Here is a 187,137-nt window from a genome sequence, read left to right as displayed (position 1 = left end):
GCATCGCGGGGTCGAGGCTCCAGCCCCTCTCCAGCGCGCGGCACACCAGATCCTCCTCGTCCGAGGGCGTGAGCGGCGAGTCGTCCCGCGCGACGGGAGCCGTTTCAGCGCCGAGCCACCGTTCGGCCTCGAGCCTGGTCGGCCCCGGCGAATCGTCCGGTTTCGGTTTCGTGTCTTCTCCGGGGTTCGCCCCGCTTGCGGGGAGATGCCCCGTAGGGGCAGAGGGGTTTATATGTATCTCCTGTATATTGGGTGACATTTTTGCGGGATTACGTGCAGAAATGTCACCCCGTTCGTTTCCGGGAGCCTCGTCACGGGGTGACATTTCCGTTCCGCACGGGGTGACATTTTCGCAAACCGGCTCCGCTTTCCCGGATCGTTCGCTCCCCGGCCCCTTGGTCGACGCACGCCTGGCGTACCTGACGCAGGCGGCCATGCCGTCGCCGTTCGGCTCCTCCACCGTCTCCGCCTCCAGCTCGAGCCGGGGCGTCTTGCAGATCACGTTCCATACGGTCGTCCTGCGGTCGTTGCGCACCTGGCGGCCGGTCCTCGGATCGACGCGGCTGAAGTCCTGCTGGCCGAGTTCCAGGTAGCCCATGTCCACCAGCTGCATGATGGCGCGCTGAACGGTTCGCACGCTCAGCCCGCATTCCACCGCTATCGTGTCCATAGCGGGCCAGGCCGCCGTGCCGTCATCGAAATGGGCCTTCATGGCCATGAAGGCGAGCACCGTCTTCGGGGCCTTGAACACGTCCAACGCGTTCTGCTGCACCCATCTCATCGTCACGAACGTCATCTCCCGCCTCCATGCCATACGAGGTCGAGGATCGAGACGCACACGCGGAGCGTGAGCGAGACCATGAGCCTTATGGCGCCGAACGCGGCCCACACGAACGGGGCGAGCAGGCCGATGCAGGAAAGCCCCAGGACGAGGAACAGCATGACGATCGCCTCCATGACATCACCTCGCTTCCCGCCCGAGGGCCGCCTGCGCCTCCAAAGCGTCCACGCGACGGCGCAGGTCGGCGATCATGGCCAGCTGGCGATCCGTCCGCCTCGACGCATGCCTCGGCGAGACGGACGGATCGGCATGCGCCGGGTTCCACCTGGCCCAGCAGCGTTCGATCCGCTTGTAGCCGATAAGCTCCGGACCCAATCCCTGGGAACGGAATATCGATACAAGGCCCTCCCCGGCCATGCGCCGGCGGATCACCTCGCTGCGGAACCAGGAGGCGTAGTGGATGCGCCCGTTGCGCACGTCCAGCACCGCGCAGTTCGACAGCAGGAGGTCCACCGTCCTCTCGTCCAGCTCGCCGCCCATCACGCCACCAGCCTTCATGGGAGGGATGCAGCATCATGGCGCGAAGCCGGGCACCGCATGCGGATCCGGCCAGCAGGCCATCCAGCCGGGCCGCGTCGTGCAGCACCATGCCCGCCCCCGCGGAGAAACCCGCGTTGAACGGGCTGTCCGAATCCTCGAGGATCCTCTCGTTCACGGCGAGCACGCCCTGCACGTCGCGGCCCAAACGGCCGAGCGACGCGTGGCAGCCGGCCATGAACGCGGCCGCGACGATCTCGTTGACCGTCATCGACGCGTCAACCAACGCGCCAGCCGCCTCAATCTCGTGCAGCAGCCAATCCAATTCCACGCCGTCATCGGCGGCGCATCGCTTCCTGTCCATCACTCACTCCTCTCCCGCACCGGCGACGGTCGGCATCGACCAGTCGCGGAACGTCAACGCCGCGTCCTCCTCCACGGAGGCGCGGAAACAACCGAACGCGCAAACGGCGGAGACAGCGATCAGCAGCACCGCCACGGGAAACACGGACAGACACAACGAGGCCAGGGAACCCGACGCGCACACGGCCGCGGACCATTCCAGGCCCACGCCCACACGCCGGTAGCGGGCGGCCTCTCCCGCCCAGTACCCCACCTCCGACCAGGCCGCCGCATCCGCGACACGCCCGGACGGGCTCGGAGAATTTTCAAACAATTTTGCCGGAATGCCCTGCGTATCCTTAGCGCAAAGGACATGGACCGTACGGAAGGGCTTGATAGAGTCGGACATGTGCGGTAACTCCTTACCTATATTCACGAGGCTTGGAACGCGAAGTTTGGCGACTAGGACGCTCCAGGGCTCAACTGGTTATTTGCACACCGGCCGGTTTCCAGCTCCAACTGGAAGCCGGCCATTCTTTTAGAGAGAAGTACAGAGAATAAGGAAAGCCAATAAAATCAGACCATCGCACCACCCCCACCAGCCGGAATCTTCTCGTAAAGAGGTACAGAAATGCCAATGACAAAATCCGAAGACAATCCGTAGCGATCATGAAGGAACAACAAATCCTTCTGTTGCCAAGCAACATCCCCATTTACTTTCATCGCAATGGATGCATGGGACTGCCCCATCTCGGCGGCGAGCTTCCTATAGCTAATACCGTGATCAGAAAGCCATTCTTTCATCGGACTGTTCATCATTTAATCCTTTTGTTCAGGTTTGCTGAACATTACATTAATGGTTAATTTGCCTGAACGCAAATCAGGTGTTTATAATTTAGTTCAGCAATACTGAATTCTGCTTTTTACAAGGAGACACGCCGATGACCGCGACACTAATCCAACCATTGACCAGAGCATCCGAAGAGCACTTATCAGAGACAATCGCTTTCAATATCCGCGTAATGCTTGCCGCCCGAGGAGAGAACCAGACCAGCTTGGCCGAGGCGCTGGGAATAAAAAGAGCCGCTATGTCAATGAAAATGTCAGGGAAAATTGGTTGGTCCGTCGTTGATTTGGTAAACGCATCGAGATTTCTGGATCTATCCGTTGACGCTCTAATCGATGACAGTTACATGAGGCAAATGCAAACAGCGAAAAACAGAAAAGCCACCGGCAACACGCCGATGGCTTCTGGAGAGCTCCTGCGGCTGGGCTTGAACCAGCGACCGTCCGATTAACAGTCGGATGCTCTGCCAACTGAGCTACGCAGGAATGGCTTTCGTGCTTGAGATTTCTCTCGCGCACAAGTCACATATCTTACATGCCTCAAAGGAAAAAGCAAATCGAATCCACATGGGCATGTCGCGCGGAATTTCAAGCTTTCTCACCAACCGCTGAAATCAAGCTCGCAAAAAACTACATGGAAACTTGAGTCAGCGGCATTGCGGAATTGATTGGGAAATCAGGAGCACTGGGAGCGACTCCGGCTTCAACCAGATTCACGCCGAGCATGGCCACCATAGCACCGTTATCGGTGCACAGCTTAAGCTGTGGAATACGAACTTCTACGCCGCACTGTTCGCCATATTCAAGCAGCTTGGCCCTAAGCTGCGAATTGGCGGAGAATCCACCACCCACAATCAAAGTTTCGGAACCATACTGTTCACAACCGCGCATGGCCTTGCGAGCCAATACGGTAGCCACGGAATCTGCCAATGAAGCGCACACATCGTCCACAGGGATCTCATGCCCCGCGGCTTGTTCGCCTTCCACCCAACGTGCCACAGCGGTTTTCACTCCGGAGAAGCTGAAATCATACGGATGAGCGGCACCGGCTTTGCCCTGAGTCAGACCCATCGGCACTTTAATGGCATGTGGATCGCCGTTTTGCGCATGGCGGTCAATATGAGGTCCACCCGGGTAGGGGAAGCCCAGCAGACGGGCAACCTTGTCGAAGCACTCCCCCGCAGCATCATCCAACGTAGTGCCCACTACGTCGATCTTGCGCGGCATATCTTCCACATGCAGCAACGACGTATGGCCACCGGAGACGATCAGAGCCAACGTATCCGGTGGAAAAGCCCCAAACTGCAACTGAGTTACCGCAATATGCCCAATCACATGATTGATGCCGTAAATCGGCTTATTTGCCGCCCATGCCAGCGCTTTGGCTCCGGAAACACCCACGGCAAGACATCCAGCAAGACCAGGGCCTGCAGACACGGCAATAGCATCGACGTCAGCCAGCGTCATATTCGCATCCGCCAGTGCTTTGGACACGCACGGCACAAAGGCTTCAGCGTGCGCTCGGGATGCAATTTCCGGAATCACACCGCCATATCGCGCATGCTCCTCCATTGAGGAGGCAACAACATTGGAGAGTAGTTCACGACCGCGTACAATGGCCGCCGCGGTTTCATCACAGGTGGATTCGATACCCAGCACGATTGGTTCGCTCATGATTGCCTCTCCTGTTCCTTGCCCTGTTCATCATTGATGTTCTGTCTGTCAGCAAAATTGCTGCTCTGCTTGCTTTGAAAACCCACAATTCTCGGTTTTAAATCCAAAGACATGACGTAAGCGTCAATGCCTTCCGGCTGATAGTACCGTTTGCGCAAACCGATTCGTTCGAATCCAAGACTGCGGTAGAGCTCGATGGCAGGCGTATTGACAACGCTGACTTCAAGCAGCATACGCTGCGCGCCTTGTCTGTTCGCACGTTCAATAAGATCGGTCATGAGACTGCGAGCTATGCCTTGGCGTTGATGCGCTTTGCCAACACCCACGTCCATGATTTCTGCATCTTCGCCGTCATACCAGTAGCCGGCGAATCCTCGAATCGTATGAGTATCGTCATCCATGTCGAAGACGTATGTGCGCCCTGTACCTTCTATTTCCTGACGAACGGAAGCTTCGCTCCACGCATGGTTGCCGAACAGTTCGACTTCCAACGCACGCATAGCGGCAATGGCCGTCTCCGCGCCCAGTTTATTCGCGTCAATCAGCATCAGTTGGTACGCTCCGCGCCTTCATGACCGAGTACATGTTTGAGCGGAGCTGGAATCTCGGCATCCGGGCGACGCAAATACAACGGCTCGACTGGAGCACCGTCGTTATGTTCGGCGTTCAGCAGGGCTTCGCTCGCAAAAATGGACAATCCTTGTTCGCCTTGATCAAGTACTGAGGATTCCTCGATATCGCCTAGGTGCTCGATATGCTCGAGAACGGAGGCATACTTGTGCGCACCGTGGCCAATCACATCGACTATGACCTGTCCACCAATGGTCTGCTGAAATTCCTGAACGGCTTGGTTGACCCTGTTCACTATGGATTCGGGATAATCGATATCCATTGCGATAAGCGGTTTAGCGAGCGCCGGCACATCAGGCTCACTGCCAGCTAGAGGCGTGTCGCATAGTTCAAAATACAGCTGTTTGCGGCGCGCATCATTCACCGCCAGCGTCAGTACATGGAATTCATGCTGATTGCCGAGCGTACCGGCTTTGCTGCGGCGAATAAGATTCCACTGCGCTTGAGGTTCCAGCACATTCTGCCCGAGCAATGTGGCGCCGGTCGCGAAGGCGAGCGCTTTGGCTGCCACAATGCCTGCGCGCAAGCCGGTGAAGGGCGCGGGACCCACTCCTGCCACTATGGCGCTGATATCTGAAGGCTGATAGCCGGCTTCTTCGACTGCTTGCGCAATGTTGACTTGGAGTTTTTCCACATGGGTGCGCGAGTCTGTCTCAACAATGGGCTTATGCCCCACAACACCTACCGTTGAGCCGAATGACGTATCAATCACCAGCGTGCAACCCATGTATGCTCCTCGTCAAATCTGAACTTCTTTAAGTGGAAACCTTTAGAGAGTGTACATCGAGGAGTCTATGGGCGCAGAAGACATGTATGCATACGCATGCAATCTGTTTTCCGGAATTACAGATTGAAGTCTTCCCAGCGTGCGCCGACTGGCACGAAGGCGACGGTTCGGATACCGTTGCTGGTGAGTTCCGTTGTGGGAGCATCGTTCTGCGTATGTTCCAATGGTCGGTCGATGTGGATTTCGAGGCGTTCGCTGGCTAATGCGCTGGCCATTTGTTCGCCCCATTCCATGAGAATCACTGTGTTTTCGCTAGGGTCTTCGAGTTCTTCGTCCAATCCTAGGGATTCCAGTTCATCCAGAAGTCGGCCGATGGTGTCTTGTCCTGGCGCATATGAGGAACCGCCTAGGCGGTAGGCGTCAACGTGGATGAGATGCGCCGGTTTCCCGTTGGTGAATTGTCCGTTCAGTTCGCGGGCAATGGTGAATGTGGGCGATACGATGGGTTCGGTGATGCCCAAGCCTGAGCCGAATCCTTGGGCAAAGGTGGTTTTGCCGGCACCCAGTGGTCCGGACAGGAGCAGTACGTCGCCACCTCGCACCTGTGAGGCGACTTGTTTGCCGAGCTCCTGCATGGCTTCGCCTGTGGCAACTTCGATGATGCGTGTGTTCATGTGTAATGGTCCTATCGTCCTTTATGACTGATGTCTTCAATGCAACGTTCGAGCGCGTACAGCGGATCGCCGCCATTGGTTTTGCTTTGCTCATCCGCCCAGGCCAGCATGCGGATGCAGTGCGACATGCCTGCTGAAGTCCAGCCGCCCAACTGTCGTGTGGCGTTGCGTAATACCCACGGATTGGTTTTGGCTTCGGCTTGCGAAATTGTACCGGATTTTACCGCTGCGGCTTTGGCCAGGGTGCGCAGTTTCATGGCCAAGGCACCAATCAGCGCGATTGGATCGGTACCTTGCTCCACTGCGGCTCGCATCATGACGATGGCTTGTGCCGTATGCCCTTCAATGGCCTTATCGGCAACGGCGAAACCAGTGACCTGTGGGTTGGCGGTCAAATACTGGCTGACGCGTTCCAAGCCAATAGGATTGTCGTCGAAGTCAAAGCAGAGTTGTTCGCACATGGCGGCAAGTTCGCCGGTCTTGCCGCCGAGCACGGCGATCAATTGTTGGGCTGCTGCAGGTTCAACTCTTCGCTTGCGTTTCTCGAATTCCTTATACACGAAATTCAACTGCGCATCGGGCTTTTTAAGGTCCGGCACTTCTTCTTTGCCGGCACCGGCTTTGATTATCTGGTCAAGGATGCGTTTCCCTTTAGCTCCACCCTCATGCTGGCAGATGACAATGCTTGAACCGGCAGGGTCTTTAACGGCCTGTTTGGTATAGGAGATGATGGCTTCAGCGAGTTTTTCGTCAGCATTCTGCAGGTTATCGATGCGAACTACGGCAACATCGGAGAGCAGCGAGGGACTAACAGCCTCATCGAAGGCATATTGGTCGGCGCTGGTTGCATCCAGCTCGATGAGTTCCGCGTCAGGGCGCGCTTTCAATGCTTGCGCGCATAGTTCCTTAACGCATGAAGCATTCAGATATGAGTCTCCTCCGGGAACCACTTTTACCGGAGTATTCACTGTTCTGGCCATAGGCTCCATCTCCCCACACCCATTGGACAATCTTCAAGTGCCATAAACCACCTAACCGTGTAGCAGCAGGTGAAGCGTCTCATGCCACCATACTGTGAGGCGAACGCGTTGAGCGGGCAATCTGCCAAATCGTTCACCAGGCAGTCCTGATTCGATGCGCCTGCGCCGCAACCAATGCGATGCGTATTGCATTATCAAGAACACGGCGAATTCTAGTGTAAGAGTCAGTAAAACGCCCTTGGCATTCCCAGGCCAAGCCATAGCCGCCCAATCACTGCCGCCCAGCCAAGTGGCAATACGTTCCATAATCAGCGTGCACCATGAAGCTATTCGCACCAATACCAGTGCGAGCCACGGCACGCACCATGCGCAGCATAATCCCATAAGACCGGCCATAGTGGCCAACGATACCAAAGGGGAAACCAGCAGATTAGCGAGCACAGACAGCAGCGGCAGTTCCGGCTCCATCAGCACCTGAATAGGCACAGTAAACATTTGCGCTGCAATGGTCATGGCCGCGGCTTGAGCAATCGGCTGGGGCATCACATGGCTCAACACGCGTTCAATCCGATTGGCGTACAGTACGATCCCCAATACAGCGGCGCAAGACAACGCGAACCCATAGCTACGTGACATATCGGGCTTGAGTATCACAGTGCCGATAACCGTCCAACATAAAGCGCTTAACGCCTGCGCTCTACGCCCACACGCATAGGCAACCGCTCCCATCAGGCCCATGATGAGCGCACGCGTAACCGAATCTCCCGGAAACACCACTGCAGCCAATGCCACATACGCGAGCGCCATCAGCACAGCGATAATTCGTCTATCAGCCAGCAGCCACATGCCGATACGCCGTATCAATGATGCGAGTAGTACAAAATGCCCTCCGGAGACCGCCATCAAATGCATGATGCCGGCTTTGCGGAAGTATTCCTCAACAGCATTCGCATACGTGTCATTGACGGGTTCGGATGGTGTTTCGGCGTCAAAATAATCCTGTCCGAGCACGCCCATAGTCATTCCCGGAACGAGTATGCGCCCCTGCTCATCCAATGTTTCCGTAATACGAAAGAATGCGTGCTGCATTCGTGTCACCACGCGGCGATACCAAGGTGGCGCTCGCGATTGGGTGACGGTATCGTTCCGGGAGTCGGATGCCGTATCAACGAGCATCCATAAGGGCATGCGGCCATATTCGGCGTTGCGTACGATGCCGGTAAACCGGTATTGTGCTGCTCGTTGCAATACAGTGCATTCACCGTATTGAGCGTAAAGTCTGGCTGAAGCGAAGGAACGCCGTTCGACGCCGTTCACGGTGATGGCATCGAACCGTACATCCGCTTGGCAAGCGTAGCCGCGCTGGTCCGATACGAGTATCGGGGTCATTATGGTGGCTTGCGCGATGATGGTTTCCTTGTCGGCGTTCTTTGCATGCTGTGCATGCTGTGTGGCGGGATCGAGCCATGTGCGCGTATCTGATGCTATCGCGGTCATTGTTGCGATGATTGCCGCAGCGAGGCACACGCATAGCATTCCTGCTCGGCGTGCTCTTGGCTGTAAGGCGATAGCGAACACTATAAGCAGTGTTGCAGCTCCTGTTATGACTGCGACTACCATCATTGTGCTTGGCGGTGAAATCACCCATTGTGCTATGGCATTCGTGAAGTTCCGCGTCTGTTCACCGTTCGATTGGGACTGCTGTAACGACGCATAATAGGCAAACATTTGATGCGTGAACAGGCTTGATGCCCATATGGTAATGGCAGCGGGCAGAAGACGACGGTCTCTGCTTCCCTGTTCTCTGAGCATATGATCGGCATTCATTCGACTTTCACCTGCTCTCGCATCTTTTCCAATGTTTTTGAGCCGATACCGGTAACGTCCATCAGCTGATCGACCGATGAGTAGCGTCCTATGGCTTTGCGATGGTCGATGATGCGTTGTGCTGTGACTGGTCCGACTCCGGTAATGGATTGCAATTCCTCGAATGATGCGGTGTTGATGTTGATTCGTGTGTCTGTGCTGGCAGATGGATTGTTCGCGGATGGATTGTTCGCGGATGGATTGTCTGTGGAGTGTTCACCGTTCGGCGTTTCCTCATTGGTTTGCGTTGTGTTATCCGCATTTGCTGAATTGTCGGTTTCTTTGCCGCTCACTGTTGCGGATGAACCGCTGGTGCCGGCATTGGCGATGGCCGTCAAGTTCATGGACTGTTGCATAATCAGTGCCAGACTGAGCCCCAATATGGCCATGAGGAGCACGATGACTACCAGTGCATGCCCTGGAGTCAGCAGGGTTCTCGGCTTGTCTCGCATCAGCATGGGGCGATTCATATCCGTAGCATTGGTGTCAGATGAGCGCACTCCGATAAGCGCGCTTAATGATTTGCGGCTACGTGTCGTTGCATTGCCGTCTGCAACCGTCGTTGGAATTGTAATGATGTCAGAGCCGGGAGGAGGTGGAATGGCATGCTGTTGGTCGAAGGAATCTGCGCCCGTGCTGTGAGCAGGTTTATTGGATTGCGCAACCTCATGCTGCGCCACTGGCTTGGTCTCGCCAGCATCCAAAAGGTCACGCAATCGTTGGCCTGTTGCTTCGGTTCGTGCGGAACGTGTTGCAATACGAAAAATGCTCATGAATCCACGCTGATGGATTCATGAGCATTTGTCCAGCTGAAACGGGGTATGTGGTTCTAGCTTACGAAGTTATCCACATTAGGAGCATTCACTCTCAACTACTCCTCTCCAGTCGGCTATGCTGACAACTCCCCTCAAGGAGGGGAGCCAGAACCAGCTACTCCACGGGCACGATGGAAACAATCTTCGGCGCCTTGACGATGACCTTGCGCGGCTCCTTGCCGCCAAGACGTTCTGCCACGGCTGCCAGAGCCATCTTCTCCAGTTCGGCCGGATCGATGTCCACCGGCACTTCGAGCTTGGCACGCACCTTGCCCTTGATCTGCACCACGGCGGTCACGGTATCGTGGCCCACATAACGCTCGTCAGCCACCGGCCACGGCTCGGCGGACAGGGACTCGGGATGGCCGAGCTTGTTCCACATCTCCTCGCAAATGTGCGGGGCAATCGGAGCGAGCATCAGAATCAGCGGCTCGACGGCGGCGCGCGGCACCGACTTCAAGGAGGTCAGGTGGTTGTTGAGCACGATGAGCTTGGCGATGGCGGTGTTCGGGCGCATGCCTTCCATTTCCGCGGTCACTTCTGCAATCGTGTTGTTGAGCAGCTTCAGGGTCTTCTCATCCGGAGCGTCTTCGGACACATGAGCTTCACCCGTGGTCTCATCGATCACGTTACGCCACAGACGCTGCAGGAAACGCATGCCACCGACCACGTTGCGCGTGTTCCACGGGCGGGATTCATCCAGCGGACCCATGCTCATCTCGTACAGGCGGAAGGTGTCGGCACCGTAGTTCTCGTACATGAAGTCCGGGGTCACGATGTTCTTGAGGCTCTTACCCATCTTGCCGAATTCACGGTTGGCGTGTTCGCCGTTCCAAGTGAACGTCGGCTCGCCGGAGGCATCGGCCGGGCCTTCCACAACCTCATCGGCCGGCACGTACTGGCCGCGATCATCGGTGTAGGCGTATGCCTGAATCATGCCCTGGTTGAACAGCTTGTGGAACGGTTCGGCGGAATCCACGTAGCCCAGATCGAAGAGGATCTTGTGCCAGAAGCGGGAGTACAGCAGGTGCAGCACGGCATGCTCCACACCGCCGATGTACAGGTCCACGCCACCCTCATCGCCGGAGTACTTGTTGTGGTTCGGGCCCATCCAGTAGTCGAACTCGTCCTTCTCCACCATGTGAGCGGTGTCGGTCGGGTCGATATAGCGCATGTAGTACCAGCAGGAGCCAGCCCAGTTCGGCATGGTGTTGGTGTCGCGGTAATAGGTCTTCTTGCCGTCGCCCAGGTCGAGCTCGACCTTGACCCAGTCCTCGTTGCGGCTCAGTGGAGCCTCAGGGTTGGATTCGGCATCCATCGGGTCGAAGGTGCGAGGCTCGTAATCCGGCACGTCCGGCAGGTTGATCGGCAGTGCGGAGTCCGGCAGCAGGTGCGGGGTGCCGTCTTCGCCGTAGACGATCGGGAACGGTTCGCCCCAGTAGCGCTGGCGGGAGAACAGCCAGTCGCGCAGACGGTAGGATACCGTGCCCTTGCCCACGCCTGCAGATTCGAGCCATGCGTTGACCTTGGCGATGGCCTCATCGACCCTGAGACCGTTCAGGCTCAACGCGTCGCCGGCAGCCTTGGTTGCCTCCACGGAAGAGTTGATAACGATGCCATCGTGGGAGACAAACGGGGCCTTGCCTTCATAGTTGACCAGATCATCACCGGATTCCGGCAGCGGCTGCACGGTGTAGATAACCGGCAGACCGAACTTCGTGGCGAAGTCGTAATCGCGCTGGTCGCCGCCTGGTACGGCCATGATGGCACCGGTGCCGTAATCCATCAGCACATAGTCGGCGGTGAACAGCGGAAGCTTGGCACCAGTGATCGGGTTGATGGCGTACAGGCCGGTGAACAGACCGGTCTTTTCACCGGCTTCATCCACGCGGTCCTTGGCGGTCTTGGATTCGGCTGCGATACGGTAGGCCTTCATGCCTTCGGCTGGGGTGGCGTAGCCGCCCTTCCATGCTTCCGGCACATCGGCGGGCCATTCGGCCGGCACGTACTGGAGCAGCTCATGCTCCGGAGAGACCACAGCGAACGTGGTGCCAAACAGGGTGTCAGGACGAGTGGTGTAGATCTCCATGTCCTTGACGCCATCGGCAGTGGGAACCTCGAAATGCACGGATGCGCCGTGGGATTCGCCGATCCAGTTGCGCTGCATGAGCTTGACCTTTTCCGGCCAGTTGATGCCGTCGAGGTCTTCAATCAGGCGGTGGCCGTACTTGGTGATACGCATGGACCACTGACGCAGTTCACGCTGGAATACCGGGAAGTTGCCGCGTTCGGACTTGCCTTCGGCGGTGACCTCCTCGTTGGCGAGCACAGTGCCCAGACCCGGGCACCAGTTGACCGGGGACTTGGAGATGTAGGCCAGACGGAAATCGTTCAGGATATCCTGCTGTTCGGCTTCGGTGAGATCACCCCATGCCTTGCCGTCGGATTCATGACCGGGGATAGCCTTCTCGCCGGATTCGAACTTGGCGATCAGTTCGCTGATCGGGCGTGCGGAACCCTTGGTACCGGACGGGTTGGTGGCTTCGTCGTCATACCAGGATTCGTAGATACGAGAGAAAATCCACTGGGTCCAACGCACATAACCGGGATCGATGGTGGCGAAGGTACGGCGATTGTCGAAGCTTAAGCCCATGCGGTGCAGCTGACGGGACATGTTGGCGATGTTCGCCTCAGTGGTCACGCGCGGATGCTGACCGGTCTGCACAGCGTACTGTTCGGCAGGCAGACCGAAGGCATCGTAACCCATAGCATGCAGCACGTTCTCGCCCTTCATGCGGTGGTAGCGACTCACCACATCGGAGGCCAGATAGCCGAGCGGATGGCCCACATGCAGGCCCTTGCCGGACGGGTAGGGGAACATGTCCATAGCGAAGTAAGCGGTACGGCCTTCAGCGTTGCGGCCCTTACCGTCCTTCAGATCACCATTGACGTTGGCGGCCCAGAAGGTGCCGCGCTCATCCCAGATTTTCTGCCATTTGTTTTCGATATCCTGCGCCAGTTCAGCGTTGTAGCGGAAGCTGGGCTCTGCGGTTTGCGTGCTCTTCTCGTTGTCACTCATAAATCAGCAAGGTAGCCGCGTAACTGGACACGGTTCTTAACGCTATTCATCATCCGAGACGATGGCCTGAGGCGTGCCGCCAAGTTTTACGGATAGTTTGCTCTGCTGTTTCAACTCGTCGCGCGCAGCGGTCCAGCTACCGTCATCAATCATGTTCTGTAATGCTTCGGCGATTTTGCCGGCAAGTTCGGCTGTGCCTTTGCCTACCGCAATGCCATATTCAACGGTTCCCTGATCTGTGAGCACCACCGTATATTGCGGCCCGTTGGCTTGGCGCAAGCCTCCGAGAATCGCTGTATCGGCGACAATGGCATCCGCAGCACCAGCCTGTAACGCGGTGACGCATTGCGCGTAACTATCGCGTTCCTGCATGTTGGCTTCAGGATGATTCGTTTGGAACAGGCTCGCTGTTTCGTCTCCTTGCACCGCACAGATATCTCGCTGGTTCACATCGCCGACTGTGCCATGCTCCTTTTCGTAATCAGCGCGATCACTGGCCCGTACCAGCAATCCCACGCCTGCCGTGAGATAGGGACCAGCAAAATCGACTGCGGCGCGAGATTGGTCGGTAATAGGCCAGGAAGCCACCACCATATCCACTTGCCCGTTGTCGAGCATGGATTGTCTGGTTTCCGGACGAACCTGTTTGAAAACGATTTGCTTATTCGCGTAGCCAAGACGCGCGGCCACATATTTGGCCACCGTCACATCGAATCCTTCATAAGTGCCGTCATGCCACATGCCCACCGCAGGCTCATCGGCAGTGACGCCGATGGCAATGGTGGGGCCTTCCGGGGAACCGGAAACGGTGGTGACTTGAATCTGCCCGCAGCCGCTCAGCGGCATTGCCATCATCACAGCCGCCGCTGATGCAGCAATCGTTCGCTTGACTCGCATGGTGTTATTTGAACATGCGTGAACGGGTGAGGAACCAAGTGACCACTGCGGACAATGCGATGGAAATGAGAATAATCGCCACGAATCCCCACGACTTGTCACTTAACGGCATGCCCAGCATGCCCTCTTGGAAGTTCATGCCATACATGGAGAAAATCAACGTCGGAATAGACAAGGTGATGGAGATGATGGTGAAGATACGCATCACGTTGTTCAGATTGTTCGACACAATGGACGCGAAGGCATCAGTCATGTTCGCAAGAACGCCGCTGTAGATGTTAGCCATCTCGATAGCCTGCTTGTTTTCGGTAATCACGTCGTCCAGCAGGTCCTCGTCATCCGGATACTGCTTGATGCGTTGCAGCGTGGTGAGCTTTTCCATCACGATTTCGTTTGATTTCAGCGAGGTGGTGAAATACACCAAAGTCTTGGAAAGCTCCATGAGCATCACGATCTCGCGGTTCTGCATGGAGTGGCGTAGCTTCAGTTCCAGCTTGTCGCTTTCACGGTCGATGATGCGCAGGTAACGCAGATACATCGTGGCGTTGCGGTAGAGGATCTGCAGAATGAATCGCGAGCGCATATACGTGTTGAAGCCGCGAATCGTGCCTTCCATGAACGGGTGCAGCACGGGCGTGTCTTGCATGCAGACGGTGATGATGAGGTTTTCGGTCACGATAATCGACAACGGGATGGTCTCATACCAGTCGCGTCCGCCGCGTTCCTCCACGGTGGGGATGTCGACGATGATCATCGTGTAGTCGTCTTCCACGTCCACGCGAGAACGTTCCTCATCATCCAGAGGGGCGCGCAGGTCAGCGAGGTCGATGCCGGTTTGTGAGGCGACGGTGGCGAGTTCAACATCCGTAGGTTCGCTTAAACATAACCAGGAACCGTTTTCCGGTTTCTCGATCTGCTCCACTTGGTTGTTGATTGAGCTGAAGATTCTCAGCATGCCGTCTCACCCGCCTTCCGCGCTTTCCTATGTTCTATCGCTGTACGGTTTAAAACCGTGATTAGTCTAGACCTACCGTGCGAACTTGTGCGGCAGCGCGGTTTGCGGAGCTGATTGTACGTCTGTCGGACGCGTCTTACCAGACGATAGGCTGCCAGTCCAGCATGTTGGAGCCACGCAAATCAGATGGCCCATTCTCCCAATCGGCGCTGTCTGCAATGGCGGGCGCCTTGTTGTATTCCTCAAGTTCGAATAGTGGTTGTGCGGATGGTTGGCCGTTGACGGTATGGCGTACTTTGAGCCTGCACCAGCAGGCGTTGCGCATACCGCCGAGCGTGTTCATGCCGTCTGGATCCAATCCGAGAAGATTGGCGATGGTGGCGGTGATCCAGGATCCGTGGCCGACCAGCATCATCGTGGTGGGATGGTCATTGTTGTACGCGGGGTCGGTTACCAGTTCACGGACTGCGTTGGCGCCGCGCTCGCCTACTTGGGCTCTGCTTTCCACGCCGTAGCGTGTTTCACCACCCGTATGCTGTTTCCATGAGGCGTATGCTTCGGCGTCAATGGTTTTGATTTGTTCGCGGGTCAGGCCTTCCCATTGTCCGAAGCTGCGTTCGCGTAGTCGGGTGTCGCAGGTGACTTCGAGACCGAGCAGATCGGCGAATGCGTGTGCGGTTTGTTGTGCGCGGAATAGGTCGGAAGAAATGACCACCATGCGGCGAGCGGCGGCTGGCGCTTCACGGTACTGGTTGATGTCGGTGCGTTCGGCTGCGGTCTGCGGCGGCTGTGCGATCGACTCGGGGTGAGCGGCCAGACGGTTGATTTTCGCCCAGTAGAATCGGCTGGCGAGCGCATAGCCGCTTTGGTCCGCCTGCCATTGGCCCACGATGTCCAACGGCACATCGATCTGGCCTTGCAGTCGGTGTTGAAGATTGTATTGCGTGCGTCCGTGGCGTAGCATCACTACTTCGTCGATCATGTGAGCCTCCTTTGACCTAATACTCATCACATCATGACCTATGGAGACCAAAATCGCCCCGTACAATGGCGTACGTGGAGATTACCGAACAAACGTGGGCGTTTATCGCCGAGCATCGTCATGAGGATGTGCGCGAGCTGGCGTTGCATGCCAAGCGCGGCGCCGAAGTAGACTTGCCATTCGCGTTGGAGCAAATTGCCGGCTGGCAGCGTGCGCAAGTCAAACTTCCTGACTGGGCTGCGTGCGATGGGCTGATTTTCCCTCCTCAGGTGCCGATGGAACAGTGTTCCTCCCAGTTCACCGCTCAATATAAGGCAAGGTTGGCCGCGCGATTACTTGCGGAAACCATGCACGTTTCGCCGGCTCCTTCCTCTGTTCTGCCGAGTACATCGCTCGTTGATCTGACTGGTGGCTTCGGCGTGGATTTCTCTTACATGGCGCGCGCGTTCGACCAGGCCACGTATGTGGAACGGCAGTCGAATCTGTGCGAGATCGCACGCCATAATTTTCCGCTGCTTGGATTGGATTCAGTGCAGGTCATCAATGATGATTCCACTGAAGTATTGAACAAGCTTGAATCCGTTTCAATGTTGTTCCTTGACCCTGCTCGCCGTGATAGTCATGGTTCGCGCACGTATGCGATTGCCGACTGTACACCGGATGTTTTGGCTTTACAGAGTCAGCTGCTGTCCAAAGCTCCTGTGGTAGTAGTCAAACTCTCCCCTATGCTGGATTGGCATAAAACCGTCGACGATTTCGCTGGTTCAGTGCATGAAGTGCATGTTGTGTCCACAGGCAATGAGTGCAAGGATCTGTTGCTGGTGTTGAAGCGCGGTATTTGCGATGAACCGCGCATAGTGTGCGTCAATGATGAGCAAACGTTGGAATATCGCGTTGGCAATAGTGATGTTGCTATGAATCCCGATGAGTCCACACGGTCTGTGGAAACCGGCGAAATCGATATCGATAGTGCCCAATATCTCTATGAGCCGAACGCCTCAATCATGAAGGCCGGATGCTTTGATGTGATTGCACGGCGTTTTCCCGTCACTATGATTGCGCCCAACAGCCACTTGTTCATTAGTGAACAACGCGTTGATGATTTTCCGGGTCGGTCGTTTGCGATCAAATCCGTGGCCAGCATGAACAAAAAAGAGTTGAAATCCTCGTTCGCAGGACTGACTCATGCCAACATCGCCGTACGTAATTTCCCCATGCCGGTCAACACGTTGCGCAAAAAACTCAAGCTCAAGGATGGCGGCAGCACATACCTGTTCGCCACCACCGATAGGACCGGTCGACATATTCTCATCTCCACGGTGAAAGCATAACCTGCGAACATAAGCAAAAGCCGCCCCGCCTGATACGGCGAAGCGGCTTTATCGCATCATTGCCAACGCGATTGCCGCGCGGCAGTAAGCAGAGGTCAGTCCTTGACGATGGTCTTGCCAGCGGTCGGACCGGAAGCGAGATTCTGAATCTCAGTGACCTCAAGCACCGGAATCACAGCCGGCTTCTTGGTGCCCTTCTCCTCGGCAACCTTGACCTGAGCCTCGTAAATATCGTCATCAGTGTGCAGGGTCACGGTGCCGCGGAAGCGGTAACCCTGCTTCTTCTCCAGGTTGGCGAAGGCGATGACCAGCGGGGAACCGTTCTTCAGGTTCTCGTAAGTCTGACCGGCAGTGCGCTCATGGTAGGCGATGTGGGTGTCGTCCAGCACGAACAGGGACATCTTCGGGCCGAGGTCCAGTTCGCCGTCCTTGGAGATGGTGGAGACCCAACCGAGGTTGTTGGCCACGAATTCCTTGATTTCCGGGGTAATGACTGCCATAGCAAGTCCTTTCTGAAGAACAGTAGTACCTGTATAAGATTAGCGAATTCACGCTCCGACCGCCCGCATGTTCGCTGTGAGTAACCTCACCTTCTCTTTCCAACATGCACGCTTCCCCGAAACCGCCCTGGCACCTTCAAATATCGCGTGATGTCATGGCGGACACTCGCGGCCGGTGATTCCACCCGTTTTTGGCTGGCCATACCCGTAACCTATGTGCCGGAAAGAAAAGAGATCAAGCAGAGGTGCATCATGGGTCTGGTCGAGCGTTTCAGCAAGCTACGTAGCCGCTGGTCTCGTTCGTTTCCTCCGAATCTGGCACGTCTGATGCTGCTCGCCTGTGCTGCATTATGGGGCGGCAGCTATCTGCTGGCCAAATTCGCTATGGAGGCCATCGCCCCGCAATGGTTGATGGCCATCCGCATGTTCGGCGCATGCATGTGCATGCTTGCTTTGTTCCACAGGCATATCATCCCCAGCCTGACACCGAAAATCATTGTGCCGGCGCTGGTTGTGGGCTTGACCTATTGGGGCACGATGGTCACCCAAACCACAGGCTTGCAAACCATCGATCCCGGCCGCAGCGCGTTCCTGACCGCTGCCTATTGCGTTTTGACGCCGTTCGTCACCTGGATAGTATCCAAAAACCAACCACGACTGATCAATCTAATCGCAGGCATCATCTGTCTGATCGGCGTAGGCTTCGTCTCGCTGAAACCAGGCGGCTCATTTTCACTCGGCGTGGGCGATTGGCTGACCATTGCCACGGCAATCATCTTCTCCTTCAACCTCACCTACCTCGGCGTATATGCTAAACGCTTCGACCCGATAGCACTGACCTTCGTGCAGTTCGCGGTTGCCGGTGTACTGTTCTTCGTCGGCGCGATAGCCACTGAGCCTGCGCCGAACGCAGGATGGCTGGCACCATCGGTGGTGGCCAGCGTATTGTATCTGTTCCTTGGTGCCACAATGAGTGCGCAAATCATGCAGAACATCGGCTTGGCTCATGTGCCAGCCTCGCAGGCTTCCATCATCATGTGCACCGAAAGCCTGTTCGCCGTTTCCTTCTCCGCCCTGTTCTGGGGCGAGCGCATCATGTGGAGCTCGCTGGTCGGCTTCGCTTTGATTTTCGCGGCCGTACTGATGTCGGTAATCAGGCCGACGAAGCATTCTCTGCATCGCAACTGACTGTTCATCATGCCCATCTCAAACAGGGCATCTCCGCAAGGGAAGTCCTATAGTCATGAGCAGCAATGAAAAACCACGAATCGTAGAAGGAGCATTATGAATCTGCTTGAGGCCATGAAGGAACGCCATGCCGTTCGCAACTTCACCGATGAGCCATTGACTGCGGAGCATACCAGCTCGCTATCCAACAGCGTCGCCAAGCTCAATGCTGCGCATGGGCTGGCTCTTCAGCTCATTCATGATGTTGACGATGCGTTCGGCGGCTGCCCCACTCATTATGGGCGATTTTCCGGCGTGCATAACCTCGTGGCGCTCATTGGGCCGGATGATGCGGATGCGCCCGAGCATTTGGATGAAATCATCGGCTATGCAGGCGAAATGCTGGCGTTGGAGGCCGTGGCGCTTGGGTTGGATACGTCATGGGTGGTGTTGCATGAGACTGCTGAGCATGAGGGCGCGTGGACGATTGCTGACGGTCAGCGCATGCCAGCCGCGATTGTGTTAGGGCATGGTGCACGTCCGGGGCGTGCGCATCGCAGCAAACCAGCCCAAGAACTTGGCTTGGTAGCCTCTGGTATTGGTTCTTACGATAACGCTCCTGAATGGTTCCATGCCGGTATTGAAGCCGTAATGCTTGCCCCTAGCGCCCTTGGCAAGCAACCGGTGCAGTTCACGCTGCTGGATGATGGCCGCACGGTGCAAGCTGAAGCGCTCGACGGCGTACAGGCACATCTGTGCCTTGGCATTGCCAAACTGCATTTCGAACTTGGTGCCGGCACCGAACATTTCACTTGGGCCGACTGAACACAGTGCCATTTGAACGCCGCAGACCGCACATGTGAAGATTTTGGAGTTCTCATGTAAGCATTCTGTCGCTTTCACCGCGCCTTCAGCAATACTTCAGCGCAATCGCCTACGGTCTTACGTTGTGAAGAAGTTTTTCCAAGGTCTTTCCTTTTCCTCGATAGTGGCGGGCACCCTTGCCGCCGTCACCTCGTTCTTATTGGCTGCGAAAATCGGCGTCGCCGGATCGGTCATCGGTGCAGCCGCCAGTTACATCGTTTCCACGGTGGCTACGAACATCTACAAGAACATCATCAAAGCCTCCAGTGAGAAATTCCAGCAGAGCATCGTCAGCTCAGATGACGATAAGACTGGCGACGGCTCCGATGCAGGCAAGCAGTCAAGCGAAAGCGATCTGGCTGAATCCGAATCAGCTGCTGCAGCATCTGATGGGGGTACCGAATCCGAAATCACAGCCGAACATGAAGCTGACGGTGGATCCGATACCCGCGTAGCCTCCTCGTCCACCCTTTCCGAGCAGGCTCAGTCCGAGCGCAAGCCGCGTGAGATTATTTCCCGTCCTGCTGACGGTCACACATATTCCATCAGTGAGCTTCGCAAGCGGCGTCGCGATCCTAAGCGTATAGCCGTTATCGTTACCCTGGTATCCGGTTTGCTGACCGTTGCCGTAACCGCTGGCATTGTAATGCTGATTACGCAGGGCCACGGCACTGATAGTGTGGTCTCCGATCTGGTCTCCCCCACCACATCCTCCACCAATTCCAATAACTCCGACACTGATTCCGATTCTTCGGTACAGCCGCAGCATGGTGCGCCCACAACCCCGCAGTATGGCAACAACAGTGATTCCGATACCACTGATTCCGATAGTGATACGTCAACTGATACCAGTGGCAGCACCTCCGATTCCACAAGCAATGGCACCGGCACCACTTCCGGCTCAGGTTCCTCCAGCTCCAACGGTTCCGATTCCAACAGCTCGAATAGTACAAACGGCTCCAACAGCTCAGGCACTACGGATAGCTCCAATTCGTCCGGCAGCACCTCCGATTCCAGCGGATCGAGTTCATCTTCGGGATCGTCTTCCGGCTCGTCATCGAGCTCTGGTTCATCGTCTGGCTCCTCCAGCTCCGGTTCGTCCGGCAGCACCGGTTCGAATACCGGCAGTGCTGAAGGCACCGGATTCAACACCATCAGCTAATCCGCTACCACGCAATGACGTGGGGCAATGTAACATGGAGACTTATGACTACCATCATCATGCATACCTCTGAGGGCGATATCACCCTCAACCTGTTCGACGACAAGACCCCGAACACTGTGGCCAACTTCCTCGGCCTCGCCACCGGCGAGAAGGAATGGGCTGACCCGTACACCGGCCAGCCCTCCCACGGCAAGTTCTACAACGGTCTGACCTTCCACCGAATCATCAAGGACTTCATGATTCAGGGCGGCTGCCCGCTGGGCACCGGCACCGGCGGCCCGGGCTACGAGTTCGATGATGAGATCGATCCGAGCCTGAAGTTCGACAAGCCGTATCTGCTGGCTATGGCGAACGCCGGTCTGCGTCGCGGTCGCGACGGCCAGATTCATGGCACCAACGGTTCCCAGTTCTTCATCACCACCGTGCCTACCCCGTGGCTGGATGGTCACCACACCATCTTCGGCGAGGTTGCTGACGAGGCTTCCAAGCAGGTTGTGGACAAGCTCGAGGCTCTGGCCACCGATCCGATGGATCGTCCGCTCGAGCCGGCCGTGATTCTGTCCGTGGACGTGGCCGAGTGACGTTCCGTCACTGATCTACACGGTAGAAAACCCCGTGACTGAAATGGAATCAGTCACGGGGTTTTCTATATGCTATATGGTTCTTGCGCGCTTACTTCATTTTGCGCAGTCGCGGCTCAGCGGATTCCTTGGCACCCGTCAGACGATATACGTCGAACACGCCATCGATCTTGCGTACCGCGGCGAGCAGCGTATTGAGATGCTGCGGATCGGCCATTTCAAAGCTGAACTGGCTGGTGGCCACACGATCGGAACCGGTGGCAATCGTGCCGGAAATAATGTTTACGCCATGATCGGAAAGCACACGCGTCACGTCGGAAAGCAGGTTACGGCGATCCAAAGCCTCAACCTGAATCTTGACCATGAACAAGCCCTTGGTGCTGGTCCATTCCACCTCAACCACACGTTCAGGCTGCTTGTTCTTCAAATCAATCATGTTCTGGCAGTCGGTACGATGCACCGAAACACCCTGATTACGGGTGATGAAGCCGACGATCTGATCTCCTGGCACCGGCATGCAACAGCGGGCCAGCTTAATCCACACATCGCCCACGCCCTTGACGGACACACCAGTGGAGCTGGATGAGGTCTTGCGCTCCACCGGCTTGAGCGGAAGCACTTCCTGCTCGACTTCCTCATCCACCTCATCAGCGCCCGCATCCTTGACCAGATGCGAGATGACGTTTTGCGTGGAAACCTGTCCGTCGCCAATAGCTGCAAACACAGCGTCGGCGTTCGGGAAGTTCAGGTCCACGGCCACACCGACCAACGCTTCAGGAGTCAGCAGCGCATTAATCGGCAGGTTACGTTTGCGCATGGCACGGGTGAGTTCGTCACGGCCTTCTTCAATAGCCTCGGTACGGCGTTCCTTGGAGAACCACTGGCGAATCTTATTGCGCGCCTTAGGGCTCTTGACGAAACTCAACCAGTCACGGGAGGGCCCGGCGGTATCTGACTTGGAAGTCAGAATCTCCACTGTATCGCCATTGTCGAGCGTGGTGTCAAGCGGCACCAACCGGCCGTTGACGCGTGCGCCCATCGTGCGATGGCCCACTTCCGTGTGCACGGCGTAAGCGAAATCCACTGGCGTTGCCTTGGCTGGCAAGGAAACGATCTTGCCTTTCGGCGTGAACACATAGACTTCCGCCGAGCCAAGGTCTTCCTTCAAAGAACCGAGGAATTCGTTGGAGTCAGGGGTTTCGGAAGTCCAGTCAGCGAGCTGCTGAATCCACTTCAGGTTATCGGCTTCGGAAAGCTCCTGCTCGTTTTCACCACGCTTACGGTCGGATTTATCCGGAGAGCTCAAGGCACGACCGGCCTGACCGTTCTCCTTGTACTTCCAGTGGGCGGCGATACCAAATTCGGCACGCCGGTGCATGTCCCAAGTACGAATCTGAATTTCGACCGGCTTGCCGCCGGGACCAACCACCGTGGTGTGCAGTGACTGGTACATGTTGAGCTTCGGCATGGCGATGTAATCCTTGAACCGGCCGGGAACCGGGTTCCATCGCGCGTGCACGGCACCAAGCGCCGCATAGCAGTCCTGAATAGTGTCGACGATGATGCGAACACCCACCAGATCGTAGATGTTGGCGAAATCATGGCCGCGCACAATCATCTTCTGGTAGATGGAGAAATAATCTTTCGGGCGGCCTGTCACATAGGCCTTGATGTGCTGTTCGGAAAGATCCTCATTGATTTCGGCGAGGATCTGCTTCAGATACACATCTCGCTGGCCTGCGCGACGTGCCACCAGCACCACAATCTCGTTGTAGATCTTCGGGTAGAGCACCTTGAAGCTCAGCTCTTCCAACTCGGTCTTGATGGCGTTCATGCCCAAGCGGTTGGCGAGCGGCGCATACACGTCAAGGGTTTCCCGAGCTTTTTTCTGAGCGGAGGAGGTTTTCACATAACGCCAGGTGCGCGCATTGTGCACGCGGTCGGCCAGTTTGACCACCAGAGTGCGCACGTCGCGGCTCATGGCCACAACAAGTTTGCGAATGGTTTCGGCCTGGGCCGAGTCGCCGACTTCAAGCTGGCTCAGCTTGGTCACACCATCGACCAGACCGGCCACTGTGTCGCCGAATTCGGCACGGCATTGGTCCAGCGTGTAATCGGTGTCTTCCACTGTGTCGTGCAACAATCCTGCTGCCACCACCACAGGGCCCATACCGAGGTCGGCCAGAATCTGGGATACGGCCAGCGGATGAATAATGTATGGTTCGCCTGATTTACGGCGCTGCGCGGAATGCTGAACGACGGCACGCTGATAGGCACGATCGAGAATAGATAAATCCTCACCGGGATGATGGGCCTTGCATACCTGCTTGATGGGCTCAAGCGGGTTCAACGGATCAGCACTGATCTCGCAGCCCAGTTTACGGGCAGCATACTGCTCGCTATCGTTTTCCGACATGCCAACCACCTCCCAATGTGACTTATATTGTAGCCACGCATGAGGCCGCGCCGTGTCTTGGGTTCACGGCGCGACCTTGTCTTCGTCAGCTGTTCGAGGCCACGCCCGTCGAACCAAAGCCGCGTTCGGCTCGATCGGAGCCGGGCAATGTCTCAGCGGGAACGAACTTCGCCTCCACATACCGTTGGATCACCAGCTGGGCGATACGATCGCCCGGATGGAACACCGCCGTGTGTTCCGGATCGAGATTAATCAACGGCACTTTGATTTCACCGCGGTAGCCTGCATCCACGGTTCCGGGAGCATTGAGCACGGTAACACCCTGCTTGACAGCGAGACCGGAACGGGGATGAACCAGTGCTACGTATCCGGCAGGCAAGGCAATGGCCACGCCTGTGGGCACGAGAGCACGCTCAAACGGCTTCAGCGTCACATCAACCGTGGTGATGAGATCAGCGCCTGCATCACCGGCATGCGCGTAATGCAGGTTGGCCGGATGCTCGGGATCAAGAGACTTGACCAGCACCTCGGTGTTTTCAGGTTCGTTGTAGGCTGCGTCAAACCCCATCAGGCGGCGCACTCCTCGCACACCGGCTGGCCATCCTCGTCCATGTAAGCGAGCTGGCTGCGGTGCTTAACCAGGAAGCACTGGGAGCAAATGAATTCATCGCCCTGCATCGGAATGACGGTCACCGAAGAGTCTTCGTTGCTCAGGTCAGCGCCCGGCAGCTCGTAGTCTTCGGCAATGGCGTTCTCGTCATCGTCGATATCGCTCGAGGAATTCTGTGCGGACTTTCCCAGAGCCTGCAGCGATTCCTCGTCCTCGTCCTTGTTGCGTGGGGAATCATAATCCTGAGCCATCATGGTCCTTTCGTCTTACATCTACTTACCGCGCGTATTACCGCGCTGTACTCGGCCATAGGGTACACGATTTGAAATACATGTAAAGTTCGACACGTGGGGCATACTGGAATATAGCAATGTCCTTGCCAAGGAAAGTGGTGTGCATATGCCTGAGAATCGGCTTGAAAAGGCCCATTTTGAGCGTGTCAGCGACACGGGGGATTTGGTGTTCTCCGTAGGTGACCGCTATGTGGCCATCAGCCTTGACGACACGCTCGAACGTGCGATTCTCGAGGCCAAACAGGTCAAAAGCGAGACGCAGAAGTCCACGCAGCCTCATGAACAGGTCACATTGCCTATTTCGCAGATTCAATCGCTGATTCGTGCTGGTGCCGACCCTTCGCGCGTGGCGCAACGCTACGGCTTGAGCGAAACGTTGGTGCGTCGCTTCTCCGCTGCGGTGGAGACCGAGAAGCAGTATGCCATCGAGCAGTTCCTCACCGTGCCCGCTCCGAAAGACAGCCGGGTGCGCACCATCAATGATCTTGTGGAACGAACTTTGGCTTCCGCCTCAATCGGCATGGAATCCGTGACGTGGAAGTCCACTCGCCGTGGGCTTGAGCCTTGGCGTATCGTGGCGATTTTCACTTCAGCTGGCCGCGAAATTCATGCTGAGTGGACATGGAACATGCACGACAATTCCGTGGTGTGCCTGAACAATGCGGCGCGCAAGCTGCTCGGTGAACGTAGTTCCGCCGATGATTCCAAATCCGCAGCCAAAGTGCTGCCTACTCCTGATTTGCCGGGTGATTCAGTACGTTCTGCTCGTATTGAGCGTGCGGTCAGCGCTTGGGCGGCCCCTAAGCCATCGATTCCAGCCGCTGTCCCTCAAGCTGCGGTCACGGATTCCGGGGCCTTCGTAGCGCCGAATACCGTCAATAGTGGATCCGCTGATTCCTCTGCTTCCGGATCGATGCCTCCAGTCAAAATTCCGGGCGCCGCCACTCCGACTCTCCCGTCTCCATCCGAAGCATTAAACACTGGCTCTGCCACGTCTGACGCATCCACTGTGAAAGTTCCATCGGACTCCACGGCTGCCGGCAATGGCAATGGAACTGCTGACAGCACCAATGCAACAGGCAATGGCAATGATGCGCAACAGGAATCCGCTGGCAATGATGCGAATACTTCCGCATCTCATGCTGCGAGACCTGCTAAACGTCGCTCAGGTCGTTCCGCAGTGCCGAGTTGGGATGAGATTCTCTTTGGAGACTGACGGTCGCCGTCCATTCCTATGCGACATCAATCAAGCAGGGAATGTCCATTTCCAACTGTGTTTGCGAGCCATGCACGCTCGGCAGATGGGTTGCTTTATCGTTTTGCGTGCGTGAATCCACGAATGTGGCAGCACCTGCGGCCTGCACGATGACGTCACCGATCATCGGCTTGATGCGCTCGTCCATCGGGCCGAACAATCCATCGTTCAATGCTTGTGCTTGAGTACGGACCAGAGCCGTTTCACCGAGCCGGTCACGCCATCGTGTGGCAATGTCCTCGGGATTTTCACCGGCTTTGACATACAACATCAGTGAGCGCGGCTCACCGCCCACGAATTCCACGCCTTGCGTCAACTGCGGGTCTTCGGCTATGTCCACGCGCTGGCTCATATCGGTCTGCACCATACCGTGATCGGCCACAATCACAATCAATGTGCCCTTAGGCGCGCTACGATGCAGCAAGGCAAGCTGGGCGTCGATGTGTTCGAACGCGGCCACCCAATGCTCGGAATCCCAACCATAGTTATGTCCGACTTTGTCGGCGTCACGAATGTACAGATAGGTCAGTCCCGGAGTTCGGGCAGCACGGGCGGCGGCAAGCACACGGTCTCGCGGCGTTACATTGCCCTGATAATCGCTGCCTCGTAAAGCCGCTTCGGTGAGCGGGGAGCCTGCAAATTTTGGCAGACCGGAACTGGTGACGCGTACATGCTGTGCGGCGAGACGTTCGAACATGGTCGGTTCACGCTGCAAGTCGAGTGGGTTAATCATCGGCGGTACCGGAATGTGAGGATTTACGGGTTTTGGTGCCAACGCATCTTTGAATTGGATGAGTTGGATAAGCGTGTGGCTTGCCGGTTCCAGCTGCGTATATCCGGCCATACCGGTTAATCCCGGGCAGGTGCCGGTGCCGAATGCGGCCATAGCGGCCACGGTGGTGCTGGGTGCACAAGTGGCAATCGGCCGCTGGTTGGCGGTGTCGTTCATCAACGAACGCAGGTAGGGGGCATGGCCGAGGCGCATGGCTAGATTCCAGTAGCCGAGGCCGTCCACGAGCACCACGATGGCGGAGGTAACGTCCGGGAAACCAAGTGCCCGTTGGCATGCTTGAGGGTCGGCGTGCACTGGCGTGGCGGTCGGATGGCCGATAGCACTGGATAGAGCGGGCAGCACGGCGGAAAGATGCAGCGCTCCCCCGCGTACGCCTACGGACTGGCTGGGATTATTATCTCCATAGGTCACGGTGGGTATCAGGCGCAGTAGCTCATCCATATCCGGCGTTTCGACAGTCATAAGATTTATCGTAACCCCTTGTAGCCCCGCAGCGAATCATGAGCAGTGCGAGGGCACTGCTAATATAGGGCGAGTTTGAAAGGGAGTTTCATGGCATCACACCGCAAACCGTCCATGCAGACTTATGATCCGCGCAAGGTCAAGGAGCATATCGTCGAGACGCCGCTCAATGAGGAAATGAGCAAATCGTTCCTCGAGTACGCGTATTCGGTGATTTATGCGCGCGCTTTGCCGGATGCACGCGATGGTATGAAGCCGGTGCAGCGCCGTATCGTCTACCAAATGGGTCAGATGAACCTGAACCCGGACCGCCCGTATATGAAGTCCGCTCGCGTAGTGGGCGAAGTGATGGGTAAGCTGCACCCGCACGGCGATTCCGCTATCTACGAGGCTATGGTGCGCTTGGCTCAACCGTTTGCGATGCGCCTGCCGCTGGTGGATGGTCATGGCAACTTTGGTTCTCTTGATGACGGCCCGGCAGCTTCCCGTTATACCGAGGCCCGTCTTGCTCCGGCCGCGCTCGGCATGAACGCTGATATCGATGAGGATACGGTTGATTTCACGCCGAATTATGACAATAAGCTCAAGGAGCCGACCGTACTGCCGGCCGCTATTCCGAATCTGCTGGTTAACGGCGGTTCGGGCATTGCTGTGGGCATGGCCACGAATCTCGCCACGCATAATCTGGGCGAGGTGGTGAACGCGGCCAAGTTCCTGATGGCGCATCCGGAGGCCACGCTTGAACAGCTGATGCGTTATGTGCCGGGCCCGGATTGGCCTACCGGCGGCACAATTCTGGGCCGTGACGGCATTCGTGAGGCCTATGAGACCGGTCGTGGCACGCTGACCACGCGAGCCACCACGCATGTGGAACATGTGACCGCCCGCAAGCAGGCGATTGTGGTGACCGAACTGCCGTATATGGTGGGCCCGGAAAAAGTGATTGAACGTATTTCCGATGGCGTGAAGAACCGCAAGCTGGAAGGTATTTCCGGCGCGTTCGATCTGTCCGATCGCCATAACGGCACGCGCTTGGTGATTGAGATCAAGACCGGTTTCGACCCGCATGCCGTGTTGGTGCAACTGTTCAAACACACGCCGTTGCAGGATAACTTCGCCATGAACAATGTGGCGTTGGTGAACGGCCGTCCGCACACGATGGGCTTGAAGGAAATGCTGCAGGTGTGGATCGACCACCGCCGTGTGGTAATCCGTCGCCGCAGTGAATACCGCAAGAAGAAGGCTCAGGAGCGCCTGCATCTGGTCGAGGGCCTGCTCTTGGCCATGCTGGACATCGATGAGGTGATTCAGGTAATCCGCACGTCGGATGATGCGGATGCAGCCAAGACTCGTTTGATGGCCGTATTCGATTTGGATGATGTGCAGGCCCAGTACATTCTGGATTTGCGTTTGCGCCGTCTGACCAAGATGAATCGCATTGAGCTTGAAGCCGAACGCGATGATCTGAAGAAAAGCATTGAGGAGCTCACCCGCATTCTCGCTTCCGCCGAAGCGTTGGACCAAGTGGTGACCGATGAAATGGATCAGGCCGTGGCCAAGTGGGGTTCCCCTCGCCGCACGGTGCTGCTGGATGTGAATCCGGATGGTACGCTGACCCCGGTTGCTGCGCATGGTTCCGGCACATCCGAGCTGGCCCAGTCCGCTCTTGAGGCCGCCAAGTCCGCTGCTACGATTTCCTCCGCCGCAGCCGATGTGGCCGCAGCCACCAAGGCGGCGAAGAAGAGCGGTGAGGAGAACGCGCTGGCCGGCGCATTGAAGATTGACGATGAGCCCTGTGTGGTGATGATGAGCGCCACTGGTCTGATTGCCCGCACTACGCCGAGCGCGTTGGATGTGTATCATGCGCGCTCCACATCTGATAAGCGCCAGCCGAACGATCAGATCACCACGATTTTCCCGACTTCCACGCAAGCGACGTTTGCGCTGATCACCTCGGCAGGCCGTCTGGTATTGGCTCATGTGGTCGATTTGCCGGCACTGCCCGCTTCGGAAACGTTGACGTTAACCGGTGGCGTTCAGGCTGATGAGCTGATTGGCATGACCGAGTCCACTGATCCGATTCCGGGTGAGCATGTGGTAACCGCCATCGCTATGGAGCAGCCGAAGAGCGGCGATAATGGCGATGGTGATTCCACGGAACCTGCTTCACTCCCCTCGCTGGCTCTGGGCACGCGCAATGGTGTGGTCAAGCGTTGGAACCGCGAAGCACCCACCACAATGGATTCCTGGCCGGTCATCGACCTGAAGGAAGGCGATGAGGTGGTGTTCGCCGCCACCGCCGAGGACGACGACCGTCTGGTGTTTATTTCTTCTGATTCTTCGCTTCTGACATTCGAAGCGAAGAATGTGCGCCCGCAAGGCCGTACCGCCGGCGGTATGGCCGGTATCAAGCTGACTGCCGGTGCGCGTGTGATGGCGTTCAACGTGGTACCTGCCGGCAAGGTGGCATGGACGTATGAGGAAGGCGAGAACGGTTTGAGCTCGGCTTCCGGCGCCGTGGTACTCACCGTGGCCGGCGACGAGGATGCCTTGCCTGGTACCGAAAACGGTGCTGCCAAGGTGACGCCGCTCGAGATGTACCCGACCAAGGGTCGCGCCACGGGCGGCGTGCGCTCGCAGCGCTTCCTCAAGGGCCAGAACACGCTGATTCTGGCATGGGTGGGCCTCTACCCGCTTAACGCGGCCACCTCGTCCGGAACCGCGGTGGAGCTGCCAAAGCCGGATATGCGCCGCGATGGCTCCGGTGTGGATCTTGCCGCCCCCATCGCCTTCATCGGCTAACCGTCTTCCTGAGTAGTTCTTGGCTCCCCTCCCCGAGGGGAGCTGTCAGCATAGCTGACTGAGGGGGAACTCTCGCACTAAGCCCATATCCCCCAACACGCCAACCTCTTTCCATCATGGAAAGTGGTACTATTTTCCACAGCGGAAAGAGGTTTGGCTACTCCAGCCAACCATAATCCGCGTGAAGGGGGTCATCATGGCGAGAATACAGCCAATGCAACAGGCGCAGCCGATGCCTGAACATAATCCTGCCCACAATCAACAGCAGGCACTTGATGCATTCGATACCTTGCAGGCACTCGACGCCGATCGCGCGAAAATCGCATCCGGCTATGCGGCCCGCCGCACGTCCAACATTGTTTGGATCGCCATCGTATTCGGTCTGCTCACATTCACGTACTGGCTAATCCCTCAGGCATGGTTCAACCGATTCAACCTGCCGTGGAATCCCATATGGCTTGTGGCCGCTCTGCTGGTGATAAGTCTGCTGCTTCTCACTGCGGCCATCATGCTCAATAGCCGCCGCCAAGGCATCGCCCCGCAATGGCAGGCACCGAAGCCTGCGATGCGGAGCCGCCGCTATAAGGTTGCGATCGTCGTGCATTTCCTTGTCAATTTCATTCCACCGTGTTTGGCGCTTGCCGTAGGATTCGCCACCACCGCATGGTGGTCAGCCGTGGCGGTCACATTGGTTGGCGCGGTTATCAATGGCGCTATGCAAGCGTGGGAATGTGATGAAATCGTCCGCGCATTACAGCAACGCACCGCTCCAAATCCATCTGCCCTTGACTCTTTAGCGGAGGCGCATCATGGCATCGGATAATCCGCAACCAGTGTTTAACGAGATCATCCACGCGCCGATTCGACTGCGTATCTGCGGCCTGCTCGACACCTATGGCACGATGCGATTCGATGTGCTGCGCGACACGCTCGAAATCAGTGATGCAACCTGTTCCAAACACCTCAAAACACTGGCCGAGCACGATTATATTCAGCTCGATAAGAAGGCCGGAGAGGGCAGCAAAGCTTACAAGGTCACTTGGGTGAAACTCACCCAAGAAGGCAAGCAAGCGTTCCAATCCCACGTAGCCGCCCTGCGCCAAATCGTCACCGGCCAGTAATTCCCGATCTTTTTCTCAGTTTCCCTTCTGCCTCCCTCTGATAGGACATCGGCGTTAAGCAAACAGTCCAGTGGACTGTTTGTAGTCGATGTAACGAGCGACGGCGAGCCCATGAGCACGCAGTTCCGGAGGGAGAGAAGCTAAGTATTCAGCGCAAGCCATACCCAAAATCACTACTATGCGCATGGCTTGGCGCAAGCTTACCCAAAATTACCCAAATGCGGTTCATCATACCGATTCGAGGCATCTATGCAAGCCATCTTCTACAAGGATTTCCAGCAGCTCCGCCATAACACCGCGATGTTGGTCATCGTCATCATCGCCATTGCTATGCCAATGCTGTGCATCATCATGATTCCCCTGATCGGCATGAGTGGCGGCACGGCAGCTGTCATGTATCAGTTTGCCGTTGGCGCATTAGGTATTTGCCTAGCACCTACGCTTTCCATAGATGCTATTCGCGGCGACCTTGCCAATGGCACCATCATTACGGTGCGAGCCTGCGGCCGCCCACTGCGCCAATATGTCATCGCACAACTGCTGTGGGCGCTTATCCCAATCACCGTAGCAAGCATAATACTCACCATATTCGCCTCTGCCGTTGCTCCGACGCTGCACTCGGCAATGCTTACTCCGCAAAGTATCGCAACAGCATGCACGCCCACGCTGATGGCATTCGCACTCTATCTCTGGTCCATTTGCATCAAAGGAAAGGCTCTACTCATGACCAGCTCCACCCTCGCTCCTAGCAACAGCACCACCAACGCCAATCAGCCACCGGCCATCCGAGTCACGGATATGACGTTCGGCTACAAGAGCCGCAAACCGGTGCTGGAGCATATCAATCTCGTCGTGCCGGTCGGTCAATCACTCGGCATTCTGGGATATAACGGCGTGGGTAAAACCACCTTGTTCGGCATCATCACCGGTCTGCTGCGCCCGCAGCATGGGTCTGCTGCAATTAACAGCAACATATTCCATTCGATGCGCGAAGTGTTTCAGTTAAGCGATTCCGGCAACCTCTCCCCTACGATGACCATCCGCGAAAATCTCAAGTTCCGTTCGATGCTTTACGCCACACGTGAGAACCCGTGCCCCATCGACATGCAACATCTTGATGAACTCCCGATGGTGCAGGCGTTCGAATTGGGCGAGCACCTCGACAAGAAGGTCAAAGATCTTTCCAGCGGCCTGAGGAAACGCGCAGGCATCGTGGCAGGCATGCTGTTCGACCCGAAGCTGATTCTGCTGGATGAGCCCACCAATGCCGTGGACCCGATCACCCGACAGCTACTAGTCGATTTGATGAAGCAGCTCAAAGCGAACGGCCGCACGATATTAACTATTACGCATGATTTGGAATACTGCTGGGAGGTCACCGACCGCGTCATCATTCTCGATAACAAGCATCTTGTCAAAGATTGCACTATCACTGATTTCCCAAGCATCGACACGTTCAAACAAGCCGCCACGCTCGGGCATGAACACAGCAACGTGAACTTTGGCATCAGCACCGACTGAGGGGAAGTTCACGGAAATGAATGAGTCACTGTAGGCAAAATTTATACAGACATCACAAAAAGGACACCTCTTATGAAAGCAATGCTCTGGAAAGATTGGACCCTGCTACGCAAGAACCCGTTATATCTGGTACTCGGCATCGGCCTTTGGCTGTTCATTCCGGTGACGCTCGCCGTACTCTCCGCAAGTGACCCCAAAAATCCCGCCACTATAGACGGACTATCCGCGGCTCAAACGTTAGCGCCGTGGTTCGGATTTCTGGGCAGTGAAGTGGCATTATGCACGCTGATGGCCAACCCCAATGAAATGGACCTGTCGGCTGCAGTGGAAAGCGACGGCACTGTGGAAACGTGGCGCGCATCCGGCCGCTCGATGCTGCAGTATTGCATCGCCAAGAGCCTGCTACCCATACTTATCGCCGAAGTCATGTCGCTGAGCATTTTCGGTTATCTGGCTTGGGGCGGACTGGTCCACTGGAATAACAATGCAGTCCTTGAAATCATGTGCATTGTCCTTACACCAGCCGTGATCGCTTTCGCAGGAGAGCAAATACTGCTCGCCTCGCACGCAGCATCGGTCGGCTCATTCTCGATAGTCTCGCTGATTTCGTCTGCGCCGATGCTGGTATTCATGATTGCGATGCTGATGATGTCCGCGGTTTGGGCGCTGATTGCACTGGTTGCATTCGGCATCCTTGCCGCTGTGCTCAGCATTGTCTCCGCACATCATCGCTACCCCATGACGTTGCGGCCCATTCTCTAAACGCATTTCGACATCGCACCATGCCTCGGCCTACACTGGGCGGCAAGGGAGGTGCCTTATGAAGTTACTGGTCGCCGCATCGAATGAGCCGCTCGCCCGCGCCATTCGCGGCACATTGCTGGGCGCACAACATGAGGTTGACCAGAGCGGCACCCGAGAAGCAACGTTGGATGCGATTATTGCAGCACAGCAGGGGCAGGTTGTAGCAGAGGCTGAAGTTGGCACCGAAACGCTGGCCAACGATCAGACTCAGACTGCGCAAACTAGCGCTCCGGCTCAAAACACTGTCCCAGCGCAGTTCCAAGCCGCAAACGATGCCGATGCAGCGCCCGTAATCCCTTATGATGCGATTGTGCTTGACGAGGATCTGGTCGAACCGCCGCACAATGATTTTGTTGCTCAGCTGCGCAGCACCGATTCTTCCTTGAAGATTCTGCTGCTCGCCACCACACCATTGAGCCACACAACCGGCGAAGGCAATCGTTGGCGAGCGCTGCCGCATGAGTACGCGCCAATCGAATCAAACCAATCAACGGAACCGGCCGCATCATCTGGATCCAATCAGCCCGGCGAATCCGACAGCAGTACCGAGCAACCGAACAACAACCAGCCGGATGCCGTGCTGCGCAAACCGTTCTCCGACACCGAACTGCTCTCGTATGTGAATGCGCTCGCAGCCGACTCCCCTGCAATGATTATTCGCGGCAATCTCACGTTGGACACCACCCATCACAGGGCGTACTACGCGTCCACGCACAGTCCGATCACACTCTCCCGCCTGGAATACAGTCTGCTGGAGGCGTTGGTCAAGGCCGATGGCAAGTTCGTGAACACCAAGGAACTTGTAGGGCTTGTGGGCGGACCTTATTTCGAACAGCAGGGCCTGTTGCGCAATGCTTTGTACACGTTGGATAAGAAGCTCACGCGCGCGGGCCTTATTATGACTCAACGCGGCTCCAACTATCGCATTCGGTAGCGTTTGCAAACGACTGTCCGCAATCGAAAAAATAAGCTGCTTACGAACAAGTTATTCGTAAGCAGCTTATTTCATGAGGAAAACAGACTACTGCTTCACAGCTCGGGCACGACTTCGATCTTGAGGCCTTGCATGCTGAGTGCGTATTCCATTGCTTCGTTGATTTGGTCGAGCGGGAACACGTTGGTCACCAGATCCATGACGGGTAGGCCGCGGTCCTTGGCTTCCTTGAGGAATTCTTGTGCTTCCAGCCAGTCGCCGGCTTGGTAAGTCCAGGAGCCGGTGAGCTTGATTTCCTTTTGACATACGTCCAGATGCGGGTTGTAGGTGGCGTCGCCGGTGTTGGTGAAGAAGCCGACCTCGCAGTAGGAGCCGCCGCGACGAATGTACTTGAACAGGGCTGCGGCTGCTGCGGGTGAACCGGTGCATTGGAAGCCCATTTCCGCGCCGAGACCTTCGGTGACTGCACGCACGGCGTCGGCTGCGGCGTCCACGGAATCATAGTCGGAGAAGTTCACGGTGGCGGTGGCACCGAGCTTCTCGGCCATCTCGAGACGGGCTTCCTTGGCATCCACGGCCACGATATTGCGAATGCCGTAGGTCTTGAGCAGTGCGACCAGCAGCAAGCCAATCGGGCCGCAGCCTTGCACCAGCACGTGGGAGCCGTGCTTAAAATCGTAGATCTTCTTGGCTTCCTCCACAGCGTGCACAATCACGGCGGCCGGTTCAATCAGGATGCGCAAGTCACGGTCGGGCATGTCGTTCACGTTGAAAATCACCGCGCCCGGATTGCACTTCATATAGTCGGAGTACCAGCCGTTGAAGAAGTGGTCTTCGCCGGGCATGAGTCCGTGGATTTCGCCGTTTTCGCATAGATGAATCATGTCGGCACGGCGCTTGCAGATGGCGCAGTGGCCGCATGGGCGCAAACCGGTGACGATCTTGTCGCCTACCTTGAGTGGTTTGCCGGAGTAATCCGTGGTGACGTTCTTACCGAGTTTCACGACTTCGCCGGTGGCTTCGTGGCCGAGCACAATGGGAGCGTATCCGAACGGGTCAGCACGGTATTCGGATTGGTCGGTGCCGCAGATGCCGCAGCCTTCAACGCGGACGAGCACCTCGTCATCGTTGATTTGCGGCAGTGGGAGCGTGCGCACGTCTATGTGCTTGGGCTCCGTCAATACAGCAACACGGCCTTCTGCGGGGATGGTTGGTTCGGACATTGTCATAACTCCTTTGTGATGAGGGAATGCCTTCACTTGGTTACATTAGTCCGCTCACCCCGCAGAACACCGCATCAACACCTCGTCTTCTTCTGCCCCCCTCGCCAGGGGAGCTGTCGGTAAAGCCGACTGAGGGGTAGTTCTGCAACTGCGTAAATTACTACATCTCCTCCGGAATGCGCTTATCACGCCAGTAGTATTCCTGATCATGCGCGTTGATTTCGCGCATCACACGGCAAGGTGTGCCGACCGCCACCGAGTTGGCGGGAATGTCTTTGGTGACTACGCTGCACGCGCCGATGACGGAATTATCCCCAATAGTGACTCCCGGCAGCACGGTGACATTCGCTCCAATCCACACGTTACGACCGATATGAATCGGCTCCGAGAACTGTGCCAGCTTTTCGCGCAAGTCAGGGCGAATCGGGTGACCGGTGGTCACAAGCGTCACGTTCGGGCCGATCATCGTATGGTCGCCGATGAAAATCTCACCATCATCCACAAGCGTCAGATTGAAGTTCGCGTACACGAAACTGCCTAAGTGGGTTGAGCATCCCCAGTTGGCGCGAAGCGGTGGCTCAATCCACGTGTTCTCCCCCATTTCGGCGAAATACTCGTGTAGCAGCTTGTCGCGTTCCGGCGAAGTAGCCGGCAATTCATTGGTTTTGCTGAGTATATCCCTTTGCTCTTGCTGCGCGGCATCCATTAGCTCGCCATCCCAGAAATACACTTCGCCCGAATGCAGTACATCCAAGACCTTCTGCGGCACGCTCATACGGCGACCCTCCTGCTCCATTGCGATTGCCAAGTTCTCCGAACCCTCTACGGCCCGAATTTCTTTTCATAATAGCCGAGCTTCACACACGTATGTCATCAAATCACTCCAGACATTCGAACAAATGTCCATATGAGTATAGAACATATGTTCTAGATTGTTGAAGCGAATAGTTGCCTGAAAGTTGAGGTGGGCAGTATGACTTGGAGACTAATCACGCACGCGTGCGGGCATCAAGAACGCATCAACGTGGACGGCCCATATGTCATTGTGGAGCAACGCGTGCGCAAGGCTGAGCAGTCCCTGTGTGCGGCATGCATCGGCAATGCCAGCCGGCAGGATAACAGGATGGATGGTTTCTGCACATTATGGGGCAGCAAAGCGCAATGCGATCGCGCCGAGCCGATTCGCCGGCGAACGCTCAACCAAGTGGATGTTCTCGCCACCCATGCCCGCATCGAGGACCGAGACGCCTTTGCCGAACTACGCAAACAGGTGCTCCGCCGCGATGACGCAGCCTGGTGGATCGAACACAAAACCGACGCCGTCAACATCCTCGCGCAGGACATTGAACTGTAGGGACGCTAAGAAAACTGGACAACATCAGCCTCCTGCGCTCAGTGTCATCGATATCACGCATGACACTGCCGCCGACTACGTGGGCCTGACCAGCCTCGGCGTGAGCATCCTGCTCGGCATCATCGGCGTCGCACAAGCCGTCTACACCTTGGTGAACCAAGCGTTCGGCGGCAGCTCAGCAAAGACAGTGAAGCTAAATAAAAATCAAGGAGTTAAGCCCGTCTCGTGTTGTGCGCGAGACGGGCTTAACTTGTGCGAGAGCCCCCGAAAGGCTATTCGGCGCCCATTCCAAATCCCTTGTTCACCGGTTCGGCGGGTTGTGGCTTTCTTCGGCGGGTTGGCGAAATTGGACCGATGCCGGTGTTTTTCGGAAAATGGGCCGGTGTTGTTAGTTCCATCCTCCGACGAGTTCGAGGCAACAGCGGCCCGTTACCAAGTGTCCTCGGTAGGTGCCGACCACTTGGCTTGCTCCTTCGTATTTGCGCCCTGAGGGGTTCGGCGAAGCGATTTCCTGTTCGTCCATGATGGATGTGACGGTGAGTTTCGCTTCCCATTCAGGGATGGAGATGGTCCATCCGGTTGGGTATTTCATGCCGGTCACAGGACTTTCCCACACGTTGAAGGAGTCGCCGACCATCGGATCCACGCCGGCGGAAGATTGGGTGCCGTCCTCATGCAGGACGCTGGCCCAGCAATGTTCGCTGCCCGTGGCCAGGTCAGTTACACCCCATAGGCTGATCACGTCGGGATCGTTATCGAAGCAGAGGTTCATCCACAGCCATTTGCAGTTGTAGCCGTCCTTGAGGCTTCTGCCTTTGGGCATGCCGGCGAACTGACGGTCCATCCATGCCATTCCCTCCACCTCGTGGCGCTGGCCGTCGAGAGTGATGACGCCTTTGGCAGCCATGTGCGGGAACGAGTATTGGTAGTTGGCCACTCCGGCAATCTGGAAGTAGCCGGTACCGAGACTGTAGAGTGGATATCCGGTGCCGTGCAGGTCGAGGTAGATGGATCCGTCCGGCATGGCCGATGCGATGCGCATGTTGTCGAGGTCGCCTTCGATGACGTCCTTGTCGGTGTGGATGTGCAGTCCCTGGCCTGCGACCTGTCCTTGCCCGACCCTGTAAAAGCGGTCTTCGTGACGGTAGATGCGTCCGGTCTCATCGGTGATGGACAGCACGCTGTTGATCATGCGCACCGGCAGATATTTGGAGAACTGCAGGACGCTGACATGGTACATGAAGTCAAGGGTGTAGCCACCCGTCTCGAAATGACCGACCCAGAACCATGAGTTGCCGGCTTTGTCGGTGCGTATGAATGTGTCTTGGATGGGATCCACCAGTGGTTCGGTGCCGTGGTGGAAGGTACGGATGTTGTGGGTCAGCGAGTTGTTCGCGGTGTTCATCATGTCTCATTTCGTTTTGGTTCCGTGTCTGTTGATACGTTGTCGTTTCGGTCACTGTCCGACGAGAGTCCGTTTCGTCGCGCCTCGGTTCATTCGAGTCGCCAGAAGCGCTGTGACGAGGGCGGCCGCGAGGATGACCGCGATGGCGGCGAATGCCAGCGTCGAGCCGAGTATGGATTGCGCGTGTCCGGTGGCGGTGGGCGCGAGGGTGGCGGACAGTGCGGAGATGGATACGATGAGGGCTGTGCCCATCGAGGAGGCGATCTGTCCGACGGTGTTGGTCACGCTTTGCGCGTGCCCGATGTTTTCGTTGTCGAGTGCGTTGATGCCCCAGGTGTTCACCGGGATCATGGCGAACATGAGTCCCGCGTCGAGCACGGTATAGGCGCATGCCGTGAGGATGACCGAGGCGTCCGCGCCGAGCAGAGCCATGAACACGCCGCCGATGGTCATGACCGTCAGGCCGGGCAGGGCGACCTTGCGGATGCCGTATTTGTCGAACATGCGGCCTGAGACGATACCGCAGCATGCGCCGATGAGGGCGCCGGGAAGCATGGCGAGCCCGCTAGCGGTGGCGGATGCGCCGAGCACGGTCTGGATGAACATCGGCACCATGACGTTGCAACCCATGAGGTCCGCCTGCATGCATGCCACGATGATCACCGAATGCGCGTAGGTGCGGTTGGCGAGGATTCCGATGCGCAGCATCGGTTCCTTCGCCTTGAGCTGTCGGCGCACGAACACGGCCACGAGCAGCACGCCGACGACGATCAGCGAGACGGTGAGCATCATGTTGCCGGTGGACGTGAACGTGGACAGCCCGTACAACAGGCATGCCAGACCGGCCGAGGAGAGCAGCACGGAGACAAGGTCGAACGCACCCGGTTGGAAGCCGTCGAAGTTACGCAGGTAGACGGCGGCCAACGCGATGACGATCAGCGAGACGGCCGCCATGATGACGAACAGCGTGCGCCAGCCGAACGAGTCGATGATCACGCCGGAGATGGACGGGCCGAGCGCCGGGGCGAAACCGACGACGAGTCCTGTGACGCCCATTGCCGCACCGCGGCTTTCCTTGGGGAACACGAGCAGGATCACCGCGGTGACCATCGGCATGATCGCGCCGGTGCACAGGGACTGCAGCACCCGGCCGACCATGAGCAAGGGGAAGGTCGACGCGAATGCGGCGACGAGACTGCCGGCCGCGAACAATGAGATGCATCCAATGAACAGTCTGCGGGTGGAGAAGCGCCCCATGAGGAACGCTGCGAGCGGGATGACCATCGCCTCGACCAGAGAATAGCCGCTGGACAGCCACTGAACGGTGGTGGAATCCACCCCGAGATCCTTCATGATGGACGGCAGCGCCGGCGTTACCACCGACATGTTGAGCACGGCCAGCAATGTGCCCATGAGCAGCACGATGACCATGATCCATTGTTTTCTGTTGATGCCAAGTTTCACAATAACACTCCGATAAACAATAGTTATTGATTATTCAACGAGCATCAATTATTATCGAAACGCAACGGATGACAACCACCGATATGCGACATTTCTCGCTTATTCGACGATTCGCCTGAATCGTCGAACAACACGCGGCTTATGGACGGAGCAGGAATGACGCTACCGGCAGAACGAAAGGAGCATGGTGACCGATCTGCGCATCGTCAAAACCCGCAAGGCAATCCGCGAGGCGTTTCTGCGCCTACGGGCATCAGGAGTTCCGGTCTCGAAAGTCAAGGTCAAGGACATCTGCGACCTTGCGCTCGTCAACCCGAGTACGTTCTACAAGCATTACCTCGACGTATACGACCTCAACGACAAGCTTGAGGACGAGACCATCGACGCGATGCTGGAGCATTACCCCGACAAGGACAAGATCCTGTCCGATCCAACCGCATTCCTCAATGGCTGGAGACCGGCCATCGACAGCCAGATCGACGATCTGCGCGTCCTGTTCGCAGGCCGCCCCGAAGCCATGTTCCGCAAAATCGAATCGATGCTCGTCGAACGTTACTCCGCCCGAGCAGCGAACGAGCGCGAGCGCATCGCCGCCGTCTTCTCCATCGCCGGGGCCCTCCACTCGCTTGGCCTGCTCAAGCTGGAAGGCGGACAAAGCGACGACGAGATCATCGCGGCGGTCGTCGAAAACCTCAACGCCATCGCCGCTCGGATCCCCGACGGACGATAACGAACACCCCCTATACGAATCAACGGCATCATCACACGGATACTCTCAATCATCTAGTCAATCATCACGGAACAGATAACAGAACATCATCCCATCCCATCGTCGGCATCGTGATCCGTTCGGCATGTGGCACCATCGGATTGTGGGCCGGCACGCTCGTCATCGGTTGCTCGATCGCGGTGGACAACGTTCTGGTGCCGGCCATAGTCAAACGCGATTACCCCGGTCACACATCACTTGCCACCGGCATATACTCCGCATGAATGACTGGCATGGCCGCGTTCGCCTCGGCCGCGACATTGCCCCTGTCCGCATAACCCGCACCGGGCGCGGTTTCCATTCCACCGTTGCAGCGGGACAATCCCGCAGGAAAGACAAGGCGAATCCCGGACAGCCCATCACCATGTGGACGATACGAATCCGCAACACCGATTCAAATCTTGATGAGCTCGACAGTGGCGCGGCCCGTAACCGGTTGCCCCTGGAAGGTGCCGGTCACAGCGGCGGCACCTTCGTACTTGCTGAGTTTCTTCATCGACGAGGTGATTTCCTGATGCTCGATCACCGGTTCGATGTGCAGTTTTGCATCGAAATCGGGAAATTCAAGGTCCCACCGCGTGGCATAGGTCTGTCCGGATTCCGAAGTCCAGTGACGTGTCTCGCAGGCACCGAATGGCTTGACGGCGGTGGAATGCGTCAGGGAGCCGTCCGGATTGAGTACGGTCATGAACCGCGGAGTGTCGGTGTCACCGACGCTGTCGAGCACACTGATGACGCTGCCATCGTCCAGATAGATGGCCATCCACGACCATTCGGTGGTGATCTTGAAATTCTGCTTCTGCCATTGGCGGTCGAACCACGAAACCGCGTTGTCGCCGTCCAGCGCATACCGATGTCCGCGTACGGTCAGGGTGCCGGTGGTCTTCATATACGGAATGGAGTATTGGTGGATGACCATGCCGAACAGGTCGAAGACTGAGGCACCGCGCGTGAAGACCGGGTAGTGGACGGCACTGGCTTCGGTGTCGACTTCGAATTCGTCCTCCTTGAGCCGGATGCGCATGCGATTCCAATCGCCGCTCATTTCGGCATTCGGCAGTTCGATGCGGAAATGATCGGTGTCGGCGGTCACCTCCTTATCGGCGTAAATATGGTCGCCGGCAACGTAGTAGCCGTCGGTTTCATCGAGCAGCGAGTAGGCGATCTGCCATTTCTTCGCCATTGACGGAACCGGAATCGGCATTTGCATGGCCATGATGTGGAACAGATAGTCGACGGCATGCCCTTCCGCCTCGACACGGCCGATGACGAACCACGAATCGACGGTGTAATCGGGTTTGCGGGGAAGATCACCGCTCAGATCGACTTGCGGCGCGACACCGAGCCGCGGTTCGAGAGCGTTGGACGTCATGAGATTCGGATTGATATTGGGGTACAGGTTCATGGCTGGCTCCTTGGTGATGACGGCATTCCGTCCGTTATTTACGGTACAGTTGTATCATTAAGGCCACTTACGATACAAACGTATCGAAAGAAGCGAAACGAAAGAGACTGGAATGTACCGAATCAAGGAAGACAGACGGGTGCAGGAGTCGGCCAGACTGATCGGCGAGGCTCTGCTCAAACTCGCCGATCACAAGGAATTCGCCAAAATCACCATCACCGACATCCAACGCGAATCCTATGTGGGGAGGGCCACGTTCTACCGTCTGTTCGACACCACCGACGATGTGCTCGCATACCTGTGCGACCGGACGATGGATCGCATCCTTATCCGGCAACACGACCTGAACAACACGGACACGCGAAGCGTCTGCCAATTCTTCATCGAACAATGGATCGACGAATCACGACTGCTACAACTCGTCGCCGACAGCGGGCACATGGACATCCTCTATCGTTCGTTCCGAACGCTCGTCAAGGAAGGCGGACACGACTTCTTCCCGAACGCAAAGGTCACCGCCGAGCAGGAGGAGTACATCATCGCCATCGCCGCATCCGCTCTGGTCGGAGGGCTGGACGCATGGATACGGCACGGGCGCAAGGAAAGCGCCGCGGAAGTACTCGCCATCGTCGTCTCGACCGTCGAAGCAATCCACACCATGCTCGGCAATTGACCACAGGCCCGTTATACGAACGCCCCGGCAACTTGTCTGCAAACGAAGCGCTCTGTCCGGCGGCATCCAGAAACCGGCGGCCAGCATGATGCCGACGAACAAGCATGCGCATTCTTCCTCATCATCGCGAGGGAAAACGAAAATACCCCCTACCGCACGTTGACGCCGCGCAGTGCATGCACGTCCGTATCGCCGGAACCATAGTCCTTGACCAGATATTGTCTCGATGGCGGCCTACGTTGTCTGCCGCCCCATCGTTCTCTCACACGGAAATCAGATGCCGTTCCCTATCTTCGGCGCACGACATCCCCGCCGGATTCGACCATATCGCGATGATGGGCCGAATGAACGCCTCGTCGCCGGCTCCAGTGCTCCTCAGTCATTATGTCGCATTCGACTGGGGAGCACTGGAACCGATACAGACACAACCGGGACACAGCGACCGCGGAAAACAACAAAATCAGCAGCAATCAGCGAAATCTCACGAAAGTCGTCAAAACGGCATCATTGCAACGAAAACGTAACTGACGAAGCTCGCGGAAACCAGCGAATCAACCCTTCAAAATAACAAGGGGCTACTCAGTCATCCAAACAGCCAAACCAAATCATTAATAAATTGACGTAATGGCTTTCACAATGTTGCATCTTGATGCGGTTCTCCCAAGTCAACGTTTGAAAGGAACATCACTATTTACCAATTTCACTGCATAATGGAGAACGTGATGACGACAAACCAACAACAAGCAGCGCAATTAAGCATTCCTCTCACCGATGAACAATATGCGCTATTCGTACACGCCGCCTCACTGACCGATTTGACACTCTCTCAATGGGCCGCACAACATCTTATTGATGCAGCGCGCTACGAAATCAACAATGAGACAACCTTGCAATTGGACTCCGCATCATTCGACATTTACATGGCAGCACTGAAAGATCCCACATCCGCTGCAGTCAACGAACTGATGGCAAGAAATCCACAATGGGATTGACCTTCTTTTCCTTCCAATTCCATGTGTTTGATGAGCATTTCTTAGTCTATCCCGGTGCACATCATTGCTAGACTTATGCCGTTCAAATTGAGAGAGGAGAAATATCATCGTGCTTACCGCATCCTGTGTTTTCGCCGTATTGGCAGGCCTGTTGCATGTGCTGATTTTCGTTTTGGAATCATTCCGATGGACTGAAACGAACACCATGAAAACCTTCTCCATTATCTCGACCGAAGAAGCCGAAGCAACCAAGGAGATGGCCTATAATCAAGGTTTTTACAACTTGTTCCTCGGCATTATGGCTGCCGCTGGTGCAATAATCACCTTGCTCGGGCAGCAGGCTCAACAGACCGTTGGCATCACACTGATGGTAGCCGGCACAGCATCAATGGTGCTCGCCGCACTGGTACTGTTCACCGGCAGCCCGGACAAGCGCGCAGCCGCCGTCAAGCAGTTCACTCTGCCAGCGCTTTCCTTGGTCTTCCTCATCATCTCTGCACTTCTGTAATCGCAGCAACAGGCAACATCACCGACATGAACCGGGATTAGCATCGGGCGCAATATCCTAACATCATCCAGACAACGGAGGAATCGCACCATGAAGATGCTCACCGTAGGGCCAAAAGACATCTATCAGTTCGCCACGGTCAAGGAATTCGCTGAAGCGTTCGAGCTTGGCCCGAGCGACCTGGTGGTCAGCATCGGCATGATTCATGACGCATTCTTGAAGCCGTATCTCAATGACGCGAACGTGCTGTTGGTGGACAAGTACGGCAATCAGGAGCCGACCGACGTGATGATCGACGCCATCATCCAGGATGCCGCCCAGTTCAATTACAACCGTATCGTAGCCATCGGCGGCGGCGCGGTGATGGACATGTCGAAGATCGTGGCCGTGGCCGGTGGTGCCAGCATCGATGACGTGATCGACCATTTGCCGGATTTCAAGCGCAAGGTCGGGCTCGTACTCGTGCCTACCACTTGCGGCACCGGCAGCGAGGTCACCGAAATCGCGGCCATCAACCGTACGCGTCTCGGCTGTAAGGCGGGTATTGCAGGCCCGGAGATGTTCGCCGATCATGCCGTGCTCATCCCCGAGCTGCTCTATGGCCTGCCGGACCATGTGTTCATGACCAGCTCTTTGGATGCGCTCGTGCATTCGGTCGAGTCCACGCTCTCCCCCAACTCCACGCCGTACACGCGCCTGTTCGGCTATGAGGCCATGAAGATGATCGTCAATGGCTATAAGGCGATTGTCGCGGCGGGTCCGGCCGGCAGCAGTGAGCGCCGCGCCAAGCGCAACGAATTGATGAACGATTTCCTCATCGCCTCCGATTACGCGGGCATCAGCTTCGACACCGGTGGCTGCGCCGCCGTTCACGCGCTGAGCTATCAGCTGGGTGGCAAGTATCATGTGCCGCACGGCGAATCGAACTACGCGATGTTCACCGGTGTGCTGCGCAATTACATGGAGATTAAGCCGGATGGCGAAATCGCCAAGCTGAACGCTGTACTCGCCGATTTGCTCGGCTGTGATGTGGCCAATGTGTACGACGAGCTGGAAACACTGATCAACCAGTTGCTGCCGAAGAAGGCGCTGCATGAGTACGGTGTGACTCGTGAGGATCTGCCGGAATTCACGGAGCGTGTGATGACCACGCAAGCACGACTGATGCGTAACAATTTCGTACCGCTCGATGCCGCCCGTGTGCGCAAGATTTTCGAAGAGTTGTACTGAGCTGCAAATAACAAGCCGTTCCAAATACTAGAGGTCTGCCCTCCGAGCTCTGCCGGAAGACAGACCTGCTTCTTTTTCGATCGTCGCAGATTTTGGAATACTGCTAATACAGTCGCATGCCTTGAGGCACGGGAACGAAGCCGGCCTGGTGGAGCGTGCGCGCGAACGGATGACGAGCGTTCAGCGGCTCGCCGTTTACATCGCTGAAAGTCACTGTTGCCGGCCCGCTACTGGCACCGTATCCTGTGCCAGTACTTGCACGTTGCAGTGCATAGGCCAGTTCTGCGGAGGCTTTGCGCATCATGCTATTGGCGGGAATAGCGTCCGCGGTATCGATAGTGGCATCTCGCTCATCATTGTTTTCAGTGAATTGAGGCTGTGATGGAAATGCCGTCAGATGCTTGGATTTCACCGTGGCGTATAACAGTGGGCCTTGTGCACTTAACACCACGAGTGAACCGGCTCGCCGTGTTGGCTTTGTGGCACTGGCATTCACCTGGGGCCAGTCGATTGCCGTGCCACTGAGGTTCGCCGGATCCAATACGCTTAACGCCACTACGGTTTGCTCGCGGCTTTCCAACAGATGGCGCAACGCATCCACGGTCTCCCGCTCGGCGAATTGAGCTGCACCAAAACCACGCACGAACATGCCGCGCACCAGCTTCCCATGTTCCTCCATGCGCTTCAGCACCGGATACAGTGCTGAGAATCCACCCGGAAGCTTTTCCTGATCCACCAGCGGCTGCGCAATAATGCCGTATCGGTCGAGCAATGCTTCCACTGTGGCGAGCGCACGCTCGGCTTGCATGGATTGTGCGGTTTCAGGCACTTGGGCAGCGGCATCATCATGTATCCCCGTAGCCGTTAACGACCACAGCCCGGACAATGTCATATCGGTAGTCGCGCGGCGAATCGGCGCAACCCGGCCCAGCCTGCGCGAGACCGTCGCTTTACGTCGGCCGATTTGTCCCGCCGATATCAGTGCGCGCACAGGCGTGAAGCTTGAATTGGTGATATTGCCTTGCCAGACCAGACTCCATAACGCATCCTTGAACTGTTGTTCGCTCCACTCCTGAGGAATGATTTCGCCGGTTTCCGGGTTGATATCCGGCTCGGCAGTCTCGTTCCAGATGCGCTTGGCGGCGTCCATCAGCTGACGTGCGTGGAAAGCCCCACCTGTCGAAAGCGCTGCAAGAATGGCTTGCGGCATCGTGGCTGACCTGTCATCAGCGATGCCGCTCTGCATGGAATCCGCAGTGTTCGATTCATCAGGCAAGAGCACAGAAGCCGCTGGATGGAAGGTGATTTCTCCGGCTTCCGCAGCGCCTGTTGCACCGGCTTTGGAGCCCACCCACACTACCTCCCCAGAGGTGAGCAGTTCATCCAATAACGCCGGCTGATAGTCACGCACGCGGGCAGGGAATATGGAGGATTCCCATAACGCGGCGGGCAAAGCCAAACCTTCCAACTGCTCGATAACTCGCATCAAACCGTCCACGCCCTCATATCGTTCACCGCCAACAGGTCCTACACCTTGGCGATCAAGCAGGAACATCTGATAGGCAGCCGGCTCCACCGGTTTGATTGCCTTGCGCGCTTTAATCAGTGAACGCTGGCGAATGCGCCGGAATACATCCTTGTGCAGCCATTGTTCAGGATTCCGGATGTTATTTTGGGCATCAGAAACCGAATCAGCTGCAGAATTAGTATCAACGAAATGACCTTTGAGTAGTTCTCCGGAACCGGCCAATCTGTCCAATTCATGTACTGCATCATCTGCACTCATGCCCAGTTCATCGATGATTTGCTCGGTGGTGAAAGGACCATGAGTTTTCGCATACCGGGCTACTCTACCGACGATATCATCCGAGGCAAGCTCGTTCCAGAAAGTGCGCTCCCCTAGTTCCTGCTCCACGGTACGAATGACTTCAGGATCCAAAACTTGAGCCATATTCGTACTGCCCAGTAGGCGTTCGAGCACTTGCGGATCGAGAGACAACAGTTGTGCATTGCGCTCGGCTTGAGGCTGGTCATACTGGTACATCACCGCACCCACAAAGCCGAAGAGAATGTTTTCCGCAAACGGCGAAGGCGTTTCGGTTTCTACATCCTTGATGATGATATTGCCGGACTCCAAGCCAGCCATCACTGTATGCAGAGCCGGCATGTCATAGACGTCCTGTAGGCATTCGCGCGCGGTTTCCAACAGCAATGGGAAGTTCTTTGCGGTTCTGGCCGATTGCAGCAGCTGCGCGGCGCGGAGTCGCTGCTGCCAAAGTGGAACACGCCGGCCTGGGTCGGAGCGCGGCATGAACAGGGAGCGCGCTGCGCATTCACGGAATCGTGCGGCGAATAGTACCGATTCACCGACTTGCCGTTCCACATCCGTCTGCAGGTCCTCAGGGTCGAACAGGAACAGGTCGGCTACCGGAATATGGCCTTCGCCGTCCGGCAGTTGAATCACGATGCCATCGTCCGCAGCATAGGCCTGACCATCAAAACCGTATCGAGTGGCGAGTCTGCGGCTGATGGCCATCGCCCACGGTTCGTGCACGCGGCGACCAAATGGGCTCAGTAAGACGATGCGCCAACCACCATCCTCGTCGCGCGTACGTTCCACTACCAAGGTTCTGTCATCGGGCACGACACCGGTGGAGGCTTGCTGTTCGGCAAGCAGATTCGCAAGGTTGGTGATGGCGTTGGCGTCAAGGCCGTCATGTTGAAGGCGATGCGTGATGGCTGGGGTGAAGTGTGGATGGAATCTCCCCTCAGTCGCCATACGGTGACAGCTCTCCCGAGGGGAGTCAGAGGAGGACGGGGCGTCTGCGACTTGCTTGGAGCCGGAAGGTAGCTCTAATCCAGCGGCGGTCTCACGGAGGAATCGACCGATTGTGCGGCTGGAGCCGTAGTCACGCCCAGCACCCTCTCCATGCCAGAATGGCAATCGTGCAGTGCGACCAGGTGCCGGCGTCACCACCACGCGGTCACGAGTGATTTCCTGAATCTGCCAGGACGACGTACCAAGCGTAATCACATCGCCTACGCGCGATTCATACACCATTTCCTCGTCCAGCTCACCCACACGACGCTGCCCTTTGCCGGCGTCGGCTTCAGGAAGAACCACAGTGTAGAGGCCGCGGTCAGGGATTGTGCCACCTGAGGTCACGGCGATCTTTTGCGCACCCGGACGCGCAGAAATCACACCTTCTTCCCTATCCCACATAAGCCGCGGTTTGAACGCGGAGAATTCCTCAGTGTTGTATGCGCCGGCCATCATGCCTATCACCGCGTCGAACATGTCGCGTGGCAGTTCGGCAAATGGCGCACTATGGCATACTGTGGCATACCACTCATCCGCCTTGAGATTATGTATGGACGCTTCAGCCACCGTTTGCTGAGCAAGTACGTCGAGCGGATTACGAGGTACGGCAAGCGGCTCAATATCTCCTGCCATCATTGATTCCAAGCTCGCCGCCGAAGTGATAATCTGCTGCCGAGTCAACGGATAAAACAACGCATGGGAAACTCCCCCAACCTGATGATCGGCACGGCCCACTCGCTGCAAGCCCGAGGAAACGGATAGCGGCGTATCCACCTGAATCACCAGATCCACAGAACCCATATCAATGCCGAGTTCCAAGCTGGAGGTCGCCACCACGCAACGCAATTCGCCACGCTTTAATCGTTCTTCAATCATCTTGCGGCGGTCTTTGGAAACGGAACCATGATGGGCCATAGCAATCACATCGTCGCCTTCATGCGAGCCGACCAGCATGGTGGTGGAACCTACTACAGCGTCATAATGCTTGGCGAAGCCTTCACGCCCTTCAGGAGAATCAGGACCTACGGCCCATGAATCATCATTCACAGCATCGTGCTGTGCCGGTGCACCGTTTCGCTGTTCGGCATACATGTCGTTCAATCGGGCGGTGAGCTTTTCGGCAACGCCACGCGAATTCACAAATACCAGCGTGGTGTGGTGCGTCATGATCTCATCCAAGATGCTGCGCTCCACCACTGGCCATATCGAACCGGATGTGCGGTCGCCACGAGCGATAGCAATGACAGAGGAATCAGATTCGACGATGCCCTTGCGTTCAGCCAGCCGCTGCATCGCTGGAGTGACTCCGCTGATATGCGGCATTTTCTCCGCATCCATTCCGCCAGCACGATGCTTGGTGTTCACGGATTGCAGGTCTCGCATATTCTCCAATGGCTCAACCATTTTCAAATCCATAGCCGGTCTGCCACCAGGATTGATGATAGTTACCGGCCGGCCGCCGCCCAGAAATCGGGCGGCTTCTTCAGGCGGGTTCACCGTGGCAGAGAGTCCAATGCGCTGAATATGCCATTCATTGCGCACCTCACTCGTATCCTTGGCCTTAGCGGAATCATGCGCCTTATCCGCAGCCTCACGTTTACGACTTTCCGCAACTAGGTTTTCCAATCGTTCAAGGCTTAATGCCAAATGCGCGCCGCGCTTGGTACCGGCTATGGCATGAATCTCATCCACAATCACCGTTTCCACCGTGGAGAGAATGCGCCCCGCTTTCGAGGTCAGCAACAGATAGAGGGATTCCGGAGTCGTAACCAAAATATTCGGTGGATGAGAAGCAATGCGCCGACGTTCTTGCGCGGTTGTATCTCCGGAACGATTAGCGATGGTGATTGTGGGCGCGGCCAGTCCCTGCGCCTCGCATTGTGCAGCTATACCCTCGAGTGGCCGTTCAAGATTTTTAGCCACATCGACCGCGAGCGCCTTCAACGGCGAAATGTACAGCACTCGCACACCAGCACGCTTCGACTGCGTGCGTTCGCTCTTATCATGTGCCATAAGTCGGTCGATGGCAGCCAGGAATGCCGCTAGCGTTTTACCGGAGCCTGTGGGTGCAATGACGAGCACATTTTTACCGGATTTGATGGCCGGCCAAGTCTGATTCTGTGCCTCCGTGGGCTGCCCAAATGCATGCTTGAACCATATTTGGGTAGGTTCGGCAAATAGATTCAGACTTTCGCACATATGTTCGAGCCTAGTCCGCGGTATCAACAATGGAGACAATGCCTATCCAACAGGGCAAAACCTTGGCTCAATAGCAAATGTGCCCCGCTAGCGAGCAGCCAGCGGGGCACATTGTCGGTTCACACGCGAATTTATCGCGTTAAGCCAATAACAACAGCAATGAAATCAGCTGAAGTATTCAATAACTTCTTCAGCTGTGCCATATGCGCTTTGCGCGCCAAGCTTGGTGGCAGCATATGCGGAGACATAGGAGCCGATCTGCGCGGATTGCAGCAAGGTGAACTTTGCGGCCAAACCGGCGAGCACGGTACCCATGAAGGAGTCACCGCATCCAGTGGTATCCACCGCATCGACTTGCGCCGCGGAAACGCGATGCCAACGGCCATCCTCAATTACGATGGATCCAGATGCACCCAGCGTTACGATGGCGCGATCAAAACCATAGTCGGTGAAGCGTGACACCACTTCATACCAGTCGTAATCATCAGTGCTTTCGGTATCCGGCAAGCCCAACAGCTGGGCTACTTCATGCTGGTTGACCAGCAGAATATCCGTGGCCTCTACCAGTTCGTGTGGGAGCTCATCCATGAATGGCGAGTCGTTGAGCAACACGGTTACCCCGGCATCATGAGCGGTCTGAGCCGCTGCAATCACCGTGGAAATCGGGCTTTCCAGGCACAAACCCAGCACCGCGCATTGCGCGATAGTATCGCGGTGAGACTGTACATACCCTGCGCTGGCCTTGGAGTTGGATCCAGGCGAATAGACGATGGTGTTCTCGCCTTCGGCGCTGACGGTAATCAACGTGGTGCCGCTCGGGCCTTCCACATGCAAGATGTCAGCGGTATCCACGCCTGCCTCGTCAAGCTTGCTCAGCAGGAAGTCCGCATTCGCGTCTTCTCCAACAGCGCCCAACAATTGTACGTTGGCACCGAGCCGAGCCGCGGCGGATGCCTGATTAGCTCCCTTACCGCCCGGCAACACTTTCATGGCCCCGCCGTTTACGGTTTCACCCGGCTTGGGCAGCCGTTTTGTGCTCACGGTGTAGTCGGCATTCATGGAGCCAACTACAATCACAGAACCCTGTGCCTTACCCAGTGCTTCCAGTCGATCACGCACCGGTTCAGGCATCTGCTCATGTTCTTCACTTTTCTCCATGTTTGCACAGCATAGTAGGCCCACGGCCCAAAGGTCGAATCAGAGGATACCTGCCGATAACAAAATGACTACATTCCGGTGAACTATGCCCGCGCAATGCACACCGTGCAACAGCCGAAATCAAGCTCCAATTGCAAACACCATCAGTCCGTCATTATCCACGAATTTTGCGCAGACGCTCATGCATCACCGTCATCAGCACCAAGAACAGCAACAGGTACCACGGGTAAAGCGAGATGCTGATGTATTGAGCAATGACACCGAACACCGGAGGCATAAGCAGCGAACCCATATACGCACAGGCCATCTGTACGCCAACGATGGCCTGCGAGTTTTCTTCACCGAAGTACGTAGGCGTTGAATGAATGACGCACGGATAAATCGGAGCGCAGCCAAGCCCCACTACCACGAGGCCGACCACAATGCCCAGATGATGCGGCAGCGGCACGAACATAACAAGAATGCCGGCCAGAACCAGAGCCTGTCCCAGCCGAATCATCGCGGGGTCAGAGAGTTTCATGGTGATGAATCCAGACAATCCTCGTCCTACGGTGATGCCCACATAGAACAGGCTGGCCCAGCTTGCCGCGGTAATCTTATCCACGCCGCCATGCAGCACCATGTAGCTGGACGCCCACAAGCCGGCCGTGGTTTCGATGGCGCAATAGCAGAAGAACATGATGAGGATTTCTTTGGCTCCACGAATGGCCAGCACTCCGGCCACCCCCAAGGGCTTCCGAGTCTCTCCTTCAGATGCAGCGGAGCTGGCGTCAGCTTGCTCTTCCGCGGCGGTGCGCTTGCGTGACTTCCACAACGGCAAACTGAGCACCAGAACCACGGTAAGCGCCACCTGCAAAATGGCAATATACCGGTATCCCCAAGGCCAGCCCTGACCGCGGGATAGCGCAAAGCCCATAATGTACGGGCCGATGGATGCGCCGACTCCCCACATGCAATGCAGCCAGCTCATGTGTCGGCTTTCATAGTGCACGGCTACGTAGTTGTTCAGCGCGGCATCCACACCGCCCGCGCCGAGGCCATAGGGTACGGCAATCAACAGCAGCACCCAGTAATTCGGCGCGATGGAGAAGCCTGCCAGAGCCGCCGCGGTAAGCGCTACGGATACTGCGGTGACGCGTCCTGCCCCGAATTTCAGAGTCATACGGTCCGAAAGTAATGCAGACACGATGGTGAACATGGAAATCACCGCCGAGATGCCGCCCGCCCATGAGACTGGTACTGCAAGATCCTGGCTCATTGTTGGCCAAGCGGCACCAAGCAATGCATCAGGAAGACCAAGACTGATAAATGCTATGTAGATCACCGCAAGCAGCAGACTTGCCATAAGTGCAACCTCTCAACCCATCAAAAAAACAACACTGTTCGTGACAACGATGTCATCTAGCTTACCGAACGGTAAGTAATCAACACGCCGACAGAGAGCCCACTTCTGCAGCACAGCAGGAAAGCATCATCAAAGCATACCGAATATCGACATGAATTCGTCGGACGCTTCTGCAGTGAGTGATTTTTAATCGCTCTTCAAATAACTCCAATAGACTAACCCCTGTCGAGCTGCAATGATGTTGGCTCAACAGGGGCAATCAAAAGGCAGCAGAGCAATCTATCAGGTGTCGATCTTGGAGCGGTCGAAATCATCGGCATTGTCCACGATGAACTGTTTGCGCGGCGGCACATCATCGCCCATGAGCAGGCTGAAGATTTCGGAGGCTTGAGCAGCATCCTCCATACGGATGCGGCGCAGCATGCGGGTGCGCGGGTCCATAGTGGTGTCGGCCAACTGGTCGGCATCCATTTCGCCCAGACCCTTGTAGCGCTGGATGTCATCGTTGTATCCGATGTGCTGCTTATCCAAATCAGCGAGTTTGCCAGCCAACTCATCATCGGAATACGTGTAGATGTATTCGCCCTTATGTGAGCCGGTCAATGCGATGCGGTGCAGCGGTGGCACGGCTGCATACACGTATCCGTGCTCGATCAGCGGGCGCATGTACCGGTAGAACAATGTCAGCAGCAGGATGCGAATGTGCGCACCATCCACATCAGCATCGGTCATCATGATGATTTTGTGGTAGCGGGATTGTTCAATATCGAAACTCTGACCCGAGCCGGCACCGACCACCTGAATGATTGCGGCGCATTCCTTATTGGAAAGCATCTGCGTAATCGACGCCTTCTGCACGTTGAGGATTTTGCCTCGAATCGGCAGCAGCGCTTGGAAACCGGCGTTGCGCGCGGCCTTGGCGGTGCCGAGTGCGGAATCACCCTCCACGATGAACAGTTCGGCGATGTCGTCATTGCCTGGCTGGCAGTCGGAAAGCTTGGCCGGCATGGAAGCGGATTCCAACGCGTTCTTACGACGGGTGACTTCCTTAGCCTTGCGGGATTGGATGCGAGCATGCATCTCCCCCACAATCTTCTCCAGCACGCGGCCGGACTGCTCCTTGTAGCCGCGCTTGGAACCGGTAATCATCTCACCGAACTGCTTATCCGTGAGCCTGGTGACAATCGGCTTGACCTGCGCAGTGCCAAGCACATCCTTGGTCTGGCCTTGGAACTGAGGTTCGGCCACACGGGCAGTGACCACGGCTACAAGACCGGCCTGAATGTCGTCACGCTCCACCCTCATGGCGGAATCCTTAAGATTCACCTTGAGTTTGCGGGCGTTGTCTTCCACGGCCTTGCGAATCTGCTTGGTGATGCCGTTCATGAAGCCATCCACATGGGTGCCACCGCCCGGCGTCTCCACGATGTTCACGAAGCTGCGAATCGTGGTGTCATAGCCGTTCACCCAGCGAAGCGCAATGTCAATGCCGCAGGTGCGTTCGATTTCCTGGGCGTGCAGTTCGCCGCCTTCACCCACTGCTTGTGTTTCTTCCTTGTAGGTGCCTTCACCCTGAATACGCCAAATGTCAGAGACCGGCTCACCTTTGGAAAGAAAGTCCACGAAATCCTTGACGCCACCGGTGTGGCGGAATTCCACTACGCGCGGATGCGCCGGCTGTTCGCCGAATGCGCCGTCCACAACTTCACTGGAAGCATTCAGCGAGAAGTCCTCTTCGCTATCGTTGCCGCCATTGTTGACCGGCAGTTCATGGACATCATCCGACACAACGGATTGGTCTTCGGGCAGCGGAGATGGTGCATCAGATTCCGGCACTTGTGCAGATACCATTGAATCGGCAGCGGATTGCGGCACATTTTCGTCAACAATGGTGATTTTAAGACCGGGAACCAAGAAACTGGTCTGGCGCACACGGTCCACAAGCTGCTCATAAGAGAATTCGGCGGTCTTGTTGAAAATCTCCGGATCCGCCCAGTAACGGATTCGCGTACCAGTGGTCTTTGGGCTTACCTTGCCGATGATTTCCAATTCGGTTGGACGGTTCTTACGGGTGCGTTTGAATGGAGAATCCGGCGAAGGATTGGCCGGGTCGGCATCCGTATAAACGCCGGGATGGCCTTGATGGAACGCCATGTGATGGGTTTTGCCGTCACGATCTACTTCCACGTCCAGTCGAGAGCTCAACGCATTCACCACGGAGGAGCCCACACCATGCAGGCCGCCGACCGCGTTATAGGAGGAATTGCCGAACTTGGCACCAGCGTGCAGCTTGGTGAGTACCACTTCCACACCGGATAGACCGGTCTTCGGCTCCTTATCGACCGGGATGCCTCGACCGTTGTCTGCCACTTCCACCGAGCCATCGGCGTGCAACGTCACCGTAATATCCGTGCAGAATCCAGCCAAGGCCTCATCAACGGAATTGTCGATGATTTCCCACAAGCAATGCATGAGACCCTGTGAATCGGTGGTGCCGATATACATGCCCGGACGCTTTCGCACTGCGTCAAGGCCTTCAAGGACGGCAAGATCCTTCGCGCCATAATCTTCTGTGGCCATAAATCCTTAATTTCTCTCTAATACCATCTTGGCTTCCCTCGAATGGAGGGAAGCCAAGCGATCGATCATTGATCCAGGAAGTCACGCAGCGTCTGAGAACGAGACGGGTGGCGCAGCTTGGACATGGTCTTGGACTCAATCTGGCGGATGCGTTCACGGGTCACGCCATAGACACGACCGATATCATCCAGAGTCTTGGGCTGGCCATCTTCAAGGCCGTAACGCATCTTGATTACACCGGCTTCACGCGGAGACAGGGTTTCAAGCACCTGCTTGAACTGCTCCTGCAGCAGGGAGAAGGCCACGGCATCAGACGGTGCAATGGCATCGGTATCCTCAATCAGATCGCCGAACTCAGAATCGCCATCCTCGCCAAGCGGCGTATGCAGGGAAATCGGCTCGCGGCCGTACTTCTGCACTTCCTGGACCTTCTCCACCGGCATATCCAGCTCACGAGCCAGCTCGTCCGGCGTAGGTTCACGGCCCAAATCCTGCAGCATCTGACGCTGTACACGGGAAAGCTTGTTGATGACTTCCACCATGTGCACAGGCACACGAATGGTACGGGCCTGATCAGCCATAGCACGGGTGATGGCCTGACGAATCCACCACGTAGCGTAGGTGGAGAACTTGAAGCCCTTCTTCCAGTCGAACTTCTCCACAGCGCGGATAAGGCCCAGATTGCCTTCCTGAATCAGATCGAGGAACAGCATGCCACGGCCCGTGTAACGCTTGGCAAGAGAGACCACGAGTCGCAGATTAGCTTCCAGGAGGTGATCCTTGGCCTTCTTGCCGTCGGCTGCAGCCCACTTGAGCTCACGCTTGCGCTTGAACTCCATGCCTTCGGACTGGGTATCAAGCAGATGCTGGGCGTACAGACCGGCCTCGATGCGTTCGGACAGGTCCACTTCCTGTTCGGCGTTCAACAGGCTCACACGACCGATCTGCTTCAAATAGTCCTTGACCGGATCGGCGGTGGCGCCCGCAGCAATCACACGACGCTTCGGGTTACCAGCAGGGATGATGTTCTCGTCGTCGTCATCGGTATCGGACACCACGTAGGCGCCCTTTTCCTTCGGCTTCTCCGGAAGCTTCGGCTTGGCGTCCTCATCCTCGTCGTCTTCGTCATCTACATCGTCGGCATCGAGGTCATCCTCATCCAAATCATCAGAGTCGTCGGCATCAACATCATCGATGTCCTCATCCAGATCATCAACGTCAAGGTCGTCTTCATCCACCACGTCATCGTCGAGGTCGTCGCTCTGCTCGTCTTCGGTCTTGAGAAGATCCTCATCCTCGCTCTTCTTAGCAGAGGTCTTCTTGGCCGAGGTGCGGCGCGTAGTCTTCTTCGCTGGCTTCTCGCCGGCTTCGCCTGCGGCTGCCTTGGCCGACTTCGTGGCGCGAGGTTTACGCGTGGAGGTCTTGCGTGCGGTGGTCGTAGAGCTGGCCTTCTTCTTGGTCTCGGTCTCCTCGCCGGAGTCTTCCGTCTGCTTGGTTGCCGTCGTTTCCTTCGTGGCCAAAACTGCTCCTTCTGATCTCTCGCCTGAAGTTCACATACCACATGGGCACACTTCTGGCAAGGGCAAATCGTCAACTATGTGAGTAAATCACCTTCCGCGGACGATTATTCCCATTTATCGCAAAAACAGTGTTGCACACACAACCAGCACCCGCTTACGAAACCGCACGCATCACCCGTAATTCTCATCGCAAAAGCCTGCTATACAGCCATTTCCTGCACCTTGCACGCACACCATGCGGGAAATACTCCGCGGTCTGCTGCAGAAAACACCATCGCCGCTAGCGAACAATCTTCATCCAGCATCAAGCATTGCAACGCCAATGCCGCGGCGCTGGAATCTCCCAGCCACCATAACGTGTAGGCGGCAACAGCCAAAGGCTGAATACAGTACGGCATAGGCGAAATCATGGCGATATTGAGCAGCATGTCCACACCAGTGCGGCAACGATCTTCATCAGGCATGATGCTCTCATCTTCAAATGCTGCAGTCAGCAACTGGCTCATCCGCCGTTTGGCGTGAGCGCTATGCGGTTTTGAAGCAAATTCAATGAGTTGCGCTTTGGGACATACGTCCCGGTCAATGATTATCGAAAGAATCAGAGCGTCGCGAATAGAGAGTGTCTCATTCATTCCCACGGCAAACGCCGCCATAGTTTCTGGATTCAGATCGGCGATGCCTTCGTCCAGCGAAGCAAGCCACTCGTCCAAGGGTTCGCCCACCCAATCCGCATCCGCTTGTTGCGGGCCTCGTTCACGACGATCAGCATGAAAAGTGCTGGACAACATATCCAAGTCTTCCATGTCGAATGGTTCTGGCGGCAGCATCGGCTGCGATTCATATTGCTTGCCGCTATGCCGACCTTTACGATGGGAATCATTCGTACGCTTACCAGCCGTATTGGCGTTGCGCCGCGCATGTTTTTTGCTGCTGTTTGCCATGTTTCTGTCCTCCTTGACCAAAACAAATGAATCCGAGCCATGCAACCGGCCTCGATTCGAATGGATGTGGGTCCACTATGCATGAAACGCGCGCAGAACAGAGCGAAAAACAAGGTATGTGGTTCTAGCTTCAAAGCTCAATATTTCCAACGTTGTTGTGTTCATCACAACCTGTGGATAAGTTATAAAGCATGTGCACAACCATGAATGACCTCACTATCATCGAGCCACGCATCTGCGAATTGGTCCGGGAGCTGACCGATGCACCCGCTACAGGAGGAGTGGCCGACGCTTTACGACCGGTGATGAGCGAAGTCATCGATCAGGCCGTCGCTTCAAGCCAGGGTGGCAAGCGTCTGCGCGCACTGCTGAGTCTTGACGCATTTGATGCGCTGACCGCCAGCCATCATGACACTGGCTCCTCGGCGCACACCGCCATGCTTGACTTGGCCTGCGCCATCGAGGTGTTTCAAACAGCCGCATTGGTGCATGACGACATCATCGACGAATCCGATCTGCGCCGCGGTAAACCTTCCGCGCACCGGGCATTAGAGCACACCGTACATAACGTTTCCATTGGGCGCGGCCTTGGCCTGATGCTGGGCGACATTCTGGCTACGGCATGCATAGAAATCGCCCGACGAGCGGCCCGGCATCTCAATAATGGCGATGCCATCATCGAATCATTCCTCACGATGCAGCGTGAGGTGGAAATCGGCCAAGTGTTGGATCTCGGCGTGGAAATGACACCGTTAAGCGATCCTCAAGCATTGGCTGCCGCTTCACTCAACGTATTCCGCTGGAAAACCGCAAGTTACACCACTATTGCACCACTGCTATTCGCACTGCTGGCCGCAGGAGTCGAACCCGCCAAAGCTCAGCAGCAAGCACTTGCCGTCGGCGAACCCTTAGGACTGGCGTTCCAGCTTGCCGACGATCTGTTGGACGTCATTGGTTCGAGCCGCAATACCGGCAAACCGGTGGGCGGCGATATTCGCGAAGGCAAGCGCACCGTGCTGCTGGCAGACGCGCTAAGCGCGGCAGACGCATCCGACCAGCAGGAACTGCGCGATATGTTCGAAGCTGCCCACCGCGATGAGCAGCAAGTGAAACGTGCCATCGAATTATTCGGTAAGACCGGTGCCATTGATCGTTCTCGCGAGCGTATCAGCACATTGTGGAAGCAATCTCAGACAGCCATCACCGATCTTGAGCTCAATGAATCACTGGATGAATCAGGCAAACGCCGTCTCACCGAAGCATGCGCGCGGTTCATTCCTATCGATTTGCGATAGTCGGCAGTGTTCTGCCACATTGTTTCATGCCGGCCTCGCCCAGTAGCGTAGCCCATGCCATGTAAACTGAACCATGTTCAGCTGTAGTCAAAGGAACCGTACGATTTCATGAGTGAGAACGAGCCCGCGCAGATGATTGAGGGACGCTACCGCATTGTGCGCAATATCGCCGAAGGTGGCATGGCTACCGTGTATGAAGCGGTCGATGAGCGTCTGGGCCGCACTGTGGCCATCAAAGTGATGCATACGCAGCTGGCTCAGGGACCTCATCGCGCCCAATTCGTTGAACGTTTCCGTCGCGAAGCTAATTCCGCTGCGGCCATCGCCAATCCGCATATTGTTCAGGTGTATGATACCGGCGAATTCAATGGTCTTGATTTTCTGGTCATGGAATATGTGCATGGCATTAATCTGCGCCATGAGATGAATGTGCAGGGTACGTTCTCGGTGAGGGAAACCTTGCGCATCATCGCGGAAACGCTGGATGGTCTAGCTTCCGCGCATCGTATCGGCGTGGTGCATCGTGACATCAAGCCGGAGAATATTCTGCTCAATGATCGCGGCCATGTACAGATTACTGATTTCGGTCTTGCCAAAGCCGCTAGTCAGGCCACTCTCAGTTCGACCGGCATGCTGCTGGGCACGGCTGCCTATCTTGCGCCGGAAATGATTGAGAACAATCTGGCCACGCCGCAAGGTGACTTGTATTCGGTGGGCATCATGGCATGGGAGATGCTCGCCGGCAAAGTACCTTTTGATTCCGATAATCCGGTGACCCTGGTTTTCAAGCATGTGCATGAGGATGTGCCATCCATTGCCACGGTTTGCTCCGGCATCGACCCCACGGTGGCGGCATTCATCTCGCATTTGACTGCGCGTGCTGTCGAAGCTCGACCAAAAGACGGTACTGAGGCCGCGTCGGAATTGCGGCAATTGGCTGCGAAACTGCCGTTGGAGGCATGGCAATATCGTTTCCATGCTGAAACGGCTGGATCGAATCGTAATGATGCCACGGCACCGGCATTGGTGGGTACCATCGGTAAGTCCGCGGAACATCTTACGGCCATGCAATCGGCACCATTGGCGCCGCCAGTGCCACCAGCATCGGCATCGGCATCGGCAACAAACAATCAGCTGGGAGCAGCTGGAAACATTTCGGCTTCCGCTCCGATTGCCCCTACCACTGCACTCAATTCCACTGCAGCTTCTCCCTCCAATGCGAATGGCATCGATCAAACTCGCGTGATGCGTCAAAACAGTGCGCCTGATGACGGCGAGACGCAGGTGTTGCCCCAAATGGCGGGCGAACCCACTCAGGCGCTGCATTCATCCGGCACCATTCATGCGGTTGGCGAGTCCGCATCTGAAGTACCCTCCCCTGACCATCCAACGAAAAAATCACATCGCAAGATTGCGCTGATTATCGCCGCCATCGTAGCAATGGTGCTCGTATGCGTAGGCGGAGGCTTTGGCTGGTGGTGGTATGTGGGCCCCGGCAGCTACTGGAGTGTGCCACAGCCTGAAGATGTGTCCTGCACTACTGACGATACCCAATGCTCGCTTTCCGGAGCGGACTGGTCTACCTATGAGAGCTTGCTCAAAACGGCCGGCATCCCGTATACCTCTTCGGAGCAGTTCAGCGATACCGTCGACAAGGGCAAGATTATTTCAGCAACCATCGATAAGACTGAAGCATTTGTGCACAGCCATGTGGGCAAGCGCAGTAATCAGCAGATTGAGATCGTAGTATCCAAGGGCGCACACATGGTTACTGTGCCGGACGATATTCTTGATCCGACTTCAGCCAATGGCAAGGATCCACTGAACGCATTGAAGAACGCGGGATTCAGCAACATTACCCATGATGAATCTGGCGATCAGTATTCGATGGATGTTCCGGAAGGCGCAGCATTAACCATCTCCCCCGATCCCGGCACTACAGTAAAGCATGATGCTGAGGTGACCATCACGCTGAGTAAAGGTCCTATGCCGGTCAGCATGCCCGATATTGTCGGTAAGACCAAAGATGAGATGATCTCAACGTTCAGTGATCTGAAGCTCACTGCGAATATCACTGAAGAATTTGACGATAAAATTGCTTCCGGCACTGTGATTTCATCTTCGCAGAAAGCTGGAACACAGCTCAAATGGGGCGATAGTGTTGATGTGGTGATTTCCAAAGGACCGGAAACCACTGTTTTGCCCAATGTGGTAGGCATGACCTACGACGATGCTGCCAAGCAATTGGAGAAGCTCGGGTTCACGGTGAAGAAGTCTGCACCTCTTGGCGATTTGACGCATGAAGTTCGTATCCAAAGCCCCAAGGCTGGCGAAACCGTGCGACTGCGTGACGAAAACGGTACCCCGACCGTTATCACACTGACCGTGGTGTGACTCGACAATATATAGTTTTTGCGGCAGATAATGCTGTGAATACTAATAATGGCTCCCTCACGATGACGAGGGAGCCATTATTAGTATTAGCGGTTTATTCGTGACCCTTGGTGACCCTTGGTGAAGGCTGACGATTTACTCAGTTGCCGCAGTTTCCTTTGCTTCCTTAGCAGCCTTCATTTCAGCCTTGACCTTCTGAGCGTATTCGTCCACGTATTCCTGACCACTCATGGCCTGAATGGCGGCAGACACACGATCAGTCAACTCGCGAAGTTCAGCGTGGGTGATTTCATCAGCAGACTTCTTGGAAACCTCAATCGGCTTACCATATTTGACCTGGGTCTTGCCTTTCTTTGGAATCGAAGTACCAATAGGCTGCAACAAATCCGAACCAATCAGTGCCACCGGCACAATCGGGCAACCGGTTTCCAGAGCGAGGCGTGCCACACCGGTGTGCCCCTTGTACATGCGGCCGTCAGGGCTGCGCGTGCCTTCGATGTGGATGCCGAACAGGTGACCATCCTCGATAATCTCACGCGCATGCTCGAGAGCGCCGAGCGACTTATTGCCGCCGGAGCGATCCACAGGGAACACGCCCACGGAAGTGAACCACCACTTCTTGAACTTGCCCTTCAAGCCCTTGCCTTCAAAATATTCGGCCTTACCCATGAAATGCACCATGCGCGGGCAGGTAATCGGAATCAGCGCATCATCAATCACCGCCAGATGGTTGGCTGCAATGATGGCGCCACCGGAGCGCGGCACATTGTTCAAGCCGGAAACGGTGGGGCCGAGACGATGACGAGCAATAGGACCAAAAACTTTAACGAAGAACCAGTACAGCACTTGGCGTTTCCCTCCCTGCGCGGTTTGGGGCATCAGATTAGAGTGGTGTATATGACTGACCTCAACAATACCAACGCAGCTGACGAGCCGACAACACCCACGCCGGATGATGGTGCAAAGCATGATGATCTCGATGCCGCTTGGGCGGCATTCGAAGCCGAGCATAAGGCCGACCTCAATGATGTGGCGTCTTCTCGGCAAGCCAAAAAATTCGAAAAGCAGGCCAAGAAGCGGGAGAAGGAGGCACTGCTTTCCGTGGACGATTTGGATGCCGGCGCCTTCACTGATGGCGTTCGCCCATTTCACGAGCGTTCACAGCAGAGCCGAGGCCCGCGCGATTTCACCGGCTCGAGTTGGCTTGATACCGATGATGTGATGGACCGTTACGATGATGGCGGCTTCACTCCTCCGAACCCGGATTTGGGGCCGGCTCACGCTTCGACCGTATTATCGGTGGCTCTGTTGGTTATCGGCGTGGTTGGCACCTTGGTGATGATTCTCGTACCCGCGCTATACAGCGTTCCAGTGCTCAGCACCATACTGAACATTGCGTTTGGCGTATGCACAATCATCGGCCTTGGCAATCTCATGTACAAAGCGCTCACTCGCAAAAACCGTCCCGGAGACAAAGGCGGCTATTTCGACGACGGCGCACGCGTGTAGCCTCGGCAGGTTCACGCTCAAGCACCATTCTCCTTTGACATATCCTGACTGTAGGTTTTTCAACACTGACTGTAGGTTTTTGAACGTTTTTCGTTGGAAATCCTACAGTCAGTGTCAGAAATCCTACAGTCAGTGTCAGAAATCCTACAGTCAGTGTTGAAAAACCTACAGTCTAGTTGAGGCTGATCGAGGAATATCGGTTTATGAGGCAAAATCGATGGATTCTTGCAGCTCGGCGATCATCGACTTGGCAGCCTCCAATGGCTTTCGTTTACCGAAGACGACATCCTGCTGATAACGAACAATGGTCTTGTCCAATTCGGATGCACCGTTTGGCGTGATTGCCGGAGCCTTGCCGATAGTGGGTTGAATATCGTCCACAAAATTCAGTGCTGATTTGTCAGTACCCGAGGCACTGCCGGCAAGCATCTTACGAATATCGTTGCTCGCCGGTATACCGCGCTCGGTGCCGAGGACCGCACCTGCTTGCTTGTTATTGATCAGATAATCAATCAACATGGCCGCCTCGGCGGGATGCTGCGAGCCGGAGGAAATGGCCCAATACATGCCGGGCTTCAAGTACATGGTCTTTGCCCCGGGAGTCACCTGAGGCATAGGTACCACCGTCATGTTCTGTGTACCCGCAGCTTCAGCGTATGGTGTAATCATCGTTGCCTGCGTAATCATCATGGCTTGCTTACCTTTGCCGAAATCCGTATCGTTCAAGCTGGCTGCCGTGTTCTCACTCCAACGTTCAGCATTGCCTTCAATACCATTCTTCGCCCAATCAGCAGGCAATTGCAGAAATGATGCAAGCGTTTTCGGCGAGATGGTAATGGCATTGCCCTTAAACAGGCTCTCACCATGCTGACGTGCCCATAATTGCAAGCCGTATCCATTGTTTGGAGCAATCGATCCGATGTATTGCCCGGCTGAACGTTCAGTTACCTGTTGAGCGAATTTTTCAAAATCATTCCATGTCCATTGGTCGGTATCCGGTAGTGTAAGGCCCAGAGAATCTAGCACATCGTTGTTGACGATGACACCGTATTGTGCGGTTGTGGCTGGAGCCGCCACCTGCTCGCCTTCGACTTGCCCCATCGATTTAAGCGACGCATCCATCGTGCTCAAATCCAAATATTGAGAAGCCTTGTTCAAATCGAGCAGTGAGCCCATAGAACCGTAAAAAGCGAGATACAGCTCGTCCATCTGCATCACATCCGGCGCGTTACCACCTGCGGATTGCACGGCGAGCTTGTCCCAGTAGCCGGTCCAATCCGAGTATTCCATATCGACATGGATATTCGGATGCTCGGCTTCGAAACCCTTAACCGCTTGCTCGGTGGCTTTGATGCGGGCGTCGCCACCCCACCAGTTGAGACGAATCGTCACATCGCCATCAGCCGGTACCACCGGCACATCAGAAGCGCCAACTGAGCTACCGCACGCAGCGGCACTGCACAACGTCACCGTAGCCAATCCAGCTGCCATTACTTTCTTCCACACACGATTCATCACTTGCCTCCCGTCGTGGCAATTCCCTGAACGAGATACTTTTGGCCGAATGTAAATACCAAGAACAGCGGAATCAACGAAACCACACTCATGGCAAACATCGGTCCATAGCTGGATTGGGATTGTGAGTCGATGAATGTACGCAATGCGATCGGCACGGTGTACATATCCGGTTTGGTCAAGTACAACAGCTGGCTGAAGAAGTCGTTCCATGTCCAGATGAATGTGAATACCGCGCAAGTGCCGATGGCGGGCTTCATTAACGGCAGCAAAATCTGGAAAAAGATACGAATATGACCGGCACCGTCGATTTTGGCGGCTTCATCCAAATCATGCGGCAGTCCGCGCAGGAACTGGTAGAAGAGGAAGGTGAAGAACCCATCCATAGCCAAGAACTTCGGCACGATTAACGGCACAAAGGTGTTGATCAGGTGCAGCGAATTCCACATGATGTACTGAGGAATCACAATCACATGAATCGGAATCATGAGCATCAGAAGCATGAATCCGAACAGCATGCCGCGGAATCGGAAGTTCAAACGGGCGAATGCGTAGGCAGCCATCGAACAGGTGAGGATGTTGCCGATGATGGCAAATACCACGATAATCAGCGAGTTGAGAATGTACCGACCGAACGGGTAGCTCAATGCATTCCATCCGGCAACATAGTTTTCCCAGACTGGTTTGGTGACCAGCAACCCCATATTGGTGAATATCTCACTTTGCGGGCGCAGAGAGCTTGCAATCATCCACAGAATCGGATACAGCATCAGGATTGCGAGCAACAGTATCAGAATCTGCTTGGCAACAGAACCCACTACGCGCGCAATACTACGGCCGCGATGGGGCTGCATCCCCGCACCGGAACCAAGTTCGGCATACGCTTGTTGCCGCATCCGTTCACGCATCTCACGCATAGTGGTCTCCTTGATGGATTGAGGAGGATTCAGCATGGCATACATCGTTGCAACGTCAGTCATCGTAATGCACCCAGAACTTCGAAAGAGCGAAATTGATTCCAGTAAGCGCGGCCACGATCAGCACCATGATCCAAGCCAACGCGGACGCGTATCCCATACGCAATGAGGCGAAACCTTGCTGATATAGGTACAGCGTGTAGAACAGTGTGGAGTCAGATGGTCCACCAGTGCCGCCGGAAACCACATACGCTTGCGTGAAGGTCTGGAACGAGTTGATCACGCTCATCACCAGATTGAAGAAGATAATCGGACTGAGCATCGGCAAGGTGATAGATCGGAATTGGCGCCATTTGCCGGCACCATCCACGCTGGCTGCCTCGTAAAGCTCGCGCGGTATCTGACGCAGACCGGCAAGGAAGATGACCATCGGCGAGCCAAACTGCCATACGTGTAAGGCGATGAGCGTCCAGTTGGCGGTATCAGGGTTGGCTATCCACGACATTGATGTATCAATACCAAGCAATCCCAACAATGCATTGAACAGGCCGTCTGAGCCGAAGACCATCTTCCACAGCACCGCCACGGCCACCGAGCCGCCCAACATCGAAGGCAGGTAGAACGCCGAACGGTAGAAGGCAAGTCCGCGCATGCCTCGGTCCAGCAGTACAGCCAAGGCGAGAGCGGCAACAAGCTGCAACGGTACAGAGATAACCACGTAAATCAACGTGACAGTAAGTGAATTGATGAATCTGGGGTCGGCGAGCATATGCCGATAGTTCATCAGACCAACAAATTGGGGCGGTTTGATCATGTTGTATTTGGTGAAAGAAATCACCAACGAATCCACCATAGGAATCAGGCTTAGGAACAACGCGCCAATCAACCAAGGTGCCAGAAAACCCAATGCCACTTTCGTGTCAGTCGGTTTGTCTTTCGGCTTGTGCCGTTTTTTGACCAGCGACCCGAATTCCGAAAACGAACTCACGATGTTCCTCCCATGATTCCATGCCGTCATCGGCCGGATATGGTTTAAGGATAAAGTTTGCGTTCCCATTCATCCTAATTGTTGCCATTGTTGCCAAAATGGTTGCATCAATATTGAGATATAAAAAGCTCCCCTCGCATGAGGGGAGCTCGATAACCAATGATGATTGGCTGTACAGCTTGACCGCTATGAAATCAGGCCTTGGACTTGGCGGTCTCAATCCACTTGTTCAGCAGCGCTTCGGCCTTGCCGGAATCGACAGCATCCTCGGCAATCTTGTAGGCTTCAGCGAAACGCTCAGCCAGCGAACCATCACCCACCAGGTGCCCGTCAGCCACGATAGCGGAAGCAGCGTTGAGCAATGCGGTGGAGCGGGACGGCACATCCTTGCCTGCCAGGAAATCGCGGAATGCTGCAGCATTGACTTCAGGTTCGCCGCCCTTCAGATCGGCGACATCAATCTTGGCGAGGCCGAGATCAACGGTCGGGTCGAAGTCAGTTTCGGTAACCTTGCCGTCGCGAATCTCCCAAACGGAGACCGGACCGGTGGGAGCGAGCTCATCCATGCCCTCATGCGAGGTGTAGACCATGCCGGACTGGCCGGCCGCCGCATAAGCACCTGCCATAATCGGGCTCATGGCACGGTTGGCGCAGCCGATGGCCACATGCGCCGGCTTGGCCGGGTTGGTCAACGGACCAAGCACGTTGAACACGCACGGGATGCCGAGGGCCGCGCGAACCGGGCCCACAAAACGCATTGCCGGGTGGAAGGTACGGGCGAAGGCGAACGTGATGCCCACTTCGTCACCGACCTCACCCACGGCTTCCGGCTTCAAATCGAGCGGCAAACCCAGAGCTTCCAGAACATCGGCTGCACCGCACTTCGAGGATGCGGCGCGGTTACCGTGCTTGACGATTTTCACGCCGGCTGCAGCTGCCACCACGGCACCCATCGTGGAAAGGTTCACCGTGGCAAAGCCGTCGCCGCCAGTACCCACGATATCCGTGGTCTCGCCGGAAACATTCAGCGGCACAGCATGAGACACCATAGCCTTGGCTGCACCCGACACTTCTTCGGCGGTCAGACCCAGCTGCTGCTGCATGGCGAGCGCCGCACCCACTGCTGCGGGATTCGCATTGCCCTTCATCAGATCATCAACGAACCACTCGGATTCCTCGGCGCTCAGGTGGTCTCCCCCGACCAGCTTGGTGAGAATCGACTTCCATGTGATCTCTGCCATTGTTCCTCCTTGACGCACATTAGCGCCCGATAGCTAGTAACGCGGCTCATTGTAATGGCCACGCGTTTCACGAGACGCAAACTTCCATATTGCAAAATATGACGCAAAAGGCTCCCCCTCAGGGAAGGGGAGCCAGTGCGTTCATCAGCTATTTTGCAATTGGCTGATTATTCAGTATCAAGTAGTCAATCCTGCCACATCACTCGGTGGTTTGCGGCCAGCACTGCTCGTACTTGATGCCGGTGAGCTGTTCGACGACCTTCTTGGTTGCCGGATCGACGTCAGCCTTCTTGCCGCCGGCCTTCAGACGGTCGATTTCCTTCAGCAGCACGGCGTCGGTGTTCTTGTCGAGCTTCATGGTGAAGGAGATGATCCAGGCCACGGCAAGGCCGGCGATGATCCACCAGACAAGCACGGTACCAATGGCATTCACGGCCTGCTCAGGCTGTGGCTTACCGGCCTTGAAGGCCTCCTCCACGAAGCCGTTGGCGCCGAGGAACCAGCCCCATGCCATGGCGGACAGGCCTGCCGTGATCTTACGGGCGAACTGCTGGAAGCCGATGTACAGACCACCGCGGTTCTCGCCGGCCATGATCATATCGACATCCGGGATGAACGGGAACACGTTCCACGGAATGAACCAGGTCATAGCGCGGAAGATCAGCCACCAAATCATGACCACGTACAGTGCAACATTCCATGCAGTGGTGTTGTTCTGGGATGCGGTCTGCCACAGGGCCCACAGGCCCAGCAGGCCCAGAATGGCGCCTGCAAAGTTCAGGGAGAACATCTTGCGCGGGCCGAGCTTGGCGAAGATCCAGCCGAAGACCGGCTTCAACGGTTCGCCAATCAGAGCCATGCCCAGCAGTGCGGAGCCGAATGCGACCGGCTTGTTGAGGTTGTAGAGCACGAAGAACAGCCACACCTGGCCGAAGATGTCCAGGAAGGACTGGCCAAGCAGGTAGATGAGGATGTGCTTGCGGAAGGTCTTGTTGCGCAGGGTGGAGAAGTAACCGACGAAGATATCGGACACTCCCTTGAGCCACTTGCCGAAGTTAAACGGTTCCTTCTTTTCGGCCTCGATGGCGGCCTCGTCAAATCCTGCCTCTTCAGGAGTGAGCTCCCAAGTGGACTTGTAGGCGATGAACACGAACACGGCGAACAGCACGATGAAGAAGCCCATCGAAATGGTGTAGGAGGAGCTTTGCTTATCTCCCAAAGCCTTCAGGAAGGCGGCCATGCCCAGCGGAATCACGGCGGTGGAGATGCCGGAGAACAGCATACGCGTGGTGGAAAGCATGGTGCGGCCGTTGAAGTCGGTGGTCATTTCGTTCGGCAGCACCGAGTACGGGGTCATAATCAGCTGGTTGGCGATGATCCACAGCGCGTACACCACGAAGTAGGCCCATACCGGCAGTCCCGGCACGAACATCAGAATGGTGACGAGCAGGGTCGGCACGCCAAGCAGAATCAGGAAACGACGGCGGCCAAATTTACGACCGATCTTGTACTTGTACAGGTTGTCGGACAGAGTGCCGAACACCAGTGCGGAGAATGCGGCGAGCATGGTGGCGATGCCGACGATGGAACCGGCCTGGGCCACCTTGAGGCCAGCGAACGTGGTCCAGAAGAGAGTCAGGTACGTGGCGATTTGGCCGAAGCCGCCGCCGTAGAAATCACCGAACGCATATCCGATGGCGTTGATGAGCTTGATTTTGCGTCCTTGAGGCGCCTTAGCCTCAGGAGCTGCTGCCTGCTGTGTCATTACAGCATTCCTTTCTTTGCTCGGCCCAGCATTGCCGGGCCGATAATCGTTCATTGACTGTTACGAATTATGAGGATTACTTGCCCCACTTGGCTTTCATGGCGGCGAAGATTTCACGATCGGTTGGATGGTTCTCCATGTTCATGATTACGAACACATCCTTCTCCCAAGCCGGGTACATGAAGTCACGCAGCCACTGGAAGTAGTGTGGGCCATCGCCTACGCAGCGCAAGTAGCCCATGAGCTGCTCGCATACCCAAGCGGATTGCTTGATGTCGGTCAGGCAGTCGTTGCGCCAGAAGCCTTCCCATTTGCCGTGTTCGCGGTCGCGCATCGCATGGTCGCCTGCGGTGAATTCCTCAGAGGCGAGTCCGGCGTCATAAAACGCGTGCTGCCAGTCTTCGTCGTATCCTGCGAGCAATGCATCACACACGTGTACGGAGGCGGCCACGGAATGTTCGTAGATGCCGACTTCCACACCAATGGAATCGCGAATGAGTTCGGCAGCGTCCTCATCTCCGCGTAGTTCGGCGGAAATGGCGGCTAGCTCCACTTTGTCGGCCAGGTCAGCGTAGCGGTCGGCTGCCGGGGCGATCAGGTTGCGGTAGAACTCGATTTGTTCCTTGAGATTCTTGCCATCGTGCATCCAGCGCAGATCCTGCGCGGGAGCTTGCTTATCGCGTAGCCATTGGGTGATGAGCATGCGCGGTACATGGTTGAAGTACTGCTCGCCGGCGTGATCATCCCAGTTCGGACCGTACTGCACGGCTGCCTTCCAGTACTCCTCGTACAGGTTGAAGACGGCGTCCACGTTCTCTTCGCCGTAGTAGTCGGCAATGTACTGCTTGGCTACCTTCTCGAAGTCGATCTTGCCTTCACGCCAGATGGCTGCAATGAAGTTGAGGAAGTAGACGTGCGGCTTGATGTTGGATGCGTTGACAATCCACACATCGTCGCCACCGTTGTCAATCACATCTTCCAGCTCCTTGGCCACAAGTCGCGGATCGTTGGTGATATCGGTGGTATGGTTGGCGGCCTGCAAATCGTAGAAACTGGCGTGATAGTAGATGCCGTTGTCGCCATCGTTGGTTGGCATGGCAGGCACACGCGGATTATTGTTTTCCTGACGGCGGGAAACCATGCGTCCGAAACCGTTGTCGGCCCAAATCTTGGCCACCTGCTTCGGGTAAGTCAAGACTCCGGCACGGTAGAGTTCCATAGCTTCACCGTACAGGTAAATCACGCATTGGGCACCCGGGTCGGCAGCCTGAACCATGTCGTATTGACGCTGGATGATCTCAGAGAGCAGCTTGCCGCGTGCCTCGTCGGTGGCGTAACGCGGGTCGAAGTTCCAGAACGGCTGATCGCCTTGGCCTCGGAAACCGAGAGTCCACACGGTGCGCTTACCCTTCTGAGCTTCAATGGCTTCGCGCCACAAAGCTTCAAAACGATGCTCCTCCTCAGGCCACTTGGGCTGCACGCCCGGATAGGCAGCAGCGAACATGCGAGCACCGAGCGGGCATGCGTGATGCTGGTTGATATAGAAGCCCATGTCCTGAGCAAGCTTCAAATGCGGCTCTCCACGCTGGCCGGAGCCAGGAATAACCATGTTACCGCCGAGACGGTAGACGGTTTCGAAGGCCAGTCGCCAGGTCTTGTCGGAATCGTTGTCGAATTTCCAATCTTCGAGCAGCACTTCGTCGTTGATGAAGAAGCCCTTGTATTTGACGGCGGTCGGCTTGCTGGTCAAAGCGAAATCGTCGGCTACTTCGAAGCTGGGCACCGGCTCAAAATGCTGATCGTTCCAGAACCAGAAATCCTTGACGCCAAGCACTTCACGGCTGACCGCGTACAGACCGTAGATGAAGCCGAAGTCATCGCCAGCATGGATTTCAAGGTTGCCGTCGGTCACACGCACTTCATAGGTTTCCGGATTGTGCGGTCCTTCGACCAGAACGATGTTTGCACCCTGCTATTCGGATGGCAGCATCGTGGCTTTCAAGTCACGTTCGATGTCCTCGACCGCGTATGCCACGGCTTTGGAGGGCGTCGCACCAGTCACTTTCGTGGTGGCTGTGATAGAAATAGACATGGTTCCTCCAAGTGAACTTGTCTGTTGGTTGCTTCCTGCGATACTGTCCGCTTCCACGCGGTCCGTATCGCTGACATGTTTTATATTCGTCCACTCTGGCAAGCTCGTTGCACTTGTTGCCAAAGGTTGCCATAATATTGCCGAACGTTGATGTTTGCCCATCAATACCCGCTGGAGGGGAGCCAACTATGGAACGTGCACAGCATAAAGCCACGATTTACGACATCGCCCGAGAAGCCGGAGTCAACCCCTCAACCGTGTCTCGAGCACTCGGGCAACCAGGTAGAGTCGCCGCCAAAACCGAATTCCGCATTCGTCGTATAGCCGAGCAGCTCGGCTATCTCACTCAATCCACACAGACAACCGGCGAATCACTCCCCTCCACTGGCATGATCGCGGCTATCGTGCCGACACTGACGAATCCGCTCTATGCCATCACTGTCAATGCGATGCAGCGACGCTTGGAGACCAAAGGCTACGGTCTTATCACGTTGGACACTGATCAGAAACCGTCAGTTGAGCGCAAGGCCATGTCATATGTGATGCGCAACGTAGACGGCGTAGCCTTGCTGTCCTCTCGTTTAAGCGAACCTGATATTCGCCGTATTATGTTGGTTCGACCGGTCATCGTGTTGAATCGCACTGCTCCAGGTTTAAATAGTGTTGTTGTGGACATGGCACGAGCCATCGATGATGCAGTGCACGCGCTTAAGGAAAGCGGGCACTCATCCATAACCTATTTGGCGGGTCCTGCCAGTTCATGGTCGAACGAATACCGTCGCCGTTATATCCGATCCGCAGCCTTCCGCTATGACATGACCTACCGCGTGGTGCGCGAATGCGAACCGAGCGTTGCCGGCGGCAAGGCCGCAGTGGAGCAGTATCTCGTTCGTCCCACAGATGCCGTGCTCGCCTTCAATGATGAACTTGCGGCAGGTTTTATCACCGCAGCGCGCCGCAACGGTCTGCGCATTCCAGAGGATGTGTCGGTAATCGGGTTCGACAACACACAGATGTCTTCACTACTCACACCCACACTGAGCACCATTGACATGAAGAGCGAGCAGTTGGCCGAACGCGCGGCAGATGCATTGGTCAACGCTATTCGCAACCCTGAAGGAGTTCGTCCTGAGCCAATCACGTTAACCGCCGAGTTTGTGAAGCGCGATTCGCTGAATCCACATAAACGCTCAACGATGAAACTGGGTCCATATGCGGAAATCAGGCGTGCAAGCGACACCATCGTGCTCACCATGTTGTCTAACGCGTTCAACGAAACCATGCCGCGCATCAATGAGTTCATGCGCACGCACCCGCATATCGTCATTGATCCGATTGAAGGGCGCACGCAGGAGAATACGCTATCGCTGTACTGGGAACGAGTCATCAATCACCGTTCAGTACCGGACATTATCAATGTCGAACGAACCGCTCTTCCTCAGCTGGCGGCTTCCGGCGCGTTGCAAGATTTGTCAAGCAAGGCGATGGAACAGGAGCTTGGCCCCAAAGTCGATCGCGCGGCATGGCAGTCGGCTCATTATGCTGGCAAACTCTATGGCATTCCAGGTGATCAATCGCAAACCGCCATGTTTTACCGAGCCGATTTGTTCAATCATTATCAGATCGAAGTACCGGATACTTGGGATGCTTTCTATGAGACCGGCGTAACATTGCATAAACGAAATCCCAACCGATATATGGGTGTGCTTGATACCACCGATGTGCAGCATTATCTTTCGTTCTTCCGCTCGGCAAGAGTGCGGCCTTGGACAGTGGAGAATGATTCAACGATTGTTTTCCATATGCGCAATGATTTGGTACGCAACGTAGCCACGTTCATTCAACAATGTATTGACGATGGTGTGCTGAACGCTGAGCCCATGTGGGATAACCGGTACATGCGCGCCAAATCCGGTACGTATCTCACAGTAACGTATGCGAATTGGATTGGTAAGATCCTGTCGATGTCGTACCCCGCGGACCAAGGATTATGGAAGGTGACATTGCCTCCCGCATTTGCCGATCCAAGCCAAGTGGCCACAGCGGAAATCGGCGGTTCAACATTAGCGGTCAGCGCCGGATTGTCCCCTGCACGACTGAACGCCGCAATGACATTCCTGAAATGGTTCCAGCTTGATCCTGTTTCTGTTGAGCTTCGCGCTCCAGGTGGCGTGTCCGCCGCAGCCGGATATGTGGAGGATCTGACTAGACGCGGCACCATTGATCCGTATTTCAACCAGCCGATTTATGACGTCTATGCCAAGTCGGCCGCACGAGTTAACAGGGATTGGGAGAATCTGCCGTTCTATAGTCAACTTGATGCGGAATTCGCCCGTCTGATTGCTCCGGCTTTGAAGCCGGGAGGCCGCAGCCAGGATCTGTTTGATGAATGGGAACGACGCTTGAAAATCTATGCGGTCTCTCAAGGTTTCGCAGTGAAGTAGCCACAACACAATACATCAAAAACGCAGATGGGGACCACCTTTTCAGGTGATCCCCATCTGTTAGTGAACTATTTTAGACGAATAGTTCACTTCTCGTTCTGGCCGTGGCACATCTTGTACTTGCGCCCGGAACCGCACGGGCACGGAGCATTCTTGCCAGTGCCCGGGAAGATACGACCGTCGGCCCACGGGGTCTTCAGTTCGTCGCTCTTCGGACGCTTGGCAGCCGGAACCTTGCCCTCAGCGTGGCTGATCGGAGCCGGACCAGCCACCGGCAGCGTGGCGTCGCCGGCAGCGGATGCGGCGGCGGAATCGGCGATGGCCTGCTTCTCCTCGGAATCCTCTTCAGATTCTTCTTCGGTTTCGCCTTCGGCGGCTTCCTCTTCGCTCTCGCCATCCTCATCCGGGCCAGCAGCCACGGTTGCGGCGGAATCGGCACCATCGGAGCTTGCGGTCACACCGGTTGCACCTTCAGCTGCGGCCACAGCGGCATCCTCATCATCGGTGGTGCTGTCATCCTGGGTGGCGGCGACCTGCTTGACGTCGATGTGGAACAGCAGCTGGACGGACTCCTCCTTGATGGCTTCAATCATGGAGTTGTACATCTGGTAGCCTTCACGCTGGTATTCGACCAGCGGATCACGCTGACCCATACCACGCAGACCGATGCCGTCCTTCAGGTAATCCATCTCGTAGAGGTGTTCACGCCACTTGCGATCGAGCACAGCAAGCACCACGCGGCGCTCGAGGTCACGCAGACCGCTCTCGCCAATGGTCTTCTCCAGCTCGCCGTACTTTTCCTTGGCGTCCTCAACAATCAGGTCGCGCACGGCTTCAACGGCCTTTTCGCCCTTGAGCTTACCGGCAGCTTCCTTGGCTTCCTCAACGGTCACCTTGGTAGGCACCACGGTGTTGAGCGCCTTGAACAGGCCTTCCCAATCCCAATCCTTGGGCTTGTCAGAACCCTTTTCAGCACCCTTGACATAGGACTCAACGGTATCGGAGATGAAGCGCTCAACATCCTCGTGAATGTCTTCGCCCTTCAGCACGGCCTGACGCTCGGAGTAGATGACGGTACGCTGCTTGTTCATCACGTCGTCGTACTTCAGCACGTTCTTACGAATCTCGTAGTTGCGGGATTCCACAGCCTTCTGTGCGGTGCGCACACCCTTGGTCACGGACTTGGATTCGATCGGCTGGCCTTCCTCCATGCCCTTGGCCATGACCTGAGCCACGAGCTGGGTGTTGAACAGACGCATCAGATCGTCTTCGAGAGACAGATAGAAGCGGGATTCACCCGGATCGCCCTGACGACCGGAACGACCACGCAGCTGGTTGTCGATACGGCGGGATTCGTGGCGCTCGGTGCCGAGCACGTACAGGCCGCCAAGCTTCTTGACTTCCTCATGCTCGTCCTTGACCTGAGCCTTGATCTCATTCAAGGTGCCCGGCCAACGCTTCTCGTACTCTTCCGGAGTGTCTTCCGGAGAGTAGCCTTCGGACTTGAGCTTGGCATCGGCAAGGAATTCGACGTTGCCGCCGAGCATGATATCGGTACCACGGCCTGCCATGTTGGTGGCCACGGTCACGGCACCCTTGCGGCCTGCCACGGCCACGACCGCGGCTTCCTTTTCATGCTGCTTAGCGTTGAGCACCTGATGAGGAATCTTGGCAACGTCAAGCAGGGTGGAGACCACTTCGGAGCTTTCCACGGAAGCGGTACCGAGCAACACCGGCTGGCCGGAAGCGTGACGCTTGGCAACATCCTTAACGATGGCGGCGAGCTTTTCCTTCTTGGTGCGGAAGATAAGGTCGTCCTGATCCTTACGAATCATCGGCTTGTTGGTCGGAATCGGCAGCACGCCCAGCTTGTAGGTGTTCATGAACTCGGCGGCCTCGGTTTCTGCGGTACCGGTCATGCCTGCGAGCTTGTCGTACATGCGGAAGTAGTTCTGCAGGGTGATGGTGGCGAAGGTCTGGTTTTCGGCCTTGACTTCCACGCCTTCCTTGGCTTCGATGGCCTGATGCAGGCCCTCGTTGTAGCGGCGGCCCGGCAGGATACGGCCGGTGTGCTCGTCGACGATGAGCACTTCACCCTGGGTGACGACGTAGTCCTTATCCCTGATGAACAGTTCCTTGGCCTTGATGGCATTGTTCAGGTAGCCGATCAGAGCGGTGTTGGCCGGCTCGTACAGGTTATCGATACCGAGGAAGTCCTCGACCTTGGTGATGCCCGGGTCAAGAATGCCGACGACCTTCTTCTTTTCGTCGACATCGTAATCCTCATCGCGGGTGAGCTTCAACACCAGCTTGGCGAACTGACGGTACCAACGGGTCACGTCGCCCTCGGCCGGACCGGAAATAATCAACGGGGTACGAGCCTCATCGATAAGGATGGAGTCGACCTCATCGACAATGGCGTAGTGGTGACCGCGCTGCACGAGGTCGGCCTTCTCCCAAGCCATGTTGTCGCGCAGGTAATCGAAGCCGAATTCGTTGTTGGTGCCGTAGGTGATGTCGGCGTTGTACTGCTTGCGGCGCTCCGGCGGCTTCTGCTCGGTGATGATGCAGCCGACGTTCATACCAAGGAAGCGGTAGATACGGCCCATCAGCTCGCTCTGGTAGCTGGCCAGATAGTCGTTGACGGTGACCACATGCACGCCCTTGCCCTCGAGGGCGTTGAGGTAGCTCGGCAGGGTGGCCACAAGGGTCTTACCTTCACCGGTCTTCATTTCGGCGATGTTGCCCCAGTGCAGAGCGGCGCCACCCATAAGCTGCACATCGAAGTGACGCTGGCCGAGGGTGCGCTTGGAGACCTCACGCACAGTGGCGAAGGCTTCAGGCATAATCTCGTCCAAGCTCTTGCCGTTATCCAGCTGCTGCTTGAACTTCGGGGTCTGGGCCTTGAGGTCCTCGTCGGACAGGGCGGAAATCTCGTCTTCCAGAGCGTTCACTGCCCTGGCGACATTCTCAAGCTTCTTGATTTGGCGACCTTCGCCCATACGTAGGGCTTTGTCAACAATATCGACCACTAGTTCTCCCTTGATTGATTTCGGTGGTTCCGCGTATCAGGATACCGCCTATCCTCTAGCTTGCGCGATCTTTTCGGCCAAATTACGAAAAAAGCCGCTTCCCTATTCTGGGAAGCGGCCTATCAGCTATTCGATTATTGCTTTATAGCGGGGAATCAGTCCTTCTTGACGTTCTCTGGAGTGTCAATTTCGAAGACGCCGTAGCTCCAACCGTGACGATGGTAGACCACAGACGGACGACCGGTTTCCTTGTTGACGAACAGGAAGAAGTCATGCCCGATGAGTTCCATCTCATACAGAGCCTCATCGATGCTCATCGGCTCGGCGATGTGCAGCTTACGACGGATGACAATCGGTGTATCGCCAACCTGGACTTCCACGGACTCGCCAGGACCAAGATCGGAAGCAACTGCGGCGGCCGGGCTGTTGTTCGGCTCTTCCTCAGCCTCCTCGACCTCAGGCTCCGGAGCTGCGACACCCAAATCGACCGGCACCGGGTTGGTGTAGCCACGGCGATGATCCTTGCGGCGATCGCGGGTACGGCGAAGGCGAAGCGTCAGCTTGTCGAGCGCCATATCCAGTGCGCTGAACTCATCCGTGCTGGACGCTTCAGCACGCACCACGGTACGGCCTGCGATAACAGTGATCTCCACGCGCTTGGCGGTATCAGCCTGACGCGGGTTGCCCTCATGAGTCAGCACAATCTGTGCGCGCTGAGCATCCGGGGCGATAGCGGTCACACGATTCATCTTGGACTCGACAACATCACGGAACCTTTGCTTGATCTGCGTGTGACGTCCGGTAACGACGATTTCCATGTTGACCTCCTAATGACTCAAGCGGTGTTGCCCGCTATGTGTGGTCCAAACGGCATCATCACCGCTTGGGTAAGTTTCATTGTAGACGAACAATGCGTGAATCCTTGGCAACTCGCCCAGTGACTCGCTTAAAGCAATATGTTTCTTTTCTGACTCGGTTATGAAATAAACCGATACATATGCTAAGCGTTTGAAAAAAATGAGACCTCTTATACCCCGGGTTCTGTCGTGTTATACGCGAACGTATAACACGGATGGCCATCCATCTCGACCTAACGTCACCGCTAGGCTCTAGCAGCCTACCCGATGGCACGGGCGAGCAGCCCTTACCGCCATCTGCTTGGCCTTGCTCCCGATGAGGCTTGCCATGCGGCCTACTGTTACCAGAGGCCCGGTGGTCTCTTACACCGCCGTTTCACCCTTACCCACTTGCGCGGGCGGTCTGTTCTCTGCTGCGCTATCTCTCAGGTCACCCTGGGCGGACGTTATCCGCCATCGTGCTCTATGGAGCCCGGAAGTTCCTCAGCCGTTCCCAATGAAGTTCACGGCCGCGGCCATCAAGAGGTCTCAAGCGTGCAATTATACATATGGTGTGGAGAAGAGTGGAATCAAGGAGCGGCACTATTTATCCCAGTAGCTCTGCTGCGACTTCACGCAAGGTTGCCGGATTGTGGCCCTTGCGCCCACCCGCCGACCAGAACCGGCGCTGACGCACCTGGCGTTCCAAGCCTTCTGTCTTGCGTGCCACGCGGCGACCCAACTCCCACGCGGCTTCCTCAAAGATGCCGTTTTGTTCGGCTTCTCCGCACACCTGCTCAGCTAGTTTGCGGTCGACACCTTTGCGGGCAAGTTCCATCATGGTGCCACGACGGCCCATCATACGATTTGCACATACACGAACCACCGACTCTGCATAGTCGAGGTCATTAATCAGATGTACGGCAATCAGGCGATCAATCACGCCTTCGACCACATCTTCAGCGTATCCTTTGCCCAACAAACGGTCACGTAATGCGCCGGACGAGCGTGGTGCCGCATCCAGCAATCGCAGCGCCGCTTCACGGCATGCATCCACGTCGCCGGAATCTTCGACGCCTGCAGCCTGAGCAGACCGCGAGCTCCACGAAGATATCTTCCGCAGGTGCGTTGCGTCAGACAACGCCTCAGACTCATGCCCAGCATTATTGGATACGCTGCGATCTCGAGGAGATATACCCTCAACCGCGTTTAGAGAAGAAACGTTTTCCGGCTCCGGCTCACCAATATCCTGCAGCGCAACCGGGTTGCGCTGCAGGAACGCTTCAGCACTAATCACCTTCAGGCCTTAGCCGCCGACGCCTTATCGGATGCGGTTTTAGGCGCCCGAGCAGCGGACTTGGCAGCGGCAGCCTTGCTATCTTTAGCCGCATCCGCCGCAGCCGCCTCACTGGCCGCCGCAGCCGCTGCAGCTTCTTCATCTTCTGCAAACTGATCGGACGGCGCGATTAGACCAAACTGAGCCTTGACCTTGTTCTCGATCTCTTCGGTAATTGCCGGATTGTCTTTCAGGAACTGACGAACCTTCTCGCGACCTTGGCCGAGCTGATCACCCTCATAGGTGAACCAAGAGCCGGACTTCTTGACCACACCGACCTGCTGTGCCATGTCGATAACCGAGCCTTCACGCGAGATGCCCTCGCCATAAAGCATGTCGAATTCGGCGGACTTGAAAGGCGGCGCCATCTTGTTCTTTACCACCTTGACGCGCGTACGATTACCGACCGCCTCATCACCATTCTTGATGGTTTGGATACGGCGAATGTCCATACGCACAGACGCATAGAACTTCAACGCCTTACCACCCGTAGTGGTTTCCGGGTTACCGAAAAATACGCCAATCTTTTCGCGCAGCTGGTTGATGAAAATGGCGGTGGTGCCGGCTTGCGATAGCGCACCGGTCATCTTACGCAACGCCTGGCTCATCAGTCGCGCCTGAAGACCGACGTGACTATCTCCCATATCGCCATCAATCTCAGCCTTCGGCACCAAAGCCGCCACCGAATCAATGACAATCACATCCAAGGCACCGGAACGAATCAGCATATCAGCGATTTCCAGAGCCTGTTCGCCATTGTCCGGCTGAGAAACAATCAACGAATCCGTATCAACACCCAGCTTTCGCGCATATGCGGGATCAAGCGCATGCTCAGCATCGATGTATGCAGCGACACCGCCCTTCTTCTGCGCATTGGCCACCACATGCAGCGCAAGCGTGGTTTTACCTGAAGACTCAGGACCATAAATCTCCACAATACGACCCTTAGGCAATCCACCAATGCCGAGAGCCATATCAAGTGCCAATGAGCCGGTGGAAATCACCTCAACATTCTGTTCCGGTCTATCCCCCAGCCTCATTGCCGAGCCTTTGCCGAAGCTCTTTTCAACCTGAGCCAATGCGGCATCAAGCGCCGCCTTGCGCTTGGGATCAAGCTCGTGTTCGGCAGTACCTGACGGTTTCTGCGCCGACTTGGTCTCCTGTGCCATGATCTTCTCCTTATTGAAGTCCTGTGCGGTCGATTGCTCTCCACCGTACGCAAAAGCATCAGCATACGGCAAGCGCAAACGACCTATGTGGTCCGAGCTTCTTGCATCTTTCATGCAAAAGCAGCTCAGCACTACTGCCATAAGCCTTTGCACCAGTCGCGGGCAGATTGTGCATACGGCTACGCATTTATCTCACTGTGGATAACTATAGACCAATACACGAACATTTGTTCGAACTGGTGATTTGAATAGCCGAAAACCCTGCTGTCACAACTATGTTCGGGCGCGTCGCCTAGCATTTCAGGCCGCCGGCAGAGGCGGAGCATTATGGTCACGGCCCCAACGCTTGGAATCCGGCACCTCCATTTGATCGCACAGCACATTCCAGACCACGCGAGGCTCTTCACCGGCATCCAGAGCTTCCAGCACGGTCATGTTCGCCAATTTCGGCATTCGCTGGTCTCTGGCAAGCGACCGTCCATAACTACGGCCAAACACTTCTTCAAGGAGTTCCCAAAATTCACGTTCGCGCATACCCGCCAGTGTGCCACCACCCTGCAACACTTGGCTACGCGCAGCTCGCAGCCAAGCCTCTTGCCATGATTATCAGCAGTCCGCAAAGCCCCGCAATTCCACCCCATAAAAAGAATGGGCTTGTGATGCGCAGCAACATCACAAGCCCATTCACTACGACAGCCATCGCCATATAGGCACCTGTCATCATTTACTCATTGACTGAGTCCAGATAATCGGCCACCATGCGCAGCATCTGTGCAGTGCTTACGCCGAGAGAATCAGCAATCGAGCTCAGCAATTCCGAGCTAGCTTCCTTTTGACCACGCTCGACTTCGGAAAGATACCCCAAAGACACCCCGGCCTTCTCGGACACCTCACGCAACGTACGACGATCACGGGTGCGCAGTTCGCGCAACACATGACCAATGGCCTCACGCAAAGACACATCATGGGTCTCGGATTCGGCTGCCACACTCTTTACGGCAGCATGCGCCTTGGTACCGGCCTCTTCCTCCTGCCACATGCGCATACGAGCCGCTGTACGCTCGTCCTTGGCTTTCTTCGCAGCCTGAGCCTTAAGCACCTGCTGCTGCGCAAACATCACCGCGCGGCGCTGGGCCGGCGTCAATTCACGCATACGGGCAACTCCCGGCTGCACTTTCATCGGGTTCTTGACGGCAACATCCATCTGTTCATCTGCTCGCGTCATCGTTTCCATCGCCTTAGCCCCCTTCCAGGCCTGTTCAGTGTTTCCATAAGGTTCAACACCGCTTACCCCTGTTTTTATTCCTGAAAAGTTGCTGTGAATAGACTCAACTTTGGCTGAGGTGGTTACGATAGCAGCGTACTGAGGTGTTGCAATACGTTAAATACCGTCTGTTCGCGGACCTTTTCGCGAGTGCCAGATAGTCGCAATTCCACGGCTTCGATTCGCGGCTCCGCACCGGCCGCTCCCGTTGTGGACTCAACCCACAGCCCGGCTGGAATACAGAACCCGATATACACCAATCCCGCTGGCTTATCGCCATCTGGCCCAGGGCCTGCCACGCCCGTGGTAGAAAGGCCGATGACCAACCCGCCATACTCCGGCTGACCATACAGCCGCGCTGTTGCCACCGCCATCTGCCGCGCAACTTCGGGGTGCACGGCGCCCTCGCGCTCCAACAGGTCACGATCAACGCCCAGCACCGATGCTTTGGCTTTGATGTCATACGTGACCGCAGACCCAAGGAACACGTTCGAAGCACCGGGAATACGCACGAAAGCATCTGCGAGCAAACCACCGGTCAGCGATTCTGCGCAGGCGATTTTTACGTTGGAAGCCTCGCAAATCTTCAAAATCCGCGCGGCCGCATCATCGCAAGCTTGGCGCAGTTGATTTAAATCCAAATTCGTAGTATTCGCCTTGCACATTGCCCTAACCCTTCTCAAGCAATTTTTTCCGGCAATTCATCTCAAACAACGTACTTGAGCGACTTGCCTCTATGCAATATCTTGCTATGAAAATGGGATGCAGCCCTGCCGCATCCCATCTCATATTCGTTTACCTCAGCCAAAGCTGGGTACCGCTTTACTGTTCAGCCTTTTTCGGTGCCACGAACGTGTTATACAGGTACACACCACCGGAATACAAGCACAGAACCAACGCCACGTAAATGATGGTGTAGGTCAGGAAGTAATAGGCGGTGAGCCACAGCGGAGTGCTAGCGCCTGTCTCAAACGTCCAGATCGGCAACAGCAGCATGGAAAGGCCCACACACTGAAATACGGTCTTGAGCTTGCCGGGCCATGCAGCAGCAATGACCTTGCCGCCCGGACGTTCCATCACGAAGAAGCGCATCACGGTGATGCCAATCTCGCGAATCAGGAACAGGATGGTGACCCACCAGCCGAGCTCGCCGAATACAGAGCAGACGATCATGGCGCCACAGGTCAGGAGCTTGTCCGCAATCGGGTCCATGAGCTTGCCCATTTCAGTGACCTGATTGTATTTGCGGGCCATCCATCCATCGATCTTATCGGTGGATGCGGCGATGATGAACAGCACCGCGGCAACCCAACGCAACGTGGTGTTGTCCGCTCCCCATTCGCCGGCCATAACATCCAGCACAAGGAAGATAACCACCAGCACGATACGCGAATATGTAACCAGGTTCGGCGGCGCATTCCAACCATCAAAGATCGATGCTTTGGCCTTGGCTTGTGCCTCAGTCTGCTTATCCGTTGATTCACTACTCATACTGTTCACGTTACCCCTACACTTATACCTTGAGTGACTACCAGCTGAATATTCTCTGGGATTTGACTACTCCCCGCCAAGTTCACCTTGGGTAGGAGCGGATGGAGTGAGTGAGCTGGTTTCGCCGCGAATGAATGCGAGCACCTGCGGCAGGTCCTGAGGCTGTACGAGCACTTCGCGGGCCTTCGAGCCTTCGGATGGCCCTACCACGCCGCGGGATTCCAGCAAGTCCATGAGTCGGCCGGCCTTGGCGAAGCCGACGCGGAGCTTACGTTGCAGCATGGAGGTGGAACCGAACTGCGAGGTGACTACGAGCTCGGCGGCCTGCAGCAACACATCCATATCGTCGCCGATTTCCTCGTCTATCTCGGCGCCACCCTTCTTCTCGGCTTCCTTGGCCATTTCCTCGATGTCTTCTCGGTACTTCGGCTTGCGCTGCGTACGCACGAATTCCACGGCCTTGCGAATCTCGGATTCAGAAACCCACGAGCCTTGCACACGAATCGGTTTTGCGGAGCCCATTGGCAGGAACAGAGCATCGCCCTGTCCAATCAGGGTTTCCGCACCAACCGTATCCAAAATTACTCGGGAATCGGTGGCGGAAGACGTAGCGAACGCCAGTCGGGAAGGAATGTTGGCCTTGATCAAACCAGTCACCACATCCACGGACGGGCGCTGTGTGGCGAGCACCAGATGCACACCTGCGGCTCGCGCAAGCTGGGTGATGCGCTGAATGGAGCTTTCCACATCATTCTTGGCGACCATCATCAAATCAGCCATCTCGTCCACCACTACAAGGATGTACGGGTATGGGGCCACCTTGCGCTTGGAACCAAGCGGCGCATGTACCTTGCCGGCGCGTACGGCTTCATTGAAGTCCTTGACGTGGCGGAATCCGAAGTATTCCAGATCAGAGTAGCGGGCGTCCATCTCCTTGACCACCCATTCCAAGGCTTGTGCAGCCTTCTTCGGATCGGTGATGATGGGCGTCAACAGGTGTGGAATGCCGGCATAGGCGGAAAGTTCCACGCGCTTCGGGTCGACCATAATCAAGCGCACCTGCTCAGGTGTGGCACGCATGATGATGGAGGTCAGCATCGAATTGATGAAACTGGACTTACCGGAACCGGTGGCACCAGCCACCAGCAAATGCGGCATCTTGGTCAGATCGGCAGTGACGAAATGGCCTTCCACATCCTTGCCAATACCGGAAAGCATCGGGTTCGGATCATTCACGGCCTTGTCGGAACGCAGCACGTCACCCAAGTGCACGATTTCACGATCCTCGTTCGGAATTTCGATACCGATAGCGGACTTGCCTGGGATAGGAGAAAGGATGCGCACATCGGAGCTGGCCACCGCATACGCGATATTACGCTGCAGGTTGGTGACTTTCTCCACCTTGACGCCCGGACCGAGCTCCACCTCATATTGGGTCACGGAAGGTCCACGCAGGAAGCCCACCACCTTGGCATCCACATTGAACTGTTCAAACGTGGAGGTCAAGGCGCGAATCACACGATCATTGGCCGGGGTACGCATCGCATGCGGCTGCCCCTTGGTCAACAGATTCAAATCGGGCAGCTGATATGGGCGGTTCATCTCATCGTCACCATCAGCGGGCGCGTTGCCATCAGCAACTGCACCGGACTGGCCTACGCCGCTGCCATCCGCATCAGCACCAGCGTATGGTGCAGTGGCGTTTCCACCTGCAGCCGCTGTCCCGGCAGCTGCTCCAGCAGCGGCAGCAGCACTCGGTGCCCACGGATCGTTCGCGGCATTGCCCGAAGGCATCACCGTGGTACCGTCCGGTCCGGAATCCGAAGGCATAGCCACAGTCGCACCACCAGAAATAACACGCGGTGCTGCGGCATCGGCCGCAGTACCAAACGCTGCAGCTCCCCCGCCCAAAGCCGCAGTGGCAGCATCGGCCGCATCATCGGAGAACGGAGCATTCCCCGCCACATGCGGGCGACCATCATAAGAAGACGAAGTAATCGTGCGCCCGCCCATGCCATGCGCATTGCCGTCATCGAGAATCTCGCCTGTGATGGAATCCACTACCGGCGTCTCCGCAGTAGCACCATGCTGGCTTGCCGCACGGTCGAACGGATCGTCAGCAGCATATCGATCAAGTGTCTTATCGTCCTCATCCTTGGGCTTGTGCCCGAACAAACGAGAGAGCCAGCTGAGTTTGCCGCTACGCTCCCCCTCATCGTCGATCTCGTCATCCGAGCCGTCGTGAGCGGGCACGCCGTCAGCAAATGCAAGCGTGGCGTCTCCCAGCCGAACCTCATTGGGGAACTGACCGCTCTGGCTGCCGGTATCGTCTGATTCCTCGCCCTTAGGTACATAAGGTTTGCGCTGAATGAATGCCATTAGTTTGCGTGCATCCTCAGGCAAATCCGTGACGTGCGTGCCGGTAATCATCATCAAGGCAAACAGGCCGAACACCACGAACACCACAATGGCAAAGGCAGCAGAAAGTCCCCAAGCCAGCGGAGAGCCCAAGAAGAATCCAAACAATCCGCCAGCCGATTGCAGCACAGTGATATCGAACGTGGTGTGACTGGAGGCAACCGCCACATCGATGATTGAGCAAATCGACCACATCAGCAGCACCCAACCAGTGATGACACGCGGATTGCTGGAGCCACGGCCAGAGTTGCGCATCAACCGGAAGGCTACGGCGGCAAGCAACACAGGCAGTACAACGCTCATTATGCCAAGCACACCAGAGGCCAGTGCATGCAGGAGTTGCCCGAATGGCCCATTCACACGGAACCATTCGGATGCGCAAAACAGAATTGCAAGTATCAGCAGCAGGAAGCACAGACCGTCACGTCTATACGCAGGGTCATATTCGCCGACGCCAGTAACAGCGCGCACACCAGAACCGAATGCGCGCGGAATAGCAAGCAGAACCTTTTGCCATAGCGGCTCAGGTTCAAGATCGATTTCCGGCTGGATTTTGGTCTCGCCATCATGCGTGGATCCATCATCGCCGCTTTTGGACTTGCGTGATCTATTGCTGTTTGAAGATGCTGTACGTGCCATATCGCGTTTGATTCTACATGTATGGGGTCTCATGACCACTCCAGACACGATTCATGGCTTATCATGGGTTGCATGACACCCGCAGAGCGTGCGAGCGCAGTCGCATTTGCACTCAAGAACTGCGCACTGGAAGCCATGACGCCGGGCGAGGCAACGATGCGAGCCGCGGCAGCTTACGAGCAGGGCACCCAGGATGTGAGCCATCTCATCGACGTGGCCGATGAGCAAACCACTATGCGTATCAACGCAGTAGGTCCGACTGGTGAAAACCGGCTTTCGGATGGTTCCTTGGATGATCATGCTGCAAACCGTGCGGACGCAGTATTTGCGCGCACGGTATTGTTGGCTGAACGCCGTTGGAATCCCTCTGGTGATTTGGATGAATTAGTGGCCATTCACCGGGGCTTATTTGAAGGCGTGTTTGATGATGCCGGCAAACTGCGCACGTCCAACACCACGCGCGAGGTGACTAATGACCGTGCGCGCGCAAATAATCCTGAGGCATTCTTCCCTGCAGGTTTGATTGAAACCGGCGCGCATAACATTGCGATGGAGTTGGCGGAGAATCGTAATCTGCATGTACTGGATAGGGATGTGTTCATCCACAAATTCGCCACGATTTATGATGAGCTCGGCTATCTGCATCCGTTCCGTGGCGGCAATGCGATGGTGCTGCGTATGTTCGGTTCTCGCCTCGCGCATGATGCCGGCTGGGATTTGGATTGGGGTTTGGTGACGCGCGAAGCGTATCGTACGGCCAAGCATACGGCGTATCGCGGGGATATTGCCGCGTTCGAGCGTATGTTCGAATCTATGCTACGCCCGGCTAATCCGACGCGCGTGTTCCTAATTGCCGGCTGGGATCAGGGTCCTGCACACTGATTATGCGACGATGTCGCCGAGGTGATGTTGAACGTACGCGTCGGCTTGAGCGTCAATGGGATCGTAGTCGCCGGCGTCCGCGTGTGCGATGATGGCCATCGCATTGTCCACCAGTTTCGGATTCAACGCTTGCAGCCAATGGATGCGCGGGTCACGGCCAAACCAGCCCATCTGTTTGCGGGCAAGACGCTTGGTTTTCTGCGCGATATCGGCGAATGCATCGTATTCATCCCAAATACCGTCCAGCAAGTCAATGATTTGCTGGTATCCGAGTGCGCGCACGGCTGTGGCGCCAAGACGCGAGCGTAGATGCTCTACCTCTTCGACGAAACCATTGGTCATCATTTGCTTGGTGCGCACATCAATACGATGATCCAAATCCTCACGACTTAAATCCAAACCGATCTGCACCGAGGGAATCACATACTGATAACGCGGCAGGCTGGCCGAATACGGGCGACCGGTAAGCTCAATAACTTCCAATGCGCGAATGGTACGGCGAGGGTTATGCGGGTCCATACGGGCAGCGGCTTCAGGATCCTTGGCCTTAAGCTCTTCGAAGAGTGCGCCCGCACCTTCAACCTTCCCTCGCTCCTCATATTTCTTGCGAATATCAGGGTCTGTGCCGGGGAAGGAAATATCGTCGATGGCTGCACGAGCATACAGGCCTGAGCCGCCTACCAAAATCGGGCGGATGCCGCGAGACTGCAAATCGGCGATCGTTTCACGGGCCAGTTCCTGGAAGCGGGCCACGCTCATCGATTCTTCCGGGTCAATGATGTCAATCAAATGATGAGGAACAGCAGCCTGTTCCTCGGCAGTCGGCTTCGCGGTGCCGATATCCATGCCGCGATACATCTGGTAAGCATCAGCGTTTACGATTTCAGCCTGCTCGCCCTGTTCTGCGAGCCGCTTGGCTATAGCGATACCGAGACCGGTTTTTCCGGATGCGGTTGGACCGACGATGGAGACAACGCGTGGTGTTGTTATCTTATCGGTTGTTGACATTGCTTTTCTTCTCTCCCTCGGTCAGCTTCGCTGACAGCTCCCTCATCAGAGGGAGCCAAGGATCATGACTCGACTTATCATCAGAGAGGAGCCGGAGTACGAACTAGTGACGGATGGAATAGGTTTGGCCGGCTGCGATGTTCGGGTCGGCGAGCAGGTTATGTCGACCGGCGTGCGTTACGGTCACGGTAACGAAGTCACCGACTTCTGGCACCGGCTGGCCTTCCGGCACACCGATATGCACCAGTACGCCGGTCTTCTCACGGCCAGACACGCGATGTGTATCGGAATCCTTCTTACCGAGTTTGCCGGTAATCATCACCTCAACGTCACGGCCCACGAAGCTTTCCATGTTCTCCTGCGTGATCTCTTCCTGGAGAGCCACCAGTCGGTCGAAACGCTCCTGCACCACATCACGCGGAATCTGCTCCATCGAAGCGGCCGGAGTGCCGGGGCGCGGCGAGTAGATGAACATGAATGCGGTGGAGAATCGCGCCTTGCGCACCACATCCAACGTAGCTTGGAAGTCCTCTTCCGTCTCACCAGGGAAGCCAACGATAATATCGGTGGATATTTGCGCATCCGGCATAGCCTCGCGAATACGCCCCAGAATATCCAGGAATTTGGCGGAACGATAGGAGCGGCGCATGGCACGCAGAATACGGTCGGAACCGGATTGCAGCGGGAAATGCAACTGATGCATGATGTTCGGCGTCTCAGCCATTGCAGCAATCACATCATCGGTGAACGCTGCCGGATGCGGTGACGTGAATCGCACACGTTCCAATCCCTCAATCTCACCACAAGCGCGCAGCAGCTTGCTGAACGCGTATCGGTCGCCAATACCGTAACCATAGGAGTTCACGTTCTGGCCGAGCAGCGTCACCTCCTTGGCTCCATCAGCCACGCACTTGCGAATCTCCGCCAGCACATCACCCGGCCTGCGATCCTTTTCCTTGCCTCGCGTGGTAGGCACAATGCAGAACGTGCAAGTATTGTTGCAGCCCACGGAAATCGCCACCCACGAGCTCACACGAGATGCGCGAGCAGCCGGCAACTGACTCGGGAATTCCTGCAGCCGGTCGGTGACTCTCACCTGCGGCTTGTCGGTAGCGCGATTCTGGTCGAGCAGCTTCGGCAGATCCTCGATGTTCTTGGTGCCGAACACGGCGGCAACCCACGGCTTCTTCTTGGCAATACGTTCGCGGTCAAGCTGGGCCATGCAGCCGCCTACCGCAATCTGCAGGTTCGGACGCTGCATCTTAATACGGTTGAACAAGCCAATCGTGCCATACATGCGTTCGGCAGCGTTTTCACGCACAGCGCAGGTGTTGAGCACAATCACATCGAAATCATGGGAGTCAATCTGCTCCTGCGTGGCCGGCACATAACCATCTGCCTTCAATACGCCGGCGATGCGTTCGGAATCGTGCACATTCATCTGGCATCCCAGCGTATGAATATGGAATACGCCTTTGCCTCGCTCCCCTGCTGCGGTTTCAGCCCCGCTGGCTTCAATCGAGGCACGCTCCGCCTCGGTCATCATGTCTTCATTCATAAGTTCTAGATTCTAACTGCCGGGTTCGTCATGGGGCGCGCTGCACCGGTAAAGCTACCGGCAAACACCGAAACGATGAAGCATTTTAGAAGATTCCCCGTCTTCACTCAGTTTCGAGGAAACAAGCCGGGTATATTAATTGGCGTGATACTTGACCGACATAACCGACTCAATACCGCCGATCTCAAAGCCCGTCTGAAGATGATCGATCTGCCGGAAGGCAACTTCAACGCTGATGAGATCACCGAATTCATCGATCAGATGCAGGTGTATGAGGGTGCGATGTATGAGATCAGCACCAAACTGGAAATTCTCGACGATGAGTTCCAGGTGCGATTCAGTCACGACCCGATTCATCACATGGAGCGACGCTTGAAATCGTTGAATTCCATCATCGGCAAGCTCGAGCGTAAAGGTCTGCCCATCAGTGTGAATTCCATCAAAGACAACCTCTTCGACGTGGCTGGCATCCGTGTGATCTGCAATTATCGCGATGACGTGTATTCCGTGTCGAATTATCTGTCTTCCCAGTCGGATATTCAGGTACTGCGTGTGAAGGATTACATCAAGAATCCGAAGCAGAACGGCTACCGTTCACTGCATGTAATCTACGCAGTGCCGGTGTTCCTGTCTTCCGGCGCGCATTACACTCCGGTCGAAGTGCAGTTCCGCACCATTGCTATGGATTACTGGGCCTCACTCGAGCATGCGCTCAGGTATAAAACCGATCTGCCGGACGCGAAGCTCAGCGAACATTCACAGACGCTGCTGGATTGTTCGCGCAGCTTGCAGAACATCGAAGTGCAGATGCAGAACATCCACCGCGATATCAACGGTGCTCCTCAAGTTGGCGAGGCGCCGAAAACCACAGACTGATTTTTAACCGATTGGCTTCCTCAATGAGGGAGCCAATCTAGTCCTTGCGCAAGAATTTTGGCAGTTTGGCTGGAGCTTGCGCGAGCAAGGTTCCCAGGAAGATCAGTGTGCAACCAAGGTATCCGCGTGGCGTCATGACTTCGCCAAGGAATATCGCGCCACCGACTGCGGAGAAGAACGATTCCAAACTCATCAGCAGGCTGGCTCGGGTGGGCGGCACCCACTGCTGTCCCACCACTTGCAACGTGTACGCAATACCCACCGAACCGATGCCGGCGTACACTATCGGCATCCAAGAATGCGCGGCCCCAGTCCAATCCACTGAACCTTCCATCAGCGAACCGGCCCAGCTCAATACGGCAGTTGTGCAGAACTGGCCGAACGACAGCACAATCGCATCGACTTTCGCTCCCAATTCATCAATCACCAAAATGTGTGCGGCAAACAGTGCCGCGGTGAATACCAACAGGATATCCGCGAGCCCAATGGAGCCGAAACCATCGGTGATGCAGAGCAAGTAGAAGCCGACGACGGACATTGCCACCGCGACAAATACCGGCAAGCCGATACGTCGACGTAGGAACACAAATGCCAGCAACGGCACCATCACAATATAAAGAGCAGTCAGGAATCCAGCGCGACCAGCTGATTTGCCATAGAGGATGCCATACTGCTGCAGAGTGCTGGCGGTGAACAATATGGTGCCGCACAATACGGAAACAAACACAGGATTCGCAACCAGTGACTGCCAGAACGACATCGGCCCCTGATGGTCATGAACCAAGTCCGATACATCCGCAGAGGATTGTGCAGCGACATCTTCCGCAACATCACTCCCCTGCCGTTCGTCACGGTCTTTCCCACCACGCTGCCAGATGAGAATAGGCACCAAGGATAATGCGCCAAGCGTGAATCGGCATGCGTTGAAGAATAGCGGAGACATGGAATCCATGCCCTGTACCTGCGCCACGAACGCAAATCCCCAAATCAATGCAGTCAGCAGCAAGGCCAGCATGCCCATGATTTCTTGTCTCTTCACGGTCAGCCAGCCTAATGCGCGCTTATGTCAAGCATGAAAAAGCCCGGCCACAATGTGGTCGGGCTTATCAACTATCGCTCGAAAGTTGAGGTCTAGTCCCTATTACCAAACAGTTGCAGAATGTACAGGAACATGTTCACGAAGTCCAAGTACAGGTTCAGCGCGCACAGGATGGAAACCTTCTTAATCATCTCCGGGCCCTGTGCTTCATAGGCTGAGAACAGTGCTCGCGTGGACTGAGCATCATAGATGGTCATACCGGCGAACAGAATCAAACCGATGGCGCACACGATCTGGGTCATGCCGTCGACCTGCATGAACATCAGCACCACTTGCGAGATGATCAGCACAATCAAACCGACCATCAGAATCGGGCCAGCCTTGAGCATGTTGAACTTGGTAGTCATGCCAAACATGGTGAGAGCGAAGAAGAAGGCAGCGGTAATGCCGAGCGCCATACCGATTGAGCCAAGATCATAGACCATGAAGATGGAGCTCAACGTGAAGCCCATCAATGCTGCGTACACGTAGAACATGACGCGGGCAGACGTGGTGCTCATCTTCATCACGCGAGCGCCGAGAATCACGGCGAGCGCCACCTGAACCACGCACAGACCAATCAGGCCGATCATGCCAGTGGCCATCAGGAAACTGTAGTAGGCGCCAGTGGCCTGGCCGAGTACGGCCACCACTGCGGTGACGATCAGGCCGATGGTCATTTCGCCGTAGGCGCGGGTCACGGAGACGCGCTGCGCCTGCTCATAGTTGTAGGTCATCGTCGTGTTGATGGCTGCGGTTCCCGCACCGGCGCCCTGCGGCTGTGCGTACTGGAAGTTCTGGTTCTGGCCGTATGGCTGCTGCGTGTACTGCTGGCCATAGTTCTGCTGATTGTATCCGTTCTGCATGTACTGCTGACCGTAGCCACCCTGCTGGGCTGCGTTATAGTCCGGAGTATTGTATTGCGGGTTATATTGCCCGTTGTTCTGGGGCTGCTGACCGAATGTCATAATCGCTCCTTTGTTGCGTTCCACAACCAATACTAGAGGAGATAACCTGAACGTTCCATGAATATGCTCGGCCAACAGCGAAAATGGCGGGTAGACAGTCGTATGTCGACCGTCTACCCGCCGTCAGTTCACCGATTTAATCAATCATTAAGATGCTCAATTGCATAGTTGGCTTCTTCCGTCGTGAATTTCTCACCGGCCTGGCTCGTTAATTGATCACGAATCGCTTCGGGAGACATGGCCATAGTTTCCTGATACGTCTTCGCCTTTGCCAGCGCATTTGCATTCCAATCTGTTTTCACGTTATCCACTGCATACTGCGCTGCTTCAGCTGAGAATTTGCCTCCGTATTCACTTGTCAGCTGGTCGTATACCCCTGCTTTTGACATATGCATCGTATTGGCGTAGGTATCAGCTTGGCGTAAAGCTGATTTGTAATCTGCGGGCACATCAGATTTCTCTGATTCCTTTTGCTGATTCCGCGTATTCTCATCTGGATTATCGGCATTAGCCGAGCTTTGCTGTGAAGTAGTCGAAGACTGCGCATTCCCTGCAGAGCTATTGTTCTTTGCCGCTCCTTGGCCGGCAATGGCAAATACTACAAGTACGATAATGAGCCAGAACCACCATCGTTTCCATATCGATTTCTTGTTTTTACTATGCTGGGCAGGCGGCTGAATGGGCTGTTGCGGAGTTGGTTGCACTGGTTGCTGAGGCGCGACATTATTGTTGGTCATTTCCTAACTTCTTTCTCTTCGCTCGAATCGGTCAGAACCGAATGGAAACATTGTTTTGACTATTTCGACGCTACTGGGATTTGACAGTGGCCGTCAGTGAACCAATGGACATTTCTTATTGCCCGTTCGGGCGGTTCGGCAACGTTTGCTATGCCCGCATGTCCAGTGGCAAGGCAATGAACCACGCCATAGAGTGGAGGTCATGACAAACTCGACGAACATCTCTCGCATGCCTCTGAGCTCAGGCTCAACCGTGCCGTCACAGCACAGTGATGATGTACCAGTGCGCACTCGCGTATGGTGTTCCGTTGTCATGATTCCGATTGCAAGTCTGATGTGTCTTATGCAAACGGCCTTTTTCGCGCAGAATTATGCTGAAGATACCCCAGGCTACGTTTTCGCCATCATCTGTGTACTGATTTCGCTGCCTGCCGGTTTTCTTCTGTTAGCTCGCAGCGAATACCCTGAACCTACATTCTGGATTGCCTGCATCATGGTGGCGGTATTCCCATTTGATTCCATGCTTGCCTTGATGGCGATGACCGCTCTTCTGGCACGGCGTTCTCAGCGCAACACCAGCATTCGAGCTGTAATTGTGGGCACGGTCGTTACGCTATGGTCGCAATTACGAGATGCCACTCAGCCCGCCGAAGGTTCGCTCTGGCATCTTATCTTCGCCAAACCATACACGGGCGGTGATTCAGGCAAACCGATAGTGATGCTCGTTGAAGAACCGACCATCATCATTACCGCAACCATCACCGCATTGGTAGCTTCAGCCATCGCCACATTGCTTGGCTTGCATATTCGTTCACGGGCTCGTCTCCGCACGGCAAATGCCCTAGCGAATGCTGCGACAAGCCATGCGGAAAATTTGCAAACCGATCTCAATAATCAGCAATTGGCTGATGCCATCGCGGCAGAGGCGCATGACACGCTTGCGCATTCCCTATCGCTCCTTGCGCTGAATGCCAGCGCGCTCAAAGCGGAAGCATCCAAGCTCGGCGACTCACCTGAAGCGCAAGCCTTGGCTGATAAGGCCGATGATATCCGCCGCCAATCGGCTGGAGCTTTGGACGAAGCCCATTCGATCATTGATATGCTTCGTAATCCGCAACAGGCATGGGAGCAACTGGGCCCTTCCGACAGCACCTCCCTGACTCGTGAATCCTTGGACGCACTTATCGCGGATGTGCGTAATTCCGGTACTTCATTAAGCACTTGGATTGATATTCAACAGCTGAGCGAGCTGGATGAGTCCATGAGCAAAATCGCCTACCGAGCCGTTCAGGAAGGACTTACCAATGCACGTAGGCACGCGCCCGGAGCTCCGGTTTCTTTGGAGATTGCCGTATCTGAACAATCAGGTGTGCATATTCATATCAGCAATCCTTTGACCAACGATGTGCCCGATTCTCGAACCGGCGCAGGTCTATCCGGTTTGGTGGCACGGGTGCAGTCCGCAGGCGGGCAGTGCCGTTATGGCGTGGATGATCGACGGTTATTCCATGTTGATGTGCTGCTTCCGTGGCGCAGCTAAGATGGCTAACGTGAGTGAGAAGAACAACGGCACCGACTCCCCTACCATTCGTGTGAGCGTCATTGATGATGATCCTATGATTTGCCAAGCCATGAGCTTGATTCTCAATGACTATTCACAAGGGCGCATCACCGTTGTTTCTACATCATATGATGGCTCTTCCTGTGTGGATCGGGCACGCGAGGAGCATCCGGATGTGGTGTTGATGGATATTGCCATGCCCGGCATGGATGGCATCGAAGCGACTCGTCAGTTGCGTAGCCTCTCCCCCGCCCCGCATGTGCTGATTCTGACATCGTTGAGCCCGTCCGGCACGGTAGAGCGTGCGGTGGAGGCAGGTGCGGAAGGATTCATTTCAAAAACGGATGCGCCGGATGAGATTATTCAACGCATTATCGCGGTATGCGGAGGAGCCCCACAATTCAATACTGCCAGTCAGAAACAGCTCATCGATGATTTGAGTTCGTCCCAGCCGCATGCTCGTCGAGATGAGGCGCGAGACCTGCTCAATACGCTGCCCGAGCGCGAGCGCGAAGCTGTGCTGCTGGCTGCGGAAGGCTACACCAATGCCGAAATAGCCGCTCGCATGTTCATTTCGGAACGTACCGCCAAGGCACATCTTTCTTCCGCTGCAGACAAGCTCAATATGGGCCGTGTACAGATGGCGCGATTGGTGGAACGGGCTGACCTGCCGGCTCGATTGTGAGGTCTAAGGAAGTCACGATACGTAAGGCATAATGGATTGCATGAGTGAAATTGTGACTATACGCCCTTTGCACCGTGATGATTACCCTGCATTGATTGATTTGGTGCGCCGCACCTGGTACGCCGAGTTCGATGAGCGCACCGGATTGATTGCAGCAGAAGCCGATTGGGAAAACTGTCTGGCACGCACTACCGACGCTTACACTGCACTGCAAAATGGCAAACCAGTAGCATTGATCCTCGGCCGTATCGACGCACATGATGAACGCGGCGCATGGAACCGTCACAAGCGTAATTACCTTAAAGGCTTGATGCGTTTGGTACCAATCAAAGAAGGTATCAAAGCTATTCACGAAATCGTTGGCATTCTTGCCATTGATCGCCAACTGACTCATAAGGCCCACAAATCCGGGCATGACTATGCGGCTGAAGTGGTGTTGTTCGTGCTCGCCCCTGAAGCACGCGGTCTGGGCCTTGGCAAGCGTATGTTCCGTAAGCTGATTGCTGATTTCCGCGCATCCGGGCTGAGTAAGTACTTCCTGTATACCGATACCACTTGTAACGTGGGCTTCTACGAGCACACCGGCTTGCAGCAGATTGCAGCCATCACTCTGCCGGCCTCCCGAATCCATGAGGAAAGCATGTCCTTCTACCTGTATGAGGGCATAATCCCATCTCAAGCCTGAGATAGATTCAATATAAAACGTTGAGGCCGATACCTTATATGGCATCAGCCTCAACGTTCTTCTCATGCAGCGTTGGTAGAGAACGAGTCCCTATAAAGCGTTACTTCATGAGGTTGCGCAACACATACTGGAGAATGCCGCCATTGCGGTAATAGTCCGCCTCACCAGGCGTATCGATACGCACCACAGCGTCGAATTCGGTCCTGGAGCCGTCCGCGTGCGTGGCGGTGACGTGCACGGTCTTCGGCGTGCTGCCGGAGTTGAGCTCCTCCACTCCATTAATGTCATAGGTTTCCGTGCCGTTCAATCCCAGCGTCTCATAGGATTCGCCTTCAGGGAATTGCAGCGGCAGCACACCCATGCCAATCAGGTTGGAGCGGTGGATACGCTCGAAGCTTTCGGTAATCACGCTTTGACGCCAAGCATCAGCGTGCCTTTGGCCGCCCAGTCGCGGGAGGACCCAGTGCCGTATTCCTTGCCGGCGAGCACCACCAACGGCGTGCCTGCAGCCTTGTAGTTGAGCGAGGCATCGAAGATCGTAGACGGCTTGCCGGTGGTGAAATCATAGGTGAAACCGCCGGGCGTAACCTCTTCGCCCACGGAGGCGAGCAGCTGATTACGCAGACGGATGTTGCCGAACGTGCCACGCACCATAACCTCGTGGTTGCCGCGGCGTGAACCATAAGAGTTGAAGTTCTTCGGTGCCACGCCATGCTCAGTCAGGTATTTGCCAGCCGGGCTGGAAGCCTTGAATGCGCCTGCCGGAGAAATGTGGTCAGTGGTCACGGAGTCGCCGAGCAGAGCGAGCACACGGGCACCATGAATATCCTTGACCGGATCCGGCTGGGCCTTCATGCCGTCGAAGAAGGTCTGCTTGCGCACGTAGGTGGAGTTCTCATCCCACTGGAAGAGTTCACCTTCCGGCACGTCCAACCCCTTCCAACGGTGGTCACCGTCAAACACGGAGGCGTAATCCTTCAGGAACATTTCACGGCTGACCGTGCCATCCACCACGGCTGCGACTTCTGCGTTGGTGGGCCAGATGTCCTTCAAATAGACATCGTTACCGTCCTTGTCTTTGCCGAGTGGCTGAGTGGCGAAGTCGAAGTCCATCGTGCCGGCGAGTGCGTAGGCGATGACGAGCGGCGGGGAGGCCAGATAGTTCATCTTGACGTCCGGGCTGATGCGACCTTCGAAGTTACGGTTGCCGGAAAGCACGGCGGTGACGGTCAAGTCGTTCTCGTTGATGGCCTTGGAAATCTCAGGCAGCAACGGGCCGGAGTTGCCGATGCAGGTTGCGCAGCCGAAACCGACGAGCTGGTAGCCCAAGGCATCGAGATCATCCTGCAGGCCAGCAGCCTTCAAGTAGTCGGCCACCACTTGGGAGCCCGGAGCCAGCGAGGTCTTGACCCACGGCTTCGGCTTCAGACCCAGCGCGTGCGCGTTGCGGGCGATCAGACCGGCGGCGATCATCACGGACGGGTTGGAAGTGTTGGTGCAGGAGGTGATGGAGGCGATGGCCACATCACCGTTGGTCAGGTCGAAGTCACCACGGAAGTCGGTGGAGACGGCAACCGGCTCCTTGACTGTTTTTTCGGTTTCGTAAGCCGGCAGGGTCTTTTCGAACATGCTCTTGGATTCGGAGAGCAGGATGCGGTCTTGCGGGCGCTTCGGACCGGCGATGGATGGCTTGACGGTGGAAAGGTCAAGTTCCTCGTATTCGGAGTACTGCGGTTCCACGTAATTCGGATCGGATGCGTCGCCCCACAGCTTGTTGGCCTTGGCGTAGGCTTCGACCAAAGCAACCTGCTCATCGGAGCGACCGGTGAGCTTCAGGTAATCAAGAGTGACCTGGTCAATGGGGAAGATACCACAAGTGGAGCCGAATTCAGGGCCCATGTTGCCGATGGTGGCGCGGTTGGCGAGCGGCACGGAGGCGATGCCTTCGCCGTAGAATTCCACGAACTTGCCGACCACGCCATGCTTGCGCAGCATATCAGTGATGGTCAGCACCACGTCGGTGGCGGTAACACCTTCCGGGATGGAACCGGTGAGCTTGAAACCGACCACGCGAGGTACAAGCATGGAAATCGGCTGGCCAAGCATGGCGGCTTCGGCTTCGATGCCGCCAACGCCCCAGCCGAGTACGCCGAGACCGTTTTCGGTGGTGGTGTGGGAGTCGGTGCCCACGCAGGAATCAAGGTAGGCGAGCTGGCGGCCATCATGCAGACCGGAGTCCTTGCTCATCACCACTTTGGCCAGGTATTCGATGTTGACCTGGTGGATGATGCCGGTTCCCGGCGGCACCACACGGAAGTTCTTAAACGCCTGCTGGCCCCAACGCAGGAACTGGTAGCGTTCGCCATTGCGCTGATATTCAATGTCCATGTTCTGCTGCACAGCGTCAGCGATGCCGTACTTGTCGATTTGCACGGAGTGATCGATGACCATGTCGGATTGCACCTGTGGGTTGATGACCTCAGGATCGCCGCCAAGGTCCTTCACCGCATCACGCATAGTGGCCAAATCCACAATGCAGGGCACGCCGGTGAAGTCCTGCATGATGACTCGTGACGGGGTGAACTGAATCTCATGGCTCGGCTGGGCTGCCGGATCCCAGTTCAGCAAGGTCTTGACATGCTCATCGGTGATGTTAGCGCCGTCAATGTTACGTACCAGATTCTCTACGAGTACCTTCAACGAATAAGGTAGGTGATCGATACCGTCAAGATTGGCGATGTTGTAATAATCGAAGTCCTTGCCAGCGGCCTTGAGCGTCGCCAGTTGATCGTCACGTAAGGACATATTGCCTCCGAAATCATATATCGGCTTATGTGCCGCTGATTATCCCCTTCAAATGGTACGGGTACGTTACTTTACCTCTGGCGTGTCGGCTTAAAACGTGAGACAATATGCGCCTTTTAAACAGCAAATCCATGCCTGCGCAGCACACTGGCAACTGCATGGCCGGCAAGCGGAACCAACCATAGACACAACGCGAAAATCACAGCAGCACTTACCAGCGCAATCACGGTGGCCAGCAATGTAGCACCTGTTGGAATCATCAGTGCGAAGAACTGTGCGACGAATGGGATGAACGCGCCAATCACGCCCGCTGCAGCGAACACGGCAACCAATGCACCGCGCCAGCTGTTGAGCGGCTGAGCCACGCGAGCCAACACAAACACACCCATCACAAACAAAATGATGGCACTTGTGGCTCGTTGAGCAGCGAGATCCGCATCATTGGCCATAACATTCCATCCCATGATGCTCGGAAGCGACCAAGCCGCCGCAAGCACAGACAGTGCCGTGGCGATGCCGCCAGGCAACGCGAACTTCACCACGCGCTTCAGGAATCCCGGAATATAGCGACGGGTATTAGGCGCCAACGCCAGGATGAATGCCGGCATGCCAATGGTGAGTGCGCCAATGTAGGTGATATGCCGCGGCAGATACGGGTATGGAATCTGCGTCAACACCACACCAAGCGAAATCAAAGCCGAATACACGGTTTTCACCAAGAACAGGCTGGCCACACGCTCCATATTGGCCATCACCTGACGGCCTCGAGCCACCACATCCGGCAGATGGGAGAATTTGGAATCAACGAGCACCACTTGCGCCACTGCTTTGGTGGCGGGCGCGGCATTGCCCATAGCAATACCTAAATCGGCTTCTTTGATGGCGAGCGCGTCATTAACGCCATCGCCGGTCATGGCCACCACATGGCCTTGCGCATGCAACGCCTCGACAATCGCCTTCTTCTGATTCGGCAGCACTCGGCCGAGCACGTCCACGTTTTCCAGTACGCGCGCCAGTTCGTTCACATCGTCCGGCAGTTTGCGCGCATCCATTGATACAGGCGTGCGGTCACCGGTGAGCCTGACCTTGCGGGCAATCGCGCCGACGGTCACTGGACTATCGCCTGAAATCACACGGCAACGTACTCCTTGTTCGCGGAACCATGCGAGCGTCTGCTCGGCGTCACCGCGAATCTGTTCGGCGCACAATACCAAAGCAACAGGCTTGGCATGTGGATCGAGTCGGGGACTATCAGTAGCCTCAGTGCCCTCTGATGAACGAGTTGCCGACGCAGCCGACTGAGGAAGAGACCTTGCAACCAGCAACACACGATTGCCGTCATTGGCGTAATCGTTGACCCGGCTCAGCACATCCGCATAGTCTCTGTCAAGAGCCGAAAGTATCACTTCCGGAGCACCCATAGTCCAAACGCCATCAGACTTGACTACCGCACTCCACTTGCGAGCTGACGAGAATGGTACTCGTTCAGCAACCTGCCCAGGCTTATAACCCTGAGATTGCAATCCTGTCAGCACAGCCTTGCCGGTGCCATTCGGCTGCTCCTCGTTGCAGCAGTCATACAATGCCTGTGTTGCCGTTCGCTGAGCATCCGTGTCAGCCGCGGAATCCAGCATAATCATCCTGTTAAACGCAATAACGCCATCCGTAATGGTACCGGTTTTATCCAAATTCAATGCGTCCACGCGGGCAAGCGTCTCTACGGATTCAAGCTCCTGTACCAATGTGTTGTGCCGAGCAAGCCGCATGGCCGCTACGGCAAAGTTCAGAGACGTCAGCAGCACCAGACCTTCAGGAATCATGCCTACCACACCGGCGACCGCGGAAACCACGGCCCCGCGCCATTCACCCGTGGCGATGGCATGGTTCCAGCCGCCAACCGCATGAACCTGCGAAAGAATCAGCAGCACGCACAGCGGCACCACCAAAAAGGTCATGAATTTCAAAATCGTGTTAATGCCTTTGTTCAGGTCAGACACGGTTTTCTTATACACCTTGGCCTGAGCGGTGAGCGTGGCGGCATATGAGTGGCTGCCTACGGCATTGACTTTCACCAATGCCATGCCGGAAACGGCTGTTGCACCGGAATAAACCTGCTCCCCAACTTTGTGGCGTACCGTGCGCGATTCGCCGGTGAGCATCGATTCGTCGAGTTCCAGACCCCAGGTTTCGACTATCTGCCCGTCTGCTGGAATCTGTTCGCCGGAGCGAATCCACAGTAGATCGCCAAGCACGATTTTATTGTGCGGCACTTCAACGTTCTTGTCGTCGCGTCGAACCAAAAAATCGGAGGCCACAAGAATGGAGAGCTTGTCCAACGTTCGTTTGGCCTTTAGCTCAGTGACGATGCCGATGCCCGTGTTGATGATGATGACAAAACCGAATACCGAATCTTTCCACGATCCGGTGAGCAGCACCATCACCATTGCCGCGAAAATGAGACCGTTGAACAACGTGAACACATTGGCCCGAACGATATCTTTGACCGACCGTGACGTGGAGGTTTTCACCGCGTTCGATTGGCCGCTTTCCATACGTTGCGACACTTCTTTGGAGCTCAGACCGGTTTCGCTGACCCCAGGCATGTTCACGGTTGCTGTTGCACTCATGCCTCCAGCCTACCGTCCTAAAACTCACAATCCGCTACGACTCAGGGATGATTCAAATGATTTCGTAGACGAGAAACCACTAATTTTATCTGTTCGTATCTTTTATTACGTTTGATTTTTAATAATCTTAAGTTTATAATTAATTTTATTAAACATTCTCTATATCGAAGGAGGATGAATGGATTCGACGATGATTCCACCGTGGATGACAAACCTTGATGACGAGGACATGATGTTCATCAAACGATTTCTTCTCGCCTCAGGTTCGATGAAGGAAGTCGCCTCACAGTACGGCGTCTCCTACCCCACCGTCAGGCTCCGGCTCGATAGGCTCATCCAGAAAATCCAACTTGGTGAGCAAATCGAGAACGAACCGTATATCGCACTGATCAAGCGACTCGCGGTCGATGACAAACTCGACTTCGACACCGCCAAGATCCTTATCACTGAATATCGCAAGCAACTCAAGCAAGGAGAATCATCATGAGCGCCTCTGCAGTATTTTTTGCAGTGTTCCTTGTGCTGCTTATCGCCGCCTGCATCGGCTTCATTGTCTTGCAGGTCAAGCTTTCAAAGATGGACAGCAAATGGCCCGGTCTGGTATTGCCTGCCATTACGCTTCTACTGTCTATCGCGGCGGCAATGAACGTTTTCGCCGGCAGCGCCTACACTGGCAACAATCTATGGAACATAATCCTGGTCGCGTCCGTCGCATTCCTATCCGAGAATGTGTCCACCGTTGTATTGGCAGGTATTTATCTCTATCAGCGCGACAAAATCAAGCGTCGCGCCGAACTTGCCCATATGAGCGTGCAGGATTTGTAAGTTGCACTAACCTTTCGCTCACGTCATTATCGCCGTATCGACCGTTTTCGCCCAATTATGAGACGGTTGATACGGCGATTGAGCGCTCATGGGGTTCATCACGGATGATGCTCACCGCGGCATCGCCGATGGCAACAGCACCAGCATCGCGATCATTGATCGTCAGCGTGGCCGCATACAAAGTCTCGTCCCGAGGAACGGACTGCGGATTGAGCAGAGCTACGGGAATGCCGGCCTGCCGAACAGTGGTCAGCGTTTGATGCCATCCATCACGATTGGTATCGGTGACATTGATGCCGCTGATGATTACCAGACTCACCGGCCGGTTCAGGAAATCCTCTACTGCATGTTGTGCGGTGGTATCCTCAGCACTTTGTTGTGTGGATTGCGAATCTTCTCCGTCAGGCTGATTGATGTTCTGTCCGGATTCGCTATCCGCGTCTGTACTGCCAAGAGAAGCATAGAAAACACTAATGCCAGCATCAGCGAGCGCGTCCAGGGCCATCTTGTCTGCAGCTGAATCTTCAGAGCCAACCAGCCCGATGGACATATCCGAAACATGGATTGAATCATGGGCGATTTGCGATGCTTGATCCTGTGTATCGCCCACCGCATGACCAACTGGCGTACAAGCGGTGAGCGATAGCAAAGCAGTCAGGCACAGTGCTGCGCCAATGATTCGATGGTTCATGGTTCGCATATTAGCGGGTGAACAGAGCCACAGTTTCCACATGGTGCGTCATCGGGTAGATGTCGAATGCTCGAATATCCTGCAGCTGGTAACCTTCGGCAATAAGCGTGGCGGTATCGCGCGCAAGGCTGGTGGGATCGCAGGCAATATAAACAACATTGGCGGCACCAGAAGCCGCTATCTGGCGGCAGACCTTGGCTTTGGCTCCTGCGCGAGGCGGATCGAGCACTACCACATCCGGCTTGGCAAGATTGGCGGGAACGTGGTTCAACGTGCGGGAAACGTCGCCTATACGGGCATCCACATTGGTCAATCCCATCGCGCGCAGATTACGCTGCGCGTTCTTGACGGCCACGGGTGCGCCTTCCACACTGAACATATGCGTACGTTCGCCGGTCAATGTGGCCAGAGGCAAAGTGAACAGACCGGAGCCGGAGTAGAGATCCCAGATTACCGGATCCGCCTTGCCTTGAAGTTGATTATTGACCAAATCAATCACATGGGAGACGAGCGCGATGGGAGCCCCACGATGCATTTGCCAGAAACCGCCAGCATCCACATGATAAGTGAACATCGACCCGTTTACCGGCACCTGTTCGGTCAATAGCTGGCTGCCTGAGCGCAGTTCACCGTCAACCAGTACTGCATAATCATTGGCCAGTGCCTGCTCACCGCGAGGTTCAGGAACCGATAGTCTGATTTGCGAGCCCGGCTCGAATCCACCATCCCAGATATGTTCCTGATCGGCAATATGCAACAAAGTCTGACTGGCCAGAGGCATGGTATCGATGGCCACGCGATGATGCGTGCCACGGCGACGCATGGATGGCCGTCCCTGCTCGTCAACAATCATCTCGATACGAGTGCGCCAGTGAAGACCTCCCAGCTCCTCATCGCCGGCAATACGCTCCACAGGAACCGCAACATTCACATGCCCAAGACGGCTCATCTGTTCGGAAACAGTGATGGCTTTCCAACGAATCTGGCCAGGTAACGACACATGTACAAGGTCGGCTCCGCCTACTCCCCCGCCCATAGCCAACGGGCCGGCAAGCGGCCATGCCGGAGTGACGCGATCAGGCGAAGGCTCAAGTACATCAACCACTTCACCGGTCCAGAAACGGTCGTCACGGTCATGAGGCTCATCCAATTCGATGCGCAGCAGTTCGCCGGGCAAAGCGAAGCGCACGAATACCACGCGACCATCAATATGGGCCACGCAGCGGCCTTGATCGGCATATCGTTCGATCCGGACCTCAGCTTGCATCAATTGTCCTTTCCTGCTTCATTCGGATTCAATTCGCCAGCATTACCAGTTTCTGCGTTGTTTGCTGCTTGTTGTGCCAGAACCTTATGCCGATGCATGGGGGTGGCAATGATCAGATAGCTCACCCAGATGGCCAGAGCCAGAATGGGATGCCCATCAGCAAACGAGTGACACCGAGGGCTGCCACATGATCAGTCAAATACAAGGGAACTTGTACAAGCAAACGCAGCACGAACAGTCCGGTCCACAATCCGGTGACAACCATGTACGCGCGCTTAAGAGCCTGATCGTTCATCCAATCATCGAACCATGCTTTGAACTGTTCGGTCGGCAGACTGCGGATGAATTCCACGACCAAGCCCAAACCGGGAACGCGAGCAATCAGCGAAATCGTAAGCAATACAGCATAAGCAGCATTGGTAATGAACCCGAATACGTAATAATTGCGCGCCTCATGCGTCTGCCATGCCCAAATAAGGCAGATGCCCACAGCAATCAAACCGGAGACGGCTCCCATCACCGACTGTCGTTGAACCAACCGAGCGATAACCTGCAACACCGCAAGTACAGCGGATACCGCGATGGTCAGGTTCAGATTGCTCGTGGCCACGAACAGCACGACGAACACCACGCCGGGCAGCATGGATTCCACAACTCCGCGAGGACCGCCGATGGCATCGATAACGGAGAAATCCTCCGCATCATTGCCAGCGTCGGCCAGCGCGGATAGACCGGTACGTTTCTTCTGCTCTGCCAAGGTCAGCGAACTTCGGAGAACATCGGGCCACGAGCCAGCGTGGTCTTAACCTCAGTGGTCTGGTCCTGGCTCAGCGGACCCTTTGGCTTGTTATCCGGAATGTCCTTGAAGTGTTCCTTACCGTCCTGGCCTTCGGCCTCGGCAGCGGCCTTGGCGGCCTTTCGCTCTGCCGGAGCGACCGGCGGATGCATAGGAATCAGATCGCGCGGAGCGAGCGGCTCTTCACCGCGTTCCACCACGATATCCGCAAAGAACTTGTTCAAGGCACGGGTCTCCGGGCTATCCGGATCCACTGCTGCCCTACCGGAAAAGATGCCACGCAGCATCCAGCGAGGGCCATCCACGCCAACGATACGGGTGTTGACAACCTTGCCACCCTTGACATTCACTGGCAGCTTCAGCTCAGTGCCAAACACGCCTTCGGCTTCGGATGCGTTCTTGTTGGCTTCCAACAGGTCGGCACGCACGTCATCCCACAGACCCATAGTCTTCGGAGCGGCAAATGCTTCGATTTCCAAACTGGATGCACCATAAGTAATGGTGGAACCCAACACCTGCTGAGTGGCGCGGCTGGCCTTGATGCGCAGCTCAATGCCCTTCAGGAACGGCAAATAGTAGGCACCAAGATCCAGATAATCGTCGTAATCCGGAACGTCTTCGTCGTTCACGTCCCACGGGCCACGATCTTCGCCACGACCCTCATATTCGCTGGACGGTTCCGCCAGCACGGTTTCAGCGCTTTCCGCCTTGGCGGCAGCGTTAGCAGCTTCGGCAGCCACCTTGTCTTCATCGACGGTTTCAGCCGGCTCAGCTTCCTTCTTGTCCTTCTTCTTACCGAATCCGAACAGTCCCATAATTCCTCGTTTCATGTAACGGTTGCAACCCTGCTAAGCCTAGCACCCCGCCTCAAAGAAAGCTGAACATTGACGCTACTGATTTGCTTGCAGTAATCATCGCAAACTTCTTGACGTTGATTGGTAGGCGCAAGTGAATACTATGGCCGCATGACCATCACTATTACCACTTCCAATGTCAATGGCTTGCGCGCCGCTGACCGTAAAGGTATCACCACTTGGGCAGGCAGACATACGCCGAATATTTGGTGCATGCAAGAGGTACGAGCACCTCAACCGGATATCGACAAGATTTACGGCAAGCTCGCATTCGAATACGCTCAGGCAGGTGCCATCGAATCAGCTGAGGATTTCACGCTCACCAATGAAATCTGCCGGGTAAAAGGCCGTGCAGGTGTAGCGTTGCTCTCCGATCTGCCAGTTGTTGAACAGCGGTATGGACTGCCTGGATTAAACGATGACGTGGATTCTGGCCGTTGGATTGAAACGGATATTCGCACACCGCAAGGCTATATAATCACCGTGGTCTGCGTCTACGTGCATGCGGGCAATACTGATGATCCGCTCAAAATGGAGCAGAAATACCGTTTTCTCGACACCATGCTGCCGCGTTTAGGTGAACTGCGCGATGAGGCCGCACATGGCGGCAGGCAGGCGGTGCTCTGCGGTGATTTCAATATTGCACACACGCCATTGGATATTAAGAACGCCAAAGCCAATGAAAAGCACGCCGGATTCCTGCCTGAAGAGCGCGCTTACGTTGACAAATGGCTGAATGAATACGAATTCGTTGATGTGATGCGTGACTTGGCGGGCGATATTCAAGGCCCATACACATGGTGGAGTCAGCGCGGCCGAGCATTCGATAACAATGTTGGCTGGCGCATCGACTATCAGTTTGCCACTCCCGAGCTCGCGGAAACCGCTCGCGGATTTGTCATCGACAAAGCACCCACCTACGACCTACGCTGGTCCGACCACGCTCCCCTAACCATCACCTACGACGTGTGATTAATTGCCCTAGTCGTGAGGCCGGTGATGGTTGGGATATGCGTTACTGGACACACTCAAGGCCGTTGGCCAAGCTTACGGTCCAGCAACGCATATCCCAACCATCACCTCCATATCAACCATATACACAATTATTTAGGCATTTCATAATGCAATAAGGCGAAGCCCGGCATACATAGTGACCGACTGTAAGCTTGGCCAAACGGCCTTGAGTGTGTCGGACACTATGTATGCCGGGCTTCGCCGGCAACTGGTTTGAGTTTTACAATCAGTCCAGACCGAGCTGGAGCTTGCCGCCTGGGATGGCGTCAAGCAGGTCTCGGGTGTACTGCTTCTGCGGGTGGTCGAACACCTCATCGGTGGTGGCGTGTTCGACGAGCTTGCCGTGCTGCATCACCACGACTTCGTCTGCAATCTGGCGGACCACAGCCAAATCGTGGGTGATGAACAGGTAGCTCAGACCCTTTTCGGCCTGCAGGTCGTTGAGCAGGTGCAGCACCTGATCCTGAACCAGCACGTCAAGAGCGGAGACGGCCTCGTCGCAGACGATGACATCCGGGTCGAGCGCCATAGCTCGTGCGATGGCGATACGCTGACGCTGGCCACCGGAAAGCTCGTTCGGGTAACGGCCCATCACCGACTGCGGCATTTCCACCATGTCGAGCAGTTCCTTGACACGGTTAGCACGCCACTTGGCGTCACCGATCTTGTGGATACGCAATGGCTCTTCGATGGAACGGTAGATGGAGTACATCGGATCCAGGGAGCCGTACGGGTTCTGGAACACCGGCTGCACATGGCGGCGGAAGTCCAGCAAATCCTTCGAATTGAAGGTCGAAGTGTCGCGGCCTTCGTAGAACACCTTGCCGGAGGTGGGATTCAGCAGGTGGAGCACCATGTTTGCCACGGTGGACTTACCAGAACCGGATTCACCCACGATGGCCAGAGTGGTACCGCGCTTGACGGAGAAGGACACATCATCGACGGCCTTGAACATTTCCTTCTTGCGCGGGAGCTTGAACTCCTTGGTCAGGTGATCGACGGTGATGATGTGCTCGCTCTTTTCGAGCTCGTTCTCGTCGGCGACCTTGTGATCCAGCAGAGCGTCGGCGTTCTCGCCACGTTCCTTGGCGGAGATGATGCGCTGGGAAGCCAGAGACGGAGCTGCAGCCACCAGTCGCTTGGTGTACGGGTGCTGCGGGTGCTGAAGCACTTCCAGAGATGGACCGGATTCAACGACCTGACCCTTGTACATCACGACGATGTGCTGGGCACGCTCAGCGGCGAGGCCCAGATCGTGGGTGATGAACAGCACTGCGGTGCCGAGGGAGTCGGTCAGGTAGTGCAGGTGGTCGAGGATGCGCTTCTGCACGGTCACGTCCAGTGCGGAGGTCGGCTCGTCGGCGATAAGCAGATCGGGGCGGCAAGCCAGACCGATGGCGATCAGTGCACGCTGACGCATACCACCGGAGAACTCGTGCGGGTACTGGCGTGCACGGGTTGCGGCATCCGGCAGACCGGCTTCGGAAAGCAGACCTGCAATACGATCGTCCATGCTGGAACCGGTGACGTACTTCTTGGCCAAGTACCATGCCTGATCGTCGGAAACGCCAGCCTTGATCAGATCATCAGCCACACGCCAACGGGTTTCGGAGCCCGGAACCCATTCGCTTTCAAAACGTGCCACGGCCTTGTCGAAGGCTTCACCGGTCACGCCGGCTTCAGTCAAAGACTTCTTGGCATCTTCCATCAGAGCGGGCAGATCCTTGGAACCAAGGAAGGTCTCATCATCGTTGCCCTTGAGTTCCACGGCTGCGTCTTCGCCGGCCAGAGCCTTGGCGAGGGCGGAGCGCTTCTCGTGGGCCACGTCCATGTTGTTGGCCTTCAGGGCTTCCTTGACCTGGGTGCCGATACGCCACACCGGGTTCAGGTTGCTCATCGGGTCCTGCGGGACCAGACCCATCTTCGTGCCGCGCAACTTGTCGAATTCAGACTGCTTGGCACCGGCGATCTCCTGACCGTCGAGCTTGATGGAGCCACCGACCACATGACCGGTGCCCGGCAGCAAACCGAGCACAGCCATAGCAGAGGTGGACTTGCCGGAACCGGATTCGCCCACGATGGCCACCCACTGACCTGGGTAAACGGTGAAGGAGGAGTTGCGCACGGCGTGCACCGGCTTGCCGGTGTCCGTGGTGAAGTCGACGGCGAGATCCTTGACTTCGAGCAGAGGACCATGCTCTTTCTGCATGGCCAGCATCTGTGCGTTGGAGTTGGTAGTCATAATTATTCCTCTACTCCCTTGCTCAGGCCGTACGGCTCTTCGGGTCAAGGGCATCCTTGACGGCGTCACCCATCATGATGAATGCAAGCACGGTGATAGCCAGTGCGGCAGACGGGTAGAACAGCACGAGCGGATCGGTCTGCAAGTTGGTCTGGGCGCTGGAGATATCGCCGCCCCAGCTCACGGTGGTGGTGGGCAGGCCCACACCAAGGAAGCTCAGCGTTGCTTCAGCCACAATGTAGGAAGCCAGAGACGTGGTGCCGATAACGATGATCGGGGCCAAGGAGTTCGGCAGGATGTGGCGGAACAGGTTGCGCATAGGCGTGGAGCCCAGTGCGGTGGATGCGGTGTTGAACTCAAGGTTCTTGGCTTCAAGCACTGCGCTTCGTGCGATACGGCACACACCGACCCAGCCGAAGAGCGCTAGCACGAGCACGACCTTCCAGATGGACTTGGAGGACTTGAACATCTGCAGCACGACGATAGCGCCAAGCAGCATAGGCAGTGCGAAGAAGATATCGGTGATACGGCTCAGCACGGCGTCAATCCAGCCACCGCAGAAACCGGCGATAGCACCGATGAGCGTACCAAGAGCCACCACAAGCAGTGTGGAAAGCAAACCGACGGACAGGGAGGTGCGGGTGCCGTACACCACACGAGTGTAGACATCGCAGCCCTGCAGGTCGTAGCCGAACGGATGACCGCTGGAAGCTGCGCTCAGGGAGTTGGCCAGATCGCAAGCGTTCGGATCCTGCTTGGTGAACAGGCCCGGGGCGATGGCCACAATGATGATGAAGATAATGAGCAAGCCCGAGATGATGAACAGCGGGTTGCGGCGCAGGGTTCGCCATGCGTCGGCCCACATGCTGGTGGCCGGAGCGGACTCATCCACGGAATCGACATCCTGAAGCGGAGTCTCATCAATGGGAGCCACGTAACGATCCTGACCAGGCAAGGTCTCCATGAAGTACTCAGGAGTCGGCTCGCCAGAATTATCAAGCTCGTTGTCGAGATTTTCGTTAGTCATGTTGTTCACTCCTCTCCTTCTCACGCGTAGCGGATGCGCGGATCGAGGGCCGCGTACAGCATATCGACGACGAGGTTGCACACCACGAAGATCAGCATGAGCAACGTGACGATGGACACCACGAGGTTGGCTTCACCCTTCAGAATGGACTGGTAAGTAAGGAAGCCGATGCCGTGGATATTGAAGATCTGTTCGGTGATCATTGCGCCGCCCATCAGGCCGCCGATGTCCTGGCCCAAGTAGGTGACGACCGGAATCAGGGAGTTGCGCAGTACGTGGCGCAGCATCACCTGTCCGTTGGACATGCCCTTGGCGCGTGCGGTGCGCACGTAATCCTCAGCGATGTTGGAGGAGATTTCAGCGCGGGTCAATCGGATGATATATGCCATTGACACTGAGCCAAGCACCATAGCCGGCATCAGCAAATCAAGGAAGGTCGGATCGGCACCTGCGGTCACCGGCAAGATGGACCACTGGATGCCGAGCAGGTACTGCAGCACAAAGCCGGTGACGAAGGTCGGCACGGAGATAAGCAGCAGGGAGACGATCAGGATAACCGTGTCGTACCACTTGCCCTTCTTGAGGCCGGAGATGATACCGAAGACCACGCCGAAAATCGCCTCAAAGACGAATGCCATCAGGCCAAGCTTAATCGTGACCGGGAAGGCACGGCCGATTTCATCGATAACAGGCTGGCCGGCGAAGGTGTTGCCGAAGTCGAGGGTCAACGCGTTCTTCAGATAGATGAAGTACTGAACAATGAACGGCTGATCGAGATGGTACTCTGCGCGGATCTGGGCTGCGACAGCTTCATTAATCGGCTTATCACCAAACATAGCCTTGACGGGGTCGCCAGGCAGCAGGAAGACAAGCGCGTACACCAAAAGCGTCGTGCCGAGAACCACGGGGATCATCTGCAGAATACGTCGCAGAAGATACTTACCCATACGGTTGCTCCTTATTCCATGACCGGCTTCGGAGGGTATGCGTTGCCCTTGCCGGTCGGCAAATACGTCGATAGTTTACCGCATGCCTTGACGGCGGTATGTAAACTCACGTTAACTCGCCCGATTATTGGACGTAAATATATGAAAAGGGGCGGGGATCATACGATCCTCGCCCCTTGAATTACCGAACTATATGCTCGATGTCAGATGAGTTTCAACTCACTTCTTGGACATTGCAGCGTAGGTCGGGAGGTTCTGCCAATCGAAGGCGTAGCCGGACTTGATGTTCAGGGAAGCCACACCGTTAGCGTTGGAGTAGTACAGCGGGATAGCCGGCAGATCCTTGAGGAGGATCTCCTGAGCCTGCTGGTACAGCTTGTTGGCGTCATCGGTGGTCTTGGCAGCAGCAGCCTGCAGGCACAGGTTGTCGAAGTCAGGGTTCTTGTAATCGCCATCGTTGGAGCCCTTGCCGTCAGCAGCAGCGGTGGAGTACAGCTGCCACAGGTAGTTCTCAGCGGACGGGTAATCAGGCTGCCAGCCGGTACGGAAGGCGCCGGTCATCTGACGGTTGGTCACAGCGTCGCGGAATTCCTGGAAGGTCGGAATCGGGTTGGTGGAAGCGTCGATGCCGAGGTTGTTCTTCAGCTGGTTCACGACAGCGTCGTAAAGCGGCTTAGCGCCACCATCAGCGTTGTAGGAGAAGGTCAGCGGGCCATCGTACTTGGAGATGGCGTCGGCCTTGGCCCACAGTTCCTTAGCCTTCTTGGCGTTGAACTTCAGGTTGTCAGCACCGTTCAGGGAGTCGGAGTAGCCCGGGGTCTTCGGGGAGGTGAAGTCGGTAGCGGCGGTTGCGTTGCCGTTCAGCACCTTGTCGATGATCTGGTCGCGGTCGATAGCCATAGAGATGGCCTGGCGACGCAGCTGGCCTTCTTCGTCGTTCTTGAAGTGGTCAAGGGTGGACGGAATGGTGAAGGTCTGGATGACGGAGCCAGCCTCGGAGTACGGCTGAACCTTCTTGTCGGTCTTGAAGGTCTTGGTGAAGGCGGCCGGGACGGATTCCATCACGTCGAGGTTGCCAGCCTGGATGTCGCGGTAAGCGGCGGAGTCGTCGGTGTAGACCTTGAAGGTCACGCCGTCGTTCTTGACTTCCTCGTTGCCCTTGTAGTCAGGGTTCTTCACGAGGGCGATTTCCTTGTTGTGATCCCAGTGATCCAGCTTGTACGGGCCGTTACCGACCGGCTTCTGGCCAAAGGCCTTCGGATCCTTGTAGAAGGACTCCGGCAGCGGAGCGAAGGCCAGGTAGCCGACCTTAATCGGGAACACGGAATCGGACTGGTTCAGATCAACGGTGAAGGTGGTGTCGTCCACAACCTTCAGGCCGGAGAGCTGCTCGGTGCCCTTGAGGCCGTCAGCCTGCAGCTCGTCGTAGCCCTTGATGGTGGAGAAGAAGGAGGAAGCCTTCTGAGCGTTCTTGGCGTTGGCAGCGTAGGACCAAGCCTTGGTGAAGGACTCAGCGGTGACCGGGGTGCCATCGGTGAACTTCCAGCCGGACTTCAGCTTGATGGTGTACTGGGTAACGTCATCGTTCGGGGTGATGGACTCAGCCACTTCGTTGGAAGCCTTGCCATCCTTGTCGAAGGAGACCAGACGGGAGAACAGCAGATCGCCCGGCTTGCCGCCACCAGTTTCGTTGGTGTTGGACGGGATCAGCGGGTTCTGAGGCTCGGAGTTGTAAGCGGTGATGATGTTAGCGCCGGCAGTATCGGAGGCGGTGCTGGAGCTGGAGCCGCCGCAGGCGCTCAGCAGCATAGCCATGGAGCAAGCCACGGCAGCGAAAGCAAGAGCTTTCTTCTTCATATGTTTTCTCCTATTCATAAGGTCGCAGGGCCGAAGCCCCACTTTCACGCGAACGGGGCTGGCTACCAGAGGCGCGTTGTGCGCGCCTGCCGGCAAACCAACCCCGTTGCTGATTGATTGCATTGTCTCGCACTTTGGAGACAAGAAGCAAATTCCATGTTACGTATATGTTAAATCGATGGCCTTTCAAAGGCTATCTTCAGCCTGAACACAGCTTCATTGGGTAGTGTCCACATTTTGGTCAGGTCGGTTATGCTCGGGGGAAGGCCTGCACATATCGAGTCTTCAGCTGTTCAATGGAAACATGCGTGTACCGCTGCGTGGTTTTCAGCGAGGCATGACCAAGCAATTCCTGAACTTCTCTCAAGTCGGCTCCCCCATCCAGCATGTGCGTAGCCGCCGAGTGGCGCAACGCATGCGGGCTAATGTCCGGAACTCCGGCTTCTTGCGCTGCCTTATGCACTACGTCGCGAGCCACACGTTGATTCAGCCGTCCACCGCGAGCGCCGAGGAATAGCGCATCCGCTGAATTCAGGTTTTCGAGTTTGGCTCGCCCTTCCGCCAGCCAGATTTCAAGAGCCCGCATTGCCGGAGCTCCGAAAGGCACTACGCGCTGTTTGTTGCCTTTGCCGGTGACTTTGATGGTGCGATTGGCGAAATCCACGTCATGAACATTCAGTGCTATTAACTCCGCAATACGAATGCCCGTGGCGTAGAGCAATTCAAGAATCGCAGTATTGCGCTGGGTTTCGGCACGCATGCGCACTTCAAGCCCGGTTTCGTTATTGTTGTTGGAGTCAGCCTCATCGACGCTGGCATCGTCAGCATCCGCCTGATCCATGAGTTGCTCGGCTTGTACCTCGGTAAGCACCGATGGCAGCGTGTTGGGAATGGAAGGAGTCAGCAATGTGGCCGCCTGATTGGTGCGCATTATTCCATGTTCATATCCCCAAGAGAAAAACCCGCGTACGGCCACGGTTTTGCGCGCCATACTGCTTCTTGCATGATTACGCGATTCCGAAGCCATCCAACTGCGTAAATCATCGAGGGTTATCTCATTAAGATCGCTTACTCCGCGGCGTACGAATAAGGCTAAACATGATTCGATATCACTGCGATACGCTTTCAGCGTATTTGTCGAAAGTCCTTTATTCGCTTTCAAGTGATTGATAAAGGCGTCAATATGCTGTTCGAAATGCATGCTGGCGAACGCCTCCCTTATGCTGAAATCACTCGTTGGATAAACTATAGAGCGTAGTCCAACGAAACGGATTGGGGCATTATGGCACGGCACAGCGCGCGCGGCAGGAAGAACGTCATCAATCAGCAGGATCATGTAGTGGCTAGGGCTATTGATCTGACAAAAATCTACGGTGATGCGGACAATCAGGTCGTGGCGTTGGACCATGTGAATGTGGAATTCGAGCGTGGCCATATGACCGCTATTATGGGACCCTCCGGATCAGGCAAATCCACGCTGATGCATTGCATGGCTGGGCTTGACCAGCCTACAAGCGGCAAAGTGATTGTTGAGGGGCTGGAAGTATCCTCAATGAACCAGCGCCAATTGACCAATCTGCGGCGCGAACAGATTGGTTTCATCTTCCAATCCTTCAATCTGGTTCCCACCCTCAGTGCCGAGGAGAATATTCTGCTGCCATTACAGATTGCGAAAAAACCGATTGACCGCAAATGGTTCAAACAAGTGGTCAAAGTAGTGGGTCTTGAACGGCGTCTCGATCATCGTCCAAGCCAGCTTTCCGGCGGCCAGCAGCAGCGCGTGGCTTGTGCCCGCGCGATGATGGCTCGCCCGTCCGTGATTTTTGCCGACGAACCTACCGGCAATCTGGATTCTCGCTCCAGCCGTGAGGTACTGGGCTTTTTGAAGCAGTCCGTGCACGAGTATGGGCAGTCGATTGTGATGGTGACTCATGATCCTCGTGCCGCCTCCTATGCCGATCGTGTGCTTGTTTTGGCGGATGGCCATATCACTCAGGATTTGCATCATCCTACGTATGAGCAAATTCTTGAGGTATTCGCCGATGACGCCGATGCTGGCAACGACTCCACTAATGCAGCGCATATGACGCAGGAGAGCCACGCATGATCATCATTGGCTTGCGCGATGCCCGCGCGCACTTCGGACGGTTCGTGATGTCCATCATCGCCATTGCATTAGGCGTGAGTTTCGTGGTTGGCTCGTTCTGTTTCCGCGAAATGATGAATAATCAGGTCGATCAGATGATGGCCTCGAATTCCGATGCCGACGTCTATGTGCGCGGCAACAAGGAACAGAAGGATTCCACGTCCGCAACGTTTGGAGCTTCTTCCGATTCAGGTTCCGGCTCGAGTTCAAGCTCGAATTCAACGTCGGCAGAGTCGAAAAACTATAATCGCATCGATATTGATCTGGCAGACACCATCAACGGCGTAACAGGCGTGGATACCGCCGAAGCTGTGTATGAGGTGAATGGCCTGGTGCTGGTGGGCAAAGACGATAATGCCGTCTCCACCACGGGCGGCGTGACCGTTGGCATGGGATTGGCGAAAGGTACTTGGCGTTCGGCTACCCTTACGCAGGGGCGCTGGGCCAAAGCCAAAGACGAAATCACGTTGCACACGTTCGCGGCCGAGAGCGCCGGTCTCAAGATCGGCGACACCACGAAAATCGTGTATCCGGATGGTCCAGCCGACGTGCATGTGGTCGGTATTTTTTCCACTGCATCTTCTCAGGCTGGGGCAATCATCATTGGTCTGAATCCTCAGACCGCGAAAGAGTATTTTCAACAGCAGTCTGGGCAGGTGGGCACTGCCCGGTATCTGACCGTATATGGTTCGGCTGCAGGCGGACAACCATTGAATGTAGCGCAGCAGCAAACGCTGGCCGATAGCATTAATGCCGCATTGCCGTCCGATGCGCATGCGGTGGCGGTGACCGGCCAGAGTGTGCGCGACGATAATGCCGCAAGCACTAAGAAAGCATTGGGCTTTATCCAGCCGCTGATTCTTATTTTCGCGATTATCGCCTTGTTTGTTGGTTCGTTCATTATTACGAACACGTTCTCGATGATCGTGCGTGAATCGATGCGTGGTTATGCACTGTTGCGCTCTATCGGCGCCTCCCCTATCCAAGTGTTCATCACGGTAGCCGTGCAGGCCATTCTGCTCGGTTTGGTCGGCTCCGGTATCGGCATAGGATTGGGCTGGCTCATGGTCAAAGGCATCGTGGCGCTGATGGCGCACATGGGCACGCCGATGACCGGCGCGGTGGATCCCAGCATTTCCGATATGCTGATCGGCTTAATCGTAGGCGTTCTGGTTACGTTCGTTGGTGCATCGTTGCCGGCTCGCCGTGCAGCGACAGCACCGCCGATTCAAGCGATGAATGAAACCGTCAACCCGGAGAAGCCGGTCTGGCCACGCGGCATTACCGGCACGGTGATGATTGTCTTAGGTTCCTTGGCGTGGCTGTTGTGCTGGCGTATCGCTTGGGCTAATGATGCCGATGTTGCCGTGTCTGACTGGAGCTGGTTCAACAATGGGGTCAAATCACTTGGCACCGGTTGGCCTTTGGGCATAGGCGCAGGTTTGGTGGTCATTGGTGTGATTGTGCTTGCTCCCGCTTTGGTAACTCCAACGAGCGCTGTGCTCGGTTGGATTCCCGCGCATGTGTTCACCGTCACCGGCAAACTTGCCACACGCAATCTTTCACGTAGCAAACGCCGCACTGCAAACACTGCGGCTGCACTATTCGTTGGCGTGGCCATCGTCAGCTGTCTGAGTGTGGTAGCCGCTTCGGCGAAGGCTTCGGTGGCCGGCATTGTGGATTCGGGTCTTCAATCCGATTTTTCTGCCATGTCGGTCTCCAGTGGGCAGATTCCGGATGATGCAATAGCTGCGATTAAGAAAACCAAGGGCGTGGGCACGGTATCGCAAAGCCGGATGCTTATGAACGTGACCTACGGTTCCGGTGATGATGCAACTGTTGCGATGACGTTTGCAGAGCAGCCTTCCCTGTTCACGAAAGTGTTTGCCCCGGTAACCAATTCGGGCGATGCGAATACAGCATTGCGAAATGGCGAATTGGTGGTCGGCCTGCAGGTTGCAAAAGACAACGGCTGGAAGGTTGGCGACACGGTCAAAGTCAACGGGCAGCAGGTGGTGGTCGATAAGGAGGCCACGGCCAAGGCTCAAGCTGATTATCAGGCGCAGGTCAAGACGAACATTGATGGTCTTACCGCTGAAGCGCAGCGATTGCTGGCTGCAGGAGACACGGCGGGAGCTCAGGCGAAATCAGCTGAGGCGCAGAAAGCTGCCGAGGATGCGCAGAACGTCGATCCGGCGACTTTGGTGAAAACCAAAACCGAAACCACTCATGTCACGATGAAGATCGGTGCCATTATTGAGAATTCCATTTATCGTTCGATGGTGTTGATGAACGATGATGCGGCGGGCAAGATCGCGAACCAGTACACGATGTTCACCATCATGTTGTTCATTAATGCAAAGCACGGTACCAATATCAATGTACTGAAAGCACGATTGATTAAGGCTGTAAAACCATATTATGTGGTGAACGTGCAGGATCGAGACGAATTCAAATCCACAATGAGTTCGATGGTCGATCAAATTTTGCTGGTGTTGTATGCCTTGTTGGCACTATCGATTGTGATTGCAATCTTCGGAATTGTGAATACGCTGGCTTTGTCCGTCTCCGAGCGCACCAAAGAAATCGGCTTGCTTCGAGCCATCGGCACGTCGCGTGCACAAGTACGTGGCATGCTCGGCATTGAAGCGTCGATTATCGCGGTATTCGGCACAGTACTAGGCATGGTAGTCGGCGTGGCAGCAGGCGTGGTCATCCGCGCTGTCTATGAGGCCAATGGTCTATCGGCATTGAGTATCCCGTTGAATCAACTGGGAGCATTCCTTGTGCTGTCGATTCTGGTGGGTCTTATTGCCTCCGTCTCCCCTGCCTCTCGCGCGCTGAAGCAACCGGTACTGGATGCCGTAGCTGCCGAGTAGCAACCGGCTACGGGCGAGGCTGTTGCTTCGGACGCTCTGGTACCGGCTTCAACGTGGCAATCTGCTCCTGATGGATGATTACATTTTGTGCTGGGCGCGAACCATTGGCTGCAGGATCGCGCACCATCTCTAGCGTGTATCCATCCCATGAAGTCACATGACCTACATAGTCACGGAACTTCATACGCCCATCTTCTGGATCCACACCATCGGTAATACGTACTACCACGCGAGCACCTACCGGAATCTGTCTTGGCAACGTCATGGTAATCATCCCCTATCTGTGCTATTCGCATCGTCAACGCTGACGTATCGCGATTCACGTATTCCACTGTACGCCTATTAATCGCGATACGGCTTTAACGCGCGGCTATATTGCAGGACGCAGTTCAATGATTGCCTGCTGAAGATTGACGAAACCGGTAATCGCTTCACCTCGTCTGGCTGAGAACAACAGCGTCTGCTGCCATCCTCGTTCCGGGATTTCCAGCTCCTGCCGATTGAACGCATCCTCAGCATTGATTGCAGCCTTATAACGGCGGAACGGGTTACCTGCGGCAAAGAATTCCTTGAGAGCGTCGGAATCATTGTCATGAAGCTGATCGGCCACCGCGGTAAGTCGTGCGGCCATACGGCGCAGCAAAACTTCCACGTTCAAGGCATCCTCCTCGACCATAGCCCGTGTACGGTCAGGGTCAGTGAGCGCCACACGAGTCATGTCGCGCCAGCAACCAGCAGCCAGTGCCGCAGCGACATTACGATCCGGATTGGCAGATAGTTCGTTAATCAACGCAGTAGAAACCACATGGGGCATGTGCGAAATCATCGCAGCGCCTTTATCGTGAGTTTCATCATCAAGCACAATGATTCTATTGCCCACATCATGCGTAATCATGGCGGCCACTGTGTAGAAACGGTTGTATGACGTATCCTCATCCACGGTCACTGCCCAGAGCGCATCATCGTAGAGATGCGGGTCGGCGGCTTGCCAGCCGGAAAGCTCATTGCCGGCCATTGGATGAGCGCCCACATAGCACTCTCCCAATCCCGCAGCCTTGACCTGATCGCGAACCATGCCTTTGACCGAGCCGACATCAGTAAGCGTGGTGCGAGGAGATTTGGCCAATAACGGCTTGAGTTCAGCGAGGATGGCAGGCATCGCTTTCAAAGGATTGCACAGCACTACCACATCAGGCTCTGCGCTCATCAGCTCGGCAAGAGTGCTCTTGCAGTAGATGCCATCCGCTTCAGCCTGAGCATACGGATGCGGCCGGTGATTCCAGGCCACTACCCTGATACCACGCTGAGCTAAACGTCTGGCCAGGGATCCACCGATGAGACCGAGTCCCACAATGCCAACTGTATCTACCACAACAGTTCCTTTCTTACGCTCTCAGTGTGCTGCCAACCCTCTGGCGTGTGTTCCGCATCAATATGGATGCCACCTTCGGGCAACATCCATGCGTCCACGGGCGGATTCGGACGTTCACGGCGTGGGTAAACAGCCAAGGTCTTCATCCAAATACCCTTCATGGCCAAGATTTCCAATACTTTTTGGAATCGAGGCTCCCAAGGTGCAGCGTCCAGCGTATCGATGAAGCTATACGTGCCATCATGACCTTTGATAGGTCGGGACATGAAACTGGTCATGTTCAATCCGGCAACGCGCAGAATATCAAGTATATTGGCCACGACTCCCGGCCCCGTGGCTAATGGAATGAAGGTGATGATGGTCTCAAAATCAGTCGCATCGCCATGCCGGGCGCGAGCATTGAGTTCCTGAACAACATCGCGAGGTGCAATAACCAAAAAATCGGTTCTTGCACCGTTAAAATCCTGCACATGCTCGCCAAGTACGTCAAGATCGTAGAGCTTGCCGCAAATGCTTGGGCCCAGTGCCACCTGACCAGGTTGTAAATCACGGCATGCTGCAGCGTTAGATGATGCCGGCTTAGGCTTGAGATGATGCTCAGCAATGAATTTCGTGCATTGTGCGAGGCCGTGCGGATGAGCGCTCACCGGCTGACCGGCGCAATCATAAATCGCATGGCCTTTCACTGTGAATGCGTTGAATGCCACATCCACACTGACTCTGGTGAAACCTGCCACATCGGTGGAGTCGATCAGTGCATCCAGATTTGGAACCACGTAACCTTCAACGTTGTTTTCCCATGCAATCACGCCCCAGCCTTGACGCGACTGCACAGCATTCATGATTGCCGGCACATCAGGCAGCGGGATAAGATCAAAATCCGCCATAGGGGCGAACTGGTTGGCAGCCGTCATTGCCGCCTGATGGGTGAATGTGCCTTCCGGGCCGAGATAATACAGTTGTATGCGCGCCATAACGCTCTATCGTAGCGGGTGAGCTGCTGCTCGTGCACCGCAATTTCAGGAACGCGGTATTGCTTGGAACGTCATCGTCAAAACGCGGGGCGTCAGTGTTTTGCAGGAATGACGAACCAGCGAGAGGGCAATACCAGCAGCACAACCTGAATAATAACGATGCCATACAGCCAGATATATCCGGCATGCTGGGTGAAGTATGGCATGTCACCTTGGAATCCCGCCACAATCAGCGCTTTGCCGGATGTTGTGGTCAAGGCAAGTCCCCATGCGGTCATCGAAGAAGTAATGAGATGCAATGCCAGGCCGGTGACGCCGAGCCGTGCACGCGCGCACCATGAGGAGAGAACAATCAGCGCAAAAGCCAGCACCAATCCGTATGGAATATTCAGGTCCGCGCCCATACGATGCGCGAACGTACCCACAAACGCGGCAAGCGCGCCGGCCAAGATCGTAATTACCGCTCTGACCAACGCGCTCTGCCTATGCGACCAAGGTTTCATCTCACCTTACTTAGTCTGGTTATTCTGCTGAGCCGTTTAATGGTGTTCTGACGATGCCGAGGCGTTAAACGAACAGTCCAGTGGACTGTTCGTAGCCGAGGTGAGCGGATGCCACCACAAGGCATCCGCGAAGGCAGCGTCGTCAGAATAATCAGACTACTTAGTCTGATTATTCTGACGACGCTGCTTGGCGCGCCACTTGTACCAATCTTCACGGCCAAGGATGATCTTGCGCACGCGGATGGACTCCGGAGTCACTTCCACGCACTCGTCCTCGTTAGCGAAGTCCAGGGACTCTTCGAGGCTCATCTTGATCGGCGGGGTCAGGGTTTCCAGCACGTCAGCGGTGGAGGAACGCATGTTGGTCATGTGCTTGGCCAGCGTAATGTTCACGTCCAGCTCGTCCGGCTTGTTGTTCACGCCCACAACCTGGCCTTCGTAGACCGGAGACTGCGGCTCGACGAAGAAGTTGCCGCGAGCCTGCAGACGCTGCATGGCGTACGGGGTGGCGACACCCTGACGGTCGGAAACCATAGAGCCGTTCTGACGGGTCACAATCTGGCCAGCCCACGGAGCGTAGCCAGCGGAGATGGAGGATGCGATGCCGGTGCCGCGGGTGGCAGACAGCAGTGCGGTGCGGAAGCCGATCAGGCCACGGGACGGCACGGTGAACTGCAGACGCACCCAACCGGAGCCGTGGTTGGACATGGAGTCCATGCGGCCCTTACGATCGGCCATGAGCTGGGTGACGGTACCCATGTACTCTTCCGGCACGTCGATGGTAGTGCTTTCCATAGGCTCGTTGACCACGCCGTCGATCTTCTTGGTGACCACCTGCGGGCGGCCAACGGTCAGCTCGTAGCCTTCGCGACGCATCTGCTCGGCCAGCACAGCCAGTGCCAGCTCGCCACGGCCCTGCACTTCCCAAGCGTCAGGACGGTCGGTCGGCAGCACCTTGATGGACACGTTACCGATGAGCTCGCGGTCCAGACGATCCTTAATCATGCGGGCGGTGAGCTTATGGTCCTTGCCTTCAGTGCCGGCCAGCGGGGAATCGTTAACACCGAAGGTCATGGAGATGGCCGGATCGTCAACGTGAATCAGCGGAAGCGGCTTCGGATCGTTGGGGTCAACGATGGTTTCGCCAATCATGATGTCGTTCACGCCGGCGACTGCCACGATGTCGCCAGGACCAGCGGAGGCCACGGGGGTACGCTCAAGGCCCTGAGTGCGCAGCAGTTCGGCAACGCGGAAGTTCTCAATGGAGCCATCCACACGGCTCAGACCATAGGTCTTGCCCTTCTCGAGGGTGCCGTTGTAGATGCGGACCAGGCCGAGTCGGCCAAGGAAGTCGGAAGAGTCGATGTTGGCCACATGTGCCTGCAGCGGTGCGCCTTCCTCGTATTCCGGAGCCGGAATGTACTTGATGATGTCTTCGAACAGCGGCTCAAGGTTGTCGTTGTCCGGCAGAGCACCGTTCTCCGGCTGGTTGGTGGAGGCGTAACCGGCCTTGGCGGCGCAGTAGACAACCGGCAGGTCGAGCAGGTGATCGAGATCAAGGTCGATGCCTTCCTCGACAACGTCCTGAGCAAGGCCCAGCAGCAGATCGGTAGATTCGGAGACAACCTCATCGATACGGGCATCCGGACGATCAACCTTGTTCACGCACAGAATGACCGGCAGCTTGGCTTCCAAAGCCTTGCGCAGCACGAAACGGGTCTGCGGCAGCGGGCCTTCGGAGGCGTCCACGAGCAGCACAACGCCGTCGACCATAGAGATGCCGCGCTCCACCTCGCCGCCGAAGTCGGCGTGGCCAGGGGTATCGATGATGTTCAGGGTGATGCCATCCGGGTGACCATACTTGGTGGCCAGCGGGCCGGTGTATTCCACAGCCGTGTTCTTGGCGAGAATGGTGATGCCCTTCTCGCGTTCGAGATCGTTGGAGTCCATCACACGATCCGGGACTTCCTCACGCTCGTTGAACACATGGGACTGCTGAAGCATGGCATTGACCAGCGTGGTCTTGCCGTGATCGACGTGAGCCACAATCGCCACATTACGGATATCTCCACGAACCGCCATCGAAACCTCTCTTAATACTGATTCTTTTGCGTAATCGTTCGGTACTTGCGTACTTTTGTACTTATCTATTGGGTTTTGTTTTCCCTGTACTTACACACAAACCGTCACGAGTGTACCGGCACATCTTGACACATGCCGAGATCTCGCTTAATTCAAAAAATCAATGATATAGATTCCAAATATTGAACGGCAGGTAGCCCCCCCCCCCACGCACCCCCGATAGTTTGGCAATTAGACATAGAGGTCTAAGTGAGAAAGAGGTTCATTATGGCTCATACTGCAACAAAAGCAACGATAGCTACTGTTGCTACGTTGGCTACGTTGACTGCTCCGGCGGTGGCTATGGCCGATGAGACGGCAAGCACCCAGCAGGATGCCGCCTCGCAGGCGATCAGTCAGGCTCAGGATGCGGTGAACACGGCCCAGGAAAGCGTCGAGACGGCTTCCAAGGCCGCCCCCACTTCGGTGACGGAGGCTCAGGCGAAGGCGGACGCGGCAGCTGGCGCGTTGGATTCGGCGAAGCAGAATCTGGATGCCGCGGCTTCGGCGCAGCAGCAGGCCGCCGATCAGCAGACCCAGGCCCAGCAGGCGGCCGACAAGGCGCAGGCCGCGCAGCAGCAGGCCGCGCAGGATGTGCAGGACGCCCCCGCGAAGATCGAGCAGGCGCAGCAGGCCGTGCAGGACGCGCAGTCGGCGATCCAGCAGTCGCAGGATGCGATGAAGCAGGCCCAGCAGGATCAGCAGACCGCACAGTCGGAGAAGCAGTCGGCTCAGGATGCGAAGGATTCAGCTCAGGCGGAAGCGGACAAGCATCAGCAGGAGGCGGACAAGGCGCAACAGCAGGTTGACGCCGCTTCCAAGCAGGAGTCCGCCGCCCAGTCGAAGGCGGACAAGGCCGACCAGTCGCTCACCGCCGCCCAGTCAAAGGCGGACAAGGCGGAGGCCGCGTTGAAGCAGGCGCAGGCGGCCAAGACCGCCGCGAAGCAGGAGCTGGATGCCGCCAAGCAGGCGCAGTCCACGGCCCAGGGTGACAAGAAGGCCGCCGACCAGGCCGTCAAGGACGCGCAGGCGAAGCTGGATGCCGCGAAGAAGGCGGAGGCCGCTGCCAAGAGCGCGAAGGATAAGGCGGATGCGAAGGTCGAGCAGCTGTCCAAGGATGACGGCGGACTCTCGGACATGGCCGCGCAGTTGAAGGCCGCGCAGGACGCCGCGACGGAGGCCAAGGCCGCCCAGGCCAAGGCCGAGGCAGCCAGGAAGGCCGCGAATGATACGGTGAACGCGACCAGCGCCGAGGCGACGGCGAAGCAGCAGGCCGCCGACCAGGCCGCCAAGGATGCGGCCGCGAAGAAGGAGTTCGCCGACCAGGCACAGGCCAAGCTCAGCCAGGGCGCGGTCGCCTACTTCGGCGACAAGGGTGCCACCGACGCGGTCAAGGTGCTCACCGACCCGACCGCAACCCAGTACATCGACTCCATCCAGAACGGGGCGGAGGGTGATGCGACCACGTTCGAGAACATGATCGCATCCCTGAAATGGATCCAGGAAGCGAACGAGCTGCGCGCCAAGCATAACCTTCCCGCATTGAAGGTAACGGACACGATAATGGCCTATGCGATGGCCGATGTCGACTGGTCGGAATCCAATCTGAACCATGCCGGCCAATTCGCGGCTTCGGAGAATCTCGCTTGGGGCTATGACGACCCGTTCGACGGCTGGTACACGAAGGAGAAAGCGGAATACGACCGCGACATGGCCGACGGAGTGCTTGACGGGAAGGCCCCCGACGGCAATCGGGTAGGCAATTACGGGCACTACACGAACCTGATCAACGACTCGTTCACGGTCACCGGCTTCGCGGTCAGCCAGAACGGCGACTTCGGCGTCGTCACACACGGCCAGACATTCGCCGACGACCCCGATTATATCGGCATGGATGCGGGCCGTGTCATGGACGTGGACGCATATCTGAAGGATCTCACCGCCTACCATGACTCGCTCACCGCCGCCGGCTCCACGTATCAGGATGCCCTGTCGAAGTCCGAGCAGGCCGCGAAGGCCGCGCAATCCGCCGCCGACAGGGTCGCCGAAGCCAGGACGGCCGCCGACAAGGCGGCCGCCGAGGCGAAGGCCGCGCAGGAGAAGGCCGACCAGCTCGCCCAAAAGGCGAAGGAGGCCCAGGCCGCGTACGACGAGGCCGTGAAGGCTCAGGGCGACAAGGCATCCGCGTTGGAGCAGGCCCGCAAGGAGCAGGATCAGGCCAACACCGCGTACGAGAACGCCAAGAAGAACACCGCAACCGCCCAGTCGGATTCCGATACGGCGGTGAAAAACCAGTCCGACGCGCAGGCCAAGGTGGATGAGGCCGACCAGTCGGTGAAGGCCGCGCAGTCGGCCGTGGATGCGGCCGGCCAGAGCATCGCGAAGGCCCAGTCGGACAAGACCGCCGCCCAGCAGGAGATCAAGGACGCGACCACGGCGAAGGCCGAGGCCGGCGAGGAGCTCCAGTCCGCGAAGCAGGCTAAGACGGAGGCCCAGGCCGCGTTGGACAAGGCATTGGCAGCCAAGAACACGTCCGACCAGTCCGTGAAGGACGCTCAGACCAAGCTTGATGCCGCACAAGCCAAGGTGGATGCCGCCAAGCAGGCGTACGAGGCCGCGAAGGCCACGCACGATGCGGCGGTGAAGACGAAGACGGAGGCCGAGAACACCATCGCCTTCTATAAGGCCGCGCCGGATCGCCTCGCCAAGGCCGAACAGGCGTTGAAGGACGCGAACGCGAAGCTGGCCGAAGCCAACGAGGCCAAGACCAAGGCGGACGCCGCCTACGAAACCGCCAAAGCCACGTATGAGACCGCCAAGCAGGATAAGGATCAGGCCGACAAGGAGCTCGCCGCCGCCAAGCAGGCCCAGGCCGAAGCCGACAAGAAGGCCCAGGAGGAGCAGAAGAAGCAGCAGGAAGCCCAACAGAAGGCCGGCAAGGCGCAGCAGAAGGCGGATGCCGCCAAGAAGAAGGCCGAAACCCTGTCCAACACCGGCAGCGACACGACCACCATCCTCACCCTCACCGCGATTCTCACCCTAGCCGGCGCCGGATGCGTGCTCACCCGCGTACGCACCGCCAAGCATGCGGAAGGATGGCATCTTTCTAAGTAGCCACTAATACGGTAATGCCCTTGTGCCACCAGTCAACAGGCAGCACAAGGGCATTACTTATATCGAATCAGCCGAGGATTTCAGCAGAATCAGTGATAGTGATGAGCGGAGCAAACAGAGCCATCGTATCGAGGGCACGCTGATGATTCTTAGGGCTTGAGCCTTGGCAAGCATCTGCTGCCACGCGCACAGCAACACCGGCATCAGCTGCAGCAAGCGCAGTGGTAATCACGCAGCAATCAGTGGCCACACCGCACAGCACAATCTTCTTGGCTCCACCAATGGCTTGAGCAAGCTCACTCCCCCACTTGCCGAACGTATCGCGGCTGACAATAGGATGACCGGCTGCGAGCGCGGCAGTATCCTCAGTCAAGTCATACATAGGATCGTCCGGCGGCACTAGGAACTGCGGCCAATCCTTGAAGTAATCAATCCACGCATCCTGTGCTGGAGTTGGAGCCACATACCGGGTGTACACCACATGGTCGCCGTAAGCCTCAGCAAGAGCTTTGAACGCGGCATCCGTGGTATGGAAGGAGCCGTCCGGGCAAGCCCAATCGGACCAATCGGATTCAGCGAACACCTTCTGACGGTCGATAACCACCAGCCATTCATCGGATGGAACAGTCATGATCAGTTCTCCTTATCCTGTGCTTCCTGAGCGGCAATGTCACCATGCTGGAAAATCAATGCGCCCACGAAGCCGATAACCAATGCCACAATCACGCCAAGGTTGGCGGATGCCCAAGCGCCATCCTTGCCACCGAAGAGGCCAAGGAAGTAGCCCTGCCATTCCAGCCAGCTGGCAGACGTGTTGACCACAAGACCCCAGCCGAGCAGCGTGCCGACCACGAGAATCGCCAGAGACTTCACATTCCATGCGCCGTAACGACCATCAGCCTTGTACAGGTCGTCGGTGTTGTAATCCTTTTTGCGCAGCAGCACATCGGCGATGAACAGGCCGGTCCACACGGCCATAGGCACACCGAGCGTAATCAGGAAGCCTTGGAACGGACCGATGAAAGTATCGGAGAAGAAGGTCACATACACCACGCCGAGCACGGTCAACGCTGCCGTCAAGCCAGCGGCGGCCACACGCGGCAGCTTGATGCCGAAACTCAGCAAAGCAAGGCCGTTGGAATAGTTATCCATAATGGCGCCAGACATAAGACCCAGCACAGCCACCAGCGTGAACGGCACCAGATACCAAGTCGGCAAGATAGAAGCCATAGCGCCAATCGGATCATTGCCCACCGCATCGGACAACTTCTGGTTGGAGACAGCGAGTAGACCACCGTAGATCACCAGCAGCACCGGGGCGAGCGATGCGCCGAAGGTGGACCAGAATACGATGCCGGCGTTGGAGGATTTACGCGGCAGGTAACGGGAGTAATCGGCGGCCACGTTCACCCAGCCCAAGCCGAAACCGGTCATCACAAACAGGAACGCACCCAGTACGGACGGAGCGGAACCGGCCTGAGAAGCGCCCACGGCGGCGAAATCAATGTGCGACCAGCCGAGGATCAGGAAGCCAATGGTCACCACACCGCTGATGATGGTGATGGCCTGCTGCGCTTTCATAATGAGGTCGTAACCAAAGATGCCGGCCACGACCACGAGACCAACCACAATGATGGTGGAGATAATCTTCGGCGCGGCACCGGAACCCCAGCCGAGACGCTGGAAGGTGGAGGCGAGCGCCAGCACAGCGGTGGTGGTCAAAGAGATTTCCCAGCCGAGTGTGGCAATCCAGCTCAGCACGGATGGCACCTTAGCGCCTTCCACACCGAAGGTGGCACGAGTGATAACCATTGTCGGAGCGTTGGCACGCTTGCCGGCAATGGATACGATGCCCACCAGCAGGAAGGAGACAACAATGCCGAGAATTGCGGCGAGCGTTGCCTGCCAGAACGAAATGCCGAAACCAAGTGCCCAAGCGCCATATGACATGGCGAGCACGGAAATGTTGGCTGCGAACCAGGGCCAGAACAGGTCCTTCGGGCTGCCGTGGCGGTCGGACTCGGCAATGGTGTCGATGCCCTGCTCCTCCACGGAGAGCGCGGAGCTCTTCTCCTTGGTGTCACTCATAGTGAACCTTCTTCTCTTGGTTTGATTATTGATTCATTCGACTTGAATCGAAAATGTTATGTATGTTCCGCTATCGCTGTGCGGAAGGGGTAAGCGGCGCCAATGCATCATCATGAGCAGCATTGTGTCGAGGGTCCAAAGAGGCGACTGCATGATCGCCGGCATAGGAGCTTGGAGAGCCTGGAATTCCTGCCCTCTGAACAGTATCGTTCACCTGTTCTTTGGGAACGTACCGATACACCGCAGCCGGCCGCTGCCGGCCCTCACGGCGTTTTTCTCCCGTGTCTTCCAGATCACCCGAAGCAAGCATTTTGCGGCGGAAATTCGCCAGATCAATGCTTTGCCCGGCGATGGCCTCATATACATCATGCAACTGACGCAACGTGAATGTTGGCCCCAACAGTCGAGTTGCCACATCGGAATATTCGATTTTGGAACGCAGTCGCTCCAATGCATAGTCGATGATGGCCCGATGATCGAATGCCAACTGAGGCAAATCATGCTCCGGGAACCATCGCACGTTATCGCCATCTTCGAAATCCACGGCTTCGCTTTGTTCCACCAGCGCCCAGTACACGATAGAAACCATTGGCAATCCGCCGTGAGATCGGTTGGGATCGCCAAACGTGTAGAGCTGCTCCAGATAGCGCGGATGCAATGCCGTAGTGGATTCCAGCGCCTCGAATGCCGACTGTTCAAGAGACCGATCAGCCCTCAAATGGCCGCCCGGCAAGGCCCAAGAGCCCATGAAGGGTTGACGCACACGCTTCACCAGCGGCATCCACAGTTGCGAATGCGCGGCATTGGACGCAGTACCGGTATCATCAGCACCCCTGGGACCAAGCGCAAGAATCACCACAGAAACGCCGACTTGCGGCGGTGCACTGCGACGTTCCGATACGTTGCCAAATCCCATGCCATGCTTCTTTCTTCAAGGTCACGGAGCCGCGGCCGTCGCCGCAAGTCCCGCAGGAGCCTTCCCCTAACTGCCCAGCATAGCACTACTTTTAGTCAGGATGACTATAACTCATAGAAGTCGGTCACTCTATGGATGATTCCGCCTCATTCGTTTGCCTGGCAAGCTGCGTCATTTCGCTTGCCGACGGCAAGAATGGAGCCAGAGACGGCAGTTGCTCCAACGAATCAAGCCCCATCCGTTCAAGGAATAATTCAGACGTGACCAGCAGCGCGGCACGCGTTTCCGAATCGGCACCGCTCTCCTTAATCAACCCATGAATGCTCAGTGAACGAATCACACCATCCGAATTGACGCCACGAATCGCCGCCACCTGAGCGCGGGTCACCGGCTGCTTATACGCCACGATAGCAAGCGCTTCTAAAGCAGCCTGGCTGAGTCTGGCGGTTTGCCCGTCAGTAACAAAAGCGGAAACTACCGGCTCAAACACCGCACGATTGGCGAATTGCCAGCCTCGTGCGGTATGCCTGAGCTCAAAACCGCGCGGGCGAGTCTTGTTTCCCTGAGCATCAGACAATCCGTCATACTCTGCTTGCAATGTCTGCAACGCTTGCTCAACCGTCGCAACATCAACGGCGAGCACACGCGCGATATCTTCCGCGGTTTGCGGCTGATCAGCCACCATCAAAATGGCTTCAAGGCAGGCAGGTAAGCCCCCGGGAAAATCATCGACGGTGAATTCCGGAAGCACAGCACGCGATTCATCGTTCATCAGGCAAAGTCTCCTTCAGATATATTCACGTCGCTCATGGCATCATCCACGCCGGCAACCCAACGCAATTCAAGCTCTTCAAACGGGCCACTCTGCCGGTATTGCACAGCTCCTTGTTTGAAGAACACCAGTATTGCCATAAATCGCGCGACTACTTCCAAGCGGGACGCGCAATCCTCAGTCAGTTCGGCGAATGTCATGGACTGCTGAGGATTATGCTGTAACGCATGCATCAGCCGGCTTCTCACCAGTGCAGATTGTGCACGCAAATCCACCAATGGCACATGAAGCTGATGTACGGAAACTTCAGAAGCTGGCGCATTGGTAATCACTTGTGCAGCCAACCGAGCCAAATCCATAGGCGTTATCGTCCATACCAGTTCCGGCAGCATTGCCGCTATTGCATCATCCATATATGCTGGGTGCGGGAAACGCCCGGAATTGGCAGCCATCCGCGCGCGAAAATCAGATGCCGCTTGCTTATATGCACGGTATTGAATCAAACGCGCGAAGAGAAGATCTCGCTCACGCAACGCCTCGAGACTCTGCTCATCCGCTCGTTCCTCATCATCACCGGGCAGAATCGCCGCGCTTTTCGCTTCCACCAATATGGATGCGATATCAAGAAACGCGCTGGCCTCATCCATGTTCTTAGTGAAATCGAGCTTGCGCACATATGCCAAAAATTCCTCGGTAATCGAGGAAAGCGACACCTCGGTAAGTTCAAGTTTGTTATTGGCAATCAAACCAAGCAGCACATCAAACGGACCGGAATAAACCTCCAGATTCACTTGGAATCCGGAGGTATCGCTCTCCTTACCGGCTATTTCCTGCGCTCTATCATGCGCAACTTGGAAATCGGTATCGCTCATAACCGACCGAGTAGAGGATATGGGTACCAGCGTTACGCCACCACGCCGCGCGATATCATTTCACGCGCGACTTCGCGGTATTCCTTGGCGGTCTTATGCCCTGGAGCATAAATCACGATCGGCGCTGCGGCGACAGTGGAATCCGGCAACTTGATCGAACGAGAAATGCAGGTGTGGAACACCTTATCCTTAAACGCTTCGTAAATGCGCTGGCAGACTTCCTCGCAGTGCAAGGTGTTGGTGTACATGGTGACCAGTACGCCATCCACTTCCAAAGCCGGATTGATACGCGACTGCACTTTTTCGATGGACTGCATCAGCAATGCCACGCCTCGCAGGGCGAAGAACTCGGCAGCCACCGGAATGATGACACCATCCGCAGCCGTTAACGCATTGACGGTGAGCAGGCCCAATGATGGCTGGCAATCCACGATAATGAGATCGTACTCGTTCTTCAGCTTGCGCAGCACGCCGTTCAGTATCTGTTCACGGCCCACTTCGGTAACCAGTTGCACTTCGGCGGCGGACAAATCGATGTTCGCGGGAATGATGTCGATGTTTTCGAACGCCGTATGCTGCACCACATCATGCGGGTCTACGGAAATATCAAACAGGGCCGTATAAATAGTGTTGTCCACTGCGTTCGCATTAATGCCGAGACCCACCGTTGCCGCACCTTGAGGATCGAAATCGACAATCAGCACACGGCGGCCATACTGGGCAAGAGCACCGGCAATATTGATGGAACTCGTGGTTTTACCTACGCCGCCCTTCTGGTTGCACATGGCGATGACCCTGGCCGGGCCATGCTGCTGCAACGGTTCGGGAGCGGGGAAGGTTTCATATTCACGTCCAAGCAGATCGGTAGGCATACTGTTTACCTTATCAACATCTTCGTCTGTTCGGGGGGTAACGACATACGTTCCGGCCATAGGCAAAGTTCCTTGCCTGAAACCGTCGACCGTTGTCCGGTCATCACGCCAATCTTCCATCGTCGTTCCGCACCCCTTCATCGGTATCACCAACTGCCTTATAGCCTACTCTTTGAGGGATACCCGCTTCATCTGGCTCGCGGATGAGAAGACAGATAGGCTTCGATCAGATGCTCGGGGCTTACATGCGTGTAAATCTGCGTGGTGGTAACGCTGGCATGGCCCAATAGCTCTTGTACGGTACGCACGTCCGCACCACCTTGGATCAGATGCGTTGCAAACGAATGGCGCAACGTGTGCGGGTGCAAAGGCCGCGTGATTCCGGCCCGCTCCCCCGCGTCTTTGACCACTTCCCAAATCGACTGCCTGGAGATGCGACGGCCACGCTTGTTCAGGAACAGCGCCCGACGTTCCGGCACCGCTGCCGAAGACCGGCGTTCAAGCTCTCCTCGCGCCATGTTGAGATACGCGGTCAATGCTTCGCACGCGTAACTGCCGATGGGCACCAAGCGCTGTTTGGAGCCTTTGCCCATGAGGCGAGCCACACGCTCATCCAGGTCAATATCGTCAAGATTCGCTCCAGCTGCTTCAGAAACACGGCACCCGGTGGCATACATGAATTCCAGCAACGCCTTATTGCGCAACACTACCGGATCATTCGATCCACCGACTGCCGCCGCATCCAGAAGTCGCGTCACCTCGTCCACGTTCAACACGTCGGGCAATGTGGACGCACCCTTGGGTGCCTTAATTGCCGCGGAAACATCGTTCATGACTACGTGTTGGCTCAATGCAAAACGGTGGAATTCATGAAGTGAAGCCAGGCGTCTGGCCTTGGAACGCGCGGACTCCCCTGCCGCGTCCAATGAAGCGACGTAATCTTCAACATCCTGCGAGGTAATGGCATCGGCATCTTCAATGCCTCGGGCTTCGAGCCAGTCAACATACTTGTTGATATCGGATTCGTATGCGTCCACGGTGGCTTTGGCGAGTCCGCGTTCCACGCCGATATGTACCAGAAATTGCTCAGTAAGTCTCTCGAAGCTATTAATCATGGTGTCTTATCGTAATCGGAAAACGTCTTCGTACAGCTTTTGGATATACCGCGAAAGAAGATAAGAAGCCCAAAGACGAAGAAACCCCGCCAAATAGCGGGGTTTCTATCAAAGATTCAGTCCACTGGACTGCCTGTCTCAGGCCTCGACCGGAGCGTTGACGTCCTCAGGCAGAGCAGCCTTGGCAGCCTCAACGATGGTCTTGAAGGTCTCAGGATCGGAGACGGCCAGCTCGGCGAGAGCGCGACGATCCAGTTCGATGCCAGCAAGGTGCAGGCCCTGGATGAAGCGGTTGTAGGTGATGCCCTCAGCACGGACAGCAGCGTTGATACGCTGAATCCACAGCTTGCGGAAGTCACCCTTGCGAGCCTTACGGTCGCGGAAGTTGTAGTTAAAGGAGTGCAGCAGCTGTTCCTTAGCCTTGCGGTACAGGCGGGAGCGCTGGCCGCGGTAGCCGGAAGCCCTCTCGAGAACAACGCGACGCTTCTTGTGGGCGTTCACTGCGCGCTTGACACGTGCCATAATTTATTCCTCAGCTTTCTAAAAAGTCTTTATTATCCGTGTAAGCCCTAAGCTCACTTCTGCAGAAGCTGCTTCAGCTTCTTGGCCTGGCCACCGCGCAGCACAGCGTCAGCGGACAGAGCGCGACGCTTGCGAGCGGACTTGTGCTCGAGGTTGTGGCGCATGGCGGAACCGACCTGCATCACCTTGCCGGAGCCGGTGATACGAGCGCGCTTGGAAGCGGCGGAATTAGTTTTCATCTTCGGCATTGCTGCCCTCCTTGCTGGTTTGCTTCTTCATATCGGAAGTCTGGGGAGAAATCGAGGCCTTGGCATCGGCTGCGGCCTGTGCCTGAGCCTCCTGCTTGGCGGCAAGACGTGCAGCCTGACGAGCCTGACGTTCAGCGCGGGATTCGGCTCCGCGGCGACGCTGCTCAGACTGGGTGTGCACCTTCTTACCCTTCGGCGCGAGGGTCATGATGATGTTGCGGCCTCCTGCTTCGGCTTGGATTCCACGGTGCCGAACTCCTCGACATCGTCAGCCAAGCGCTGCAGCAGCTCGACACCGCCAATCGGGCGGGAAATCTCACGACCGCGCAGCATAATGGTCACCTTGACCTTATCGCCACCGTTCAGGAAGCGGGTCACATGGCCCTTCTTCACGTCGAAGTCGTGATCGTCAATCTTGAGACGGAAACGAATTTCCTTGATTTCCGCGGTGCTCTGATTGCGGCGAGCTTCACGAGCCTTGATCTTCTCGTTGTACTTGAACTTGCCGTAGTCGATGAGCTTGGCGACCGGAGGCTTCGCGTTCGGTGCCACCTCGACGAGATCGAGGTTTGCCTCCTTGGCCAGGTTCAGCGCAACAGTAGTCGCGATGACGCCCACCTGCTCGCCCTTCGGGCCGATCAGGCGTACCTGCGGGACGCGAATCTCGTCGTTAATACGTGGTTCGTCGCTGATGATGACTCCAATCCTCTGCATGTTCCTACGCGGGCCCACATACATTCCCCATCAACGCATTGGATTCATGACAACATTGGTCAAACGACGTACGTCGACCATCCAGCTGTAATACCTATGTGCATTACATGTTCCGATTGCCTTATCCAGTAGCAATCTTTAGGCTGTTGCCTTGAACCCGAGACCTTGAAAGGTTTCCAGGTGGGGTTGCCCCGCTTTCTTGATTTCTCAAGCCAAAGAGAAAGTGTACCATATGCCCGGACATTGCTCGTCAGTGTGTCGCAACGTCATCTCACATACGCGAGAAGCGATATCCAACACTTTGCAAGTGCATTGCCACTACATCATTATTGCACCGCACGCAGCAGACCGCCGATGCCTTCCTTCTGCAGTATTTCGCGGTATGGCCCGGCTTCCTGCGCGATGATCTGATCGATGGCGCGCATACCGAGCACTTCCACCGGCGCTTTATCATCCGTCAAAATCGTTGAAGAGGAGTCCGGCTGCGGTACAGCAGCGAATCGACCGGCAACCCTTTCCATATACCATTGCAGCTCACTACTGGACGTGCGCGCATAGGTTCGCTGACGCAGACGATCAGCCTTGGCGACCTGCTTCATATCGCTCACCGATTGCCCAGACGAGGATTTCTTTGCGAACAGCTCGCGGTTCGTAGTGTTTGGCACATCGGCGGTTAGCATATTGGCCGCACCGAACACACTGGCGATGGTGTCACTCAGCGCCTCATTGATGGATCCACGCCCGTCCGAGACCATATTCATATTCACCACCATCACGCCACCGGAATTGAGATGCTCACGCACCATAGAGAAAAACTCGGTGGAGCTCATCTGGAATGGAATGGTGATGTCTTGATACGCATCAACCATAATCACGTCGTAGGAATCATGGGAAGCCGCGAGCCATGCGCGACCATCGTATGTGCTGACCGGCACGCCACTTGGTTCGGAGAAATACTGCCCTGCCAAGTTGGTGATTTTCTGATCGATTTCCACTCCGGTGATGGCCATATCCGGGTAATACTGCTTGAGCTGCCTGGCATACGTGCCGGTCCCCATACCGAGAATCAGTGCGGAATCCGCCTTGTCCGCGAGCGCCGGAGCGGCAAGCGCGGTGTCGTAATACATGCCGGTCAGGCCTGGATCCTTCATCGTGACCGACTGCACGCCAAACAGCACGTTGGTGGACAGTATCGTGCGGTCGGAAAGATTCTTGACCTGCAGGTAGTTGTAGATGGACTCCCCCTCATAGGCAAGATTGGTTTCCCAGAATGCGAATCCGGTGAGTGGTGAAACGCAGCTCGTGGCCACGAAAATCACTGCCGAGACCGCGCACGCCACACGGTGCGCTTTGATGGAGATGAAATAAGCCAACGGGATAATCAGCAACGCTCCGGAGAAAATCAGGAAGCTTACGAATGTGCCCACAGCTGGAATCGTGACGAATGTAGGCAGGAAGGTTCCCAGAATCGAACCGATGGTGTTGCATGCAGAAAGTCGACCCACTACGGATGCATTGTCTTCCAACGAAGTCGTAGCGAATTTATTGAGACCGGCGGTCACTGTGCCGAGCAGGAACAGTGGCGGCACGAAGATGATGACGCAGGAGATGAACGCGGCAATGATGAGGAAGTTCGTGGAAACGGTGACGATCAGCAGCCCGGAGATGATGAGAATCAGATATTTGCCGACTAGTGGAATCAGTGAAATCCATACGGCTGCGATCATGATGCGCATGTAGAGCTTATCCGGATTCGGATCTTTATCGGCCCATTTTCCGCCGAACACCGCGCCCAATGCCAGTGCGATCATGATGGTGCCGATGATGATGGTCCATACGATTTGCGAACTGGAGAAATATGGTGCCAGCAATCGTGAAGCGCCAAGTTCGGCGGCCATCACGGACATGCCGGAGAAGAATTCGGTGACGTAGAGGAACACCTTGGATTTGAGGATAGGTCTTTCACTCGCTTCGGTGATATGCGCCATTGTTCCGCTCCCCTTATCTCCGCTATTTGCTCATATGCAAACGCCTTGTTTCGCCAGCCTAGCAGCTGACCGGCTAGAGTTGGCGTCATGACCAAGGTATGTGTGATTTTCGGCGCCGGCGAATACTACGGGAGCCCCGATGCGTCGCTGATTCCTTCGGATGCTTATATTGTGGCGGCTGATGGTGGGCTCGATCATACTCGCGCTTTAGGCATTGCGCCGGATGTGGTGGTTGGTGATTTCGATTCGCTCGAGGGCGCACGGCCATCTGCTGACACCAGCACGCGAACGGTGGTATTGCCTCCACTCAAAGATGATCCGGATATGCTCTCGGCTTTGAAAATCGGTTGGACCGCAGGCTGCCGTGAGTTCCGTATCTGGGGCGGGTTGGGAGCCGCGTTGATCACACGCTGTCGAATATTCAGCTGATGGCGCTGCTGGCGCAGCATGGAGCGAGTGGCTATCTATTCGGAGACGGCACCGTGGTCACTGCCATCTGTGATGGCAAGCTCGAGTTCGCAGCCCATCCGGTTCCGGAAGCGGGCCGCATGGTATCCGTGTTCTCCCTGTCTGATGTTTCGCTTGACGTGAACGAACCGGGGCTGAAGTATGAGCTGGAACATGGCACTTTGACTAATACCGTGGTGCAGGGGGTCAGTAATGAGTTCCGCGATAATGTGCGCGCTGCGATCAGCGTTGAAAAAGGAACATTGATCGTTACATTCCCCGCTGAGGTGGCCTTGCCCTCGGTCAATCGCAATCATGATTTCTCGGGAAGTATCGGCGAATTGGATACTGAGGTTTCCGCACTGCTGGTGCGTTAGTGGTATATCAAGTTTGCGTTTTCTCCACCGCGCAGCGTCATCGATGAACGTATGGCAACGCTCGCGCAAACAACAATGTGAACGCTCACAAAAAAATGGAATATTTTGCCCAAAACGCACGTTCAAACGTTGCTTTGTGTACACAGTCGGCATTACAGTAACAACTGTTGGTAAACAATGGCGTGGTGTGCCACAGCACATTACCGCCACCCTACAAGGGAGAATTACATGACAGTTAAGATTGGTATCAACGGCTTCGGTCGCATTGGTCGTCTCGCCTTCCGTCGTATCTTCGAGCTGCAGGCTCGCGGCGGCCAGGCTGGTGACATCGAAGTTGCCGCCATCAACGATCTGACCACCCCGGCCACCCTGGCTTACCTGCTGAAGTACGATTCCACCCACGGCACCTTCCGTCACGACGACGGCACCCCGGTTGACGTGAAGGCCACCGAAGACTCCATCGTGGTGGACGGCAAGGAATACAAGGTCTACGCCGAGAAGGACGCCAACAACATTCCGTGGGTCAAGAACGACGGTGTTGAGTACGTGCTCGAGTGCACCGGCTTCTACACCTCCGCTGAGAAGTCCCAGGCTCACATCAACGCTGGCGCCAAGAAGGTCCTGATCTCCGCTCCGGCCAAGGATGACGTCACCCCGACCGTCGTGTTCGGCGTGAACCACGACATTCTCAAGGCTTCCGACGTGATCGTCTCCGCCGGCTCCTGCACCACCAACTCTATGGCTGCTATGGTCAAGCTGCTGGACGAAAAGTTCGGCATCAAGGCTGGCTTCATGACCACCATCCACGCTTACACCGGCACCCAGATGCTGCTCGATGGCCCGCGTGGCACCAAGACCGGCCGCAACCTGCGCGCCGCCGCCATCAACACCATCGCTCACTCCACCGGCGCTGCTAAGGCTATCGGCAAGGTCGTTCCGTCCGTGAACGGCAAGCTGCAGGGCCACGCTCAGCGCGTTCAGGTTCCGGACGGCTCCGTCACCGAGCTGACCACCGTTCTGAACACCGAGACCACCGCTGACGAGATCAACGCCGCCTTCAAGGAAGCCTTCGAGAACTGCGAGTTCTACGGCTACAACGATGAGGGCATCGTCTCCTCCGATATCCTCGGCGACACCCACGGTGGCGTGTTCGATCCGACCCAGACCGACGTCAACACCGTTGACGGCGTGACCCTGGCTCGCACCGTTTCCTTCTACGACAACGAGTACGGCTTCACCTCCAACATGATCCGTACCCTGCTGTACTTCGCTGAGATTTCCGAGTGAATCCACGCGGGTCTACCCGCATAGGTTCGTTTGAGAACTAAGCTTATGAAACCCCCGCCATGCGCGGGGGTTTCTTTGTAGTACAACAGAAATCATGGCAAAGAAGAACAAACATGGTAAAGGCACCGGCTCCACCCCTGCCACAGTGCAGTTGGAGAAGGCCGGCGTGGAGTTTCAACTCTACGAGTATGAGCATTCCAATGACCACATGGACGATGGCTATGGCGTCGAGGCAGCCACCAAGCTTGGATTTGATGAGCATCAGGTTTTCAAAACCTTGATGGCGGATACCGGCACCGAACGCGTGGTAGGCGTAGTGCCGGTGAGCGGGCACATGGATTTGAAAGCATTGGCCGCCGCAGTCGGCGCGAAAAAAGCGGCAATGGCCGATCCGAAGGTAGCCATGCGCGAATCCGGGTACGTGGTGGGAGGTATTTCCCCGCTGGGCCAAAAGACTCATCACAAAACTGTACTGGACGAGAGCGCATTACAGTTCGATAAAATTTTGGTCTCTGGAGGCAAGCGCGGATTGTCTGTGGGAGTCAATCCGAACGATCTCTTAAAAGTGCTAAACGGTGTTGCCGCACCAATTGGCACATGGTGATGAAGGACGACTCTGGCTCCCCTTGTCAGGGGAGCTGTCACGAAGTGACTGAGGGGTAGTCATCCCCATCACGTCACAACCAACAAAACACTAGGCTCGCGAAGGTTGCCTGCGGAGTTCCGCCGGCAACACAAAGTGCATATTCTCCTTAATGGTCTCCACGGACTTCATGCCGGTGAAACCTTGGGATTGCAGCGCGTCGATCACTCCGGACACCAGTTCATCAGGCACGGATGCGCCAGAGGAGATGCCCACAGCCTCAACATCTGTGAACCACTCGGGATTGAGCTCACTGGCATCATCCACACGATATGCCTTGCCGCGCTCTCCCAAACCTTCCTGTGCCACTTCCATCAGTCGCACGGAATTGGAGGAATTCGCAGAGCCGACAATCACCACGCAATCAGACTGTTGAGCCACCAGTTTTACTGCGGCCTGCCTATTTGACGTGGCGTAGCAGATATCCGAGCTAGGCGGCTCTTCCATCCACGGGAACCGCGCCTTCAATGCGGCTATGGTGCCAGCGGTTTCGTCCACGCTTAGCGTGGTCTGCGAAAGCAGCACCAGTTTGGTTTCAGGCGTGAAATTCAACGAAGCCACATCATCGGCGTGCTCAATCAGATGCACATGTTCCGGGCTCTCCCCCACTACGCCCACTGCCTCATCATGACCTTTGTGCCCGATGTAGACAATCTCATAGCCTTCGCGCACGAATCGCAGCACTTCACGATGCACTTTGCCCACCAACGGGCATGTGGCATCCACTACATGCATACCTCGCCGCTTGGCTTCATCCTTGACCTCTGGAGAAACACCATGCGCGGAAAACACCACGGGAATTCCTGCGGCCGCAGCAGCCCCTGGAATCTCACTGAGTTCCTGTACGAATACCGCACCTTGCGACGCCAAGTCTTCAACAACATGCTTATTGTGTACGATTTGCCTGCGCACGTATACCGGAGGAAGACCATCCTCACGAACTAATTTGCCAGATGAGGCTGCCGCCTTCAGAATCGTCTGTACCGTAAGAATCGCACGATCGACTCCAGCACAGAATCCTCGCGGATCGGCCAACACCACACACTTGGTCATTGCATCTCCTTGTTCACACACTGTGGTCTAGTCTAAAGCAGGACCCGGCAAAGTGAGATGCGCGAGCGTGGATAAGTCGTGTATATGAAGAAACGCGCTACACTAGCTGTTAGCGGTAACAATGGTTATCGATTTCCGATATCTCACTACGGGAGTGATTTCATGACGAATACAACGCCACGCACCGGCCAACAATACAGCATCTCCTACGGCGACTATGCAGCCGTGATTACCGAGCTGGGTGCCACCATGCGTAAGGTCACCTATAAGGGCAAGAACGTCATCGTTCCGCTCGGCGCAGATGACCCGATTACCTGCTGCCACGGCCAGCTGCTGGTTCCGTTCCCGAACCGTATCGCCGCAGGCACTTACGAGTTCGAAGGCAAGACCTACACGCTGCCTATTGACGAGCATGATCGCAACACCGCCATTCACGGCTACGGTTACCGTTCCTTCTGGAAGCTCGAATCCTTGACCGAAAGCTCGGTGACTCAGTCTTGGCGTGCCCCGTTCCTGCTCGGTTATCCGTTCGCCATCAAGGTGTACGCCACTCATGAGCTGACCGAAGACGGACTGAAGATTACCGTCACCGCTGAGAACTACGGCGATGTGGATGCCCCGTGGGCACTGGCTATTCACCCGTGGCTGGACAACGGCTTCAACGGCTACGGCGATGAAATCGACGGCCATAACGCTCAGTGCCATCTGACCGTGCCTGCCTCCACACACGTCACTGTGGACGAGAACCTCATTCCAACCGGCACCGAGCCGGTGGAAGGCACCAAGTACGATCTCAACGATAACCCGCTGCTGGTCAACCAGCCGTTCGATGATGCCTGGACCGATCTGAAGCATGACGCCGACGGCACGGTGACCGCAACCTTCACCCGTCCGGACGGACTGGTCATCAAGGTTGGCGGCGATGAAACCATCACTTCCTTCCAGGTGTGCACCGGTACCGGCTTCCCGGCATTCCAGCATCCGGCTGGCACCGCTGTGGAGCCGCAAACCGCGTACGCCAACGCGTTCAACACCGGCAAGGATCTCATTGTGATTAAGCCCGGCGAGTCCAGCACCACCACGATGTTCATCAAGGCTGAGCAGCACTGAGTCTCACACGCACAGAGTGCAACAAGTCGCATAGGCATTGCACAATAGCCTTCGAAACGAATGCCGCAGCAGCGCAGCGACAATGACACGCATGTTGCATGTCGTCTGAGCGATGTGGCATAATTCCGAAGGCTTATTTTTTCTTTAAGTAAAGGAGTCCATCATGGGCATGCGCGGACGTAAGCGTAAGGATCGTCGTAAGAAGGCCGCTAACCACGGCAAGCGTCCTAACGCCTGATTCTTCACGTATTCCAGCGAATACGAATGAAGCCCGCTTGAGCAATCAGGCGGGCTTCATTGTTTTTTGACCATGTCTTATAGCTGCCGACTACACCGGACACACCAATCACATGTCACATCCGCACAGTCGCACACTACTGCTCATCACCACAGCAATGATCCAACGTGGCTTTGAGCTTAGCCATCAAACATTCAGGTGCCACATCTGGGCGCAAATAGGCGCGCAGCGCGGCAATCAATGCTTGTTCTCGAGCATCACAGCACGTTGAGGGATCGAAACACTCCCCCTCCTGCTCATACTGGGTATACTCCTGCGCATCTTGCATGGCCCCACCACATCCACATTGAGCAGAGCCATCGCCCGAGCAGCACTGCCTAGTGGTGATGTGCACTTCCGTTCTGCTTACCACACCATCAGCGGTTGCGCTGGTAATGGAGATATGACGAGTCTGTTCAACACCGCGATCGTTCATCATCAAATCTCCTTTCCATCATTTCCATTATGAACGCTTTTCGCATGCTCATTCATGTTTTTGTCTAACTTCGCGGATGGTGAACCGGTGGATTTCGTCGTGTCATCTGCTGCATATCCACGTTCGCGCGCATATGCGGCCAGCTCACGCTTCAACTGTGCACGGGCACGGTTCAAACGGCTCATCACCGTACCGATTTTCACGCCCTGCTCATCCGCCACCTGCTGGTAGGACTTGCCATCGATGGCGGCGTCGATAAACACCTGACGACGTTCAGGAGAGAGTTTGGCGAGCGCTGCCATAATCTCCTCCGGGGCAAAAGCGTCCAGATATTCCTCTTCCGCGGATTTCAACCCGTCTGAGGAATGTTCGGCTGCGTCGTAAATATCCCAGTCGTCGTATTCACCGGTCGAATCGTTGGCGCGCTGCGGCCTGCGTTTGGCTTTCGCGTACTGGTTGAAGTAGGCGTTGCGCTCGATGGTGGTCATCCACGCTTCGAAATTCGATCCGGGCTGGAATGTATCAAATGCTTTGAAACCACGCTCGAACGTATCCTGCACCAGATCCTGCGCGTCATCGGGATTATTGGTTAGTCGCATGGCTTGCCGGTATAACGCGTTGACGGCAGGCATGGCCAGTTTCTCGAAACGAGCACGCTTGGCTTGTGTGCTTTCCGCTGCCTGTGCAGCGTCTGAAGTAGCGTCCGCTGGCTTGCCCTCTCCGCCCTGCTCGAGATTCACGGTTCCTTGTTTCGTCGTCACGATTGCTCATTCTAGCCAACTCGTGTGCCTATATCGTGGTCGATGCCAGATGAATCGCGTGCAAGCGGCAACGGCCTGTAGAATAACTTTCGGTAAGAAACAGGGAGAAACGATTTATGGCTTTGACTTTGGCCTCGGCAGCTCAGCTGCTTGAGCAGCATCATTTGTTGAGAGAGATTATCATCGGCGAGCACTGGACTCTTGATTCCTCAGAAATCGCCCAGCATGGTCAACCATTCAGCGGCATCACCTATGACACGCGAGAAGTAGTCAACGGTACTTTGCTGTTCTGTAAGGGTAATTTCAAAGCTTCATTCCTGCATGATATTGATGAACGCGGTCTTGCCGCGTACGTTGCGCAGAACGATTATTCCGCCGAGACCAAGGCACCGGGTCTGATTGTCAATGATGTGCGCCAGGCGATGAGTCTGCTGGCCGCCGAGTTCTTTGACCGTCCGCAAGACAAGCTCACGGTTATCGGCATTACCGGCACTAAAGGCAAAACCACCACCGCGTATTTCACGCAGGCTGTACTGAACGCGTATTCGGACGGCAAGTGTGCACTGTTCTCATCTGTTGACAACTGCTTGGATGGCCGCACCTATAAGGAATCGGCCTTGACTACTCCGGAAAGCCTTGACGCGTTCCGCATGATGCATGAAGCGGTTGGCAATGGTATGCGCTATCTGGTCATGGAGGTTTCCTCCCAGGCGTACAAGGTGAACCGAGTCTATGGACTTACTTTTGATGTGGCTGCATTCCTGAACATTTCCCCGGATCACATCAGCCCGATTGAACATCCCACGTTTGAGGATTATCTCCATTGCAAGCGCCAGATTACGTATAACTGCCGCACATTGGTGTTGGGAACGGATTGTGATCATGCTGATTTAATCCGCGAGGATGCACTCAGAGCGGATGTGCCTGTTGTCACGTTCGCTTTGCGAAGCGGTGCCGCAGACAACGATAGTGATTTCGTGGCATTGCCTGATCCCAATAATGCATCGCAATATATTTTCCAGGAGCATGGCAAGGCCATTGGTGATTTTTCGCTGGAACTTGAGGGCGGGTTCAATGCCGCCAATGCAGCTACGGCCATCGCCTTGGCACGGGAAGCCGGAGTCCCCGAGGATTCTCCCGCTTTCGCAGCGCTTGAGCATGTCCGCATTTCCGGGCGTATGGAGCATTTCGAGAACAGTGACGGCTCGATTGTGGCATACGTGGATTATGCGCATAATTTTGTGAGCACGCGCACGCTGATTGATTTCGTCTCCCGCAAGTATGCCGACCGCAATCCGCGCATTATTGTGGTCACGGGTTCCGTGGGAGATAAAGCCGTGGACCGGCGCGAAGGCATTATCAATGGCGCACAGGAGAAGGCCGACCGCATTATCCTGACTTCGGAAGATACGGTCAAGGAGCCGATGATCGATATCCTGAATGAAATGCGCGGATACATCACCAATCCACATATCTCCAGTGAGATTATTCTTGACCGTGCGAAAGCCATCGAACAGGCCGAGCAGGAAGCTGAGCAGACCGCTGCGCAAGGCCGCATGACCGTGCTGCTTATCATCGGCAAAGGCGAGGAACAATGGATCAAGGTGGAAGGCAAGCACGCCCCTTATGAAGGCGATGGCCATGTGATTCGTCGCTTGTTCGGCATAGCTCAGCCGAATGACTGATGAGCGTCTCGCATCAAAGACCTCAATCGACTTATTCATCAGTCATTTCAACCCATCAAATAGACTTACCCATTCACATCATTTCCAAGGAGTCAGCATTGATTACTCTTGAACACACCACAGCCGAGGCAATGGAACAGGCGGCAGCGGAAGCCGGCCTCGTACTGCCTATCGAACAGACCGAGGCTTGGGCCCGTTATCAGGCCACTGTTCCCGGCCGCCACCCTTGGGGCGCATATCTCATCCGCCGTGACAATAATCTTGTCGCCGTTCTCCTTCTTATCGATTATGAGACGCACGGCTACCACTATCTGCGTTCGCTCCACGGTCCGGTGTGGGTGTCTAAGCCTACTCAGGAGGAGGAGCGCGAGGTTATTGATGCTCTTGTCAAGGCCGTGCATGACAAGGACCGCAAGGTGGTCTTCCTGCGCGTGGACACCTGGTATGAAGACGGCTACTACCGTGTGCTGTCTACCGTGCCGTACGACCAGACCGTGATTGTTGACCTGACCGGTGGCGACGACGAAATCTTGGCTCGTATGCGTGCTCGTGGCCGCCAAAACGTGCGCAAGGCTCTGCGTGAAAGCCCGGCCACTTGTGCTGATGAAACCGAGCAGGCTTCCAAGTCGTTTGACGAGTATTACGGCGTTATGGTAGACACCGGTAAGCGTGACGGTTTCACCCCTGCACCCAAGGGCGATTACGAAGACATGCTGCGCGAGCTGGGTCCGGAGCATTGCCGCCTGTTCGTCAGCCGCATTGATGGCAAAGTCGTCAACTGGTGTCTGGTCACTATCAACGATAAGCGTGCCGTGTACTACTACGGTTGCATGAGCACCGCAGTACGCCGTCTGCGTGTGCCGGACAAGATGTTCTATCACATCTTCTGCACGCTAGGTGCACAGGGCATTGTGAGCTTGGATATGATGGGCATCGGCTCCGATTTCGCACCGTCTTTGAAGGGCCTGAACCAGTTCAAGACCAAGTTCGCTCCGGAAATCACGCCAGTGGCCGCAGGCCATGATATTCCGATTCACCGCGGATTCTACGGCGTGCTGCGCTTCATTCAGAAGCTGCGCAAGGGCGGCAATCGTTAGGGCATTCAGCTCCAGCAAGGCTACTCACCAGAGAATTTCTAGGAAAACCCCAGCCCTTAAGCGGCCAGATGCCAAGGTTTACACACCGGCAGACCGCACACTGTTTGACGGTTATTACGAACAACGTCATACAAAGGCTGGGGTTTTATGCTTACTGTTGCCAGAACATCATTCCAGGAGATTGAGGAAGAAGCGGCTGGCTGCGATATCGTTCTTCCCATTGAGCAAAGTGCACGGTGGGCCCGTTATCAGAACACGATTGAGGGCAGGCGGCTATGGGGACCGCTTATGGTGCTGGATGGTGATGCTCCGGTTGCGATGTTGTCGCTGATTGAGTATCGGACGCATGGCTACCGGTATCTGCGGGCCATGCACGGCCCGGTGTGGACGGTGCTGCCGAACCCGGCCCTGGAACACTCCGCGGTCAGGGCGTTGGTCTCCTTCGTGCGCCATGAGGATCCGGGGATTGTGTTCCTTCGTCTCGATACATGGTCGTCGGCCGGCACCCTCCCCGTGCTCTCCACGGTCCCCTACGACTGGACGGTGGTCATCGATGTCACTGGCGGAGACGAGGCCATCCTGTCGCGGATGAAGCGCCGCGGCCGGCGCGATGTGCGCAAGTCGTTGCGCGAATGCCCCGCGGCCGTGGCCGACGAGACCGAACTCGCCATGTCTGATTTCTCCGAATATTACGACGTGATGCTTGAAACCGGCGAGCGGGACGGCTTCAAACCGGCCCCGCTCGGGGATTACCTCGACATGATCGAGGCGTTGGGACCGGAGCACTGCCGTGTGTTCGCCGCGCGAATCGACGGCCGCGTGGTCGCCTGGTCCATCGTCACCGTGAACGACGGGTACGCCGTCCGCTATTACGCCGCGATGCGCGACTCTTCCATGCGTCTGCATGTCACTGACCGCCTGCTGTATGCGGAATGCTGCATGCTGGGCGGGCAAGGCATCACCGACTATGATCTGATGGGCATCGGCTCCGCTTTCGCGCCCTCGCTCAAAGGCCTGAACGAATTCAAAACCAAATTCACCGAAGAGACCACACCCGTCGCCCCAGCCCGCGATATACCGATTCACCGCGGGTTCTACGCCGGATTAAAAACACTGCAGTCCATTCGCCATCAATTCGCCTCAACCCAGCGCAAAAATTGACTTCGTTAGTGTTACTTGCTCCTATCGGCCAGTTTCTGACTGATAACGGCGGTCACACCATCAGCACGCATGGTGACGCCATAGAGCGCGTCGGCAATGCTCATCGTGCGTTGCTGATGCGTAATGATGATGAGCTGCGCATGTTCACGCAGCTCATTCAACGCATGAATCAATCTGGTGAGATTCACATCATCAAGAGCGGCTTCCACCTCATCCATCACATAGAACGGGCTGGGGCGTGCGGTGAAGATGGCGAACAGCAACGCCAATGCGGTCAACGATCGCTCGCCGCCAGACAGCAGACTCAACTGCTTCACCCTCTTGCCGGCCGGGCTGGCCTCTACCAATACGCCAGTGGTGAGCAAATCATCCGGGTTCTCCAAGCGCAGCCGCCCGGTGCCGCCCGGGAACAATGTGGCAAACACCTGTTGGAAAGCCTCAGCCGTATCCTCAAACGCGGACTTGAATACGGTGACCATTGTGGAATCAAGTTCCTTGATGAGCTGCATCAAATCATCACGAGACTTGACTACATCGTTACGCTGATCGTTGAGATACTTGTTGCGTTCCTCAAGCGCCTCATATTCTTCAGTGGCCAGCGGGTTGATCTTGCCCAAAGCAGCCAGATCACGGCGTGCTTTATCCAAACGTTTCTTCTGCTCCGCACGGTTATACGGCACGGTTTGGAAGCGTTGCGCTTGGCTGCCTTCTTCCTCAGCCATCCCGTTGGAGTCTGATGAATCATTGATCGGAACGGGATTGCCGTTATCATCCAAAACCGGCACAGGCTGATCAGGGCCATATGCTTGCACCAGTTCTTCCAATGTCAGGCCGAGTTCGTCGGAGACTTTCTGCGTAAGTTGGCCTGCCTCCATAGCAAGACGTTCGCGGTTCACATCCAACGTATGCTCGCGAGCTGTTAAATCGGTGACTCGTGGCTCGATGGCATTGCGCTGCGAGCGCAGCATCTTCAGCTCTTCATCATGGCTTGATGCCTCAGCTTGCAGACGATCACGCTCCGCCGCAATACCTTGCAACGTTTCCGCCACCATTGCCGCCACGCTGCGCGCATCTTGAGCCACCGTTTGCAAATGCGCGGCTTGTGCTCGACGCTTGGTGTTCAATGCTTCGATATGGGCACGCCGCTGAGCCGCTTCTTTGGCGTTGTCTCGCAGCAATCCAGCTTGACGATGCAGCGATTCGGCTTTACGGGAGGCATCAGTCCACGCGATTTTCGCTTCCACTTCATGCTCTCGAGCATGAGACAACGTCTGCTCAAGCTCATGCTCCCGCTCTTCCAAATCATTCCACTGTTCCTGCGCTGCACCGGACTGCTGAGCGGATTCCAAAGCGCGATGGAGGTCATCGAGTTTCAGCTGATGGTCATGGGCCTGCGACTGCATTTCGGCAATGCGATGATCGAATTGTGCAACCTGCTTGTTCAGCGAAGCGAGACGCTGTTGCGATGCCTGCAATGCTTTCTGCGCTTGCTGTGCTTGAAGCCTCAACTCGGTACGTTTAGAGGATTCCCTATCGACTGCTTGGGCTGCTTCATCTCGCCGTAATTTGGCTTGAGCCACTTGTTCGGCCGTCTGTTGTTCCTGGATTTCCAGTTGAGACGTCTGCGCCAATGCCTTATCTCGTTTAGCGGCCAACGCAAGATCGGACTGGGAGAGAGATGAACCACCTACTGCAGCCACTCCCCTGCACAGCATTTCCCCTTGAGCCGTTACCGCCCGTTCAGCTTGCCCGGATTCCACCATATGCTGCGCTTGAGCGAGACTGTCTGCCGCTATCGTATCGTTCAGCAGCAGTCGTACCGCAGTTACCACATCATGTGCCATAGCGCCATCAGAAGCTTGAGGATTAACGGTGACCAGCGAATCAAGCCGTCGCACAGTGTGTCCATCACTATCAGTCAATGAGAGACGAGCATCAGAAGTCTCCAGCGCATTCGATGCATGATTTGCCGTAATCATCACGGCCTTGCCAAGCTTGTCTTCGCGAGCACGCTCCAGCGCATGAAGCATACTGCTCGGCTGAGCTACCACCATCGCACTGGAAAATTGGCCTAACACATGGGCCACAGCCTCTTCCCAGCCTTCTTCCACATGAACAAAGTCGGTCAATCGCCCTAGAACATGAGCGGATTCATCATGTTCCAGTTCACCGGAGGCGTTACGGCTCGCCAGCGTATCGGCAAGCGCATCGGCTTTGGCTTTCAGGGAAATAATCCTCGATTGCAGCTCGCGCTGCGTATCCGATAATCCATTCAGCACATCACGGCATTGGGCTAATGCAGCACGGGCCGCATCCAGAGCTGCTCCATTATCATCCGCAACCGCTTCGACTTGCTCGTGCAGAGCATCAAGCTGATGCTGCACTTCGTCACGCTGCTCAGCTGCCGTTTCACGCTGGCTCGTATAATCCTTGACTCTGCTGTGAGCTAACTGCGCTGCGGACTCCTCACGCGCAATCAGTTCGTGAAGCTTGGCAATAGCTGAATCCCGTTCCTGCGCGGTTTTGCGCAATTCAGTCAATGTTTGGCGCACGGAAGCAAGTTGCTTTTCATTATCCGCACGCTGCTCCGTGGCCTTGTCATAAGCCAGTCGAGCATCGGATACGGACTGGTCCTGCGTTGTAGCCTGCTGTTCAAGCTCTTGTGCACGCGCATAGAGCAGGTCAGGATCCTCTCCCATATTGTTAACAATGCCGCTAGCCGTTGATCGCGCTCGTTCGTCAGCAAGCTGCGCCAGAGCAAGCAGCCGCTCCCGGGTTTGGGAAAAATCATGCCAGTATTGATTGGCTTGAGCGATGGCGGGACTTGACTGCGAAGTCACAGATTCCACCTGCTCGATACGCACTTTTACTCGCGCCAATTCACGCTGGGCGCTCGCCAATTGAGCGCGCACTTCGCCAAGCTCCTTACGCACGGTTGCACGGCGATTCATCGATTGCTGCGCATCCTCGGCATACAGACGAGCCTGAGCGTCTCGCACCGATACCTGAATCGCATCCGCCCTACGGGAAATACGCGCCTGCCTGCCAAGCGGGCCCAGCTGGCGATGCAATTCCCGAAGCAAATCATCCAAACGGTTCAAATTCGATTCCGTATTGGCTAGCTTGCGTAAGGCACGCTCCTTACGTTTGCGATGTTTGAGAATGCCCGCGGCTTCCTCAATGAATGCGCGATGCCCGGATGGGTCGGCTTTGAGAATCGCGTCCAATCGGCCTTGGCCCACAATCACATGCATTTGCTGGCCAAGACCCGTGTCAGAAAGCAGCTCCTGAATATCCAGCAGGCGGCAGGTGGAACCGTTGATGGCGTATTCCGAACCACCGTTGCGGAAAATCGTGCGGGAAATCGTCACTTCCGTGTAATCAATATCCAGCGTGTGATCGGAATTATCAATGGTCAGGCTTACCTGAGCACGACCCAATGGAGGTCTGGAGGACGTGCCCGCAAAGATCACGTCCTCCATTGAAGTACCTCTCAGATTCTTGGCACCCTGCTCACCCATGACCCAGGTCAGCGCGTCTACGATATTCGACTTGCCGGACCCGTTCGGGCCTACAACCGCGGTAATCCCTGGCTCGAACCGCAAAGTTGTGGCCGAGGCAAAGGATTTGAAACCGCGTAGGGTGAGCTCTTTAAGGTACATAAAGGCTGCCTGTCACTGATTTGCAGCCGGATCGATGTTGTCGTCCGCGTCCGTATCGTTTGCACTGCCGGTGCTGTTTTTGCCAAGACCAAGCACATCGAACACGTCGAAATCATCAGGGCTGACCTGATCGTCGAGCGTATCAGCGGCATCATCATCAGCGTTCGAATCATCAGGGTCAACCACCGGCTGATGAATATTCATGGCCTGCTGCATGGTCGGACTTGCATGCTCCTCGAGCATCGTGCGAGCATCGCCAGCGGTGACGAAGCTGCCGCAGATGAGCACACCGTGACCATAGCCCACGCCCAGTTCATCTTCGGCATCGACCATGTTGACGGCGGTCTGGATGGCATCGGGCAGGTTCGGCTCCTTGATTACGCGGTCGCGACCGAACACGTCTACGGCGATTTTTTCCAGATCATCGGCAGACATCACACGGTCACGCCAAGAGTTTTCGGTAACCACCACGGAGCTTAGGATCGGCTCAAGCACGCCGAGATATTCCTCGACCTGCTTGTCGCGCATCATGGCGACCACGCCAACCAGCTGCTTGAAGTCGTAGCTTTCCTCGATGGCCTTGCGCAGCGCTTCGGCGGCATTCACGTTGTGGCCACCGTCCAGAATGATGGTCGGCGAGGTACGAATCTGCTCAATGCGGCCAGGAATCTTCACCGAGCTCAACGCCTCAGCCACCAAATCCCCGTCCAGCGGGCCGTTGACTGGAATCACCACTTCGGCGGCGGCGAGCGCGGCGAGAGCGTTGTGGGCCTGATGTTCGCCGAACTTGGCAATCGGCACACCCTCATAGGTGCCGTTCGGCGTGGTGAGCGTGGCAACTTGACCACCCACTGCCGGCATACGGTCGGACACCGTCATCTCATAGCCATCACGGACCAGCGTGGCGTGGTTGCGAACGGCGGCCTCTTCAATAATTGGCATTACGGCTTCCTCATGCGGCTGCGGGCCGATAATCGCGGTACAGTCGGGCTTGATGATGCCTACCTTCTCGCTGGCAATCTTCTCAACCGTGTTTCCCAGCCACTGCATATGGTCCATGTCAACTGGGCCGATGATTGCGGCATCGGCGTTAATCACATTGGTGGCATCCCATGCGCCGCCCATGCCGACCTCTACGATGGCCACATCCACCGGAGCGTCGGCGAACTTCCAAATGGCCATAGCGGTGAGTACTTCGAAGAAACTCATCTTCGGCTTGCCCTGCTCCTCCATCTTGGCGTCGACCAGCGCCACCAAATCCTTGGTCTGATCCCAGATGTCGATGAAATCATCGTCGGAAAGCTGCTGGCCATCAATGCAAATGCGCTCGTTGATGCGTTCCAGATGCGGAGACGTGTACAGGCCAGTGCGCATGCCGTAGGCACGGCAAATGGCTTCGGCCATGCGAGCGGTGGAGCCCTTGCCGTTGGTGCCGGTCACATGAATCACACGGAATGATTCTTCGGGATGGCCGAGCAGATCGAGCATCAGATTCATACGGTCCAAATCGAGGTTTGTGGTGTTATGCTCCGGCGGGCGGCTCATAATATCCAGCTCGACGTCTCGCATTGTCTCATTGTTCCTATTCGGATGCTCGAATGACATGCACTTACTCCCTCTCTGCATCATTGGCGCGTTGCGCACCCAGCCTTTGCACGAGCTGCTCTTGGCCCGTGTGCGGTTGCCCGTTTCATCGTTGGCTTGCTCGGAACGTGTCTGCAAACGTATCCGCAGCCATTCCACTCCAAACATGATGTTCCAAGCGAAAACTTCCACCATATTAATCGTCGGGGTCTATAGGATGCGGCATTGTGCTTTCATTCCGCACTCAGTGAAGCGCAGGATGCCTTTTGCCTACCGTAATCTATCCGCAAAGCGCATTCGCTGTCCATGTCAAGACCTGTCATAACGACATAAGACCATCCCACTATGTGAAGGTCGAGGATATCGAAAACCTGCTGCCGGTACGGTACGACCGTCATCGAATGATTGCCTTCGCTTTCATAAGCGAATGGCGAACGCAGCCTATTATCCACATATGAAGAAGCATAGAACCGCGCGGAAACCATATAAGGCAACGCACGATATATATATATACTCAACGAACAAAGTCGCAGAAGTCATATGGGCACCCTTTGCACGCCTTACATCACTAAAACGTGTCAGCGAGGTTATCAAACCAATGGTGGCAAAAGAACTACGCTCAATAATTCTTATTGCCAGTATCAGTCCAGAACGTGCCCGAATCACTTCATTCAGCCGTTTCAGTGATGTTACGATGCCACTACCTGTCCACTCAGCATCACGCGTTATAACTCAGTGCAGTTTTACGGCCAATCGATGGCGCTTAGCGTCAGAATTGCGATTGTCCAACAGCCAAAATCCATTTCATTCCCCCTCTTCTTGCCGCTAACACCTCATTCCAAGACCAAAAACCGCAAAAACGAAGTTATCGTATTGTCATCTGCCCAGACGGCTTCTAGGCAAAGAAGCCATCGGCCACCGTATGGCCACTAGGCATCTCTCCATGCACCTATCTTTCATATCAGCGCAGTTAGAGACCCACCATATGGCGTAAACACCTCGCACAAACATCTGTTCGTATCATCGGCACAAACCCTTTAACCAACAAACCAATGTGGATAACTCATATACATCATCGAAACTGGACAGAGGCTTGATATTCCAACGGTTTCAAGACAACGCCAATCGCAAGCACAAGCTCGAACCACATTACTTGAATTCCACCCCCTTTCCCCGTCATTTCCTTTACCGTTATTGGCATGAAAACACACAAAGCAATTGCCCAAATTCTTCGTACGGCCCAGAATGAGCATCGATGCGCATATTCCACGGTTCCCTCAGAGCAACTTGCACTACAACGACGTGCTCAATCCGGCGAACTTATCAATACCTATCGTGGTTCACCATCGTTATACGCAGAACAAGGGTATTGGAATACACTGCCCCCTCCTGAGCAAACACTGCATATCGCAAAAGCTCTTGCAATAGCTCATCCAAACTGGGTTTTCGGAGGATTGGTTGCGGCCAGCGCATATGGCTTCGAACACCAATGGTGTCTCCATGATGGTTCGGTCTGCGTAATGACGCAGAATCACGGCAGCGAACAGCGTCATCCGCGATTAAAACGCGTATACATGCCTCAGGCTTCTTCTTTGGCAATGCGAGACTCAACGACCGGATTATTGCTTACACCTCCAGCTCATACACTCATCGAATGCGCTCGCACCTACGATTTTCGATTTGCCCTACCGTTCTTTGATTCTGCGTTTGCGCAAGGAATCTCGTCCGAACAAGTCCTCGCCGCATGCAGTACGCTACGCACTGACTGCACCCTCATACTCATTAATCCGCAAAATCTGCGAGGAGTATGTGGCAAACGAATTCGAACGACTAGTATGGGAGCGGTAACATGAGCCTTCTTTCATAAGGAGTATCGATGGGTGAGGTAGTCACCGAGAAAGATAAGGAATATGAGGCAGAAGAGCGCAAGAACGCTCCGGGCGGCGACCAGGCCATGAGCGATCGAGTGAACAATCGTTCGCTGCGCCCGCGCTCCGAGGCGTTCAAGGACTTCATGAAGTCCGGCTGGGCTGACGATGAGCCGGAAATCGAGCCGCTCGAATCCTCCAAGTTCACTCCGGCTCGTCTTGCCGCTCTGGGCAAGGCCTTCCCCGGCGAGCGCCTAGTGATTCCTGCCGGTCAGCCGAAGGTACGCAATAATGATTGCGATTACATGTTCCGTCCGGATACTGCCTTCGCTTATTACACTGGTCTCGGCGTGGATTATGAGGCCGGCGCCGTGCTGGTGCTGAACCCGGTGGACCCGGATTCCGAAGAGGCCAAGGCCGGCCAGACCCATACGCCGGAATTGTTCGTGGCCCCGCGTGCCGACAACTCCACTACCGATTTCTTCATGAACCCGCATTACGGCGAATACTGGGTGGGTCCGCGCGCTGGTTTGAAGGAAATGACGGCCATGACCGGCATCGAAACGCATGACATCGCCCAGCTGGCCGATGCGCTAAGCAAGGATGTCGGCGCTGAGGCAGGTGCTGTTCGCGTTCGCGTGATGCGTGAGACCGATCCGCAAATCACTTCACTGGTCGAATCCATCCGCGAAGCCAATGGCGCTGCCGACCCCGATAAGAATGCCGCCGCTGATGATAAGCTGCACGAATTCACGTCCGAAGCCCGCATGGTGAAGGATTCCTATGAGATCAATGAAATGCGCAAGGCCGTGGATGCCACCAAGCATGGTTTCGACCGTCTACTGAGCGCACTGCCGGCAGCACTGGATAAGCCGCGTTCCGAGCGTATTCTCGAAGGTGCGTTCAACGCGGTGTCCCGCGAATTAGGCAACGCTGTTGGCTACGACTCCATTGTGGCTTCTGGTCCTCACGCTCCAATCCTGCACTGGATGCGTAACACTGGTGTGGTGAAGACCGGCGATATGTTGCTCGTGGATGCTGGCGTGGAAGTCGATTCCCTCTACACGGCTGATATCACCCGTACGTTCCCAACCAACGGTAAGTTCACCGATTTGCAGAAGCGCCTGTATCAGGCTGTGTTGGATTCCCAGCAGGCTGGCTTTGAAGCCGCCAAGCCGGGTGCCACCTATTCCGATATCCATCATGCCTGCATGCGCGTAATCGCCGAGCGTCTGCATGATTGGGGCCTGCTGCCGGTGAGCGTTGAGGAATCGCTCTCCCCCGAAGGTCAGCAGCATCGCCGTTGGTTGGCTTGCGGCGTTGCTCATCATCTTGGTCTTGATGTGCACGATTGTGCTCAGGCTCGTTTCGAGGCTTATCAGGGTGCCCCGATTCGCCCGGGTATGATCTTCACCATCGAGCCTGGTCTGTACTTCCGCGAGGATGATCTGCTGATTCCACCGGAATACCGTGGCATTGGCATTCGTATTGAAGATGATGTGCTGATGACCGAGAATGGTCCGGAATGGATTTCCGCTGGCATTCCGAAGCAAATCGATGACGTGGAGGTCTGGATGGCCGACCGCGCCGCCACCGCTAAGTAATTATCATTTCGGCTCCCCTCGGTCGGTTTATGCCGACAGCTCCCCTCGGTGAGGGGAGCCATTTTTGTATAGGAAGGTGGCGGTCATGCCAACTCCAGAATTCGTACTCGAACTTCGTAAAAAAATTGGCCATGATCTCTTATGGCTCATTGGTGTAACCGGTTATGTGCTGAACGATCAGGGGCAGCTGCTGTTGGGCCGTCGTTCGGATACCGGCGAATGGGCGATGGTCTACGGCATCAACGAGCCCGGCGAACAGCCAGCGGACACTGTAGTGCGAGAAATCAAGGAAGAAACCGGCGTTGACGCCATTGTCACCGATTTGGTGGCTGTAACCTCCTCGAACAAAGTACTGACCTATGCCAATGGCGATAACACCATGTATATGGATCATTCCTTCCTCTGCAAGGTGAAGCCAGGCGGCAATAACAAACCATTTGTTGGCGATGAGGAAAGCCTTAACGTCGGCTGGTTTGACTTGGATGCGCTCCCCCAGCCGCTCGCTGCAAGCACCGTTGAGCGCCTGCAACTGTTCAATCGTTATTTCGACAATAAGCGGCGCGGCGATTCACACGCGCTATTCGTCTTTGACGGCGCGCAATACTGATTCGATTTCGAAACAACGCACTCAGCAAAGAAGCCGTGGCATGGTCCTTTCCAAAAAAAGAATCATGCCACGGCTTCTTTCATATCGCTAAATCAAGTTAGCGTAACGAGCCTTATTTTATCTTGCGGCCCGCGCACCACACCTGTTCGACCTTCCAACTGGTCGGGTCGATGAGGTTGAAGTCTGCGGCAAAACCAGGAGCGAGCAAACCAATCGGCGCACCAGTCACTTCATTGGGCTTATCGAAACCGAATGCCTTGGCCGGCGTCAATGTGGCGGCCTCGACGGCAGCCACAGGGCTGATGCCTAATTCGTTTACTGCACGGCTGACGGCGCCTTCCAGCAAAAGCGTCGAGCCCGCGATGGCCCCGTTGGAGACGAGCCGTGCGTGACCATCGACCACGTTCACGTCCAACGCGCCTAGCTTATAGGCTCCATCAGGGCAGTCCGTGGCAGCCATCGCATCAGTGACGAATGCGATGCGATGCGGCGCGAACCCGAAACCAAGCTTGACCATCGGATTCTGCACATGGAATCCATCGTTGATGAGTTCGATGGTGACGCGAGGGTCTTCCACAGCGGCCGGAATCGGGCCTGGTTCGCGATGATGCAATCCGTTCATCGCATTGAACATGTGCGTCATGATGCCGGCTCCAGCATTGAATCCAGCTTGGGCAGTCTCATAGTCGGCATCGCAATGGCCTACTGCCGGCACTACGCCTGCCGCCGCAAATTGGCTGATTGCGCTCAAACCGTGCGGCAGTTCAGGAGCGATGGTGATCTGACGAATGCAACCGAGCTTGCCGTGCGAGGCATCAGCACCCGAAGCTTCAAGCATCTCATCGACGATTTCAGGCACCGGGTCCTTCAAACAATTCGGATCATGAGCGCCTTTGCGGGCGAGCGCCAAGAACGGCCCCTCCAGATGGCATCCGAGAATATCCGGGCGACCGGAGGCCATTTTGTCCGCTACCGTGCGGATGTTACGGCAAATCACATCAAGCGGATTGGTAATCAACGACAACACTTGACGCGTGGTGCCATGCACCGCGTGACCGGCTCGCGCCACATCAATGCCATCCGAACCATCATCGAAGCTTTTCTCCCAAGCACCATGCGCATGAATATCCACATATCCTGGGGCGAGGATTCTTCCGGCAGCGTCCAATACCGTTTCGCCGTCCGGATCAATGCCCGCTGCTGCGCAAGCTTTGGCAAACGCTTGTTCATCGGTTCCGGCCGCTGTAATAGCACCGTTGGCATCGGATACCACCCAATAGCCGGATTGTTCGCCGCGGGCGTCCACCTTACGCGCATTGCAGATCGCTACCGGCGACGGCTTGCCCTCCAGCGCCGCGGTTACGCGAGATACGATCTCTTGCCTATCAGCCATTTATGCTTTCCCTCGATTCATCCCTGCAGGTTCAATGCTTCATTGAGCTCCACAGAATAATAGGGCTCCCCTTCATTAAGCAAAAGGGGAGCCTTGATATTCAACCGGATCAGATGCCTTGCCAAGCCGGCTTGTGCGTGTAGGCGTAACGGTAATAATCCTTATGACGCAGGCGGCTTGCAGCTTCCTCATCCACGATAATCGTGGCATGCGGATGCATCTGCAGTGCAGATGCCGGGCAGAATGCGGACACGCCGCCTTCCACGGTTTCCTCGATGGCTTCCGCCTTGCCGGCACCAAATGCCAACAGCACCAGATGACGAGCCTTCATGATGGTGCCAATGCCCTGCGTGATGCAGTGAGTCGGCACCTGGTTGATGTCGTTATCGAAGAATCGTGCGTTATCGATACGGGTCTGCTCGGCCAGAGTCTTCACACGAGTGCCGGAAGCCAACGAAGAGCCAGGCTCGTTGAAGCCGACATGGCCATCCGTACCGATGCCCAAAATCTGCACATCGATACCACCCGCTGCTTCGATAGCGGCATCATAGGCAGGGCCTGCACCGGCAACCTTCTCACCGTCTTCAAGCGGAGTGCCATTGAGCACATCTCCAGGTACGTGCACCTTTGCGGGATCAAGGCCCAGCGGCTCCACCACGGTGCGGTGAATAGTCGCATGATAGGACTCAGGATGGGTCAGCGGCAGGCCAATGTACTCATCCAGTGCGAAGCCCTGCACCTGGGACACGTCAATAGATTCATCCTTGACAATCTTGGCGAGTGAACGGTATGCAGCCAGAGGGCTGGAACCAGTGGCCAAGCCCAGAACGGCATTCGGCTTGGCTTTAATCAGGTCGGCCACGCAACGTCCGTAGATGTCGCCGGCTTCAGCCTCATTCTTCACAATGATGATCTCAGGCATTGTTACTTTCCTTCATCCGTGACCTGTTGCATGCAGGCCTTGTGCAGTTTTACCGCATCCGGGGTTGTTGGCAACTTCTTTGTCACATCCCGCGATGCACCGTGGATCGCATACCTATCGATATATCGAACCAGCTATTTGTTAATAGTACTTACAATTTTGGACTTAGCCGCATACGGTGTTTTTGAAATGTCTTCAGCCCGAGCTGCGGTACACTGGAAATAGTTAGTGAAGTTTCATAACAGATTCAACGGTGAATGAACTTCAACGCGCAAAACAGAACATATGCAACGAGCATTGCATGCTCCGGAGCGCATGTTCATCCAGACAGGAGGAATAATGTCACTCTTTGGAGCCGCCTCGCCATCGCACAGCCAGTCGGCCAAATCGTCGCCTGCGGATGTGCGCCGCAATAATCGTCAGCTTATTTTTTCTTTGCTGTTCCCCACCAATCAGTATTCACGCGCCGACCTTGGCCGACTCACCGGCCTGAGTCGAGTAGCAGTTTCCGATGTGGTGGGCCAAATGTTGGACGAAGGACTTCTGCGCGAAACCGGTCAAGCGCCAAGTGGCGGCAAAGGCAAGCGTGGCACCTTGCTCAGCATTGATATCGACCGGCTGAATATCGTCAGCCTTGATTTGACTCAGGACCATATGCTTCACGGTGCGGTTACCAACCTTCTGGGGCAGGCGCTGCGCCATGCGGAAATCACGCTTGGAGCCGGAGAACGGGTCACGCTGGAGATGATCGGCGAACTTATCGAAAAAATGATGAGCATGGCCGAGGGCACCGTCATCGGCGTGGGCATCGCCTCCCCCGGCGTGGTGGACGGCGGCGTGGTCAAGCGATCCACTTGGCTCGACTGGCACGATATGGACCTTTCCACTCCCCTTCAGGAGCGATTTGGCACCAACGTCACTGTGACCAATGATGCCACCGCGGCCATGCTGACCGAACGATTCTTCGGCCAAGGCGATAAGAACATGATTTTCGTACGCATTGAAAGCGGCATCGGCTCGGCCATTCTCATCAATGACACGCCAGTCAAGGGAGAGATGCATGCGGCGGGCGAAATCGGACATATTTCCATCGACCTCAATGGTCCTGAATGCCCCTGCGGCAAGCGCGGATGTCTGGAAACCATGATTTCCGACAACGCATTGCGCAAGCAGCTCGTTCACGCCGACGAGCAGCAGAAGGTATCGATTCTCGCTCAAGCCGGGCAACATCTCGGTCAAGCGCTTTCTATGCCGGTCGGTTTACTTGATATGGCGGATGTCTGCGTGTATGGCCAACCGGATATCGTCAATGCAACGTTCATCGATGCGGCTCAGCAGTATCTTGACGCCAGCACATCCTCAACATTCCACAAGCACACTGTTATTCGCCGCTGCGAATGCGGATCGGATATCACTGTGCAGGGCGAGGCGATTGCCGTGCTCGTGCATTATCTGAGCCAGTGAGGCGCCGACAGCCCGACTCAACCGCCACCGCGCATGAATCATAACGAATACATCAAGGGGCTGGCTCCGCATAATTGATATGCGGAGCCAGCCCCTTGTCGTTAAGTAAAACTGCTTGCAACGGTTCCGCCGTATGCAATCTGCAGATCAGGCGGCAACGGCAGCACCGATGGCACCAACAGGCTGATCCAACGGAGCCAAACGCAAGCGGCTTGGAAGATCCAGCGATGCGAGGAATCGGCATTGCGATTCCCTGCGTCGCAGTTCAGCAGTGATGACTTCGACCAACGGATCGCCGGTCTTAGCCATGCCGCCACCCAGAATAATCACTGAAGGATCCATAGACTGCGCCACAATCTGAATGGTATCGCCGATAGCGCGCACCACCATATCCAGCACGTCCACAGCCTTCGCCTCACGCTTCTTGGCACGACGAATCAGATCAGGCATCGCCGGATCGGCCGACGGCCACAGCCTTGCCACAGAAGCGCCGGAGCATACGGTCTCCAGGCAGCCATACTGGCCACAAGGGCACTTGAGGCGGTGCGGCTCCACCGGAATATGGCCAACCTCCCCGGCCGCACCACTCGCACCATGCAGCAGCACACCATCCTGCACCAGGCCAGCCGCAAGACCGGTGCCGAAATTCAGGAATGCCACAACACTGGGCAGACTCGTCCCCCCTCCCAGCACCGTGGCAGCACCAAGAGCAGCCGCATTCACATCGTTCTCAACATGAGTCGGCACGCCGGTACGCTGCGCCACCAACGGACCCATATCCAGCGAGGTCACCTCGAGGTTGACGATATTGTCGACATGACCGGAAACAAAGTCCACTTGTCCGGGAGTGCCAATGCCGATGCTTGCCACTTGGCTGAAGTCGTCATCACACACCTGCCCCGCAACAGCGGCGATGTCTTCAATCACGGCATCTTCGCCGTGACGGGCCGGTATTCTCGCAGTACGTACCACGCGGCCCAGCTCATCGATCAAAGCCGCTTCGATCTTGGTGCCGCCCACATCAACGCCGATACGCCATTTGTTCGAGGCCTGTTCACTCATTACTTGCTCCTTTTGTTCTCCATTGAACGCTGTGTGTTATCAGTGTGCCCTAGAGTATTGACAACCTTCTTAACAAATTAGCAGATGACGCCAAAAATTTCGACACGCCGAACCGCTGGGTTGATTGCGTGAATCAATTAACGTCGTTAATATCTTAATCAAGTTCAGATTCAAAGACGAGCGGACGAGATTACTCGCAACGCGGCAGGACAAGGAGGATTCATGGCACTTGAAGCCAAGCAAGCTACTTCACAAGCTAGCGTTTCCGAATCCAACCGTTCCCGCATTCTCCAGCACCTGTACCACAACGGCATCAGCTCCCGAGCACAAATCGCCAAAGCATTGGATTTGACGCCGGCGGCAATCACCAAGATCACCGCCCGACTCATCGAAGCCGGAGTCATTGAAGAGACCGGCGATATTGAGGGGTCCAAGAACCGCCGCTCCATCGGCCTCGAGCTCGACACCACCCGTTTCCATATCATCGGCGTGAAATTCGCCCGTTCGCTGGTGCAAATCGGAGTATTCGACCTGTGTGGCAATGCGCTTCATCTGGAAACGCTGCCGACCGTATACGACAACACCATTGACGACACCATCGTTATCATTCATCAGCGTTTGACCCAGCTTCTCAGCGAAGACACTTCCATCGTGGCCATCGGTATGGCTGTGCCGGGCCCGTATCTGCGTAATGAAGGCCGCACCGCTGTCGTTTCTAGCATGCAGGGTTGGCGCAGAATCAACTTCATCAACGAATTCGCTTCCGCCTTCCACGTACCGCTGTTCATCGAACAGGATGCTCGTGCAGGCGCTTTGGCTCATTTCTTGTTCGACCCGGCCGTTCACACCAGCGACAATCTCGCCTACTATCTCGTGGGCGAAGGCGTTGGTCTCGGCGTTATCGAAAACGGACGTCTTATCAACGGATTCCTCGGTGCCGCCACCGAAATCGGCCATATCTCCGTGGATGTGAACGGACGCCCCTGCGACTGCGGCAATATCGGCTGCCTCGAACGCTACTGCTCTACCCCGGCCATTCACAATATGCTCATCGAAGATGGCGTGCTGGTTCCGGGAGCTGCAGACATGACCCATACCGACGCCACGCGCGCCTTGTTCGCACAGGCAAAGGCCGGCAATGAGCAGGCCATCAGCATGGTGCGCAGCATCGCGCGGTATGTGGGCTATGGCTGCGTCACTATTTTCAACGGCTTTAATCCCAAGCACATCATCATTGGAGATATCGTGTCCGAAGCCGGACCGATGTTCCTTGAAGAGGTGCTCAGCACGGTGGAAGAACGGTCCATCCCGGAAATCTATAACACCACGTCCATCACACTGTCCACGTTGTCTGCAGATGCCGCCGTCTCCGGTGCAGCTGCCGTGGCGGTCACTCAATTTTTGGAACATCCCTCGATGTTCTTTGATGTCTCCTGAACCAAGACATCAACAGTGAAATTTCCATACGGAATCACACCAAGAAGAAATAAGGAAAGGAACCATCATGTCCAACCCAATCGTTCTGAGCCTCGGTGAGCTGCTGTGGGATATGCTGCCTGGCGGCAAGCGTGCTGGTGGCGCTCCGGTGAACTTCGCCTACCATGCGATGAAGAATGGTGCCGAAGGCTGGGCTATCAGCGCCGTCGGTGAGGACGAGCTCGGCGACGAGCTGGTTGCCAAGGCGGACGAAGCTGGCATCAACACCGTCATCCAGCGCAACGCTTGGCCGACCTCCACCGTTGAGGTTGCCCTGAAGAACGGCATCCCGGAGTACACCATCGTCAAGGGTGTTGCCTGGGATCACATTCTATACACCCGTCAGCTCATCGACGTGGTCTCCAAGGCCGACGCCATCTGCTTCGGTACCCTGGCTCTGCGCTCCCCTGAGACCCACGCCACCATCATGGAGCTCCTGAAGCACACCAAGCCGGGTGCCATGAAGTTCTTCGACATCAACCTGCGTGGTGACCACTACTCCAAGGAACTCATCGAAGAGCTGCTGAAGGCCGCAACCGTCTTCAAGATCAACGATGAAGAGCTGCTGCTCCTGCGCGACATGTTCGACATTCGCGGCACCTCCGGTGAGGACGCTTGCCGTTGGTTCCTCGACGAGTTCGATCTCGACTACGTGATCCTGACCGCTGGCTCCGCCTACTCCACCGTGATCTCCCGCAAGGGCGAGTCCTCCACTCTGGACACCCCGCACGTCGAGGTTGTGGACACCGTTGGCGCTGGCGACTCCTTCTCCGGCACCTTCACCGCACGCACCCTGCTGGGCGACTCCCTGTCGGACGCCCACCGCAAGGCTGTCAACACTGCTGCATTCGTCTGCACCCAGGCTGGCGCTTGGCCGGACTACCCGACCGAGATGACCGACTACCTCGCCAACGAAGGCAAGTGATTCCACGCTTCAGCTCTGAATAAAAGCTGAAGCCCTCTCCTTTCCTCCCGTTTTCGGGCCCAGCTCACGCCGGACAATGAAGTCCAGGATTCCATAAGAAACACCGCCTCCCCGGCGTGAGCTGTACCTAAAGACGTGGAAAACATAACTGAAAACCGAAATATTCATTGTCTCATTGCAGTTAAGAAAAAGGGAATTCAATAATGAGCAACGAAACTACTAAGGCCGGCAACGCTGGATTTGCCAAGATCCTGCCGGTAATGTTCGCCTTCTTCGTCATGGGCTTCGTCGACCTGGTCGGCACCGCGACGAACTACGTCAAGGGCGAGTTCGCATTGGCGGATGGTACCGCCAACCTGTTCACCACGATGGTGTTCTTCTGGTTCCTGATCTTCTCCGTGCCGACCGGCATGCTGATGAACAAGATCGGTCGCCGCAAGACCGTGCTGTGGTCCATTTTGGTCACCCTCGTGGCTATGGCTCTGCCGATCATCGCCTACGTGGCTCTCTCCGGCACTCCTCGCCTGGTTCTCATCGTTATCTCCTTCGCCTTCCTCGGCATCGGCAACACCCTGATGCAGGTCTCCCTGAACCCGCTGCTGACCGTGTTCGTCAAGGGCGATAAGCTCGCTTCCACCCTGACCACCGGCCAGTTCGTCAAGGCCTTCGCTTCCCTGTTCGCTCCATACATTGCCATCTGGGGCGCCACCAAGCTCGGCATGTGGTGGATCCTCTTCGTGATCTACTTCGTCATCGGCATCATCGGCTACATCCTGCTCGCCTTCGATAAGATCGAGGAGCCCGCTCCGGATGCAGGCACCACCACCATCGGCCGCTGCTTCAAGCTCCTGTTCTCCGATGGCATCGTCTTCCTGTGCTTCCTCGGCATCGTGGCTCACGTGGGTGTGGACGTTGGCATCAACGCTCAGGCTCCGCGAATCCTGACCGAGCACACCGGCGACCAGTTCACTGAAATCGCCGCAACCGCAACTATGGTCTACTTCATCGCTCGTATGATCGGCTGCTTCACCGGCGGTATCGTGCTGCAGAAGATCTCCAACAAGGTCGGCCTGCGCATCTGCGGTGTCATCATGACCCTGTCCGCTGTCTGCTTCGCCATCTTCTCCCTGGTGCAGGATAACCCGCCGGTCTGGCTGTTCTGGGTCGCTGTTGCCCTGGTTGGTTTCGGTAACTCCAACGTGTTCTCCCTGTTCCTCTCCCACGCTCTCATGTACCGTCCGGATCGTCAGAACGAGATCTCCGGCCTCATGCTCATGGGCCTCATCGGTGGCGCTATCTTCCCGCCGATCATGGGTGTGGCCGCTGACGCTGCCGGCCAGTTCGGTGGCATCCTCGTGATGGCCGTCGGCTGCCTGTACGTGCTGGTGATGGGCTTTGCCTACAAGGTGCTCGAAGGCAAGAAGGCTGAGGCCTGATAGCCGCTTCTAGCGCCATTCCAAGACGAGCCTGCGTGAATCTTCCCCTTCGGTTCACGCAGGCTTTTTCATATCTCCATGAGCTGATTTGCGGTATTGATTTGCATTCCTACCAGTAAAGGGATATATTGAAAAGTCCGGCCGAAAAGAGCCGGAAGAGTTTGATAACTCAATATTGGGGGCGATCGGTTTCGACGGTGACCTGTTCGCTGCAGGGAAGCGTGCCGAGAACGTCGGGTCCACTCGTGGATGACCCCGACAAAAGAATAAGTGCTAAATCTAACCGCACTGAGTTCGCTCTCGCTGCCTGAGCTTCGCGCCAGGATTAACCAGTGAGCAGCCGCTCCGTTCACTCCTCCTCGTCTTTGGGAGGATGCTGAGCGTCGTTAAGAAGACTTGCTGATGCAGTTGAGCCTCAGGGCTGCATCGGGACTTTAACTGCGGATATGCTCGCCATCGGTTGTCTGCGACACAGATGGGGGCAGAAAAATCGCCGCACGGCCAGCAGACTACGCACGTAGAAGACTGTGGGCTCGGTCATCGGACCGGGGTTCAATTCCCCGCGCCTCCACGATTCAAAAGGCCGCATAACCTAATGGTTATGCGGCCTTTGTCATAGTTTTGCGTAGATGAATCCGACACCAGCAACTACCACTTACTTCAGAATTGGTCTGCTCGGTGCAGACACATCAACTTGCTTGTAGTCACCAATCACATTGGGATCGTTCAAAATCTTATCGACTTCGGCCATCTTGAGTTTCAGCTGTGAAGAATCACCCCAGACAATCACATGCTCGCCATCGTTCAATGTAGTTGTCACTGAATCCTGGGTTGCCACCGTGACCTTGGTAATCTGCTGGCGCATGGATTCCGGCAAAGCCGCCAAAATCGTCAGCGCACCTTTCACCGAGCGATTCTTCAGGCTTTTCTCCACATTCTTGACCTCAATCACCGGAATGCCTTGAACATCGGCATTCTCCACTGAGTTCAACACTCGTCCCTGATCATCCACAGCTGTAAGCGTACTGCCGCTTTTCAGCATAGCAGCAGGCTTTTGGGCCTTGATTGCCACACTCATCGATTTGGGGAAATGCTTGGAAACCTTTGCCTCGCTAACACCCGGAATCGCTTTCAGCTGATTGGCTACATCATTGGATGACACCAAGAACAAGGATTTGCCGGACTGCTTATTCGCAATGCTGTGAATGGTTTCGCTACTCACCCACTCGTTAGCACCAGAAACACTGATGGCATTTGATTCCAACCGGAACACCGAGGAAAACAACAGCAGCCACAGCAATGCGCCTACAAGTAGCAACGCCAACGCTCCAATGGCGACGCGCGCAGCAAGAACTCGCACTCCGGCTTTTCTGCGTTCCTTGGCACGCGCCTTGAAATCAACCACCTTCGGGCGTGAGGCCACCCCGAGAGGGCCTGTGGTCTGGCGCAATGTTTCCGCTACATAGTCCTCGCTGCGCAACGCGCGAGCGTCAACAAAAGCCCCGGCTTTGCCCTTGGCAACAGTCACATCCTGAATCTCCGGCTGCGATTTAAGGTTCGAAGCCACGCTTCGCCCTGCACGAGTGCGTGGCTTGCGTGGCGTCTTGCCTTGATGCGTGTGAGATTCAACAACGCGAGCTTTACGCTTGCCTGAAGAAGAGGCAGAGCCTGAAGAACTGACCGTACGGCCGGCCATTACTCGCAGCTCTCCCTATGCGCTTCCAGAGCGGTCAGCAGCACCTGATCCATATCGGTGATGTCTCCAGCTCCCACAGTGAAGATCACATCGCCGTGATGCGCACGCATAGCCATCATCTTAGCGGCCAGGCACATATCATCAACCGACTGAATCCAAGCACCTTGTGATTCATCCTTCAGCCCTTGAGCCGCATCCACGATGGTATCCGGGCTTACATCCGGGAAATCCTCCTGCTTTTCGCGCGCGGGGAAAATACCGGTGACAATAACATCGTCAGCCTTGGAAAGAGCCTCGGCGAATTCACGGGCAAAGAACTTGGTACGAGAGAACAAGTGCGGTTGGAACAGCACACGAATGACGCTTTGCGGATAGCGACGGCGAGCCGCATCAAGCAAAGCCACGATTTCGGTGGGATGGTGCGCGTAATCATCCACCACGGTAACCTGCTTCACCGTGCCGCGCACCTGGAAACGACGAGCAGCCCCAAGGAAGGTGCCAGCGGCCTTTGCCGCATCGGCGGGCTTAACACCCAGCAGCACTGCCGAAGTGATGGCGGCAGCGGCATTACGCGCATTATGGATGCCGGGAACCTTCAACGCCACACTTTGACAAACCGATTCATCTCCGGTCACTGCAACCGGCAACTCCAAGGTGAGCTGTTCCGTGCCGCTGCCAGCGGTCTCACTTTCGGAAGCAATAGCCACCAATGCGGCTCCCGCCAAATCAGGCAACTGATCTTTCGGTGTGGTGCCGTATACGACCGTATGCTTCTTGACTTCTGCAGGCAACGCTTCGAATACAGCAAGCGCGTCCTTATCGTCGGCGCAAATCACCACATGACCGGTAGCGTGCCCGGCATGGTTGACAAAAGCAGCACGGTAGTGTTCCTCGTCACCGTAATGGTCCAGGTGGTCGGCTTCCGCATTCGTGATAATGGCGATAGTCGGATGATACTTGGCGAAGCTGCCGTCAGATTCATCGGCTTCCGCCACCAACACGGAACCATTGCCTGCATGTCCGCCATCAAGCGTGCTGCCATCCGGCCCCTGGATGGAGCCGCCGATTGCATAGCTTGGATCAATGCCAGCATGTACCAGAATGTGTGCCAGCATAGAACTGGTGGTGGTTTTGCCATGCGCGCCGGCCACCGTAACAGCCTGCTTGCCGTTCATCAGCAATGCCAGAATGTCGCTGCGGTGCACGATTCGCTTACCGGCGTCGTGAGCGGCCACGATCTCCGGATTATCCGGCTTAATAGCGCTTGAATACACCACAGTGGATGCATCGGCCACATTCTCAGCCTTCTGGCCAAATTCCACAGTAATACCGAGTGCTTCGAGACGATCCGTCTTAGCACTGTGCTCACGATCCGATCCGTCAACCTGCACGCCTTCAGCATGCAGCATTTCAGCCAATACGCTCATTCCCGCACCGCCGATGCCAATAAAGTGGGTGGAGCCGAGATTGGCTGGAATTGCCTGCGCATCAAACGCGGCGCGCGTGGGATCAAGCACAATGGATTCTTGAGACAATTGACTCTCCTTGAAGGATTATTCCTAACCACATATTGTATGTCGTCTCAGGTTCGGTCATTTCAGGCTGACTGCGAGCCGGCGAGATCTAACACTCGATGCGCCATGATTGCCGCAGCATCACGAATGCCGTATTCCCAAGCTTTCCGACCGAAATCAGCCAAGCGTTCTTGGTCGGCGAGCAATGCGGGCACATGGTCATGAACCCAAACCGGAGTCATATCCTTGTCCGCCACCAGCAATCCGCCACCTGCCTGAACGACCGGTTCGGCATTGAAACGCTGTTCACCGTTGCCTATCGGCAATGGCACGTAAATGGCAGGCAGGCCCAGTGCCGCAAGTTCAGACACCGAGCCGGCTCCAGCACGGCAAATAACCAGATCGGCACAGGCGAAGGCCAAATCAATGCGTTCCAGATATTCAGCGGCATGATAATCACCTTTACCGGCCGAATCCGGGCCAAGACCCGTAAACACGTCCGCCTTAACCGATTTGGAAACCAAATCACGAACTTCATCGATCTTTCCGCGCCCCGTCAAATGAATGATTTGCGCATGAGCCAGCAAATCAGCTGCGGAAGAGGCAATGGCACGATTCAGACTTTGTGCGCCCAGAGAACCGCCTGTGACCAACACCAGCGGACGATCCGGATCGACGCCCAGCAGTGCGGCCGATTCCCGGCGCACCGCTCCCCTATCCTGTTCCATACGCTGAGCCAGCGCGGCAATAGCCGGACGCAAAGGCAAACCGACACGTTCGATACGAGCATTCGCTGCCGGCTTCAGCCCGGTGTGCTCATAAACGGTACCGATGAAGTCGGCCCAACGGGCACCAAGCTTATTGGCCATACCGGCGCGTGCATTCTGCTCATGGATGGCAATAGGAATCCCCATCTTATGTGCCGTAGCATATACCGGCGCCGACGCATAGCCGCCAAAACCGGCCACAACATCAGCCTGCCTCTTCTCTAGAATGCTGCGCACCTTAGCTGTTTCGCGTTTCCATTTCGCCGGGAACTTGAGCATATATAAATTCGGGCGGCGAGGGAACGGCACCTTTTCGATGGTGTCCAGCTCATACCCCGCATTCGGTACGAGGTCTTTCTCCAAACCAACGGCAGTGCCAATAACGGTAACCTGCGCAGACGGTTCGATATCTCGAATGGCATCAGCCACAGCAAGCAGAGGATTGACATGCCCAGCGGTACCGCCGCCGGCGAGAACGATATGGGGTGTTCCTTGAGTCATGGTTACTGAGTGTACTCTACACATTCTGACGGGATTGCCTAATCTGCGGTTGGCATCGCATAAGTCCCACAACAAGACCGGCTGCAGTCAAACACATCACCATCGAAGAGCCGCCAGCGGAAACGAATGGCATAGGCACGCCCAGCACCGGGAACACGCCAACAACCACACCGATGTTGACCATCGCCTGACCAACAAGCCAGATGGTAATGCACATCAGCACCATAGACACATAACGATCAGTGACCTGCAGCGCCACAGCAATCATGCACCATCCGAGAATCACAAAGAACACAATCACCACAAGGCAGCCCACGAAACCGGTTTCCTCACCAATGATGGCAAAGATGAAGTCATTGTGCGCTGCAGGCAAATAGTTCCATTTCTCGCGCGAATTGCCGATGCCCACACCAAGGAAGCCTCCCGACGCTATGGCATATTTGGCGTGCATCGACTGGTAGCAGACGGTCTGTGCATCCGCAGCCGAACAATCACCGTAAGTGGCCAGGATTCGGCGCATACGGTTCGGGCTGGATATGGCAAGACCTGCAACCAATACAACGGCTGCAATAATGCCCGCCATCATCCATTTGCCGGGGAATCCCGCCACAAGAAATGCCGCAAAACCGATGAACAGCAGAATCATGGCGGTACCGAGGTCTCTACCCAAAATGACGGCAACCAAGCCGAACCCATATATCAGCAGTGGCTTGGCATATGCCTTGATGCCGTCCTTACGGTATCGTTTGCCGGACGCATATAAGGACGTAGGCAGCCACACGCATACGGCGAATTTCATGAATTCAGCAGGCTGAATGGTAGTGAACCCTAAATTCAACCAACCACGATTGCCATATACGTCGACACCCAGCGGAGTTAATGTCAAAAACTGCAGTGCAATGGCAATCCACATTGCTGCGATGCCGAAACGCTTCCAGAAACGCACCGGCAGCATCATGACGATAAAACCCGCAACCAAGCCAATGGCGCAGAATGCTCCCTGTGATGCCAATCGCAGGAACGGGGAAACTCCCTGTGCAGCCATCGACACCGTGGAGCTTGAGAACACCATGATGATGCCGAAGCAGGTAAGGCCCACCACTGCCGTGCGGAAACCGTGATAGCACCAGACCGGATTCAACAGGCTACGCCAGCCTGTGTAATCGGTAATGGTCAGGGCAGGTTTGCCTTGTGATGCGCGCACACGGCGCGCAGGAGACTCATTGGAGGCCATGCACCTCGCTCCAAGTCTTGGCTGCTGCTGCGAACTTGTTGCCACGATCGGCATAGGACTTGAACTGATCCATAGAAGCGCAGGCTGGTGCCATCAGTACCACATCGCCGGCTTCGGCATACTGTCCGCAAGCTTCGACCGCACGATCCATAACAGTTGCGTTGTCGCTCGAATCGATGAACGTTACCGGAATATCCGGAGCCTGGCTCAGGAAGGCATCGCGCATCGGCTCCTGATCTTTGCCGATGATGACTGCAGCCTTGATGGTTTTCGCCTGATCATGCACCAACTGTTCAAAACGGCTGCCCTTAGCCAAACCACCTGCAATCCAGACCACGGATTTATCTGGGAAGCTGGAGAGTGAAGCATGTGCGGCATGCCCATTGGTTGCCTTGGAATCATCCACGAAACGAATGGAGCCGCCTTCTACCCGAGCTTCTGCCACCGTCTCGATACGGTGGCCGCCCGGTTTGAACGCCTTCAGCGCGTTCAACGCCATTTCAGCATCGGCGCCCAATCCAAGCACCAACGCCAAGGCGGTCAATGCGTCAGCTACCAGATGTGGGTATAAGGTGCCGTTCGGCTCCATCAGATGAGTGAAGTCCGTGATAGGGGCAAGCTTGACCCGCTCTCCAATCGTTCCGGATGAGACGCCGCTTCGATCGGTGATCCATCCATCTTCAATACCGATTTCACCGGCTTGTGGCACAGCCAGCGTAAAACCGATTTTGCGGCATCCGGCTGCGGTCTGCGCACACTTTGCCAGTTCGCTCACCGTAGCATCCTGTGCATTGTAGACGATAGCACGCTTGGCATGCTGGAACACTTTCGACTTATCGGCGGCATAGTTCTCACGCCCGCCGTGCCAGTCCAGATGATCGTCGGCGATATTGGTGATTGCAGCGCAATCCAATTCGAGAGAATCAGTGAAATGCAGCTGGAACGAGCTCAGCTCAACGCACAGCACATCATGATGAGGGTTGGTTGCGCAGCGAGACAGGCTCATGGACATGTCCCCCGATGCGATATTACCGGCCGTAGGTGCATCCATACCGCAGGCGGTGAGCATTTCCGAGGTCATTTCCGTGGTGGATGTTTTGCCATTCGTTCCGGTGATGCCAATCCACGGTGCAGGCTTGCCGGTGCGCTCATTGTTAACGCGCAACCGCCATGCGAACTCGACCTCGCTCATCACCGGAATACCGCGGCGCTGGGCTTCCAAAATAAATGGTGTACGCGGATTGAACACCGGAGAGGTCATCACATAATCCACGCCATCCCAATCAATCTGATCGAACGAGTGCACATCAGCTTCGCTTTTGCGCTCATCAACACCGATGACATGAGCGCCACGCTCAGCCAGCACTTGAGCCAACGAAGTTCCGGACACTCCCAGTCCTGCGATAACCACTGTCTTATCCGCTACTTGCATCATTCCTCCCGATACACCAATCACCGAAGCGAGGATAGGCCGCTTACATTACGTCAGCTGAACAACAAACCGGAGCGTGCGACCCAGTCACCATAGAACACAGTAAGCGCCAACAGCACAAAGAGCAGCTCAATCATCCAGAATCGAACCACAACCTTGGTTTCAGTCCATCCCTGCAACTCGAAATGATGGTGAATTGGCGCCATTTTGAACACACGTTTATGCGTCATCTTGAAATAGCCAACTTGAATAACGTCACTCATGGCTTCCATCACGTACAGGCCGCCGAGAATCACCGTCAGGAATTCGGTATGGGTGGCGATGGATAGTGCTGCGAACAGGCCGCCCAATGCGAGAGAACCGGTATCGCCCATGAAAATGGATGCAGGATTCGAGTTGTACCACAGGAATCCGAAGCAAGCCACCGCAGCGCAGATGGCGATAATCGTTAAATCAAGTGGATCGGAGACCGCATATGAGTAACCTTCATGGCCGCCACCCTTGATGTGGTAGCTTTCCCAGAATGCGATGACGCCGAAACCGGTGAATGAAATCATCGAAGAGCCTGCGGCCAAACCGTCCAGACCATCGGTGAGGTTGACGGCGTTGGTCCACGCGGTCATCAGGAAGTTCACCCAAATGACGAACAGAATGATGGCCACAGCACGGCCTGCGAAGTCGAAGCTGAAGAACGGCTTTTCAATGAAGCTCATGCCCGGCTGAGCGCTTGGGAACCCGGACTTCGTGGGGATGATCAATGCCAAAACCGCGTAGATCGTGGCGAAAATGAACTGGCCTATGAACTTGCCGCCCACGGTCAGGCCCTCATTCTGCTTCTTGCGCACTTTGGCGAAATCATCGATGAAGCCAAGCACGCCCATAGAAAGCATGGCGAACAGCACCAGTACCGCCGACCAGGATGGCACATCGCCCGAGCGCAGATACCGGTACAATGCGGAAGCTCCCCAGCCCAGCAGAATGGCGAAATTAATCACCACACCGCCCAGCGTAGGGGTACCGCGCTTGATCAGATGCGATTTCGGCCCATCTTGGCGAATGTATTGGCCGTAATGCAGTTTATGCACAAGCTGGATGAGCATAGGGGTGCCCACCAAGGTGACGATCAACGACACCAGCATTCCAATAATCAGAGCAATCACGAGTGGTTTCTCTCCTCTTGTCGGTGAATTGGCACCTACTACTTAGTCGACCAGCGTTCCGCCAACGCGCTCAAGCCCGACGCATGAGAGCCTTTCAGCAAAACGACAGTATCCGGATGCTTTGCAGCCATGTCCAATACCAGCTGTTCGGCACGATCAATATTCTCAACACAGTCTACTGAAGCTCCTGCTACGCTCGCAGCCCCCCGAGCCAAAGCCTGAGCCATATCATGCAAATGCGCATCCTGATCGGAACCGACTGCGATGATGGCGTCCAATCCCAGTTCCGCTGCAAAACGGCCTACGGAATCGTGCAGTTCCGTTTCGCTGTGGCCAAGTTCCAGCATTGCGCCGAGCAATGCCACACGGAAAGGCGTGCCACCGTCTTTGGCCGTCCAGGCTTTCAGTCCTTCCAAGCCCGCCTTCATCGAATCGGGGTTGGCGTTAAAGGAATCATCAATCAGCGTGAAATGCGCCTGCCCGCGGCTGACCTCGGACAATGCCATGCGATGAGGGCTGATTGTGCGCTGCGCGTGAAGCACCTGCGCAATATCGTCCAACGACATGCCGTAACGCAATGCCACGGTAGCCGCGGCCAATGCGTTCATCACATTGTGCACACCGGGGATGCCCAGATGCACACGCACTTGAGCGCCGTCTGCAGCATGCAGCGTGAATTCAGCATGGTCGTCCGTGTCCGCGGTAATATCCGTTGCCGTCACTTCAGGCTCATGATCACCGTTCTTGCCGAACCACATCACGTCCGCCGGGGCGATCTTGGCCATCGGAACCACATGGTCGTCATCGCCGTTCAGTACGGCAACACCATTGGGAAGCAGTCCTGCGACAATCTCACTCTTGGCCTGAGCAATACGTTCACGAGAGCCGAATTCACCCAGATGAGCCACGCCAACCTTCAACACTATGGCCGTGTTCGGTGGAGCAATGCGCGTCAAACGTGCGATCTCCCCCAAATGGTTGGCACCCATTTCAGCCACGAAGAAACGCGTATCACCATCGATCTTGAGCGCTGTCAAAGGCAGGCCGATCTCGTTATTAAACGAACCGATAGGGGCAACAGTGGGGCCGAGCGTGGACATCAGCGCCGACAGCAGATCCTTGGTGGTGGTTTTGCCCACGGATCCAGTCAGGCCGATGATATCGAAATCGCCTGGCAGTTGGCGGCGGCGCTCGATATTATGCTTCGCCAGTTGTCCCAATGCCTCAACCGTGTTCTTCACCACAATCTGGGCAAGGCCCTGGGCCGGCACCTCATGATCGACAATGGCAGCCACGGCACCCTGAGCACCGACCTTACCCACGTAATCGTGACCGTCAACACGTTCACCCTTAATGGCCACGAACACCGAGCCAGCAGTAACCTGCCGTGAATCGCTGACCGCATTTGTAGCCGCACCGGCCGGAGCATCTCCGGCGATGATACGACCGTCAACCGCCTGCGCGATCTCCTCGACACTCATTGGAACCATGTTTTCCACTCCTTGCAATCCGTGCGGCACTTTCGCGGCACCGCGGATGATTAATTAAGATTGTTCGCTACCCGCAATGCGCTGCGCACATTGTTCTTTCGTACACCTGCCGCCAGCACCATCGAAATTGCCAAAGACATATGTCCCGCTCTGATTCTGTCATATCCCACCGGGGATTCCAATGCCAGGTCATCGGATTCCTGAGTGGTGCCGGTCAGAGTAAGGTCACGGTCGGAAATGAACGAATACTGCGTTTTCAACGCGGATACATCCTGATTCGATGTGTTGTGTTCGATTCCCAGCACGTCGACATTCACCGATTCCAAAGCATGATTGCGCACAGTTGATGGATTCAGGGCAATAATCACTGCGGCAACACCGTCCTCGGCGCAAACGGCCAGTGTGCGCTGCATGTCAAGGACTCCCAACGGATATGTCAGGTTCAGCGTGCGGGTCATGGACGTGGATCCCTGTGCATCAATCACCGCCACTGGGTTGCCAAGCATATGGAGAAAATCAGCCAATTGCGTCACATCGGCGCTGATCTCGTCGTCATCATCGCCAGCTACGGCGAATACCGCCATCGCATTGGTTGGAGAACCGGCAAGCGTCACGGCCATGTCTCCCAGAACATGGTCGTTCAGCTCACCAAAAACCAACGGGATATCCGCTTGCGGGCACTGATGCTGCAAGGAGCGCGGCAGCAATGCCGCGTATGCTCCAGCCTGTGCGGCATGGGATAATTCAGCGATTCTGCCACCGCATACGAACAGCGATCCCGGCCCCACGCTATCCAAAGAATCACTTAGCGAAGTGATAGTGACATTGGACGCGAATTGCGGAACAATATCGAAACCGTACTTCTCAGCCAACATGCCCAACGTCATACGCTGGGAAATGGCTTCGCTCACCGCACTCATGGGCTAACGCCTTTCTTCCATACTCACTATCACTGCAACATCACCAAGTGACTGGGATAGCATCTGTGCGAGGACTGGAAACAGGTACCTCGTATTTCTGCATAAGGAACTCACAAATCTGCGCGGAGACCGGACCTGCGGTAAGGCCGCCATAGGAGCCTTGCGGGTCCTTCATCACCACCGTGACCACAAAGCGTGGGTTGTCAGCTGGAATCACCACCGAGTAATCGGAAATGATGGAGCTGAGGGAGCCATTGTCTCCTGCCACTTCTGCGGTACCGGATTTGGCCGCCATACGGTAGCCATCAACCTTGACGAACTTGCTATAGTCCTCTGCAACGGATTCCATAGCGTTCATTACGTCAGCCGCCACGGATTCGTCAACTACTCGGGTGGCTTCTCCCTGCTTGGTTTCCGTGGTCTTGCCATCCGCGTTTGTGGTCGATTTGATAATCGACTGCTGTTGACGCACGCCCTTGTTGGCTATAGTGGCCACCACATTGGTCAGCTGCAATGCGTTGACCGTGTAGCCCTGACCGAACAGCACCGTATTACGCGTGCGCAAATCCCAGGAAGATGGATTCGTCAGCACACCGTTGGATTCGCCGGGCAGATCCAGACCAGTGGACTGGCCAATGCCGAACTTGGTGAGATACTCGTAACGCTGGTCATCGGTGTAGTTCTTGCCGGCGAGCACCATGCCGTTGTTGGAAGACTTCTGCAGGATGCCTGCCAGGGTCCAATGCATGTCCCCGTGGGTGAACGCGTCCTTGAAGTCCTGTCCATTGTCGGTCACCGAGTTCGGTACGGTGAACTTGTCCGTCATCTTATGCTCGCCGGTTTGCAGATATCCAGCAGCCGAAATCAACTTGCCGATGGAACCCGGTTCAAAGGTTTCCGAAACAGCGCGGGATGCGCCTAACTTCGCCTCATCAGTGCCCGCATCCACTTCATCGCTATCGGCAAGAGCTAGAATCTCTCCGCTTTGCACATCCTGTACCACGCCGATAACCCAAGGCGACTTGTAGGTGGACTTGGCTTCCTTCATGATTTTCTTGACGTACCATTGCACGTCTCGATCAATGGTCAGATTGACGTCGGAGCCGTCCTTTGCCGCCACGGATTCGGTCATGGTGCCTGGAATTTCCTCACCGCCGTAATTACCACGCTGGTAAGTCTGATGCCCGTCAGTACCGGTGAGCACTTTGTTTTCCATCTGCTCAATGCCGGCCACTCCAGTGCCCTCGTCGTTCACACCGCCAAGCAATGCGCCCATCAGGTCACCATCCGAGTAGATGCGTTCGCTGCTGAGCTCTCCCCAGACGATGCCGCCGAGATTGAGCTCGTCGATGCTGCGCTTGACCTGTGGAGTCACATCCTTTTTCAACACGACGTATTGGCCGCTGATCGACAGGTCCGCGCCCAATTCCATAGCGCTGATGCCCAATTCCTTGGATAGCAGACGTCCGACCGCAGCCGCACCGGTAACTCCAACTGGCTTGCCATCGATCTGATGGCAGTAGTCCTGATTGTTTTTATTGCAGGTAATCGGAGTGAATTCCTGAGCGGCCTCAGGATTGGCAACGATGGTATACCGTTCAACGCTCTGGGCCAATACCGTGCCATTGGCATCCAGAATACGGCCGCGCTTGGCACTGAGCGTCACTCGCGAAGTACGCGACGCCGTAGCGGCCTGCGCCATCTGACGCCCGTCAATCAGTTGGATGGACGCCAACTGTCCTACGCATAGCGACGCCACGAATGCCAAAGCCAGACCAATCGCGATGCACTTGCACGCGAAGGTCTTCACCTTGGCGAACCGCACGATGCGGGAAAATAATTTCACTGTGTGCCGCCTTCCGCGTCTTTCGGCTGCTGATATCCCTGAAGATCGATAGTGGCAGTGCCTCCCTTGGAGACCATGCCCATTTCGCTGGCCTTATCCGGCAGTGATGCAATCAATTGATCGAGCTTCGCCTGATCATCCTCAATATCCTGAGTCAGCACATTGATGTGGCTCTTGACTTCGGCGGCTTCAAAAGAATTCTGCACCATCTCGGTACGCAACATCAGCGCACCCAACAGTGTGGCGGCCAGAAATACCACTGCGATAATCACATGCACCATTGGCGCCGTGCGCGTTCTCGTCCATTCGAGAACGCGTCCGAACACACTGCGCTCCTTATCACCATGAGCATTGGCGATAACCCTCAGCTGCGGACGAGAACTCGCCTGCGGCTTGGCTTGAGGACGCTGCGATGCCGAAGAGCCGGATCGAATGCTACGTGCCGTTGCCGCCATGTTTTAGTTTCTCCTCGAAGTGTTGCGATTGTTAGTATGTTTTCCGCCGCGCCGGCCGCCAGATTCATGAGTGTCATCCGGATGCTCGGCCATATGTTCAAAACGGGTACGCCATCGATCCGGAATAGGTCTAATCAGTTCCACCGCACGCAATCGGACCGATGCGGAGCGTGGATTCGACGCGATTTCCTGTTCGTCGGCTTTAATGGCACCACGAGTCAATTCCTTGAAGAAAGGCTGCGCGTCCGGAGGGACTATCGGTAAATCGGCGGGCGCGTCAATCTTCAACCCATTCGCCATGAACGATTTAACGGTTTTGTCTTCCAACGAATGGTAGGACTCCACCACCAAACGCCCACCCACATTGAGGCGGTTTGCAGCCTGAGGCAATGTGGATGCGAGTTTGGCCAATTCGCCATTGACCTCGATGCGCAATGCCTGGAATACTCGTTTGGCGGGATTGCCGGCCGGTCGATGTGCCTTGGGAACCACACGCTCCACCAGAGCATTGAGCTGCCCCGTGGTGGTCAGCGGTTCCTTAGCACGGTCGGTGACAATGGCACGAGCGATTTGGCGTGCAAAACGTTCCTCTCCGTATTCTTTGAAAATACGCACCAATGCGGGAGCGTCATATGTGGCGAGAATACGCTGCGCCGTCAGCTCTTGGCTGACGTCCATACGCATGTCAAGCGGAGCATCATGCGAGTAGGAGAAGCCACGGTCCGCCTCATCGATCTGGAGGCTGGACAGTCCCAAATCCATGAACACCGCGTCCACACGTTCGATGCCTTGATTCTCGAGCACCTGATCAAGCTGATCGAATGCGGCATGAACCGGAATGAATCGGTCGGCGAGACCTTCCTGCTCCATTCGCTTGGTGGCCAAGCCCAGTGCCTCGCTATCTCGATCGATACCGATAAGACGAGCATTGGGAGCGGCTTTCAGGAACGCTGTGGAGTGGCCGGCAAGACCGAGCGTGCAGTCTACTGCGATAGCACCTTCATGCGCCAAGGCGGGTGCCATCAAGTGCACACAATCTTCCAGCAGCACTGGCTGGTGAATAGTGGTCAGATCAGTCATCAGAATTCAACCTCCGGCAATACGTCATCCGCGATATCGGCGTAGTCCTCTTCCTTCTGTGCGAGGTAAGCCTCCCAAGCGTCCTTGTTCCAGATTTCCGCACGCGTGCCAACGCCAATAACCACGATGTCTGAGCCAAGGTTGGCGTAATCGCGCAGCATCTGCGGCACAACCACACGCCCCTGCTTATCCGGTTCCTGATCGACGGCACCGGAAAGGAACACACGCAGGTATTCGCGCGCTGCCTTATTGCCCACCGAGGTGCGCTGAATTTGTGCAGCGATACGGCGAAATTCATCGAAGGGCAGCAGATATACACATCGTTCCTGGCCACGGGCCATGACCAGACCGGCTCCAAGCTGAGCACGGAATTTTGCGGGGAGTGCCACACGCCCTTTGGCGTCGATTTTTGGAGTGTATGTGCCGAGAAGCAGCGGTGGCAGTCCTGACAGGAGATCGGAGATTCCAGTGGAGCTATTCCCGGAGGTTTGAGCGTCCTGTGAGGTCTGTTCACCAGCCACGGCTCCACCTCCTTATTCACGCGTTTGGGTACACTCCTGCCAACTGGTTCACCACTTTACCCCACCATTCCCCATTTTTCCCCACTGATGCACAATTTGCTCATCCTTTTACGAAGAATTTCACTTGTCCGTGCGTGTCGGCGCGCTTCCATAGCCGGTTCAGCACAAATCCCTCAAGCGGAAAACGGCGGAGTTCACCCTTAAATCGCCACCATCCACTGCTAGCAGCTGCCGCCCCACCGCCAGCATGCCAGCGCATGCCTTCATCAGGCATGGCGGAATACGAATTCACCGGAAGTTCATGCACCCATTCAGCTCACCGAGCATTCCGGTAGGGGGCGTGCGGTAAATTTGAGTGCCTTAAAGTGTTGACCTCGAAGAAATGGAAACGAAGAGAAGCATGTCGAGTTACGCCTCACAGCTGCATGAGGAACAACAAGCCGTTGATCGCGCCTACGGACGTCTTGATGACCTTCGTGCCGAAATGTGGCAGCGTTTGGATACCGTACGCGCCGCAGGCTCGCACGGATCGCCCACGCAGCGTACCGAACGCGATTCCTTTGCCACAATGTATGAGGATCGCCTCACCCAATTGCGCAGTGTCGAGGATCGCCTCGTATTCGGCCGCCTCGATTCCAAAGATGGCACCCGCCACTACATCGGGCGCATCGGCCTATCCAGCACCGATCACGAACCGATTCTGACCGACTGGCGAGCCGAAGCCGCACGGCCGTTCTATGAGGCAACGCCTTCCAATCATGGCAATATTGTGATGCGCCGCCATATCACCTTGAGCTTCCGCAATGTAGTAGGCGTCGAAGATGAAGTGCTCGACGTTCATTCCGATCAGGTGGGGCAAGCCTCCTCGGCCGGAACCCTCACCGGCGAAGGCGCATTGCTGGCTTCCCTCAGCTCACGACGCACCGGCAAAATGACCGACATCGTCGCCACCATTCAGGCCGAGCAGGACCGCATCATCCGTTCCGATATGAACCGCGCCGTGGTTGTTCAAGGCGGCCCTGGCACCGGTAAAACCGCCGTGGCCCTGCATCGCGCCGCGTATCTGCTCTACACTCATCGCCGCACTCTGGAACGTTCCGGCGTGCTCGTGGTGGGCCCCAGCTCGGCGTTCCTGCATTACATCGATCAGGTGCTGCCTTCATTGGGTGAAACCGGTGTGGTGTCTCGCACCATCAGCGACCTTATCCCCGGCATCACCGCCACCGCCACAGACACCCCTTATACCGCCAAGCTCAAGGGAGACCGTCGTATGGCGCAGGTCGTGGCCAATGCCATCGCCTCGCGTATTCGCATACCGGCGAACCTGCCCACAGTGACCATCAGCGGCATTCAGGTACCGATGCTTGCCGTGGATATTCAGCAGGCGCAGACCGACGCCAAGCGCACTCGTCAAGCGCATAACAAGGCGCGTGAAACGTTCATTCGCTCAATGCTTTCCAGCATGCAGCGCCGGTATGCCGAACAGCTGGACTATACACCGGACCAAGCTGAGCTCAATCGGGCCATGCAATTACTGCGCATGAACGATACCGTGCGCAAAACACTGAACCTGTGCTGGCTGCCAATGACCGGCCCCTGGCTGATCGATCAATTATTCGCGCACCCGGAACGTTTGAAGTCGCTTGCCGGCTGGCTGTCCGACGATGATATTCGCGCTCTTGCCAGGCCAAAGGGCTCACCGTTGACTAAATCCGATATTCCTCTGCTGGATGAGGCTATGGAATTGCTGGGCCCCGATCCCAAGGTCGTAGCCCGCAAATCGGCGGCGGACGCTCGCCGCGCTGCAGAAGAACAATATGCCAAGGATACGCTGGCCGCCACCGGTCTCGGCCAAGGCATTGTTTCCAGCCAGATGCTTCTTGACCAAATGAATGGCACTGACGCGGAGCTGACATCGCAACGTGCCGCCGCCGACCGCGAATGGACTTATGGTCATATCGTGGTTGATGAGGCGCAGGAGCTCACGGCTATGGATTGGCGTATGCTCATGCGCCGCTGCCCTTCGCGTTCGTTCACCATTGTGGGTGATGTGGCACAAACCTCCGCTCTGGGAGGAACCCGCCGCTGGGACAAGACAATGAATCGTCTGTTTGGAGCGGAACATTGGGATCTCAACGAGTTGACCATTAATTACCGCAATCCACAGGCGGTTTCCGATCTTGCTTCCCAGTTCGCCCAGAACGAAGGACTCTACATCTCGACCGTGCATGCTGTGCGCGATGTGCCGGGCTCGGTGTCTCGCCATACCGTTGACGATACGGAATCGCTGCTGCAAGCCATTGCCGATCAAGCGGTTCAGCTTGCTCATCATTTCGTCTCCACGGACGGTACCGGCCGCATTGCCATCATTTGCCCGGATTCGCTGATTGAACCGGTACGCCAGCATGTACGTCAATCTCTATCCGGTGCGCTCGATTCCAAGGAGTATCAGCGTCTGATTGATCAGCCTGAATGGGATGAACAGATTAGCGTGTGCGGCACGGAAACCGTTAAGGGCCTGGAGTTCGACGCCGTGGTGGTAGCCGAACCGGCCATGATTGAAGATGACGCCCCGAGCCGCTTGGTGGCCGCATCTGACTTGTATGTGGCAATGACCAGGCCAACCCAGAAACTGGTTATAGTTCGGACAAAAGCGGACGAACAGTCCATGAACATCTAAGGTGAAAAGCATGCCGAAAGCATTGTTATTGGAAAATATTCATCCAGATGCGGCCCAATCGTTACGCGATCATGGTTTTGAAGTCGAAACGATGAAGGGCGCTCTGAGCGAGGACGAGCTGATTGACGCCCTCGATGGCGTGGATTTGGTCGGAGTGCGATCCAAAACCAACGTCACCGCCCGTGTCTTGGAGGCACGCCCCAATTTGAGTGCCGTCGGCTGCTTCTGCATCGGCACGAATCAGGTTGACTTGGATTATGCCGGCAAGCATGGCATCGCGGTGTTCAACGCCCCATATTCCAACACTCGTTCCGTGGTGGAATTGGTTATCTGCGACATCATCTGCCTGATGCGCCGCATTCCGGCCCATACGCACCATATCAAGCATGGTGTTTGGGATAAGTCCGCAGCCGGCTCCCATGAGGTACGTGGCAAGACGTTAGGCATCATCGGATACGGCAATATCGGCTCTCAGCTTTCGGTCCTGGCCGAAGCATTGGGTATGCGCGTGGTCTTCTACGATATTGAAGAGAAATTGGCCCTGGGTAATGCTCATCGTTGCGCCACATTGAACGAGCTGCTGGAGCAGTCTGATGCGGTGACGCTGCATGTTGACGGTCGTAAGTCAAACACCGGATTCTTTGGAGAAGATCAGTTCGACCATATGAAGCAGGATGCGATCTTCATCAATTTGTCTCGCGGCTTTGTGGCTGATTTGAACGCATTGAAGCAACATCTGGATTCCGGCCATCTGGCCGGTGCGGCGGTTGATGTCTTCCCTGTCGAGCCGAAGAAGAGCGGCGATGCATTCAACACCCCGCTGGCTGACGAGGACAATATGATTCTCACGCCGCATATTGGCGGTTCCACGCTGGAAGCTCAGGAATCCATCGGTCATTTTGTGTCTCAGCGACTCGAGGATTATTGGTTTAACGGTTCCACATCCCTATCTGTGAACCTGCCGCAGATTAATCTCGGCAGCTGCAAGGGCGTTTGCCGTATTGCTCACTTGCACGCGAATCTTCCTGGCGTGCTTGCTCGCGTGAACCATGTGCTGGGCAATGAGAATATCAATATTTCGTTCCAGTCTCTGGCCACGGAAGGTGAGCTCGGCTATGTGGTGACCGATGTAGCATCTAAGCCGAGTACTGAAACCTTGGAAGCCTTGCGTAATATCGAAGGCACGATTCGCATGCGCGTTACCAACTGATACCGCGCATCGCATGCTATGAGTTGGCCGGTTCCTGTTTTATTCAGGGACCGGCCAATCTTTATTCTGCTATTTCGCTATCTGTCGTTGCGCAACTCGTTAATGGCACGCTGGAAATCCTCCAAACCAGAGAAATCCTGGTACACACTGGCAAAGCGCAGATACGCCACTTCATCCAAATCTCGCAAAGGCTTAAGGATGGCCTTGCCCACCTCGTCCGATGTAACTTCCGCAAGACCTCGGGAACGTAGATCCTCTTCGACTTTCTGCCCCAAGGCCTTCAGGTCTTCTTCTTTCACCGGACGGCCTTGACAAGCTTTCCGCACGCCATTAATCACCTTGTCACGGCTGAAAGGCTCAGCTCCACCAGAGCGCTTGGTGACCAAAAGCATACTGGTCTCCAATGTGGTGAAGCGTCTATTACATTTCGGGCATACACGACGCCTGCGAATGGAATGACCGTCTTCGCTGATACGGGTATCAATAACTTTGGTATCGGGGTTCTGGCAAAAAGGACAATGCATGCCACCTAGAATAACGTGACCGTGGAGAAAAACCGAATACAGGTGGTTCGCATCATTCATTGGGAACAATAATTCGCTGACCCGCCTGCAATGCACCAGAATCCAAATCATTCAATTCAATCAGCTCATCCACGGTTTCTGACACATCCTGACCTTTCGGTGTGATGGAGGATGCATACGACCATAATGTGTCCCCCGGTTTCACAATATAGCTGGTTACTTGGGTAGCTCCGGTACTCGACTGCGCGGGCCGTGCCGACCACGCGCCAATGCCAGCCCAAGCCAACCCCACAGCCAACAACATCGCTAATATCACATGACGTCGCCGCTGGCGTTGTTTATATTCATGCTGGAGTGACACCATAGCTCGCATTGTCTCGTCATAGCGATGTGCAACATTGCGCATCTTCGGATGGTGAACAATCACCATTGCGTTTGGACTATTCATCACAGCCACCCTTCTCGAACAGGTGTTCTATCGAACATCTGTTCATAGCATTGCACATCTGTTCGAATTAGTCAAGCACAGAACTCGAACAGATGTTTGATTTTTTGTGAATGACACGTTATGCTAGAGAAAGCATGAAAGGAGCCCTGACGTGAGCACCATCCCCTTTTCTCCCAAAGGCGCACCAGACGAAGCCTCACTGTCCGATCGTCAACGCAAGGTTTTGAACGCCATTAGAGCTCATATCGAAGAGCAGGGATTCGCGCCCTCGTTCCGCGAAATCGGATCTGCAGCCGGTCTTAAAAGCCCTTCATCGGTTAAGCATCAGCTTCAGGTGCTCGAGGAAAAAGGATTTATTCGCGTCAACGCCAATAAAGGTCGCGCGATTGAAGTAATCGCCCCCAGCACCTCCCCTGCCTCCCAGCGGGAACATGAATATCCTGCGTCGCAGGACAGCCAAACGAAGGAATCATCATCGGCCGAGATTTTCCAGTTCCCGGCTGAATCCATCAGCGAATCTCGTGATGTTCCTCTGGTGGGGCGCATCGCAGCCGGCGTACCGATTACCGCCGAGCAACATATTGATGATGTTATGCGCCTTCCGGAACGGCTAACTGGCTCTGGCACATTATTCATGTTGGAGGTTCACGGTGATTCAATGATTGATGCCGCTATCTGCGATGGGGACTATGTGGTGGTTCGAGAGCAGAATTCCGCGGTGAACGGAGATATCGTGGCTGCGCTCTTGGATGATGAGGCTACGGTGAAGACATTCCGCAAAGAGCAGGGGCACGTTTGGCTCATGCCTCATAATCCCGCTTACTCCCCCATCGATGGCACGCATGCCACGATTATGGGCAAAGTGGTAACAGTGCTCCGCAAGCTCTGATTTTCATCTCGATTTTCTGATCGTCCTCATTCTGACGCATGCATCGCAATACGTGCTACACTGTCAGGCAGCATTGAAACCCCGGTTCCACGCCGGGGTTTCTCCATATATGAACCGTAACGCAAATGGTATTGAGAAGCGATTTCATCTTGATATCGTTAAAGGAGCGCATCACACCATGCCCCATACACATGCATCTATTTCGCCAACTTCCGTGGCACATGCCAAAGCCCATCAGCGCAGACTTATCGCAACGTTGTCCGTAACTGCATCGGTGTTTCTGATTGAGGCGGTCACGGCGTTTCTCACTGAATCGTTGGCATTGCTGGTGGACGCAGGCCATATGCTCACCGACATGTCGGTGCTTATCGCTTCCACGGTGACTGCCATTCTGATGCAACGCAAGCCAAGCAACACTCGAACCTGGGGCTGGGCTCGTCTGGAGGTTTTGACGGCTGCTGCTGGCGCATTGGTATTGCTGATTGTTGGCATTTATGCATTGGTTGAAGCCGGAATGCGTTTATTCGGCAATTCGCATAATCAAATCGATGATATCGGCTTGTTGCTCTTCGTAGGCATTCTGGGATTGAGCGCCAATATCATCTCTATCTTCATTCTGGCGTCTCAGCGGGAAGACAACATGAATATGAAGGCGGCTTTTCTGGAAGTCATGAATGATGCGCTTGGCTCGGTGGCCGTGGTGACGTCTGCTTTGGTAATGATGTCTACCGGCTGGAAGGGCTTTGATGCCGTGGCTGGCGCGATTATTGCGCTACTGATGATTCCGCGCGCCATCAAACTGTTGCACAATGCTGTACGCGTGCTGCTTGAGGAAACACCGAAGGGTCTTGATTTGGATGCTGTGCGCACGCATCTGGAAAGTGTGCCGCATGTAATTGCCGTGCATGATCTTCATGCCAGCACGGTGTCTACCGGAATGCCGATTCTGATGGCCCATGTGGTGGTGGATAAGGATCTGACAATGGAGCAGGCGGCCCAAGTATTGGCTCAGCTTCAGGATTGTCTACGTGAGCACTTCCCGGTCTCAGTGCCCCACACCACGTTCCAACTCGAACCGGAAGGTTACACCACCCCCTCAGCTGGCGACCTCCACAAGTAGCTGATCACAAAAAATAATCGCCACATGGACAATTCCATGTGGCGATTATTTACAGCTATTAGCTATCAATATTTGATTGATGCGTGCGTCTTCTAGGAGCGCGAGCGAAGGCGTACAAAGGTACGTCGAGCAAGCAGCGACAACGAAGACGCTCCATCAATCAAATATTGATTAGAAGCCGAACTGGGCGGCGGTTTCCTTCAGCGTCTCAGCGGAACGCTTCAGGGCTGCGAGCTCCTTGTCAGACACCGGGGTGTTGATGGCGGTGTTAACGCCCTGACGGTTAAGCAGGGTCGGCACAGACATGCAGATGTCGGAGATGCCGTGGAAGTCCTTGAGCATGGAGGAAACAGGCAGGATACGGTTGGTGTCGTGCAGAACGGCCTCAACGATGTCAACGCCGGACATACCGATGGCGTAGTTGGTGGCGCCCTTACCGTTGATGATCTTGTAGGCGGCGTTCTTGACTTCCTGGTGAATCTCTTCGCGCTTAGCGGCATCCAGCGGCTCGTGGCCCGGCAGCGGGGTCCAGTCGCACATCGGAACGCCACCGATGGTGGCGGAAGCCCACAGCGGGACTTCGGAATCGCCGTGCTCGCCAGCGATGTAGGCGTGAACGTTCTTGACGTTGACGCCGGTCTGCTGGGCGATCAGGAAGCGCAGACGAGCGGAATCCAGGTTGGTGCCGGAGCCGAAGATCTGGTTCTGCGGCAGGCCGGTGATCTTCTGGGCAACGTGGGTGGCGATATCAACCGGGTTGGTGATGAGCAT

At 55.9% G+C, this 187,137-nt stretch carries 151 protein-coding genes, 1 tRNA gene, 2 other RNA genes and 4 pseudogenes (1 of these 158 cut by a window edge); 52 read left to right on the top strand and 106 right to left on the bottom strand.

Features of this window, described 5'->3' with window-relative positions:
• The 17 genes from BISA_RS03205 to BISA_RS03130 all read right to left on the bottom strand — a co-directional run.
• On the bottom strand, positions 1-796 hold a 796-nt coding region (locus tag BISA_RS03205), incomplete at its 3' end, for a helix-turn-helix domain-containing protein (protein ID WP_033890152.1).
• Positions 793-957, bottom strand: coding sequence for a hypothetical protein (locus BISA_RS12785; RefSeq protein ID WP_156099586.1), 165 nt, complete (start codon positions 955-957; stop codon positions 793-795). The genes BISA_RS12785 and BISA_RS03205, both read right to left, overlap by 4 nt.
• Before the next feature lie 4 nt (positions 958-961).
• Entirely contained in the window at positions 962-1,339 is a 378-nt protein-coding gene (locus BISA_RS12200) for a hypothetical protein (RefSeq protein WP_156099585.1), read from the bottom strand.
• A 346-nt stretch (positions 1,340-1,685) separates the two neighbouring features.
• Positions 1,686-2,069 (bottom strand): hypothetical protein, encoded by a 384-nt coding sequence (locus tag BISA_RS03195; RefSeq protein ID WP_033890151.1) that lies wholly within the window; start codon positions 2,067-2,069, stop codon positions 1,686-1,688.
• A 167-nt stretch (positions 2,070-2,236) separates the two neighbouring features.
• A complete protein-coding gene (locus BISA_RS03190; RefSeq protein ID WP_237746079.1) occupies positions 2,237-2,479 on the bottom strand; it encodes a helix-turn-helix domain-containing protein in 243 nt (80 codons plus the stop codon).
• Between the two features lie 440 nt (positions 2,480-2,919).
• A tRNA-Asn gene (locus tag BISA_RS03185) sits at positions 2,920-2,992 on the bottom strand.
• Between the two features lie 144 nt (positions 2,993-3,136).
• Positions 3,137-4,180, bottom strand: a complete 1,044-nt coding sequence (gene tsaD / locus BISA_RS03180) for a tRNA (adenosine(37)-N6)-threonylcarbamoyltransferase complex transferase subunit TsaD (RefSeq protein ID WP_033890149.1) — start codon at positions 4,178-4,180, stop codon at positions 3,137-3,139.
• Entirely contained in the window at positions 4,177-4,728 is a 552-nt protein-coding gene (gene rimI, locus BISA_RS03175; RefSeq protein WP_033890148.1) for a ribosomal protein S18-alanine N-acetyltransferase, read from the bottom strand. Before rimI ends, tsaD begins: the two co-directional genes overlap by 4 nt.
• A complete protein-coding gene (gene tsaB / locus BISA_RS03170; RefSeq protein WP_033890147.1) occupies positions 4,728-5,537 on the bottom strand; it encodes a tRNA (adenosine(37)-N6)-threonylcarbamoyltransferase complex dimerization subunit type 1 TsaB in 810 nt (269 codons plus the stop codon). The genes rimI and tsaB overlap by 1 nt, the downstream gene beginning before the upstream one ends.
• Before the next feature lie 116 nt (positions 5,538-5,653).
• Positions 5,654-6,211, bottom strand: a complete 558-nt coding sequence (tsaE, locus tag BISA_RS03165) for a tRNA (adenosine(37)-N6)-threonylcarbamoyltransferase complex ATPase subunit type 1 TsaE (protein ID WP_033890146.1) — start codon at positions 6,209-6,211, stop codon at positions 5,654-5,656.
• A gap of 11 nt (positions 6,212-6,222) precedes the next feature.
• A complete protein-coding gene (holA, locus tag BISA_RS03160; protein WP_033890145.1) occupies positions 6,223-7,191 on the bottom strand; it encodes a DNA polymerase III subunit delta in 969 nt (322 codons plus the stop codon).
• A 51-nt stretch (positions 7,192-7,242) separates the two neighbouring features.
• Positions 7,243-8,688 (bottom strand): ComEC/Rec2 family competence protein, encoded by a 1,446-nt coding sequence (locus BISA_RS03155; protein WP_237746078.1) that lies wholly within the window; start codon positions 8,686-8,688, stop codon positions 7,243-7,245.
• A gap of 326 nt (positions 8,689-9,014) precedes the next feature.
• On the bottom strand, positions 9,015-9,509 hold the full coding sequence (locus tag BISA_RS13575) for a ComEA family DNA-binding protein (protein WP_033890197.1): 495 nt from the start codon (positions 9,507-9,509) through the stop codon (positions 9,015-9,017).
• A gap of 478 nt (positions 9,510-9,987) precedes the next feature.
• Complete coding sequence (gene leuS, locus BISA_RS03145; RefSeq protein ID WP_033890143.1) at positions 9,988-12,951, bottom strand: leucine--tRNA ligase; 2,964 nt, start codon at positions 12,949-12,951, stop codon at positions 9,988-9,990.
• Between the two features lie 42 nt (positions 12,952-12,993).
• Entirely contained in the window at positions 12,994-13,848 is an 855-nt protein-coding gene (locus tag BISA_RS03140; RefSeq protein ID WP_033890142.1) for a transporter substrate-binding domain-containing protein, read from the bottom strand.
• A 4-nt stretch (positions 13,849-13,852) separates the two neighbouring features.
• Complete coding sequence (locus tag BISA_RS03135) at positions 13,853-14,803, bottom strand: magnesium transporter CorA family protein (protein ID WP_033890141.1); 951 nt, start codon at positions 14,801-14,803, stop codon at positions 13,853-13,855.
• A 136-nt stretch (positions 14,804-14,939) separates the two neighbouring features.
• Positions 14,940-15,785, bottom strand: a complete 846-nt coding sequence (locus tag BISA_RS03130) for a histidine phosphatase family protein (protein WP_033890140.1) — start codon at positions 15,783-15,785, stop codon at positions 14,940-14,942.
• 74 nt (positions 15,786-15,859) lie between these two features.
• Here BISA_RS03130 and BISA_RS03125 point away from each other — a divergent pair, with 74 nt between their 5' ends.
• On the top strand, positions 15,860-17,116 hold the full coding sequence (locus tag BISA_RS03125; protein WP_033890196.1) for a THUMP-like domain-containing protein: 1,257 nt from the start codon (positions 15,860-15,862) through the stop codon (positions 17,114-17,116).
• 95 nt (positions 17,117-17,211) lie between these two features.
• Here BISA_RS03125 and BISA_RS03120 read toward each other — a convergent pair whose 3' ends face one another.
• Positions 17,212-17,616, bottom strand: a complete 405-nt coding sequence (locus BISA_RS03120; protein ID WP_033890139.1) for a pyridoxamine 5'-phosphate oxidase family protein — start codon at positions 17,614-17,616, stop codon at positions 17,212-17,214.
• A 252-nt stretch (positions 17,617-17,868) separates the two neighbouring features.
• Here BISA_RS03120 and BISA_RS03115 point away from each other — a divergent pair, with 252 nt between their 5' ends.
• From BISA_RS03115 to BISA_RS03100, 4 genes are all read left to right on the top strand, one after another.
• Positions 17,869-18,804, top strand: coding sequence for a DMT family transporter (locus BISA_RS03115; protein ID WP_033890138.1), 936 nt, complete (start codon positions 17,869-17,871; stop codon positions 18,802-18,804).
• Positions 18,805-18,900: 96 nt separating this feature from the next.
• Complete coding sequence (locus BISA_RS03110; protein WP_033890136.1) at positions 18,901-19,608, top strand: nitroreductase family protein; 708 nt, start codon at positions 18,901-18,903, stop codon at positions 19,606-19,608.
• Positions 19,609-19,732: 124 nt separating this feature from the next.
• Positions 19,733-20,809, top strand: coding sequence for a hypothetical protein (locus BISA_RS03105; RefSeq protein WP_033890135.1), 1,077 nt, complete (start codon positions 19,733-19,735; stop codon positions 20,807-20,809).
• A 44-nt stretch (positions 20,810-20,853) separates the two neighbouring features.
• Positions 20,854-21,393, top strand: a complete 540-nt coding sequence (locus BISA_RS03100; RefSeq protein ID WP_033890134.1) for a peptidylprolyl isomerase — start codon at positions 20,854-20,856, stop codon at positions 21,391-21,393.
• A gap of 91 nt (positions 21,394-21,484) precedes the next feature.
• On the opposite strand, the gene BISA_RS03095 is transcribed toward BISA_RS03100, so the two are convergent.
• The 3 genes from BISA_RS03095 to BISA_RS03085 all read right to left on the bottom strand — a co-directional run bounded on the left by BISA_RS03095 (position 21,485) and on the right by BISA_RS03085 (position 24,670).
• Complete coding sequence (locus tag BISA_RS03095) at positions 21,485-23,809, bottom strand: RelA/SpoT family protein (protein WP_033890133.1); 2,325 nt, start codon at positions 23,807-23,809, stop codon at positions 21,485-21,487.
• Between the two features lie 85 nt (positions 23,810-23,894).
• A complete protein-coding gene (gene dut / locus BISA_RS03090; protein ID WP_033890132.1) occupies positions 23,895-24,377 on the bottom strand; it encodes a dUTP diphosphatase in 483 nt (160 codons plus the stop codon).
• The gene (locus BISA_RS03085; protein ID WP_033890131.1) at positions 24,377-24,670 is read right to left on the bottom strand and encodes a DUF4193 domain-containing protein; all 294 of its coding nucleotides are present in this window, start codon (positions 24,668-24,670) and stop codon (positions 24,377-24,379) included. The genes dut and BISA_RS03085 overlap by 1 nt, the downstream gene beginning before the upstream one ends.
• Before the next feature lie 148 nt (positions 24,671-24,818).
• On the opposite strand from BISA_RS03085, the gene sepH reads away from it, so the two are divergent.
• On the top strand, positions 24,819-25,928 hold the full coding sequence (gene sepH, locus BISA_RS03080) for a septation protein SepH (RefSeq protein WP_033890130.1): 1,110 nt from the start codon (positions 24,819-24,821) through the stop codon (positions 25,926-25,928).
• 16 nt (positions 25,929-25,944) lie between these two features.
• On the opposite strand, the gene BISA_RS03075 is transcribed toward sepH, so the two are convergent.
• Positions 25,945-27,222, bottom strand: a complete 1,278-nt coding sequence (locus BISA_RS03075) for an alkaline phosphatase family protein (protein ID WP_033890129.1) — start codon at positions 27,220-27,222, stop codon at positions 25,945-25,947.
• A gap of 90 nt (positions 27,223-27,312) precedes the next feature.
• On the opposite strand from BISA_RS03075, the gene BISA_RS03070 reads away from it, so the two are divergent.
• The 6 genes from BISA_RS03070 to BISA_RS11870 all read left to right on the top strand — a co-directional run bounded on the left by BISA_RS03070 (position 27,313) and on the right by BISA_RS11870 (position 34,404).
• Positions 27,313-30,024 carry a DNA gyrase/topoisomerase IV subunit A gene (locus BISA_RS03070; RefSeq protein WP_033890128.1) on the top strand — a complete coding sequence of 904 codons (2,712 nt, stop codon included), beginning with the start codon at positions 27,313-27,315 and terminating at the stop codon, positions 30,022-30,024.
• A gap of 196 nt (positions 30,025-30,220) precedes the next feature.
• On the top strand, positions 30,221-30,847 hold the full coding sequence (locus BISA_RS03065) for a hypothetical protein (protein ID WP_152597218.1): 627 nt from the start codon (positions 30,221-30,223) through the stop codon (positions 30,845-30,847).
• Entirely contained in the window at positions 30,834-31,145 is a 312-nt protein-coding gene (locus tag BISA_RS03060) for a transcriptional regulator (protein ID WP_033890126.1), read from the top strand. The genes BISA_RS03065 and BISA_RS03060 overlap by 14 nt, the downstream gene beginning before the upstream one ends.
• A gap of 249 nt (positions 31,146-31,394) precedes the next feature.
• Positions 31,395-32,666, top strand: coding sequence for an ABC transporter ATP-binding protein (locus BISA_RS13305; RefSeq protein WP_237746076.1), 1,272 nt, complete (start codon positions 31,395-31,397; stop codon positions 32,664-32,666).
• Positions 32,667-32,738: 72 nt separating this feature from the next.
• Positions 32,739-33,428, top strand: a complete 690-nt coding sequence (locus BISA_RS03050; RefSeq protein ID WP_033890125.1) for a hypothetical protein — start codon at positions 32,739-32,741, stop codon at positions 33,426-33,428.
• A 58-nt stretch (positions 33,429-33,486) separates the two neighbouring features.
• A complete protein-coding gene (locus tag BISA_RS11870) occupies positions 33,487-34,404 on the top strand; it encodes a response regulator transcription factor (protein WP_034535004.1) in 918 nt (305 codons plus the stop codon).
• 95 nt (positions 34,405-34,499) lie between these two features.
• Here BISA_RS11870 and BISA_RS03040 read toward each other — a convergent pair whose 3' ends face one another.
• Both BISA_RS03040 and BISA_RS03035 read right to left on the bottom strand, forming a co-directional pair.
• Positions 34,500-35,627 carry a zinc-dependent alcohol dehydrogenase gene (locus tag BISA_RS03040; RefSeq protein ID WP_033890124.1) on the bottom strand — a complete coding sequence of 376 codons (1,128 nt, stop codon included), beginning with the start codon at positions 35,625-35,627 and terminating at the stop codon, positions 34,500-34,502.
• 160 nt (positions 35,628-35,787) lie between these two features.
• Positions 35,788-36,423 (bottom strand): sugar O-acetyltransferase, encoded by a 636-nt coding sequence (locus BISA_RS03035; RefSeq protein WP_420308622.1) that lies wholly within the window; start codon positions 36,421-36,423, stop codon positions 35,788-35,790.
• A 177-nt stretch (positions 36,424-36,600) separates the two neighbouring features.
• Between BISA_RS03035 and BISA_RS03030 the strand changes: the two genes are divergently transcribed.
• On the top strand, positions 36,601-36,981 hold the full coding sequence (locus BISA_RS03030) for a hypothetical protein (protein WP_033890122.1): 381 nt from the start codon (positions 36,601-36,603) through the stop codon (positions 36,979-36,981).
• A gap of 388 nt (positions 36,982-37,369) precedes the next feature.
• On the opposite strand, the gene BISA_RS03025 is transcribed toward BISA_RS03030, so the two are convergent.
• Together BISA_RS03025 and BISA_RS03020 are read right to left on the bottom strand one after the other, a co-directional pair.
• The gene (locus BISA_RS03025) at positions 37,370-38,389 is read right to left on the bottom strand and encodes a lipocalin-like domain-containing protein (protein ID WP_081889984.1); all 1,020 of its coding nucleotides are present in this window, start codon (positions 38,387-38,389) and stop codon (positions 37,370-37,372) included.
• 48 nt (positions 38,390-38,437) lie between these two features.
• Positions 38,438-39,850 carry a DHA2 family efflux MFS transporter permease subunit gene (locus BISA_RS03020; protein WP_152597217.1) on the bottom strand — a complete coding sequence of 471 codons (1,413 nt, stop codon included), beginning with the start codon at positions 39,848-39,850 and terminating at the stop codon, positions 38,438-38,440.
• Between the two features lie 184 nt (positions 39,851-40,034).
• On the opposite strand from BISA_RS03020, the gene BISA_RS12195 reads away from it, so the two are divergent.
• Complete coding sequence (locus tag BISA_RS12195; protein ID WP_051917309.1) at positions 40,035-40,580, top strand: TetR/AcrR family transcriptional regulator; 546 nt, start codon at positions 40,035-40,037, stop codon at positions 40,578-40,580.
• A 64-nt stretch (positions 40,581-40,644) separates the two neighbouring features.
• On the opposite strand, the gene BISA_RS12775 is transcribed toward BISA_RS12195, so the two are convergent.
• Positions 40,645-40,785, bottom strand: coding sequence for a hypothetical protein (locus BISA_RS12775; protein ID WP_156099584.1), 141 nt, complete (start codon positions 40,783-40,785; stop codon positions 40,645-40,647).
• 228 nt (positions 40,786-41,013) lie between these two features.
• Positions 41,014-42,024, bottom strand: a complete 1,011-nt coding sequence (locus tag BISA_RS03010) for a lipocalin family protein (RefSeq protein ID WP_033890120.1) — start codon at positions 42,022-42,024, stop codon at positions 41,014-41,016.
• A 112-nt stretch (positions 42,025-42,136) separates the two neighbouring features.
• Between BISA_RS03010 and BISA_RS12190 the strand changes: the two genes are divergently transcribed.
• The 4 genes from BISA_RS12190 to BISA_RS02990 all read left to right on the top strand — a co-directional run bounded on the left by BISA_RS12190 (position 42,137) and on the right by BISA_RS02990 (position 45,427).
• A complete protein-coding gene (locus BISA_RS12190; protein ID WP_051917308.1) occupies positions 42,137-42,697 on the top strand; it encodes a TetR-like C-terminal domain-containing protein in 561 nt (186 codons plus the stop codon).
• 722 nt (positions 42,698-43,419) lie between these two features.
• On the top strand, positions 43,420-43,689 hold the full coding sequence (locus tag BISA_RS03000; RefSeq protein ID WP_161786505.1) for a type II toxin -antitoxin system TacA 1-like antitoxin: 270 nt from the start codon (positions 43,420-43,422) through the stop codon (positions 43,687-43,689).
• Positions 43,690-43,798: 109 nt separating this feature from the next.
• Positions 43,799-44,197, top strand: a complete 399-nt coding sequence (locus BISA_RS02995) for a DUF1304 domain-containing protein (RefSeq protein WP_033890118.1) — start codon at positions 43,799-43,801, stop codon at positions 44,195-44,197.
• A 90-nt stretch (positions 44,198-44,287) separates the two neighbouring features.
• Positions 44,288-45,427 (top strand): 4-hydroxybutyrate dehydrogenase, encoded by a 1,140-nt coding sequence (locus BISA_RS02990; protein ID WP_033890117.1) that lies wholly within the window; start codon positions 44,288-44,290, stop codon positions 45,425-45,427.
• 103 nt (positions 45,428-45,530) lie between these two features.
• On the opposite strand, the gene BISA_RS02985 is transcribed toward BISA_RS02990, so the two are convergent.
• The 6 genes from BISA_RS02985 to BISA_RS02960 all read right to left on the bottom strand — a co-directional run bounded on the left by BISA_RS02985 (position 45,531) and on the right by BISA_RS02960 (position 57,991).
• Positions 45,531-50,447 (bottom strand): DEAD/DEAH box helicase, encoded by a 4,917-nt coding sequence (locus tag BISA_RS02985; protein ID WP_033890116.1) that lies wholly within the window; start codon positions 50,445-50,447, stop codon positions 45,531-45,533.
• Positions 50,448-50,612: 165 nt separating this feature from the next.
• Entirely contained in the window at positions 50,613-51,578 is a 966-nt protein-coding gene (locus tag BISA_RS02980) for a ribokinase (RefSeq protein ID WP_033890115.1), read from the bottom strand.
• 181 nt (positions 51,579-51,759) lie between these two features.
• Entirely contained in the window at positions 51,760-52,950 is a 1,191-nt protein-coding gene (locus BISA_RS02975) for an MFS transporter (RefSeq protein WP_033890114.1), read from the bottom strand.
• A gap of 282 nt (positions 52,951-53,232) precedes the next feature.
• On the bottom strand, positions 53,233-55,530 hold the full coding sequence (locus BISA_RS02970; RefSeq protein WP_033890113.1) for a DNA gyrase/topoisomerase IV subunit B: 2,298 nt from the start codon (positions 55,528-55,530) through the stop codon (positions 53,233-53,235).
• A gap of 65 nt (positions 55,531-55,595) precedes the next feature.
• The gene (locus BISA_RS02965; protein WP_033890112.1) at positions 55,596-57,050 is read right to left on the bottom strand and encodes an RNA polymerase sigma factor; all 1,455 of its coding nucleotides are present in this window, start codon (positions 57,048-57,050) and stop codon (positions 55,596-55,598) included.
• Between the two features lie 200 nt (positions 57,051-57,250).
• On the bottom strand, positions 57,251-57,991 hold the full coding sequence (locus tag BISA_RS02960; protein WP_237746075.1) for a DUF4192 domain-containing protein: 741 nt from the start codon (positions 57,989-57,991) through the stop codon (positions 57,251-57,253).
• A 191-nt stretch (positions 57,992-58,182) separates the two neighbouring features.
• On the opposite strand from BISA_RS02960, the gene BISA_RS02955 reads away from it, so the two are divergent.
• Positions 58,183-59,286: a polyprenyl synthetase family protein gene (locus tag BISA_RS02955; protein WP_033890110.1), complete on the top strand. Its 1,104-nt coding sequence runs from the start codon at positions 58,183-58,185 to the stop codon at positions 59,284-59,286.
• Between the two features lie 108 nt (positions 59,287-59,394).
• The gene (locus BISA_RS02950) at positions 59,395-61,680 is read left to right on the top strand and encodes a Stk1 family PASTA domain-containing Ser/Thr kinase (protein ID WP_033890109.1); all 2,286 of its coding nucleotides are present in this window, start codon (positions 59,395-59,397) and stop codon (positions 61,678-61,680) included.
• 135 nt (positions 61,681-61,815) lie between these two features.
• Here BISA_RS02950 and BISA_RS02945 read toward each other — a convergent pair whose 3' ends face one another.
• On the bottom strand, positions 61,816-62,526 hold the full coding sequence (locus BISA_RS02945) for a lysophospholipid acyltransferase family protein (protein ID WP_033890108.1): 711 nt from the start codon (positions 62,524-62,526) through the stop codon (positions 61,816-61,818).
• Positions 62,527-62,577: 51 nt separating this feature from the next.
• Here BISA_RS02945 and BISA_RS02940 point away from each other — a divergent pair, with 51 nt between their 5' ends.
• Entirely contained in the window at positions 62,578-63,189 is a 612-nt protein-coding gene (locus BISA_RS02940) for a hypothetical protein (protein WP_033890107.1), read from the top strand.
• A gap of 201 nt (positions 63,190-63,390) precedes the next feature.
• On the opposite strand, the gene BISA_RS02935 is transcribed toward BISA_RS02940, so the two are convergent.
• The 6 genes from BISA_RS02935 to BISA_RS11865 all read right to left on the bottom strand — a co-directional run bounded on the left by BISA_RS02935 (position 63,391) and on the right by BISA_RS11865 (position 71,527).
• A complete protein-coding gene (locus BISA_RS02935; RefSeq protein WP_161786504.1) occupies positions 63,391-64,680 on the bottom strand; it encodes an ABC transporter substrate-binding protein in 1,290 nt (429 codons plus the stop codon).
• Between the two features lie 23 nt (positions 64,681-64,703).
• Positions 64,704-65,684 (bottom strand): carbohydrate ABC transporter permease, encoded by a 981-nt coding sequence (locus BISA_RS02930; RefSeq protein ID WP_237746074.1) that lies wholly within the window; start codon positions 65,682-65,684, stop codon positions 64,704-64,706.
• A complete protein-coding gene (locus tag BISA_RS02925; protein ID WP_033890105.1) occupies positions 65,677-66,609 on the bottom strand; it encodes a carbohydrate ABC transporter permease in 933 nt (310 codons plus the stop codon). Before BISA_RS02925 ends, BISA_RS02930 begins: the two co-directional genes overlap by 8 nt.
• A gap of 194 nt (positions 66,610-66,803) precedes the next feature.
• Entirely contained in the window at positions 66,804-67,850 is a 1,047-nt protein-coding gene (gene trpD, locus BISA_RS02920; RefSeq protein ID WP_033890104.1) for an anthranilate phosphoribosyltransferase, read from the bottom strand.
• A gap of 199 nt (positions 67,851-68,049) precedes the next feature.
• Complete coding sequence (locus BISA_RS02915) at positions 68,050-69,615, bottom strand: MFS transporter (RefSeq protein ID WP_033890103.1); 1,566 nt, start codon at positions 69,613-69,615, stop codon at positions 68,050-68,052.
• Positions 69,616-69,691: 76 nt separating this feature from the next.
• Entirely contained in the window at positions 69,692-71,527 is a 1,836-nt protein-coding gene (locus BISA_RS11865; protein WP_051917307.1) for a glycosyl hydrolase 115 family protein, read from the bottom strand.
• A gap of 368 nt (positions 71,528-71,895) precedes the next feature.
• Between BISA_RS11865 and BISA_RS12185 the strand changes: the two genes are divergently transcribed.
• Complete coding sequence (locus BISA_RS12185; RefSeq protein WP_051917306.1) at positions 71,896-74,151, top strand: extracellular solute-binding protein; 2,256 nt, start codon at positions 71,896-71,898, stop codon at positions 74,149-74,151.
• A gap of 86 nt (positions 74,152-74,237) precedes the next feature.
• Here the strand turns inward: BISA_RS12185 and secA are convergent, their stop codons facing one another.
• From secA to BISA_RS02860, 10 genes are all read right to left on the bottom strand, one after another.
• Positions 74,238-77,183 carry a preprotein translocase subunit SecA gene (gene secA, locus BISA_RS02900; protein ID WP_033890101.1) on the bottom strand — a complete coding sequence of 982 codons (2,946 nt, stop codon included), beginning with the start codon at positions 77,181-77,183 and terminating at the stop codon, positions 74,238-74,240.
• 155 nt (positions 77,184-77,338) lie between these two features.
• A complete protein-coding gene (gene hpf / locus BISA_RS02895; RefSeq protein ID WP_033890100.1) occupies positions 77,339-78,001 on the bottom strand; it encodes a ribosome hibernation-promoting factor, HPF/YfiA family in 663 nt (220 codons plus the stop codon).
• Positions 78,002-78,197: 196 nt separating this feature from the next.
• An RNA gene (gene rnpB, locus BISA_RS12205) (RNase P RNA component class A) lies at positions 78,198-78,571 on the bottom strand.
• Between the two features lie 55 nt (positions 78,572-78,626).
• Positions 78,627-79,316 (bottom strand): regulatory protein RecX, encoded by a 690-nt coding sequence (locus tag BISA_RS02890; RefSeq protein ID WP_237746073.1) that lies wholly within the window; start codon positions 79,314-79,316, stop codon positions 78,627-78,629.
• A 2-nt stretch (positions 79,317-79,318) separates the two neighbouring features.
• Positions 79,319-80,524: a recombinase RecA gene (gene recA, locus BISA_RS02885; RefSeq protein ID WP_033890099.1), complete on the bottom strand. Its 1,206-nt coding sequence runs from the start codon at positions 80,522-80,524 to the stop codon at positions 79,319-79,321.
• A 300-nt stretch (positions 80,525-80,824) separates the two neighbouring features.
• Positions 80,825-81,058, bottom strand: a complete 234-nt coding sequence (locus BISA_RS02880; RefSeq protein ID WP_033890184.1) for a DUF3046 domain-containing protein — start codon at positions 81,056-81,058, stop codon at positions 80,825-80,827.
• A gap of 190 nt (positions 81,059-81,248) precedes the next feature.
• Positions 81,249-81,758 (bottom strand): helix-turn-helix domain-containing protein, encoded by a 510-nt coding sequence (locus BISA_RS02875; protein WP_033890098.1) that lies wholly within the window; start codon positions 81,756-81,758, stop codon positions 81,249-81,251.
• A gap of 113 nt (positions 81,759-81,871) precedes the next feature.
• Entirely contained in the window at positions 81,872-82,453 is a 582-nt protein-coding gene (locus BISA_RS02870) for a CinA family protein (RefSeq protein WP_051917305.1), read from the bottom strand.
• A 157-nt stretch (positions 82,454-82,610) separates the two neighbouring features.
• On the bottom strand, positions 82,611-83,279 hold the full coding sequence (pgsA, locus tag BISA_RS02865; protein ID WP_033890097.1) for a CDP-diacylglycerol--glycerol-3-phosphate 3-phosphatidyltransferase: 669 nt from the start codon (positions 83,277-83,279) through the stop codon (positions 82,611-82,613).
• Between the two features lie 66 nt (positions 83,280-83,345).
• Positions 83,346-86,336 carry an FtsK/SpoIIIE family DNA translocase gene (locus tag BISA_RS02860; protein WP_033890096.1) on the bottom strand — a complete coding sequence of 997 codons (2,991 nt, stop codon included), beginning with the start codon at positions 86,334-86,336 and terminating at the stop codon, positions 83,346-83,348.
• Positions 86,337-86,471: 135 nt separating this feature from the next.
• On the opposite strand from BISA_RS02860, the gene BISA_RS02855 reads away from it, so the two are divergent.
• Positions 86,472-87,218 (top strand): Fic/DOC family protein, encoded by a 747-nt coding sequence (locus tag BISA_RS02855; RefSeq protein ID WP_237746082.1) that lies wholly within the window; start codon positions 86,472-86,474, stop codon positions 87,216-87,218.
• Here BISA_RS02855 and miaA read toward each other — a convergent pair whose 3' ends face one another.
• Together miaA and miaB are read right to left on the bottom strand one after the other, a co-directional pair.
• Positions 87,219-88,226 carry a tRNA (adenosine(37)-N6)-dimethylallyltransferase MiaA gene (miaA, locus tag BISA_RS02850; protein WP_033890095.1) on the bottom strand — a complete coding sequence of 336 codons (1,008 nt, stop codon included), beginning with the start codon at positions 88,224-88,226 and terminating at the stop codon, positions 87,219-87,221. It lies immediately after the preceding gene.
• Positions 88,227-88,329: 103 nt separating this feature from the next.
• Entirely contained in the window at positions 88,330-89,784 is a 1,455-nt protein-coding gene (miaB, locus tag BISA_RS02845) for a tRNA (N6-isopentenyl adenosine(37)-C2)-methylthiotransferase MiaB (RefSeq protein ID WP_033890094.1), read from the bottom strand.
• Between the two features lie 75 nt (positions 89,785-89,859).
• Here miaB and BISA_RS02840 point away from each other — a divergent pair, with 75 nt between their 5' ends.
• Positions 89,860-90,660 carry a GTP pyrophosphokinase gene (locus BISA_RS02840; RefSeq protein ID WP_152597214.1) on the top strand — a complete coding sequence of 267 codons (801 nt, stop codon included), beginning with the start codon at positions 89,860-89,862 and terminating at the stop codon, positions 90,658-90,660.
• 37 nt (positions 90,661-90,697) lie between these two features.
• Here BISA_RS02840 and BISA_RS02835 read toward each other — a convergent pair whose 3' ends face one another.
• From BISA_RS02835 to BISA_RS02825, 3 genes are all read right to left on the bottom strand, one after another.
• Entirely contained in the window at positions 90,698-91,675 is a 978-nt protein-coding gene (locus BISA_RS02835; protein ID WP_033890180.1) for a DMT family transporter, read from the bottom strand.
• Positions 91,676-91,791: 116 nt separating this feature from the next.
• Positions 91,792-92,706 (bottom strand): Bax inhibitor-1/YccA family protein, encoded by a 915-nt coding sequence (locus BISA_RS02830; protein WP_033890092.1) that lies wholly within the window; start codon positions 92,704-92,706, stop codon positions 91,792-91,794.
• Between the two features lie 140 nt (positions 92,707-92,846).
• Positions 92,847-93,443, bottom strand: a complete 597-nt coding sequence (locus BISA_RS02825) for an Ltp family lipoprotein (RefSeq protein WP_081889981.1) — start codon at positions 93,441-93,443, stop codon at positions 92,847-92,849.
• A 313-nt stretch (positions 93,444-93,756) separates the two neighbouring features.
• Between BISA_RS02825 and BISA_RS02820 the strand changes: the two genes are divergently transcribed.
• From BISA_RS02820 to BISA_RS02810, 3 genes are read left to right on the top strand one after another with little or no spacing between them, the layout of a single operon-like run.
• Positions 93,757-94,983, top strand: a complete 1,227-nt coding sequence (locus tag BISA_RS02820; protein WP_033890091.1) for a sensor histidine kinase — start codon at positions 93,757-93,759, stop codon at positions 94,981-94,983.
• 1 nt (position 94,984) lies between these two features.
• Positions 94,985-95,689: a response regulator transcription factor gene (locus BISA_RS02815; protein WP_033890090.1), complete on the top strand. Its 705-nt coding sequence runs from the start codon at positions 94,985-94,987 to the stop codon at positions 95,687-95,689.
• 40 nt (positions 95,690-95,729) lie between these two features.
• Positions 95,730-96,374: a GNAT family N-acetyltransferase gene (locus tag BISA_RS02810; protein WP_033890178.1), complete on the top strand. Its 645-nt coding sequence runs from the start codon at positions 95,730-95,732 to the stop codon at positions 96,372-96,374.
• A gap of 100 nt (positions 96,375-96,474) precedes the next feature.
• Here BISA_RS02810 and acnA read toward each other — a convergent pair.
• Positions 96,475-99,179 (bottom strand): annotated as a pseudogene (acnA, locus tag BISA_RS11860) (aconitate hydratase AcnA).
• 116 nt (positions 99,180-99,295) lie between these two features.
• On the bottom strand, positions 99,296-101,806 hold the full coding sequence (locus tag BISA_RS02800; protein WP_033890089.1) for a cation-translocating P-type ATPase: 2,511 nt from the start codon (positions 101,804-101,806) through the stop codon (positions 99,296-99,298).
• A gap of 178 nt (positions 101,807-101,984) precedes the next feature.
• On the opposite strand from BISA_RS02800, the gene BISA_RS02795 reads away from it, so the two are divergent.
• Positions 101,985-102,293: a DUF2089 family protein gene (locus BISA_RS02795; protein ID WP_033890088.1), complete on the top strand. Its 309-nt coding sequence runs from the start codon at positions 101,985-101,987 to the stop codon at positions 102,291-102,293.
• A complete protein-coding gene (locus tag BISA_RS02790) occupies positions 102,290-102,631 on the top strand; it encodes a hypothetical protein (protein WP_033890087.1) in 342 nt (113 codons plus the stop codon). Before BISA_RS02795 ends, BISA_RS02790 begins: the two co-directional genes overlap by 4 nt.
• 55 nt (positions 102,632-102,686) lie before the next feature.
• Here the strand turns inward: BISA_RS02790 and BISA_RS02785 are convergent, their stop codons facing one another.
• The 4 genes and pseudogenes from BISA_RS02785 to BISA_RS02770 all read right to left on the bottom strand — a co-directional run bounded on the left by BISA_RS02785 (position 102,687) and on the right by BISA_RS02770 (position 106,200).
• Positions 102,687-103,322: a type 1 periplasmic-binding domain-containing protein gene (locus BISA_RS02785; protein ID WP_033890177.1), complete on the bottom strand. Its 636-nt coding sequence runs from the start codon at positions 103,320-103,322 to the stop codon at positions 102,687-102,689.
• A 10-nt stretch (positions 103,323-103,332) separates the two neighbouring features.
• Positions 103,333-104,589: a class I SAM-dependent RNA methyltransferase gene (locus tag BISA_RS02780; RefSeq protein ID WP_033890086.1), complete on the bottom strand. Its 1,257-nt coding sequence runs from the start codon at positions 104,587-104,589 to the stop codon at positions 103,333-103,335.
• Positions 104,589-105,352, bottom strand: a pseudogene (locus tag BISA_RS11855) (DUF3159 domain-containing protein). The gene BISA_RS02780 and the pseudogene BISA_RS11855 overlap by 1 nt, the downstream one beginning before the upstream one ends.
• The gene (locus BISA_RS02770; RefSeq protein WP_033890085.1) at positions 105,349-106,200 is read right to left on the bottom strand and encodes a DUF3710 domain-containing protein; all 852 of its coding nucleotides are present in this window, start codon (positions 106,198-106,200) and stop codon (positions 105,349-105,351) included. The pseudogene BISA_RS11855 and the gene BISA_RS02770 overlap by 4 nt, the downstream one beginning before the upstream one ends.
• 150 nt (positions 106,201-106,350) lie before the next feature.
• On the opposite strand from BISA_RS02770, the gene BISA_RS02765 reads away from it, so the two are divergent.
• The gene (locus BISA_RS02765; protein ID WP_033890084.1) at positions 106,351-107,211 is read left to right on the top strand and encodes an exodeoxyribonuclease III; all 861 of its coding nucleotides are present in this window, start codon (positions 106,351-106,353) and stop codon (positions 107,209-107,211) included.
• 268 nt (positions 107,212-107,479) lie between these two features.
• On the opposite strand, the gene BISA_RS02760 is transcribed toward BISA_RS02765, so the two are convergent.
• The 5 genes from BISA_RS02760 to xerA form a co-directional block, all read right to left on the bottom strand.
• The gene (locus BISA_RS02760; RefSeq protein ID WP_033890083.1) at positions 107,480-109,495 is read right to left on the bottom strand and encodes a dipeptide ABC transporter ATP-binding protein; all 2,016 of its coding nucleotides are present in this window, start codon (positions 109,493-109,495) and stop codon (positions 107,480-107,482) included.
• Between the two features lie 22 nt (positions 109,496-109,517).
• Positions 109,518-110,522 (bottom strand): ABC transporter permease, encoded by a 1,005-nt coding sequence (locus BISA_RS02755; RefSeq protein ID WP_033890176.1) that lies wholly within the window; start codon positions 110,520-110,522, stop codon positions 109,518-109,520.
• A gap of 20 nt (positions 110,523-110,542) precedes the next feature.
• Positions 110,543-111,469: an ABC transporter permease gene (locus BISA_RS02750; RefSeq protein ID WP_033890082.1), complete on the bottom strand. Its 927-nt coding sequence runs from the start codon at positions 111,467-111,469 to the stop codon at positions 110,543-110,545.
• Between the two features lie 219 nt (positions 111,470-111,688).
• Complete coding sequence (locus BISA_RS02745) at positions 111,689-113,326, bottom strand: peptide ABC transporter substrate-binding protein (protein WP_033890081.1); 1,638 nt, start codon at positions 113,324-113,326, stop codon at positions 111,689-111,691.
• A gap of 250 nt (positions 113,327-113,576) precedes the next feature.
• Positions 113,577-114,527, bottom strand: a complete 951-nt coding sequence (gene xerA / locus BISA_RS02740) for a site-specific tyrosine recombinase/integron integrase (RefSeq protein WP_033890080.1) — start codon at positions 114,525-114,527, stop codon at positions 113,577-113,579.
• 81 nt (positions 114,528-114,608) lie between these two features.
• Between xerA and BISA_RS02735 the strand changes: the two genes are divergently transcribed.
• On the top strand, positions 114,609-115,433 hold the full coding sequence (locus tag BISA_RS02735; RefSeq protein WP_033890079.1) for an ABC transporter ATP-binding protein: 825 nt from the start codon (positions 114,609-114,611) through the stop codon (positions 115,431-115,433).
• On the top strand, positions 115,430-118,351 hold the full coding sequence (locus tag BISA_RS02730; protein WP_033890077.1) for an ABC transporter permease: 2,922 nt from the start codon (positions 115,430-115,432) through the stop codon (positions 118,349-118,351). The genes BISA_RS02735 and BISA_RS02730 overlap by 4 nt, the downstream gene beginning before the upstream one ends.
• Positions 118,352-118,358: 7 nt before the next feature.
• Here the strand turns inward: BISA_RS02730 and BISA_RS02725 are convergent, their stop codons facing one another.
• The 5 genes from BISA_RS02725 to typA form a co-directional block, all read right to left on the bottom strand.
• Positions 118,359-118,616 (bottom strand): DUF6725 family protein, encoded by a 258-nt coding sequence (locus BISA_RS02725; protein WP_033890175.1) that lies wholly within the window; start codon positions 118,614-118,616, stop codon positions 118,359-118,361.
• 105 nt (positions 118,617-118,721) lie between these two features.
• A complete protein-coding gene (locus tag BISA_RS02720; RefSeq protein ID WP_033890076.1) occupies positions 118,722-119,723 on the bottom strand; it encodes a prephenate dehydrogenase in 1,002 nt (333 codons plus the stop codon).
• Positions 119,717-120,697 carry a prephenate dehydratase gene (locus tag BISA_RS02715; RefSeq protein WP_033890075.1) on the bottom strand — a complete coding sequence of 327 codons (981 nt, stop codon included), beginning with the start codon at positions 120,695-120,697 and terminating at the stop codon, positions 119,717-119,719. Before BISA_RS02715 ends, BISA_RS02720 begins: the two co-directional genes overlap by 7 nt.
• Positions 120,698-120,789: 92 nt before the next feature.
• Positions 120,790-121,200, bottom strand: coding sequence for a hypothetical protein (locus tag BISA_RS02710; RefSeq protein ID WP_033890074.1), 411 nt, complete (start codon positions 121,198-121,200; stop codon positions 120,790-120,792).
• Positions 121,201-121,356: 156 nt separating this feature from the next.
• On the bottom strand, positions 121,357-123,282 hold the full coding sequence (gene typA, locus BISA_RS02705) for a translational GTPase TypA (protein WP_033890073.1): 1,926 nt from the start codon (positions 123,280-123,282) through the stop codon (positions 121,357-121,359).
• A 267-nt stretch (positions 123,283-123,549) separates the two neighbouring features.
• Here typA and BISA_RS02700 point away from each other — a divergent pair, with 267 nt between their 5' ends.
• The gene (locus BISA_RS02700; protein WP_033890072.1) at positions 123,550-126,435 is read left to right on the top strand and encodes a CAP domain-containing protein; all 2,886 of its coding nucleotides are present in this window, start codon (positions 123,550-123,552) and stop codon (positions 126,433-126,435) included.
• A 67-nt stretch (positions 126,436-126,502) separates the two neighbouring features.
• Here the strand turns inward: BISA_RS02700 and BISA_RS02695 are convergent, their stop codons facing one another.
• From BISA_RS02695 to BISA_RS02645, 11 genes and pseudogenes are all read right to left on the bottom strand, one after another.
• Positions 126,503-127,066, bottom strand: a complete 564-nt coding sequence (locus BISA_RS02695) for an isochorismatase family protein (RefSeq protein WP_033890071.1) — start codon at positions 127,064-127,066, stop codon at positions 126,503-126,505.
• Positions 127,067-127,068: 2 nt separating this feature from the next.
• The gene (locus BISA_RS02690) at positions 127,069-128,523 is read right to left on the bottom strand and encodes a purine-cytosine permease family protein (protein WP_033890070.1); all 1,455 of its coding nucleotides are present in this window, start codon (positions 128,521-128,523) and stop codon (positions 127,069-127,071) included.
• A gap of 70 nt (positions 128,524-128,593) precedes the next feature.
• On the bottom strand, positions 128,594-129,439 hold the full coding sequence (locus tag BISA_RS02685; RefSeq protein ID WP_033890069.1) for an NUDIX hydrolase: 846 nt from the start codon (positions 129,437-129,439) through the stop codon (positions 128,594-128,596).
• Positions 129,440-129,563: 124 nt separating this feature from the next.
• Positions 129,564-130,211, bottom strand: a complete 648-nt coding sequence (gene scpB / locus BISA_RS02680) for an SMC-Scp complex subunit ScpB (protein ID WP_051917304.1) — start codon at positions 130,209-130,211, stop codon at positions 129,564-129,566.
• Positions 130,211-131,083, bottom strand: coding sequence for a segregation and condensation protein A (locus tag BISA_RS02675; protein WP_081889980.1), 873 nt, complete (start codon positions 131,081-131,083; stop codon positions 130,211-130,213). The genes scpB and BISA_RS02675 overlap by 1 nt, the downstream gene beginning before the upstream one ends.
• A 32-nt stretch (positions 131,084-131,115) precedes the next feature.
• Positions 131,116-131,955 carry a ParA family protein gene (locus tag BISA_RS02670; protein WP_033890172.1) on the bottom strand — a complete coding sequence of 280 codons (840 nt, stop codon included), beginning with the start codon at positions 131,953-131,955 and terminating at the stop codon, positions 131,116-131,118.
• Between the two features lie 188 nt (positions 131,956-132,143).
• Positions 132,144-133,070, bottom strand: a complete 927-nt coding sequence (gene xerD, locus BISA_RS02665) for a site-specific tyrosine recombinase XerD (RefSeq protein ID WP_033890068.1) — start codon at positions 133,068-133,070, stop codon at positions 132,144-132,146.
• Between the two features lie 138 nt (positions 133,071-133,208).
• The gene (rplT, locus tag BISA_RS02660) at positions 133,209-133,592 is read right to left on the bottom strand and encodes a 50S ribosomal protein L20 (protein ID WP_033890067.1); all 384 of its coding nucleotides are present in this window, start codon (positions 133,590-133,592) and stop codon (positions 133,209-133,211) included.
• A 53-nt stretch (positions 133,593-133,645) separates the two neighbouring features.
• On the bottom strand, positions 133,646-133,840 hold the full coding sequence (gene rpmI, locus BISA_RS02655) for a 50S ribosomal protein L35 (protein ID WP_033890065.1): 195 nt from the start codon (positions 133,838-133,840) through the stop codon (positions 133,646-133,648).
• Positions 133,821-134,554, bottom strand: a pseudogene (gene infC / locus BISA_RS11850) (translation initiation factor IF-3). Before infC ends, rpmI begins: the two are co-directional and overlap by 20 nt.
• 326 nt (positions 134,555-134,880) lie before the next feature.
• Entirely contained in the window at positions 134,881-136,542 is a 1,662-nt protein-coding gene (locus BISA_RS02645; RefSeq protein WP_033890064.1) for a spermidine synthase, read from the bottom strand.
• Between the two features lie 87 nt (positions 136,543-136,629).
• Between BISA_RS02645 and BISA_RS11845 the strand changes: the two are divergent.
• The 3 genes and pseudogenes from BISA_RS11845 (at position 136,630) to ybaK (ending at position 139,257) form a co-directional block, all read left to right on the top strand.
• Positions 136,630-137,366: pseudogene (locus BISA_RS11845) on the top strand (thiamine diphosphokinase).
• Between the two features lie 228 nt (positions 137,367-137,594).
• Positions 137,595-138,653 (top strand): type I glyceraldehyde-3-phosphate dehydrogenase, encoded by a 1,059-nt coding sequence (gene gap / locus BISA_RS02635; protein ID WP_033890062.1) that lies wholly within the window; start codon positions 137,595-137,597, stop codon positions 138,651-138,653.
• A gap of 94 nt (positions 138,654-138,747) precedes the next feature.
• Positions 138,748-139,257, top strand: a complete 510-nt coding sequence (gene ybaK / locus BISA_RS02630) for a Cys-tRNA(Pro) deacylase (RefSeq protein ID WP_033890061.1) — start codon at positions 138,748-138,750, stop codon at positions 139,255-139,257.
• Between the two features lie 90 nt (positions 139,258-139,347).
• Here the strand turns inward: ybaK and BISA_RS02625 are convergent, their stop codons facing one another.
• Complete coding sequence (locus BISA_RS02625; RefSeq protein WP_033890059.1) at positions 139,348-140,349, bottom strand: 4-hydroxy-3-methylbut-2-enyl diphosphate reductase; 1,002 nt, start codon at positions 140,347-140,349, stop codon at positions 139,348-139,350.
• A gap of 162 nt (positions 140,350-140,511) precedes the next feature.
• Between BISA_RS02625 and BISA_RS02620 the strand changes: the two genes are divergently transcribed.
• Together BISA_RS02620 and BISA_RS13570 are read left to right on the top strand one after the other, a co-directional pair.
• Positions 140,512-141,459: an aldose 1-epimerase family protein gene (locus BISA_RS02620; protein WP_033890058.1), complete on the top strand. Its 948-nt coding sequence runs from the start codon at positions 140,512-140,514 to the stop codon at positions 141,457-141,459.
• A 163-nt stretch (positions 141,460-141,622) separates the two neighbouring features.
• A complete protein-coding gene (locus BISA_RS13570; protein WP_003817083.1) occupies positions 141,623-141,697 on the top strand; it encodes a 50S ribosomal protein bL37 in 75 nt (24 codons plus the stop codon).
• Positions 141,698-141,833: 136 nt separating this feature from the next.
• Here BISA_RS13570 and BISA_RS02615 read toward each other — a convergent pair whose 3' ends face one another.
• Together BISA_RS02615 and BISA_RS02610 are read right to left on the bottom strand one after the other, a co-directional pair.
• Positions 141,834-142,172, bottom strand: a complete 339-nt coding sequence (locus BISA_RS02615; protein WP_033890171.1) for a hypothetical protein — start codon at positions 142,170-142,172, stop codon at positions 141,834-141,836.
• Between the two features lie 2 nt (positions 142,173-142,174).
• Positions 142,175-142,804, bottom strand: coding sequence for a sigma-70 family RNA polymerase sigma factor (locus tag BISA_RS02610; RefSeq protein ID WP_237746081.1), 630 nt, complete (start codon positions 142,802-142,804; stop codon positions 142,175-142,177).
• A gap of 245 nt (positions 142,805-143,049) precedes the next feature.
• On the opposite strand from BISA_RS02610, the gene BISA_RS02605 reads away from it, so the two are divergent.
• The 3 genes from BISA_RS02605 to BISA_RS02595 all read left to right on the top strand — a co-directional run bounded on the left by BISA_RS02605 (position 143,050) and on the right by BISA_RS02595 (position 146,876).
• Positions 143,050-144,618, top strand: coding sequence for a UDP-N-acetylmuramoyl-L-alanyl-D-glutamate--2,6-diaminopimelate ligase (locus BISA_RS02605; protein WP_033890057.1), 1,569 nt, complete (start codon positions 143,050-143,052; stop codon positions 144,616-144,618).
• Between the two features lie 98 nt (positions 144,619-144,716).
• Entirely contained in the window at positions 144,717-145,715 is a 999-nt protein-coding gene (locus BISA_RS02600; protein ID WP_033890056.1) for a lipid II:glycine glycyltransferase FemX, read from the top strand.
• 147 nt (positions 145,716-145,862) lie between these two features.
• A complete protein-coding gene (locus BISA_RS02595; RefSeq protein WP_033890054.1) occupies positions 145,863-146,876 on the top strand; it encodes a lipid II:glycine glycyltransferase FemX in 1,014 nt (337 codons plus the stop codon).
• An 11-nt stretch (positions 146,877-146,887) separates the two neighbouring features.
• On the opposite strand, the gene smc is transcribed toward BISA_RS02595, so the two are convergent.
• Complete coding sequence (gene smc / locus BISA_RS02590) at positions 146,888-150,538, bottom strand: chromosome segregation protein SMC (RefSeq protein WP_033890053.1); 3,651 nt, start codon at positions 150,536-150,538, stop codon at positions 146,888-146,890.
• Positions 150,539-150,550: 12 nt separating this feature from the next.
• Complete coding sequence (locus BISA_RS02585; protein WP_033890169.1) at positions 150,551-152,143, bottom strand: bifunctional folylpolyglutamate synthase/dihydrofolate synthase; 1,593 nt, start codon at positions 152,141-152,143, stop codon at positions 150,551-150,553.
• A gap of 1,855 nt (positions 152,144-153,998) precedes the next feature.
• On the opposite strand from BISA_RS02585, the gene BISA_RS02580 reads away from it, so the two are divergent.
• Positions 153,999-155,594, top strand: coding sequence for an aminopeptidase P family protein (locus tag BISA_RS02580; protein ID WP_033890052.1), 1,596 nt, complete (start codon positions 153,999-154,001; stop codon positions 155,592-155,594).
• Between the two features lie 85 nt (positions 155,595-155,679).
• Entirely contained in the window at positions 155,680-156,201 is a 522-nt protein-coding gene (locus BISA_RS02575; RefSeq protein WP_033890051.1) for an NUDIX hydrolase, read from the top strand.
• A gap of 112 nt (positions 156,202-156,313) precedes the next feature.
• Here the strand turns inward: BISA_RS02575 and BISA_RS02570 are convergent, their stop codons facing one another.
• Both BISA_RS02570 and nagB read right to left on the bottom strand, forming a co-directional pair.
• Positions 156,314-157,594 (bottom strand): N-acetylglucosamine-6-phosphate deacetylase, encoded by a 1,281-nt coding sequence (locus BISA_RS02570; RefSeq protein WP_033890050.1) that lies wholly within the window; start codon positions 157,592-157,594, stop codon positions 156,314-156,316.
• Positions 157,595-157,703: 109 nt separating this feature from the next.
• Positions 157,704-158,516, bottom strand: coding sequence for a glucosamine-6-phosphate deaminase (gene nagB / locus BISA_RS02565; RefSeq protein WP_033890049.1), 813 nt, complete (start codon positions 158,514-158,516; stop codon positions 157,704-157,706).
• A 339-nt stretch (positions 158,517-158,855) separates the two neighbouring features.
• Here nagB and BISA_RS02560 point away from each other — a divergent pair, with 339 nt between their 5' ends.
• On the top strand, positions 158,856-159,980 hold the full coding sequence (locus BISA_RS02560; RefSeq protein ID WP_033890048.1) for an ROK family protein: 1,125 nt from the start codon (positions 158,856-158,858) through the stop codon (positions 159,978-159,980).
• A 147-nt stretch (positions 159,981-160,127) separates the two neighbouring features.
• Here BISA_RS02560 and BISA_RS02555 read toward each other — a convergent pair whose 3' ends face one another.
• Positions 160,128-161,042 carry an ROK family protein gene (locus BISA_RS02555; protein ID WP_033890047.1) on the bottom strand — a complete coding sequence of 305 codons (915 nt, stop codon included), beginning with the start codon at positions 161,040-161,042 and terminating at the stop codon, positions 160,128-160,130.
• A 222-nt stretch (positions 161,043-161,264) separates the two neighbouring features.
• Between BISA_RS02555 and BISA_RS02550 the strand changes: the two genes are divergently transcribed.
• The 4 genes from BISA_RS02550 to ssrA all read left to right on the top strand — a co-directional run bounded on the left by BISA_RS02550 (position 161,265) and on the right by ssrA (position 165,453).
• Positions 161,265-162,479 (top strand): ROK family transcriptional regulator, encoded by a 1,215-nt coding sequence (locus BISA_RS02550; protein ID WP_033890046.1) that lies wholly within the window; start codon positions 161,265-161,267, stop codon positions 162,477-162,479.
• A gap of 67 nt (positions 162,480-162,546) precedes the next feature.
• Positions 162,547-163,443 carry a carbohydrate kinase family protein gene (locus tag BISA_RS02545; RefSeq protein WP_033890044.1) on the top strand — a complete coding sequence of 299 codons (897 nt, stop codon included), beginning with the start codon at positions 162,547-162,549 and terminating at the stop codon, positions 163,441-163,443.
• A 203-nt stretch (positions 163,444-163,646) separates the two neighbouring features.
• Positions 163,647-164,879: an MFS transporter gene (locus BISA_RS02540; RefSeq protein ID WP_033890043.1), complete on the top strand. Its 1,233-nt coding sequence runs from the start codon at positions 163,647-163,649 to the stop codon at positions 164,877-164,879.
• Between the two features lie 177 nt (positions 164,880-165,056).
• Positions 165,057-165,453, top strand: a transfer-messenger RNA (tmRNA) gene (gene ssrA, locus BISA_RS12465).
• An 81-nt stretch (positions 165,454-165,534) separates the two neighbouring features.
• On the opposite strand, the gene BISA_RS02535 is transcribed toward ssrA, so the two are convergent.
• The 12 genes from BISA_RS02535 to mraZ form a co-directional block, all read right to left on the bottom strand.
• Entirely contained in the window at positions 165,535-166,575 is a 1,041-nt protein-coding gene (locus BISA_RS02535) for a cell division protein FtsQ/DivIB (protein ID WP_033890042.1), read from the bottom strand.
• Complete coding sequence (gene murC / locus BISA_RS02530) at positions 166,575-168,110, bottom strand: UDP-N-acetylmuramate--L-alanine ligase (protein ID WP_033890041.1); 1,536 nt, start codon at positions 168,108-168,110, stop codon at positions 166,575-166,577. The genes BISA_RS02535 and murC overlap by 1 nt, the downstream gene beginning before the upstream one ends.
• A 62-nt stretch (positions 168,111-168,172) precedes the next feature.
• Positions 168,173-169,357: a UDP-N-acetylglucosamine--N-acetylmuramyl-(pentapeptide) pyrophosphoryl-undecaprenol N-acetylglucosamine transferase gene (locus BISA_RS02525; protein ID WP_033890040.1), complete on the bottom strand. Its 1,185-nt coding sequence runs from the start codon at positions 169,355-169,357 to the stop codon at positions 168,173-168,175.
• A gap of 16 nt (positions 169,358-169,373) precedes the next feature.
• On the bottom strand, positions 169,374-170,591 hold the full coding sequence (gene ftsW, locus BISA_RS02520; RefSeq protein WP_033890038.1) for a putative lipid II flippase FtsW: 1,218 nt from the start codon (positions 170,589-170,591) through the stop codon (positions 169,374-169,376).
• Entirely contained in the window at positions 170,578-172,023 is a 1,446-nt protein-coding gene (gene murD, locus BISA_RS02515; protein WP_033890037.1) for a UDP-N-acetylmuramoyl-L-alanine--D-glutamate ligase, read from the bottom strand. Before murD ends, ftsW begins: the two co-directional genes overlap by 14 nt.
• A gap of 53 nt (positions 172,024-172,076) precedes the next feature.
• Entirely contained in the window at positions 172,077-173,183 is a 1,107-nt protein-coding gene (gene mraY / locus BISA_RS02510) for a phospho-N-acetylmuramoyl-pentapeptide-transferase (RefSeq protein WP_033890036.1), read from the bottom strand.
• A gap of 38 nt (positions 173,184-173,221) precedes the next feature.
• On the bottom strand, positions 173,222-174,673 hold the full coding sequence (locus tag BISA_RS02505) for a UDP-N-acetylmuramoyl-tripeptide--D-alanyl-D-alanine ligase (RefSeq protein WP_033890034.1): 1,452 nt from the start codon (positions 174,671-174,673) through the stop codon (positions 173,222-173,224).
• Between the two features lie 50 nt (positions 174,674-174,723).
• Positions 174,724-175,593, bottom strand: a complete 870-nt coding sequence (locus tag BISA_RS02500) for a hypothetical protein (RefSeq protein WP_033890033.1) — start codon at positions 175,591-175,593, stop codon at positions 174,724-174,726.
• A gap of 40 nt (positions 175,594-175,633) precedes the next feature.
• A complete protein-coding gene (locus BISA_RS02495) occupies positions 175,634-177,439 on the bottom strand; it encodes a peptidoglycan D,D-transpeptidase FtsI family protein (protein WP_051917302.1) in 1,806 nt (601 codons plus the stop codon).
• A complete protein-coding gene (ftsL, locus tag BISA_RS02490) occupies positions 177,436-177,894 on the bottom strand; it encodes a cell division protein FtsL (protein WP_033890032.1) in 459 nt (152 codons plus the stop codon). Before ftsL ends, BISA_RS02495 begins: the two co-directional genes overlap by 4 nt.
• 3 nt (positions 177,895-177,897) lie before the next feature.
• Complete coding sequence (rsmH, locus tag BISA_RS02485; protein ID WP_033890031.1) at positions 177,898-178,974, bottom strand: 16S rRNA (cytosine(1402)-N(4))-methyltransferase RsmH; 1,077 nt, start codon at positions 178,972-178,974, stop codon at positions 177,898-177,900.
• On the bottom strand, positions 178,974-179,438 hold the full coding sequence (gene mraZ, locus BISA_RS02480; RefSeq protein ID WP_051917314.1) for a division/cell wall cluster transcriptional repressor MraZ: 465 nt from the start codon (positions 179,436-179,438) through the stop codon (positions 178,974-178,976). Before mraZ ends, rsmH begins: the two co-directional genes overlap by 1 nt.
• A gap of 457 nt (positions 179,439-179,895) precedes the next feature.
• Between mraZ and BISA_RS02475 the strand changes: the two genes are divergently transcribed.
• Entirely contained in the window at positions 179,896-182,175 is a 2,280-nt protein-coding gene (locus tag BISA_RS02475; protein ID WP_033890029.1) for a HelD family protein, read from the top strand.
• Positions 182,176-182,185: 10 nt separating this feature from the next.
• Positions 182,186-183,385 carry a phosphoglycerate dehydrogenase gene (gene serA, locus BISA_RS02470; RefSeq protein ID WP_033890028.1) on the top strand — a complete coding sequence of 400 codons (1,200 nt, stop codon included), beginning with the start codon at positions 182,186-182,188 and terminating at the stop codon, positions 183,383-183,385.
• A gap of 77 nt (positions 183,386-183,462) precedes the next feature.
• Here the strand turns inward: serA and nrdR are convergent, their stop codons facing one another.
• Together nrdR and BISA_RS02460 are read right to left on the bottom strand one after the other, a co-directional pair.
• Positions 183,463-183,909 carry a transcriptional regulator NrdR gene (gene nrdR, locus BISA_RS02465; protein ID WP_081889987.1) on the bottom strand — a complete coding sequence of 149 codons (447 nt, stop codon included), beginning with the start codon at positions 183,907-183,909 and terminating at the stop codon, positions 183,463-183,465.
• A gap of 52 nt (positions 183,910-183,961) precedes the next feature.
• A complete protein-coding gene (locus tag BISA_RS02460; RefSeq protein ID WP_237746080.1) occupies positions 183,962-184,282 on the bottom strand; it encodes a LysM peptidoglycan-binding domain-containing protein in 321 nt (106 codons plus the stop codon).
• 226 nt (positions 184,283-184,508) lie between these two features.
• On the opposite strand from BISA_RS02460, the gene lexA reads away from it, so the two are divergent.
• Entirely contained in the window at positions 184,509-185,246 is a 738-nt protein-coding gene (gene lexA, locus BISA_RS02455; protein WP_033890025.1) for a transcriptional repressor LexA, read from the top strand.
• Positions 185,247-185,424: 178 nt separating this feature from the next.
• Positions 185,425-186,366, top strand: a complete 942-nt coding sequence (locus tag BISA_RS02450) for a cation diffusion facilitator family transporter (RefSeq protein WP_033890024.1) — start codon at positions 185,425-185,427, stop codon at positions 186,364-186,366.
• A gap of 171 nt (positions 186,367-186,537) precedes the next feature.
• Here BISA_RS02450 and BISA_RS02445 read toward each other — a convergent pair whose 3' ends face one another.
• A protein-coding gene (locus BISA_RS02445; protein ID WP_033890023.1) for an L-lactate dehydrogenase crosses the window boundary here: on the bottom strand, positions 186,538-187,137 show its 3' portion. The gene runs 363 nt beyond the window's last position; 600 of the gene's 963 nt are visible here — the last part of the coding sequence; its start codon lies off the right edge, out of view; it ends in the stop codon at positions 186,538-186,540.

The organism is Bifidobacterium saguini DSM 23967, assembly GCF_000741715.1.
In the GTDB taxonomy this organism is placed as follows: Bacteria; Actinomycetota; Actinomycetes; order Actinomycetales; family Bifidobacteriaceae; genus Bifidobacterium; species Bifidobacterium saguini.
The sequence above is the reverse complement of the archived record's forward strand: the minus strand, read 5'-3'. Positions and strand labels throughout refer to the sequence as shown.

Bases quoted from the DNA above. Each gene is read 5' to 3' on its own strand.
- BISA_RS12785 (WP_156099586.1), bottom strand. From the start codon at position 957: ATGGAGGCGATCGTCATGCTGTTCCTCGTCCTGGGGCTTTCCTGCATC.
- BISA_RS12200 (WP_156099585.1), bottom strand. From the start codon at position 1,339: ATGAAGGCTGGTGGCGTGATGGGCGGCGAGCTGGACGAGAGGACGGTG.
- BISA_RS03195 (WP_033890151.1), bottom strand. From the start codon at position 2,069: ATGTCCGACTCTATCAAGCCCTTCCGTACGGTCCATGTCCTTTGCGCT.
- BISA_RS03190 (WP_237746079.1), bottom strand. From the start codon at position 2,479: ATGATGAACAGTCCGATGAAAGAATGGCTTTCTGATCACGGTATTAGC.
- tsaD (WP_033890149.1), bottom strand. From the start codon at position 4,180: ATGAGCGAACCAATCGTGCTGGGTATCGAATCCACCTGTGATGAAACC.
- rimI (WP_033890148.1), bottom strand. From the start codon at position 4,728: ATGCTGATTGACGCGAATAAACTGGGCGCGGAGACGGCCATTGCCGCT.
- tsaB (WP_033890147.1), bottom strand. From the start codon at position 5,537: ATGGGTTGCACGCTGGTGATTGATACGTCATTCGGCTCAACGGTAGGT.
- tsaE (WP_033890146.1), bottom strand. From the start codon at position 6,211: ATGAACACACGCATCATCGAAGTTGCCACAGGCGAAGCCATGCAGGAG.
- holA (WP_033890145.1), bottom strand. From the start codon at position 7,191: ATGGCCAGAACAGTGAATACTCCGGTAAAAGTGGTTCCCGGAGGAGAC.
- BISA_RS03155 (WP_237746078.1), bottom strand. From the start codon at position 8,688: ATGACCGCGATAGCATCAGATACGCGCACATGGCTCGATCCCGCCACA.
- BISA_RS13575 (WP_033890197.1), bottom strand. From the start codon at position 9,509: ATGCGAGACAAGCCGAGAACCCTGCTGACTCCAGGGCATGCACTGGTA.
- leuS (WP_033890143.1), bottom strand. From the start codon at position 12,951: ATGAGTGACAACGAGAAGAGCACGCAAACCGCAGAGCCCAGCTTCCGC.
- BISA_RS03140 (WP_033890142.1), bottom strand. From the start codon at position 13,848: ATGCGAGTCAAGCGAACGATTGCTGCATCAGCGGCGGCTGTGATGATG.
- BISA_RS03135 (WP_033890141.1), bottom strand. From the start codon at position 14,803: ATGCTGAGAATCTTCAGCTCAATCAACAACCAAGTGGAGCAGATCGAG.
- BISA_RS03130 (WP_033890140.1), bottom strand. From the start codon at position 15,785: ATGATCGACGAAGTAGTGATGCTACGCCACGGACGCACGCAATACAAT.
- BISA_RS03120 (WP_033890139.1), bottom strand. From the start codon at position 17,616: ATGGCAGTCATTACCCCGGAAATCAAGGAATTCGTGGCCAACAACCTC.
- BISA_RS03115 (WP_033890138.1), top strand. From the start codon at position 17,869: ATGGGTCTGGTCGAGCGTTTCAGCAAGCTACGTAGCCGCTGGTCTCGT.
- BISA_RS03110 (WP_033890136.1), top strand. From the start codon at position 18,901: ATGAATCTGCTTGAGGCCATGAAGGAACGCCATGCCGTTCGCAACTTC.
- BISA_RS03100 (WP_033890134.1), top strand. From the start codon at position 20,854: ATGACTACCATCATCATGCATACCTCTGAGGGCGATATCACCCTCAAC.
- BISA_RS03095 (WP_033890133.1), bottom strand. From the start codon at position 23,809: ATGTCGGAAAACGATAGCGAGCAGTATGCTGCCCGTAAACTGGGCTGC.
- dut (WP_033890132.1), bottom strand. From the start codon at position 24,377: ATGGGGTTTGACGCAGCCTACAACGAACCTGAAAACACCGAGGTGCTG.
- BISA_RS03085 (WP_033890131.1), bottom strand. From the start codon at position 24,670: ATGGCTCAGGATTATGATTCCCCACGCAACAAGGACGAGGACGAGGAA.
- sepH (WP_033890130.1), top strand. From the start codon at position 24,819: ATGCCTGAGAATCGGCTTGAAAAGGCCCATTTTGAGCGTGTCAGCGAC.
- BISA_RS03075 (WP_033890129.1), bottom strand. From the start codon at position 27,222: ATGACTGTCGAAACGCCGGATATGGATGAGCTACTGCGCCTGATACCC.
- BISA_RS03070 (WP_033890128.1), top strand. From the start codon at position 27,313: ATGGCATCACACCGCAAACCGTCCATGCAGACTTATGATCCGCGCAAG.
- BISA_RS03065 (WP_152597218.1), top strand. From the start codon at position 30,221: ATGGCGAGAATACAGCCAATGCAACAGGCGCAGCCGATGCCTGAACAT.
- BISA_RS03060 (WP_033890126.1), top strand. From the start codon at position 30,834: ATGGCATCGGATAATCCGCAACCAGTGTTTAACGAGATCATCCACGCG.
- BISA_RS13305 (WP_237746076.1), top strand. From the start codon at position 31,395: ATGCAAGCCATCTTCTACAAGGATTTCCAGCAGCTCCGCCATAACACC.
- BISA_RS03050 (WP_033890125.1), top strand. From the start codon at position 32,739: ATGAAAGCAATGCTCTGGAAAGATTGGACCCTGCTACGCAAGAACCCG.
- BISA_RS11870 (WP_034535004.1), top strand. From the start codon at position 33,487: ATGAAGTTACTGGTCGCCGCATCGAATGAGCCGCTCGCCCGCGCCATT.
- BISA_RS03040 (WP_033890124.1), bottom strand. From the start codon at position 35,627: ATGTCCGAACCAACCATCCCCGCAGAAGGCCGTGTTGCTGTATTGACG.
- BISA_RS03035 (WP_420308622.1), bottom strand. From the start codon at position 36,423: ATGGAGCAGGAGGGTCGCCGTATGAGCGTGCCGCAGAAGGTCTTGGAT.
- BISA_RS03030 (WP_033890122.1), top strand. From the start codon at position 36,601: ATGACTTGGAGACTAATCACGCACGCGTGCGGGCATCAAGAACGCATC.
- BISA_RS03025 (WP_081889984.1), bottom strand. From the start codon at position 38,389: ATGATGAACACCGCGAACAACTCGCTGACCCACAACATCCGTACCTTC.
- BISA_RS12195 (WP_051917309.1), top strand. From the start codon at position 40,035: ATGGTGACCGATCTGCGCATCGTCAAAACCCGCAAGGCAATCCGCGAG.
- BISA_RS12775 (WP_156099584.1), bottom strand. From the start codon at position 40,785: ATGGCCGGCACCAGAACGTTGTCCACCGCGATCGAGCAACCGATGACG.
- BISA_RS03010 (WP_033890120.1), bottom strand. From the start codon at position 42,024: ATGAACCTGTACCCCAATATCAATCCGAATCTCATGACGTCCAACGCT.
- BISA_RS12190 (WP_051917308.1), top strand. From the start codon at position 42,137: ATGTACCGAATCAAGGAAGACAGACGGGTGCAGGAGTCGGCCAGACTG.
- BISA_RS03000 (WP_161786505.1), top strand. From the start codon at position 43,420: ATGACGACAAACCAACAACAAGCAGCGCAATTAAGCATTCCTCTCACC.
- BISA_RS02990 (WP_033890117.1), top strand. From the start codon at position 44,288: ATGAAGATGCTCACCGTAGGGCCAAAAGACATCTATCAGTTCGCCACG.
- BISA_RS02985 (WP_033890116.1), bottom strand. From the start codon at position 50,447: ATGTGCGAAAGTCTGAATCTATTTGCCGAACCTACCCAAATATGGTTC.
- BISA_RS02980 (WP_033890115.1), bottom strand. From the start codon at position 51,578: ATGCCTGAACCGGTGCGTGATCGACTGGAAGCACTGGGTAAGGCACAG.
- BISA_RS02975 (WP_033890114.1), bottom strand. From the start codon at position 52,950: ATGGCAAGTCTGCTGCTTGCGGTGATCTACATAGCATTTATCAGTCTT.
- BISA_RS02970 (WP_033890113.1), bottom strand. From the start codon at position 55,530: ATGGCCACAGAAGATTATGGCGCGAAGGATCTTGCCGTCCTTGAAGGC.
- BISA_RS02960 (WP_237746075.1), bottom strand. From the start codon at position 57,991: ATGGCAAACAGCAGCAAAAAACATGCGCGGCGCAACGCCAATACGGCT.
- BISA_RS02955 (WP_033890110.1), top strand. From the start codon at position 58,183: ATGTGCACAACCATGAATGACCTCACTATCATCGAGCCACGCATCTGC.
- BISA_RS02950 (WP_033890109.1), top strand. From the start codon at position 59,395: ATGAGTGAGAACGAGCCCGCGCAGATGATTGAGGGACGCTACCGCATT.
- BISA_RS02940 (WP_033890107.1), top strand. From the start codon at position 62,578: ATGACTGACCTCAACAATACCAACGCAGCTGACGAGCCGACAACACCC.
- BISA_RS02935 (WP_161786504.1), bottom strand. From the start codon at position 64,680: ATGGCAGCTGGATTGGCTACGGTGACGTTGTGCAGTGCCGCTGCGTGC.
- BISA_RS02930 (WP_237746074.1), bottom strand. From the start codon at position 65,684: ATGACTGACGTTGCAACGATGTATGCCATGCTGAATCCTCCTCAATCC.
- trpD (WP_033890104.1), bottom strand. From the start codon at position 67,850: ATGGCAGAGATCACATGGAAGTCGATTCTCACCAAGCTGGTCGGGGGA.
- BISA_RS02915 (WP_033890103.1), bottom strand. From the start codon at position 69,615: ATGACACAGCAGGCAGCAGCTCCTGAGGCTAAGGCGCCTCAAGGACGC.
- BISA_RS12185 (WP_051917306.1), top strand. From the start codon at position 71,896: ATGGAACGTGCACAGCATAAAGCCACGATTTACGACATCGCCCGAGAA.
- hpf (WP_033890100.1), bottom strand. From the start codon at position 78,001: ATGGAAATCGTCGTTACCGGACGTCACACGCAGATCAAGCAAAGGTTC.
- recA (WP_033890099.1), bottom strand. From the start codon at position 80,524: ATGGCACAGGAGACCAAGTCGGCGCAGAAACCGTCAGGTACTGCCGAA.
- BISA_RS02880 (WP_033890184.1), bottom strand. From the start codon at position 81,058: ATGCGCGAACGTGAATTTTGGGAACTCCTTGAAGAAGTGTTTGGCCGT.
- BISA_RS02875 (WP_033890098.1), bottom strand. From the start codon at position 81,758: ATGGAAACGATGACGCGAGCAGATGAACAGATGGATGTTGCCGTCAAG.
- BISA_RS02870 (WP_051917305.1), bottom strand. From the start codon at position 82,453: ATGTGCAAGGCGAATACTACGAATTTGGATTTAAATCAACTGCGCCAA.
- pgsA (WP_033890097.1), bottom strand. From the start codon at position 83,279: ATGAGTAGTGAATCAACGGATAAGCAGACTGAGGCACAAGCCAAGGCC.
- BISA_RS02860 (WP_033890096.1), bottom strand. From the start codon at position 86,336: ATGGCACGTACAGCATCTTCAAACAGCAATAGATCACGCAAGTCCAAA.
- BISA_RS02855 (WP_237746082.1), top strand. From the start codon at position 86,472: ATGACGCCGGGCGAGGCAACGATGCGAGCCGCGGCAGCTTACGAGCAG.
- miaA (WP_033890095.1), bottom strand. From the start codon at position 88,226: ATGTCAACAACCGATAAGATAACAACACCACGCGTTGTCTCCATCGTC.
- miaB (WP_033890094.1), bottom strand. From the start codon at position 89,784: ATGAATGAAGACATGATGACCGAGGCGGAGCGTGCCTCGATTGAAGCC.
- BISA_RS02840 (WP_152597214.1), top strand. From the start codon at position 89,860: ATGAAGCATTTTAGAAGATTCCCCGTCTTCACTCAGTTTCGAGGAAAC.
- BISA_RS02835 (WP_033890180.1), bottom strand. From the start codon at position 91,675: ATGCTGGCCTTGCTGCTGACTGCATTGATTTGGGGATTTGCGTTCGTG.
- BISA_RS02830 (WP_033890092.1), bottom strand. From the start codon at position 92,706: ATGACATTCGGTCAGCAGCCCCAGAACAACGGGCAATATAACCCGCAA.
- BISA_RS02825 (WP_081889981.1), bottom strand. From the start codon at position 93,443: ATGACCAACAATAATGTCGCGCCTCAGCAACCAGTGCAACCAACTCCG.
- BISA_RS02820 (WP_033890091.1), top strand. From the start codon at position 93,757: ATGATTCCGATTGCAAGTCTGATGTGTCTTATGCAAACGGCCTTTTTC.
- BISA_RS02815 (WP_033890090.1), top strand. From the start codon at position 94,985: ATGGCTAACGTGAGTGAGAAGAACAACGGCACCGACTCCCCTACCATT.
- BISA_RS02810 (WP_033890178.1), top strand. From the start codon at position 95,730: ATGAGTGAAATTGTGACTATACGCCCTTTGCACCGTGATGATTACCCT.
- BISA_RS02800 (WP_033890089.1), bottom strand. From the start codon at position 101,806: ATGAGTGCAACAGCAACCGTGAACATGCCTGGGGTCAGCGAAACCGGT.
- BISA_RS02795 (WP_033890088.1), top strand. From the start codon at position 101,985: ATGGATTCGACGATGATTCCACCGTGGATGACAAACCTTGATGACGAG.
- BISA_RS02790 (WP_033890087.1), top strand. From the start codon at position 102,290: ATGAGCGCCTCTGCAGTATTTTTTGCAGTGTTCCTTGTGCTGCTTATC.
- BISA_RS02785 (WP_033890177.1), bottom strand. From the start codon at position 103,322: ATGAACCATCGAATCATTGGCGCAGCACTGTGCCTGACTGCTTTGCTA.
- BISA_RS02780 (WP_033890086.1), bottom strand. From the start codon at position 104,589: ATGCAAGCTGAGGTCCGGATCGAACGATATGCCGATCAAGGCCGCTGC.
- BISA_RS02770 (WP_033890085.1), bottom strand. From the start codon at position 106,200: ATGGGACTGTTCGGATTCGGTAAGAAGAAGGACAAGAAGGAAGCTGAG.
- BISA_RS02765 (WP_033890084.1), top strand. From the start codon at position 106,351: ATGACCATCACTATTACCACTTCCAATGTCAATGGCTTGCGCGCCGCT.
- BISA_RS02760 (WP_033890083.1), bottom strand. From the start codon at position 109,495: ATGACTACCAACTCCAACGCACAGATGCTGGCCATGCAGAAAGAGCAT.
- BISA_RS02755 (WP_033890176.1), bottom strand. From the start codon at position 110,522: ATGACTAACGAAAATCTCGACAACGAGCTTGATAATTCTGGCGAGCCG.
- BISA_RS02750 (WP_033890082.1), bottom strand. From the start codon at position 111,469: ATGGGTAAGTATCTTCTGCGACGTATTCTGCAGATGATCCCCGTGGTT.
- BISA_RS02745 (WP_033890081.1), bottom strand. From the start codon at position 113,326: ATGAAGAAGAAAGCTCTTGCTTTCGCTGCCGTGGCTTGCTCCATGGCT.
- xerA (WP_033890080.1), bottom strand. From the start codon at position 114,527: ATGCATTTCGAACAGCATATTGACGCCTTTATCAATCACTTGAAAGCG.
- BISA_RS02735 (WP_033890079.1), top strand. From the start codon at position 114,609: ATGGCACGGCACAGCGCGCGCGGCAGGAAGAACGTCATCAATCAGCAG.
- BISA_RS02730 (WP_033890077.1), top strand. From the start codon at position 115,430: ATGATCATCATTGGCTTGCGCGATGCCCGCGCGCACTTCGGACGGTTC.
- BISA_RS02725 (WP_033890175.1), bottom strand. From the start codon at position 118,616: ATGACGTTGCCAAGACAGATTCCGGTAGGTGCTCGCGTGGTAGTACGT.
- BISA_RS02715 (WP_033890075.1), bottom strand. From the start codon at position 120,697: ATGGCGCGCATACAACTGTATTATCTCGGCCCGGAAGGCACATTCACC.
- BISA_RS02710 (WP_033890074.1), bottom strand. From the start codon at position 121,200: ATGAAACCTTGGTCGCATAGGCAGAGCGCGTTGGTCAGAGCGGTAATT.
- typA (WP_033890073.1), bottom strand. From the start codon at position 123,282: ATGGCGGTTCGTGGAGATATCCGTAATGTGGCGATTGTGGCTCACGTC.
- BISA_RS02700 (WP_033890072.1), top strand. From the start codon at position 123,550: ATGGCTCATACTGCAACAAAAGCAACGATAGCTACTGTTGCTACGTTG.
- BISA_RS02695 (WP_033890071.1), bottom strand. From the start codon at position 127,066: ATGACTGTTCCATCCGATGAATGGCTGGTGGTTATCGACCGTCAGAAG.
- BISA_RS02690 (WP_033890070.1), bottom strand. From the start codon at position 128,523: ATGAGTGACACCAAGGAGAAGAGCTCCGCGCTCTCCGTGGAGGAGCAG.
- BISA_RS02685 (WP_033890069.1), bottom strand. From the start codon at position 129,439: ATGGGATTTGGCAACGTATCGGAACGTCGCAGTGCACCGCCGCAAGTC.
- scpB (WP_051917304.1), bottom strand. From the start codon at position 130,211: ATGAACGATGAATCGCGTGCTGTGCTTCCGGAATTCACCGTCGATGAT.
- BISA_RS02675 (WP_081889980.1), bottom strand. From the start codon at position 131,083: ATGAGCGATACCGATTTCCAAGTTGCGCATGATAGAGCGCAGGAAATA.
- BISA_RS02670 (WP_033890172.1), bottom strand. From the start codon at position 131,955: ATGCCTACCGATCTGCTTGGACGTGAATATGAAACCTTCCCCGCTCCC.
- xerD (WP_033890068.1), bottom strand. From the start codon at position 133,070: ATGATTAATAGCTTCGAGAGACTTACTGAGCAATTTCTGGTACATATC.
- rplT (WP_033890067.1), bottom strand. From the start codon at position 133,592: ATGGCACGTGTCAAGCGCGCAGTGAACGCCCACAAGAAGCGTCGCGTT.
- rpmI (WP_033890065.1), bottom strand. From the start codon at position 133,840: ATGCCGAAGATGAAAACTAATTCCGCCGCTTCCAAGCGCGCTCGTATC.
- BISA_RS02645 (WP_033890064.1), bottom strand. From the start codon at position 136,542: ATGGCGCATATCACCGAAGCGAGTGAAAGACCTATCCTCAAATCCAAG.
- gap (WP_033890062.1), top strand. From the start codon at position 137,595: ATGACAGTTAAGATTGGTATCAACGGCTTCGGTCGCATTGGTCGTCTC.
- ybaK (WP_033890061.1), top strand. From the start codon at position 138,748: ATGGCAAAGAAGAACAAACATGGTAAAGGCACCGGCTCCACCCCTGCC.
- BISA_RS02625 (WP_033890059.1), bottom strand. From the start codon at position 140,349: ATGACCAAGTGTGTGGTGTTGGCCGATCCGCGAGGATTCTGTGCTGGA.
- BISA_RS02620 (WP_033890058.1), top strand. From the start codon at position 140,512: ATGACGAATACAACGCCACGCACCGGCCAACAATACAGCATCTCCTAC.
- BISA_RS02615 (WP_033890171.1), bottom strand. From the start codon at position 142,172: ATGAACGATCGCGGTGTTGAACAGACTCGTCATATCTCCATTACCAGC.
- BISA_RS02610 (WP_237746081.1), bottom strand. From the start codon at position 142,804: ATGCCTGCCGTCAACGCGTTATACCGGCAAGCCATGCGACTAACCAAT.
- BISA_RS02605 (WP_033890057.1), top strand. From the start codon at position 143,050: ATGGCTTTGACTTTGGCCTCGGCAGCTCAGCTGCTTGAGCAGCATCAT.
- BISA_RS02595 (WP_033890054.1), top strand. From the start codon at position 145,863: ATGCTTACTGTTGCCAGAACATCATTCCAGGAGATTGAGGAAGAAGCG.
- smc (WP_033890053.1), bottom strand. From the start codon at position 150,538: ATGTACCTTAAAGAGCTCACCCTACGCGGTTTCAAATCCTTTGCCTCG.
- BISA_RS02585 (WP_033890169.1), bottom strand. From the start codon at position 152,143: ATGTCATTCGAGCATCCGAATAGGAACAATGAGACAATGCGAGACGTC.
- BISA_RS02580 (WP_033890052.1), top strand. From the start codon at position 153,999: ATGGGTGAGGTAGTCACCGAGAAAGATAAGGAATATGAGGCAGAAGAG.
- BISA_RS02575 (WP_033890051.1), top strand. From the start codon at position 155,680: ATGCCAACTCCAGAATTCGTACTCGAACTTCGTAAAAAAATTGGCCAT.
- BISA_RS02570 (WP_033890050.1), bottom strand. From the start codon at position 157,594: ATGGCTGATAGGCAAGAGATCGTATCTCGCGTAACCGCGGCGCTGGAG.
- nagB (WP_033890049.1), bottom strand. From the start codon at position 158,516: ATGCCTGAGATCATCATTGTGAAGAATGAGGCTGAAGCCGGCGACATC.
- BISA_RS02560 (WP_033890048.1), top strand. From the start codon at position 158,856: ATGTCACTCTTTGGAGCCGCCTCGCCATCGCACAGCCAGTCGGCCAAA.
- BISA_RS02555 (WP_033890047.1), bottom strand. From the start codon at position 161,042: ATGAGTGAACAGGCCTCGAACAAATGGCGTATCGGCGTTGATGTGGGC.
- BISA_RS02550 (WP_033890046.1), top strand. From the start codon at position 161,265: ATGGCACTTGAAGCCAAGCAAGCTACTTCACAAGCTAGCGTTTCCGAA.
- BISA_RS02545 (WP_033890044.1), top strand. From the start codon at position 162,547: ATGTCCAACCCAATCGTTCTGAGCCTCGGTGAGCTGCTGTGGGATATG.
- BISA_RS02540 (WP_033890043.1), top strand. From the start codon at position 163,647: ATGAGCAACGAAACTACTAAGGCCGGCAACGCTGGATTTGCCAAGATC.
- BISA_RS02535 (WP_033890042.1), bottom strand. From the start codon at position 166,575: ATGGCCGGCCGTACGGTCAGTTCTTCAGGCTCTGCCTCTTCTTCAGGC.
- BISA_RS02525 (WP_033890040.1), bottom strand. From the start codon at position 169,357: ATGACTCAAGGAACACCCCATATCGTTCTCGCCGGCGGCGGTACCGCT.
- ftsW (WP_033890038.1), bottom strand. From the start codon at position 170,591: ATGGCCTCCAATGAGTCTCCTGCGCGCCGTGTGCGCGCATCACAAGGC.
- murD (WP_033890037.1), bottom strand. From the start codon at position 172,023: ATGCAAGTAGCGGATAAGACAGTGGTTATCGCAGGACTGGGAGTGTCC.
- BISA_RS02505 (WP_033890034.1), bottom strand. From the start codon at position 174,673: ATGGTTCCAATGAGTGTCGAGGAGATCGCGCAGGCGGTTGACGGTCGT.
- BISA_RS02500 (WP_033890033.1), bottom strand. From the start codon at position 175,593: ATGAGTGCGGTGAGCGAAGCCATTTCCCAGCGTATGACGTTGGGCATG.
- ftsL (WP_033890032.1), bottom strand. From the start codon at position 177,894: ATGGCGGCAACGGCACGTAGCATTCGATCCGGCTCTTCGGCATCGCAG.
- rsmH (WP_033890031.1), bottom strand. From the start codon at position 178,974: ATGACTGATCTGACCACTATTCACCAGCCAGTGCTGCTGGAAGATTGT.
- BISA_RS02475 (WP_033890029.1), top strand. From the start codon at position 179,896: ATGTCGAGTTACGCCTCACAGCTGCATGAGGAACAACAAGCCGTTGAT.
- serA (WP_033890028.1), top strand. From the start codon at position 182,186: ATGCCGAAAGCATTGTTATTGGAAAATATTCATCCAGATGCGGCCCAA.
- nrdR (WP_081889987.1), bottom strand. From the start codon at position 183,909: ATGCATTGTCCTTTTTGCCAGAACCCCGATACCAAAGTTATTGATACC.
- BISA_RS02460 (WP_237746080.1), bottom strand. From the start codon at position 184,282: ATGCGAGCTATGGTGTCACTCCAGCATGAATATAAACAACGCCAGCGG.
- BISA_RS02450 (WP_033890024.1), top strand. From the start codon at position 185,425: ATGCCCCATACACATGCATCTATTTCGCCAACTTCCGTGGCACATGCC.